Below are 230,686 nucleotides of genomic sequence, written 5' to 3'. Positions count from 1 at the left end.
ATCTCTTCCAAGGGCTTCAAGTTCTCCAAGAACAGTTTCCATAGGAGGTAACTCTATAAGTTCTGAAACATTACCACAAGAAACTATGGCATCTAGCTTTTTATCTAAGGTTACGAGTGGTTGAGACTTACCATCTCTACCAGTACACTCATTAGTTATTCCAACAGTTTTTACCCCTACATCCTCTAGAGCAACAATACAAGCTACAAAGTCTGCATCTGGATTTCCGTATCCTTCTTCTACAACAATAGCGCCATCTGCACCTAAAGATTTTGCTATTTGAGCCACAAATAATGCGGATCTATCCTTTTGCTCTAAAGCAACATTTAAATTAGACATTATAACTCCTAAGAAGTTAATAGTTTTACCATGCTCTTTATATAATCTCTTTATTGTAGGATTGTTTTGAAAGTCATAAGTTGCCCACTTTGAAGAACAAGGCATAAAGCTACCTGATATAACCGCTCCATCTAAAATTTCATTTGGATGCATGTAGGTTGGAACCATATGGTTTGAATCCCATCCATAAACTAAATCGTTATATGCTCCATCCTCCATTTGAGATTGTGCTTGCATTACAAAAACCATGGAAGGTAAATTTTGTACCTCTGTGCTTCTTTTAGATATAGGATCCAATTCATAAGTTTCTATATCCTCAGGTTCTAGTTCTTTTACACATTCTGCTATATATTCTGCTAATTTATGTCCAGCCTTTCTCAAAGCTGTATTCTTCTTTTGCTGTTCTCTTTTCTCAAAATCTTCATCAGTATCTGCTACAAGAACTATATTTTTAAGCTGAGAGTAATAAGTATATTTAGCTCCCTCACCACTCATATCAATTAACCCATCTTGGAATCCACCCCAATGCTTTCCTACTACCAAAATGCTACAATCCTTTAAAGCATGAGTTCTACCATCTCCAGCCTTTGAAAGATCTCCTGTATATCCTGGAAATAAAGCATCACCATTTAATTTAACTCTAGGCTCAATGGCCTCCTTTACAGGACATAACCTAACCTTATCACCAGGTTTTACTATATAAATATCTGCCTTTGTTATATGCTCATCTTCCATTATAAAGTCTAAAGTCTCTTTTTTATTAATTGTTAATATTCCCTTTGAATAACCTGTCTTTTCCCCGAAAACGATTTCTCTAACGTGAAAATTACCTATTTCTAATTTCATTAAAGACTCTCCTCTCAAATAAGATTAATAATATAATATTATTTTTTTGTTTATTAAGATTTTTATTACACATGCTTTTAGAAATTTCTAAGAAACTTATAGGTTTATACATTTTTAAGATTAATCTAAGTTTTCTGAATGGTATAAATAAATTATATCATAATCATGATTACTGTGTAAACACGATTATGATATAAAACGCTAACTCTGTTATAGTTTTAACAAATCATAGCTATAGGATTTATCAATATCTATGTAAGTTACTATAATATATTTTAATATCATGTTTTCATTTATTTAAAATTTATTATTCGCCAATACTTTTAATTAATTTTACTCTTACCTTTAAAATACTTTAAATTTAAATACACTCAGCAATTACCTTAACTTATGTTATAATATTTTATGTGAACAATAATATACTTATATTGGAGATAATTATGGATAATAAAGAAGTTCAAAAGAAAAGAATGCTAAGCTATTTTTTAGAAGCTACAAATAAGATTATTGAAGAAGAAGGTATGTATGCTGTAACAATAAGAAAGGTTGCTAATTTAGCTGGTTACAATAGTGCAACCTTATATAATTATTTTGAAAACTTAAATCATCTTCTATTTTTTGCTTCTTTAAAATATTTAAAGGACTATGCAAAAGACCTTTACAGTTACACTAAAGATTCTAGAAACTCTTTAGAAACTTACCTTAATGTCTGGTTATGTTTTTCTTACCACTCTTATTTAAAACCTGAAATTTATAACTTAATATTTTTTAGTGAATTTTCTTCAGATACAGTAAATGAGTCTATTAACAGTTACTATTCAATATTTCCAGAAGAGCTTGGAGAAGAATCTAAAAAGTTTTTGCCTATGCTACTGGAGGATAATATATATATAAGAGATTATAAATTATTAAAATCTTCAGCTGAAGAAGGCTTTTTAAAAGAAGAAGATCTAAAGGATATTAATGAAATGAATGTTTTAATATATAGGGGTATGTTATCTAAGCTTTTAAGTAAGAACAACACCTATACAGTAGAGTTAGCCGTTGAAAAAACCATGAGATACATTAACAAAACCATGAAAGCTTACGGAGTAAGTTCTACGGACTTGAAAGATATCTATGCAAAACAATAGCAATTTATATAATAAAAAGAGAATCCTACATATAACATCACAAAAACCAGATAAAACTGGAAGTGGAATATATGCTAGAGAGATTATGAGTGAGGGGCATAATCATGGGTATGCTCAAGCTTTAATTTGTGGTATACAATTTGATGAAAATTTTAAACCTTCATTTATAGAAGATAAAAATTACTATCCTGTATACTTTAAAACAAAGTCACTACCTTTTTCTGTAGTGGGCATGAGTGATATCATGCCTTATGATTCTACAAGATATGATGAGATTGATGAAGCTAAATTAAGTGCCCTTAGATATGCCTTTAAAAAAGTTATAGACAAAGCTATAAAAGAGTTTCAACCTGAAATAATAATATGTCATCATTTATGGCTTTTAACTGCATTTATTAAAAATCTATATCCAAGCCTTCCAATGATGGTCATAAGTCATGGAAGTGATTTGAGACAATTAGAACTAAATCCTAGGTTTAAGCCGTACGTTATAGAAAATTGCAGAAAAATAGATAAGATATTAGCTTTAAATGAAGAAAACAAAAATTTAATAGCTAATATTTTGGGTATAAATGAAAAGAATATAGAAATTATAGGAAGTGGCTATAATAAAGACTTATTTTATGTTAAAGAATATGTGGATAAATGCAAATATACAAACTTAAATAATTCAGATATAGGTAATGGATCCACACAAAAGAAAAAAATAGAAATAGTTTATGCAGGTAAGATTAGCTTTTCTAAAGGACTTTCTTCTCTTATCTCATCACTTAATAATTTGAGTTTTAATAAGGATGAATTAAATATTACCTTAATTGGTGGTGGAGCAGGACTGGATACTCTTGAAATAAAAAAACAAGCTGAGAATTGTAAGTATAATATAACTTTCACTGGAGCTATACCTCAAGAGAACCTTGCCAATTATTTTAGGAACTCTGATATTTTTGTTTTACCCTCCTTTTATGAAGGTTTACCCTTAGTTATTATCGAAGCATTGGCCTCCGGACTAAGAGTTGTTGTTAATGATCTACCAGGCATTAAATCCTGGATAGGGGAAAATATAAATAAGAGTGGAGTTATAGAGTATGTACAAATGCCAAAGATGCTTAGCGTTGATGCACCTTATGAATATGAATTATTTGAGTATGAAAAGAGATTAAGTAAAGCTATAGAAACTCAAATTTATAAAGTACTTAATCTTAATAAAATAGATGAAAAGATCTTAGATGAAATTAAAGAAATGAGCTGGGACAAGGTCTTTGAAAAATTAGAAAAAGTATTAATATGTGTTACCTCTTCCTAGGTATAGTATAATAAGAGTAAGAGAATATCATCTATTTCTAATCACAATCCATTATGATTACCTTTTGATGCTCTTCCAAGCCAAAAGTAAGAGAATATAAGTAGTATTATGGATATAGCTAAATACACTAGCTTCACTCTAATATTAAACCCCATTTTTTTGAAATCCCAATAAAACCTATGAGCTAATATTCCATATTTTTGTGTTACTTTTCCCCTCCATAAATACTCTAATACAAAATAAAGTGAAGTTACAACTATAATGGTTTTAGGGATATCCTTTATTAAAACAATGAAAAATATAGTTATACTAGTAACAAAAATAGTGGTTATAATAGAGCTCATTATTAAAAGCTCTAAGCGATATTGTATTTGGTTATTTTTATCTGTAATTTTATTGAAACAATAAATTATGTTTATTAATGATATGGCATAGCATATACCATACTTACTTATTATAGTTATTACTTTCTTTACCATATAGTCATTGCTTTTACCTTTACTTGCAGAAAGACTAATATGACTCATGCTATTTTTAAAATCCAAACCTATAGTAAATATAATTAAAATCACATATATTATCAATAAATAAAAGTCACAAATTGAAAATAAGTTATTTACTGGTGAGTTGTGTCCAAAATTCATATGATTAAATTTAACTGATAATAGTAACATCCCATTAAGAACAGCTGTTAAAGCAAATAAAGCATTAAAAATGTTAAAGCTAAATATATTATTAATATGCTTTTTATAATAATTAAGCATTTTTTAAGGCCTCATCATATAGTGTGCAATGAATTATATAGGCATCTTGTAGTGAGATATCTATAGCGGTGGCATTATACTTTAAATCTTCTTTTGAGATATACCTTACCTTTATATTGTCCCCACTAGGTATTGAACTAATTAATCTAGCTTGCTTTTTTAGGACTATAACATCATTTATAGGAAGGACACCTTCCCACAAGTATCCTCTTACTTCATTAATAAAGTCATCTTTACTTCCTTTAAAAATTAGGCTGCCTTTATTTAATACCAATAAGTAATTACAATAATTCTCTATGTCCTCCACAATATGCGTAGTAACAAAAACTATTCTACCACTAGACATAGCTGGAAATAAGTCTCTTATTATGTTTCTTTGCTCTGGGTCTAACCCAACAGTAGGTTCATCCATTATAATAATCTTTGGGTCACCAATTATTGCCTGAGCAAAGCCTAGCTTTTGTTTCATACCTCCTGAATACTCTTTAATCTTTTTATCGATATAATCTTGCATATCAAAATCTCTAATTATATCTTCTATATGTGTGCTTTTTTCTTCCTTGTTATAATCTGTTTTAATGGTAGCTAAAACATCTAATAATTCTCTTCCTGTTAAAGATTCATAAACCATAAAATTTTGTGGCAAATAACCGAGCTTACCCCTGATTTTGGCTACACCTTTTTTATAGCTTGTACCATCAATACTAATATCTCCATCCTTAACTTTTAGTAATGTGGTTAGTAACTTCATAAGAGTGCTTTTTCCAGCACCATTAGCTCCAAGAACACCAATTAATCCATCAGTTACCTCAAAGTTAATATTGCTTAGTGCTTTAGTCTTTCTATATTTATAAGATAAATTTTCTACAACTATTTTACTCACCTTTTTACCTCCCATACTGTAAAACTTCATCTGTATCGTGAATGCCGAATATAACTTGATCCTCATACAAATTATATAGAAGATATTCTTTATCTCTTTTAGGAGTTAAAATTAATCTTTTATAATCGTTTACTCCATCCCCCATTCTATTAACTGAATTCATAATCTCTTCACATTGAACATCGGTTTTTATTTCCTCAGCCTTTCCTACAAGTTCTATACCTTTATATAGGTGATTTGAAAGTAATATATTCTTAACTAAAAACATTTCCTTGCCTTCACCTTCAAAAGTACCATTATCCTTTTCATTAAGGCTTGAATATACTTTTCCATTATTATCTTCTATTTTAACTTCATATTTTTTAGTGTTTCCCATCCACTCTGATTTAGGATACCAAGGAAAATAGTCCGCTAAAAATAAGGAGTGGTTGTTTACGAAGAACCTTTTGCTGCCCTGCTTATCTACAGTATTAATTATTCCTGAATATCTTATAGAAACCTTTATCTTTTCCCCTTCTTTATATTGTTCCCCCAATAATATGGTTAAAGTATCATCTTTAGATGAGAATTCAACCTCTTTTTCATTTACATTTATACTTGATACCTTCAAAGTATGATATAAGCTTAAAGTTAATTTATTTAAGTTTTTATTATTAATTATAATGTCCATATTACAATCATTAGAAATTCTATCTTTTAACTGTAACTTCATATTATAACTTTCAATTGTAAATCCTTCACTTAGCTTAGACTCTTTCTCGTAGTTTTCATTAATATTGTCTTTTAGAATAAAATAACTTTGAGGATTATACTTTGAACCTACAAAGAGGCAAGACAAAATGGCAACTACTAAAAAGCATAACATTATTTTATTTTTAAACTTGAAAAACTTTAAATCTTTAATGTTATATATTAAATACATTGCAAGTAAGCCTATTAAGTTCCAAAGCATAAAATGATAAAGGGTTAGTTTATCTAAAGAAAATAACTCAAAGGTGCTTGATAATGGATCGAATTTCATAATTGGCGTAAGTATATTAGGCTCTTTAAAGAAATTATTTGTACCTAGAAAAAACAAAATTATTAGTACATAAAAAAGCACCCTATATCTAAATTTTGATATTGTTTCACCAATTAATAGACCAATGGCACTACAACAAAAAAGTCCAGTAAATATATTTAATAAAAACATGGAAATGAGATACAAGGAATATTTAAGGGGTGCTTTTGCTATAATTGCAACTACAACTAATATTACAACATTAACTATTATTATAGCTAAATTTATAACTGCGCTTGTGAAAAACTTACCTAAAAATCTTTCCCTTTTAGAAATATTAAGCACATGAAATATCTCTTGATCGCTACTACTTATTATTTCATTTATTATCAAAATTGGTATGTATATTAAATTGATTGGTAGCCAAGAGGTCTTTAAAAATGTAATAAGATTTAGGTGAAATGCACCAGATATCCTTGAGGCCCATAACTGTTGCTGGATGCCAAATAGGAATAATATCATCATTATAATTATGATAAAGGTTTTGTTTAAATTTAAAAAATTATATTTTATTAGTGCCTTAATCTTTCTCATAAACTTCTCCTATATAAAGTAAGAAGTTAACTTAATAGTAGCTTCTTACTTTATTAATTTATTCTTTATAAGTATTACTTTGTTCAGTCATTGAATATCCATATAATCCATCAGTTGTTTTTCTTTTAATGCATATTGTAACATATTACCATTTACATGTAAACAATTACTTTTATTGTGTATTGTATTTGAATTTCTTTATGATTAAGTTATGTTTGGCTTGTTTTAGAAATAGCCTAATAAAACAAAAAAACATGTGTAGGTTCATATACCTACACATGTTTTTTTATCTTGGTGCGACAGGCAGGACTTGAACCCGCAGCAGCTCGGTTCGTAGCCGAGTCCTCTATCCAGTTGAGGTACTATCGCATATTTTAAACTTATATTATATAACTAACAAAACTATACTACCACAAAACCATGTACAAATCAATATATTTTAACCTTTATAGATCGTAATGTTAAATCTGTAATACATTTAAAAAGGTAGCTACCAAATGCGGTAGCTACCTCTAAATTTAAATTATTATTTTAGTGAATCATAATCTTTTAAACTAGTACTAACCTTAGATGACAAGAATATAAGTGCTATAAGGTTAGGTATAACCATAAGTCCATTGAATGTATCTGCAAGTTCCCAAACTAAATCAACTTTTAAAGCAGACCCAGCTACTATGCATATTAGAACTAAAACTCTAAATATATTTAAATGTTTACTTCCAAAAAGATACTTTACGTTTGCTTCTGCAAAGAAGTACCAACCTATTATAGTGGAAAATGCAAAGAATAATAAACATAAAGCAATAAACACATTTCCAAAGTTACCCAAACTCTTAAATCCTAGAGAAAATGCATTTTGTGTAAGTTCAATTCCTGTAGCTCCTGTATCTAGAGCTCCTGTTGATAATATAACTAAAGCTGTCATAGTAAGAACTATGAATGTGTCTAAAAATACACTAACTATAGCTACTGTACCTTGTTCTCCAGGATGATTAACCTTTGCTACAGCATGAGCATGAGGTGTGGAACCCATACCAGCTTCATTAGAGAATAATCCTCTTGCAACACCGTATCTAACAGCTTGTTTAACACTGACCCCAATAGCTCCACCTAAAACTGCTTCAGGTTTAAATGCCCCAACAAATATCATTTTAAATGCTGGTAATACATTAGCATAATTTAAAACTAATATTATAAGTCCACCTAGTAAGTAAAATGCTGCCATTAAAGGTACAACCTTTTCAGTAACAGATGCTATTCTGCCTACTCCACCTATAAATATAAATCCAGCAATTACTGCAATTACTACACCTACTATAACTGGATTTAATCCAAATGCAGTATTAAAAGCTACCCCTATAGAATTTGATTGAACCATGTTTCCCATAAATCCTAATGCAAATATTATAGCCACTGAGAAGAATCCAGCTAAAAATTTACTATTTAAACCTTTACTTATATAATATGCAGGTCCTCCTGTAATCTCTCCATCAACTCTTTGTTTGTATAATTGAGCTAATGTTGCTTCTGCAAATATAGTTGCCATTCCAAAGAAAGCACTTACCCACATCCAAAATATAGCTCCAGGTCCACCAGATACTATAGCTGTTGCTGCTCCTGCAAGGTTTCCTGTTCCAACTTGAGCTGCTATAGCTGTACTTAAAGCTTGGAAAGATGACATACCATCTTTACCTGCTCTTTCACCTTTTAAATTTAATCCCCCAAATACTCTTTTCCAACCTTCTTTAAACTTTCTAACTTGTACAAACTTAAGTTTAATTGTAAAAAATATTCCTGTACCACAAAGTAAAAAAATTAGTACATATCCCCAAAGAACGTCATTAATACTTTTAACTATAGATAATAAATCCATAATTACTCCCCCTTTATATATGTTATAAATAAATGCTTTGATTGTTAAAAATACGCATATCTTATACCCTAATTATACGTTTAATAAGAATAACATACCAATTCATTTTTTTAATAGTCTTAATAGACAGACTTAATGTAATATTCTAAACCATATCGATATTTATGCATTTATGGGGGAATATATGAATATTTATTTATGTTAATTCAATCTTAACAAAGCTTCCCATTTTACCACCAGAATAATTATCTACAATTAATTTTATAGGCACTCTATTTTTAAGATCTTCTACATGACTTATAAGCCCTATGGATAATTTATCTGACCTTAGTGACTCAAGTGAACTTATTACTGTATCTATTAATGAATTGTCTAAGCTACCAAACCCTTCATCAAGGAAAAAGAATTCTAAAGGAGCACTTCCTTTAAGCTGAATTTGTGAGGATAAAGATAAAGCTAAAGCAAGTGATGTTAAAAAGGTTTCTCCACCAGATAATGTACTCGCAGATCTCCTATAACCTCCATTAAAATCATCCCTCATTATGAATCCTCCATTCTCATCAAGTTCTAAAGCATACCTTCCTCTTGTAATATCTTTAAGCCTTTTAGATGCTTCTACGCATATATATTTAAGCTGACTTTGCGCTACGTATTCAACAAATTTATTTCCTTCTATAAGCTTTGTAAGTTCATCTAAGTTACTACATAAATATGCCATACTTTTCTGATCCTCTTGTATCCTTTTAAGTTCCTTTAAATCTCTTTTCATATATTTTAAGACTTGATCCTTTGACGCTATAGATTTTATTAATTCTTCTAATCTGTCACTTAAATAGCTTCTTTTACACTTAACTTCTTCAAAAAACTCTTTATTTATATCTTCTCCATTTAATTTTAAATTTATATTTTTGATATTTGATTGTACATCATTTAACAATCTTTCGTGATTTTCAATTTCATTTTCTAATGCAATAATTTTTGTTTCATCTAAAACAAATGTTATTACTTCTTCTTTTGATTCAAATTGGTTTTCTTTTAATGCATTTAATAAGTTATCTTGGCATTTTATCGTTTTGTCTTTGAGATTTATCATGTTCTGCTTTAATGATATGTAATTATCATTAAGACTTATCTTCTTAACATTTAACTCTTCTAATAATCTTTTTAAATCAGCTTCCTCAGTAATTATAAATTGTTTTTTATCTATAATCTCTTTTATATAACTTTTAGCATCCTTTCCATATGTAAGTATTTCTCTTTCAGAAACGTATTTATCTAATATTGATTTCTTTTCTTTACCTGCCTCTTCTATTTTAGCCTTTTCAATATTTAATGAGTTTATATCCCTTTTATATTGCTCATTTTCTTGTTGATATTTATCCAATCTTTGCTTTAACTCTTTATTTTCATTTTGAAATCTAGATAATAACTTATCCTTTTCTGTTATACTTTTGCTTTCTAACATGAAATCCTCTATGTTAATTTCTTCTCTTATATCTTTTAATATACTATCTGAGGATTTTATATTTTCTAAAATTTCATCAATATCTTCTTTGATATTACTTAAACTCTTTTCTTCAGAATTTAGCTCTGATTTTATCTTTTCATAATTAAGTTTCTTTATTGATAAAATATCTTTCTTTTCTTTTAATTCATCTTCTAAACCTTCTTTTTCCTTTTGATGAAGCTCTCTAGATTCTTTAATCTTTTCATGCTCTTTTTTAAAATCTTCATAATACTCATAAATCTCTTCTGATGATGGTACCTTTCCCTCTAAATCAATAAAATCATTTAAATTTAAAGATTCTAATCTAAACTTCAACTTTTTAAGTTCACCTAAATAAGTCTCTTCAAGTGTCTGATTTTTAATTATATTACTTTCTATATCTTTTAAATCATTTTCTACCTTTAATAGTTGACCTTCATATTCTTCTTTTAAATTATTACTTTCTAGTATTAAACTTTCATCCTTACTTTCTGCGTACTTAATATGATGGGTTGATCCACATACAGGACAACTGTCACCTTCCTTTAAATCTTCTAGTATGCTATATGCTAAATTTTCTTTATTTAAACTTTCAATTTCTTTAGTAACCTTATTTAATTTAACCTTTAATAATTCCTTTTGATTTTCTAAGTCCACCTTTTTATAACTTATTTGTACATTCCTTATCTTAATAGATTCAATATCACCTTCAATTTTATTAGTAGAAGTTATTATTTCCTGATACTGAGTCACTGCCATACTAAGATAAGTATCCTTTTTTTCAAGATCCACGCTGTTATCTTTATCTTTACTAAAATTATTTTCTATAGCTTTTAACTTTTGCTCTATTTCATTTATGTCTTTTTCTATACTTATAATGATATCCTCTAATAAAACCTTCTCTTCTTTACATTTCGCTAGGTCTTTATAAATTTTGTTATATCTATTTTGTAACTTATCTTTTTCTTCTCCCTTTTTTACCCTTTCCATATATATAATAGATCCTTTTAATACCTTTGCCCTTATTTCTGGATCCACCCTAGAGTCCTCAATTTTATTTTCTAAATCCTTTATTGATGCACTGCTTTCACTAATTATTATTTTAGTTTTTTCTTCTAGAAGATTTAACTTGTTTAACTTATCTCGTATAATAATAAAGTTATATCTTAATTCATCTCTATCTCTTTTTAAATCTTCTATGACCTTTTCTAGATCTAATGCCCTTTTAACCTGTGTTTCTTTTTCTATAAGTATTGGAAGTTCTTTATCTTTTAATATAAGTGCCTCTTCATAGGACTTTTTAGATTTTTCTATGTCTTTTTCTAAATCCTTTAAACTTAACTCTGTAGATGTATATTGTTTTTTTAAGTTTAGTAATGATTCCTCTGTTTCTATATAATCATCTATAAATGGCTTAACCAAATTAGCTCTTCTACCTTTAGCAACCTTACAGGACTTTTCATCCATAACACACTTTTCTTTTAATAATTCTTTTTGCTTATCTTCATAATTTAAAAGCTCACTTTTTAGCGACCACAAATTATTATAGTGTTCATATTCCTTATCTATATTTTCCTTTTCATTTCTGATTGAAACTTCCTTTGCTTTTAGTAGGTTTATTTCATCTTCTATTAACTTGTAATTTTCTTTAGATACACCTCTTACACTTATAGAATCAATTCGAGTGTTTAGTACACTTAATTCTTCATTTCTTATTTTTCTCTCTTTCTTAATCTTGTCTGACAACACTATTCCATATTTTTTAAGATTAAAAATCCTCTCTAACATATTCCTTCTGTCTACCCCAGATAACTTTAAAAAATCACTAAACCGTCCTTGTGGAAGTACCACAGACCTTGTGAAATCTTCTGATTTAAGACCTATTATCTCTTCAACCTTGGCTTTAACCTCTCTTGCGCCTTCTGCAATTGGTATTAAGCCTTCACCATTTTTCTCTAAAAGTCTACAAGTTTTTAATTTATAAAGTCCATTTTTATCTTTATTTACTACTCTATCTGCTATATATATCTTTCTGTAACCAACGGATCCAATTTCAAACTCATAGCTAACACTTACACCATTACAAAAACTATTTATATATTCTTTTGAATCTCTTGATATATCACCGTAAAGCGCTAGGGTTATTGCATCCAATATAGTAGATTTTCCACTTCCGGTAGGTCCAAATATACCAAATAAACCTTTAGCTGTTAATATTTCAAAATCAATTGTTTGTTCTTCTACAAAACTATTTAACCCTTTTATTATGAGTTTTCTAGGCTTCATATAACCACTCCTAATCTTCTTTTTCATCCTCACTTACGATAGACAAAAATAATTCTAAAAGTTCATCACTTATATCATATCCTTTTTGTTTTAGATAAAAGTCACTAAATTGTTCTTTCATAGACCTTTCTCTTAAATCTTCAGTAGGGTTTTCACTTTCTTCTCTTTCCTTTATATCTGGGATTATTTCAATTATATCCTTCTTATATTCATTCATAAGTTTTATATATTCCTGATTTATATACTCATCTGTTTTAACCTTAATATAAACCCAGCAATCTCTATTAGATTCATTTTTACACTTTTCAATAGCCTCTTCTATACTTTCAAACTTCCATATTTCAATAGGCTTATAATTACTTAAAAGCATTCTTTCAACCTTCGCTTCCTTTTTAGGAACTACCTCTACCTTATATACAGATTTAGCATAATTAACTTCACTTTTGCTGTATTGAATAGGGGATCCTGCATAATAAGCATTGCTTGTATTTCCAACTCTTTGAGGCCTATGCAAATGTCCTAATGCTATATATTGAGCCTCTTTTGGCAAATTTAAGGCACTTACCGCAAGGCTACCTCCAAGTTCTATACTCCGCTCAGAATCTGATGTTATGCCACCATTTACAAAGATATGTGAAGTAGCTATGTTTATAGTATCTTCACGATAATTTTTTGAAAGGTTGTTGAAAATTTCTCCTATCTTTTCTGAGTAGCTAACCATTCTCTCATTATCGTCATCTTCAAATATAAATACTTCATTAAGTCTCTTTTCACTAGGATAAGCTAATGTTATTATTACAGCCTTTTCACCATTTAGCTCTATCTCTATAAATCCTTCTCCAGAATCCACTACATTACAAACACCATATCTACCTATTTCAACTATGTTTTTAGGTGTACCTATTATAATTATTCCATATTCTAAAGCAAGTGGGCTTATGGACATAAGTCTTTCAGGATTATCATGATTACCCGCTATTATTATTATAGGCCTTTTACCATTATTACTAAGTTTTTTTAGTGATTCATATAATAACCTCTCTGCCTTTGCTGGAGGATTTCCATTATCATATATATCTCCAGCTATTATAATCATATCTATACTTTCTTTTTCTACTATACTAATAAATTCATTTAGAAATTTTTCTTGCTCTTCAAGCCTACTGTTTTTTATGCCATCTAAGTATTTTCCTAAATGCCAGTCAGATGTGTGCATAATTTTCATAAATTATTCACGGCCTTTCTTTTAAAATAAAAAATCATTCACAATATTAATGTTAAAATAAATAAAGTTGTGGATAACTCTTATATTTATCTATTTCTATGTGGATTAAACAAAACCCTTGTTAGTTAATATACTTTTAGATTAGATATTTTAAGTGTTATTTTTAACCTTTTGAATAATTAAGTCTTATTCTTAACATATTAAATAATTAAATTTAATTATTTAAAGGTTTTTAGAAAACATTATAGAAATATTATTATATAAGGTTTTTAGAAGGAGGATATATAAATGTTACAAACTATTAAAAAGAATGTTGATGTATTAGAAGCTATGCTATATTTTTGGCAGGCAACTAGTGAGAGAGAAAAGGTAGCTGAAGTATTTTTTTATGATGTAGCTAAAATGGATGCATTTAAAATAGCTTACGATGAAGAATTTAATGAGGAGTCTGTAAGAAAGGTTTTAAGTGCTATAAAAAATAGAGAGATTCTATCAGATGGGAATAAAAAAGAAAAAAGATTCTGGAATAATAATATGTGGATGATGGAAGACTTAGAATATGTAAATCTTATGATAAGTCCATTAAAGAAATTAAACTTAGATTACCTTGTAGATATACTAAATGAAAAGGTTCCTCAAAACAAATATGATACTTTAGAAGTTGTTTTCTCACCACTACATTTAGATGAATACTTCATAAAAGAAAACAAACTTGTAATTAATTTCTTTAGAGTAAAGCCTAGCGATATTGATGACAATGTGTTTATAGGTGAAAAGGATTTAAAATCATACATAGAAGAAAAGCTTGTAGAATTATTAAAATAAAACATTTGTTTTTACATTAAATAGCTACCTTTAACTTGCTATGTTTATTAGCATCTAATAGGTAGCTATTTTCATATATAAATATATATGAAAGTTAAAATCTTTATTATTATATATTAATTAACTTTTAAACTTACATAATCTAGGTTTATTGTATTTATAAAACTTGTTTAGACTTAATTTATAATGATATAATAGTAAAATAGGCTGTAAAAATAGTTTTTATTATACGTTATTTAAATAAGAGAACATACTACAAAATAATTTAAGCAAGGAGATTATATATGGATATAGTTATAATTACAGATTCTAGTTGTGATCTTCCTTTAGACTACATTAGGGATGCAAAGGTGTCATTTCTAGGATTAGTTTCTAACTTTAAAGGAAATGACTATGTGGAAGACTTCGGACAAACCTTAAGCTATAAAGCCTTCTATGATGGTATAAGAAATGGAGAAATGCCTACTACAGCTCAAATAAACTCATACAGATTCTTTGAAGAATTTAAAAAGCATGTAAAGGAAAATAAATCTATAATTTACCTAGCATTTTCTTCTGCTTTAAGTGGAACATATAATAGTTCGCTTGTAGCTAAAAGCGAGATCCTGGAAAAGTACCCTGATGCTGATATAACCATTATAGACACACGTGCTGCTTCATTAGGAGTAGGTCTTATAGTTTATAATGCATATGAAATGCTTAATAATGGCTCTTCTAAAGATGAAATAATAAACTGGGTTGAAGATAATAAACTTAAGGTAAATCACTGGTTTACCGTAGATGACTTGTATCATCTAAAAAGAGGTGGAAGAATACCTTCTACTACCGCTTTTATTGGAACAATACTTGATATTAAACCTATACTTTATGTAAATGATCTAGGAGAACTTATCCCTATTACTAAAGTAAAGAGCAGGAAAAAGGCTATAAGATCCTTATTTGATAACTTTAAAAAGAGAGTTGTAAACCCCGAGGATCAAACAATCTTTATAAGTCATGGTGATTGCTTAGATGATGCACTTTTCTTAAAATCTTTAATCGAAAAAGAATTTAAAGTTAAGGGATTTAAAATAAACTTTGTAGGTCAAGCCATAGGATCTCACTCTGGCGCTGGAATACTTGCACTATTTTTTATTGGTGATAACCGTTCTGTATAAAATATTATAAAACAAAGGGTATTAATCTTTAAATATGATTTATAGATTAATACCTTTTAAATTTATATCTACTTTATAATTATTATACTGGAATTATTGTTATATATTTTTACAATTAAAACTTATCCAAACCGGCGTTCTAATTATTTTTCGCTATAAAGTTCTACTATCTTTATTATAACTTCCACTGCCTTTTCCATGGATTCTTTACATACAAACTCATACTTACCATGAAAGTTTTCTCCACCAGCAAATATATTAGGAGTTGGAAGTCCCATATATGAAAGTCTTGCTCCATCTGTTCCACCTCTTATTGGTGTTACGATAGGAGTTACTCCTACCTGTTCCATAGCCTTAAACGCTATATCTACCACATGTTTTACAGGCTCTATCTTTTCTTTCATATTATAGTATTGATCCTTTACCTTTACTTCTATAATATCCATGCCATATTTATCATTTATAGTTTTACCTATACTTTTTATATTCTCTTTTCTCTTTTCAAAGTTATCTTTATCAAAATCTCTTATTATATAACTTAATGTAGTCTTTTCTACCGCTCCTTTTATATTTGTTAAAAGATAGAAACCTTCATATTCTTTAGTCTTTTCTGGTACCTCCTTTGAAGGTAGCATTGCCATGAATTCACTAGCTATAGTTATAGAATTTATCATTTTTCCATAAGCATTTCCTGGATGAATATTCCTTCCATTAATGACTACCTTAACTCCTGCAGCATTAAAGTTTTCATATTCAAGCTCACCTATTTTACCACCATCTATAGTGTAAGCAAAATCCGCAGCAAACCTTTCTACATCAAAATGATCTGCACCTTCACCAATTTCTTCATCTGGAGTAAATCCAAGCTTTATTTCTCCGTGCTTTATTTCTGGATGATCTATTAAATATTCCATAGCTGTCATTATTTCTGCAATACCTGCCTTATCATCTGCACCTAAAAGAGTGGTTCCATCTGTAGTTATTAGTGTCTTACCTATATAATTTTCTATCTCGGGAAAATCTTTTTTTGATAATATAATGTTTAAGTCTTTATTTAAAATTATGTCTCCACCTTTATAATCTTCAATAATTTGAGGTTTTACACTTTTCCCTGACATGTCTGGTGAAGTATCCATATGAGCAATAAATCCTATAGTTGGAACAACCTTATTCAAATTAGAAGGTAATGTTGCCATTACATATCCATTATCGTCTACAGATGGTTCTTTCATCCCCATAAGTTGAAGCTCTTTACACAATTCTTTTGCAAGTATAATTTGTCCTTCTGTGCTAGGAGTTTTACCTGTAGTTTCATCGGACTTTGTTTCAAACTTTACATATTTTAAAAACTTTTCTACTACCTTTGACATAATCATATCCCCTTTATATAAAAATTTTTGTATGCTTTAGTTACTTTATTTTCATATTAAACTTTGCTTATGCGTTTTATAACTTTTGGTTACACTTTTTATAATTTCGGGTTATATATTCTTCTATTTTCAAGTGACCATAACCTTTCGGAGAAGTTACCCTTTTCCGTATCTTTTAATACCTTTTTAATATCATACATTCTTGCATCTACTATATCTAGATAATGTAGCATTTCTGCCTCAGCTATCATGGGTTTTACTGGACTCCCATATTCAGGTTCATAATGGTGTGACAGTACAAGGTGTTGTAGTAACATAGAAACTTCTTTATTTGTACCTAATTTTTCTGCTACTACTTCTATCTTTTTAACACCTTGTGTTATATGTCCTAAAAGCTGACCTTCAACTGTATATTCGTCAACTATTCCAAAATCATTAGAATTCATCTCTTCAATTTTAGACATATCATGAAGTATAACCCCTGCATATAATAAGTCCTTATTTAAAAATGTATATATTTCAGATAACTTTTCTGCCATGTGAATCATGGTCATAACATGAAAGAGGAGCCCTGATCTTATAGCATGATGATTTTTCTTTGCAGCTGGATAGTATTGTAACTTTTCCTTATTTTCTTCAAAGATATATTTTACAATATCTTTAATATCTTTATCTTCCATGTTATTTATATATCCTAGTATCTCATCATACATAAATTCTGGTTTTAATGGTGCTGCTTGAACAAAATCCCCTACATTTATCTTATCTTCATCATTAATATTTCTTATTCTTTCTATCTTAAGTTGAAGAGCACCTTGCCAAGACAATATAGAACCTTTTATTTTTACAACAGTATTTCCTTTATATTTATCTTCACTCAAAGCTGGCACTTCCCAAAGCTTTGCATTTATTTCTCCTGTTTTATCACATAGACTAAAATCTAGATACTTCTTGTTATTTGAATTAGTTGTCTTAGTATCTACTGCTCTAATCATGTAGTAGCCTTCTATCTTAGCTCCTGGTTCAAAATCACTTATACTTATATTATTAACTTCCACTATAATCATCCTCACTTTAAATTATAATTAATAGGGTAAATGCAAATCATGTTAAAAATCATAAACTCGCTCTATTATTCTTATATAATTATATCATACTTTATTGTTTTATAATTCTAACTACTATATTATGAATATTAAGAGGTGATAACTTATATGTATATAAACCTACCTTCAAAAGTTGATTTTATAATAAATAAACTAATAGACAATAACTTCGAAGCATTTATTGTAGGAGGTTCCGTTAGAGATTCCCTACTTAATATAACTCCAAAAGATTGGGACATAACTACTAATGCCCTGCCTTTTGATATAATGAACATCTTCCCGAACTCTATACCCACTGGCTTAAAACATGGAACCATAACTGTGGTAATTGAAAAAGAACATTTTGAAGTTACAACTTACAGAGTAGAAGATGACTATAAAGACTTTAGGAGACCTTCCTCCGTTAAATTTGTAAATTCTATAAAGGAGGATTTATCAAGAAGAGATTTTACTATAAATTCTATGGCTTATAATCATACATTTGGACTAGTAGATCCCTTTAATGGAAGAAAGGATTTAGGCCTAAAAAATATAACATCTGTAGGTGATGCAAATAAAAGATTTAATGAAGATGCACTTAGAATGTTAAGAGCCATTAGATTTAGCTCACAGTTAAACTTTGAAATAGATAAAAGTACCCTTGATGCATTAATAAAAAATAACTACCTTATAAAAAATGTAAGTAAGGAACGTATTACCGAGGAAATATCTAAACTACTTTTATCTAAAAGCCCAGATAAGGGGATAACATATTTATCTAGTACATCTATGATATCTAACCTTTTTAGTACTGATTTTTATGATATAAACAACCTTATAAATTCAATAAAGATTTCTAAACACCATCTTGGTATTAGATACAGTTTATTTATATATTACTTGTGTAAAGATAATAAGGATATTACTAGATCCATACTAGATAAATTAAAATTAGATAATAAAACATTAAATTTGATTTTGCATCTAAATTTGAATAAGGATTACTATAATAAACTTCTAAGTAAATATGATATAAAGGTTTTTATAAACAAATTAGGATTGGACCTCTTTGCTGATTATTTGTACTTTGAAGAAATAATAGCTAAATCTGAAAACCATAAAGAAGGTATATGTAAAATTAAAAGTATAAATAAACAATTTAATGATATTATTAAAAATAATGAACCTTTAACTTTAAAAGATTTGAAGGTTACTGGAAATGATATTAAATCTTTAGGTGTACCATCTGGAAAGGATATAGGAATAATGCTTAATAAAGCTTTAGATATTGTTTTTAAAAAACCTGAGCTAAATGACAAAGATTCCTTAATATCTATTCTTAAAGATACCATTTAATTTAAAATAGGAAGGATGTTTTCCATGATTATACTTAAGTCTTTACAAAGTCTTCTTACTATATTCTTCTTGATTTTTATAGGTTTTTATTTAAGTAAAAGAAATTGGTTTAATGAAGATACCCCTATCTTATTTTCAACACTTGTTATAAAACTATCTCTACCATGCTTTATGATATATAATCTTACTACTTCATTTACTAAAGAAGACTTAACATCATCTAGCATAGGACTTTTAATACCCTTTATTTCTATGATACTAACCTTTTTTTTAAGTAAAATACTTGCACTTATTTTAAAAGTACCTAAACAAAAAAGGGGTACCTTTAGTACTATGTTTTTTCTTTCTAATACAATATTTATAGGTCTTCCTGTTAATATATCTTTGTTTGGGGACGAGGCTATTCCTTATGTACTTTTATATTATATTGTAAATACTTTTATGTTTTGGACTGTGGGTGTACATAGTATAAAAAAAGATAGTGGTCTTGTAGATGACAAAAAGTTTTCTTATATAAGCTCCTTAAAGAGTATTCTCTCTACACCTTTAATAGCCTTTGGAATCTCTGTATTACTTATACTTTTTAATATAAGTTTACCTAGCTTTCTTTTAGATGGATTTAAGTACCTTGGAAATCTAACTACACCTATATCAACCTTATTTATTGGTATGACTTTAAGTACTCTAAATCATAATGACTTTAATATAGGTAAAGATTCACTATTTATATTCATGGGTAGATTTATAATATCCCCTTTAGTAACCTTTATGGTTATAAAGCTATTTCCTATTCCAGAACTTATGGCTAAAGTATTTATTATAGAATCTGCAATGCCTGTTATGACTCAGATTGCTATAGTTTCTAAATCTTACAACGTTGATTACAAATATGCTACTGTAATGGGAACACTTTCAAACCTTGCAAGTCTTATATTTATACCTTTGTACATTCTTTTATTTATATATTTATTTTAAATATATTTATCCGATGGCTACCATCCGTAACACCCCTATCCTCTTCAAGGTGGGGTATGACGGCTGCTACGCCCCTGGATAAGTTCTTCTAAGACTCAGATTGAGAGATGTATTCCTTATAAGCAAACTCCACCTGAGTCTAAGAATCACTTGATGGAATATAAGAATTACTTCATGCTAATTTATAAAAAAATAGTTCCCTTATAAATACTAAAGTATCTTTGGAAACTATTTTTAATATCTAATGATCCAATTTTCTTTTGTTATTAATAAGCTCTTTAAATTTTTTATCCATATCATTATATTCTTTACTATCCTTAGATAATCTACTTAGTTCTCCGAGCACATATGAAATCTCATTTTCAATTAACATTTTTTTATCTTTGGCATCTTTTAGATGATTAATTTGATTTTTATTCGATATGAGTATATTTTCTTTAACGTATATCTTATCAAAATATTCTCTAGGATCACCTAATATCTTCTTTATTTTATTATCTTTAAAAGCTAAAATGCAATTACATAAATTCTCAATCATATACCTATCATGAGATACTAAAATTATAGTTCCTTCATAATCATTAAGAGCCTCTTCTAACTTTTCTCTACTATAAATATCTAAATGATTTAAAGGTTCATCCATTATTAATAAATCTAAGTCTTTAATGATAAGTTTTGTTATTCTAACCCTTGTAATTTCTCCATAACTTAATGTTGAAACCTTCTGTCCTATCATATTTTCATCAAACCCCATATTATTCAAAAGCCTTCTTAGCTCTCCCTCTTGTTGCCTTGATTTAATATCAAACATTTCTATAACAGATAGGTCCTCATCAATATCTAACTCTTCTTGACTTAAATATCCTATGCTTACAGACTTACTTAGAAAAACATCTCCTTTATCTGGTTTTTCTTTATCTAAAATGATCTTTAATAAAGTTGTTTTACCACACCCATTAGGCCCAAATACACCTACTCTTTCCCCCCTCATTATATAAAAAGAGCTATCTTTAAATAAAATTCTAGAACTAAAACCCTTTTCTATATTGGATGCCTCTATTATTCTTGTTCCCTTTAAAGTAACATTGGTAAATTTAAAGTCAATTCTTTTATCCTCTTTTGGCTTCTTAATTCCTTCTAAATTTAATTTCTCTAATTGCTTAATCTTAGACTTTACTTGCTTATCTCTTTTTTTAGCCTTTGCCCTAAAGTATTCTTTTTTTCCAAGACCAGCTGCCTGTTTTTTTGCTGAATCGTTATGAGCTTTTTGAGACCATTCTTTTAATTTATTTATTTCCTTTTCAACTTTTAATTTGTTATACTGATGAATATTATATTGATTAATTTCACTTTCATATCTTCTTTTCTTTTCATCTCTATAAAAACTATAGTTTCCATAATAGGTATTTGTGACACCCTTACTTATCTCAATTACCTTATTTACTGTGCTATTTAAAAAATATCTATCATGAGATATTATTAATAAAGTACCCTTATAACTTTTTGCTTTCTCTATAATCCACTGCATTCCTTCATAATCAATATAGTTAGTAGGTTCATCTAATATAAGAAAGTTGGGATTATAAGACAATATATTAGCTAAAGCTAACTTCATCTTTTCTCCACCACTTAGGCTATTAAGTTCTCCTTGACTTAATGGATTTATATCTCTTTTTATGTTTAAATGACTAGATATGTGAAGAAAATCTTTTATATTTACTTCATCCTTAACTTCATTATGGTATTCATCTATTATCTTTTGAGTATATGAGCCATCTTGTTTTAGGTAACCTACTCTAATATTTTCCTTATACCATTTTATACTTCCTTTATCAAACTTAATACCTCCACAAATAATATTTGCTAAGGTAGTTTTTCCAGATCCATTTAAGCCTACAAGTCCTATCCTGTCACCTTCCTCAATATCAAAATTTATATTATTTAAAATAATATTTTGTCCAAATTCTTTATTTACATTAATCAAGCTAAGCAAAACTGCCATAAATATCACCTCATCTTTTAATAATTATTAAAGGTTAATCTATGAGTTAAAAATTTCAACAAAAAAAGACTATGAACATAGTCCATAGCCGTCTTTAAACCTCACTAAATAAGTATAATTACAACTATATATTGTACCCTATAAAATGTTACAATTCTTATTTATATTAGTTATAAAAACAAAAAACTGTGCAACAAAACACAGTAGTAATAAGCTATTTTATATTTTACTAATGTTCTTAACTCATAATAACGTGTTAAAAGGTTCACTTAATAAAGGTCTATAATTTACCTTTAAATATCCTTAAAACACCAATATTCAATTAGATTATCTAGTTAAGAGCATCTTCTTCATTTTGTTCTCCTTATATACATTTATTTGATTATTCTAATAATAGATTAACATAATCATTATTTAAAATCAATCCTTAAATTATATTAATAAATATCTGCCTTTTTAAAAAATATTAAGCCTTTACTTTAAAAAGATAATAGTTCAATATGTTAATCTCCTTTACACATTGAACTATTTATATATATCTTATCTTTTAATCCATTCTTACAACTTCTTCATTATAAAAAAGATATAAATACTTTTCTTTAACTTTCTTTCCTGTGATCTTAACTAAAGCATCTTCATAATACTTTAATTGAATTTTATATCTATCTTTTATAGGTTCTACCCCATCCTCACCTACATAATCTGTCTTATAATCTATTAATACTAATCCATCTTCCTCTTCAAAGTAGCAATCAATTATACCTTGAAGCCTTATTTTTTCATTTTCATATAGCTTTGGAAGATCTTTATTTATAATTGTACTTGGTATATCCATATAAAAGTCCATTTCTCTTTTAACATTTCCAGAGTCATTATATACCTTTAAAAGTCTTTTACCTAAATCACTTTGGAAAAACTTTAATATCTTATGTGGTTTTACTGACTCTATTTCTTCTTTTGTTAAAAATTCTTTTATGGCTAGATAATTTAATTGAGTCTTTATATCTTGTATGTTAAGTGTCTTATCTAAGTCTATATGTTGCATTACAGAATGCACAGCTGTTCCCTTTTCTGATGCTGATAGACCTTTATCTTCTTGTAAGAACTTAGGCTTTTTAAGTGTCTCTGTTTTATATATGCTACTAACATTATTATTTATCTCTTCATCATAATACTGCTTTTTTAGATCTGAAACAGATATATTAGCAGGCATAGAGGATGAATAAGCATAAGGGTATATATATCCAAGTCTTCTTTCTATCTCTTCTTTATATATATTTTCATTTTCTTTAAGATCTATATCTTCTATATCTTCTATATCTTCTTCAACCTTTATTTCTTCTATGTCCCCTAATATTGTATCCTTGTTCCAAAGTTGTATATTCCACATGGACTCATCCTTAAAGTCTATGTCTTCCATATCTATATCTGCTATTTCTCTTAATACATTACCTTTAGGATGTTTTACCATAGCCATTCCTATCCAATCTAAATAAGTCTTTGCCTTTATAGTTTCAAAAGGCGCTATCTTTTCTACAGAATTCATGGCACTATAACACCATTTTTGAGCTGACTTTTCAATGTTTGGTACAGAGCCTGTTATTATTAATTTTTCTTTCGCTCTAGTAAAGGCTACATATAATATCCTCATTTCTTCTGATAAAGTTTCAAGCTTTATCTTCCGTCTTATAGATTGCTTAGCCATAGTAGAGTATGAAATACGCTTTATAGTATCTATATAATCTGGTCCAAAACCAAGCTCCTCATGAAATAATATTGGCTTATTAAGATCCATCATATTAAAATTCTTTCCGCAGCCTGCAAGTATAACTACTGGAAACTCTAGACCCTTACTTTTATGGATACTCATTATTCTAACCACATCTTCATTTTCACTAAGTATCTTAGCGCTTCCCATATCTCCACTAGTCTTTCTTAATTTATTTATAAAATTTATAAAGTTAAATAAGCCCTTATAGCTAGTCTTTTCATATTGCCTTGCCCTTTGGAATAGTATCTTAAGATTAGCCTGCCTTTGAGCTCCATTAGGCATAGCCCTTACAAACCCATAATAAGAAGTATCACTATATAAATACCAAATAAATTCATCTATAGAATCATGGATAGATCTTTCTCTCCACTTTTCAATAGATTCAATCACATATTTACATTTTGACTTTAAATTCTCTTCATATTTATATTGATTATCTTCTTTTAAAATCTCTTCTTCACTATTTGCAATTTCTTTTAAAGACTCATAAAAGTACTTTTCTCTATTATATATTCTAAGATCTATTAGTTCTTCTGGAGTAAAGGAAAATATGGAAGATCTTAAAACTGAGATCATAGGTATATCTTGAAGAGGATTATCTATTACTTGTAGTAATGACATTATAGTTCTTACTTCTACAGTTTGAAAATACCCTGCTGCAGAATCTGCATATACAGGTATGTTCTCAAGTCCAAGTTCCTCTACGAATGTAGGTGCAAAATTTGCTGTAGACCGCATAAGTATTACTATATCTTTACACATTATGGGTCTATATCCTTTTATATTTTTATCATAAACCTTAAATACTTCTCCATCACCTTGGTTTATTAAAGCCTTTATCTTTTTTGAAACTAGTCGTGCCTCTAATTGAATCTTATCTAGTTCTTCTTCATCTAAGGAGTCATCATTAGTATTGTAACTTTCCTCATCTTCATCTGACTCAGTAAGCTCTTTACCACCTCTATCGATTATATTAAGCTCTACATCTCCACCTACCATAACGTAGGGTTCTTTTATATCTTCAAAAGTTGCCCCTAAGTTTAGAGCTTCTTTAGAATCATAATCAAGCTCTCCAACTTCCTTTGACATTATCTTTTTGAAGATATAATTTACTGCATTTATAACTTCAAGTCTACTTCTAAAGTTTTTATAAAGTAGTATCTTTTTATTATCATCACCTTTATCTTCTTCTATAGAATAACTTCTATACTTATCCATAAAGAGTTCTGGTTTTGCTTGCCTGAACCTATAGATACTTTGTTTTACATCTCCTACCATAAATACATTAGGATTATCATCATGTTTTCTTGAAACCATATTTATTATAGTTTCTTGAACACTATTGCTATCTTGATATTCATCTACCAATACTTCAGAAAACTTAACCTTAAGTTCCTTTGCTACGCTAGACGGTTCTACATTTCCCTCCTCATCTACAGCTGTTAATATTTCAAGGGAAAAGTGTTCTAAATCATTAAAGTCAAGCAAACCTCTTTCTCTTTTCTTTTCTTTGTATCTATTATCAAAGTCTATAGTAACTTCCACTAAGGATTTCATAACAACGTACATTTCTTTTAAGCTACCTTTAATATCTTCTGGTGAATCTATAAAATAATCTTCCGTTATCTTTTTTGTCCTTTTTTTAACTTCATCTCTTAAGTCTTTAACCACTTTTTGAGACTCTTTGTCCGCTTCCTTTGAACACCTTTTAATAGTCTTAAACTTAATATTTAAGATTGCCTTATAAATTTCCTCAAAGCCTTCTTTTGATGCTATTATTAAAGTTTCAATAATATCTAAGTCTTCTAATATGGTTTCTTTATATGGATCTAGGCCTATAGATGTTTCACATATATTTAATGCGTCCATTAACTTTTCATTAAGACCCTTTAATTCTAAATTTATGTTATTAATTATAACCTTCCCCCAAGGTGAAGTTCCTATATCAAAGCTTTCATCTATATTAAAATCTTCCGCCTTTTCTCTTAACCATGTATGAGGCCAAGGACCACTCATAGAAAAATCATAAAGATCATCTATTATAGACTTAAGGTAAACATCATCCTTACCTGTGGTGTAACATTCCATTAAAATAGTAAAGTCCTTATCCTCTTTTTCATATTTATCTTCAAACAAGTCTTCCATAACTTCTTGCTTAAGCAAAATCGCTTCTGTTACATCTGCAATACGAAAGTTTGGATCTAAATCTATATAATGAAAGTTGTTTTTTATTATATCAAGACAAAAGGAATGCATTGTTGTTATATTGGCTCTGTTTAAAAGGGTAAGCTGCCTTTGTAATATCTTTAAATCAGGCTCTTTATCTAATCTTTTTGATATAGCCTCACCTATTCTTTCTCTCATTTCAGATGCTGCAGCATTAGTGAAGGTAACTACTAAAAGTTTATCTATATCTACAGGATTTTCTTTATCTGTTATCATCCTTATTATTCTTTCAACTAACACTGCTGTTTTTCCTGAGCCTGCTGCGGCTGCTACTAAAAGATTACAGCCTCTTTTAGTAATAGCTTTTTCTTGTTCCTTAGTCCATTTAGTTTCTCCCATCATCATTACCTCCCTTAGCCTCAATAAGTAACCTATCAGATACAGTCTTATATATAAGCTCTAAAGCCTCTTCATCAGTCTTTTTATTTATGTTTCCATATTTATTTCCTTTAACCGTTGAATCAAACTGACATATAGCTGAAAACTTACAGTAACTGCAACTTGTATATTTATCCTTTTTTATAGGTGATATACTTATATTTCCACTTAACATTTCATCACACAATCTAACTAAGGTTTCTTTTACATATTCTCTTAATATATCAAATTGTTCTAAAGTTATAGCAGAAGACTTACCAAGTGAACCATCTTTATTCATCCTAGCTGGAATTATTAGAGAATATCCATCTATACCATTATCCATTTCCTTTACTACTTTAGCATCAGCTAATAAAAGGCCTCGCATTTTAAGCTTTTTTAATATAAGATTTTCAATATCTTTTTCCTCTAGTCCTCTTCTCGCCTTTACTATCGGATCATCTATTCTAAAATATAATATGGCACCTGGAAGAACATTTGACTCTACAAATTTATCTGCATTTTCTAATATGGCTTCAAGATATACTAAAAGTTGAAGCTGAAGTCCATAATACACATCAGATAGCGAAAACTCCTTGTTTCCTGTCTTGTAATCGATGATTCTTATATATACCTTATCATCTAACCCCATGCCGTCTACCCTATCTATTCTGCCTTGTAACGTAACCTTCTCCCCTGATGGTAAGAAAATTTCTATAGGCTTTAAATCCTTGTGTCCAAGTCCAAATTTTAATTCATTAGCTATTGGATCAAAGCTACTTCTTTTTATATGTTCTGAAATTACCATTATGGACTTTGATATTATTCTTTTCATCCTACCTGCCATATATTTGTACTTTGCAGAGCTTTTTAATATAGCGTTCTTTTCTTCAATAGTTTCTTCCACTAGCTCATCAATAACCTTTTTAGACCAATCTATATCAAGTTCTCTAAAGCTTAAATTTTCTTCTTTTACCCTATCAGAAAATTTATCTATTACATCATGCATAAAACTTCCTATGTCAGGAGCAGAAAACTCATATATCTTTCTATCTCTAGCTTTAAGTCCATACTGTACATAATATGCAAAAGGGCATTCAGCATACTTTTCTATTCTTGATACATCAAAATTAAAAGGTTTCATATATAGAGCTTTTATCTTACTTTCATCTGCCTTTTCTACTAGGTTATTATACTTAAGTCCCTTAAATACTGAAGACATCTTGTCTTTCCATTGCTCTTTATCTTTGTACCAATAATACACCTCAGACCATATTTTTTCTGTTTCTTCCCCTTCAAAATTCCTTCTTAATGTAGATATAAGATTATTAAATGTAGGCTGTGGAGATACTATATATTCAAAGTTATCCTCATTAACCTTAACAATGTCACTTTCCTCTACAAGCTTTGGAAATAACTTTTTCATTCTAGATATTATAATAGATGGTCTTAAAGCCTTCCCCTCAAAGTCAGCCATAGGATAGGTTAGCATAATAAATTCTTTTGATAAACTAAGGGAGGTATAAACTAAAAATTGTTCTTCAAAAGCTTGTGTTTTAGTATCAGATGCAAGTTCTATACCGTAGTCTTTTAACATATTCCTGTCAAAATCTGAAAGTATACCCTCTTCTCTAGAGCTTCCAGGAAATACCCCATCATTTACTCCAATTATATAAAGTGATTTAACCTCATGACTTTTAACCCTACCTATATCTCCAACTAATACCTCGTCTAAAGATACAGGTATTAATCCCATTTTGTATTTTTCGAATCCTACGTTTAAAATGGTTACAAACTTATCTAGTTTTACTTTCTCGCTTCCCATAATCTCTACCATTTGATCTAGTACCTGTATTACAATATCTGTAATTTGACCATATTCATCAGACTTTTCTTGATCTCCAGCTTTTGAAAACTTTTCTGACCACTCTTCTATAGTATCTAAAGCTCCTATTTCATTTAAAAACTCATATAAATTACTGCAAATATTAAATATACTATTATCATCTTTAATTGAAGACTGTAATTTTAATAAAGGTTCCCTTACCATATCTTTAATCTCATTTATTTTATTTAACTTTTCTATATCAGATACACTCATTTCTTTATCCTTATCAAACCCAAATCTCCAAAACTCATCATTAACCCAATGAAATCCCCTTATGCCATAAGCTAATACATAATTCTCTAATAAATCTATATCTTCTCTTTGTATCTTTACAATACCCGTTTTAAGGTATCTAAAAACAGACTCATATGACCAATTCTTTATGAATACATCAAAAGCCGATGTTATAAGCACAACTAATGGATTATCTGTAACGTCCCTTTTTTTGTCTAAGAAAAATGGGATATTATATTCTTTAAATATTACAGATACTATTCTTTCATAACTTTCAATTTCTCTACATACAACAGCTATATCCTTAAACCTATAATCTTTATCACGTATTTCCGATACTATGCTTCTTGCTACCTTTTCAACTTCATCATAAGTATTTAATGCCTTATACATTCTTAACTTCTCTACAGGTAAGTTATAATATTTATAAGGAAATGAAAAAAAGTGTTTTTCTATATGCCTAAGTTCTTTACTTTCACAAAATCTCGGGCAAGTTTCTTTATTTAAATCTATAGGCTTTTCATAGCCTACTCCACTTCTTTCAATTATGTTTAGTAACTTCTTTTCTGTAACCTTAGTAATTGAAAATACATCTGTATTATCTACATCATTATAGCCATTTAACATATCTGAATTTAGAGATACATTTACTCTTTTAGCTTTTTGAAGTAACTTTTCTATTATGCTATATTGTTGTGGGGTAAATGTAGTAAATTCATCTATCCATATTTCTGCATCATTAAAGTAATCACTTTCATCTAGCTTTCTAGAAAGTATAGTTAATTCATCTTCAGCATCTAAGTATCCTGGTTCAAGATATCCTTGAAAGCCTTCATAAATAGATGAAATGTCTTCTAATTTATTTTTAAGCTCTAAATCTTCTATTTTACTTAAAGATTCATTTATAACATTAGGTGTTACATTATACTTCTTAAATTCTGTGATAAGTTCTGAAAGTATATCTACAAATCCTTGTTGTTTACTAGCTTTATAGAAAAACTTTAACTTATCTGAAGTTTCATCTAATACCTTGTATATAAGCATATTCTTTCCTGCATCATTCATTCTCTTATGAGCAGACCCACCAACCTGATCTAATATTTTATTACTCATTCTTTTGAAGCTTAAAACTTCTGCTTTATATAAGGCTCTTTCACCTATACTATCTAAAAGATCCTTTTCAGCTTGAAATGAAAATTGCTCTGGTACTAGTAATATAAGTTTATTATCTGTATTCTTTTCAATTTTACTTCTTATTTGATCTAGGCAAAATGTACTTTTACCACAACCAGCCCTTCCATAAATGAATCTCAAGCTCATAAATTCACCCCTATTTTATATTTATAATTCTTTAATTTTACTTTTCCTATTGTTTTTATCTTATATTCCATTAATTAAATTATATCCTTTAAACAATTAAGTATCAACAAACATTTGTTCTTAATTTTACGACTTTATACGACAAAAAACACCTAACTTAAAAGTTAGGTGTTTTGGCGGAGAAGGAGGGATTCGAACCCTCGCGCCGGTTTCCCGACCTACGCCCTTAGCAGGGGCGCCTCTTTAGCCACTTGAGTACTTCTCCACGCAGCTAAAAATTTTTATTTTGTATTAAATAAAAAATGGCGGAAAGATAGGGATTCGAACCCTAGGTACGGTCACCCGTACGCCGGTTTTCAAGACCGGTGCCTTAAACCAACTCGACCATCTTTCCACTTCTTACAACAATGATTATTATATCAGCCAAGTTTAATTATGTCAACATTAAGTTTTAAATTATTTATCTTTTGTCTAAATACATCACTAAAGTCCTTTTATAATATCCACATATAACTATAAGCGGATAAAATAAAAATGCCATGGCAAAAGTTACTTTACCACGGCTAAAATTTTCGTTAATTTATTTTAACTTTTATAGTCTATTTTATCCGATGGCTACCATCCGTAACACCCCTATCCTCTTCAAGGTGGGGGATGACGGCTGCTACGCCCCTGGATAAGTTCTTCTGAGACTCAGATGGAGAGATGTATTCCTTATAAGCAAACTCCACCTGAGTCTAAAAATTACTTGATAAATTCTTCTTTACCCATATAAGGTCTTAATACTTCTGGAATCTCTACGGTTCCATCTTCTCTTTGGAAATTTTCAAGTATTGCAGCTACAGTCCTTCCAATGGCAAGGCCTGATCCATTAATTGTATGAACAAACTTAGGTTTATCCTTTGGAGTTTCCTTGTATTTAATATTAGCCCTTCTTGCTTGGAAGTCTTCAAAATTACTACAGCTTGATATTTCTACATATCTATTATAGCTTGGCATCCAAACCTCTAGGTCATATTTTAATGCAGCTGTAAACCCTAAATCACCCTTACATATTCTTACCATTCTATAAGGAAGATTCAAACCTTTAAGCACTGATTCAGCATCAACTATAAGTTTATCAAGTTCTTCATAAGAATCCTCTGGCTTACAAAACTTTACTAGCTCTACCTTATTAAATTGATGTTGTCTTATAAGTCCTCTTGTATCTCTTCCAGCAGATCCAGCCTCTGCTCTAAAGCAAGCACTATAAGCACAATACTTTATAGGTAATATATCTCCATTAAAAGTCTCATCTCTATACATATTAGTTACAGGAACCTCTGCTGTTGGTATAAGAAAATAATCTTCATTAGAAAGTTTAAATGCATCCTCTTCAAATTTTGGAAGTTGACCTGTACCTGTCATACTTTCTCTATTAACCATAAATGGGGGGAGTATTTCAGTATATCCATTATCATAAATATGCTTATCTAAAAAGTAATTTATTACAGCTCTTTCAAGTCTTGCACCAAGTCCTTTATATATAGCAAACCTTGAACCTGTTACCTTACTTGCTCTTTCAAAATCAATAATATCAAGGTTTGATGCTATGTCCCAGTGAGGTTTAGGTTCAAAACTAAACTTAGTAGAATCTGACCATCTTTTTACCTCTACATTATCTTCATCAGACTTTCCATCTGGTACTTTAGGATTTGGTATATTTGGTATCCTAAGCATCATATATTTCACCTTTTCATCTATTTCGGAAACCTTAACATCAAGTTCTTTAATCTTATCTCCAAGATCTCTCATTTTCTTCATTATAAGCTCTACATCTTCACCTGACTTTTTAAGCTGTGGTATTGAAGCAGATACTTGATTTCTCTTTCCCTTTAATGTCTCAACCTCCATTAATATTTGTCTTCTTTCCTCATCTAACTCTAGAATAGTATCTATAATAGACATATCAAAGTTTTCACCTCTGTCATTTAGAGCCTTCTTAATATCTTTTGGATTATTTCTTATTCTTTTTAAATCTAACATAATAACACTCCTTTATTTGAATTCTAATTATTTTACCTATTTATTAATTTTGGGAAATAAAAAAAGAGCCTTCATCCAATAAGGGACGAAAAGCTCCGCGTTGCCACCCTAGTTGATTAATTTAATATTAAACTAATCCTCTTTAAATTCTTTAACGGAAAAACCCGTACTGTTTGTAGCAGTCCCTCAAAGGTGGATTCTTAAAATATAGGTATCAGTTTGCACCTAACACTGATTCTCTTAATGTATCTTTAAAATTAACTAAAAAAACTCGGAGTTTACTTTTAAAAATACCAACCTAATATATTAATACTAGCCTCTTCAACAGTTTATATATTTGATACATTATATCTATTATATCAGATAATGTCAACATTATACCATTAATAATTTAATCCTTTTTTATATTTATCGTAGAAAGTATATCTACACCTGTATTTAAGATATTTTTACATATAATATCTCCTATATTTATAGGTGGACCTATATGTATTCTACTTAAAGCTTTTGAACATTCAATCCATAATCCTTTATCTATAACGTCACTACTTTTAACTGAAACCACATTATGTTGTGAAGATCCTTTTATTCTTACAAGTGTGGTCAATATTCCATTATTGTCTTTAATCTTCTTTATTCCATACTCCTTACCTATATCACACTTATTACCTTCTATTTCTATATTACCGTTATCTTTATATATATCTAAGATGCAGCCCTTTGCACATTCTTTACATAAAATTTTATCTATCAAAATATACTCCTCCTACATCTCTTTAAATTCTTTAATTCTTCCTAAAAGCATTTTAGAATTTTTAGAGTCCTTAAGAATATCAGTAAGTTTTTTATCTGTTTCCCTTGATAATATCTTTACTATCTTACTTAAACAATAGGCCCCTTGGCAATTTCCAAAGGTAGCCCCTGTCCTTCTTTTTATTCCTTCTATGGTTCTTGCTCCTAGTGGTCTTCTTATACTATCAACTATCTCACCTTCTGTTATTTGATTGCACATACATACCATTTTGCCATATCTTTTATCAAGTTTTATTATTTGATCTTTTTCTTCTAAAGATAATTCCTTAAATTTATAAAAGTCTCTTCTTTTATCTACAAAGTTCTTTTTAATTGTGCTCTTTAAGCTATTAGTTATACTTTCACAAATTAATTTTCCAATAGCAGGTGCTATAGTAACTGCAGCGTAACTTCTTCCAATTACTTTAACATAACCTTTACTTATATCACTATCATCTATAATTATATTATCTTTATAATACTTTGAATGATACATTGTCTTTATGTTTTCATTATCTATATCTCCTACAAGTTCTGAAACAACATTAAGTGTAGTATTAAAATCAATAACATCATTTGTTAAAGATGCCGCGATAAGCCCTCCTCCAAATGTAGGTAAAGAATAGCCTTTGCCATTTTCTTTTAATGAAAATACTATATTTGAAAAATAGTTCTTATACTCATTATCTAAAAGCATATATGTAAGTATTTCACTTTCTTCTTTATCATAAGGTTTTTCATTATCTATTTGATAAAAATCTTTAGGTATAGTATTTACTACAACTTTACATGTAAATTTATTTTTATTTGTAGTTACTTTAAGTCCTGTAGCTAGTTTTTGTATATCTAAAACTTCTTCTTCTAATCTAAATATTACACCATTATCAAAGGCTACCTCAGCATATGCTATAGCTAAATCATAAGGGCTAATAATCCCTACACTTTTAGAATAAAGAGCCTTTTTAACTATTGTATTTAAATTTGGTTCTATTTTATAAACCTGATTTTTATCTATTATATTAACATTATCTATTCCTCTTTTTTTAGCTCTTAAATAAATATCTTCTATAGTCTTTATAGATTCTTCATCTTCAGCTATTACTAATGAACCCGTTCTTATAAATGGCACATTAAATTTTGATGTTACTTCTTCCATCATATTGTTACCCATCATTTCTAATTTTGCCATAAGTCCATCTTTACATTCAGTTCCGTCATAAACTATATCTGTATTAACCATTGCAACGTCATCCGCTATATCATAATCTTTTTCAATAAGTGCTATATTTAGATTATATTTCGATAGTTCATAGGCCACGGCACTTCCAATTATTCCTCCACCTAAAACTAATACATCATAATCCATCTTAATCCTCCTACATATAAAGTAAAAGTAACATATTTCAAGTTATCTTCCTAAATCTATTTTTCTGACCTAGGAAGATAACTTTTAAACTACTTATTACTTACCCAATTATTATTTACTTGTTTCATTTAAAATCTTTTCTAATTCCTTCATATATTCTCCGTACTTAGACCAGTCCCCTTCTTTTTGTGAATCTACTGCCTTATAATATAAATCTCTAACCTCTTTAATAATCTCAACATCAGTGGTTGTGTTCTTATCATCTATCTTATCACTTTCTTTATAACTAAAAATTTGTTCTAAAGCCTTTTCAATATTTTCAGCCATTACCATCTTATCTCCGTAATACACAACTACCTTTTTCATTTCAGGTATACTATTATTACTAATAGCCTTAAGGTATAAAGGCTCAATATATAAAAGAGAGTTTTTTATAGGAACTATTACAGTATCACCATAGTATACCTTTGATCCTTCAGTATTCCACAATGACAATTCTTTTGATATATTAGGGTCTTGATTAATTTGATTCTTAAATAAGTATGGACTGTATATGGTTTTAGTTGGTGGAAATTTGTATAAAACTAATTTACCATATTGGTCACCATCCATTCTAGCACCAAATAAAGCTACCATATTTTCCTTACTTCTCATATTAAAATACTCAAAAAGCACCATTTCCTCTTTTTCTTCATTTGGGAGCTTTGTAACAATATATGATGCCTCAGTGGTTTTCTCTTCTTCGGCTTTATTATCGCTCTGATCTTTAGTTTCCTTTTTGTTTTTAGATATTTCCCATAAGTCTTCTCCATTATAAAATACTTCAGGATCTTTTATGTGATATTTCCCTAAAGCACTACATTGAATGTTAAATATTTCTTCTGGATATCTAAAGTGTTCAATAAACTCGGTTGGAAGATCATCTATATCTTTAAATAATCCTTTAAATATCTTAGAATAACTTTGTATTATAGGATCATTCTTATCTGATATATAAAAGTTTATATCTCCATTAAAGCTATCTATAACTACTTTTACAGAGTTTCTTATATAATTTATATCATCATGTGGTTCTGAAAATGGATATTTATTAGATGTAGTATATGCATCTAATATCCAATATAACTTACCATCTTGTATAACTATATAAGGATCTTTATCATAGGTCAAAAATGGAGCTATAGTCTTTGCTCTTTCCATTATATTCCTATTGATTAATATCTTACTGTTTACATTTATATCGTTAGATAGCATAAACTTTATACTCTTTTCTTTAATAGAAAATAAAATTCTATTTATAAAAGACATATTTATTCCAGCATTTCCATCATACTTATTTGTTTCATTCTCTCCACCTTTAGGATAGTCAAATTCCCTTTGCTCTGTATTTACAACAGCATAATAATCTGTTGATTCTCCAAAATATATTCTAGGATTATCTATTTTTATATTACTATTATTTTCAGGTGGTATATTTTTTATTACAAAGTTAGGCTTTCCTTCAGCTGTAACTGAATTTACCCTACTCATAACGACTCCATATCCATGAGTATACACTAGATGCTTATTAAGCCATGTATTTGGTTCTATAGAGTCAGAGTCTATCTCACGCGGAGCTATAAACACCTGACTATACTTGTCATCTATATTATATCTATCTACATCTATATCTTTAAAGTTGTAATAATATCTTATTATTTGAACTTGATTATAAAAATCTAAAGCTGGATTAAAAGAATTAACCTTTATATTATCAATAATATCTTTATTTTTATCTATATCTTCTTTAGTGAGATCATCCTTTACATCAAATATACTCTCTTTAATATCATCTATATTAAATGCTTTTCGTGTAAAGTCAATATTTTGTTTAATATACGGTCTCTCAAATTCAAGTTCGTTTGATTTAACCATAAATTGTTGCACTAGAGTAGATGTTAGTCCTTCTAATATTATAACTACAGCCATAGCTATCAATGATATCACTATAGGCTTTATCTTACCCTTAATGATGCTTACAAAAATAACTATAGAAGATACTATAGCTATTCCAGATATAGCTCGATAAAAGTACAGGCTAACTCTAGCATCTGTAAAACTAGCTCCAAAACCTACACCTTTTGAACTATATACTAAATAATAAGACTTTAAAATATAAAATATACCTATCATTATAAGAAACATACTTGAAAGTACTGCTAGTTGCTTCCCTGCATAATTTGTTATATCACTTTTAATAAATTTAACCTTTGAAAAAGGTCTTTTAAAATTTTTAGTATAAACACCATCTTTTGTGCTCATAATTATATAAACTACAAAAGTTACAATTAAAAGTACTATTAAAAATGCCATCATAGCATTGAATAATGATTGAATAAGTGGAAGTTTGAACATGTAAAAAGAGACATCCTTATTGAACAAAGGATCCTTTACATTAAAATCAACGGAATTGTTGAATTGAACAATCCTATACCAGTAATTAGAAGCTGTTATATAAGATATTAAAAATGACAATATTATATTTAAGCTATAAAAAATTATATTTTCTTTCTTTGTAGCTTTTTTATCTGTTTGAGATATGTTTTTATTTTTGATAAAACCTTTTCTAAGACTTCTATAATATACTATTATACCTATAAAACATACTAAAAATATAGGCACCATTAATTTTAATGTAGCAGTTATCTTTTTGAAATATACTGAAAGATATCCTACTTCTTTAAACCACTTTATATTAATAATAAAGTTAACTATGCCATCCATAAAACCAAATATTAAAATAATTAAAATTAATATTGGTAATATTATTTTATGCTTCCTTTTCATTATATTGCTCCTTTCTTACAGCTAATTTAGCTTATTCTAATCTAATATTAAAAACCCTCTATGCCTAAGCTCACTCATTATCTTATCCATTATCTCAATACTTTCTGCTGTTATTGTATGTATATGCACACCAAATGTAAGTGTTGATAATGGCTGTGCATTAGATGAATTGAATCTACTTAAAAAGTTCTTTATGTCTTCATAGGTTTTTATCATAAGCATAGCTTTGATTTCACCATAAAGGGGATGTTCCACTATTACATCTTCTATTACACCACCAAACCTTACTATAATTTTTAACTCTTCTTCGATTTCATCTTTGGTATGAGATAACACTATAACTCTTCTAATAGAATCCACCTGAATCTTAGGAATGATGTAACCTTCAGGTGTAGCTATTATATTAATACCACTAGCTCTTAGTAATGCTACATCCTTAACTATAACTTGTCTTGTAACACCAAATGTTACTGCAAGTTCGCTCCCCTTTTTTGCATTATTTGCTTCTAACAAATTTTTTTCAATTGATTGTCTTCTATCCTTTGAATTCAAAATATCACCTCTTTTAATTTAAGTTATCAAAATGTACTAATATATTTAGCATTTCATCTCCCTTAATCTTGTAATTATGATGATTTTTAATTACATATAAAAATCTTTCATCATATTTATTTAGTTGTTTTAGATATTCATATCCTTTTATAGGATGATTATAATATACATCTATCTTCTTAACATTCATATATTTATTCATCTTATCCTTAAATAGTTTGTTTATTATAACTAGTAAAGATTTATCTATAATAGATAGACTTCCAAATTTCTTTCCTATATCATGTAGTAGGCAAACTTTCATAAACCAAGCCTTGTCTAATGAACTACATATCTCACTAGATTCTTCATTATTTATGTATTGTAAAGATGCCTTTGCAACCCTTATGCAATGTTGTTTCTCTCCTGATTTTAAACTACTAAATAACTTCACCTCTTCTTTATCTAAATAACTTTTTAAAAAGTTATAGTCTATTGGTTTAAATGGAGATATTATATACCACAAAAATTGTTTGATTCTATAAATTATATCCACAATCCCTTCCATCTTACATTCTAATATAACTATAGCTTTATTCATAATTAATATTCTGTAAACATATACTTTAAGTGAATTTTTTATATTACATTTTTTATTTTTAAACAAAATAAAAAGTCATGAACTAAAGTTCATGACTTTTTGGTGGAGATAAAGAGACTCGAACTCTTGACCCCCTGCGTGCAAGGCAGGTGCTCTCCCAACTGAGCTATACCCCCAGGTTTGGTGGACCTTCAGGGACTCGAACCCCGGACCTACCGGTTATGAGCCGGTTGCTCTAACCAACTGAGCTAAAGATCCTTGTTTTCACCCGGCGACGACTTACTCTCCCACAAGGCCTCCCTTGTAGTACCATCAGCGCTTTAGTGCTTAACCATCCTGTTCGGAATGGGAAGGGGTGTTACCACTAAGCCATAATCACCGGATAAGTAAATATAAATATTAAAAAACTTATATTTATTTATCAACAAAACTTATTTTATTACAAATAAAATCTTTTGTCAATAGTTTTGAAAGAAATTATTCTTTCAAAACTGCATATGGTTTAAAATATTTGGTCAAGCCCTCGACCTATTAGTATCAGTCAGCTTAATACATTACTGCACTTACACCTCTGACCTATCAACCTCGTGTTCTTCAAGGGGTCTTACTAGCTTACGCTATGGGAAATCTAATCTTGAGGTGGGCTTCACGCTTAGATGCTTTCAGCGTTTATCCCGTCCCGACATAGCTACCCAGCAATGCCACTGGCGTGACAACTGGTACACCAGAGGTCAGTCCATCCCGGTCCTCTCGTACTAGGGACAGCTCCTCTCAAATTTCCTACGCCCGCGACGGATAGGGACCGAACTGTCTCACGACGTTCTGAACCCAGCTCGCGTGCCGCTTTAATGGGCGAACAGCCCAACCCTTGGGACCTACTTCAGCCCCAGGATGCGACGAGCCGACATCGAGGTGCCAAACCTCCCCGTCGATGTGGACTCTTGGGGGAGATCAGCCTGTTATCCCCGAGGTAGCTTTTATCCGTTGAGCGATGGCCCTCCCACGAGGTACCACCGGATCACTAAGCCCGACTTTCGTCCCTGCTCCACTTGTAGGTGTCGCAGTCAGGCTCCCTTCTGCCTTTGCACTCTTCGAACGATTTCCGACCGTTCTGAGGGAACCTTTGGGCGCCTCCGTTACTTTTTAGGAGGCGACCGCCCCAGTCAAACTGCCCACCTAACAATGTCCGGCACCCAGTTTCATGGGTATCCGTTAGAACCTCAGTACTGTCAGGGTGGTATCCCAAGGGTGACTCCACTGAAGCTGACGCCCCAGTTTCTCAGTCTCCCACCTATCCTGTACAGACAATACCGAAATTCAATGCTAAGCTACAGTAAAGCTCTACGGGGTCTTTCCGTCCAATCGCGGGTAGCCAGCATCTTCACTGGCACTACAATTTCGCCGGATTTGCAGTTGAGACAGTGCCCAAGTCATTACGCCATTCGTGCGGGTCAGAACTTACCTGACAAGGAATTTCGCTACCTTAGGACCGTTATAGTTACGGCCGCCGTTTACTGGGGCTTAAGTTCATACCTTCGCTTACGCTAAGCATTCCCCTTAACCTTCCAGCACCGGGCAGGCGTCAGCCCCTATACTTCAGCTTTCGCTTTAGCAGAGACCTGTGTTTTTGCTAAACAGTTGCTTGGGCCTATTCTCTGCGGCCTACTTGCGTAGGCACCCCTTCTCCCGAAGTTACGGGGTCAATTTGCCGAGTTCCTTAACTGCAATTCTTCCGATGGTCTTAGGATTCTCTCCTCATCTACCTGTGTCGGTTTGCGGTACGGGCACTATTTTGCTCCCTAGAGGCTTTTCTTGGCAGCGTGGAATCAGATACTTCGGTCAAAATGACCTTCCCCATCACACCTCAGAATTGTCTGAACGGATTTTCCTATCCAGACTCCCTAAGTGCTTAGACTAGCATCCAATAGCTAGCACATCTTATCCTCCTGCGTCACCCCATTGGTAATAACGCTACATAGTGGTATCGGAATATCAACCGATTGTCCATCGCCTACGCCTTTCGGCCTCGGCTTAGGTCCCGACTAACCCTGGGCGGACGAACCTTCCCCAGGAAACCTTAGATTTTCGACCACTAGGATTCTCACCTAGTTCTCGCTACTTATGCCAACATTCTCACTCCTGTACCGTCCACCGCTCCTTTCGGTACGACTTCAGCCAGTACAGGACGCTCCTCTACCGCGTACATAAATGTACACCCATAGCTTCGGTGATAGATTTTAGCCCCGAACATCTTCGGCGCGGGATCTCTCGACTAGTGAGCTATTACGCACTCTTTTAATGAGTGGCTGCTTCTAAGCCAACATCCTAGTTGTCTTTGAAATCCCACATCCTTTTCCACTTAATCTATACTTTGGGACCTTAGCTGATGGTCTGGGCTGTTTCCCTTTTGACTACGGGCCTTATCACTCGCAGTCTGACTGCCGGACTAATAGTATGTGGCATTCGGAGTTTGATAGAGTTTGGTAACCTATACGGCCCCTAGCCCATTCAGTGCTCTACCTCCACTACTCATATCCGACGCTAGCCCTAAAGCTATTTCGAGGAGAACCAGCTATCTCCGGGTTCGATTGGAATTTCTCCGCTATCCACAGCTCATCCCATGGTTTTTCAACACCAATTTGGTTCGGTCCTCCACAGAATTTTACTTCTGCTTCAACCTGGCCATGGATAGGTCACCCGGTTTCGGGTCTACGACATGCAACTATTTGCCCTATTAAGACTCGGTTTCCCTTCGGCTCCGTACCTTAAGTACTTAACCTCGCTACATATCGTAACTCGTTGGCTCGTTCTACAAAAAGCACGTCATCACACACATAAGGTGCTTTGACCGGTTGTAGGCACACGGTTTCAGGTTCTATTTCACTCCCCTTCCGGGGTTCTTTTCACCTTTCCCTCACGGTACTTCTTCACTATCGGTCATCAAGTAGTATTTAGCCTTGGGAGGTGGTCCTCCCTGCTTCCCACAAGGTTTCACGTGTCTCGTGGTACTCTGGATCAGATCTTAGGCCTTCTTCTTTCGTCTACGTGGCTATTACACGCTGTGGCTCAACTTTCCAGTTGTATTCGACTAAAATACCGCCATATTAATGATCTGTCCACAACCCCAGAAATAAATTTCTGGTTTGGGCTCTTTCCCTTTCGCTCGCCGCTACTTAGGAAATCGAATTTTCTTTCTCTTCCTCCAGGTACTTAGATGTTTCAGTTCCCTGGGTGTACCCTTATATACCTATTTATTCAGTATACAATACATGGGGTTTACCCATGTGAGTTTCCTCATTCGGAAATCTTCGGTTCACAGCCTATTTGCGGCTACCCGAAGCTTATCGCAGCTTATCGCGTCCTTCGTCGGCTCTTGATGCCAAGGCATTCGCCATGTGCCCTTTGTAGCTTGACCTTCGTTCGTTATAACCTTCGTACTACTTCGTCAACTTCGCCGGTGCGGTGCTCATTTACAGTAAGTAAATTCCGCTCCTCCCGTCTTGTTTCCTCGTATTACTCGGTTCTAACTTCACTCAGAGAGTTTTTAAAAGTTTAATCATATTAAAATACAATTAAAGCTTAGTAAATAATCAATGAGTTATCATTTCAATCTTACAAAAGATTTTTCTTTTTAAAGTTTTACTTTGCTTTTAAACCATATGCAGTTTTCAAAGAACAAATTCACATCCAAAACTCAAAAAAATTTTGGTAGTGGTCACCTCTTAGTTAAACTAAAAGGTTTGATTTTGAAAGATACTTGATCTTTCAAAATTGAACAGAAAGATAAATTCCAGCTAGTACTAAGAGTTATAGACGAGCTATAATCTTAATACAGTTCTCCATAGAAAGGAGGTGATCCAGCCGCAGGTTCTCCTACGGCTACCTTGTTACGACTTCACCCCAATCGCTGACCCTACCTTCGGCCGCTGCCTCGCTTACGCGTTAGCGCACGGACTTCGGGTATTGCCAACTCTCATGGTGTGACGGGCGGTGTGTACAAGGCCCGGGAACGTATTCACCGCGACATTCTGATTCGCGATTACTAGCAACTCCGGCTTCATGTAGGCGAGTTTCAGCCTACAATCCGAACTGGGACGAGTTTTTTGAGTTTTGCTCCACCTCACGATATTGCATCTCGTTGTACTCGCCATTGTAGCACGTGTGTAGCCCTAGACATAAGGGGCATGATGATTTGACGTCATCCCCACCTTCCTCCTGGTTAACCCAGGCAGTCTCGCTAGAGTGCTCAACTAAATGGTAGCAACTAACAATAAGGGTTGCGCTCGTTGCGGGACTTAACCCAACATCTCACGACACGAGCTGACGACAACCATGCACCACCTGTCTTCCTGCCCCGAAGGGCTTCCCTAATTACAGGTAATTCAGGAGATGTCAAGTCTAGGTAAGGTTCTTCGCGTTGCTTCGAATTAAACCACATGCTCCGCTGCTTGTGCGGGCCCCCGTCAATTCCTTTGAGTTTTAATCTTGCGATCGTACTCCCCAGGCGGGATACTTAGTGTGTTAACGACGGCACGGAGGATTGGTATCCCCCACACCTAGTATCCATCGTTTACGGCGTGGACTACCAGGGTATCTAATCCTGTTTGCTCCCCACGCTTTCGAGCCTCAGCGTCAGTTATGGTCCAGAAAGTCGCCTTCGCCACTGGTGTTCTTCCTAATCTCTACGCATTTCACCGCTACACTAGGAATTCCACTTTCCTCTCCCACACTCTAGATACCCAGTTTGGAATGCAGCACCCGGGTTGAGCCCGGGTATTTCACATCCCACTTAAGTATCCGCCTACGCTCCCTTTACGCCCAGTAAATCCGGACAACGCTTGCCACCTACGTATTACCGCGGCTGCTGGCACGTAGTTAGCCGTGGCTTCCTCCTCGGGTACCGTCATTATCGTCCCCGAAGACAGAGCTTTACGACCCGAAGGCCTTCATCACTCACGCGGCGTTGCTGCATCAGGCTTTCGCCCATTGTGCAATATTCCCCACTGCTGCCTCCCGTAGGAGTCTGGGCCGTGTCTCAGTCCCAATGTGGCCGATCACCCTCTCAGGTCGGCTACGCATCGTGGCCTTGGTGAGCCGTTACCTCACCAACTAGCTAATGCGCCGCGGGTCCATCTCATAGCGGATCACTCCTTTAATAACTTTATCATGCGATAATGCTATGTTATGGGGTATTAATCTTCCTTTCGGAAGGCTATCCCCCTCTATGAGGCAGGTTACCCACGTGTTACTCACCCGTCCGCCGCTAAGTTATCCCCGAAGGAATAACTTCGCTCGACTTGCATGTGTTAAGCACGCCGCCAGCGTTCGTCCTGAGCCAGGATCAAACTCTCAATTTAAAAGTATATTCCAAATCTAGGATTTGGTATAGACTTTTACTCCTCAGCTTAGCTGAGTGAGTTTCCATTTTCAGAATATCTGAATCTGAATTCTCTAAGTAAGTTTAATCTACTCAATTACATAATTCAAAAGAATTGCTGGTCTTTATATATCTTTTCTGTTCAATTTTCAAAGATCATGTACTTCTGTGTTGAAGTACTTTGTAAGTATATCATGTGTTTTTTAAGTTGTCAACAATTTTTTTCATTATTGTTTTTAACTTTTAAAACTTATGTCCTTGCGATAAGTAATTGTTTTTCTTTTCCGCTAAGGAACTTTTATAGAATAACATCTATATCAACATATGATATTGCTCTTATACACTATTAAAATAAATTAGATCCTTTATAGTAATTATACCTATGTATTCCTTCTATTTCTTTATATTGATACACTTGGCATCGTGTTCATTGAATTTATTAATATAATTAATAAAAGCACATTCTATAAGTTTATAGAACATGCTTTTATTGTACTAAAACTGTGTTAATGTATTATTCTTCGTCATCTATTACTTCAGATGATATCTCTGGTTCATCTTTTTGTTCATTATCTTCAATAATAATTATATCACCATCTATACTTTCATTATCCTCTGAACTTTTTATCTTAGCAATAGCAACTACTTGTTCTTCACCTTTAGTTTTCATAAGCGTTACACCACTAGTATTTCTTCCTGTTTGAGCTACGCCATCTACATTTATTCTTATAGCTACCCCACTACTATTAACAAGCATAAGCTCATCCTCTTCATTACAAATCCTAGCGCCTACAACATTTCCTGTTTTTTTATTTCTCTTGTAGGTCTTAACTCCTTTTCCGCCTCTTTTTTGTAGTTGGTATTTAGATATGTTCGTTCTTTTACCAAATCCATTTTCACTTACTATTAAAAGGTCCTCATCTGGAACTATTATATCTATAGATACAACTTTATCATCTTCTCTTAATGTAAGTGCTTTAACACCTGCTGCATTTCTGCCCATAGCCCTTACATCTTTTTCACTTATTCTAATTGCATATCCATAGTTAGTAACAATAATAATTTCTGCATCACCATAGGTAAGCTTAACTTTTAGAAGCTCATCTCCTTCTCTTAAGGTTATAGCATTCATACCATTTCTTCTTATATTAATGAATCCTTTAAGAGGAGTCTTCTTTATTACTCCTTTTCTTGTTACCATAACTAAGTTACCATCTAATTTATTATCTTTTATTGCAAGAACAGCCTCTATCTTTTCACCTGGTGTTATAGGTATTATATTTATTAAGTTTGTTCCCTTTGCAGTTCTTCCTGCATCAGGTATTTCATAAGCTCTAAGTTTATAAACCTTTCCTCGGTTTGTAAAGAATAATAAATCACTATGAGTAGAAGCTATAAATACATTTTCTACAAAGTCATCTTCTTTAGTTGACATTGCTTGTATTCCCTTACCACCTCTTCTTTGTGAAGAATAGGTATCTGCTAATATCCTCTTTATATATCCTCCATGAGTTAATGTTATAACAACTTCTTGCTCTTGAATAAGATCTTCAAGTGATATATCACCAACACCTTGTTCAATTGAAGTTCTTCTCTTATCTCCAAACTTATTCTTAATTTCTAAAAGCTCTTCTTTTATTAAATCTAATAATAATTCTTCATTTTGTAATATATCCTTTAAGCTTTCGATTAAAATCATAAGTTCACTTAATTCTTGTTCTATTTTATCTCTTTCAAGACCTGTAAGTCTTCTAAGTCTCATTTCTAAAATAGCTTGCGCTTGCTTATCAGAAAAGTCAAATCTTTCTATAAGAGTAACTTTTGCTATATCAGCAGTTTTGGATCCTCTTAGAATCTTTATAACTTCATCTATATTATCTAAGGCAATCTTCAATCCTTCTAGTATATGAGCCCTATCTTCAGCCTTTTGTAATTCAAACTCAGTTCTTCTTCTTACGACTTCCTTTTGGAAATTTAAATAATGAACTAATATTTCCTTTAGATTTAGTACCTGTGGCTGATTATCTACTAATGCTAACATTATTACACCAAAGGTATCTTCCATTTTGGTATGTTTATATAATAGATTTAAAACTACTTCTGGATTTGCATCTCTTTTAAGCTCTATTACAATTCTCATACCATCTCTATCTGACTCATCTCTTAAGTCATGTATTCCATTTATCTTTTTATCCTTAACAAGCTCTGCTATGTTTTCTATAAGCTTAGACTTATTAACCTGATATGGAATCTCTGTTACTATTATTCTATTTCTTCCATGTTCTTCTAAAATATCTGCCTTAGCTCTAACTAGAATCTTTCCTCTTCCTGTTTCATAGGCTGATCTAATTCCAGCCTCACCCATTATGGTACCTGCTGTTGGAAAGTCTGGTCCTTTTATTACAGTCATTAGTTCCATAATGTTAGAATCTGGTTCTTCTATAAGCATTATGACTCCATCTATTACTTCTCCTAAATTATGTGGAGGTATGTTTGTAGCCATACCAACAGCAATACCTGATGATCCATTTACCAAGAGATTTGGAAATCTTGAAGGCAATACTGATGGTTCACTTTCTTCTCCATCAAAGTTAGGTATAAAGTCTACAGTATCTTTATTTATATCCCTTATCATTTCTGCAGAAATCTTACTCATTTTTGCTTCTGTATACCTCATAGCGGCAGCTGAATCACCGTCTACAGAACCAAAGTTTCCATGGCCATTTACTAATATATATCTTATAGAAAAATCTTGAGCCATTCTTACTAAAGCATCATAAACAGAAGAATCTCCGTGTGGATGATACTTACCTAGTACGTCACCGACTATTCTAGCACATTTTCTATATCCCTTTTCTGGAGCTAACCCCAACTCATGCATAGAAAATAAAATTCTTCTATGGACAGGCTTTAGACCATCTCTTACGTCTGGAAGTGCTCTACCTACGATAACGCTCATGGCATAGTCTATATAACATTTCTTCATTTCACTTTCAATATCAACCGGTATAACTTTTCCTTCATTATTGTTCATATATTTCACCTCATCTATGCACTATATATCTAAATTCATAACTTTTTTTGCATTTTCTTGAATAAATTCTCTACGTGGTTCTACTTTATCTCCCATAAGTATAGTAAATATCTCATCTGCTGCCATGGCATCATCTACAGTAGCTTTAAGAAGTATTCTTTTCTCAGGATCCATGGTTGTATCCCAAAGCTGTTCAGCATTCATTTCTCCGAGTCCTTTATACCTTTGTATTGCAATACTATTGTCTTTTCCACCTAATTCCTCTAATATATCATTTAATTCTTTATCCGTATAAGCATAATAATCCTTTTTCTGCTTTGTAACTTTAAATAAAGGTGGTTGAGCTATATATACATGACCTTCATCAACAAGTCCTCTCATATATCTATAAAAAAATGTTAATAATAAAGTCCTTATATGAGCTCCATCTACATCGGCATCCGTCATTATTATTATTCTATTATATCTTCTCTTTTCTAAATCAAATTCATCACCAATACCTGCTCCAAATGCAGTTATCATTGACCTTATACTTTCAGAATTTAATATTTTGTCTAATCTTTGTTTTTCAACATTCAGTATCTTACCTCTTAATGGTAAGATGGCTTGAAATCTTCTATTCCTTCCTTGCTTTGCTGATCCTCCCGCAGAATCTCCTTCGACTATATATATTTCACATTCTAATGGATCTTTTGAAGAGCAATCTGCAAGCTTTCCTGGAAGAGAAGTTCTTTCTAGTACAGATTTTCTTGTAAGTTCTCTTGCTTTTCTAGCGGCTTCTCTTGCTCTTGCTGCTAAAAGCCCCTTTTCTATAACAATCTTACCTACTAAAGGATTTTCTTCTAAATAGGTGCTTACACCTTCACCCATTATATTATCTACTATACCTCTTACTTCACTATTTCCAAGCTTTGTCTTTGTTTGTCCTTCAAATTGAGGATCTGTAAGTTTCACTGAAACTACAGCAGTAAGCCCCTCTCTTATATCATCTCCAGACAAATTCTTATCAGCCTCTTTTAATAACCCAAACTTTCTTGCATAATCGTTAAATACTCTTGTAAGCGCAGATTTAAATCCTATGAGATGGGTACCCCCTTCAACTGTATCTATATTATTAGCAAAGGAAAATATGTTTTCTGTATAACCATCATTGTATTGAAGTGCTATTTCAACCATATAATCATCTTTAACACCCTCCACATATATAGGTTCCGGATGTAAAGCTTGTTTATTTCTATTTAAATAAGATACAAAGGACTTTATTCCTCCCTCATATTGATATTGATCTTTTTTATCAACACGTTTATCTTCAAATGATATCTTTATACCTTTATTTAAGAATGCTACCTCTCTAAGTCTTTTAGATAAGATATCAAAATCAAAGTCTATCTCCTCAAATATTAAAGGGTCAGGCTTAAAATATACCATGGTTCCGGTTTCTTCTGTTTCACCAATCTTTTCTAAAGGACTCTTAGCAAGACCTCTTCCAAAAGATTGTTTCCATATAAAGCCTTCTCTTTTAACTGTAACTTCACATACTTCAGACAAAGCATTAACAACAGAAGCTCCTACTCCATGAAGACCCCCTGATACCTTATAGCCTCCACCACCAAACTTACCGCCTGCATGAAGTATTGTCATTATAACTTCTACTGCAGGTTTTCCCATTTTAGGATGCATACCTACTGGCATACCTCTTCCATCGTCTGATACAGTTACTGAATTATCTTCATTTATTACAATTTCTATATGTGTGCAATATCCTGCCAATGCTTCATCAATACTATTATCCACTATCTCATATACTAAATGATGAAGACCTCGTACACTAGTGCTACCAATATACATACCTGGCCTTTTTCGTACAGCTTCCAACCCTTCGAGGACTTGGATTTGACTAGCTTCATAAATATTATTGTTATCTTCCAACTCGCAATTCCTCCTACTTTATTATAAATAATTTTAGCTTTATAAATGTTTTATTCCACGATTAATTGCCACTTAACATTGCTTATTATGCTATTAAGTGGCAATGTGGAATAGAATATAATTTAAATATTAAATTATTTCAAATAATATTCTATATCAACTCTTTTAGTTAATGTTGCTGAAGATATAGGTGAAAAGAATATTTTACTCTTCTTTTCAACTTCTGCAATAACAAAAGACTTAGGCGCTTCTTTCGTTACTCGCTCTATAAATCCATCTTCTTCTGCCATTCTTAAAAATTGTCTAGTATCAGAACTATCCATACTAGTTTCCATATCAAATATACCTATTATATCCTTTATGGGTACTACTACATTTTCTCCTAAGTGAAGAAACATGAAGACTCCTCCTCTATGAAATTATATTTCCATCTATAACCTTAAATATTTTAGCGTCTTTACTTAAATATTCTTCAATTTGGTCTACACCGGTGCAGGTTATTATTGTTTGGACATCCTTAATAGATTTTAATATATATCTCTTTCTATTAAAATCTAATTCAGATAGAACATCATCTAGTAATAAAACTGGAGCTTCACCTGTTAAGTCTCTTAATATGCTTAAAGAGGAGAACTTCATAGTTAAAACCGCTGTCCTTTGTTGTCCCTGTGAACCATAGTTTTTAACTTCAATTTTATTTATGTAAATTGACAAATCATCTCTATGAATACCAATGCTTGTAGTTCCTCGTTCTATATCCTTTTGCCTATACTCTTTTAGTAAATTTAATAATTGTTTTTCTATATCATCTTTATTTTTAACAGCTGATATGTATTTAAAATATATATTTTCTTTGTTTGACGTTATATCTTTATGTATTTCACTACCATATTGATTAAGCTTATCTACATACTCACATCTTTTATTAAATATATACTTTCCAAAGTTAGCTAACTGAATATCATATATGTCCAACATAGATTTATCTAAATTTCTATTTTTTAGCAAGACGTTTCTTTCTTGAAGAACTTTATTGTATTGAACTAAGCTGTAGTAATACTTTTTGTCTATTTGGCATAGTTCCATATCAATGAATCTACGCCTAACTCCTGGAGATTCTTTTATTATCCTTAAATCTTCTGGAGAAAACATAACAACATTAAAACTACCTATAAGATCTGATATTTTTTTTATTTTTATGGAATTTATTGTTATTCCCTTTTTCCCATTCCTTAATATATTTATATCAATCTTTTTATCCAATCTTTTTTTTGATATATAAATACTTATAGACGATTTTTCTTCATTCCACTTAATAAGTTCCTTATCTTTATTTGTCCTATGAGACTTTCCAAATCCACAGTAGTATATGGATTCTAAAATATTAGTCTTCCCTTGAGCGTTGTCTCCTATAAAAACATTTGCATTTGGACCAAGCTCTAAGTTTAAATAATCGTAATTTCTATAATTGTAAAGTTGTAAATATTTTATATACATATTAAACACCTTATAAAATTATATCATATTATTGTTAAATAATAATGAATAAAATAATTTATTTAAATTAGTTTATATATATTGTCTTTAAATTCTACTTTATCTCCTATTCTTAGCTTCTTTCCTCTTTGTGTAGCAATTTCACCATTTACTTTAACCAGGCCTTCTAGCACGTAAAATTTAGCTTCTGAACCTAAAGATGCAGCTCCACACCACTTTAAAAAAGAATCAAGTTTTATATATTCAGTTGTTATTTTTACTTCTTCCATTATTCATCTCTCCTATTTACATTATTGCCCTTATTTATAATTATTAATACAACTTAAATTATTATTTTACTAATCTTACAGGCAGTACAAGATATTTGCAGTTAAGTTTATTTTTATTTTTTATTATACAAGGACTTACACTGCTTGAAAATTCCATAACAACTTCGTCTTCTTCCATAATTTTTAAAACATCTAAAAGGTATCTTGAATTAAATGCAATTTGAATAGGGCTTCCTTGCAGATTTATTGAGATCTCTTCTCTTACCTTTCCCAATTGAGAATTAGATGTTATTACCATGGACTCATCTTGTATATCTAATTTTATTAAATTCGCATTTCCTTCTTTAACCATAAGTGAAGCTCTTTCGATACTACTTTGTAATTTATGTTTATCCACAGTAACTTTTAAATTAAATTCTTGAGGAATTATAGAATTGTATTTAATAAATTCCCCTTCTAAAAGTCTTGATATTATCTTAGTTTTTCCTAGGTTGAAAAGAATATGGTTTGTTGTAAATGTTATATCAACATTTTCATTGCTGTCTTCTAATATCCTTACAACTTCATTTAAAGTTTTTCCTGGAATTACAGCATTTATAGAATTTTCATTATCTATAAATTCATTCCTAAATGCAAGTCTATATCCATCAAGAGCTACCATGTTTAACATCTTATCATTAATTTCAAATAATATTCCTGTAAGTATTGGTCTTGTTTCATCTACAGCTACAGCAAAACTTGTGCCTCGTATCATATTTTTTAAAATACCTTGAGGTATACCAAATACTAAATCCTCATTGATACTTGGTACCATGGGGAAGTCATTAGCTTCTAAGTGGGTGATATTAAATATAGAATTTTGACAAGTTATTATGATTGAATCATTTTCTGCTGTTTCTATAGAAACCTCGTCATTTGGTAACTTTCTTATTATTTCTCCAAATATTTTTGAATTAATAACTACCCTTCCAGGTTCAATAACACTTGCTTTAATTGTTGTTTCTATACTTAAATCTATATCTGAACCTATAAATTTTAATTCATCATCACTGGCATCTAAAAATATTCCTTCTAGTATTGGCATTGGAGATCTTCCTGTAACAGCTTTTTGAACTATTGATATAGCTTCTTGTAGATTATTTTTTTCACATATAAATTTCATAGTGAGTCCTCCTTAATTTGTTAACAAAGTTTTATTAAAAATAGAATAGATATAGATATATTATAGATAAATATAGTAATAGTAGTAGTAGGGGCTGTGGATTTGTTAGTAAGTGCTTTAAGCCCTGTGATAGGACAAAAATTATGTAAAAATAACTGTGGATAAGTAAGTGCTGCATAGCTAGACTTATCCACATTGTTAGATTATATTTAGTTTTTAAAATGTATCCACAGGTTATGCAATAGTTATTATGTACAGATTGTTATTATTTTTGTGTAATCTTCTTGGTTAGGTCATTTACAACGTTTTGCAATGATTCATCAGTTTTTAATCCTGTTGAAATTTTTTCATAGGCATGAATTACAGTTGTATGATCTCGTCCACCAAATTCTTCCCCAATTTTAGGAAGGGACATATCTGTAAGCTTTCTAGATAAGTACATAGCAATTTGTCTAGGATATGATACATTCCTTGTTCTACGCTGAGATTTAAAGTCTTCTATCCTAAGATTATAATAGCTTGAAACTATATCTTGAATATTTGCTATTGTGATGTTTTTTGAATCTTTATTAGATATTATGTCTTTTAAAGCTTCTGTAGCTAGTTCTAAAGTGATCTCACTATTGGTTAAAGATGAGTAAGCTACTATTCTTATAAGGGCACCCTCAAGTTCTCTTATATTAGATTTAATTTTTGTTGCAGTATAGACTAAAACTTCATTTGGTACATTAAGGTTTTCAACATCAGCCTTCTTTTTTAGAATAGCTATTCTAGTTTCAAAATCTGGAGCTTGTATATCAGCTATAAGTCCCCATTCAAATCTTGATCTTAACCTATCTTCTAAGGTAGGAATCTCTTTTGGTGGTCTATCGCTAGATAATATAATTTGTTTATTAGCTTCATGTAATGCATTAAATGTATGGAAAAATTCTTCTTGAGTTCTTTCTTTACCTGCTATAAACTGTATATCATCTATTAAAAGCACATCTACATTTCTATATTTATTTCTGAATTCTACATTCTTATCGTCTTTAATAGAGTTAATAAGTTCATTAGTAAATTTTTCAGAAGATACATAAACTACTTTTGTATTTGGATTATTTTTAAGAACATAGTGTCCTATGGCATGCATAAGATGGGTTTTTCCAAGCCCTACGCCACCATATATAAATAAGGGATTATAAGCTTTTGCTGGAGATTCTGCTACAGCAAGTGATGCTGCATGGGCAAACCTATTGCTATTTCCAATTACAAAGGAATCAAAAGTGTATTTAGGATTTAAAATAGCTGTCATTTCATCATTTGGTATTACTGAACCTTTTGTATTTATTTGAACAGATTCTTTAACAGCTTCTTCTTCTACTTGATCTTCTGATAATATACAAAATTCTATATTATATTTTTTAGAAGTTATTAATTTTATACCATTCATTATGAGGTCCTTATATCTAGATTCTAGTATTTCCCTAGTAAAATCATTAGGAACACCAAATTTCACTGTTTTATCATCCATAGCCATAGGTTCAGCACTTTTTATCCATGTATTGAAACTAACTTCTGAAAGTTCGCCTTTTAGGATATTTAAGGTTTTTTCCCACATTTCTTTAAGTTGGGCGTTCATTTCGTATCCTCCAGTCAAATTATAAAAATTTTATTATAGAAATTATATTAAAGTTTAAACAATGTATAAACATATTTATAAACAGCTATTTAAAATAATAGCCATTGTTACTAAAAGTATTCACATGTTTATAACTTTGTTAGTATATTTTATATGTTTAAAGTTATCAACAGTGTAAAAAAAACATATAAACATAATTAACAGCATATATAATAGTGAATTGTATGCTGAAATATTGATTATAATATAAGATACAAGAAGAATCAAATAAGTTATGCACAAAGTTATCAACAACTGTGGATAACTTTGAAAGTATCAAATAGTATTAACAATTCTTCTCTATAATATCATAAAAATTTGATAACATTCAATAACTTATCCACAAAAAAAAATTGTTGATAACTTTATCAACAAAAATTACATATATATATATAGGTTAAATTTCATTTGTCTTCTTGACATTAAATTATGCTCACTATATAATTATAGGGTAAAACTATAATGTATATGAGTATGATAACAAATACCTTATTATACATAAGAATAGATGAAGGGGGTGTAGTTAGAATGTTAATGACATACCAACCTAAAAAAAGACAAAGAAAAAGAGAACATGGTTTTAGAAAAAGAATGAGAACTTTATCTGGAAGAAAAGTTCTTCAAAGAAGAAGACAAAAAGGTAGAGCAAAATTGTCAGCATAAGGGCCGCTTTAGTGGCCTTTTTCTGCAATTGCAGGAAAAAAAGGAGTAATGTTTTGGCATGAAAGTCGAAAAGCTGAGAAAAAATGTTGAGTTTAGAAGAGTGTATAGACGAGGAAAGTCTTTTGCTAATGAATTATTAGTTTTATATGTATATAAAAATTATTATAATAAAGATAAGGGTAATATGCCTATTAATAGAGTAGGTATATCTGTAAGTAAAAAAGTAGGAAAAAGTGTAACTAGAAGTAAAGTAAAAAGATTAATAAGTGAAAATTATAGATTAAACTGTAGCGACATAAAAAAAGGATTTGATTTTGTTTTTGTTGCAAGGGTTGCTGTAAAGGATAAAGATTACTTTCAGATAGAAAACTCCATGAAAAACCTTTTTAAAAAGGCAGGTTTAATGGAAAGTGATTAAAAAGTTTTTCATTGCTTTAATAAAGCTTTATAGAAAATATATTTCACCTATGAAAGCTCCATCATGCAGATTTTATCCAACATGCTCAGAGTATGCATTAGAGGCTATAGAAAAATATGGAGCGTTAAAAGGTGGTTTTATGTCCTTAAAGAGGATATTTAAGTGTCATCCTTTTCATAAAGGTGGATATGACCCTGTTAAATAATATTGTCGGGAGGTTTAGTATTTGAAGTATATAAATCAGTATTTAACTCAATTTTTTGAATTTATTCATGGGTTAGTAAAGGTAATAACTGCTAATCCAGATTATTCTTATGGCCTAGCCATAATATTCTTTACAATTATAATAAGAATAATCTTGTTACCTTTAAATATAAAGCAAACAAGATCTCAAGTAAAGATGCAAGAGTTACAACCAGAAGTTAAAAAGTTACAAACTAAGTATAAAAATGATCCTCAAAAACAACAGCAAGAAATGTCTAAATTATATAAAGAAAATGGGGCAAATCCTTTAAGTGGATGTTTACCTTTATTGGTACAAATGCCAATACTTTTTGGATTGTATTATGTTTTTAATAATTTACAAGGTATAACTGGAGTGGGATTTTTGTGGATAAAAGACTTATCACAACCAGACCATTTATACATATTACCTGTTTTATCATTTTTAACACAATTTATATCTAGTAAAATTATTTCAAATAATGCACCTCAAGATGCTCAGGCAAAGCAGATGCAAACAATGAATATTTTTATGGCAGGATTTATAGGATTCATGAGTATGAAGCTTAAATCAGCCTTAGTTTTATATTGGGTTATAAACAATTTAATACAAATTGCTCAAACCTTCTTAACTAAAGCTTTAGATAAAAAGCCTAATGATGAAATTTCTACAAGTAAAGGTGCAAAAGAAATTAACTCCGATAAAGATTTAAATAAAAAGAATAAATAAAAATAGGGGTATGAGATCAAAGGTGGGTGAAATAGGTTATGAAGACAATCGAAATTAGTGGAAAGACTGTAAGTGAGGCATTAAAGAAAGCACTAAAAGAATTAAATGTTACAGAGGATAAAGTTGAAGTTGAAGTTTTAGAAGAGGGTACTAAAGGTTTATTTAACTTTATTGGAGTTAAGCCAGCCAAAATCAAAGTTAAATTAAAAAAAGATTATGTACATGATGCAAAGTCTTTTTTAGCTGAAGTTTTAAATGCAATGGGAGTTGTAGCTGAAGTTGACATAAAAGAAGAGAATAATATTATTAATATTATATTGTCTGGAGATAATATGGGAATTGTAATAGGATATAGAGGAGAAACTCTAGATGCTATTCAATATCTAGTTAGTCTTGTTGTTAACAAAGGTAATGATGAAGAATATAAAAGGGTTGTATTAGATACAGAAAATTATAGGTTTAAAAGAGAAGAGACTCTAAAACGGTTAGCAGATAAAACCGGCAGTAGGGTACGAAGATCTGGAAGAAGCTTTAAATTAGAACCTATGAATCCTTATGAAAGAAGAATAATACATTCCGCACTACAAGATAATCCTTATATTTATACTTATAGTGAAGGAGAAGAGCCTTATAGAAGAGTAGTAGTAGATTTAAAGAAAGCCTAAGGTGGCTTTCTTTTTTAATATACGGGGTAACCTCTTATTTTAAATTATTAGTTATAGTTTATAATCAAAGAAAGGTTATAAATAAAAACCATGGTAGTACTTGAGTAAGAGAGTATGAAATGATATAATTTCTAATGTTTTATTAATACAAATAAACATATAAAAGTTGAAATCAAATTTTTATTTATATAGATAAAAATTTAAAATAAAAGTAATTATATAATAAAATTAAAATTATATTTATTAAATAATACATTAATTTTATAGTATAATTTATATAATATATATAACCGATTTTCGGGCTTAGGAGGCTAAAGATGAAAGATTTTGATACTATAGCTGCTATAGCTACAGCTGTAGGTGAAAGTGGAATTTCAATTATAAGAGTTTCAGGAGATAAGGCTCTTTCTATTGTTTCTTCTATATTTGAAGGAAAAGGCAATAGAAAGTTTGATGATATAAGTCCATATTCAATGAGATATGGAAAGATTATAGATAAGTTTAGTAAAGAAATGATAGATGAGGTACTTGTAAGTTATATGAAAGGGCCTAAAAGTTTTACTGCGGAAGATTCTGTAGAAATAAATTGTCATGGTGGCATTATGTCTACAAATAAGGTTTTAGAAGAAGTTATAAAGGCTGGAGCTAGAATAGCAGAGCCAGGAGAGTTTACTAAAAGAGCGTTCTTGAATGGTAGAATTGACTTAAGTCAGGCAGAAGCTGTGATGGATTTAATAAGAGCAAAAACTGACCTATCAATGAAATCAGCATTAATGCAAAGTGAAGGTAGAATTTCCAGGGAAATAAAAGATATTAGACATGAATTATTAGGGGTTATAGCTCATATTGAGGCTACTGTGGATTTTCCAGAAGAAGATTTAGAAGAAATGACTTCAGATAAGATAAAAGTTGATTTAGATAATATAATAAATAGAATTGATAAGTTACTTGATACTGCAAATGAAGGAAGAATTATAAGAGAAGGTCTTAGTATGGTTATAATAGGGAAACCTAATGTAGGCAAATCTTCACTTTTAAATTCTATATTAATGGAACAAAGATCTATAGTAACAGATGTTCCAGGTACAACAAGAGATGTTATAGAAGAATATATTAACTTAGATGGTATCCCTGTTAAGGTTGTTGATACTGCAGGAATAAGAGAAACTGAAGATTTAGTAGAGAAAATAGGTGTAGAAAGATCAAAAGAAAAGATTAATGAAGCAGATCTTGTAGTATTTATGTTAGATTTAAGCAGAAAACTAGACTCTGATGATAAAGAAATCTTAGAGTATATAAAGGATAAGAAATATATAGTTATTTTAAATAAGTCTGATTTAAAAAGAGAATTAGAAGAATATGATTTTCAGGATATGAAAAATGTAATTGAAATATCTGCAAAAAATGGTGATGGAATAGATTTATTAAAAAATAAGATAAAAGATCTTTTCTTTAAAGGCGAAATTAATTCCACAGATTTAATGATAACCAACTCTAGACACAAAGAGGCTTTATATAGAGCTAAAGAAAAATGCTTAGCTTCATTGGAAACACTTAACAGTGGTATATCTATAGATTTAGCATCTATAGATATAAGAGGTGCTTGGATTAATTTAGGTGAAGTTAGTGGTGAAACTTTAGAAGAGGATATAATAGACAAGATTTTTTCAGAATTTTGTTTAGGAAAGTAGAGGTGAAAAATGAGATATTTAAGAGGAGAATATGATGTAGTTGTAATAGGGGGTGGCCACGCTGGCTGTGAGGCTGCACTAGCTTCTGCTAGGATGGGTAAAAAGACGCTTATGGCTACAATGAATTTAGATAGTATAGCCCTTATGCCTTGTAATCCTAATATTGGGGGTACAGCAAAGGGACATTTAGTAAAAGAAATAGATGCCCTAGGTGGAGAAATGGCTATAAATATAGATCACACATTTATACAATCTAGAATGCTAAATACATCAAAAGGACCTGCTGTTCATTCTTTAAGAGTTCAAGCAGATAAAACTAAATATCAATATAGAATGAAACATGTTTTAGAGATGCAAGAAAATCTAGATATAAAACAAATTGAAATAAACCATATAGATGTAGAAGATGGAAATGTAATTGGTGTAATAACAAGAACCGGTGCATATTTTAAAGCTAAAACTGTAATACTTGCAACAGGAGTTTATTTAAAGGGCAGGGTAATCTTTGGTGAGGTTAACTATTATAGTGGGCCTAATGGACTTGCACCTTCTATGAGCCTTAGTGATTCTTTGATAAACCTAGGATTTAATCTTAGAAGATTTAAAACAGGTACACCTGCGCGTATAAATAAAAACTCTGTAGACTTTTCTCAAACTGTAGAACAAAAGGGTGATAGCACCATAGTTCCATTTTCATTCATGAGTGATAATATAACTAGAAATCAAATGTCTTGCTATTTAACTTACACTAATGAAGAAACTCATAATGTAATTAGAGAAAACATAGATAGATCACCTCTTTATAATGGCTCTATAGAGGGAGTAGGTCCTAGATATTGTCCCTCTATAGAAGATAAAATAATGAGGTTCCCAGATAAACTTCAACATCAAATATTCATTGAACCAGAAGGTGAAGATACTGAAGAGATGTATGTTCAAGGTATGTCTAGTTCACTTCCAGAAGAAATCCAAATTAGTATGCTAAAGACTATACCGGGACTTCAAAATGTTGAAGTAATGAGAACCGGATATGCTATAGAATATGATTGTATAGATCCACTAGAGTTAAAGCCTACACTTGAATATAAAAGGGTTAATGGGTTATTTGGAGCGGGACAAATAAATGGTACATCTGGATATGAGGAAGCGGCAGCACAAGGATTAATAGCAGGTATAAATGCCGTTTTAAAAATAAAAGATGAAGAACAACTCATATTAGCTAGATCTGATGGTTATATAGGAGTCTTAATTGATGACTTAGTTACAAAAGGTACTAATGAACCTTATAGGATGATGACATCAAGAGCGGAATATAGGCTTCTATTAAGACAGGATAATGCGGATTTAAGGCTTACAGAAGTTGGATATAAAATAGGCTTGGTTAAAGAAGACAGATATTTACGATATAAAAATCGAAAATATAAAATAGAAAGTGAACTTAATAGATTAAAAAGCATTCAAGTAACAAGTAAAAGAGAAATAAGTGAATGCTTAGAAACATTAGGAACTACAGAATTGAAAAAACCTATAAGCTTATATGAGTTAATAAAAAGGCCAGAGCTTGATTATTATATAATAGCGCCACTAGATATGGAAAGACCTGTACTTCCAAAGGATGTTATGGATCAAGTAAATATAGTGTCTAAATATGAAGGTTATATAGAAAAGCAATTGGAACAAGTAAATCAATTTAAAAAGTTTGAATCTAAAATGATCCCAAAGGATATAGATTATAATGAGATAAAAGGACTTAGGATAGAAGCAATTCAAAAGTTAAATACTGTGAAACCTATAAGTATAGGTCAAGCATCAAGAATATCAGGTGTTTCACCAGCTGATGTGTCAGTATTATTAATATATCTTGAACATAAGTATAGCCTTAGACATGAAAGTTAATATAAAAACATTGGTTTGGAGGTAAATATGGAGTTTTATGATTTAATGAAAACTGCATCAGATGATGTAAGTTTAGATTTTAATGAAGAAAAGTTTAATAAGTTTATGAATTATAAAGATATTTTAAAAGAATGGAACAATAAAATAAACTTAACGGCTATAATAGAAGATGATGATATAGTTAAAAAACATTTTATTGATTGTATAAAGGCTTTTAAGTTTAAAGGATTCAAGGAAGCTAAAAGTATAATTGATGTGGGAACTGGAGCTGGATTTCCTGGAATACCTATTGGTATTATGAAAGAGGACTGTAATATTGTATTACTGGATTCATTAAATAAAAGGGTTAAATTCTTAGATGAGGTAATAGAAAAGTTATATTTGAATAATTTTTCTACAATACACGGGCGAGGAGAAGAATTATCAAGATCTGAAAAGTATAGAGAAAAATTTGATATAGCAACATCAAGGGCAGTAGCTAATATGTGTACCTTGTCTGAATTATGTCTTCCTTATGTTAAGCTAGGTGGTTACTTTGTAGCATTAAAAGGACCTAGTATCGAAGAAGAGTTAAATGGAGCTAAAAGAGCTATAGCTATATTAGGAGGAAAGGTGCAAGAGATTATACCTGTAAATATTGAAAATAGTGATTTAAATCATAATTTAGTAATTATAAAAAAGGTAAGTTTAACACCAAGTATTTATCCAAGGAACTCAGGAATTATGAGTAAAAAACCTTTGGGATAAAAATTATTTATAAATATGTAAAAATATGATATAATTTGTAGTATGATTTTTATGGAATAAAAGAGGAATTTCATTGTTAATATAGAAACTATTAACAAATGGAAGAAGCAAGGGATGGTATGGAATATGCACAATGAAATAACGTATATCGAACCTAATCTTATATTACCCAATTTATACCAACCAAGAAAGTATTTTGATGAAGATGCTATTACTGAATTGGCAGAGTCTATAGAATCTTACGGTATAATACAACCTCTCTCTGTAAGAAAGATGAGAGAAGGAAGATATGAGCTAGTAGCAGGGGAGAGAAGATTAAGAGCCGCTAAAAAGCTAGGTCTTCCTAAAGTCCCAGTTATAATAGTTGATATTTCTGATAGGGATTCTGCAGCTATAGCATTATTAGAAAACTTGCAAAGAGAAGACCTAAATTACATGGAAGAATCTGAGGCATACTTTAATCTGATAAAGGAACATGGATATACTCAAGAACAATTAGCTTCGGTTATAGGTAAAAAACAATCTACTATTGCAAATAAGCTTAGGCTTTTGAAACTGTCCCAAAATGTAAGAGAAATAGTTTTAGATAATAAACTTACAGAAAGACATGCTAGAGCTTTATTAAAGTTGCCTACAGAAAAACTACAACAAAAAATATTGAATATAGTTATAAAAAAGTCTTTAAACGTAAAAGATACAGAGGAATTAATAAACAGAGAATTAATAAAAATATCTAGCGATACTGTATCTAAAGATGGTAAGAAAAGAATTAAAGGCATATTCTCGCCGAAGGTGTACATAAATACAATAAAACAGGTTTTTGATAAATATGGTATTAGTGCAAAATATGATTCTAAAGACTTTGATGAATTTATAGAAGTCACTATTAAGATACCTAAAAAATAAACTATAAATATATCTATTATAGACTTTTAATAGTTCAATATAAAAAGGTACATTCTCATATATTATACGTAAAGATGTAATATGAGGATGTTTTTTTATATTAAAAATAAAATGTTTCACGTGAAACAAATAAATATTTAAATTAGGCTTTAATTATATGGGAGTAGAATATATAATGAGGATAAGAGAGAGGGGGTGTTGCTTAAGTATACTAAATATAATAACGAGTAATTAGTATATGAAAGCTAAATTATGAAAATGATATGTATTTTTAATCAAAAAGGCGGAGTAGGAGTGCGTCCGTAAAGGGTATTTAAACAACGTCCTATAGGATATTAAACTAGAGAGATGTTTATTTGGTTAGCTGGCTTACTTTTTATAGGAAACTACAAAAAGGACAATAGCATGCCAGAAAAGCATTAATTTCAATAATATTGAAGGTTATTGCAAGACCAATGATATAATAGGGCCAAGGCTAAACTGCTTTAAACCTAGTTTCTCTTGCCTGAATCGCCAGGTAATAAAAATTTATTAGATAAGGTTTATAAAAATTTTTCCTATGATTTTTATACTCTCTAACCTTTCCAGGGCTATAATATAATAGCCTAGAGAAGCGAACAGGAGCCTAAGTTATATCTTTTGTTTATAAATCTAAACGGAGATAGCCTAAGTCAAAATGCCATTAAAGGCTATAGGATGTAGTTCCTTGAATATTTGATATGGTTACGGAGCTTTCGTAGTAGTCAGAGAAACCTGAATTAACAGGGAATGCCGTAAATTCGGATGCGGGAAAGCCGCTTACAGGGCGAAGGGAAGCAGATTACCAATTGCAGAATTATGGAGGTATGCGAAATGCAAAAAGCTGATATGATTTTGTCAATACTAAGTAAAAAGCCTATAGAATTCAAATTTAATAGAATCTATAGACAATTATTCAATTTAGACTTTTATTATGGTGTTATTGATGAGATAAGTAAAAATGAAATATTCAAAGAGTATACAATTAAAGAAAATATAGATATTGATAAACTAGTACAAAATATTATATTCCGATTAAAGACAGAAAAGTATAATCCTAAAGACTTAAATTGCATTATTAACAATAAATATATATATTTATTAAAGTCTACGGATATTAGTAAATTTAAAGAAGATGCTTTATTGAATATGTATATTAATGAAGGAGCAATAGAGGATTATATAATTCAAAAGGTATTAAAGCAGGTGTTAGATAATATTTACTTTTCTAATTTAAATAAAGAAGAATTCTTTAAGATTTTAGATAAAAAAGAAGATGTAATTAGTTATTTAAAAGGTATAAAACACATATACTATTATAAGGTGGTAAAGATTAATTTAAATAAAATGTTTCACGTGAAACAAATAGATATTTTAACAAGTATTATTAATGATAAAATAGATGATGGAAGGTTGAAAGCACTTATAGATTTATTTATTAAATCAAATTATTTAAGGTTTTATGAAATAGTAAAAAATGATGATTTATATTATATGTATATAGATAAAGATAGCCACGTTAGTGCTAGTCTTTATCAATTATATTTCTTAAAATTAAGAAATATAATTGAAGAATTAATAAATTTAAATAGAGTAAATGTCAGTGCTGTATGCTATTATGATGAAGCACTTTTAATGATAAAGCCTGGTGGTGATGTGAAAGGATTTTTAAAAGATCTAAATTACAGGTTAAAACAATTAAAATATATGGATATTGAAGAATATCAATTAAAAGACTCAAACAATATAGATTTTTTTAATTATAATATTAGATTTAGAAACAAAGAATCCTTTACAAAGATTTTAGTTAGTTCTAAAGTTATGAATACTTCAATTAATAATTTCAAAAAAGAAAATAAACCTTCCTATATAGGGAAAAGAATAAATTTAAAGCGTGAAGACATTATAAGGTTATATACTCTTGAAATAGATTATATTTATGAATATTATAAATATGCTGAAGATGTTAATTACAAGATGAGACGATTTAGATATTATCATAAAAATAGTATGATAAGTACAATAGCTTTAAAAGAAAACATATCAATAAAAGCAGTTAAAGAAAAGTATATAAAAAGATATAACTTTTCTCATCAAGAAAGTTATAATCAAGAAAATAAAACACCATATTTAAGCAACAGACTAAAAACACAAAAAATATAGATTTACTTAGGGTAATTAGAGAGCCGTATACGCTGAAAGGTGTACGTACGGTTCGGTGGAGGGTCTTAGAAAACCAATTATAGAAATATAGTAAGGCGTCTTTTTCCTATCCTACAAAACAACAACCAATATTAATTTATGTTCATATCTTGCATTAGAGGGATATAAGGTACTAGCAATAGATATAGATCCTCAGGGAAATACTACTAGTGGACTTGGTATCGATAAAAAGAACCTTAAATATTCAGCTTATGATGTTATATCATCTGATATATCTGCAGAAGAAGCAATATTAGAATCAGAATTAATTAAAAATTTATATGTAATACCATCAACTATGGAACTTGCAGGTGCTGAGGTAGAGCTTATGAATAAAAAAGATAAGGAAGTGATTTTAAGGGATAAGCTGGATCAAGTTAAAGATAAATTTGATTATATATTTATAGACTGCCCACCATCTTTAGGGTTTTTAACAATTAATGCCTTAGCTGCATGCAATTCAGTGCTTATACCAATACAATGTGAATTTTATGCATTAGAAGGAGTAGGACAACTTGTAAACACCATTCAATTGGTTAAAAAGTCATTAAATAAAGATATAGAAATAGAAGGTATTTTAATGAGTATGTATGATAGTAGGGTAAAACTTGCAAATGAGGTTGTTTCAGAAGTAAGAAAATTCTTTAAAGATAAGGTTTACGATACAACAATACCTAGAAATATAAGGTTAGCAGAAGCACCTAGCTATGGTCTTCCAATTGCACTTTATGATAATAAGTGTAGAGGTGCATCTTCTTATGAAGATTTAGCTAAAGAGTTTATAAAAAGACAAGGGGGGGATAGTATTGGCTAAAAGGTCAGGCCTTGGAAAGGGCCTCAGTGCCCTTATTCCTGAAGAATTAAATGAAGATGAAAATAAAAGTATTATTTCTATGAATTTAATTAAGCCAAATAGCAAACAACCCCGTAAAATTTTTGATGAAGAAAAACTTTCTTCTTTAGCTGAATCTATAAAAGAGCATGGTATTATACAACCCATTGTAGTTAAAAGTGTTAAGAATGGTTATATGATTATAGCTGGAGAGAGAAGATGGAGGGCAGCTAAACTAGCTGGATTAAAAGAAGTACCAGTGATAATAATGGATCTTACGGACAAAGAAGTTTTAGAAATATCTCTTATAGAAAATATACAAAGAGAAGATTTAAATCCTATAGAAGAGGCATTAGCATATAGGAGGCTTACTCAAGAGTTTAATTTAAAACAAGAAGAATTGAGTATAAGAATAGGTAAATCTAGGGTGGCAATTTCAAATACGCTTAGATTACTAAACTTAGATGATAGAGTACAAGATTATTTAAAAGAGGGAGTAATATCCGAAGGTCATGGAAGAGCGTTACTTGCTGTAGCTAATAAAAATTTACAATATGAGTTATCTCAAAAGATAATAGATGAGGAGCTTACAGTTAGAGATATTGAAAAGATAATAAAAGATATAAACAAAGATAATACAACTATAGAAGTTAATAAACCTATAAATCCATATTATAATGAAATAAAAGAAAAGCTTCAAAATTATTTTGATACTAAGGTTAATATTAATTTTAAGAAAAATAACAAGGGAAAAATAGAAATAGAGTATTACTCAGAGGAAGATCTTCAAAGAATTTTAGATATGATGAAAATAGAGTCAAAACAATCATAGGTAAAAGTTTAAATGATTATAAAATATGAATACTTATAAATCTTAAAATGTTTCACGTGAAACATAGAAAGGAAGGATTAGTAGTTGCAAGATATACTAAAAACAATAGGGGATCAGCAACCTTACATAATAATAGGGTTACTAGTTATAAATTTAATATTTTTAATACTTATAATTATATTATTTAAATCATTAGGAAAATTAGAACAAAAATATAGAAAGTTTATGAGAGGATCTAAAAATAAAAATATAGAGGAGTTAATAAATCTTTATTTAGATAAAGTAGAAGAAGGTAGATCCATAGCAGAAGAAGTTAAAACAATGTATGATAGTATGGAATTAAGGTTAAAAGATTGTATACAAAAGGTAGCTGTTATAAGGTATAAAGCATTTGAAGATGTAGGAAGTGATTTAAGTTTTTCTATAGCATTACTGAACTATAGTAATGATGGTGTCATAATTACAGGCATTTATGGAAGAAATGAAAGTACAACCTATGCTAAGCCTATAGATAAAGGCATATCTAGGTATGATTTATCTGAAGAAGAATTAAAAGTTTTAAATCAAGCTATTGAAGAGAAATAGCTATGAAATATGCCTCCAATTAAAACATATTTTAATTGGAGGTATATTTTATGGTTAGAAAGTAATATCTATTTTACTTAATATTAGGTGAGAGATTTAAAAGCTAATTATGTAGTTTTATTTGGGAGCCGTTTATGCATAAATCAGACTTTATTATAGCTTGATGGATAGATGTGGATATAACATCAGCTAATTTCATCACATTATATAATCTAGTGTTTTGTAGTATCATAAAATCTATACTAGCATAAATGTTTACTATTCCAGTTATGCTTAAATCACCTACAGGTGGTAAGTTCTTATTTAAAGCAGTTCCAGGATAGAGTGGTCCATTATTTATGAAAATGTTACCTACGCTATTTAATTTACCTAGACAAGCATCAATTGCAATTATATATGGAGAATTAAAGGTGGTATTAATTTCATTCATGGTTTCTGTTAAATTTTTAGCATGAATGGGATTTTTTAAGGTTCCGTAAATATTTAAGTTATTTCTAGTTAGTAAATTAAGCTTATTGCCTACTAAAGGTCCAAGGCTATCTCCAGTTGAACGGTCAGTTCCAATACATAAAAACACTATTGGATTGCCTTTATTTGATTCATTGGAAATTATATTAGAAAGATAATTTGATATTAAAACTACAGACCTTTTATCATTTGAATCAAAAGATAAATTTTCAATCATAAAAAATACTCCTTTTTTGGAATTATATCCATTAAGGAGTATTTTTATTCAACTATAAAATCAAAGAATATTTTATAGTATATCTACCTTTTTAAATACATTATAAAATACAACTAAAAACATACAAAATATTAATCCAGTAACTCCATTAGCCTTTAAACCTATGAAGGTAGCGGCTAGAACGGCTACAGGGTCTATACCTAAAGATGAAGATACTATCTTTGGCTCAACTATCTGACGTGTAATAAATACTACTAGGTATAATATGAGTAAGGCTATGGCTATGAAATAATTTTTTATAATTAGATTATAGATTATAAGTGGAAAATATATAAGTGGCATACCTAGTACTGGTAACAGGTCGAATAATGCACAAAGGATACTTAATATTAAAGCATAATTAACTTTTAGAATTAAAAATCCAGTTAAGGTTATAAGAAAAGTTATTAGTATAATGATTCCATAAGAGCCTATATAACTAAGTAACATTTTCTTACCATGGTTGAATACTTTTAAAGCTTTATCAGAGTTATTATTTTCTTTAATAGTAGAAACAAAAGGTACATTGTGTGTAACTACTTTTTTAGTGAAAAAATAAGTAGCTAAAAGTGTAAAAACAATTACCATACCTATATAGGGTATATATGCTAATATATTAATCAAATAACCTACGATAGATGTACCAATATTTACAGTTGAATTAAGAATTCCTGAAATTGAATTTAAAAAGTAATTTTTAGCTGTATCTAAAATATAAGGATCTATATCGTTAAAGTTATTTTGGAGCTTTGAAAACATATCTAGTATATTATAGTAATTAGAATCAATATAAGTTTGAATACCTTTAGTTAGTGTTATTATTTCCTTTATCATTGAGGATATGGTAAGTGATAATAAAGAAATTATTGCGGTAAAAAACACTAAGGTTGTAAGTATTGATGCCAATGATGCTTTAAGTTTAAATTTATTTACTAGATACCGCGTAGGTTTTCTAAGCAAATAAGCAAAGATTAAAGCTAGAACAAAGGGTAGTGTATAAGGTAGTGTTTTAAAGAATAATATAAATGCTAAAGTATATGCTACAAAAAATAGTAATAGTTTATTAGTTTTATTTAAAAGTTGTGTCATAATTTAGCTACTCCTTAATATTTTATATAAACTGTCAATTGTATAGTTTATATCCTTTTTGTCATTAAAGGGTCCTATACTAAATCTTAACGTTCCTTCAGGATAAGTTCCTATGGTTTTATGTGCTAGTGGGGCACAATGTAGTCCTGTTCTAGTCATTATACCAAATTCAGAATCTAATATATATGAAACTTCAGAGGAGTCTATATCGTTAAAGTTTAAAGATATTACTGCAGTTCTATTTTTAGAACTTTTAAGACCATAAAGTTTGACTTTATCCATATTTAAAATAGAGTTTATAAATAAATCACAAAGATCATCTTCTCTTTCCTTTATTGAATTCATGCCTTCAGAATTTATATACTCTATTCCAGCTAAAAGGCCCATAACTCCAGGAGTATTCATAGTTCCACTTTCAAATTTATCTGGTAAAAAGGATGGCTGATAAACACTTGAAGATAAGCTACCAGTTCCACCAGTTATAATAGGATCACAAGCTTCATTTAATTTATCAGAAATTAAAAATCCACCTATGCCGGGAGGTCCAAGTAAACTTTTATGACCAGTAAAAGCTAGTGCACTACAGCCCACCTTTTCGAAATCAATATCTATAACACCAGCAGTTTGAGCTGCATCTATAATAAAGAAAATATCATTTTTGGCACATATTCTTCCTATAGCCTCTATAGGTTGTATAGATCCTATAATATTAGAAGCATGATTTATAACTACTAATTTTGTAGTTGGCTTTATAAGATTTTCGAATTCGTCTATATTTAAAACACCATTACCATCACATTGTAAGATATCTAAGTCTATATCTAAGTTGTCCTTTAGTTGAAATAAAGGCCTTAAAGAAGAATTATGCTCCATAGATGTAGTTATTACATGAAACCCTTTTTTTACAACTCCTTTAATTAGCATATTTAATGAAGCTGTAACGTTGTATGTAAATATTACATTTTCAGGTTTAGGGAAATTAAAAAGAGCACATAAGGATTCCCTACATTTATATATAAGTCTACTACTTTCTAAGGCTGAAGAATAACTTCCTCTTCCAGGACTTGCACCAATGTTTGTAAAGTAAGTAAGCATCTCGGTGTGTACAGAGGGTGGTTTTGGGTAAGTGGTAGCAGCATTATCAAGATAAACTTTCATTGTAAATTACCTCCTAATATTTATTAGTATACTACTATTATAATTCATAGACGGATATTTTTCAGCAATCTAATGTTAAAATATATTTTAATATTAGATTATAAGAGCCTAGTAGAAGTTTTTTAAAATAAAAGAATGATTCTAATGTTATAAGGCTTGAATCTACTTGTTTGACAATGAATTTAGCTTAAAGTATAATAAGCATAAAATATGTGAATTTTAAAATAAAAGGAGGGAAACTTTAGTGATAACGGCTTATCACTGAATATGAATTATGAAAGATTATTATTTAATAGTATTTAAAAATACACATGATGCAATAGAGTCAGAAAAGATATTAAAAGATAAGGGTGTTAAAGTTATAATAATGCCAACACCTACTTATATAACACAAAGCTGTGGCATCAGCATAAAGTTTTCAAAGGATAATTACGATTTAATTAGGAATATCATAGATAATGGTGAAATACATATAAAGAATCTTTATTACAAAAGTGAAGATAAGTTTGAACAATTAATATAAATATTTACGTTCAGGAGGAATTATGTTATTAAGTTCTTTTTTTCAATTTAATGATCAATTTATAGGTGTAGGTAAATTTTGGATATCCATAGAAAAGATTCAAGGATTTTTATTTAAAATATTAAATGTGGTTTTTATAATAGTTATAATGTTTATTATGGTTAAGCTTGGAACTAAGTTTATTGATAAATTTATTAAAAAGCAAAGCAAAATGAAAGTCTCACTGGATTTTAAAAAAGCTAGTACCCTTGGAACTCTTCTAAAAAGTATATTAAGGTATACAGTATACTTTTTTGGTGTAGCATCTATATTAACTCAAATAGTAGGACCTATAAGTCTTACTTTTGCTGGAATAGGTGGAGTAGCAATAGGATTTGCAGCACAAAACTTTGTTAAAGATATTATAAATGGATTTTTTATTTTATTTGAAGATCAGTTTGCAGTAGGTGACTACATTGATATTGAAGATAAGAGTGGAATTGTAGAGGGGATAGGCCTTAGATTAACTAAGATCAGGGACTTCAATGGAGACTTACATCTTATACCTAATGGTAATATAAATACAGTTACAAACCATTCTAGAGGATCAATAAGAGTTCTTGTTGATGTAGATATAGCAAGAGAAGAAGATATAGATAATGTAGTAGATATATTAAATTCTATATGTGAAAACTTCAAAAATAATGACAATATGGTAGATGGACCTAGGGTTATTGGTGTCACAGCTATAAAAGAGTTTGGATTTACTATAAGGGTTGTAGGAAGAGCTAAACCTATGACACAGTGGGAAGCTGAAAATGCATTAAGAAAAGAAATTAAAGACAATTTAGATCTGCATAAAATTAAAGTTCCTTATCCAAAGCGAGTAGTAATAAAAAGCGATAGTTTAAATAATGTTTAAAAAAAGTATGGGATGGAGAGGATAAGTAATGGATAAAACTTTTAATCTAGGTGATGTAGTTCAAATGAAAAAACAACATCCTTGTGGAAGTTATGACTGGCAAATAATAAGAGTTGGAGCAGATATTAAGATAAAGTGTAAGGGCTGCGATAGAATAGTTATGATTCCTAGAAGTAAATTTGAAAAAGATATTAAAAAGATACTTTAATAAAAATAATCATATTGACTTTGAAATTAAGTTATGGTAAGATTATTTGACGTGATCCCTGCTGTGATAAAATCACAGCCGTTAGTCCGGGGGGAGGAGGTGAAGTGCAATGAGAAAGTATGAAACTATATTTATATTACATCCAACAATGGAAGAAGAGGCTGTTAAAGCTAATATCGAAAAGTTTAAAGGTGTAATAGAAACTAATGGTGGAGTAGTTGACAATGTTGATTTCTGGGGCAAAAGAAAATTAGCTTATGAAATTAAGAAAGTTAATGAAGGATACTACACTTTGATAAACTTCAGTGCTAATCCTGAATTACCTAAAGAATTAGATAGAATATTCAGAATCACTGATGGTATAGTAAGACATATCATAGTTAAAGAAGAAGAATAAGGTGGTGGGTTAATTGAACAAAGTAGTTTTAATCGGAAGATTGACGAAAGATCCTGAATTGAGGTTTACTCCAGGAAACGGGACAGCAGTTACCACATTGACCTTAGCAGTAGATAGGTATAATCCTAAAGCTGCTCAAAAAGAAGCAGACTTTATACCCGTTGTGGTATGGGGAAAGCAAGCAGAAGCCACTGCAAACTACATGAATAAAGGTAAACTCATGGGAGTAAGCGGTAGGATTCAAACTAGGTCTTACGAAGCCAAAGATGGTACTAGAAGATATGTTACAGAGGTTGTAGCTGATGAAGTCCAATTCTTAGAATGGGGCAACAAGGAAGCAACATTTGGAGGCAATTCTAACCAAGGTTCGTCTTCAGGAGGAACATCCTTTGGAGGACCACAACAGTTCAGTGATGATGATATGACCCCTGTTGATGATGGGGACATTCCATTTTAATTTAAATGTAAGGAGGAAATAGCATGAGTAGAGATCAAAAAGACGGCATGAGAAGAAGCGGCGGAGGCGGCGGCGGAAAAATGAGACGTTCTAAGAAAAAAGTCTGCACCTTCTGTATGGATAAGTCTGGAAGTATAGATTATAAAGATGTAAATAAACTTAGAAAGTTTATAACTGAAAGAGGAAAGATTCTTCCAAGAAGAATTTCCGGAGCTTGCGCTAAGCATCAAAGAGAAGTAACAGGCGCTATAAAGAGATCAAGAAACATAGCATTATTACCATTTACAACAGAACAATAAATGGTTAAAGTATAACCTCATCATAGGATGGGGTTTATTTTTTTGCTCTGTATAGTAAAACTAACTTAAAATTAGTTATTATGTAGTGCTTTTTAAATTATGTATGGTATAGACTATTGAAGCATAAACAAGTAAAGAATATACTTAAATTAATTTATAGTATAAAATTGTATAATGTTAAACTTTTAAGGAGAATATTTATGAATAAGACGTTTAAAGAGAAGATAACATTAGTATATTTATCTTTAGTAATAACAATTGGTATAGTTGGTATATGCTCAGTAATTAATTTATATAATTTAAAAAACTCTATTGATGGACTTATGGTTGATAATTATAAAAGTATAAAGGCTTCCGATAACATGTCTGAATCCTTGGAGAAGTTAGATTTAATAGTCATATCTAGCATATATAATAATACCGAAGATAATATTGATGAGTTTTATAAAGAAAGCGATGAATTTTTTAAATTTTACAATATAGAGGCAAAAAATGTTACAGAAAAAGGTGAAGAAGAACTTATAAAGGAACTGTCTAAACAGTACTTAGAATATATTAAAGACTTTTCATCACTTCAAATTATTGCAAGAAATTCACAGTTGGAAGAGGCGGTAATGTTTTACAATGACACAATGATACAAACAGAAAATAGTGTAAGAAACACATTAAATAATATTAGATCTTTAAATGAACAATCTATGTTAAATAATAAAGATAAGGTAACTAACGATGCTCAAAATTCTATGTATTTAATATTAATAATTTCAATTTTCGCAGTGATAGGGGGATTTGTACTATCTAAGTATTACTTGGATAAGGTACTCAAACCAATACATCTTTTAACTGAAACTATAAAAAGGGTTAAAGAGGGAGACTTAAATCAACAATCACCAATAATATCAGAGGATGAAATAGGCGTAATGGCAAAAGAATTTAATAATATGACTAAAAGGTTATATGAATTTGAAAGAAGTACTTTAGGAAAGTTACTGGAAGAGAGAAATAAGACTATGGCTATAGTTAAAAGCTCATCTACACCACTTATAGTATTAGATACTAATTATAAGATAACCTTATTAAATAAAGCTTTTGAAGAATTCTTTAATATAGAAGAGAGGAAGGTATTAAATAAGCACTTTTTAGAAGCTGTAGATCAAGGAAAGATTTTTGATTATATATCTAGATCTTATAAAGTAATAAATAGTACTAATGAACATAAAGAAGAGATAATTAATTTTCATATAAAAGGTGAGGAATATTATTTTAATGTAATCGTAACAAGGGTGGCTAATAGTGATGATGAAGAAAAAGTAAATGGAGTTGTTGTTGTGTTTCAAGATGTTACTCAATTAAAGCAGATTGAAAATATGAAGACAGAATTTATATCTACTATATCTCATGAATTTAAGACTCCATTAACCTCATTGATGATGGGAACTAGTATATTTACAGAGGGCAGCTTAGGAGAAATAAATAGTAAGCAAAGGGAAGTAATAGATACAATTAAAGAAGATTCAGAAAAGCTTTTAGCTTTAGTTAATGATCTTTTAAAACTTTCAAAGTTAGAGTATGATAAATCCATGTTTGTATTTAAGTCTTGCAATGTAAAAAGTATAATTCAAAATTCTACAAAAGAATTTTATAATTTAGCAAAAGGTAAGAAAATTGACTTATCTTATGAAGTACAAAATGGATTACCGGCAATAATGGGTGATTTTGAAAAGTTAACCTGGGTTGTTAATAACCTAATCTCTAATGCAATTAAATATTCTTTATATGAAGATAAAATAAATGTAAGAGCTTATAAGTCTGATTCTAAGATATATATATCAATAAAGGATACAGGTATTGGTATACCAGAAGATTATTTAGATAAGGTTTTTGAAAGGTTTGTTCAAATTCGTCCAGAAGATAGCGAAAATAAGGGTACAGGACTTGGACTTTCAATATGTAAACAAATAGTAGAGATACACAAAGGAGAAATATGGTGTGACAGTACTTTGGGAGAGGGTAGTGAATTCATCATAGCTTTACCTATAAATGAAGAAAATTAGGAGGAATTTATTATGCAAAAGGTACTTGTTGTAGATGATACTAAAAATATAAGAATGATGTTGAGTACATGCCTAGAGTTAGAAGGGTATGAAGTTATACAATGTAAAAATGGATATGATGCCTTAGAAATTTTGGAAAAGAAAAAATTATATCTAGCATTTATAGATATAAAGATGCCAGAAATCAGCGGAACAGAAGTGCTTAGAAAAATAAGAGCAAAGGGTATATTAACCCCAGTTATAATAATGACAGCTTTTGCAACAGTAAAAAATGCTGTAGATTGCACCAAATTAGGAGCTATGGCTTATCTTCAAAAACCTTTTACATCAGATAAGATAAGATCAATATTAAAGGATTTATCTAAAGGAATATTATTTGAGAAGGAAAATAATGCAAGTTATATAGATATGGCTAAAGAGCTTTTAAAAGAAGGTAAGCTCTATGATGCAATAAACATACTAAAAACCGCTTTAAGTGTGGAACCTTCAAATGCACAAATATATTATTTGCTTGGAAAAACATATGAGTCTTATGGTAATGTAAAGGAATCCATTAAATTCTTATCAGCTGCAGAAGTATTTGGGTATTCTGAATCAAATGAGAAGCTATGAGTGACGAATCTATTAACTAGTTGCATAAATATTGAAAGAAAACTACAATAGATATATATTTTAATCTTCACCTTTAAGGTATAATATCAATAAGGGAATATAGGAGGGGTTATATTGAAACAGGATAACTTTAATATAATGTCAGATATAAAAATAATAGAAGGATTAAAATCACAACTGCTATCTGTAATAGCAGAATTTTTTAAACTATTAACAAAGGGGAGTAATGTAGCTCAAGAAGCAATATTAGAATGCATTTCCGGGGCAATAATAATACTATATGTTTTAGCAGAAAGGCTGGGATATTCTTACACTGCTGTAGATGAGACAATGAAAAAGAAACTTAAAATTGGAATAATAGAAGAGGATGTAGTGGAAAAGGACGGTAAAAACCTTTCTAAATTAAATTCTCACTTAAGGGAAAGATAAATCTGATTTTAACAAGCTTTATTTTAGGAGGAAATTATGCAAAATAGAAAATACACTACAAAAGAGATATTAGAAGTCGGTTTAATGGCCGCTATTATTATTATATTTAATTTTATAATACTATATGTTCCTATTTTAGGCACAATAGTATCCATAGCTTTGCCATTACCTGTAGTAATATTATATGTAAGGCATAACGGAAAGATTGCTTTATTAACTTGTATTTTAAGTTTTATAGTTATGTTAATGTTTATAGATCCCATTAGGGCAATAATATCATCAACTAGTATATTATTTTTAGGTATTACCTTAGGATACTGTATAAAACACAAAAAAGGATTTTTTAAGACGCTTTTATATCAAACAATTGCAGGACTTATACAAAGCTTAATTAGTGTATATATCTATATGTCATTTATAGTTAAAACTTCACTTGATGAGTATATAAATATTATTTTTATAGGGCCATTTAAGGAAAGTATTGCTATAAGTAAGGAATTATATGAAGGGTTGGGAGTGGATATTACAAGTAATCCTACTATGGATTTATTGGAATCCTTAGATACAAGAACGTTATTAATTATGATTCCAGCGGGTATTATAATTGTACTTGCTATATCAGCTTATATAAATATACTTATTTCCAATAAAGTTTTAAAGAGGTTAGGATACGAAGTTGAAGAGCCTAAATCTTTTACAAAGTGGTATTTTGATGATAAGGTAGCTGCAGGCTTTATACTTGTTATTTGCTTAAGCATTATACTTAATTCATATAATATACCTTTAGGAGAATATTTGCTTCCATTTAGCGTTACGTTATTTCAATTTATACTTTTAATAGATGGATTATCTGTTATGTTTTATTATTTAGAAAAAAGATTTAATAACAAAAAAGGCATAAAAGTTTTCATAATAATTATGCTATTTATTATACAACCGCTTATTTTATTTGTTGTTTATTTAGGGCTTGGAGATATATTTATAGATCTTAGAGAAATAAATCCAAATAGCTTACGTAATACTTTTAAGAAAAGATTAAAAAAATAAATACTAAATTATATAAGAGAATTTAAGAATTCATACCTGTATTAATTTAGGAAGGCGGATTATTGTGGAGAGGTATAAAAGATTAGTAACAAATACAAAGGTTTATATGACTATTATAGGAATACTTATAGCCTTATTATTTATAAAAGGCCATTTGATAGAAGGTATTTTATTTTCTTTGATTTACGTTTGTCTTATATATTATAATTATAATAATTTAAGAGAAAAGAATAATAATTGGAAGGAATTTTTAGAAGACTTTTCTGAAAATTTAGATCAGGCTACTAAAAATATGTTAATAAATCTTCCATTTCCACTACTTATAGTAGGAGAACAAGGTAATATATCATGGTATAATAACAGGTTTTCAGATATACTAAAAGGAGAAGAGGTATTAAGTAAAAATATAAGTTATTTAATTGAAGAGTTTAATATAGAAGAAAACCCAGAGTCAGATAAAACAGTTTATAACAATGTTAAAATTGGTGATGGTTATTATGATGTCCATACAAGCATTGTGAAGACGCCAGATAAGAATTATGTAGATCATTCTTTAAGAATGTTGTATTTTTATGATATAACTACTAGTAAAAAAAATATAGAGGCTAAAGAAAATATAATGTTAATTGAAGTAGACAATCTAGATGAAGTTATAAAAAGTACAGAGGAAGATATGAGGCCCTTACTTGCAGCTGAAATAGAAAGAGCAATAAATAGTTATGCTCAAAATATTAATGCTATGATACGGAAATATTCTTCTAATAAATATGTTTTATCTGTTCAAAGTCTTTATGTAGAAGCAGATATGAGACGTAAGTTTGAAATTTTAGATATAATTAGAGAAATAAACCTTGGAAATAAATTAGCAGTGACTCTTAGTGTTGGAGTTGGTAGAGGTGGTAAGAATCCTTTGGAAAACCATAACTATGCTAATAAGGCTAAGGAACTTGCCCTTGGAAGAGGGGGAGATCAGGTTGTTATAAAAAATGTAGAAAAGCTTTCATTTTATGGTGGTAATACTAAAGAAGTTGAAAAACGTACTAAAGTTAGAGCAAGAGTGATAGCGCATTCATTAAACAATCTAATTACCGAAAGTAGCAATATATTTATAATGGGTCACCGAAATCCTGATATGGATTGCTTAGGTGCAGCTGTTGGTTTAAGTAGTGCTATAAAAAAGAAGAATAAAGAATGTTATATAGTTTTAGAAGATGGTAATAATAATATAAAATATATTTTGGATAAACTAAGTAAGCATGAGGAATATGATGATTTGTTTTTAACTGCAAAGGATAGTATGCCTAAAATTGATGAAAATAGTCTTTTAATTTTAGTAGATGTGCATAGCATGAGCTACGTACAAAATCCTGAAATAGTAAACTCTATTAAAAAGAGAATGATAATAGATCATCATAGAAGGAATCCTGATATTATAGAAGATTCTATTATAACTTATATAGAAACATATGCTTCATCAACTTCAGAATTGGTTACAGAAATAATACAATACATGTTAGATAAACCAAAGCTTACTCAAATTGAAGCAGAAGCGCTTTTAGCAGGAATATGTCTAGATACTAAGAATTTTTATTTCAAAACAGGGGTTAGAACCTTTGAAGCAGCTTCTTTTTTAAGAAGATCAGGAGCAGACACTATTGATGTAAAGAAGATGTTTGGCCATGATCTATCTTCTTATTTAAAGAAGGCTGAAATAATAAAATCGGTGGTAGTTGAAAATGATATTGCAATTGCTACTTGTCCACCAAATATACAAGATACCATAATCGCAGCACAAGCATCAGATGAACTACTAAACATCACAGGTATTAAGGCGTCCTTTGTTCTTGTTAAAATAGATAATGACGTTAATATAAGTGGTAGATCTTTTGGAGATTTAAACGTACAGGTTATATTAGAATCTCTTGGTGGTGGGGGACATATGACTATGGCAGGAGCTAAAGTTAATGACTCATCTTTAGATGAAGCAGTAGAAATGTTAAAAGGTTCTATAGGTAAATACTTAAAGGAAGGTGACAAAAAATGAAGGTAATATTATTATCAGATGTCAAAGGTCTTGGGAAAAAAGGAGAAGCTGTAAATGCAGCTGATGGATATGCAAGGAACTTTTTATTTAGAAAGAAACTTGCTGAAGAGGCAACTAGTGAAAACTTGCATATATTAAACACAAAAAATGAAAATGAAAGAAAGAAAAAGTCTGCTGAAATAGAAGAGGCTCAAAAACTTGCAAACAGCCTAAAAGGAAAAGAAATAAAGATATCAGCTAAAACAGGTGAAAGTGGAAGATTATTTGGAGCTATAACAAATAAAGATGTAGCAGAACTTATTAAACAGCAATATAAAATAGATATAGATAAGAAAAAGCTAGTTATGGATACATTAAAACAAGTTGGAATTTATGAGGTAGAGGTAAAGCTTTATCCTGAAATAGCTACAAAAATGAAAATTGTTATTGCCGCACAGTAACGAGGAGGATATATATTGAAGTCAGAAAAAGGGTTATCAGAAATAGAAGAAATAGAAGAAATAGAAGAAATCTTAAATAGTAAAATAGATTTAGAATCACAGATAAATGTATCTCTTGAAGTCTTAAATAATGTTTTAGATGAAGGTGCAGTAAGAGCTAGGACTGTAAAGTTTAAATTACAAAAACATGTAAAAAGTGATGATTTATATAAAAGGGCCTATGCTTTAAATAAAATAGTAAGCGATGGTAAAGGTATAGCTAGTTCTATACCAAGTGAAAAAGAAATAGATGAAGTTATGGAAGACACAAATAAGTGGATGTCTGAAAACTTAGCAAGAAAGTATATACAAAATAAAATAGAAGAACAAGTAGAAGATGCTTTAAGGGAAAGACAAGATAAATATATTGATGATATGAGACTTGGAATAATAAGAAAACAAAAGGGCCCAGAAAACACTAAAACCCTTAAAAAGTATGCTGATCTAGAAGCTTTAGATTCTAGAAAGTTAGGTAAAAGCCTACAGACATTTTTAAGACCAGAAAGCTTTGATGAAATCATCGGACAAGAAAGAGCTATAAAATCATTATTATCAAAGATATCATCTCCTTATCCACAACATATAATACTTTATGGACCTCCAGGGGTTGGTAAGACTACAGCAGCAAGGCTCGCACTAGAAGAAGCAAAGAAGCTTCAGCTTACTCCATTTGCAAAGGATGGTAAGTTTATAGAAGTAGATGGTACAACTTTAAGATGGGATCCAAGAGAAATAACTAATCCACTTTTAGGATCAGTACATGATCCCATATATCAAGGTAGTAAAAGGGATTTAGCCGAAGTTGGTATACCAGAACCAAAGCCAGGGCTTGTTACAGATGCTCATGGTGGAGTTTTATTTATAGATGAGATTGGAGAACTAGATTCCATACTTCAAAATAAGCTTCTAAAGGTATTAGAAGATAAAAGGGTAGAGTTTTCATCTTCATATTATGATCCAGATGATGAGAATACACCTAAGTATATAAAGTATCTTTTTGAAAAGGGTGCCCCAGCAGACTTTGTTTTAATAGGAGCTACAACTAAAGAACCTAGGGACTTAAATCCAGCCTTAAGATCTAGATGTACTGAAGTCTACTTTGAACCACTAGCTTCAAAAGATATAGAAAAGATAGTGGAAAATGCAGCAGATAAACTTAAAGTTAAATTAGAAGATGGAGTCTCAGAACTAATTAGCAGATACACCATAGAAGGAAGAAAAGCTGTAAACATGTTGTCTGATTGTTATGGATATATACTTTATGGAGAAAAACAAAATAAAGATGATATATATATAACTAAAAAGGATGTTGAAGAGGTAATAGCAATAAGTAGATTTACTCCTTATGATACATTAGAAGATAATAGAGGAAAATATGAAATTGGACATATATATGGGCTAGGAGTAAGTGGTTTTATAGGTTCTACTATAGAAATAGAAGCATCTGTTTTAAAAGCTACAGAAAAAGGCAAGGGAAGAGTAAGGTTTAATGATACTGCAGGTAGTATGGCTAAGGATTCTGTATTTAATGCAGCGGCTGTAATAAGAAAAGTTACAGACAAAGACATTAAAGATTACGATTTACATGTAAATGTTATAGGTGGAGGAAAGATTGACGGGCCTTCTGCAGGAGCAGCTATAACAGCTTGTATAATTAGTGCATTACTAGAAAAACCATTAAGACAAGATATAGCTCTTACAGGGGAAATATCTATTAGAGGTAAAGTAAAACCTGTAGGTGGAATATTTGAAAAGATATATGGTGCTAGAAGAAAGGGTGTATCCCTTGTATTAGTACCAAAGGATAATGAAAAAGAGATACCTTTAGGGCTAACTGATATAGAAGTTAAATCAGTAGATACAATAGAAGATGTTTTAGAAATAGTATTTAAATAATAAGGTAATAAGACTCCTCTTTATTCAAGATGGAGTCTATATTACATTTTAAACAGGAGGGATATGGATGGAAGCGCCCATAATGAAAAGCTTACCTCAAAATACGGAAGCGGAACAATCAGTTTTAGGATCAATGATAATAGATAAGACATCCATAGCTCAAGCAGTGGAGGTTCTTAGAAGTGAGGACTTTTATAGGGATGCACATAAGGTTATATTTCAAGCTATATTAGAGCTTTATCAAAAGGATGCACCAGTAGATATGATAACCTTAATAGAACACTTAAGGTCTATTGAAAAGCTTGAAAATTCTGGAGGTATAACATACATAACAGAAATAAGTAATTCTGTTCCTTCCACTGCTAATCTACAATCTTATATAAAAATTGTAGAAGATAAGTCTATGTTAAGGAAGCTAATAAGGTCTTCTACAGAAATCATAGAAAATAGCTATAATAAACAAGACAATGTAGAAGAAGTATTAGATTTTGCAGAAAAGAAGATATTTGATATAGCAGAAAAAAGAACTACTAGTGACTTTGAATCTATAAGCTCAGTTTTAGAAAGAGGATTTTTAGAAATAGAAAGGTTATTTAATAATAAGGGAGATATTACAGGAGTACCTACAGGATTTCCTGAATTAGATAGTAAAACCTCCGGATTTCAAAGTGGTGATATGGTTCTTGTTGCGGCCAGACCTTCTATGGGTAAAACAACATTTGCTTTAAATATAGCCCAATATGCTTCATTAAGAGCAAATAAAAGTGTTGTTATATTTTCCCTTGAAATGTCTAAAGAGCAGTTAGGTTATAAGCTTTTATGTGCTGAAGCTAATGTAGATATGCTAAAACTTAGAACAGGGAATCTTGAAGATCAAGACTGGGAAAACATAGCTAGAGCTTCAGGACCTTTAGCTGCGTCTAAAATATATATAGATGATACACCTGGTATAACTGTAATGGAAATGAGATCTAAATGTAGACGAATAAAAATAGAGCATGGAATAGATATGATAATTGTAGACTACTTACAGCTTATGTCTGGAACAGGAAGTGAAAATAGACAGCAAGAGGTTTCAGAAATATCAAGGTCTATAAAAGCATTAGCAAAAGAAATGAAATGCCCTATAATAGCACTTTCTCAGTTGTCTCGTGCTCCGGAACAAAGGTCAGATCATAGACCAATGCTCTCAGACCTTAGAGAATCAGGTTCCATAGAGCAAGATGCTGACATTGTTATGTTTCTTTATAGAGATGAATATTATAATAAAGAAACTGAAGAAAAAAACATTGCAGAATGCATAATATCTAAGCAAAGAAACGGTCCTGTTGGAACGGTTAAATTAGCATGGCTTGGACAATATAGTAAGTTTGGAAGATTAGATATAATACATCAAGAATAAAAAAAGGCGAGGGTATCCTCGCCTTTTTTTATTCTTATGATTTTATAATACATTAAATGATATAACTACTTTTTTAATCAAACCTAGTGTATAATCATAATGTAATAAAATATTGATTTAATATTTAACTTTTCAATGGTTATATTAAATCAATATGAATAGTTATGCACAAAACTGTAAAGGTTTACATAAGTATTCAAAAATAATGCATAAAGTGGGGATTTTTATGAATAAAGTGACAAGAAATATTATGGATTACGCTATTATAACCTTTGGGATACTTTTAGTATCTATAGGAACTTACTTCTTTTTAATGCCAAACAACATAGCAGCCGGAGGTGTTAATGGACTTGCTATGATATTAAATAAACACATTCCAGCCCTTGCAGTAGGTACATCCATGTTTTTTATGAATATAATACTTTTTATAGTAGCATTCATATTGATAGGTAACTCTTTTGGTGCAAGGACTATATATGCAAGCTTATTATTATCTGGGTTAGTTAGAACCTTTGAGGTTATATTCCCACATAACGTACCCTTTACTAATGACATTTTACTTGAATTATTTTTTGGTATATTAATTCAAGGAGCGGGTATGGGAATAATATTTAACAAAAACGCATCTACAGGAGGCACTGATATTATAGCTAAGATTTTAAATAAGTATTTCCAGATGAATATAGCAAAAGGGTTGTTATTATCTGATATTGTAGTGATAACATTAGCTGCATTTACATTCGGTCTTCAAGAAGGCTTATATGCTCTTATGGCTGTAACATTAAATGCAGTAGTTATAGATAGAATGATTGAAGGGCTTAATTCATGTATAGAAGTTAGAATAATAAGCCTTAAAAAAGATGTAATTGAGAAGTTTATATTAGAAGAAATAGGTAGGGGGGCTACCACCTATTATGCAAAGGGAAGTTATTCAAAGGGCGATATACAAGTTCTTTGTACCATAGTTGATAATAGGGAATTTATCAAAATAAAGAATTTTATAAAGGTAGAAGATCCAAAGGCCTTTGTTAGTGTAACAGATGTTTTTGAAACCTTAGGAGATGGATTTAAGACTTTTTAAAACTAAAGGAGGGAAGATTTCCTCCTTTAATTTTCTATTAGTATTTAGAAGATATATTAGTTTTAGAAAAGTTATTTATGTTATTAATATAATTAGCTATTTTTTAAGAATTTAGAGTATTTATAAGTGAAATAAAAGTTTAATAATATAAATCAATTTGTAAGGGATAAGGTTATCTAGAATGCAGGGATTATAGACCCCTTATATTTATCTTCTATAAATTTTTTTATTTCAGCTGAGGTTAGTGCCTTACTTAGGGCCTTTATAGCATCGGAGTCTTTATTGTCCTCTCTTACTGCTAAAATGTTAGCATAAGGAGATTCTTTAGATTCAATAGCTAAGGCATCTGTTAGTGGATTAAGGTTTGCCTCAAGAGCATAATTTGTGTTTATTACAGCAATAGTAACATCATCAAGCACCCTTGGCAATTGAGGGGCCTCTAGTTCCTGTAATTTTAAATTTTTTGGGTTTTCTATTATATCATTTATAGTTGCGAGTTCTACATCATTTATTTTTATTAATGATTTAGACTCAAGTAACTTTAAAGCTCTTGAACTATTAGTTGGATCATTTGGAATAGCTATTGTATCTCCGTCTTTGATGAGAGATATATCTTTTATCTTTTTAGAGTATATGCCAAGAGGTTCAAGATGGACTTTTGCAGTAAAGGTTAAATCAGTACCTCTTTCTTTATTAAACTTTTCAAGGTATGGAGAGTGTTGAAAGAAATTTGCATCTATTTCTTTTTCTGCAAGGGCTGTATTTGGGGTAACGTAATCTGTAAATTCTACTATCTCTAAATTATAACCTTCTTTTTTAAGTAGTGTTTTAGCTTCTTCTAGTATTTCACTATGAGGCACGGGACTTGCACCAACCTTTATAGTGTTCTTATTACCTTCTTTAGAATTGCTTGAACAACCTATAAGTATTGAAGGTATTAATAATAATGAAGTTAGTAAAATGGTTAGTTTTTTCATTGTATATTCCTCCTATGAAATTAATTTTTTATATAATATATTTCCAAGTGCTTGAATTAACTGAACTAATATTATTAAAATAATTACAGTTATAATCATGACATCAACTTTAAATCTGTGGTAGCCATATCGTACGGCTACATCTCCAAGGCCACCAGCACCAATGGAGCCAGCCATAGCTGAGTATCCTATAACATTAATAACCGTAAGTGTTATACCAGATACGATAGAAGGTAAAGCTTCTTTTATCATAACTTTAAATATAATTTGCATATTGCTAGAGCCGAAAGACTTTGCAGCTTCAATTATTCCATAATCTACTTCGTTTAAAGAAGATTCAATAACCCTTGCAGCAAAGGGCATTGCACCAATGGTTAGGGGTACTATAGCCGCATTTGTCCCAATACTTTTTCCAACTATAAATTTAGTGAAGGGTGCTATAGATATCATTAATATTAAAAATGGCATAGATCTTAAGATATTTATAATAAAATCTAAAATGTTATAAAGTAATTTATTTGGGTTTAGCCCTTTAGGTGATGTTACAACCAGTATTATAGCTAGGACAAATCCTAAAATCACAGCAAGGATTGTAGAAGAGACCACCATATATAAGGTGTCTAAAAGCGCAGGTAGTATAATGTTTTGAATCATTAATTTCTCACCTCCCAGTTTATATTATTTTGATCTAGATATTTTACTATGCTATCCTTATCATCTTTTTTTATATTAATGGTAAGAGTGCCAAGAAGAGAATTCCTAAATCTTTCAACCTTACCTTCAATTATAGAAAAGTCCTTGTCTAAGTCTCTAGCCATAGAAGTTATAATGGACTTGCTACTAGATTCTTTGGGAAAAAATAGCTTAATATTTATCCCTTGAAGTTTTATAGGTAAATCACCATCACCAATAAAAGTCTTTAAGCTACTATCAGGTTTTAAAAAGAGATCTTCTACACTTCCGTTATATAAAAGTTTTCCGCTATCAATAAGGGCAACACTATTGCAAATTTCTTTTATAACCTCCATTTGGTGAGTTACTATAGCTATGGTTATACCAAAATCTTTATTTAATTTGTTTAGTAGGGATAAGATATCTTTTGTAGTCTTAGGGTCTAAAGCTGAAGTAGCCTCATCACAAAGGAGCATCTTAGGCTCTAACGCAAGGGCTCTTGCGATAGCTATTCTTTGTTTTTGACCACCACTTAATTTAGATGGCTTAACATGGGCTTTATCAGTTAGTGAAACTAGATCTAATAATTCATAGACCCTCTTTTTTATTGATTCTTTGGTGTAGCCCCAAGTTTCTAAGGGAAGTGATATATTTTCATAAACTGTCTTTCTGTTTAATAGATTAAAGTTTTGGAATATCATACCTAAGTCTTTTCTAGCAATTCTAAGGTCTTTATAATTTAGCGTTTCTATATATTTATCATCTACCTTAATACTTCCAGATTCATAGCTTTCAAGGCCATTTATACACCTTAATAGTGTTGACTTCCCAGCACCGCTATAACCTATTATTCCAAATATATCGCCTTTTTTTATGGATAAGTTTATGTCTTCTAGTACAACTAATCCTTCATAAGACTTTTTTAAATTCGTTATTTCAATCAAAATTACCACCCCATCTATATTTATATATAAAAAAATACCAGAGAATAAACTCTGGTATCTGAAACCACGCTCATTCTCTTATCTCTCAGTAATTAAACTGCAGGATTTAGCACCTTGTATTCATAACTTACATTATGAATACTGGTTGCTGGGCATCAAAGGGCCAGTCCCTCCGCCACTCGCGATAAGATATTAAAATCTATTAAATTTTAAAATTAATTATATATGCTATGAGTTATATAGTCAAGGAAATTTATAAAATAATTTTAAAAAGTATTGATTGATTTATGAATATCTCATTCATGGTAATCGTGGAAGAAAACCTGACCATACCCGAATCTTTTATTATTTTGTTGACTAGATATAATTGCAGAAAGTAATTTGAAGTTAAGCAAGCTTCATGGTAAAATATTACAGAAGGGAGGAGAGGTGTTTGAAAAAGGTTTTAATTATAGCATTAGTAGGATTATTAATCATAAGCTTTTTTATTATACAAAGAAATACAAAGTTAAATATTAATAGTAATGATATTACAGAAATAAGTATTACATCATTACCATCACCACCAACGAATAAAAGTATTAAAGATGTAGTAGAAATTAATGAATTTGTAAGTATATTAAATGAATTAGATTTAAAAAGAGTTAAGAATACCGATGAAAAAGGTTGGAAATATCTAATAAAAGTAATTGGGGATGAAGATTACACAATACAAATAGTATCTTCACATTTAATTATAAATGAAAAGCGATATGAAACAGATAACCTAGATAAACTAATAAAATTTATAGAAGAATTAAATATGCTTAAGGAGTGATGTTATGAATAGAAAAATATTTAAATCAATATTAGTAGTAATGTTGACATTATTAATTACGGCTAATATTACTATATCAAGTAAGGCTATGGGAATAGAGCAATTTAGCAATGAAAAAGTTATTGTTAATGAATTTATAGATAAATATCATCCAGGAAAAAATTATGATGATATAATTAGTTTATATGATTTTAATGATAAAATAAGTTATTTATTATTTACACTCAGTGATAGTGGATATGTGATTATAGATATAAATGATAAGTGTGTTGTAGAAAGTGGAACAGATAATAATAACTTTATAAAGGCTGATACAAATAAATATTATTACAATGGACCATTTGCATACTTTATAGAAAAGGATGGTATGTTATTTGATTTAACTTCACAAGAATATATAAAGGAAAAAGATTTAAAATGTGTAACTCCTAAAAAAGAATTAGACTATGAGGTTGATAGTTCAATTACACTGTATGGCGAAGTTGAATATGGTGTATATCTAAAAGGAACATTACCTAATTATTCATATAATCCAAATGGCATATGTGGGTCTACAGCAGCAGCTATGTTTTTAAGATATTGGGATACTTGGCATAATGGAAACTATGTTCCATCTAATCTACAGACAAGTAATGGAGAAGCATTAATAAAAAGATTAGTTCCACATATTGATGGAAGTAGTCCAGGAAGTAGTCCAGATGAGTTAAAAAATGGGATACAGAGTTATTTAAGAAGTCAAGGTGTGAATGATTATATGTATAGTGAAACATATGGTAATTATAGGGTTCAAGAGAGAATAGATAATAATAAACCATTTATATTAGGATTAACTAATCACCCAACATACAATGAACATTGGGTAACTGCATATGGATACTTTGTAGAATTAGGTAGATTTAAGTATATTATTGTGAATAATGGTTGGGGTGGATCAGGAGTATATATTAACTCAAGTTATTGTGATTATATAGTATATTAAGTTATAAATATATTAGAAAGACGTAGAGGAAATTAATATTCCAATTCTACGTTTTTTTATATTTTCATCTGTTTTTCTAAAAGATACTTTTGACACGTTAGTTAAGATAGTTTCTATAAGAAAGAAGATTAGATATTTAAAAATATATGTTAATATGAACAATATATAGTACAAAAGAAGGGGATATTTTAATATGAAAATGAATAAGCGTAATAGAATTAACTATGGAATTTTAATTATAACTGTGGTTTTACTTGGTATAGGTTCAAGAAAATTTGGATATATACTTCCAAGATTTATTGCTAGCTATTTAGGGGATACTCTTTGGGGGTTGATGATATTTTTGACAATTGGGTTTTTATTCAATTATTTAGATACTAATGTGGTTGCTATCGCCTCCTTAATATTTTGCTTCTTTATAGAATTTACTCAATTATATCACTCGGCTTTTATAGATAGCATAAGATCAACTGTAATAGGTGGATTAGTTTTAGGCTTTGGGTTTTTATGGAGCGACTTAATTTGTTATAGCATTGGAATTATAATAGGGATTTTAATTGAAAAGGGTATTACTTTGAATAAATAAGTTAAACATATATTATGGATTATTTAGATGTTTATCTTACTTTATATAAGATAAATAATATAATATATTTAACATATATAAGGGAAATTTGCTTTGACTAATCCCGACCAAAGTAGTATGATATAAACATATAATATCATAGTGATTTACTAGGGTATTTGATGATATATAGAATGTTAATAAGGAGATGAAAATAGTGACAGAAAAACTTTTGGATATAAAAGATCTTCACGCTTCAGTGGATGATAAAGAGATATTAAAGGGTGTTAACCTAACTATAAATAAAGGAGAAGTTCACGTTATTATGGGACCAAATGGTGCAGGAAAATCTACTCTTGCATATACTTTGATGAACCATCCTAAATATACTGTGACAAAGGGAGATATAATATTAGACGGGGAAAATATAAATGATCTAAAGACAAATGAAAGAGCTAAAAAGGGATTGTTTTTATCATTCCAACATCCAGAAGAGATACCTGGAGTTACCGTACAAAACTTTCTAAGAACATCTAAGGCTGCTGTAACGGGAGCACCATTAAAGATGATGAGCTTTAGAAAAGCACTTAAAGAAAAGATGGAACTTTTAGAAATTGGAGAAGATTATGCTAGCAGATACTTAAATGTAGGATTCTCTGGTGGTGAAAAGAAGAAAAATGAGATACTTCAAATGTCAATTTTAGAGCCTAAACTTGCAATTCTAGATGAAACAGATTCTGGTCTTGATGTTGATGCTATAAAGGTAGTAGCAGAGGGAGTAAATAATCTTAAGAGCGAGGATAGATCAATAATAGTTATAACTCATCATAATAAGATACTTGATTATTTAAATCCAGATTTTGTTCACATTTTAGTTAATGGAAGAGTGGTAAAAACTGGAGACATGAGCTTAGCTAGAGATATAGAAACTAATGGTTATGAGTCTTATAAAGACCATGTAGTTGTGTAGGGTGGTGAGATAATAAATGGATAGAAAAAAGACTTATGTAGAAGATGTATATAGAGGTATATATGATGTTAAAAATGAAGTCAGATATACATATAAATCTAAAAGTGGTTTAACACCAGATATTATAAAAGACATGTCAAAAGAAAAAAATGAACCACAGTGGATGACTGACTTTAGACTAAGATCTTTAGAAATTTATAATGAATTAAAGGTTCCTACCTGGGGTCCAGATTTAAGTAACTTAGATATAGATAATATTATTACCTATATAAAGCCAGATACAGATATGAAATCAGATTGGAATGAGATTCCAGATGATATAAAAAAGACCTTCGATTTATTAGGAATACCAGAAGCTGAAAAGGAATCTTTAGCTGGTGTAGGAGCACAATACGACTCAGAGGTTGTATATCATAGCATAAAAGAGGATCTTGTAAAACAAGGCGTAGTATATACAGATATGGAAAGTGCAGTTAAGGATTACGAAGATATAGTTAAAGAGTATTTTATGAAATGCGTACCTCCAAATGATCATAAATTTGCAGCACTTCATGGAGCTGTCTGGTCTGGCGGATCCTTTGTATATGTCCCAGAAGGCGTTGAAGTAGATATACCACTTCAATCTTACTTTAGACTTAATGCTCCTGGAGCAGGACAATTTGAACATACATTAATAATAGTTGAAAAGGGAGCCAAACTTCACTTTATAGAAGGCTGTTCTGCTCCAAAGTATTCTGTTAACAATCTTCATGCAGGATGTGTAGAGCTTTTTGTAAAAGAAGGGGCTACACTTAGATATAGCACTATTGAAAATTGGTCAAGGAATATGTATAACTTAAATACTAAAAGAGCCATAGTAGAAAAAGATGGTACTATAGAATGGATATCTGGATCTTTTGGATCAAAAGTATCTATGCTATACCCTATGAGTGTTTTAAAAGGTGAGAGGGCTAGATGTGAATTTACAGGCATAACTTTTGCAGGGAAGGATCAACATTTAGATACTGGATGTAAGGTAGTGCATGCAGCCCCTTATACTTTATCTAATATAAATTCTAAGTCTATATCAAAGGATGGAGGAATCGCTATATATAGAGGAGTAGTTAGGGTAACAAAAAATGCTCATCACTCTAAGTCTACAGTATCCTGTGAGTCCTTGATGCTAGATAACATATCAAAATCAGATACTATACCTGTAATAGATATAATGAATGATGAAATAGATCTAGGACATGAGGCTAAAATTGGTAGGATAAGTGATGAGGCTATATTTTATCTAATGAGCAGAGGTCTTAGTGAAGAAGAGGCAAAGGCTATGATAGTTAGAGGGTTTGTTGAACCTATAGCAAAAGAATTACCACTAGAGTATGCAGTAGAAATGAATAACCTTATAAAACTAGAATTAGAAGGGGTTATAGGATAGGGGATGAGAAGATGTTAATGAAAGTTAATGAAATGAATAGGTTACCAGTTATAACTTGGAGATGGCTTAAAGTTAATGAATTAAATCTTAGTGAACTGAATATACCAGAGATAAAAAGGTATGATAAAAGGATTTTGAAAACTTCTTCTCATGGGAACATTGTAATAAAGGATCAGGTTGAAGTATCAGACTTTGATCAAAGTGAGGAAAAGGTTATAGAATACGGAGTGTCAGAAGAAGTAATAAAGATAGCTAAAGAGTATTCAAACACAGGGACTTCTATTTATGCACCTAAAAATGAAGTTTATAAAGAGCCAATTAGAATAGAATATATAATGGATGAAGATAACTTTGCAGTATTAGATAATAATATTATAGTTGCAGAAGAAAATAGTCAAATAACTGTGGTGATGGAGTATAAAACTGAAGGAGAGGTTCAGGCACTTCACAATGGTATAACTAAAATATATGCAAAAAAGGGATCAAAGGTAAATCTTATAAAGGTTCAATCAATGAATGATAAGTCACATCATTTTGATTCTAATGTTGGATTTATAGGTTATGGGGCTGAAATAAATTATGTATCTGTAGAACTTGGAGGTAAGGTTAGTGTAACAAACTATGTTAATAATCTTCAGGAAGATACAAGTAAATTAGATTTAAAGTCTATATATTTAGTAGATAAAGATAGGATAGTAGATCTAAGTTATAAGATGAATCATATTGGTAGATGGACAAATAGCAATATAGAAACAAGAGGGGTATTAAAAGACAATGGTAAGAAAACATTTAGAGGAACTTTAGATTTTAAAAAAGGATCATCTAGGTCAAAAGGCTCTGAAGAGGATATTGCATTACTTCTAGATCCTACAGTAAAATCTTATGCTATACCTTTGCTTTTATGTGATGAAGATGATGTTCAAGGTGCTCATGCAGCTAGTGCCGGTAAGGTTGATTCAGATAAACTCTTTTATCTTATGAGTAGAGGATTTTCTGAAAAGGAAGCAAAGCTTCTAATAGTTCAAGGTTCTTTTAAACATATAATAGATGAGGTTCCAGTTGAAGATATAAGAAAACAAATTGAAGAAAAAATTCAAGGAAGGTTAATTAATGAATAATATTGATTTTTTAAAGATTAATAAAATAAGAAAAGATTTTCCTATTTTATCAGAAAAGATAAATGGACATCAGCTTGTATATTTAGATAATGGAGCAACAACTCAAAGACCGAGTGTGGTAACTAATGCAGTAAAGGATTATTATGAAGGCTCAAATGCAAACCCTCATAGGGGTGCACATACACTTAGTATAAAGGCTACCGACATATATGAAGGTACAAGAGAAAAGGTAAGAAAATTCATTAATGCTAAAAGTACATCAGAGATTATATTTACTAAAAATAGTACTGAAGCTTTAAATTTATTGGCTAATTCTTATGGGTTGAACTTTTTAGAAAAGGGAGATGAAATCCTTATATCTATTGCTGAGCATCATAGTAATTTAATACCCTGGCAACAGATAGCAAAGAGGAAGTCATTAAAACTTAAATATGTTTATGTGAATGATGAAGGAAGAATAGAAAAAGAAAAGTTAGAAGAAGCATTAAATGAGAATACAAAAATAGTGTCCATAGCACATATGAATAATAGCTTAGGGGTAATAAATGATATAGAATATATAATAGAAAAGGCCCATGAAGTAGGAGCTATAGCTATAGTGGATGGAGCTCAAAGTGTACCCCATATGGGAGTAGACGTTCAAAGAATTAATGCTGACTTTTTAGTGTTCTCAGGTCATAAGATGCTAGGACCTATGGGTATAGGTGTTCTATATGGTAAAGAAGAAATTTTAGAAAAGATGCCTCCCTTCTTATTTGGAGGAGATATGATAGAATATGTATCTGAAGAAGAAACTAGCTTTGCAGAGCTTCCTTATAAATTTGAAGCAGGAACTCAAAATGTAGAAGGAGCAGCAGGGCTTAGTGCAGCTATAGATTACATAGAAGACCTTGGATTTAATTTTATTAAATCCGTGGAAGAGGATCTAACAATGTATGCTCTACAGGAGTTAAAAAAGATACCTTATATAGATATATATGGTCCACTAGATACTACTAATAGGGGTGGAATAATATCTTTTAATGTTAAAGATGTGCATCCACATGATGTGGCTACAATACTTGATAGTTATGGAGTCGCTATAAGAGCAGGACATCATTGTGCTCAGCCTTTTATGAAATATATGAATTTAAATTCTACTTGTAGGATTAGCTTTTATTTTTATAATACAAGAGAAGAGGTTGATATATTTATAGAAGCTATTAAAAGTGTAAGGAAGTGGTTAGGATATGGATCTTAATGAATTATATACAGAACTTATATCAGAACATAATCAAAACAAAGAAAACAAAAGACATATAGAAAATCCAGACCATATAGAACTTGGGCATAATCCAAGTTGTGGTGATGAAATATCTTTAGAGTTAAAATTTGATGGAGATATAATAAAGGATGCTGCATTTACAGGACATGGTTGTGCTATATCCCAGGCGTCTACATCTATAATGATAGATTTAATTAAGGGCAAGAAAAAGGAAGAAGCCTTAAAGCTAGTGGATATGTTCTTAGCTATGATAAAAAAGGATATAAAAGATGATAATGAACTTGAAGAATTAGAAGATGCTATAGCTTTTAAAAATATTTCTAATATGCCAGCAAGGGTTAAGTGTGCAGTTCTTTCTTGGCATACACTGAAAGAATCTATAAATGAATAATAAAGATAAAGTAATAAATCACCCTTTAGTAAAATATAATAGACTAAAGGGTGATTTTTAATTATTAATTATTTAAATATATTTAAAATTGAATAAGAAACTATTGAAATTTGCAAAGGTTTACAGTAGAATATAGAGAAGAATATAATATTTAAGGCAGAGAATATGAGCCGTTTAAAATGAAGATAACCTTTGTTTTATTAGGCTTTTTATTTTTTACATTATTTACAAAATGGAAGGGTGGATGTAACATGGGCAAATATGTAATGGCGCTAGATCAAGGAACAACCAGCTCAAGATGTATACTTTTTAATGAAAAGGGGCTTATAGTAGGTTCTGCTCAAAAAGAATTCAAACAAATTTACCCTAAAGGTGGATGGGTAGAACATGATCCAATGGAAATTTGGTCTTCACAATTTTCAGTGGCTATAGAGGCCATAGCTAAGATAGGTGCAGATTCAACAGATATAGCATCTATAGGGATTACAAATCAAAGAGAAACAACTGTTGTATGGGACAAAAGAACAGGAATACCTGTTTATAACGCTATAGTGTGGCAATGCAGAAGAACAGCAGAGTATTGTGATGAACTGAAGGCTCAAGGTTATGACAAAATGATTAAAGAGAAGACAGGCTTATTATTGGATGCATACTTCTCTGGAACAAAGGTAAAATGGATATTAGATAATGTGGAAGGTGCTAGAGAGAAAGCGGAAAATGGTCATTTATTATTTGGTACTATAGATTCTTGGCTTATATGGAATTTAACTAAGGGCAAGGTACATGTTACTGATTATTCAAATGCTTCTAGAACATTATTATTTAACATACATGAATTAAAATGGGATGAGGAATTATTAGATTTATTTAATATACCAAAGCAAATGCTTCCAGAAGTAAAACCATCAAGTTTTGTTTATGGAAAGACAGATAAGGTTTTATTTGGTCATGAAATACCAATCGGAGGGGTAGCTGGGGACCAACAAGCAGCATTGTTTGGACAAATGTGTCATGAAGCAGGGACTGCTAAAAATACTTATGGAACAGGGTGTTTCTTACTTATGAATACAGGGGAGAAGGCTGTTGAGTCTAAGAATGGTCTATTAACAACTATTGCCTGGGGAGTAGATGATAAGGTTGAATACGCATTAGAAGGAAGCATATTTGTTGCTGGTGCAGCGATACAGTGGTTAAGAGACGAGATGAGAATGTTAAAGACTTCAGCAGATTCAGAGGAATATGCAAATGAGGTAGAAGATACTGATGGTGTATATTTAGTACCTGCTTTTGTTGGACTTGGAGCTCCTTACTGGGATCCTTATGCAAGAGGAACTGTTGTTGGACTTACAAGAGCTACTAAAAAGGAGCATTTTGTAAGAGCTACATTAGAATCTTTAGCATATCAAACTCATGATGTATTAAAAGCAATGCAAGAAGATTCAGGAATAGAACTTAAAGCTTTAAAGGTAGATGGAGGAGCATGTGCAAATGATTTCTTAATGCAATTCCAATCAGATATTTTAAATGTACAAGTAGATAGACCTGAGGTAATAGAAACTACAGCTCTTGGAGCAGCTTATTTAGCAGGACTTGCTGTTAGTTACTGGAAGGATAAAGAAGAGATAGCTAGAAACTGGGCTATATCAAAGTCGTTTACTCCTTGTATGGAAGAAGAGAAAAGAGTGGGCTTACTAGATGGATGGCATGAAGCTGTTAAAAGATCAATGAATTGGGTTAAATAACAAAGTTTAATTGAAATTACTTAATTAAAAATATTTAATTAAAGATGACTTTTCCATAAGACAAAATAAATAATCTTAAAGGGGGATATTTAAATGTCAACATTTATGGCTGAATTATTGGGGACTATGATTTTGATTTTACTAGGTGATGGAGTTGTTGCGAATACTGTACTTAAAAAATCAAAGGGTGAAAGTTCAGGATGGATTGTAATTGCAACAGGTTGGGCAATAGCGGTTGCAATTCCGGTATATATATTTGGACCTATAAGCGGGGCACACTTTAACCCAGCAGTAACTATTGCATTTGCGTCTATAGGGAAATTTGCTTGGTCAGAGGTTCCTATGTATATAATAGCTCAATTAATTGGAGCATTCCTTGGAGCAGTTTTAGTATGGCTTGCTTATCTTCCACATTGGGAAATTACTGATGATAAGGCTGGAAAGCTTGCAGTATTTTCTACAGGCCCAGCTGTTCGTAACACTAAAGGTAATTTAATAACTGAAATTATAGGAACATTCTTTTTAGTATTTGCTTTGCTTGGAATGGCAAATACTAAAATGGTAGATGGTTTAGCTCCTATGGTTGTTGGACTTATAATTCTTGCTGCAGGATTATCATTAGGAGGACCAACAGGTTATGCTATTAACCCAGCAAGAGACCTTGGACCACGTATAGCGCATGCTGTATTGCCTATAAAAGGTAAAGGCGATTCAGACTGGGGTTATGCTTGGATACCAATTGTAGGACCTATAATTGGAGGACTTATTGCAGCAGTTCTTTTCAATGTAATGTTTTAATATTATTACTGTTTAAAAAATAGGCTATTTCTAAAAGAAATAGCCTATTTTTTAGCATAAATTTAATTGCCACTTAAAGGTCTTAGTAATAACTTTAATTAGTGGATTTTTTGTTAAAGAGTTGGATAAGATAATTTTATATAGATTAACTTCATGAAAGGAGAAAACTATGAATAAAGATTTTCAAAATAAAAATATAAATCAGAGCATGGAACAAAAGAGCAAAGAAAGTAGGGAGTCTAAGACGGGCTATAAAAACAGAGGGAATTGTGCATTAGAAGCAGGTATAAGAAATACTAAAGGGAAAAGATAAAAGTTAATTTCAACTTTTTATAGAGGTAATTTAAAAATAAATAGGCATATTTATTTTTAATATAAATATGCCTATTTATTAATTATATAAGATCTCTTTTAACCATTTCTGTTACTGAAAATGTTGCTACATCATCAGCATACTTACCAGGTCCAAAGCCAGCATCATAGCCTAATTCTTTAGCTAATTCATGGCTTATCCTAGGTCCACCACATATAAGTAGGACCTTGTCTCTTAATCCTTCAGCTTCTAGAAGTTCTACAAGTTCTGTAAGGTTTTGAATATGAACATTTTTTTGTGTTACTGTTTGTGACACTAAAAGAATGTCGGCTTTAAGCTCAATAGCCTTTTTTACAAATTCCTCATTAGGAACTTGGCTACCTAAATTATAAGCTTCTATCATCTCATATCTTTCTAAACCGTAATGGCCAGCATAGCCTTTCATATTCATTATGGCATCTATTCCAACGGTATGAGCATCTGTACCAGTGCTAGCACCTATTATAACTATTTTTCTTTGAATATTTTCTTTTATATAATCATTAACTTCTTCCATGGATAAGGTATCAACTTCTACAGTTTGTACATGGATAGATTCATAATCTACAGTATGAGTTAGGGTTCCATATACAACGTAAAATGTAAAGTTCTTATCTAAGGCAGCATGATGCGCAACGTTAGGCTCTTCAAGGCCCATCTTTTTCGCAAGTATTTTAGCGGCCTCAGCACTTTTATCATTATCAGGTAAAGGTAAGGTAAAGCTTAGTTGAACCTTACCATCATTCATAGTATCTCCATAGGGTTTTACTTTATTTAAATCTAAAACTGTATCTGTACTTCTTTTTTCGGTAGAGTATAATCCACTGCTCATTATCTATCCCCCCCTAACATTAAATCTATGAATGGGTTAAAGTATTCCTTTGATTTTTCTGATACACCAGCAAGACCTTTTCCACCATTTATTGGCCTTTTTATCCCTGCAAACATACCTTTTTCTAGAGTTTTGAATAGACCTTCACCTTCAATTTCAGATAGTAGCTCAGAAGACTTGCTTAATACTTCATTAGCTCTTTCTTCCATCTTACCGCCATTTTTAAATTCAAGTTCGTCACCTAGGTCTTCCATACTATTAAAGATATAGCGAGCATTGTCTATGGAAAGTGCTCTATCAGACATAAGTGGTGTATGTATGGCCTCAGTAAGCATCCCTAAAAGGTGGATCTTTTGATTAGTTAATACACTTACCATATTAAAAAGTGCATTTTGAACAGTACCTTTAAATATATCTCCTGTCATAAACTTTGTAGGAGGCATATATTTAAGTGGTGCTCTTGGAAATATTTCTCTAGCCATTTGAGCTTGAGCTAATTCGTATAAAAAGGCATTTTTAAGATCTGGATTCATTTCAAAAGCATGACCTAAGCCCATCTGTTCTTCAGGAAGTCCAGCAACTAATGCAAACTGCTCATTAATAAATTGAGAAGCAAGTACAGTATGGGCCTCTTCAAAGGCATCTGAAGTAGTAAGATAATTATCTTCACCTGTATTTATTATTACACCTGCAAAGCCATTTATAACACGTGAAAAGTATTGGTCTACAAGGGTTCTTTTCATATTTATGTCTCTAAATAATATTCCATAAAGAGCATCATTTAACATTACGTCTAGTCTCTCTAAGGCACCCATAGCAGCAATTTCAGGCATACATAATCCAGAACAATAATTACAAAGTCTTATGTATCTACCAACTTCATCTCCGATTATATCAAGTGCTTCTCTCATTTGTCTAAAGTTTTCTTGTGTTGCAAAGGTACCTCCGAATCCTTCAGTAGTTTCTCCGTAAGGCACATAATCTAAAAGGCTTTGCCCAGTAGTTCTTATTACAGCGATTATATCAGCACCTTGTTTTACAGCTGCAACTGCTTGAGTTATATCTTCTTTAATATTTCCAGTAGCAACTATTACATATAAAAAAGGACCTTTTTTATCTCCAAGCCTTGAAAGAACTTCTTCTCTTTTATTTCTATTTGCCTTAATCTTTTCTACATATATTTTTGCTATAGGCATTATAGTAGCTTTTATTTCAAATAAGTCTTTAGATTCTAAGGTAGTTAGATCTAGCTGACCTTTAGCGACTTTTTCAGCTATTTCTTGAGGTGAAAGACCTGTATTTAACATAGCATTACCGATAAAATAAGCAGCACCTAAAGAAAGAGCATCGTTTTTTACTATGTTATCTACAACTACATTTGGTAAAGGAACACCAACGCTATCGATGCCATCTATACCAAGAAGTCTACAGACTGTTCTTTCTACAGCTACAGTTGTATGTAAGTCTATAAATTCTTGTGTATCTAAAGCTATGTTTTTAGCGTGTGATCTAGCCTTAGCTACTGTTTCAAAGTTTAAGTTTAATTTACTATTCATAATCTTCCTCCTCATTATTTAAATTTTTATAATAATATTTTTGAGCTATTTCTACGATTTCTGGTTGAAGGCCTAAAAGTATAGATATATTTAATGCATCTTTAGGTACCTTATTAGTGTTAGATACCTTTTCTAGGCTATAATCCATATGTTCTTGAATTATATCAATAGAATTAGTTTTATTAAGAACAATTTTTCTTTTTAAATCCTCAAAACATACATTTTTAAGACCCATCACTTGGTAGTGAATCATGTCATCAGTAACTATATTATCATAGTGGGTAGAGACTACGCTAATAGAGGTTGTTGTATTTAAATATTCGCATAATGATCTAACTAAAAATGATCCTTCTTTAGGATTAGTGCCTCTTGCAAATTCATCTAAAGCTATAAATCCTTTTTTAACTTTAGTATGTTCTATTACATTTTTAAGCTCTATTATTTCAGCACCAAAGGTACTTAGCCCCTGTGATACTGATTGAAGATCGTCAGATATAAAGTATATAAAGTCTAGTATAGGGAATTTTGCATAATCCGCAAAAACAAAGAAACCTAGTTGTCCTAAAAGTAAATTAAGGACTATAGTTTTAAGTGTCACACTTTTCCCGCCCATATTAGCACCTGTAATTACAGCAACTCCAGAATTAAGTGATATGTTTATTGGTGTAAAAGGAGTATTTTTAGATTCTAATATATGTTTAACTTCTGGGTTAAAGGAATTGGTGAAGGTAACTTCCATATTATCTGATATCTCAGGTTTTGTAGCATTATAATTTAAAGCTAATTTCCCTTTTGCAATTAAGAAATCTAACTTACCCATAGAATAAATGTTATTTTTTATAGTATCAACGTATGAGTTTATTTTTTTTGTTAAACTCATTCTTATGATTAGTTCTTCAGCATCCTCTTCAATAACATATTTTAGTCTTTTTTCTTTAAGTATAATAATCTTTTCTTCATCATCAGAGTATAATATTTCATCTTCTAATTTTCTTTTATTGAGTCGGATATCTTTTAATTTTTTAGAATAACTATCATATATTTGAAATGTGGGTAACCTTTTATTGTCAGGGTCTAGTAAATTTAAAATAGCGCTTAAATCAAAAAAGTTTATTCCAGTTATATTAATTGAATCATTATAAATGCTATACAATTCTTCAGATATCATACAAAAACTTTTAATTTCAAAAAGCTCTACATCATCTAAGGTATTAAGATTTGAACATCTTACAACTGAGTTTCTGATATCTTTTACCTTTGATAAGAGTCTTTCTATGGATCTATAAGTATTCCTTTTTTCCATATAGCTAGTAGTTATCTTTTCTATGTTGTTTAGTTCTGTTACTAGTAATTCTTTATCTTCTTGTTTAAAAGGAGCTATATTCTTTTTGAGATCCTCACCAAAGGGTGTAATAGCATCAAGTTTATCAATTACGAAGGTGTACCCTACCTGTTCTCGTTGTTTCTTATCTAAAAAAATCATTACATTCACCTTCTTTAAGTTTATTTATGCATTATATTCTACATCGAATACTGGTAAATCTACAGATTCTCTTAGCTTATTTAAAAAGATGTCCTTGTTAAATTCATAGCCATAAGGAGATTTAGGGTTACAGGTTACAAATAAAACATTTATTGGAGATAGGCATCTTATTTGACCACCAGTAACTATAAACTTTTTATAAATTTCTTCTGATAAAAATAGCTTTGTACCATCTTCAACTAAAAAGATTACTCTTTTATAAAGATCTGTAGATCTAATTATATCAAGTAAAAGTTTATCCGATAATATGCCTTTAATAAAAACATAGGATACATTTTCAGTAAGATTATAAACTATATCTTTACCGGAATCTAAAGAAGTTAAAGCATTAAGATTTTTTATGCTTTTATTCTTATAAATTATACTTATTCTCTGTGATTCTAAGGTGTTATTACATAAGGCTACTATATATGAATCCTCTTCTTCTGGTATAGACAATAGTCTTATTGTATGTGCTGTTTTTTCTATAACACTATACATATTTTTTGATAAAGAGGCACCTGTAGATAAGATGGTAGCTTCTGTTATGCTTGGGGATGCAAAGGTTCGTCTACCTAGTGCACCATCAACTAATACTTTTTCACAACCTAGGTTTAAAAGATCATTAGAAATCATGGACATCTGTGAATTTACAGAAGGCCCTCCAAGATCTACATATCCGTCGCTTAATGATTTAACTATTATTACCTCACCCATAGGAGTTTGAATTCCTGTGGTATTTATTATTTCTTTGGTAATATCACTATTATCGAGACATTGTCTTACAGTAGCTATGTAACTTCCTCTTCTTACATATATCTTAGGTTTTTTTGTAAGGGTTACAACATCTGTACCTTCTCCATCACGGCCTATAGAAGTAATGCCAAGTGGCATTATAAGTCCCATGGAATTTTGAATAATATAGTTAAGTACTGTAGTTTTACCTACATTTTTATCCATTCCTATTATAGATATGGTTTTAAAGTCTTCTATAAGGCTCATTATAGTATTGCGGTTATTATCCATTTAAACACTTCCTAAACTCATGATAAAGGGTGCTCTTTGCCTTAGTTTAAAACTAAAGCAAAGAACATTATTTATTATACAGTTTATCTATGATTTCTTTTCTTTCGTTGAAGTCCTTCAGGTTCTAAGGAGATACCATTTCCTTGAACTAGACCTGCTATTCCTATTAGCTTTTCACTAGCCTTTTCATTTTTACATACATCACAGTTACAGGTATCAACGTAACTTTCAGGTTCAGTATAAGTAGTTATAACACCTTCAAAGTTTCTTAATATAACCTTGTTTGGAGATTGAGATATTACGTAATTAGGCATTACAGGTGTCTTTCCACCACCTTCTGGTGCATCTACAACGAAGGTTGGTACGCAATATCCTGAGGTATGACCTCTTAAACCTTCTATAATTTCAATTCCTTTTGATACAGGTGTTCTAAAATGCTCAAGTCCCATAGATAAATCACATTGATATATATAGTATGGCCTAACTCTTATTTTAACTAGGTCTTGAACTAATTGTTTCATAACATGTACACAGTCATTTACACCTCTAAGTAGAACAGATTGATTACCTAAAGGTATTCCGGCATTTGCCATTTTAGCGCAAGCAGCTGTAGACTCTTTTGTAATTTCATTTGAATGATTAAAGTGAGTATTTAACCAAATAGGATGATATTTTTTTAGCATATTAACAAGGTCATCTGTAATCCTTTGAGGTAAAACTACAGGGATTCTTGATCCTATTCTTATAATTTCCACATGAGGAATTTCTCTTAATCTTTTTATTATATATTCAAGTTTTTCATCTGATATTAAAAGTGCATCTCCACCAGATAATAGAACATCACGTACATTTGGAGTGTCTCTAATATAGTCTATAGCCTTGTCTATTTGATCCATTGGTAATGACTTATCATTTTGTCCTGCAAATCTTCGTCTAGTACAGTGTCTACAATACATAGAACATTGATCAGTAATAAGAAGAAGTACACGGTCAGGATATCTATGAGTAAGTCCAGGTACTGGGGAGTCTTCATCTTCACTTAGTGGATCTAATAAATCTGCATCAGATTTATGCACTTCAGCGCCAGTTGGTATAGCTTGTTTTCTTATTGGGCCATTAGGATCATTAGGATCTATAAGGCACAGGTAATAAGGGGTTATGGCCATTCTTAATGAACCTAGGCATTTTTTAACTCCTTCTTCTTCTTCAGGTGTAAGTGGTATGTATTTCTTTAGTTCTTCCAAGGTCTCTATTCTGTTTTTAAGTTGCCACTTCCAGTCATTCCATAATTCATCAGGGATATCCTTAAATAATTCAAAGCGTCTATTTACCTTCACTTTTAAAACCCTCCTAGTGTTATTTTAAGATTTTTATTTAAAACTTTTATTTAATACAAATAATGTTTTATGTTCAACCGTTACTCTTTAGAGGTGGCAACATATTATTAAATTTTAAACATATAATTTAGTAAATATCTCCCTTAAGATTTTACTTTCTCTAAGTTCAGATAGAGTTATTTCGGCATGACCTTTTGTATAGCCGTTTCCAACTATCATAGTAATATCTTTACCTGCACCTTCAGCTCCTAATGCTGCTTTTGTAAAGCTTGTAGCCATGGAGAAGAAATAAACAATACCTTCATCTTTAACAGGTAATATACAGGACATTTCAGTATTTGCAACATTTACACAATTAACGGAAACATCTACTTCTTTACCATTATTAGCTTCTAAGGTTTTATTTAAAACTTCTATAGGTTTTGTTGCATCAGTAGCAATTACGTTATGGCAAAGTCCCCATTTTAATAAATTTCCAACCTCTGAACCTTCTCTATCCATAGCTATTACCCTACCTGTTGGCCCAACTCTTTTCATTGCTTCATAGCAGCATAGCATACCTGATTTACCAGCAGCCCCAACTATTAAAATGCTTTGACCTGGTTTTACAAGTTTTGCAATTTGAGCTGGTGCTCCCGCAACATCTAAAGCTGCTAATGCTAAGTTTTCAGGTAAATCTTCGGGAAGCTTAGCATAAAGACCACTTTCAAACAGTATAGCTTGACCTTTTATATCTATCCTATCTATGTCTTTATGAATTGCTATTATTTCTTCGATTTTTAAAGGAGTCAAAGATAGAGATACAAGTGAAGCAATTTTATCTCCAACTTTTATATCTATGTCTTTTAAGTTTTCTCCAATTTCAGATACAGTACCAATAAACATTCCACCAGAACCTGTAACGGGATTTTGCATTTTGCCTCTTTGCTCAACAATTTCTATTATTTTAGCTTTTATCTTTTCTATGTCATTATTAGCTTCTTTCTCGATTTGAGTGAAACTTGCAGAATCTATATTTAAAGACTGAACATCTATTAGAATTTCGTTTGAGTATATTTTCATATCATTGTCAATTTTTTTTGCAGCTTGAGTTAGAACTCCTTTAGGTTCTATAACCCTATGTGTTCCATATTTGCAACCTTTATTCATTATATGATACCTCCAAAATAATATATTTAATTTTCATCCATTACCTTTAAGTATTTAGCCACAGTAAAATCAGCTTCTGTGAAAGATCTTATTTCATCTAAGGTTGTATCCTTTTGTATTTCTGTAAGTATTAAACCGTCTTCAGTTACTTCTAGAACACAAAGTTCTGTAACTATCATGGTAACTACAGATTTTGCAGTTAGAGGTAATCTACATTCTTTAAGTATTTTAGGATTACCTTTTCCTGTATGTTGCATAGCTACTATAACCTTTTTAGCCCCAGTAACAAGGTCCATAGCTCCACCCATTCCAGGGACCTTTTTACCTGGTATTATCCAATTAGCTAGATTTCCTCTTTCATCCACCTCTAATGCTCCAAGAACTGTAACATCGACATGTCCACCTCTTATCAATGCAAATGAAAATGAACTATCGAAAAAACAACCCTTTGGAAGTATGGTTACACATTGGCCTCCAGCGTTTACGATATCCTTATCTTCGAACCCACTTTCAGGGGATTCGCCCATTCCAATCATTCCATTTTCTGATTGTAATAGAACATGAACATCTTCTGAAATATAATTAGCTACCATTGTAGGTAGTCCTACACCAAGATTTACAAGCTGACCATCTTTCATTTCTTTAGCTACTCTTTTAGCAATGATTTCTTTAGCTATTAAGGCATCTTGGATCATTTATGCCAACTCCTTTATAATATAGTCTACAAGTATACTAGGGGTGTGAACATTTTCAGCATCTAAGTCGCCTAGTTTAACTATTTTTTCTGATTCTACAATAACAATATCTGAAGCCATGGCCATAACTGGATTAAAGTTTTTTGTAGTGCCTCTATAAAATATGTTTCCAGATTCATCTACTATGGTCCCTCTTAATATTGACATATCAGCTCTTAAAGGAAGTTCTATTAGATATTCTTTACCATCTATAGTTAGCTTTTCCTTACCTTCTTCTACAATTGTCCCAACACCTGTTGCGGTTATTACAGCACCAAGTCCTGATCCACCAGCTCGTATTTTTTCAGCTAGAGTACCTTGAGGAATAAGTTCTGCTTCAAGTTTACCTTCATTCATAAGTCTTCCGGTATCATTATTTCCACCTATATAAGAAGCAATTAATTTTTTGATTTGTCCATTTAAAAGTAACTTACCAACGCCAATTCCTGGATAACAAGTGTCATTAGTTATAATTGTTAAATCTTTTATATTTAAGTCTACAAGATAGTCTATAATACTGTGAGCAGATCCACAACCTAGGAATCCACCTATCATTATTGTCATATCATCTTTGAATAAATGTTTTACATCACCTAGTTCAACTACTTTATTCATAATATTAACGACGCTCCTTAAGGCCTAATATTTTTCTGGTTTCATTTGGATTTGCAATTTCTCGTCCTAGCTCACTTGCAAGTCTTACAACTTTTGAAACTAATTCTCCATTAGATTTTGCAAGTATGCCTTTTGATAAGTAAACGTTGTCTTCATATCCAACTCTTACATGACCACCCATTATAATAGCCATGGCTGCCATAGGAAATTCATTTCTACCTATGCCAGACACGGTAAATGTGCTTTCAGAAGGAATACTACCAGCCATAAATACTAAGTCCCTAGGTGAAGCTGATATACCTCCATTTACTCCTAGAACAAAGTTAAAGTGCATAGGAGATTTTATGAACCCTTTTTTCTGAAGCCTTATAGCCATATCTATCATACCTTTATCGAAAACTTCAACTTCAGGTTTAACTCCAAGATTTATCATCTTTTCACCAAACTCTTTGATTGTATTTTCAGTATTAACAAATATATCATCACCACCAAAATTGCAAGTTCCACAATCTAGTGTAGCCATTTCAGGATTAAGATCTACAGGTTGTAATCGCTCTTCATTACCCATTCCGACAGCTCCACCAGTGGAAGGCTGAATTATAACATCAGGACATCTTTTTTGGATTTCTTTAATGCAGGCTCTAAATCTTTCTTTATTTTGAGTTGGAGTTCCATCATCTTCTCTTACGTGAAGATGAATTATACTAGCTCCAGCCTTATATGCTTTTTCAGCCTCTATTCCTATTTCCTCTACCGTATAAGGTAAGCTAGAATTATGCTCCTTTGTAACTTCAGCTCCACATATAGCGGCAGTAATTATAAGTTTATCCAATTATATATACCACCTTTCCTTATAACTTTCTTTGATTTTTCTTTGGAACAATGCAAGTTCCAGTGGCTTTACATACAACTATTGGCTCTTCTAATATATCAGCAGCAGAAGCGCTTATATCAGGTCTTGGTATTATAACTTTTCTTGCTTCAAATGTCATTTTTCTTGAAGAATTTCCACAGTTAATTATTTCACCAGTGGCTTCAATATAATCTCCAGAATAAACTGGTGCTAAAAAGTCTACAGAATCGTAAGATCTAAAAAGACCTTCATCTCCATCGTTTGCGATAAGAAGCTCGGTTGCAACATCCCCAAATAATTGTAACATTTTGGCTCCATCAACTAAATTACCGCCGTAGTGAGCATCTGATTGACTTATTCTTATTCTAATTGTTGATTTCAAAATAGTCCCTCCTTATTAATTTTCATTAAATGTATTTTAAATTATAACAATAATTGTTAAGCGTCATTAAAACAATGAATAAATTGTATAAAGTTTAACAATGGTGGCAAGTTAAAATGAATAAATTGGCATTATTGAAAGGGTTTTATATTTACAGGGTATAAAAAAAGCTATCCATGCAATGAAAGTTTTGATTTTCATCGCATAAATAGCTCTCCATGTCTTTAATCATGGCAAGGATAAAGCTTTCTGAACTTAATCCCCAAGATATTAGGTAAGAACAAATAATATCTTTCGGCAAATAAACCCTTCATTTTTAACATTGGAGGTTCTTCTCCTTAATATTTAAAAACTACCCATTTATTTGCGCCTCTATTTATGAATTTAATTAATTTTAATGGTAATATGTTAATTCTAATTGGTAATGAAAAGGTTGTCAATGACTTTTTGAAAATTAAATACTTTAATATAATAGAGAAAATTTAAATAAGATGCTAACTATTATTTAGGTTAAACATTTGTAAATACCTATTTAAGCAATGCTTAATTGTTATCTTTTATCTGGTGAGTAAAGAATTATCTTTTCATCTTCAAGCTCTACCTTTATTTTTGTCTTATCCTTTAGATTTAGAGCTTTTAAATATTCAGAAGGTATTTGAAGTCTACCAGCTTTATCTAATATGGCAAGCTCCATATGGGTATTCCCAAACTGTGATTTATCATATAAGCCCTTTTCTATAGATTTTAATTCTTCAGAATAACTTACTTTTCTTATAAATTCACTACTAGTTTTACCATCCCTTATAGCGACTACTCTGTCTACCTTTGCAGAAATTTGTCCATCATGAGTTACTATTATAATAGTAACTCCAATTTCTCTATTTATATCTCTGAATAAATCTAAAATTAAATTCGCAGTTTTTGAATCAACAGAGCCTGTAGGTTCATCTGCTAAGAGAATTTTTGGGTTATTAGCTAAGGCTATAGCTATTGCTATCCTTTGCTGCTCTCCTCCAGATAACTCAGATAGAGAATTATTTTTTCTATGTGATATGGAAACTAGATCTAAATACTTTAACGCTTTCTCTTTCTTATTTTTTTGCCTAGTTATAGATAAAGCTAATTCCACATTTTCTAAAGCTGTAAGGTAAGGAATTAAGTTTCTTGCATTGTTTTGCCACACAAAGCCAACAGTTTGCTTTTTATAGGTTATTATTTCCTCCTTAGATAATTTAAAAAGGTCTTTACCATCTACTATAAGCTTTCCAGCAGTAGGATTATCAAGGCATCCTATCATATTTAAAAGGGTAGACTTACCACTACCACTATTACCTATTATGGCCATTAACTCTCCCTGTTTAATATTTAAATCTAAACCTTGAAGAGCAACTACCTCTATATCATCAGAGGACTTATATATTTTTATTAGGTTTTGACATTGAACTATGTACTTTGTATCTAATGCATCCTCATTTAGATTGCTATTCATCTATGATTTCACCATCCTTTAAAGTATATATAAAGTCAGCTACTTCTAACATATTAGGATCGTGGGTTGTCATTACAATAGTGAGACCCTCATTAATAGCAAGCTCTTTAAAGACATTTACTATATGTAAAGCTGTTAATGTATCTAAAGCAGAGGTAGGTTCATCTGCAAATATTACTTTTGGTCTAGGGGCTATAGACCTTGCAATGGCTACCCTTTGAATCTCACCACCTGAAAGTTCTTGAGGCATATGATTTTGCCTTTTATTAAGGCCAACAAGGTTAAGGCAGTACTCAATTCTAGGCCTTCTATTCTTTAACTCAGGGTTGGATACCCTTAAAGCAAAATCTACGTTTTCAAATACATTCATATTAGGTATAAGAGCACCACTTTGAAATACAAATCCTATATCATTTCTTCTGATATTTGTCTTTTCACTATCCTTTAAATTAGTGATATCTTTTCCTTCAAAAAATATTTTACCCGAGGTTGGAGTGTCTATGGCTCCTAATAAGTTTATTAATGTAGTTTTTCCAGAGCCAGAACGACCTTTTAAAATAGTGAGAGTCTTTTCTAAAACAGATATATTAATATCTTTTAAGGCCTGTATGGTTTCTGTTCCAGTATTATATTGTCTATTTAAGTCAATGGTTTTTAGTATATCAGCCATAATTAATCCTCCCCTAATTTAAGAGCTTGGTCAATTTTTATTTTTTTAATTATTTTTGAAAGAATAATCATTACTATAAATACAATTACACTCATAAATAAACCTAGTTTAATATAATCCAAAACATAAGATATAGTCCTAAAAGGTAATAATTTTTCACTAGGATTAGAGGATAAGTTCAACATTGGAATATAAAAATTACTTATTAAACTTCCAATTAAGATTCCTATAAAAATAGATACTCCTGAAATTAGCAACTGTTCTTTTGCAAGTATGATTATTATTTCTTTCATTGATAAGCCCATAGCTCTTAGAATTCCAAACTGTAAGGTCCTATTTTTTATAGACATTGTCCAATATATTAAAAAGCCCATACAAGTTACAATTATTGACGATAGAAAACATAAATTTAAAGTGCCGTTGGTACCCTGAAGTATAGGGTCGTTTTTAAGGTCATATATACCTTGTTGTATGGTACTTATTTGATGATACCCAAGATCTTTCTTTATAATATCTTGAAACAATTCATTATCTGAAATATTAGCCTTTTTCTTTATCCAAATATCATAAGGAAGAGTTACATTTAAATTTCTTACATAGTTATAATTCATTACGATAAGCCCTGGAGTATTTTCTTTATTTATATCAAAAGAAGGCCAATAATCTACAATACCTAATACATAACATTGCATATGCAATGTTTCACCAAATCTTACATCTACCTCACTTCCAAGTTCAAGATTCAAGTCTTTTTTGATATTTTCGGATATTAATATTCCTTTAGGCTGATCTGCAATTAGATTTAAGTAATAATACCAATGATAAGGTAGAAGTTTATGATCAAACCAGGCAGTTTTCCCAAATTCATCGGGGATTACAGCTATAACTTGAGATCTTACTTTAGATATATCTTCTTTAAATGATACCATTCCGGTATCATTTTTAAGAACCTTAGTAATGCTATCTATTCCCTCAATTTCCGTATAAGGTTTGAAAGCAGGTTCTTTGTATGGGATATTAGGATTAATAACGTCCTTAGAAGCTTCAGGGGCTATAATTTTTCCATCCTCATTAAAAATGTCTGACTGAATCCACCAAGGGGTTATAACCACATCAGCTCCATTAAGGTATTTAACCTTATTTTCTGCCATAGTATTTATGGTAGATGCAGATTTCATATTAAAGATTCCTATTGAAAGTGTTAATATTAAAAAGATTATAAGGAATCCGTCTTTTGATTTATTTCTGCTTACAGTTATAAGTGAAGTATAGGTTGTAGTAGACCATTTATTTTTACCTATTTTTAATATAAGAGTCAGTATATAAGGATATATGCGAAGGTATATTAAACCAAGAGATATTACAAGTAGTGTCATAGATAAATATAAAAGTGGGGAAATGGGAAGTTCAGTAGAGTTAATTGCGGTATTTGTTATAAATTTTTCTAAATTTTTATAGCTATAAAAAGAATATAATGATATAGAAAGAAGGATAATGTCTAAGTAGAATCTTTGCCATAGTGGTTTTGTAGATCTGTGTTTTTTTCGCTTTGTTTCTACAATGCTGCTTTGAGATAGTTTCATTACTGGTATAAGGGTTGCGACTAAGAAGATTAAAGCTGTAAGGAAAGAGTATGAATAGTCTCGTAATGTAATTTTTATATCTAATGGAATCCTATTTACGAATTTTAGAAATCCATTTGAAGATCCTAATAAATTACAACCTAGAAGTGCAAGTATGGGACCTAATATAGCACCTATAAAGGCTATTACAGAAAACTGCATAAGATATAATAAAAAAACTTGTGTATTACTACTACCTCTGCTTTTTAATAGGACTATTTCATTAGAATCTTTTTCTAGTATTAAACTAGAAAGCATAGATACGTATAAAAGCATCATAAGAATTACTGGAGCCTCTAAGGTCCATAAAGTACCCTTTAATCTATTTTGTTTTTCTATATATTTTGAAAGTATTTCTTTCATTGGAAAATAAGATGTTAAATCATCGCTAAAATTCAATTTATTCACAATAGTGTCGTAACTATTAATAGAGCTTTTTATATTTGAAAGGTTTATATTATTATAGTCAAGAGCAAAAAACCAGTTAGCTTCTTTTAAATGAGTGCTATTTGATTTTAAGTAGTCGTTTAAATAAATGTTTTCATCTATTAAGAGGCTTCCTTCATAGTCATAATTTTTATCAAACCAATAAGGATTGTCTTTATTATCTGCTTCATATATTCCAACAATCTTTACTTTAAGAAAGCTATCTTTATCTACCTTAGGATCTCTCATGGTATAAATTTCATCTAATTTTAAATTTAATATATGTTTAGTTTTAGAGGAGGCTATTACTTCATATATGTTGTCTTCAATGAGATCCTTTGAATAAATTCGTCCTTCTAAAATTGTTATATTTTTCTCTAGGTTTTTTACTGATTCTAATTTGAAGCCGGGTCCTTTTTCATTAGACGGTTTATTATCTAAATCTATATTTCCTACAACTAAATTATTAGTTTTTAAACTGCGTTTACTAGACAGTATAGGAAGGTTGAAGTTTTTTGCAGCATCGTTTACTCTTTTATCTAAGTCATTATAAGAATTTAACATAGAACTATGTGGGCCAATAGCAATTTTATCTTCTTTAAATGAAAGGGTACCAGGATATACTTGCTGCGTTTTATGAAAAGTGCTTGCATCTTTTATAAAAATTTTTTTTAATATTCCGGAAGAATACATAGGAACAGAAGTAATTATAGAAACTGCCAAGGTAAAACCTAGAATAAGACTTAGCATTAACCATTTATTTTTTATGAATTTTCTATATAGAAACATAAACATTACAATCACCCCCAAACTTAATTAATAACTACTTCTTCACCTTCCTTTAATCCCTGAATTATTTCAACCATTTGTCCATTATCTATACCTAGCTCAACAAATTTTTCAATGCGATCATCGTTTTCCATAACCTTAACATAAGGAGTGCTATTAAAAAATCTAACAGCATTTTTAGGAATTACAAGAACATCATCTTTTCTGCTAAGATTTATACTTAATTGAACTTGATCTCCAAGCTTTGCGTCTTTTGGAATTTTATCTAGCTTTATAGTAGCATTTTGTTTTTTCTCGTTTTTTTCTGCACCCTCAAGGAATGAAAATAAGGGGGAACCATCATCAATACTAACTATAGAGCCAGGTACTTCTTCATTATTTATTTTACCTAATGTTTTCATTCCAACCTTTAGGTCACTTACTTCATTCCCGGAATAGGATACAAGCATTTCATTAGTATTACTTACTGAATACACTGGTAATCCAGCTCTCACCATGTCTCCAATGGCAAAATTACCTTTATAAGTTATAACACCATCAATAGGTGAAACTAAACTCATTTTCCCTATCTCGGATTTTATAGTTTCTAATTCTAAGCTTTCAAGTTCTAAATCTAATTTAGAACTTTCCTTTTCTGAATTAGAGGTTTCAGGATTATTAATTATGGAATCATGTTTCATTTTAATCTTTTTATATCTTATTTCTTGTTGTTTTAATTTGTTCTCAAATTCATCCGTATCTAGCTGTGCTAATAAGTCGCCTTTTGATACGGTATCGCCAGATTTGAAATTTAAGCTTTTGAGATATCCTGACCTTTGATTAAAACTGCATAAAAAGATATCTTCTGGTATCAAAATCCCTGTTTGAATTAAGTCCTTAGAAATTGAACTCAATTGTACTTTCTGTGTAACTGAGTTTACACTTGCACTTTTTATAAGAGGAGGAGCCATTAGAGCCTCTTCTTTAGGAAATAAAGCACATCCAGTAAAGGTAAGTATAATTGGTAGTAAAATAAAGGATATTATAATAGGTTGTTTAAAAGACTTTTGGTTATAAGTTATTATTTTCATTTACATACCCCCCTAAGTTTATAAATATAAAAATATTTACATATCTGAATATACGAAATATTGTCACAATAGTTACAGAAAGTTCATAATTATTTAAAATAAGGGCAAGATCTATGAGATATAGATCTTGCCCTTATAAATAACTATTAGATTAAGTTTTTTCTATTAAATAGTCTAGAAATGCTTAAATTCTAGCCACTCCAGTTTTTATAGCAGCAGCTTTAACAGCCTCAGCTACTTTAACTTGAACATCTTTATCAAAAGATTTAGGCATTACATTATCTTCATTTAATTCACTTTCCTTAACAGAACTTGCAATAGCGTAAGCTGCTGCAAGCTTCATTTCTTCATTTATACTTGAAGCCCTTACATCTAAAGCACCTCTAAATATTCCAGGGAAGGCTAATATATTATTTATTTGATTTGGAAAATCAGATCTTCCTGTTCCAACAATTCTTGCCCCTGCCTTTTTAGCATCATCCGGGAATATTTCAGGAATAGGATTTGCCATAGCAAATATTATAGCATCTTTATTCATAGATTTTACAAGCTCTTCATTTAAGGCATTAGGAGCAGAAACACCTACGAATACATCTGAATTTTTTAAAACATCTTTTAGAGAACCTTGTTCTTTATTTGGGTTAGTGATAAGGGACATTTCAGATTTTGAAGAGTTAAGATTTTGTCTTCCGTCAAAAATGGCACCTGTTCTATCACAAAGTATAATATTTTTAACACCAGAGGATAGTAAAAGCTTAGTAATAGCAACGCCAGCAGAACCAGCACCATTTACAATAACTTTTAAGTCTTCTAATCTTTTATTTACTACTTTTAATGAATTTAAAAGTGCAGCTAGAGTAACTATAGCAGTTCCATGTTGATCATCATGAAAAACTGGAATATCTAATCTTTTTTTAAGCTTTTCTTCAATTTCGAAACATCTTGGAGCAGATATATCTTCAAGATTTATTCCCCCAAAAGTAGGAGCAATCCTAACTATGGTTTCTACTATTTCATCTGCATCTTTAGTATCTAGTACTATTGGTATAGCATCTACATCACCAAAGGTTTTGAAAAGAACTGACTTACCTTCCATTACAGGTAATGATGCCATGGGACCTATATCTCCAAGGCCTAAAACTGCAGTACCATCAGAAATTACAGCTACAGTATTCCACTTTCTAGTGTATATATAAGCTTTGTCAGGATCCTTTTGTATCTCTAGGCAAGGCTGAGCAACTCCTGGTGTGTATGCTAAACTTAAGTCGTTTGCATCTTTTACTTCAACTCTAGATAAGATCTCTAACTTACCTCTTTTTTCTTCATGAAATTTTAAAGCGTCATCATAAATAGTCATTTATTATTACCCCTTCCTTAAAAACAATTTAATATAACATTTATTACACTTACAATTTTAAGCGTAATAAATAGTATAGTTTACAAGTGATATTATAGCACTAATTTCAGTTATATTTAAGAGCATCTTGTTAATATGGTTACTAAGTATTAAGGAAAGTACAGTGGAAAGAGGATTTTAATGAGAGTTTTATATAATATAATAAAGTGATCTTTAGGTAAGTAGGATTATTCTAACCATAGATTAAGACGAACTATGCAATAATATAATCAGTTAATATTCGCATTTGTTATTGACTTGAATTATTCACTTTGATAATATATTATATGAGGAATTAAAAGGAAAATTATTATAACATTATTGCTTGAAAAATAAATTTAAAAATAATTTTTATAGTGTTTTTATAAAGATGACGATTTTTAAATATTATTTAAAAATAAGGTAATAATTAATAATATAATATAATTTGAAAAGGAGTGATATTAATGTCAGCTTTTGTAGTGCTAGGCGCTCAATGGGGAGATGAAGGAAAAGGTAAGATGACAGACTACTTGGCAAAGTCAGCAGATGTAGTTGTAAGATACCAAGGGGGAAATAATGCAGGGCATACTGTAGTAGTGGGTGAAAAAGAGTATAAGCTACATTTAATACCTTCAGGAATACTATATGAAAACACTTTAAATGTAATAGGAAATGGTGTAGTAGTTGATCCTAAGGCTTTATTTGATGAAATAGAATACTTAGAATCTTTAGGTGAGACTATAAATGGAGAAAAATTAATAGTTAGTGATAGGGCTCATGTAATATTGCCTTACCATAAGGTACTAGATAGTTTAAATGAAAAGGCAAGAGGCAAGGATGATATAGGTACTACAGGAAAAGGAATAGGACCATGCTACACAGACAAGTTTGAAAGGTCTGGTATTAGGGTATGCGACCTTATAAAACCTGAGGTATTTAAAGAAAAACTAAGAGCTAATATAGAAATTAAAAATAAATATATAGTTAAGGTTTTAGGTGGAAAAAAATTAAGTTTTGAAGATATATATGAAGAATATAGTGCCTATGCAAAGAGGCTGAAACCTTTTGTACAAGATACATCTGTAAGAGTATATAATGAAATAAAGAAAGATAAAAGAGTATTATTTGAAGGTGCTCAAGGTATGCTTTTAGATATAGATTATGGAACATATCCTTATGTTACCTCCTCTAACACTACCGCAGGGGGAGTATCTAATGGTGTAGGTATAGGGCCAACCATGATAACTAATGCTATAGGCATAGCTAAAGCTTATACAACTAGGGTTGGCAAAGGTCCTTTTCCAACAGAACTTATAAATGAAACAGGGGACTGGATAAGAAAAAATGGACATGAATATGGAGTAACTACAGGAAGAGCTAGAAGATGTGGATGGCTTGATACTGTAATATTAAAAACTACAGCTAGAGTATCTGGACTTACAAGCTTTGCTGTGACTAAGATAGATACCTTAGCAGGACTTGAAAAGATAAAGATTTGTACTGGATATAAATTTGAAAATGAGGTAATAGATTACTTCCCAGCAAGTCTTGAAGATCTTGCTAAATGTGAACCAGTTTATGAAGAGTTTGAAGGATGGAATAATTCGGTAGCAGAGGCTAGGAGCTACAATGATCTTCCAAGTAATGCTAAAGTGTATTTAAATAGGATAGAAGAATTAACAGGAATAAGAGTATCTATAGTATCGGTAGGTCCCAAAAGAGATCAAACAATAATGGTAGGTGAAATTTAAAATATATTATTGTTAATTTAACAATATCTTTATTGTATATAAGATTTCTCTAGGGTATAATAAATATTATATCCTGAAAAGAAAAAAGGAGTTGATATACATGGAAATTTCAAAAGAAATGACTATTGGAGATGTAGTTATGGAGTATCCAGAATCCGTTGAAGTCTTGATGAGTTTTGGGATGGGTTGTGTTGGATGCCCGGCATCTCAAATGGAAACATTAGAAGAGGCAGCTATGGTTCACGGGTTTGATATAAAGGAACTACTTAGTGCTCTTAATGGTTAATAAAATCTAATATATATAAATAAGTGATTTACTTTTGTCTTTACATATAATTAGACTAAGGTAAATCACTTTTGTAATTTATATGGTTAATTTATTACAAAGATATAATATAGTTTATTTGGAGGGGTTTAGATGAGAGGTATTATTACAGCAAAACAATATGAAATATATTATCATGACATTGATTATAATAGGAACGCTCTTATAACATCTTTGGTGAACTTTTTTGGAGATGTAGCTACCTACCAAAGCGAAGAATTAGGTATAGGTCTTGACTATCTAAAATCTAATAATGCAGCTTGGGTACTATATAAGTGGGATATAGATATAGTAAGGTTCCCTAAATATGGTGAAAAAATCATAGTTAAAACTAGCGCATATTCACTTAAAAAGTTTTATGCATTTAGGGAGCATGAAGTTTGTGATGAAAATGGTAATATTATAGGTACAGCAAAATCAGTATGGTTCTTAATAGATATTGAAAAAAGAAAACCAATTAGAATTTTAAAGAGCCTATATAAGGCTTACAATATTGATGAAAAATGTAATGAAGAATTGAATATAGATAAAATTAAAAATTTAACTAAAGTAGATAATGAGGAAAACTTTACCATAAGGTATAGTGATATAGATACTAATAGGCATGTAAACAATGCAAAATATATTTCCTGGGCTATAGAGGCTGTTCCATTAGAAAAGATGCTTAAATACACGCTAAAAAGAATTAAAGTGGTATATAAAAAAGAAACTAGATATGGACATAGCATAACCTCACAAGTTCAAATAGATGATAATGGAGATACTATGGATTGTATACATAGAATTTTAGATGATGAAGGAAAAGAAGTTACCCTATTAGAGACATCTTGGATAAGTAATCAAGAGAATTAATTTAAAATAAGGGGAAATGATGAGTGTAGTGGTTACATCTTCATCATTTCCCCTTAAATTTTACAACTTTTATATTATTATATTATAATGACTTAGCAGCTACTGCAGCAGAGCTCCAAGCCCATTGGAGGTTAAATCCTCCACAATCTCCATCTACATCTAATAACTCACCACAAAAGAATAAATTTGAAACAATTTTTGATTCTAATGTTAAGGGATTTATTTCAGTTGTGTCTACACCTCCACAAGTGACCTGAGCATTTGAAAATGAATTGGTATCAATTACTTTAAATGTCCAAGCCTTTAGCTTATTTATTAAAGTTTGTCTTTTCTTCCAATCCAAATCATAGCAAGGTGAGTGTATATCCAGAATGTCACATTCCTTTAAAAATATAGGTATTAGTTTTTTGTTTATTATACCTATAAAAGACTCATAAATACTCCTATAAGAAAAAACCTCGAAGTGATTTTCTAAAAATATACTTAGTTCTTCCTTTGACATATTAGGCATCATATCTATATCTATTTCTACAATTTTTCCTTTAATTAACCCCTTAGATGCGATCCTACTTAGTTGAAGGATAGGAGGGCCTGAAATTCCATAATCAGTAAAGAGTATTTCTCCAAGTTCTTCTCTCACAATCTTTTTATCTACTAATATAGAGGCTTTACCATCAAATTTTATGCCTGATATAGCCTTTAGATTATTATAATCTAATTTTAATTGAACTAAAGCAGGAATGGTATTAATTATTTTGTGACCTAAACTTTCAGCTAATTTATATCCAGAACCATCAGAACCAGTCTTTGACGCTGATTTGCCACCTGTAGATAATATAAGCTTTTTACAAGTAAAACTTTCACCTGAAGATGAAGTTATGGAAAATCCATTTTTAGATGGAGTTATTTTAGTAACTTTGTTTTCAAGATATATAGGAATAGCTTTATCATCTAATGACATTCTTAGTATATCCAGTACTGAAGTTGATTGCAAAGACATAGGATACATCTTTCCATGGTCTAATAGCGTTAGGGGAAGCCCCATAGAGTAAAAGGTACTTATGGTATCTTCTACTGTGAAACTATCTAACACAGCATTAAAAAGCTTTGAATCTTCACTATGATAAGTTAGGTAAGGAGAAACTATATTTTTATTTGTTATATTACATCTACCATTTCCAGTAGTTAAAATCTTTTTTCCTATTCTATTGCTACCTTCTAAAATAGCAACATCGTGACCGAGGTCCTTAGCTATTATGGCTGAAAATATGCCAGAGGCACCTCCGCCTATTATTAAAGTATCATGATATATCATGCGAGTCCTCTCTTTCATCTTTTATAGTTATATTTGAATTAAGGCCTTTTATATAAAGAAGATTTTTTCTATCTTCTTTAACATTGAATTTTTTTCTTAAATTATCCACTTCATCTATATTAATATCAGTATAAATTACACCTTCAATATCTGACAATGAGGTTATTATATTACCTAAAGGATCTATAATCATAGAGTCACCTGAGTAATATGTGTTACCAAACATGCCAACCTTATTTACTCCAGCTATATAGCATTGATTTTCTATAGCTCTAGCCTTTAATAAGGTTATCCAAGCATCCTTTCTTTTCTGAGGCCAATTAGCAATGACTAATATAATATTGGCCTTTTTGCTTAGGATTTGGTAAAGTTCAGGAAATCTTAAATCATAACAGATGGTACTACCTATTATAAGGTCTTCTAATCTAGTTAGAATAAACTCATCTCCACCTTTGTAATACATAGACTCTTTACCATAAGAAAATGGGTGGATTTTTGAATACTTGCTTAGTATGGTTCCATATTTTGATATGATAACTAAATTATTTAATCCCTTATCTCCATGGTATTCTATATATCCAAAGGCTAAATTAATATTGTATTCCAAAGCTTTAGTAGAAAACCAAGATACTGAAGATGAATCTAAAAGAGGCCCTTCAAGCATATCTTTTAAATTCATAGAAAATCCAGTAAGAGTCATTTCAGGAAAAATTAAAAGATCAATAGAATCTTTATTAGCATCTTTTAAAAGTTTTTCAACCTTAAGCATATTTAAATGTTTATCTTCAAAGATTATATCCATTTGAGCTAAACCAATCCTCATAATTTCACCTCGTATATTCATATTGAAACCCATGTTGCTAAAAGCATTCATATTATTATAAATATAATTTTACAATAGGTTAAGAATAAAGACTAGAGTAATTAATAATCTTAACAATATATTAAAACATAAATTCAAATAATAGGGTATACTTATATTAATATATAAATAAAATGTAAGCTTAATAAATTTTATAAAAATGTTTTGATCTAATTCAGTTATAATAACTAAAAGATTGGAGGAATAAAGATGGAAGCTAAAGATTTTATGAAATACAAGAATTGGGTAGTTGTTGGAGATGTCTTAAATGATGGTAAGTATGCAAATAAGATATTAAAAAAGTTAAAAGAAAATGATTATAATGTTGAAGGAGTTACCTATAAGTCAGAAATGGATGGTGCTTATAAAACATTGAAAGAAGTAACCTATACCATAGGGGTATTAGATCTTTGCATAAATCCTATAAAAGGAATAGATATAGTAAAAGAAGCTCATGAAATGGGTATAAAAAATATTCTTATACAACCAGGTGCAGAAAGTGACGAAATAATAGACTTTTGCAATCAAAATGATATTATAGCAATAAAAGGTTGTGCTCTAGTAGAACTTTCTAAAATGGAATAAAGACTTTTAATATATCTATGAACAATAACTAAACATAAGATATATTTAATGGGCTTTATGGCTTTTAAAGGGCTATAAGGCCTTTAAAATGACAAAAACAGATGAAATATAAAGTAATTAAAAAATAAATGTTGACAGAAACAGATTTATTATGTATTATAGTCTATGTCAGGTTTCCCAATAAGCAACCGACAAGTAATATGAGGCTCCTTGGTCAAGCGGTTAAGACACCACCCTTTCACGGTGGTATCAGGGGTTCAATTCCCCTAGGAGTCACCATGTATTATGGGCGCATAGCTCAGCTGGGAGAGCATCTGCCTTACAAGCAGAGGGTCACAGGTTCGAGCCCTGTTGTGCCCACCATTTTATATGAATATGGCCTAGTAGCTCAGTTGGTTAGAGTGCCGGCCTGTCACGCCGGAGGTCGAGGGTTCGAGTCCCTTCTGGGTCGCCATATAAAATATAAAATAAAACATAATACAATACTTAATGAGGCTCCTTGGTCAAGCGGTTAAGACACCACCCTTTCACGGTGGTATCAGGGGTTCAATTCCCCTAGGAGTCACCATATATAATGGGCGCATAGCTCAGCTGGGAGAGCATCTGCCTTACAAGCAGAGGGTCACAGGTTCGAGCCCTGTTGTGCCCACCATTATATACGGCCTAGTAGCTCAGTTGGTTAGAGTGCCGGCCTGTCACGCCGGAGGTCGAGGGTTCGAGTCCCTTCTGGGTCGCCATTTGCTGGCATGGCTCAACGGTAGAGCAGCTGACTTGTAATCAGCAGGTTGTAGGTTCAATTCCTATTGCCAGCTCCATAAAAAAAAGACTTCTAATTTTTAGAAGTCTTTTTTTTATGTTATTTTATTTAAGTTTTTTGATACTCTTATATCTTCGCAATAAAACTTATTTATATCGAAGTTCCCAAGAAGCCTTGAGGTTATTCTTTCTGAGTATTGTTGAAGGAGTTGTTCTAAGGTTAAATTAGTTGATATTATCATTCTTTTTTTAGTAAGTAACCTCTTATTTAAAAGATTAAACAGTTCTGCTCTTGTAAAGTCTGTAATTGATTCTGAACCTAAATCATCTATTACAAGTAAATCACAGTTAAATATTAATTCTTCTAAAATCTTATTTGAATTAAATTTAAGATCTCGAAGATCTTTTATTAATTCATCAGATGTCTTATATACTACAAGATACCCTTTATCAAGAAGTTCTTTTGCTATGCAGGTAGACAAGAATGTCTTACCAGTGCCAGAATTGCCATAAAATAAAAGGTTATCTGAGTGAGATTTAAAATTATCTATATATGCTAAAGATCTATCATAAATCTTTTCTATGTTTTTTCTTGGAGTATCTTTTTCATTACCTATTTTATGAGTAGGATACAAATTAAAATCAAAAGACTTAAAGTTGTTTGTTCGTGTAAGCTCTTGTAGCTGAGAATCTTTATAATGAAGTTGTATTAATTTTTGTTTATAACAAGTGCATTTAGAAGCGCCTATAAATCCAGTATCTTTGCATTTAGGACATCTATAATTTAGATTTAAATAATTAAGACTATATCCTAAAGTTACTAGCATTTCTGACTTTTTTACTCTAAGATCTGTGATAGAGGATTTAAGGTTATTTAGATATTCATCCCTATTATCAATATCTTTCATAGAACTAATTGCAAGCTCAACAGAAAGTTTACCTATTTTATTTTCTATATCTAATATTCTAGGATCTCTTTTTTCGATTTCAGCCCTTCTTTTTTTAAGAGCCTTTTTCTCTTCTTCTTGAATATTTTCATATATTCTAATTACAGATTCTTGATATCCTTTAATCATCCTTATCCCATCCTAACAATTTTCTTTCTAATTCATCAAAGTCATAGGTTCTTTGTTCGAAATTATTGAAGTTACTATTTTTACTATTTTTGTTGTTGTTATTATAGTTATTATTATTGTAGTTGTTATTATTACCTTTGTTATAAGTTGATGCTCTTTTTAGGTCCTTTGCAGCAATATCTTCTAAAGTTTTTATATTATCTTTGTTCCAACTAGAGAGTATACCATCAATATATTTAAAGTCGGCTCTATTTAATCTTTCAAAGCAAATAGTACAAGCTTTTTCAATTATTTCAATAGAAAACTTATACTGATTTACCCATTTACTAAGCATTTCCTCTTGAGGTTTCATTATATCAGCATCTTTTATGCCCAAGTAATCTAATATCTGTCTATATTTAATCCATTTATCTTCATGTCTTTTAATATATAATTGGGCATCTTCTATAGTTTTTATGCCAGCATCAAACCATGACAGAGCAACCTTTTCGAAGTACCTATAATCTGTTTTACCTTTGGATATACAATATTGAATAAGTAAAAATATCATTTCAAGAGAAAAGTTTAAGTCTTTTTCCCATCCTATATAGGTAGACATTTCTTTTGGAGATAAAGGTCTTGATAGAAGCTTTTCTATTTCTTGCAACATATCCTTTACGGAAGAATTGTTTAATTCTTCTAAAAGACTTACTTTAGAAGTGGCTTGATCCTCTCCAAGATTAATAAATTCTATATTAAAATTGCCCATTTTATCTATTGGAATAATCTTCAAGACGCCTTCGTCATTCCAATAATTTAGAGCGTTCATTATATCTGATTCTAATAAGTTTAAAGCGGAGGCAAGGATGGTAGAATTTACTCCAAGTTCTCCAGAAACACTGTATTTTAATAATAATAAATACACTTTTATAAATTCGCCTCTAGCTTTTGGCATATAACTTTCTATAAAAATGTTACTTACAGGGGTAGTGCTTAAAGCTGTATTTTTAAGCATGAAGGTACTCATTAAATCCCAACCTTTCTAAAGTGCAATACTGATTTAGATTGCTCTAATAATTTTATAGTAAAGCTATGATTATGTAAATAGTAACACAAAATGTTTACATATGAATATTTTTATGATAAATAGGGTAAAGTAAAAGGGACTGTATAAAAATGAAGATTAAATATACCTTAAAGTCTTCCATAAAGAAAGGAATACAAAAATGAAGAAAAGATATATTAGTATCATAAAAACTTCAATTATTATATCACTGTTTATAATTCCACTTTTAGTTATATACATAAATTCGGGATATAATCTAGCTTATGCAGCATATGTTGAAGGTAACTGCGTAGCTTATTATAAAGATAAAGAAAAAGTTATAGATATTTACAATAAGATCTTAGATAAAAATAAAGATATAAAAATAAATGAAGGCATAAAATTTGAAAGGATTATTACGAAAACTTCATCCTTAAATAACTATGATAGCATAGTTTCAAATATAAAAGCTAGTTTAGATAAAGAAGTAGATTGTTTAGTTTTGAAGATAGATGAGATAAATTTAGGTATATTAAGGGATAAAGATAGATGTGAAGATTTATTTAATTTAGTAAAAGAGCACTATATAAGGGTAAATGATTTAAATAAAGAAGATATAATAAATACATCTATAAATAATAATATATATTACATACCTTACAGAGCTTATGAGTCTCAAATAAAGACACCAGAGGAGATATATAAGGTAATAAAAGAATTGGATAGTAGCAAGGAAAATCCAATAATGTCTGTAAATATTATTGGTATAAAAAATGATATAGAAGATATAAAAGAGGATACAACCATTAAAAGTACAGATGAATATTATATGGGTGAATTTAAAGTACAGGAGTTAGGAAAGCAAGGTAAAAGACGTATAGAAAAGCAAGTAAACATTACAAATGCAAAGGTAATATCAGAAACTATGATAAAAGAGGAAATAATAGAAGCACCGAAAAATAAGGTAATACTTAAAGGAACTAAAAATCCTATAGGAACTACTATTTCATTTCTAGAAAGGCCATCTAGAGGAGCAATAACATCTAACTTTGGTGCAAGATGGAACAATGAAAGTCATCATGGAGTAGATATTGCAGGAAATACAGGAGACCCTATAGGGGCCGCCCTAGATGGAGTAGTTAATAAGGTAGGGTATGATAATATCTATGGTAAATATATAAAGATAGATCATGGCAAGGGCATAGAAACATTATACGGACATTGTAGTTCAATAAGTAAAGGTCAAGGGGACACTATTAAAAAAGGGGATGCTATAGGCAGGGTTGGAAGTACAGGAAGAAGTACAGGACCACATATTCACTTTGAATTAAGGTTAAATGGAAAGGCTGAGAATCCCATGACCTATATGAAATAACCAAATATAAGTGTTTAACTCCTTCTTATTATAGGTAAAATGGTATTAAGGTATTTAATCTAATACCAAAGAGCGTACATTTTATAAACGATCAAGTGAGTCTTAGAAGAACTTATCCAGGGGCGTAGCAGCCGTCATCCCCCACCTTGAAGAGGATAGGGGTGTTACAGATGGTAGCCATCGGATAAAAGATATTAATAGAGGGAGATGAAAGGTTATGGCAGATAAGTTAAAAAAGTGTTTAGTAACGTACAATTATGGTAGTGATGAAATAAAAAAGATGGAAGAGCTGGGTTATGAAATAATAGTTAAAAAGGAACATAAATTAACCTACGACACGGAGCTTGAAGACGTAGAAGTTTTAGTTTGTTATGATCCTTTTGAGAGCTTAGATATACTAAAGATGAAAAGATTAAAATGGATACAATTATCCAGTATTGGAATAGATCAGTTACCAAAAGATAAAGTTATAGAAAATAATATAATAGTAACAAATAACAGAGGGGGATATAGCATACCTATGGGTGAGTGGGTAGTGCTAAGCATATTACAAATTTATAAAAAACAAATGGATATGCTTAAAAACAGATTAGATAAGACATGGAAGATGGATACATCTTTACTAGAATTTTATGGTAAGAATGTAGTGAATGTAAAAAGAGGATATTAAATAGGCCATATTATAGGGGTAAAAAATATCAGGTTCCTTATTAAGTTTAGAGGTGGCAAGTTTAGTTGCAACCTCTTTTTAGAATTATGGTAAAAGTTTATTTATATTTATTATTCCATTTCCTTGACTAGATTTTGATATAGGTGCAAGTTCTGAGGATACCTTTATTAAAGATAACAAGTCTTTAAAGGTTAAGGAAGGGTTGTTTTCAAAAAGCAAAGCACATACACCTGATACATAAGCTACGGCACATGAGGTTCCAGTGTAAGAAGTGTATGGAATCTCCAAGGTTTTAGGGTATAGCTTTTTTCCATTTCTTTCAGAAATATACTCTGTATCAGTATTTAAAGAACATAAATCAACGCAGTTAGCAGCTATATCTGGTTTACCTATTTTTTTATTACCATTAGAAGAAGAAAATCTGAATTCTTTTATACTATCTTGAATATTAACACCAGATACGGTTATGCAGTGAGGTATTAAACCAAGACCAATAATGGTTTCTTCGTCTACATTTATGCTCCCGGAAGGAACTATAGGTACTAAACCAATCTTTATACATTTTTCAAATAGTATAGAAAAACAATTAATTATAAATGGGTTATATTCTAAAATTTCAAAGGGCAAGCACAAAACCTTTATATTATCTTTTTGAGACCTAGTTAAAATATCATCTATAGCAAACAATATGTCAGAAACGTAGGCTCTACCAAAGCGATTAAATGCTTTATAACAATATATAAGTGAATTTTCTGCAATACCTTTAAATTTACCTTCAGAACTATGACCACTACCTGAAATTAAGCCAGATATAAAGGTACCATGACCATTATCATCATAAGGATACTTAAATCCATCTAAAATATCTAAAAAATATTTAATCTTATTTTTAGGTAATAAAAGATCAGGGTGAGGGTAAATGCCACTATCTACGAGCCCTATACCTACATTCTTACCTGTGAGGTTATAGGTATCGCCAATATAAGCTTTATTAGAATGAATTACGCTTCTTCCACAAAGGAAGGCAAAACTATCAAAGGTTATAAATGAAACTTCGGGATATTCGGATAGTCTCAATATTAATAAAGGAGATATAGAAGCAGAAATTATATCAATGTTGTAAATAGACTTTAAAACTTTTCCACCACCAGATTTTATCCTCTTTTCTATATTTTCTTGAAGGTTTTTACAATGAATTATAACCCTATAATTTTTATATAAGTTTATATCTATAGCCTTTTTTAAGTTGACATCAATTTTACTTTTCCATAAGAACATATAAAGACCCCTTTTTAGCATTACAATATATATTATGAAGTATACAAGAAAAGTAGTATTTATTCTAAATAAAAGCCTCCTACTTAAAAATAAATTAAGTAGGAGGCTTTTATGTTTACATAAGTAATGTGCCTAGGAAGGGAAGTTATTTACATTGAACTCTTTAATACAAAATTCAAAAAAGGCATTGGCTGTAGGTGTTAGTGTACGTTTTGAATTAAGTATAAGATATATATATCGCTTAAGATCTAAATCTTTTATCTTAGACATATTAAGCTTACCGCTACTTACGTAATCGAGCCCAACGTTTTGTGAGACTATTGAAACACCTGTACCAGACTTTACAAATTGTATTAGTGTGTCCATGTTATTTATCTCACATAAGATATTTAACTTATTTTGATCTAAGCCCTTTGATAGAAGGCTATCTTCAAAGGTTTTCCTAGTTGCAGAGTTTTTTTCTCTCATTATAAATTTGTAGTTAAACAAATCTTCTATGGTGATTTCTTTTGGTATATTCATAGAAGGGCTTGATATTAGCACTAGGTTGTCCTCTACTAGACAATAGCTTTTTATTTTATCAGTTTTCCCCACATCTCCAACTAAGCCCACTTCGCAGTCTAAATTAATTATATCTTCAATAATTTCTCCAGAATTCTTTTCACTTATATTAAAGGCTATTTGAGGATATTCTGTACTAAATTTATTTATAAGACTTGGAATTATGGTGTGACAGGGAGTTGTACTAGCAGATACATTTAGCGTACCACAAATTTTATTATTAAAAGCACATAAATTTGTTATTGCATTATTTCTAGTATTTATAATGTCTACAGCGTAATTTAAGAATGACCTACCCGCTGGAGTTACATTAACTTCTTTAGAGTTTCTGTCAAAAAGTTGAATATTTAGCTCCTTTTCTAAACTAGAAATATGAGAGCTTATAGTAGGTTGAGATAAGTATATACTGTTTGCAGCTTTTGAAAAGCTTTTAAGTTTTGCCACTGATATGAAGGCTTCTATTTGTTTAAAATCCATAAAATTCAGTCCTCCCAAAAGTAATAAATATATATATATTATAGTCTATTAATGTATATATTAATAGGTAGTATAGATATTTCTAATAAGGTAATATTATATTAACGAAGTTTTACCTACATTAACTATATCTATAGTGTTATCTTTTATGGATTTTAATATGTTTACAGTATCTAAATCATCTTCTAGTGACAATATAAAAGTATTATAATGGATGGGCAACATTTTCTTTGACTTCATCATTTTATACATTTTATAACTTTCTAGTGGAGTACAGTGCATCTTATCAAAGCCTTCAGGCAAATAACAACCTACAGGCATAAGAGCTAGATCACTTTCTATTTCCTTGAAGTTTTCTGTAAAAGCAGTATCACCAGCAAAAAACACACTTTTGTCTTTACAACTTATAAGATAAGCATTGCTACTATGATCTTTTCCTAGGTAATATCTTCTACCATCATGGTTTGCAGCTATACATTTTATGGTGATGTCACCATTTTGATGTATTTCTCCTTCGGATATGCCTATTACATTTTTAAATCCTACAACTTTTATAGATTTTACATAGGATTTAGGGCAAAGTACTATTACATTTTTATTCATTTTTATTAGTGAATAAAAATCAATGTGATCCATATGGCCATGAGATAGTAATATATAATTAATATTTGAATTTACTAGATTCATAGAAGGTTTAATCTTCCTTTTGAATTGACCTACGGAGCCAATAACAGGGTCTGTTATAAATATATTATCATAAAGATTTATCATAACAGAAGCATGGCCTATCCATTGTACAGAATTAGTTACTAAAGATTCACTTAATGGAGTTGAAGTTTCTTCAAAATAATTTTTTAGATTTTTATAGTGAAGTTTCATAAGAAACTTTGTATTAAAACTTATTTTATCCATACTCTTTAATATGTTTATAATAACACCACCTTTAAATTATTAAGGTTTCCACTTAAATATTATAATACCTACAACCATTATTGCAATACCTATTATCTTACTAAATCCAAAAGAAACCTTATTTGTATCAAACATTCCCCAAAAGTCAATTAATGCTGCAGATAATAACTGAGCTACAAGTATAATTGATATACAATAGGTAGGGCCCATGGATGAAATTCCTTTCATTACCGTATATATTATAAGAACACCTAAAACTCCACCTAAAAGATAAAGTTTGTTTACTGATCTAATTTCTTTTATATTGCCAGAGCCTAAAAAACATATTAATAAAATGGTTAATATAAGCCCGCTACCTTGAACTATTAGATTTGTTTCTAAAAGCCCAATCTTTTCTCCGAGCCTAGTATTGAACACACCTTGTAGGCTCATAGCAATTCCAGCTACTATTGAAAATATTATACCTAACATAAAAATCACCTCTATAAGTATTATTTCCAAAAATAAAAAAAAAACTCTACCAAAGGTAGAGAAGTTATTTTATGATTATTTAATTTTTTTATTATTAGAAGTATTTTTTATTATGTAACAATTTTCTATTTGATTTAAAGAAAAACCTAATCTAAGACCTAAACTTAAAAAGTCTTCAAAAAGTGTTGTGTAGTGATCTTTAGAGGATGTGACCATTAAATCATTTATATCTACATATAGGTTTAAAAATTGTTCTGAAATATTATAGTCATTTGGTTTAAGTTTTGGTGAAATATTGGTATAAAGTTTATCTAGACCTAAAGTTAATATTAGATGAAAACAATCTATATAAGAATCTAATAATACACCCCTTTTAGAAGGTTTTGCATCGGACCAATATTCAAAGCTTTTAGTTTCATTAGCAAGTTTACCTAGTTCCACTAATAGAGCTAAAAAGTTTTTTGAATTAGGGATACTTTCATCTAAGTTTTTGGAAGCATATATTTTTTCATTTAAATCCTTTTGTAACTTAAATAAGTACTGTAAATTCATAACAAAGCCGCCTTTCTTTCAATAGCAATTTTCTCACTAATCCATTGTAACTAATTATCATAAAAATTGAAAGTTCAGAAAACGATTACCAAAAGAAAAGTTAAAAATATTTATATTTTCATCCAAATACTAGGGCAAAAAGGTTTTTAATGGATAGCTTTTAATAACCATATCTCTCTTATTATTAATTGGTTTCCAAAGTTCTATTCTTTCTATCTTTGCTAATTTATAGAATCCATCATCTTGTGTTTTATGACACGCGTTCAGAAATTCATTTTTTGACCATTCTCTTGAAGCAAAGTTTGTATTTGCAAGTGAGATGTGTAAGTCCCAATTAGAGGCATCTTTTCTTACGTTAAACCCATTTAGTTTTAATTTATCATTTATAGTCCTATTTAATCTTTCTATATATCCTTTGTTTTCAACTTTTAGATTTACAGATTTATAAGGCTCGTTAAAACATATGATATCATCTATTTCTACTTTAAATCGTTTATATGACTTTAATATTCCTTTAAGAATTTCATCTAATTTATCGATATCAGGATCATCTATAACCTCTAAAGTTATATGCAACGTTGGAAGGCTTCTATATAGATTGTATTTTTTACTTAAGTCTTTTTGAAGACCTTCTATAGATTTATAGGAATCTTCATCAAATAATGCTACTAAATAATATTTCATTGTTATCCCCCAAATTTTATATTTTAATTCATATTTTTAATAATAAGTTGAATTCTAATTTTTTTAATCCATAATATATAAAGGCTATAATGTATTAAGTTATTATATATTATATCATATTGATATTAGAGTGAGTAATATATTAATTTAGTAAAATTAATATGTTATTTGAATAATAAAAGATATAAATACAAAAGATATAATCGTACAATTAAAATAATGTATAAAAAGGAGGATTAACATGGAAGTTAATAAGAGTATAGGATGTAATGTTTCGGAATGTAAATATCATTATAAGAAGGATAGCTATTGCACTTTAAACAAAATTGAAGTAGTTAAACATGAACCTATGGCAAAGACAATTGAATGCACTGATTGTGGCAGCTTTGAAACTATGAAATAACATTATATTCAAAAAGGGTAATACAAAAAGAACTATTATGATAGAGCTTGTTTAATCATAATAGTTCTTTTTATTTATAGTGCTAAAAGTAATTTTCATATGTAGTGATTTTAAAAGAATTAAAAGGATTAAATGTTTATTGATTAACTTGTAAAATGTGCTTGTATTATTCAATAGTTATAGGTAAAATATATTTTATATAAATTTAAACTAAGGTGATACTATTTTTATATCATTTCGAAAAGGGTATTAATCTTATAACAACTTATGCTATAATAAAAGTTATGAAATTAAAATAAATTTAAATACGACATAATAAATATAATATAGATATTTAAGTGAAATTAAATAGATTTTTATAGACATTTAGAGCATAAATTTAGTTGGATTTTGGAGATAAATTAGACCATAAATAATAAATGTCAGTATATAACTTAAAATTAAGACTTATAAAAATTTAGTGATGAAAATAGGATTATATTAATTGAAATTAACTTATTAAAAATAAATTTAGAATTTTGCGAGAAGTTCATATAAAAATGATAAATAAGGGTGAAATATATGGAAAAATTAGTAGTACACGGAGGAAATAGGCTTTTTGGAGATATTGACATAAGTGGAGCAAAGAATGCAGCAGTAGCAATAATACCAGCGGCTTTAATGGCTAGCGAGGGAACTTGCCACATTGATAATATACCTAGTATTGAGGATGTCCACTGTTTAGAGAGAATAACAAAGTCTTTAGGATGTAAGATAAAAACTAATGTTAACTCATTAGATATAGATAGTTCGGAAATAACTAATTTAGATGCTTGTACTGAAGATGTAAGAAGGATGAGAGCATCTTATTACTTTATTGGGGCATTACTTGGAAGGTTCAAAAAAGCAAGAGTAGAACTTCCAGGAGGCTGTCCTATAGGCGTGAGGCCTATAGACCAGCATATAAAAGGATTTGAAGCTCTTGGCGCTACAGTTAAGATAGAACATGGGGCTGTAAATATAAAAGCAGATAGGCTAATAGGCACAAATATATTTTTTGACGTTGTAAGTGTTGGGGCTACTATAAATGTTATGTTAGCAGCTACACTCGCAGAGGGAGTAACAACACTTGAAAATGCCGCAAGAGAGCCTCATGTAGTAGATGTAGCCAACTTTTTAAACTCTATGGGTGCAAACGTTAAGGGAGCAGGGACAGACATAATAAGAATTACTGGAGTAGAGAAGTTATATGGATGTAGCTATAGTGTTATTCCAGACCAGATAGAGGCTGGAACATTTATGATTGCAGCTGCAGCAACTGGTGGGGAGATAACAGTTAAAAATGTTATACCGAAACATCTAGAATCCATATCAGCAAAACTAATAGAAATGGGAGCAGAAGTTATAGAACAAGATGATTCTGTAACAGTAAGATCCACTGGGAGATTAAAGAGTGTAAACATTAAAACTAATCCATACCCAGGGTTTCCAACAGATGTTCAACAACCTATGAGTACATTACTTTGTGTTGCTGAAGGAAGAAGCATAGTTAATGAAAGCATTTGGGAGAGTAGATTCAAACATGTAGATGAGCTTAAAAAGATGGGTGCAGATGTAAAGGTTGAAGGTCGGACAGCTATAATAGAAGGTAAGGAAAAACTTACAGGAGCTATAGTTAAGGCTACAGATTTAAGAGCTGGAGCAGCTATGGTTATAGCGGGATTACTTGCTGAAGGAAGAACTGAGATACATAGCATAGAACATATAGATAGGGGATACCCTAATATAGAAGTTAAATTTCAAAAATTAGGTGCAAAAATATATAGAGAAAGTATAAAGGAATAATAAATATCTCTATAAGGTAGTTTGGAGGAATATATATGATATTTTGTTCCTTATATAGTGGAAGCAGCGGGAACAGTATATTTGTGTCATCAGAAAAGTCAAAGATACTTATAGATGCGGGATTACCAGGTAAAAGTATAGATGCCGCACTAAAAGAGATAGATGAAAGCCCAACAGAATTAGATGCTATATTTGTTACACATGAACATTTAGATCATGTAAAAGGTATTGGGGTTATGTCAAGAAAATACGATATACCAATATATGCAAATAAAGACACATGGGAAGGTATGGCCAAAACTGTAGGAAAGATAAAAGACTATAATATTAAAGTTATTGATAGTAGTGTAACAAATATAAAGGATATGGATATTATAAACTATCCTATACCTCATGATGCTGCAAGTCCTTTAGGATATTCAATTTATTCCTTAGGGAAAAAAGTTAGTATTACTACTGATTTTGGGTATCTTACAGCTGATATAAAAAGAAATATAGAAGATTCGGATGTTATATTATTAGAAAGCAATCATGATGTAGAAATGTTAAAGTTTGGACCCTATCCTTATAGCTTAAAGCGCAGGATTTTAAGTGATATAGGACATTTGTCCAACGATGATTGTGGAACTGCTATAGTAGACATGATGAATGATAAATATAAAAGAATAATATTAGGTCATTTAAGCAATACTAATAACTATCCAGAGTTAGCATATGAAACTGTCATAAGTGTTTTAAGAGAAAATAATATTGAGCTTAAAAAAGATATAGCTGTACAAATGGCAAGTAGAAAAGGTCCAAGCAGCTATATGAAAGTATGATTCGACAAACACTAGTCTTATTAATATTTAGAGGAAGGTATATATGGATAAAAGATTTAAAAGTGCTTTAAGCATAGGGCTTTGCTTTTTAGCTTTGACTACAGTAGCTTGTTCTAAGAAAGATAAAATAAGCATAAACAATAAAGAAAAGTTTAAAAACATTCAGCTACCAGCAGAAAAACAAGATAATATTGAGTTGGATATTTATTTTGATGCATCTAAAGATGCTTCAAAGATAGAAATAGCCAAAGAAGAGGTTTTAATTCCAAAGGAAGAAGTAATAGGGCAGTTAATAATAGATTCTTTAGTAAAAGGACCTTCTATTAATGGTAAGTTAAAACCTGTATTACCTAAAGAAACTAGGCTTTTAAGCTTTTCAATTAAAGATAACATAGCCTTTGTAAATCTTAGCAAAGAGGCTTTAATAACTATGACACCTGCAAAAGAGGAATCAGTTTTAACAAGCATAGTGGCATCTCTTGAGCAAATTCCATCTGTATCTAAAGTAAAGATACTTATAGAAAGCAAAGATGTTGAAACATTAGGAGGAAATTTTGATATTTCAAAACCTTTTAAAAGAGATGAAATAGGTCTTCTTAAAAGATAATAGGGTAATATTAAAATTTATTCTAAAAATTTAGAGTACAATTAAACTAAAAATAACATTTACTATGAATTTGAAATAAAGTAAAATAAAAATTACAAAACAATATAAATTATAACTAAATCCTATAGGGTAAATATGATTTGTAAAAAAAGGAGATAATAAAATGAATTTATATAAAAGATGGACAGATATGGTTGTAGAGTATGTTAAACATCACGGAGAAGAGGCGTTTTGGGATAAATATAGCGATATTGAAAGACGTATTTACATAAAAATACTAGCAAGTCACAAAGATACCTTAAGTACTACTATTTCTGATTTAGCAAAGGAATTTGAAACAACTCCAGAATTTGTAATGGGATTTGTAGACGGAATAAATGAAAGTTTAGTACAATCAATAGATTTAGAAACTATAAGCGAAGATAGTGAAATTGAATTCAAAATAGATTTTGAAAAGTTATACTTCAACATGTTAGATGCAAAAGCAGATTATCTTTATGAGCTTTCACAATGGGAAGGTATATTTTCAAAAGAAAAGAGAACTGAAATACATAAAGCATGGAAGTCATCTAAAACAGTAGTTAATGAAAACAAAGTAGGAAGAAATGATCCCTGTATTTGTGGAAGCGGAAAAAAATATAAGAAGTGCTGTGGAAAATAGTAAAAGGTAGCAGTAAATAATATAATTAGTAGATATAAGAGGCTTTCGAGTAAATTTTGAAAGCCTTTTTTTAAGTGACATAATAATGATAGTACTTGAAAATGAATATAAAATGTTAAGGTAGGAAAAAACTTATGAATATAACTATAATATCTGTAGGAAAAGTAAAAGAAAAGTATTTAAGAGACGCCATAGAAGAGTATTCAAAAAGATTAAAAAGGTACTGCAAGCTTGAGATTTTAGAAGTTTCCGACGAAAAGACCCCAGATAATTCATCTGAAAAAGAAGAGATTCAGATAAAGGTAAAAGAAGGGGAGGCTATATTAAGGTATATAAAAGATAATGCCTTTGTCATTGCCTTAGATCTAAAAGGTAAAACAGTATCCTCAGAAGAACTAGCAAGTTTTATATCAGACCTTGGCACAAAAGGTAAGAGTGATTTAGTATTCATAATAGGAGGATCACTTGGGCTATCACAAAAGGTTCTAGAAAGAGCAGATTATAATCTATGCTTCTCAAAAATGACCTTTCCCCACCAATTATTCAGAGTTATGCTGCTAGAACAGATATATAGAGGATTCAAAATAATTAAAAACGAACCGTACCATAAGTAAGCCTCCAAATTTCACATTTGGTTAGGCGAACTTACTCATTCGAACGAAGTGAGAAGGAGTTACCTTAAAAGCCTCCAAATTTCACATTTGGTTAGGCGAACTTACTCATTCGAACGAAGTGAGAAGGAGTTACCTTAAAAGCCTCCAAATTTCACATTTGGTTAGGCGAACTTACTCAGCGAAGGAATGTGAGTCGAGTTTCCTTTAAATAAATACAAAAAACAGCCTTAACCATTGACAATACTTGGTTAAGGCTATTTTCATAGGGATAAAACTCTATTAGAAATAAGGTATATCAATTTTATAAAAATAATAAAGTTTATCCCATGACTACCCGCTCTAATATTTAAGATTTTCAAAGTCTTAAATCAATATAAAGAGGTAGGTGTTTAAAGTTATAACTTACTCCATTCTAACAAGAACAATCAGGGCAGTCATAGATTTCTTTCTCCCACCAGCCGAAAGCAACTTTTGCACTATCAAAGGTAACAGGTAAAAACCCACCAAGATAAACAATAAGAGGTTGTCCAGGCCCAAGGATGATTTGACCACCATCAACTACTAAAGTTGAATATGGAGAAACTATTCTACTAAATATAGAAACACCATCACTTGGAGGCTCCGTAGTTGTAGTTAGATATTTAATTTCACCGCTAGGAATTGGCTGAGGATAAATAGTTGTATTAGTACAACTAACTAAATCACTAATAGTTCCATTATTAAAGCTGGATCTTAAATAAAACTCAGCTGATAAATTAAGATCTGAAATATTTGTTATAGTTATAGCATTTACATATATATTTCTATTTGAATCAATTGGGTTTAGTAATGCAGCTAAAGCATGTTCATTTTCACCAGTTAAAACTGGCGTTTGACCAATGAAGTATTTACCTTTTTCAGATTGATATAATGGATAGTCAATGGATACTTCCATTGAAATTCTTTTATTATAACATGGCACTAAAATCACCTACATATAAAAATTTAAGGAGATATTACTTCTTATAATTTATAATATTCATAATACGTACAACATGCTACAAATAGATTAATATGCTAAATGCGTAAAAATCCTATACACTCCTTCTATAATAAATTAAATTGGCATTGTAAAGGTGTTTTTTCCCTGATTTAATAAATTCTCTAATTTAATTCTCTAATTTATCCGATGGCTACCATCCGTAACACCCCTCTCCTCTTCAAGGTGGGGGATGACGGCTGCTACGCCTCTGGATAAGTTCTTCTAAGACTCAGATGGAGAGATGTATTCCTTATAAGCAAACTCCACCTGAGTCTAAGAATCACTTGATCATCCAACCAGGTTCATTGTTCCATTTTTCTTCTACAGAGTGAAGTATACGAACATATCCATATAAATTAGCATATCTTCTGAAGAGAGGCAATAATTTAAGCATTTCATCAGAAGTATCATACTCCGAGTGGTAACCCTTAATAAACTCCTTTACTGAAGGTTCCACTTGTTCTTCTGGCATATCTTCTTTTAGGTTATCTAATGATTGCACTATATCTAATGCATACCAATGATACATTGCATCATCAAAATCAATAGTGTTATAGGTTTTCGTAACTTCATCATAAAATACGTTGTCACTTTATCTATTACTAAGTACCATATGGGCTAAATCTTTATTATTAAACAAATATTTTAATTTTAACATTTAAGATAACCTCTTTTTGCATTTTTTTAGATTACATTCTGTCTTTGGAGGGATACGTAAAAGCCCGTATTACATAAAGAGTGTTCTTATGGTAAAATAAAAATATAAGCTATGGATAGTAGTTGAGATGGTATTATTATTTTTCAGATGAGATAAATAGGAAGTTAGGAGGGGATTTAATATGAATAAAGTTACATGTATTTGTTTAGGTGTAAGAAGTATGGAGAAATCGATAAAATTTTATAGGAATAAATTGGGATTTCAAACCGATGAAAAAGGGGATAATCCTAATGTAGTATTTTTTAATACACCTGGAACAAAATTTGAATTGTTTCCTTTAGAGTTATTAGCAAAAGATATCAGTGAAGAAAATACTCCCAAAATAGCAAATGGTTTTGCAGGAATCACATTAGCTTATAATGTACAATATAAAGAAGATGTTGATAAAGTTATAGAATTAGCTAGAAATGCAGGTGCTGAAATAGTTAAAGAGCCTCAGGATGTATTTTGGGGTGGATATCATGGATATTTTGCTGATTTAGATGGTTACTATTGGGAAGTTGCTTGGGGCCCAAACTTTGAATATGATGATAAAGGCATGCTTGTTTTTTAGTAAGTAAAATTCAATATATATACAAGAATAAAATGAAGAACCTAAAAGTCTTAATTACTATAGTTGTAGTGATTAAGACTTTATTTTTAAATGTAAATATTTTATTCCATCCAGTTTATTTTCTTTGCTTGTTTGTGAATTAGATTATTGTATAGAAATGTAGACATCACCCATGTAACAGCAAACACTAAATGTATTACATAATTTGGAGTGGTGAATAAAACAATTCCCTTTGAAGATTTTGTAATTAGTGATATTAATAGTGTTATTATAATGAAAACCATAAATCCAATTAAAGATTGTTTGATTGGGGATTGAAATGCAAATTTGGATGATATAAAAAAGTTATAAATAATCATTACAAAAGCATATAATAAGAACACTGATAACCACCCCATATCAATTTTTACTATTGACGGAGTTATATTGAAGAAAAGAATTCCCCATATAAGCCAGCAAATTGATACTTGTTTTAGTATTGAAAGAATTAATTCTATAAGTGAAACTTTTCCATAGCTATCTACAATAGAGTCACACCAAGATTTTTTATCAGCACCGATTATATCAGATAAAGTTTTCCCACGTTTTTCAGCCTCTATGGCCATTCCAATCAAATCTTTTCTGATAATTTCTCTATCAAAGGCTCCAATTTTAGATATTTGTACATAGTTTAAAATACGAGATAAAAAATCTTGATTTATATCAATTAGTTCTTTGGTATTAGTTTGATTTTGTTTCTTTAATAAATTTAACTCATTTAACATTATTGATACCCCCCATAGATAATATGGTATTTACAGATTGAGAAATTTCATTCCAGTTTTTACGGAACTCATCTAGAGTTAAAACTCCTTCTTTTGTTAGAGAATAATATTTTCTAGACGGTCCCAAAGGTGAGGGGCGAAACTCTGAATTAATGAGGTTCTTTTTTTCAAGTCTTAAAAGGAGAGGATAAATGGTTCCTTCTTTTATTTCTTTGAATCCGTATTGCTGAAGCTGTTCTACAATTTCATAACCATAAGTTGTTTTTATATTAATTATTTGTAAAATACAGCCTTCTATTGTTCCACGCATGAGCTGAGATTTATCATTCAAAATAAATCACCTTCTTTCTACTACCTTGTACTATAAAGTACCTGACTATATTGTAGCACAAGGTAGATGGAATGTAAATATATCAAAAAAAGAAGATGTAATAACATAAAGTGAAGTATGAGGTTGTGTTATAAGAATCATAATGCTATTGTTAATAAGTATTTATAATGATTTTGAGGGGATGCTAACAATGGAAGAAGTGTTCATTAATGATAAAAGGTATACTTTTATAAAGGATTTTAAAGACAAAGCATTGTTTAGAAAAAGCTATAATACATTAACACAGAAAACCTATGGATTTGACTTTGAACAGTGGTATCAAAGTGGCTATTGGGGAAGTGGTTATATGCCATATTCACTACTGGATGGGGAAAATATTGTGGCTAATGTTTCTTCTAGCATCGTTGACTGTTTGGTTTTAGGTGAAACTAAAAGATATATACAAATAGGAACAGTAATGACTGATCCTGACTACCAAAATCAAGGACTAGCTAGGTACCTTATGGAAAGGGTTATAGAAGAATGGAATAGTAAATGTGATATGATATATTTATTTGCTAATGATAGTGTACTAGATTTCTATCCTAAATTTGGTTTTACATCTGTGAGTGAATATCAATATTCTAAAACAATTACAAATGATAATGAAGTTACAGTTGCAGAAAAGTTAGATATGTCTTTAGAAGATAACAGAGAGTTAGTTATAGATAAAATTAACAATTCAATTTCAATGTCAAAGCTAACAATGATGAAGAATGTAGGATTAGTAATGTTTTATTGTACTTCTTTTATGAGTGATAAAGTTTACTATTTAAGTCAGCAGGATGTGATTGCAATTGCCGAACTTCAAGGGGACACCTTATATTTACAGGATATATTTTCGCTATCAGCGGTTGATTTAGATAGTGTTATTAAGTCGCTTACAAATAAAGAAGTAAATGCAGTAGTTTTAGGATTTATACCCAATGACATAGATAGCTACTTTGTAAATTTATTGGAAGAGGATGACACAACCTTATTTGTCATGAAAGATAAAGCAGATTTATTCAAAGATAATAAATTAATGTTTCCTATATTGTCCCACGCATAATGAGCATTATTGTTGGTAATTAATAAAAAGGATATTAATGGTGGAGGTGATTTAAGTGGTAGATATAGCGTTGCTAGGTTGCGGCGGTGGCATGCCAATGCCTGAGAGGTTCCTATCTTCAATTCTAATTAACTATAAAGGAAGAAAGATACTAATAGATTGTGGTGAAGGAACTCAAGTATCGATGAGAATGCTTGGATGGGGTTTTAAATCTATTGATGTAATATGCATAACTCATGGACATGGTGATCACATTGTTGGTCTACCAGGACTTCTTGCTACTATTGGAAATAGTGGAAGAACTGAACCTATTACCATAGTAGGTCCTTTAGGTATAGAAAATATAGTAAATGGGCTTAGGGTTATAGTACCTTATTTGCCCTATGATATAAATATAATAGAAAATCCGAATACACCTTTTGATATAATGGAAGATGTATTAGTTTCAACAATAGAATTAGATCATTCCTCACCTTGCTTAGGTTATAGTTTATATTTTAAAAGAAAAGCTAAATTTGATGTGGATAAGGCAAATGCTAATAATGTACCTAAAATTTTATGGAATACCCTTCAAAAAGGCGAAGTTGGAGTTGAGCAAGGGGTTACATACTATCCTAGAATGGTTTTAGGTAGTGAAAGGCCAGGTATAAAAATTAGTTTAGCAACAGATACAAGACCATTAGATATAATACCAGATTTTATAATGGAAAGCGATTTGTTTATATGCGAAGGTACCTACGGTGATGATAAGGATTTAGAGAAGGCAATAAAGAACAAGCACATGACATTTAGTGAAGCAGCAAACCTTGCTTATAAAGGTAATGTAAGGGAGCTTTTGCTTACTCATTTCAGCCCATCCATGGATAATCCGGAATTATTTAAACAAAATGCAATAAGTGTTTTTGAAAAGACTATAATAGGTGAGGATGGGATGGTTCGAAGTTTATCTTTTAGAGATAATAGATAAAGCAGAAGGATTTAAGTTTATCTCATTTAGAGTATTAAACTTAAATCCTTTTAATTTAGCTTACCATTCATTGGGATAAGCAATAAGGCTAACTGTAACATTCCTTCGGCCAAAGGCAGAGCATTCTGCTTTTGAATTCATATATAGATCTATTTTAAGATTCTTTATCGCAGAACCAGTATCTGCAGCGATGGCATATCCATAGCCCTCTATGTATAGCTTTGATCCTAAAGGAATAACAGAAGGATCTATTGCAACGGTACTAAGTCCAGAAGCATTTCTTATAGGTTTTAATCCTGAAGCTGTTAAAAGACCATCAAAGTAAGCTGTTGCCTCCATAGTATAAGTCTTTTTAGCAGGGCTAGATCCCCGGTCGATGCTTCCAATATTAGTACTACTTACCTTATTAGAAGCTATTTCCTTCATGGATTTTAGGGAGCTTGTACCATTATTTATGGCATCTTGAGCCTTGTTTTTCACAGATGATGTATTTAGTTGTGGAAATAGTGACTTTAACGTAGATATTGCATCTTTAATTTCACCTTCAGAAGAACTAGAAGATTTAATTACGGAAACTGAATGTGATATTAAAGAGTTTTCATTTTCTTCTATAATAGATGCAGCTTTTTTCTTTTCAGCGCTTAGTTTATCTAAAGCGATCTGTTGAGATTCCTTTTTAGTGTTTATGTCTTTAAGAGAATCTTGTGTAGAAGACTCTAAAGTTTTAAGCTCACCTTTTTTATTATTCAAATTACTTACATCTAAATCAAGTGCTGCCTTTTCTTTCTCTATATCATTTATTAACTTTTTATCTAGAGATATTACTTTAACCACAGCTTGGGTATTGGATATTGCATCAGAAAAGTTGTCTGATGATAATATTACAAATAAAGGATTAGAAGATAAGTTACTTTTATACATAACACTAAGTCTTTTTCCTAAGACCTCTTGTTTTTCTTCTAAGACTTTTTTGCTTTTTGTAATTTTAACTTCTGTATTTTTGATCTTATCCTCAGTTTTATTAATTTCAGATTTGTTTTCTAAAAGCTTAATATTTAACTGACTTATTTCTGAGTTGAGGCTAGATATTTCGCTATTTAAATCAATAATCTGGTTATCTAATTGTTGAATTTGAATGGTACCTTTTTCAATACTTTCTTCCGGAGTAGCAGCTGTAACATGTGTTGTAAGGACACTATTACACACTATTAATATGGAAGTAAGCGATATTAAAACTTTTTTATTCAAAGTTTTGTCCTCCTTGTATATTGTGTATTATTTTAATTAAGAGCCTTTTAGCTTTTAGCTTTTAGCTAATTAATTAAACTGATCAAAACTTATTACATAAGTATACATGAAGATTTAGTATATTCCAATGAAATATTTATAAATAATAGATTTTATCAATATGTAAACCACTAGAATATGAATTTAACTCTAGGGTGGCTCTTTCATTTATAGCAAGTTTCTTTGTATAATAGTATAATTAAATAAGATACTAAATTAGAGGTGTAAATATGAATTCAAATATTCGGTCAGTTTGGGCTGAAATAAACTTAGATGCAATTGGGCATAATATGAGGCAAGTTAAAGGCCTATTAAAACATAAAAGTATAATCGCAGTAGTAAAAGCAGATGCTTATGGACATGGTGCTACCTATGTGGCCCCTACATTGTTAGAAAATGGAGCAACACACTTAGCGGTGGCAAGTATAAGAGAAGCTATGGAACTTCGAGATGCAGGAATTAAAGCACCTATAATAATTTTAGGATATATGCCTATAACATTTGCAACAAAGGTTATAGAAAATAATATAGAACAGACAGTATATGGATTAGATTATGCAAAGAAATTATCGAGCACTGCCATAAGTATGGGGAAAAAAGCTAAGATACACATAGCTATTGATACGGGAATGGGTAGGTTTGGATTCTTGCCTAATGAAGATAGTCTTAAAGAAGTTTTAGATATATGCTTATTAGAGGGAATTATAGTAGAGGGTATATTTACTCACTTTTCAACTTCAGATGAGGAAGATAAAGAGTATACTTATAATCAATTTAGAAAGTTACAAGAGTTTTGTGATAAACTTTCAAGTAAGGGTGTAAATATACCTTTAAAACATGCAGCTAATAGTGGAGCTATAATGGATTTACCGGAAACTTACTTAGATGCTGTTAGAACAGGTATATTATTATATGGATATTATCCATCCTCATATGTAAATAAAGAAAGGATATCTTTAAAACCAGCTCTTACATTAAAGACTCAGGTTGCTTATGTTAAAGAGATGGAGGAAGATATGTATATAAGCTATGGCATGACCTTTAAAACTGAAAGGAAGAGTATAATAGCAACTTTACCTATAGGATATTCAGATGGTTATTCAAGGCTTTTAAGTGGTAAGGCTAAAGTTATAATAAATGGAAAGTTAGCACCTGTAGTAGGAAGGATATGCATGAATCAGTGTATGATAGATGTAACTGATGTAGGTAATGTAAACATTGGAGATGAAGTAATACTAATTGGTGAGCAGGGAAATTTAAATATAGATGCAAATTATATAGCAGAAATCATGGGAACAATTAATTATGAGGTGATTTGCATGATTAAAGAAAGCATATCCAGGGTATTTATTAAAGATGGAGAAGTTATAAATGTCAGAGACTAGATAGTAGGAGGTGATTTCTTGATCTTTTCATCCTTTGAGATTAGTTCTGAAGAAAAGATAAATGTACAGATAGAAAATCATATAAAAGAAGCTATAGAAAAAGGGATCTTACAAAAAGGCGATAAGCTACCTTCAACTAGAGAAATAAGTAAAGTACTAAATGTAAGCAGAAATTCTGTGATTATAGCTTATGAGAACTTAGAGAACCTAGGAATTATAAAGAGTTTAAGGGGTAAGGGTACATTTGTAGCAACTGAAGCTAATACTATAGATGGGGATCTTACCATTAGCTGGAGCGATATGGTTAATGATTATGGTAATAGTTGTAGAGATTTAGATATAATAAAGACAGAGTTACCTTGGAAAAAAGGTATGATTTCATTTAAAAGCATCGCTCCTGATGAAAGTTTGTTTGATATAGAAGAATTTAAAAGATCCTTCTTAAATGTGTTTTCTACAGAGGGTGATAAATTATTAAATTACGGCTATGCTAAGGGATACAAACCTTTAATAGAGTATATCAAAATGTATATGGCAAATAAGGGTATAAATGTAGATCAAAAAGATGTACTAATAACTAATGGATTTACAGAGGGCTTTGATATATTATTAAGTACATTAACTAAAAGAGGAGATATTATAGCCTGTGAAGAACCAACTCACAATACGGCTATAAAGATAATGAGGTCACATGGACTAAATATAGCATCTGTTCCTATGAACTTTGATGGGATAGATATAGATTTATTAGAAAAGACACTTAAAGAAAAGTCTCCAAAATTATTATATCTAATACCTTCTTATCATAATCCAACGGGTATTGTAATGAGAGGTGAGAAAAGGCAAAAGGTATATAAGCTTTGTGAAAGATATAAAGTACCTATATTAGAAGATGGGTTTAATGAGGAACTTTTATATTCTAGTTCCCATGTAGCTCCTATAGCATCTTTATGTGTAAAAGGAAATGGAGTAATATATGTAGGTAGCTTTTCCAAAGTTTTATTTCCAGGACTTAGGATAGGATGGATTTTGGCTGATAAGAATCTTATAGATACTTTAGAAAGTGTTAAGAGAGCAAGGACTATTCATTCTTCTTTTTTAGATCAAGCAATACTTTATAATTATATGGAAAGCGGCGCTTTTACAAGATATATGAAAAAGATAAGAAAGCATTATAAAGATAAGTATAATTTCACACTAAAGCAGGTAAAAAGGTATATACCCTATGAGTATATATGGGGTGAAGGTGGACTTCATATTTTTATAAAGCTAAAAGGAGTAAGTGGAAGGAAGGTCTTAAAAGATTGTTATGATAAAGGTGTTGTGTTTATGCCAGGGGATATATTCTATAATGAGTATAATGGGTCAGAAACCATAAGAATAGGATTTTCAAGAGTAACTAAAGAAGATATAGAAAAGGGCATAAAGATAATAGGTGATGTAGTTAAAGAATTAAGTTAGTAGTTAATGAACTAATGAATTAAGTTATAAGATATAAAAATTATACATCACCTCCCTTAAATATTTATAGAAAAGTAATAAAAAACTTTTTATTATTTTAAGTATTAGACTTTTTTGTAATTAGCCAAATAAAAAACACACACATAGGACCAGCTAAAAAAATGCTTAAAACTAAACCAGAGAGTATACATGCAAATAACCCGCAAATGCCAAGAGTCATTTGCTTTTTTATTGTTCCAAGTATAATTGGCCCTAAACCACAAATGGCACCTACTATAAGGGAATTTATAGTACTAATCATATAACACCTCCTTGTATAGTTAAATTACTAAGGGTTTAAAATGAGTATATTATTTACCTAAAAAAATTCACTTTTAAAGAATTTTATGTGATAATATAAAAATGTGTATTATTAAATTTATTCAATTTATTAAATATAAATAACAAAAAGAAAAATTATTATAATTAAGTGAGGCGTAGAAAATGAAGATAGGATTTGATCACAAAAAGTATCTTGAGGAGCAATCTAAATATATATTAGAAAGAGTTAATGATTATGATAAGCTTTATTTAGAATTTGGTGGAAAACTTTTATTTGATCTTCATGCAAAAAGGGTTTTGCCAGGATTTGATGAAAATGCTAAGATTAAATTATTACATAAGTTAAAAGAAAAAGTTGAAATAATTATATGTGTATATGCAGGAGATATAGAAAGAAATAAGATAAGAGGTGATTTTGGAATCACCTATGATATGGATGTGTTAAGGCTTATTGATGACTTAAGAGGTTATGATTTAGAAGTAAACAGCGTTGTAATAACAAGATATGACGATCAACCTTCAACTACTGTATTTATAAATAAGCTAGAGCGTAGAGGTATTAAGGTTTATAAGCATAGGACAACTAAGGGATACCCAACTGATGTTGAAACAATTGTAAGTGAAGAAGGCTATGGCAAAAATCCATACATAGAAACTACGAAGCCTATAGTTGTAGTTACAGCGCCAGGACCTGGTAGTGGTAAGCTTGCAACTTGTTTAAGTCAGCTTTATCATGAAAATAAAAGAGGAAAGGTCGCTGGATACTCTAAATTTGAGACTTTTCCTGTTTGGAATGTTCCATTAAAGCATCCTTTAAATATAGCCTATGAAGCAGCAACAGCAGATCTTAAGGATGTAAACATGATAGATTCTTTCCATTTTGATGCATATAATAAAGTTTCTATAAATTACAATAGGGATATTGAAACATTTCCTGTACTTAAAAGGATAATTGAAAAGATAACAGGAGAAGAATCAGTGTATAAATCCCCAACAGATATGGGAGTTAATAGGGTAGGCTTTGGAATTATTGATGATGAAGTAGTAAGAGAAGCTTCAAAACAAGAAATCATAAGAAGGTATTTTAAAACTGGTTGTGAGTATAAAAAAGGATACGTAGATAAGGAAACCTTTCAAAGGGTAAAACTTATTATGGAAGAACTTAATTTAAAAGATACTGATAGAAAGGTAGTTATGCCTGCAAGAGAGTATTCTACTAAATTAAAGCAAAAGGCGGAAGAAAATGAAATTTGTTCAGTAGTAACCATTGAGCTTTATGATGGAACCATATTAACAGGAAGAAGCTCTGAGATAATGGATGCAACGGCAGCTGTTGTATTAAATGCAGTTAAGTACCTTGCAAATATATCTGATAGTATTCATCTTATTTCCCCTGTTATACTAGAACCTATTATAAACTTAAAGATGAAAACCTTAGATACTAAAAATACAGCCTTAAGCTGTGAAGAGGTGTTAATAGCTCTTAGCATATGCGCTGCTACCAATCCTACAGCTCAAGCAGCTATGGAAAAGCTAACTATGATAAAAGGATGTCAAGCTCACTCTACTACAATTTTAAGAAAGAGCGATGAGCAAACATTTATAAAGCTTGGAATTGATATAACCTGTGAAGCAGAATATCCAACAGAAAATCTATATTATAATAATTAATATAGAATCAAAGCTTTTTTAATAAGTTAAGAGAAAGGAAAGGGAATATGACAAAAAGGATATTTAAGGCCAGCGCTATATTAAATCCAGTGCCAGTAGTTTTAATAACTACTCAAAACAAAGAAGGTAAGACAAATGTTTTTACAGTAGGATGGGTAGGTACAGCATGTACTAGACCGCCTATGGTAACCGTTGCGATTAGACCTGAAAGATTATCTTATGATTATATAAAAGAAACTGAAGAGTTTGTAATTAACCTACCTAATGTTTCAATGACAAGAATAGTTGATTACTGTGGGGTTACGTCAGGACGTAAGGTAGATAAGATAGATAAGCTTAATCTTAATACAGAAGAGTCTCAAAAGGTTTTAGCACCATCTCTATCAGATTGTCCTGTTAATATAGAGTGTAAGGTTAGGAGTATTACAGCATTAGGAAGTCACGATTTGTTTTTAGCAGAGGTAGTATCTATTTCTGTTGATGAAGATGTAATAGATACTACAGATAAGATTTGCCTTGAAAAAGCTAACCTCTTAGCATATTCTCATGGTGAATATTTTGCACTTGATAATAAGCCTTTAGGAAGCTTTGGATATTCAATACAAAGAAAAAATAAGAAAAAGAAAAAGAAAGCAATAAGTAAAGAGTAATTTTTAAAAGACGTTAAAACACCACCTTAACTTAGACTAATCAAAGTTAAGGTGGTATTTTAAGATTTATATAATATTTTAATATAGTAACAAATTGAATAGTCTAAAATTAGACTTATCTATTTTGTTTTTAAATAGGGTGTTTAATTTTTATATATTAAATTGCTATATCTACATTATCTTCATTAGCTTTTTCTATTTTAGCTGCAGTATAATTTACTAAGTCTACTGTTCTACAAGAATATCCCCATTCGTTGTCATACCATGAAACAACCTTCACAAGGTTACCGTCCATTACCATGGTGGAAAGCCCGTCTATTATTGAGGACCTATCATCTTGCCTATAATCAATAGATACTAATGGTTCGTCTGAATATCCAAGTATACCTTTCATAGAATGCATTGAAGCTTTCTTTAATGCATTATTTACCTCTTCAACTGTTACATCTTTTGAAAGCTCACAAACAAGATCTGTTATTGAAACAGTAACAGTAGGTACTCTTAATGAAAATCCATTTAACTTACCCTTAAGATTTGGGAGTACTTTCCCTACAGCTTTTGCAGCACCTGTTGTAGTTGGAATTATGGATTCTCCTGCGGATCTTGCTCTTCTTAAATCCTTATGAGTTTTATCTAGTAACTGCTGGTCATTTGTATAAGAATGAATAGTTGTCATTAGGCCTTTAACAATACCAAAGTTATCATCTAAAACTTTGGCAAAGGGTGCAAGGCAATTTGTAGTACAAGAAGCATTTGATATTACAGTATGAGTTTTAATATTTAAGTCTTCTTCGTTAACCCCCATAACTATGGTTATATCTTCATCTTTTCCTGGTGCGGTTAATATTACCTTTTTAGCTCCAGCCTTTATATGCTTTAAAAGATCCTTTTTCTCTTTGAATATGCCAGTGGATTCTACTACTATATCTACACCTAAGGCTTTCCAAGGTAGGTTTTCAGGATCATTTTCTCTACATATCTTTATGTGATTGTCGTTTACAATTAACATATCTTTTGTAGTTTCAACAGTTCCGTTGAACTTACCATAACAAGAATCATATTTAAAAAGATGAGCTAAGGTTTCACTATCAGCTCTTGCATTAATAGCAACTATTTCAACATCATTATTTAATCTATCCTCTGCAATTCTAAGCACGGATCTTCCTATTCTACCAAAACCATTAATAGCGACTTTTATAGACATATTACTTCCCCCTATATGATTAATAATGTATAATAAATATTAAACTAATATATTAGCGTATATAGTATACTATATATGCGACAAAACAATTATATGTGTTATACTATTTATAACAATAAACATCATACTTGTCAAGAGTATAAATTAAAAATGTGGTGACTATACTTAAATTAATAAGTATAGTCACCACATTTATTACCTATATTAGTTAAAATGGTGCATAACCTTGGTCATTCCACCAACCTTCTTTAAGTTTTTCATATTGAGCGGAAAATTGATCAAGATGGGATTTTTCCCACTTTACTAATGTGTTAAATATATCTTTTGCACCCTTACTTGTACATTTAGATGCTGCATTAGTATAAAATTCTACAGATGCTCTTTCCATTTGGATACCTATTCCAAATACAGATACTGCTATGGCTGCATCTTTTCTATCTAAGTTACTAAAAGAAAAAATATTTGGAGATGGAACTTTATCTAGAAGAGCTAAATTTGTGTTATCTTTATCACTGGTAGTTATTTTTTCAAATAAATCGTTTAGCCATTCTATATGATTTTCTTCCTCTTTTGCAAGTTCTAGATAACTACTTTTTACCTCAGGGGAGCTAGATTGATTAGCTGCCATCTTATAAAATTCATAACCTTCTATTTCGTTTATGATTGCTTGTTTTATTACACTAAGTTCTTCATTATTCATTTATATCTCTCCTTTGTATATTTTATATAAATTAGATTTTTTAACTTTAATCCATTTTTCCGCTATTAAATGCGTTTAGATTAACTTCTAAGGTTTTTGATGGAACGTACTTTTCAATAACACTTTCCCATGTGCTATCTTTAAAAGGTAAATATTTAGCTATAGACCCTAAAAGATAAATGTTAGAAGCTTTTATGTTCCCTAAAGATTTAGCCTTTTCTTTTGTATCTACATAAATAACTTCAAGGCCTCTTTTTCAATCTTATCTTTTATGTCTTTAGGATAATCTTCTTTTTCAATTAAAACTCTATTCGGAAAAACTGCTTCATTATTTATTATAACTTTACCTTTTGTAGCTACTGTATGACACCATCTTAATCCTCTACTTATAGCTTCATTACCTGTTAGAATATTTTTCGTCAATATAAGCACCTCCGAAGTTATAAAAATTTTCAGAAGATTATATTTATTATAACATAAATTTATCCTATAAATTAAATATCAAAAGAATAAGATGGATGTATTTATAAAAAAGGTTATATAAATCTACTAAACTAAGAGTAAAACATTAAAACTTTACTTTTTAGAAGTGTATAATATAATTAGGAATGAAGGAAAACTAAAATGATATGTCATTATTTTATTTATAAAGGTACATTTTTGCTAGAATATGTCTTATAATAAAATAAGAAAACATATACAACAGGAGGAATGCTAAATGAAAGAAAAAGTTACAAGCTTTAAATCAGAATACAGGATTATGGGATTAAGTGTACCTGTATTTTTATTACTATCGGTGGTTGTACTTATTGCTACTTACTTAGAAGTATTGCCTAAAGGCATGGTGGGGGCGTTCCCATTAATGATAATAGTAGGAGCTTTGCTTGGGGAGATAGGTAATCATTTACCTATCATTAAAGATTATTTTGGAGGGGGCCCAATTGTAATAATTTTTGGATCAGCGGCTTTAGTGATGTATGGCGTATTTCCTAAATATGCTACGGATATTATGACAAACTTTATGACAGGAGAAGGTTTTCTTGATTTTTATATCGCAGCGTTAATAACAGGCAGTATACTAGGCATGAATAGAGAATTGTTAATTAAGGCTGCAGTAAGGTATCTACCAGCAATTTTAGGTGGTGTAGTGGTTGCTATCAGTTTTGTAGGTATTGCAGGAGCGCTTATAGGATATGGAGCAAAGGAAGCAATACTTTATATAGGAATCCCAATAATGGGAGGAGGTATGGGAGCAGGAGCAGTTCCTTTAGCAAAGATATTTGGATCAACTCTTCAAAAGGATCCAAAGGAGATGCTATCCATTATGGTTCCGGCTGTAGCCCTTGGAAATTCATTAGCAATAGTTGTTGGTGGTCTTCTTGATAAACTTGGAAAGATTAAACCTTCACTTACTGGAAATGGTAAGCTTATGAGTATAAATGAAGACGTTATCGTAGAAAAGGAAGAGGAAAATCCTATAGATTATAAACTTATGGCCATAGGACTTTTAATATCTGGTATATTCTTTCTATGGGGAAATATAATAGGCAAGTTCTTCCCAGCTATTCATCCTTATGCTTGGATGATTATATCTGTAGCTGCAGTAAAAGCACTTGGTATTATGCCTAGAAAATATGAACTTGCATGCTTCCAATGGTTTCAATTTGTAATGGGAAATCTTACAGGGGTACTTTTAGTAGGGATAGGTGTTGCATATACTAACTTAGCGCAAGTAATAGATGCAATGACACTTCAATATTTACTTCTTGTAGGAGTAACAGTTATTGGAGCCGCTCTAGGGTCCGGAATTGTTGGAAAGCTTGTAGGGTTCTACCCAATAGAAGCTTCAATAACTGCTGGACTTTGCATGGCTAATATGGGAGGAACAGGGGATGTAGCAGTACTATCTGCTTCAAAAAGAATGGAACTTATGCCTTTTGCGCAGATATCCTCAAGACTTGGTGGAGCATTTATAATGATATTAGCTAGTGTTATATTAAAACTTATCTTTTAGAAATTATAACATATTTAATATATGAGATAATTATAGGATTAATAATTTAGTTGATTTAAGAGACTATCTCAAAATATTATTTGGCGACAGTCTCTTTTTAATATTTTTAAATTGATAATAATACATTAATATCAATTACTTTTTAAAAATTATTATTACTATCTAGGTGGAACTCAAGATTAATGGTACAATATATTTAATAGTTGTAAAGCGTTAATATAGCGTAGTATTAAGAAAAGAGAGGTAACTTAAATGAAGAGAATAATTTCATGGAACGTTAATGGAATAAGAGCGTGTGTTAAGAAAGGTTTTTTAGATTACTTTAATGCAATGGATGCAGATATATTTTGTATACAAGAAAGTAAGCTTCAAGAAGGTCAGATAGATTTAAATCTTGAAGGATATCATCAGTATTGGAATTACGCTGAAAAGAAGGGGTATTCCGGGACAGCTATCTTCACTAAAGAAGAGCCTATTTCAGTATTTTATGGACTAGGTATAGAAGAGCACGATACAGAAGGAAGGGTCATAACATTAGAATATGATGATTTTTATATGGTAACAGTATATACTCCAAATTCAAAGCCAGAACTTGCAAGGCTTGATTACAGAATGCAATGGGAGGATGACTTTAGAGAATATATAAAGCATCTTGATGAAAATAAACCCGTTATAATTTGTGGTGATTTAAATGTTGCACATGAAGAAATAGATTTAAAGAATCCTAAAAATAATAGTAAGAATCCAGGTTTTAGTGATGAAGAAAGAGGTAAGTTCACAAGTTTTCTTGGAAGTGGATTTATAGATACCTATAGACACTTTTATCCAGATAGAGAAGGAGCATATTCTTGGTGGTCTTATAGATTTAAAGCTAGGGAAAATAATGCAGGATGGAGAATTGATTACTTTTGTGTATCAAAAGGCCTTGAAGAAAGATTAGTAGGAGCAGATATACACAGTGAAGTTTTAGGATCAGATCACTGCCCTGTAGAGCTTAAGATACAATTATAATAAAGCTTAGGATAACAACAATAGAGGTTCAAAGGAGGAAGTTTTATGGATGTAATGGAAGCAATTAAAACTAGAAGATCTATAGGAAAGTTTAAAGATGAAAAGGTTCCAAAAGAGCTTATAGAAAAAGTAATTGAAGCAGCAACTTTAGCACCTAATAGATATATTACAGAACCTTGGAGATTCTTTGTTATAAGTGGAGATGGAAGGCGAGCTCTTTCAAGGCTTATGGAAGACATTGCATTAGATTCAGGCATTGATCCCAATAGTGAGGAAGGTAAAAAGAACATAGAAAAGCAAAAAGATAAACCCTTTAGAGCACCAGTAATTATTGCTGTAGCAGCAGAAGTTACTGAAGATAAAAAGGTAATCAGGTTAGAGGAATTAGGTGCTACTTATGCTGCTATTCAAAACATGCTTTTAGCAGCTCATTCATTAGGTCTTTCTTCCTACTGGAAAACAGGAAAGGCTTGCTATAGCAATAAAATGAAAGAGTTTTTTGGATTGAAATCTAAAGATGAAGTGTTAGCTTTAATATATTTAGGATATCCTGACGCCAAGAAAGCTATGGTACGTAGAAAATCAGCAGACATTTTAACTAAATGGATAGAAAGTGATATATAAAACGAAATGAATGTAAAAGGGTAGGAGATGCTTTAATGAGTAAATACAGTTGTGATAGTTGCATGAGTAAATTATGTGCTAAAAAGGTACCTATATTTTCATTTTTATCTGATGATGAGTTAAGAAAGATAATATCAATGACAGGTCATCTTCAGTTTAAAAAAGGTGAGGCCCTTTGTTATGAAGGAGAAAGTTCTGATACTTTATTTATTATAAATGAAGGAAAGGTGAAACTTTCAAAGATGACTAAAGATGGGAAGGAACAAATAGTTCATATACTTTCTAGCGGTGATTTTTTTGGAGAGTTAAACCTATTTAATGATGAAGAAAGGTATAATTTCTCTGGATACGCTATTTCTAATGTAAAGATTTGTACTCTTTCAAAAAAACATATGGACGATATTTTAATGAGAAACCCTAGGATTTCTCTAAAAATATTAAAAGAAGTCGCAAAAAAACTAACAAGTGCAGAGAACTTAGCTCAAAACTTGGCTACAAATGACGCAGAAATAAGAATTGCTCATATGATACTAGAGTTTAGTGAAAAATATGGTAAAGTCACTAAAGAGGGAGTAAAAATAGAACTTCCTATAAATAGAGAAGAGATGGCAAACTACTGTGGAATAACAAGGGAAACTATAAGTAGAAAGCTTAGTGGATTTGAAGAATTAGATATAATAGATTTTATTGGGAATAAGATCTTAATAATAAAAGATGAGAAGTCACTTAGAGAATACGTAGAATAAAATGAGATATATTAAAAAGCAGTCCACGCAAATTGTATTTAAATACAATTTATGTGGACTGCTTTTTAAGTTTTTAAAACTGTGACTTGAATCATATTTTAAAAGCAAGAACAGATATAGAATTAAGACATAGTAAGACACAAGATAAATAAATAAGAATTTTGATAAATAAATATAAATAACTAATACACTAGGAGGTATTTAATATGGAAAACTTCAAAATGATTAATGAAAAGACTTATTGGGTAGGAAAAGTGGATGATAGAGATGTACCTTTTCATAGATTAACTCTAACAAAGGGAACAACATATAATAGTTATTTATTAATGACAGAAAAGCCAACAATAATTGATACTGTAGATATGGCCTTTGCAAGAGAGTATACTGAAAATTTGAAGAGCATAATAAACTTAGAAGATATTAAATATATTATAATAAATCATACTGAACCAGATCACTCAGGGGGATTAGGAAGCCTTGCTTCAAAGGCTAAAAATGCAGTTATTGTATGTACTAAATTCGCAGTAGAAGAGTTAAAAGAAATGTATAAGCTTCATACTAGAGAGTTTCTAGTAGTTGGTGATGGAGATAGTTTAGATATAGGTGGAAAGACACTTAAGTTTATAGAAACACCGTATCTTCATACAGAAGAAACAATGATAACTTATTGCGAAGAAGATAAGACTTTATTCCCTTGTGATATATTCAGTACTCATGTAGCTAATTATGAATATTTTAATGATGAAGCAAAGGAAGATATTACACCGGATTTCATTGGATATTATACGTTAATAATGCACCCACATAGAAGATATGTTCAAGATATGATAGAAAAGATCAAAGATTTAGATATAAAAATTATAGCACCGTCACATGGGTTTATTCTAAGAGAAGATGTTAAAAAGTTTATAAACATATATGACGATATGAGTAAAAATACACAATCTAATAAAAAGGCGTTGTTCGTATACTCTGGAATGACTAGCAATACTAAAAAGATTGCTTTAATTATGAAAGAAAGTCTTGAAAAAGACAATATAGTAACTGAGATTATGGATATAAATAAGGTATCTAAAGAAGAGGCTTTAAAGGCCATTGAAGGAACAGATATGTTACTAGTTGGTACATCAACAAAATATGGAGATGCAATAGGAAATTTAGAGGATACAATAAAAGAACTTAAAGATATAAACTTACAAGGGAAAATTGCAGGGGTATTTGGATCATATGGATGGAGTGGAGAAGGAATTGAAGTTGTTCAAGATTATTTAAATGAAACTAATATGAATGTTTTAAGCACTTCAAATATAATAAAGTCAACAGGTATGACAGATATAGAATTCCCAATAAGGGTAAGATTTAAACCAAAGAACGAAGATATAAAGAAAATTAAAAAGGCATCAAGATTTGTAGCGGACTTGTTATTAAATTCAATCTAATAAATTAAAATGAACATAAACTAAGATAAGTAAAGAGGTCATTTTCATACTTTGATATTAGTTATTGTGAAAGATTATAGTTAAATTATAGAAGGAGGTAAGTATAAATATGATTATAAATGCAAATCAAAAACTTGGAGAGGTCGTTTCGATATTCCCAAGATCAAGCGAAATATTTAATGAACTAAAAGTAGATTATTGCTGTGGAGGACATGATTCATTAGGGGAAGCCTTAGAGGAAAAGGGATTAAATACGGAAGAAATAGTACAAAAACTTAATGAAGAATATGAAAAGTTTATAGAGTCTAATTTAGAGTACAGGGACTGGAGAAAAGAAAAGCCTACTGCATTAATAAAAAACATAATAGATACTCACCATAATTTCACTAAAAGAGAACTTAGAGAAATAGATGGATTGTTATTTAAAATTTTAAAAGTTCATTTTAACCACCATGGAGAAGAACTTATGAAAGTTCACAGACTTTTTGGAGTACTAAAAATAGAACTTGAAGAGCATTTAATAAAAGAAGAAGAAAATCTCTTCCCTTTAATTGAGGCCTATGAAGAAACAAAGGATGAAAAGTATAAAAAGGCAATTCATAAGTTTATAAAAGACACAGAAGATGAGCATGACGCAGCTGGAGACATATTAAAGGAACTTGAAAAGGTAACAAGAGATTTTACTGCACCAAAAGGAGCATGCACTACATTTAAACTCACATATGACAAGCTTAACTTATTAGAAAAAGACTTATTCATTCACATTTATAAAGAAAATAGTGTTTTATTTAATATGATTTAGTTAGTAGAAGATTATAATAGCTTTAATTTGAGATTTATATTATCAAAACTATATTCAAAGAGTAGTCTTGATATTTTGTAATGGCATATATTGTTTCAGTATTAATTTATCAAATAGGACTATTATTAGGATCTGCATAAACAGAGTTCTAAGCTTCAGAGGGCATTTTTACTCCCACTGAAGCTTAGAAATCGTTATCCAGGGTCGTAGCCGCTCTTTCCTCCCAGTTTGATAGAAAAGCAGATATCCCAATCTATGATTTGGTGATAGTCGCTTTCACAGAGTGCGATGGGAGTATTAGAGTGGGTAGTCATCGGATAAAATATCACAAAAAGACAGTAGAAAGGTTAGATGCTTTCTACTGTTTTTTTATTGGTTCAATTTCATTAGGAAAATAGAAAGTTTTGTAACCACTCTTTCAAAAGTTAACTTAATGCAATCTAGCATAATCTTGAATAAATACAATTAGGACGATAGTAATTGCAGTAAAAATAAATATTTTATCTATATATTTTTTGTTTTTTAATTTACGCCTAAAGCAAATATAAATATACGATTGAATCACACTTAATATTGGTATTATATATTCATATAAAGTTATATTTAAAATTAAAAATACAGTACTTTCTAAAAAGAATAAAATATTTAAATTCTTAGATTTATTCAAAATAAGTCCTCCTAAAAATAATATATATTACCAATACTTTTTTAAAATTCATTTGATGTTCACATTAAATATATTATTTTAAATTTATATATTAGAGCTAATATTCATAAATTTACTACATTATGAATATATCATGTGTAATTTGGGAAATAAACTTAATTTTACCATATATCAATAAAAACTAAATATTTGTTAATATATGAATATTTTATCTATTGAAAGGAATGAGTTATAGATTTTTTATTTTAAAGCACCATTTTTCAAAGGGTATGCCTATTATTGTAATACAGGAAGTAAGTCCCAATATAATCCATCCTATTTCTCCAAATAAACCTCCGAAAATAATCCATATAATATTCCCAATGTAGATATAAAAGTCCACATTTATATACTTAATTACATTAATATATTACTACAAATAGGTAATGGTTCCTATAACTATTAGAGAATCATATCAAGTAGAAATGTTAGAGGCTTTCTACTGTTTTTTATTCTAACCTAATTTTAAGTGGATTTATATAGAAATAATTAATTTGAATTTTTACGTAAAAAATAAGATGTATAATATTTATATAAAGCTACATGATTCGACAAATTATACACAAAGTATATGTTATTATAAATACATAAAATATGCATGTTTTATAAAAAAGTATTTTTAGGTGGAGTGTATTTATGAAAAAAATATGTTTAATGATTGGTATCTTTTTATTTGCTATGTTTTTAACTTTAGAAGTAACATCAACAAATGCTTATGCAGATAGAATGGATCTTATTAATGCACCAGTTATAAACGAAGGACAGTATAAAATGCCAAAAACTAAGGTTTGGATAGATGATTATAAAATCTATTGTAGAGTAGATCGAAGAAGCGTATCTTCATCTTTAAATTCTAGGGATTTACCAGCTGGAGTAAAGATTGGATCATTATCTCCTGGTGAAGAAGCCATAAGACTTGCAGCGGCAGAATCATCTGATGGAGAGACTTGGTGGCTGATTAAATATTGGTATGGGGAAGTTTGTTCCGGGAAAGCAAAAATTGGTTGGGTAAATTCAAACTATATCTATTATTAAAGATCCCAGTATTTAATAAAAGATAAGGGTAAAACTCATTTACAAGCATTTACTCAATCTATTAAAGAAGGTCATAGTAGTTATGCTCCAAGGGTTATAGTATTATAATGTACCTTGGAGTTTTTCTATAAAATATTTAGGATTAAAATTGTATATTGAAAGATATTATAAGGAGGAATGTTTTGAAAAACATAATGAAGATGTTTAAAAAGGGATATGTATATTATTTTTGTTTTTTTATAATTTTTAGCATTATTTCCTTTCCGATTTTATTGTTACATACACCATTTTTTAAGAGGGCTAGAAAGGTTTATGTTGGTTCGGCTGTTATGAGTACAAGCCACCAGTGGCTAGCAACAAAGTTTATATCTAATAATAAGATTAATAATATTGTAATGGAGAAAGCTTATGAAGATAAGGAACTTAAAAGTAATGAGGATACTGTAAAGATATCTAAAACTCAAGATGGAACCATTGATTTTTTAAAGATTAATAATGCTAGATATAATGGCTATGTAATGTTAGTACATAATCCAAAGCGAGTTAAGGTTGGATATTCAGATGAGGGTGGAAAAAAAGGTGAGGAAATTTCAGCTATTGTAAAAAAGAATAATGCTATTGCTGGAATTAATGGTGGAGGTTTCATGACAAACTTTGATGAGGAATATACTAATACTCCTTTAGGAATCATTATATCAGAAGGAAATTTAATATATCCAAAAGCCGAAAGTGAAATTAATTTAAGTGATGAGATGGAGATTTGTGCCATAAACAAAGATGGAATTCTTATAGTTGGAGATTATTCATACGAAGAATTAGTCAATTTAAATGTACAAGAAGCAGTAAGTTTTGGACCTACATTAATAAAAGATGGTAGGGCTGTAGACATAAGATATAATTCCATTGGGGGTGGAGGCATGAGTCAAAGAAGTGTAATCGGACAAAGAGCTGATGGTTCAATTATTTTAATTATAATTGAGGGAAATCTTCATCCTAGAGCAGGAGCAACTATAGCTGAACTTCAGCAATTAATGTTAGATTTAGGAGCTATTAATGCTATAAATCTTGATGGTGGAAATTCTGTTATTATGTATAAGGATGGAAAAGTAGTTAATGAACCAAAGGGGTCTCAATCTTCAAGAAATTTATCTTCTGGAATAATTGTGAAATAGTGAGGTTTAATGTATGAAAAAATTTAAAGTACTTAGTGTTATTGCTGTTATATCAATAATATTTCAATGTATGTTATTAGTATTTTTAGATAGGTATTACTTGGTAGATGACTATAACTTTGAAGTAACTTATTTAGAAAATGTGTTCAGCAATAACATCACAAGAGAACTTCCTAAGGATGTAGATGAAAAGGTAATTTCCTGTGATGGTAAGTATCTAGCATATTATGAGAATTTAAGTATTAAAATAACAAATATATTAAGTGGAGAAGAAAGTTATATAGTACCTGAAGAGGATAAAAAGATAGATTACTTTAATTGGTCAGAGGACGGTAAAGAGATTATAATAGCTGAAAAGGGTAATGAAGTTAATTCGGATAATGCTATAATATCTTCATATGATATAGAAAATAATAAAAGAAATTATATTTACAACATTACAAATATAGATCCCGATTACTCAATAGATTTAATAAAAAAGACATCTAATAAAAATATAACTTACATAGGATATGGTAATGGGAATGAAAAAGTCATAATAAAGGTCAAAGGCAATGCTGATTCAAAGAAATTGGATTTGGCAATAAAGGATGTAAGTTCTTTTTATATTTTACCTAATGAGGAATACATCCTTTATACTGATATTAAAAAACATGATATTTATTCAAGTGTAGAGAATAAAAAGCTTTATTTAAGAGATAGTGGTACAAATAAGTTTATGGATGTTGATTATGAGGGCAATCTTTATTTTTCAGAAGGTGAAGATAGTAAATCAAATAAATTAAATCTATATAAGATGGATGAAAACAATAATTTAATTAAAGGTAACACACTAGATGTTAGAGCTGATAATGAGGATATTCTTATAAATAGCAAAGGAAGTATTTTTGTTAATAATAAATCTTTGGGTGTTATAACAAGCTTAAAAGATAATAAAGAATACAAATATCAAGGGAATATATTAAATGTTTATGATAACGGGTTCTATACAGTTTTTGAGAATAGGTTAATTCAATATAAATTAGATCTTTAAAGCTTTTCTATCTATATTAGAGTTGTATACTAAGCCTAATATAATAAATATACACCCTATAAACTTTCCCCTTGAAATAGGGTTTCCAAAGATGTAATCTACAATCATGCCTGTAACAATTTGTCCTATAAAAATTAATAATGTGGAATATATTACAGGTATTTTAGGTATTACTACATTTGAAAGTATTACCACAGCAACGCCTACCATGCCGCCTAAATAAGCCCATAAGGGTATTCCTGAAAAGTCCCCATTTGAGATTTTAAAAAGTGATCCATTAAATAGACAGACTAAAAGTATACATATTAAACCTACGGTATAGTTTATAACAGTACCCTGGATAACTCCTATTTCTTTGCCTAGCCTTGAATTTATTATAGAGGCTAAGGTAACTAGAGCCCCACCTATAAATGCTAAAATTATATATAACATGATACCCCTCCTTTTAAATTAGTATATAAGCATAATAACTATCCCTAAGGAAATAAATAAAAGTCCTATAAGCTTTTTACTTTTGAATTTATGAACTGCCATATTAAATAATCCAAAGTGGTCTATCAATATGGATAACACAAGTTGTCCAAGTAGAGCTAGAGATAAAGTTAAAGAAGCTCCTAGGTTTTTGAAACATATACTATTGAAAATTACAATAAATATACCTATGGCTCCCCCAGTAAAGAAATAAAGAGGTGTGCCTTTTTTTAACTTCATCTTATTTTTAGTTATAGCTAATACTATTAATACACATATTAAACCTATTATATGGACTAATAAGGTTGAAATATAATACCCTAAATAATTAGATAACCCTCCGTTAAAGGTAATCATTATAGAAATAAGGATACCCACTACTACTGCTAATAGACTATTCATATTTAATCTCCCATCTTTAATATTCTTAACTAATTTATATCATAGAACAATGAAAAACCAATATGACATATGTCACAAAACATATAAAATATATACTATAATTAAAATATAGGAATATAGGGGGATTTTATTATGGTTAAAATAAATGATAAGTACAAGCTCAATTATTATGTACAAAGATACAATATAAATGATATATTTCAAAAAGATATGATGCCTTATATGGATTTAGTTTTATTTGAAAAAAATGAACATATCTATAAGGCTGGAGATGATATGACGTATTTTTATTTTTTGGTAAAGGGTAAAACTAAGGTTTACAATCTTCTTAAAAATGGCAAAAGCCTATTATTGAAGTTCTATAAACCTCTAATAATAGTAGGTGATGTAGAGTTTATTGATAAATATAAAGCTGATTCTAATATCCAAGCAATAGAGGAGTGCTTATGTATAGGTATAACTATGGAAAACATAAGAAAGTATGCTATAGATGACTGTAAGTTTTTAAGATATATATGTAAAGAGCTTGGAAATAAATTAAGTAGTATATCTAAACATAGTGCCATAAATCTCTTATATCCTTTGGAAAGTAGATTTGCAAGTTATCTTCTAGCCACTACCCCTGAAAACAACGATTATTCAAAGGTTCATGAAATTTATACAGATAAGCTTACAGAAGTAGCAGAACTTCTAGGAGCTAGTTATAGACATTTAATTAGGATTATTCATAAACTTGAAGAACAAAATATAATAAAGAAGCAGAAGGGTTCTATAATTATATTGGATAGAGGGGCTTTAGATGACATAGCAGAAGATATATATGAAATCTAATTATAATTTACCAGAGAAGTTAAACTATAATTAGATGCATAATGTTAATATAACTTTATTTTTTAGGCCTTGGCTTTCTTGTATTTTTTCTAAAGCTATTATTTGAATTAGATCTTTTAGTGGAAGGCCTATTATTTGAGGTCTTCTTTTTAATGTCATTATTAATTATTGGCGCTGTTATATTTATAGCATAAGGATGGTCTTTTACAACTGGGATAGATTTTTCTATAAGATGCTCTATATCTTTAAGATATGCAAATTCTTCCTCATCACAAAAGGATATTGCTATTCCATTTAAACCAGCTCTACCAGTTCTTCCGATTCTGTGGACATGGGTTTCTGGTACATTAGTTAAATCAAAGTTAATAACATGAGATAAATGGTCTATATCAATGCCTCTTGCGGCTATATCTGTTGCAACTAAAACTCTTGTTTTGCCTTCTTTAAAATTGCTTAAAGCTAATTGCCTTGCAGATTGTGACTTATTTCCATGTATAGCTTGAGCATTTATTCCTGCCTTAACTAGGTCTTCAGTTATCTTATTTGCTCCGTGCTTTGTTCTTGAAAATACTAGAGCAGAAACAATAGATTTGTCTTCCAATAAGTGAATTAGTAATGATCTTTTATTCTTTTTTGAAACAAAGTATACTGATTGATCAACAGTATCAATAGTAGAAGAAACAGGTGCTACTGCAACTTTAACTGGATCTTTTAAGATGGAATCCACTAATTTTTTAATCTCGTTTGGCATAGTTGCTGAAAACAACATGTTTTGCCTAGTTACAGGTAATCTTGTTATGATTTTTTTTACATCATGTATCATACCCATATCAAGCATGCAATCTGCCTCATCAAGGACAAAGAACTCTACACGATGTAGATCAATAAACTTTTGATTAACCAGGTCAATTAATCTTCCAGGTGTTGCAACCAAAATATCCACTCCAGATTTTAATGCATTAGTTTGTGGATTTTGAGATACGCCACCAAAGATAACTAAGGTTTTAAGGTCTATATATTTCCCGTAAGATTCAAAGCTTTCACCAATTTGAATAGCAAGTTCTCTAGTAGGAGCAAGTATAAGTGCCTTAATATGGTTGGATTTTGACTTAGGGTTTTCTTTATTAATCATAAGCTGAAGTATAGGTATAGCAAAGGCAGCTGTTTTACCAGTACCAGTTTGTGCACAACCTAGAAAGTCTCTTCCATTAAGTATAGGGGGAATAGACTGCTCTTGTATAGGTGTTGGCTTTTCATATCCTTCAAGTTTTAAAGCCTTTTTTATTGGGGTTATAATATTTAAGTTTTCAAATAACATTTTTTCTCCTTAAAGGTGGATATTCTAAGTTTTAAATGAGCTAAATCTATTAAATGACATTGTGTAATTTTATTTTAAACTAAACAATCATTATTATGATAATACAACATTTAAGAAACCACCATTTTTAATTACGTATTTTAGTATATATTATTGTTGATAAATATCAATAAAATTCACAGTTTTAAAAATCATAATATTTAATTATAGTAAAAGATATTTATATTTGTATTTTTATAAGGGTGATAATATTTTACGACTTTAATATAATAACACAAACTAATGGATTTCCCTAAAATATATTAAATAATACACAACTTATGTGGTTAAATTTTCTATGGATGTTAATAATATAAAAGGCAGAGTATTTATTATAAAAAGTAACTATTAATTTATACTTGTGTAATATATGGAACATTTGAGGTGAAAGCAATGAGAATACCAAATCACATAGGAATAATTCCAGATGGCAATAGAAGATGGGCTATAGATAAAGGCTTATCTAAAGAAAGCGGATATAAATCAGGTATTGATCCTGGATTATTACTTTTTAAGTTATGTGAAAAACTAGGAATTAAAGAGATAACCTATTATGGATTTACAGTAGATAATACTAAAAGACCAAGGGAACAAATAAAGGCATTTACAGAGGCTTGTATTAATTCTGTAAACATACTTTTAAAGGAGGATGCTGAACTTCTTGTAGTAGGAAATACTAAATCTCCAATGTTTCCAAAAGAATTGCTTCCTTATACTACAAGGAGGGTCTTTGGGAAGGGAGGAATGAAGGTTAATTTTCTTGTTAATTATAGTTGGAAGTGGGATCTTGAGCATCTAAAGAGGTCTAAAAGTGTAAGCAATAACATTACAAATCAAATTCAATCTTACGATGTTTCAAAAATGGATTTAATTATAAGGTGGGGAGGACGAAGAAGATTAAGTGGATTTCTTCCAGTGCAGTCTATTTATTCTGATTTTTATATAATAGAAGATTATTGGCCAAATTTTAAAGAAAAACATTTTTATGATGCAATAAATTGGTATGATGCTCAAGATATAACTCTTGGGGGATAATAGGATATTAAATATAAAGACTTCACTGATTGTAACCTGTTGAATAGAGCATAAATAACTGATATAATTAAAGCGTAGCATAATAAAATAATAATTGTTTTAGGTACCTTTTTAGGTTTAATAGGGAAAGTGGTGAAGATCCACTACAGCCCCCGCTACTGTATACGGCGACAAAACCAAATCCACTGGAGATTATCTCTTTCTCTGGGAAGGATGGTGAAGGATGACCCGTGAGTCAGGAGACCTGCCTTAGACAATGTATGGGACTTCGGAGGGAAGCAAAGCCATGAATAATAAGTATTAATAATACTGATTTTTTTGTTGTGTAATTATTGAGCTTATTGATTCATAAGATTAGATACTTTATGCCTCCGTTTTACGGAGGTTTTATTTATTTAATTTTTATGAGTCATTTAGTATCTATCATCATTAATGTAACTAATAACTTTTTCAATTTAAGCATTAGTGGTAAGAAAGTATAGAGATTAGTTTATATCTTTTAGGAGATGTTAGCATCATGGAAATTGTTGATACTATAGCTTAGTAAAAAAAATATGTGGGGAGAATATCTAAATGAGTAAAATCAAAAGTCACAGAGAAATCAGAAAAGAAAAAGAAAAGGAAAAGGAATGGTACGTTAAGGTAATTAATATTTTAATAGGAAGTTTCCTTTATTCTATTGCAATCAATGCATTTATAATACCTCATAGACTTTTAAGTGGAGGAGCTGCAGGGATATCTCTTATCTTACAATATGTATCAAATATACCTTCAGGGTATTGGGTTTTTATTATTAATATACCGGTATTTATTATAGGGTATAAGTTAGTAAATAGAGAGTTTGTAGTTTTAAGTTTTATTGGAATGGTATCAATGTCTATATTTTTAGTTTTAACAAAGGATATGGTAAGTGTACTTAAAATAGAGGATATTTTTATATCAACTTTAGCAGGAGCCGTTGTGAGTGGAATAGGAATGGGAATGATATTTAAACAAGGTGCCTCTCAAGGAGGGACTGACATAGTAGCTATAATCCTTCGAAAAAGAAATGGAATGAAAATGTCCACTTTATACTTTGCTCTAAATGGTGTAATTGCAATGATGGGAATCTTCGTTACAAATCTTACATTAACACTTTATACTTTATTATTGATGTATATAAAATCAGTGGTTATAGATAAGGTTTTAAATAGCTTTAATAAGAAAAAGATATTATTAATAGTTACGTCTAAGGAAGAAGAAGTATCAGATTGCATAATTAAAAAGATAGGAAGAGGCACTACCTTCCTTTACGGTGAGGGGGCATATACTGGTGTCAAAAGGAAGATAATATACTGTGTAGTTAGTGAAAATGAATTAAATATGGTTCAAAAATTAGTAGAAGAAATAGATGAGTCAGCTCTTATTTCAGTTTCGGAAGCGGCAGATGTTCACGGAAATGGATTTTTACGATCGGTTATATAATAAAATTATAGGGGGGGTATTATGAGAGAGAAGGGAAAGGAATTAATTTTTATAAGTATAGGTAATTTAATGGTGGCATCAGGTATGTACTTTTTTCTTATGCCTAATAATTTAGCTACTGGAGGAGTTAATGGACTTGGTTTAATAATTAATTATTATTTACCTAAGTTCCCTGTTGGTGCTTTGATGATGATGATGAATTTAATCTTATTTACCGTAGGCTTCTTAATCATAGGAAAGGCCTTTGGAGCAAAAACTATATATACAAGTTTAGAACTTTCAGGCATGATATGGATAATGGAAAAGCTATGGCCTTTAAGTGGGCCTTTAGTAAACGATATGATTATAGAATTAATATTTGGTATATTAATGACTGGTATAGGTATGGGCATCATATTTTATCAAAATGCATCTACTGGTGGCACTGATATAATTGCTAAAATAATAAATAAGATTTTTAACATTAATATGGGGGTAGCCTTATTAATATCAGATTTCACAATAACGCTTATGGCTGGAGCTACCTTTGGTTTAAGAATTGGTATGTATGCATTACTTGGAGTTATTATAAATAGCTTTGTAATTGACTCAGTAATTGAAGGCTTTAATATATGTAAAGAAGTTGTGGTTATAAGTTCAAATGGTGATAAAGTCAAAAAATATATTATGGATGAATTAGAAAGAGGAATTACAATATATTCTGCCAATGGAGGATATACAGAAGAAACAAAAGAGGTTATAACTACGGTTCTAGATAGAAGAGAGGTAATAAAATTAAATAAGTATATTAAAGGAATAGATAAGGATGCTTTTATAATAGTTAGAAGTGTTCATGAGGCTATAGGTGAGGGATTTAAGATAGGTATTTAACCAAATTACAAGAAAGAACTAAGAGAAAAGTTTAGGCTTTTCTCTTTTTATTTTGTAGTTTTTTAATTATTTATATAGCAAGGCTATTTTGATTAGGAGTGTTTTTATATTAGCGGAGTTCTTTGCTTTACAGAGTACATTTATTAATATTAAAGCTCAACCAGGGGATAAATTATGGTAGCTTAATATAGTATAAAAATATAAATTTATAGTTAGAGGACTAATCAAAGATTAGCGAGAAGTTTTTAAATTAAATGCTATACAAAAATACAAAGATAAATATTTGCAATAATTAAAAGGAAGTAAGTGTTAAAATTAAGTGTGAAGAATGTGCAATAGCATGGTTACGTATACATTAATAATAATTTACTAATGTTAATAACTTGTTAAAAGATTTATGATAAAAGGTTATTGACTAATATATATATAGGTGATAATATTTATTATAGTTAGTCGGCTAACTAGTTAGGAGGAGTTAAATGGATAGTTATGATCACGATTCTTTATACAACACATTTTACCAAGTCATAAGATTTCACTATCATCGTACACATATGTTACTTGATGAAATTGGAATTTATCCTGGTCAACCACCAATGTTATTAGCATTATCAAAGGAAAATGGCCAAAGTCAAAAAGAATTAGCTAAGAAACTTAATATTAAACCTGCGACTATTACTGTGATGCTTAAAAGAATGGAAAAAGCTAAACTTGTGGAACGTCGTCAAGATTCATTAGATCAAAGAATATCAAGGGTATATATAACTGAGCAAGGGGAAGAAGCCTGGAAAGATGTTCACGAAGTTATGAGAACCATAGACAAAGAATGTTTTAGTAATTTTACACAAGAAGAGCAGATGTTACTAAGACGGTTATTAATGCAAGTAAGGGATAATCTTATGGATTCCTGTGATATAAAGCTAAATGTTAATAATACAAAAATTTAAATTGTTGGAGATGATTACTTATGATTAAGTTATTTAAAAATTTAAAGCCATTCAAAGTACCTATAATTTTGGTACTTGTATTGGTATTTTTCCAGTCCCTTTCTGAGTTATATTTACCTACATTGATGTCAGATATAGTAAATAATGGGATAGTAAATGGAGATACAGACTATATATTAAAAATAGGAGGATTTATGTTATTAGTTGCACTAGGTGGAACTATATGTACTATTACTGCAAGCTTTTTATCATCAAAGGTAGCTACAGGATTTGGTAGAGATCTTAGAAAAGGACTTTTTACTAAGGTAGAAGGTTTCTCTATAGAAGAGTTCGATAAGCTTGGAACATCATCGCTTATTACTAGAACGACTAATGATATTACTCAAGTTCAACAGGTTCTTGTAATTATTATGCGTATGATGATAAGTGCACCTATGATGTGCATTGGTGGTATTATTATGGCGGTTTCAAAGGATAGGAAGCTTTCTATTATTATTGTAGTAGTTATACCAGTATTAATTGGAATTATAACTATTATAGCAAGAAAGGGCCTACCACTTTTTAAATCAATGCAAATAAAACTTGATAAACTAAATTTAGTATTACGTGAAGGTCTTACAGGTATTAGAGTAATACGTGCTTTTAATCGTAACGATCATGAAAGAGAGAGATTTAATGAAGCAAACCATGACCTTACAAGTACAGCTATTAAGGTAAATAAGCTTATGTCTATATTAATGCCGTTAATGATGCTGGTCATGAACTTTACTACAATTGCAATTATATGGTTTGGAGCAAAACGTATTGATGCTGGAAATATGCAGGTGGGAGACTTGATGGCATTTATACAATATGTTATGCAAATAATGTTTTCATTAATTATGGTTTCTATGATGTTTATTATGATACCAAGAGCTTCAGTTTCAGCATCAAGAATTAATGAAGTTTTAGATATTGTTCCAGTGATAAATGATCCTAAAGATATTAAAAAGGCAGTATCAAAGAAAGGTTATGTTGAATTTAAAAATGTAAGTTTCAATTATCCAGGATCAGAAAGTTCTGTTATAAGAGATATTTCTTTTAGTGCGGCACCTGGAGAAACCACTGCAATTATTGGTGGTACTGGTTCAGGTAAATCTACAATCATAAGTCTTATACCAAGATTTTATGATATTAACAATGGAAGTATCTTAATTAATGGAGTAGATTTAAGAGAAATGTCTCAAGACGAACTTAGATCTAAAATAGGATTTGTACCTCAAAAAGCAGTATTATTTACAGGTACTATTTCAGATAATATAAGATATGGTAAAGAGGATGCTACAGAAGATGAAATAAAAAAAGCAGCTAATATAGCTCAAGCTACAGATTTCATATCAAATATGGAAGAGGGATTTAATTCAGTGATAGCTCAAGGTGGTACTAATGTTTCTGGTGGACAAAAGCAACGTTTATCTATTGCACGTGCCTTGGTTAGAAGACCTGAAATATACATTTTTGATGATAGTTTTTCTGCTCTTGATTTTAAAACGGATGCAAAGCTTAGATCTGTACTAAAAGATGAAACTAAAGAATCTACAGTAATAATTGTAGCTCAAAGGGTAAGTACTGTTATAGATGCAGATAGAATTATAGTCTTAGATGAGGGAAACATAGTAGGAATAGGTACTCATAAAGAACTTTTAACTAGTTGTGATGTATATCATGAGATTGTATCCTCACAACTTTCAGAGGAGGAAATAGCATAATGGAGAATAGAGGTAAAGGACATAAAACTAAGACTAAAGGATCTATGGGTGGTGGGCCTGCCATGGGTAGACCAGTAGAAAAGGCAAAAGATTTTAAAGGTACAATGAAGAGGCTTATTACTTATTTAAGACCTCGAAGAGTAAGTCTTATAGTAGTTTTTATATTTGCTATATTAAGTACAGTTTTTAGTATAGTTAGTCCAAAGGTTATGGGAAAGGCTACCACTAAGCTATTTGAAGGAATTATGGGGAAAATGGCACTAGAAAAGCTATTGCCACAGTTAGATACACTTACTAAATTATCAAAGAATCCAGCAACGGCTACTCCAGATGTGGCAAATAGTATATTAGCAGTTAATAAAAAGATATCTGAAATAATGAGTTTAAATGGCGGAAAAATAGATTTCGATTATATTGCACATATAGTTTTTATATTAATAGGTCTTTATGCTATTAGTGCTATATTTGCATATGTACAACAATATGTAATGGCAGGGGTTGCTCAAAAGACTGTTTTTAATATGAGAAAAGACGTAGATGAGAAGCTTTCACGTCTACCCCTTAAGTATTTTGATTCTCACACTCATGGTGAAATATTAAGTCGTGTAACCAATGATATAGATACTGTTTCTAGTACGCTTCAACAGAGTTTAACACAACTTATTACATCGGTAGTTACTATAATTGGTATTATCGTAATGATGTTAACTATAAGCCCTACACTAACTCTTGTTACAATTGTAACCTTACCATTATCTATTTTTGTAACAACAAATATAGCAAAGCGTTCACAAAAATACTTTGCAGATCAACAAAATGCTCTAGGAAGACTTAATGGGCATGTAGAGGAAATGTATACAGGGCACAAAATAGTAAAAGCTTTTGGTCATGAACACAAGTCCATAGGAGAATTTAATGATATAAATGACGAACTTTATAATGTAGGATGGAAGGCACAATTTATTTCGGGTATAATTATGCCACTTATGAATTTTATAAACAATATAGGATATGTTCTTGTATGTGTTGTAGGTGGTATATTTGTAACAAAGGGGAGAATTAATCTAGGAGATATACAAGCATTTATTCAATATTCAAGGCAATTTGGTCAGCCAATAGTTCAAACAGCTAATATAGTTAATATATTACAATCTACTGTGGCTGCGGCAGAACGTGTTTTTGAAGTTTTAGATGAAGTTGAAGAAATTCAAGATGCTGATATTACACAAGTTATTGAGTCACCTAAAGGTGAGGTGAAATTTGAAAATGTAAACTTTGGATATGAAAAAGATGCTATGCTTATAGAGGATATGAACATAGATGTGAAACCGGGTCAAACCATTGCTATTGTAGGGCCTACAGGAGCAGGTAAGACAACTATTGTAAATTTACTTATGCGGTTTTATGAAATAGATGAAGGCAAAATAACTATTGATGGAATTGATATAAGAGATTTAAAACGAGGAGACTTAAGAAATATATTTGGGATGGTGCTTCAAGATACCTGGTTATTTAATGGAACTATAAGAGATAATATAGGATACGGACGCCTCGGGGCTACAGAAGATGAAATTATCTTAGCGGCAAAGGCAGCTCATGCAGATCATTTCATTAGGACATTACCAGAGGGTTATGATACTATCCTTAATGAAGAAGCTTCTAATATATCTCAAGGACAAAAGCAACTATTAACTATTGCAAGAGCAATACTATTAGATCCATCTGTATTGATATTAGATGAAGCTACAAGTAGTGTAGATACTAGGACAGAAATATATATACAAAAGGCCATGACAAAGCTTATGCAAGGACGAACAAGTTTTGTTATAGCACATAGATTATCAACTATCCGTGATGCGGATTTAATACTTGTTATGAATAATGGAAGTATTATAGAAAAGGGAAGTCATGAAGAATTGTTAGAAGAGAATGGGTTTTATGCAGATCTTTACAATAGTCAATTTAAAGGTGCAAGGCTAGAAGAAAATGCTATGTAATAAGCAAGACTTCATTTTAAATTAATATATGTATTGGAAGATTTGGCAGATATAAATAAATATTGAGATTTAAAGGATAAGATTTAAAAGGAAACTACATTGAATGTAGTTTCCTTTTTTTTTATTTATAGCAAAATTACTATAAGTGCCATTTACAATCATTATGAATAATATAGTATTACATAATATTTTAGAAGTAATATGGAGGAATATATATGGGGGAAAAAGATATTAGTAGCAACGATAAAGAAAATATGGAACGTAAAAAAAGGTGTGATTCAATAGTAGTAGATTCAGAAGTTTTAAGTACATGTAATAGTAAGTGTCATACTCCAATGGGCTCTACAGGACCACTAATAGCTAAAATTCCTGTGATTTTATCTGATGTAGAAGTAGAGATTAATGTAGAATCAGAAATAGAATTAGAAAAGACAGATATAACAGATATAAATGTAATAAATATTGATAAAGAGGTTTTTGTAAAGGAATGTAAGCTTATTCCTTATACAAATAAGCTATTTATAGAAGGCTATGTGCAAAAGAACATACAAGTTTCTAATAATGATTGCACTAATAAAGCAAGTGAAGGTAACAAGATAGAATATACAGTAGTTAATTCTCCATTTAAATGTGTAACAGAAATTGAATTTTTTAAAAAGCCATTATACGGAGAAAGCTACAAAGAAAGATTAAATAGTTTAGATAAAAATACGCTTTGCAAAAACAATAATGAAGATTCATGGATTCATTATAGTAAATTATATGAACCAGTTTACTGTGAATATCAATATGCAAAAATATTAGAAACTGATATTTTCGATAACGAGGATTACGGGACGAAGTATTTGCCAGAAGAAAAAAAGTGTAAAAAGATATTAGAGAAAATGGTTATATTTATAAGGATTAAAGTGATACAAAATCAACAAGTTTTTATACCAGAATTCGATGGAGATGTAATGGTTATAGAAAATTGTAACAATGATTCTATTCCCCAATATACTGGAGATAATGACGGAAGACAAAGGAATGTAAGTGTTGGATTTAATGAGGGAAAAGGCTCAAAAGAAGAGGAAGATAGCGGATTAAAATGAACTTAATATATTTTAGGCACAATATGTAGCAATTTATATCTTCTAGAATAATATGTTATTAGATATAAAGTCTTAGGATTTGCAAGTAGTCTTAAAATTTTATATACAAAGGACTATAAAGGGAGATGAAGCAATGTTTAAAGATTGTTTAACTAATGACTGTTGTGACCCAAGGCCAGATCCAAGTTGTATCAACTCAAGAGTGGTTGATTCTACTAATCTAGGGGAGTGCAGTAATAGGTGTTATACGCCGTTTGGGCGTCCAGGTCCAATGGTAGTTAAAGTTCCTGTAGTACTATCCGATTGTAAAATACAAATTGATATAGAATCAGATATTACATTGGAAACAGAAGCCTTTGATATAAAGACAATAGATAAGCATGTATGTATTACTCAATGTCATTTAGTACCTCACACAAATAAGGTATTTATTTCTGGGTATATACAAAAAAACATTCAATATTCTACTGTTGATTGTGATAACAAAACAAGTATAAGTGGAAGTATGATGCATTCCACATTTAATATTCCATTTAAATGTGTTACACCTGTTAAGTTTGATAAAAAGCCTATATTTGGAGGATATTCTAAAGGAAAATCAAACGGTTTAGATAAGAACATGCTCTGTGAGGATAGGGGAGAAGAGTCTTGGAGACATTCTAATAATTATTACGAGCATATTTTCTGTGAACTAGATTGGTCAAATATTTTAGAAACAGATATCTTCCATCGTGATAATAACTGTGCTGAAGAATTTAGTAAATTAAAATGTTTTAGAAACATTACTGAAAAAATGGTGGTATATGTACGCATTAAGTTATTACAAAACCAACCAGTATATATTGGAGAACCTGATTGCAAAGTAGACATGGGGCAAGATTACCACAGTAATTGTGAAAGAAAATGTAAGAGGGAAAGTTGTAGCTGCGATTACGAAAGATATCATGACAAGCAATATGACAAACCATATGAGATATGCCATGATGATGTTGAAATAGGGTATAACGCTGAGATGGGAGTTATAGGAAGAATGAGAGAAGAGTATGATTACTAAAACTATTCTTTAAACGAACTCTTAACTCTAATATGCATACACTATAGCAAAGGGTTTATCCTTTGCAAAAGTTAAGAAATTGAAAAATTATGATAATAAGGGAGGAAACTATTTATGAAACTATACTACAAAGGACCAGAGGAAGATAGAGAAAGATTCAATCCTAACAAAGGCTATGAAGAGAACTCAAATCATGGTTATGAAGATCGTAGATGCGATGATCACCATGAATGCTGTGATAAGCATAAATATGCACACTGCTGCCCAAAGAGCCCATGTGCATATCCAATACTCTTTGAATGTGCTCAAGGAACAGGTGTGGATATTCCACAAATTGACTCAACTAGACCTTTTACTCCAAGATCCTTAGGATGTATTACCGTAGATACAGCTTGTTTAAAAAATCCATTAGTGAAATTTGATTTTTCTAGTATTATCAAATATAAGTTTGAATCAAATACTGAGCCAGCAAGATTAACATTTGGATTATTTAAAACCTGTGATGACAGGCAAGAAATACCTTGTGGTACTTGGGAATATAAAATCAAACTAAATCAAGATGGTGGTACGGAATCTGAAAGGCTTACAACTTCATTTTGCTTTAGCCACTGTGAGTGCAATAGTTGTCCAGGATGCTGTACCTACAGTGTTAGGATAATAGATGCTGCAAACGATGAGGGAGATCCATTATCTGTATGCAATACTTCACTTTCAATTATAGCTAAATCTGCATATTAGATAAACTTTTAAGAGAAATAGGGAAATCTTTTTTTAGAGGATTCCCTATTTAGAATTAGTTTTTTAAATAATAAGGGTTAAAAGTAAAAAGTGATGATAATAAGGGAGGAAACTATTTATGGAACTATATAAAGGAGCAGAAGAAGATATAAAAAGAGACAATAGGGATAAATGCTGTGATGAGCATAAATATGATAATTGCTATCAAAAGAGTCCTTGTCCCTATAAAGTAATTTTTGAATGTGCTCAAGGTACGGGGGCAGATATACCAAAATTAGATCCATCTAAGCCTTTCATACCAAGATCTTTAGGATGCGTTACTATAGATACAAGTTGTTTGAAAAATCCAGTAGTAAAATTCGAATTTGATAGTATTATTAAATATGAGGATAAAGAAAATGATCTACCAACAACGTTAGTATTTGGATTATTTAAAACTTGCGATGATAGACAAGAAATTCAGTGTGGCACATGGGAATATATGGTCACACTCACAGGCCAGCCACTCCAAGAAATTGCTACATCTTTTAACTTTAATCATTGTGAGTGCAATAGTTGCCCGGGCTGCTGTACCTACATTGTTAAGATAATAGATGCTATAAGTGATAACGGGGATCAGTTCTCAGTATGCAATACTTCCCTTTCAGTTATAGCTAAATCAGCACATTAGATTAAATTTTTATAATAAATGGAGGAATCTTTTCTAGAGATTTCTCTATTTATTTTTAAGGTACAAGTGGAACGATGAGGATTACATTTCATATATTGTATTATCAATAATAAGGAGATTATTATATGGGCAAAAGACGAAAGGATAAAAGATATAAGGATTCAGACAAAAGAAATTTATTGAAAAATCAAACTTTAGAGTATATGAACCCAAATATAATAACAGAGAAGCAACTTATTATTCTTATAATATTAAAGCTATTAAATGAAAAGTTAAAGCAAGATAACACAGTATTAAATAAAAAGGTTACAAAAAACAAAGAAAAGTTATATGAAACACTATCATCTAATATAGAGGAGGTTCCTAAAAATAAGATAGTAGATACGGCAGACATTGAATCTCAAATTAATGATATAGAAGAGGATAAAAATCAAGAGAATATCTTGGCAATGGAAGAAAATAGAGATTTTGAAGAAGATGAGATAAAGGAAGGGACTGACTTTATAGAGGATAATATAGATCCACTAGAAGAGAATATATATAATGATTTAGACGATAGAATACCAATTATTTCTGATACAGGAAATCACATAACTGAAGATTCAAAGTGTGAGATAGGGAAGCTAAAAGAAGATAGCTGCATGGATGATAATAAATATGGAAATATTGAAAATGAAATAACTTGTAATTCTAAAGCTATAGTTCAAAAGACTACCTTATTAAATAGCTTTCAAAGTGAAGTTATGAAACCAGATCTTTGTTTAGAGAAAGCAGTTTGTAAGGTTCCTGTTGTGTTATCAGAAATAGAAGTGCCTATTTGCATAGTAGCTGTTGAAAAGTTCCAAGAGCCTATTTTTAAAATATTATCCTTAGAGAAAAGAGTAATACTCAAAAAGTGCCAGCTAGTTAGGGGCACTAATAAGTTATTTATAAAAGGCATTATAGAAGAAACCATAGAATATTCCACTGTGAATTGTGCTGATGAAAGTTCTGTAAAGGGATATGTAAAAAAGGTAATCTTAAATATTCCATTTAAATGCTCCACTAAAGTTTCATTTATAGAAAAGCCTAGATATTATAAGGAGTCACATCTTTTAGACATAGAACCTGTAAGTCATGAGGGTTATGATATAGATACATATGAGAAAAATCATGAGGATTTAGGAGGTCTTAATGATAAGGTTTTTTGCGATTTAAATAGTACCAGAATATTAGAAACAGAAAACAAAGAAGATGTTAAACAATTAAAGAATACTTTAAAAGGCACACATACCTTTGAAAAGATATATAAAAAGACTATCCTGATTTTTAAAATTACATTATTACAAAATCAAAATGTATTTCATCATAATAAAGATAAAGAAAGTTAAAATAATGTTAGAAATACATATCTATATTAATATGTATTTCTAACAAGCAAACTCTACCTGAACCTAGAAATCTCTTGATGAAGAATATATGAAATTAGTATAAGTAGCTATTAATTTATCCGATGGCTACCATCCGTAACACCCCTATCCTCTTCAAGGTTGAGGATGACGGCTGCTACGCCCCTGGATAAGTTCTTCTAAGACTCAGATGGAGATGTATTCCTTATAAGCAAACTTCACCTGAGTCTAAGAATCACTTGATCTTACCTATATTTAAAAATAAGATAGTTATAACTGCTTGTACAATTTAGAAGTTCTCTTCAAGGGTGAAAAGTTCGTTAGATGTATAGTAATTATTGATGTATCCTTCATAAATGATCTCCTTATTACGTATTTCTAATAAGTCATTTGTTTTTATCAGCGATGGAGTCTTATTAGATTCATAGAGATTACAATTAATTAAAATCTCAGAAACAAATTCGGAACAAAAATAATGAGTTTTTCTCTTTATGGGGATATTAGCCAATATAGCAAATAAGCCTATAAAATTATACTTGTATTTGTACTTTTCCTCTAAAAATCTATTTACTTCTTTTTTCATAGAATTAAATTCAATTTCAGATACTTTAACTTTGTATATTAAACATTCACTAGCAATAAACTTTTTGTACACACCTTCATGCAAGTTTTCTTCAACAAATCCGCCTAAGAATGGATTATTAGGATGAAGTCTGCCAAAAGAGTACATAGTAGTGAAAGATTTATCAAAGCTAATTGAAGAATGGACATATTTTATTTTACTTATTATAGTAATAAGTCTAGAAAGCCAGGTCCCTGTTTTTGAAAAAACTAGATAAATATAGTTATCATTCATAATAATATAAATTCAACTCCCTAAGTAATGTATAAGTACGGGTAATGCATTGTTGTTTAGAAAAAATTAAAACATGTATATTTAGAATAGGGTAAGATATTAATATAAAAATCTTCCTATAAATACTATTGTATGTTATAATAAGGATAGTTAATTATAACATATAAAGTTATTTAGTAATAAAAAATAATATTTAAAGATATTAAAAAATGGTTGCTTATTTAAAAAATGTATGTTATATTTAAATAGTCGCAAGAATAAAAAAGCGACGGAGATTTAATATGATTTAAACATTACCTTTTTAGGCATATAAAGTAAATCAGTTTTTAAATCTTAATATAAATAAAAAGGAGAAATGTTTAAATGGCAGATAAGAATTTAGTATGTAAAGACTGTGGAAAAGAATTTGTTTTCACTGAGGGAGAACAAGAATTCTATAAAGAAAAAGGTTTCGAAAACGAACCACAAAGATGCCCTGATTGTAGAAGAGCTAGAAAGCAACAAAACAACAGAGGATTCCAAAGATAGTCTAAACAGAATGATAAGAGTATAGAAAGCAATTTCTATACTCTTTTTTATATACAAATACTTCTTGTGTTTAGTTAAAGAAATTATTACTTAAATACATAAAGGTATTATAAGTAATAAAAGACGGAAGATATCTTAAAATATCTTCCGTCTTTTAGAATAATTAATTATTATTGTATACTATCATTTTTAAAGGTGCCAGTTTCTGTACTTCCATCTGCATATACATACATACCAACCCCATGCTTTAGATCATTTTTAAAATTACCAATATATTTGTTGCCATCGGCCCAGGTGTGGATACCATATCCATGTCTTAAGTCATGTTCCCAGTTTCCTGTATATGAGTCTCCATCATACCAAGTGTAGGTACCAGTACCTGATTTTTCTCCATTATTCCACTGACCTATATATATTTCCCCATCGGGCCAAGTATATATACCGTACCCGTTTTTTTCGTCATCCTTCCATTGGCCTATATATTTCTCCCCATTAGACCATATGTGGGTTCCATCGCCATCCATCTTATCATCTTTCCATTGACCTATATATTTACTTCCATCTTTATAAATATAAGTTCCATCTCCATGCATTTTACCATTCTTTTTTTCACCTAGGTAAGTTCCTCCATGAACATGGGTAGAATCAGCCTTTTTATTGTTGTCTATTTTCATTTTATTTAAGATATCACCCTTTAGTTTAATTTTATTGAAAGTAGCATTTTCTATGTTTTTAATTTTAATTTTAAACACCATCCTTTGTAATTTTGAGTAAGATGCAATATTGTAACCTTTAATTTATCCAAAATCAATAATTTGTTTTGGATAATAAAGAATTAAGAACTTAATAATAAGTTCTTCTAAGACTCAGATGGAGAGATGTATTCCTTATAAGCAAACTCCACCTGAGTCTAAGAATTACTTGATAGAAGAGCTATAACTTCATTATATCATAATTTATATAATGATTATTTTTATTATGAAAGAATAGACATTGATAATATACAAATAAAACATTAAAATAATATTGATAAGTAAAGATAGACTTTGGAATTAATATTATTTTATAAGGAGGAATTTATGATTATTCAATGGTTTAAAGGATTGGATCCTATAATGCAAGCTCTTTTTGCAACTTTATTTACTTGGTTTGTAACTGCGCTTGGAGCAGCACTAGTATTTCTTTTTAAAACAATAAACAAAAAGGTTTTAAATGGAATGCTAGGTTTCGCAGCGGGGGTTATGATAGCTGCCAGTTTCTGGTCTTTGTTGGCACCTGCAATAGAGATGTCAGAAGCTAGTGATGGAAGTGCCTGGATACCTGCAGCTGTAGGGTTTTTAATGGGAGGCGGATTCCTATGGGCTGTAGATAAGATATTGCCACATCTTCATATAGGAGCACCTATAGAGGAAGCTGAAGGTATTAAAACAAGTTGGGAAAGAAGTGTACTTTTAGTATTAGCTATTACTCTTCATAACATACCAGAAGGATTAGCTGTTGGTGTTGCCTTTGGAGCTATAGCTGCAGATTTACCTTCTGCATCGTTAGCTGGGGCTATGGCGCTAGCCCTTGGAATAGCTATTCAAAACTTTCCGGAAGGCGCAGCAGTTTCTATACCATTACGAAGGGAAGGGCTTTCAAGATGGAAGAGTTTTTTATATGGTCAAGCATCAGGAATAGTTGAGCCCATTGCAGGGGTATTGGGTGCAGTTGCAGTAATTGCAATGAAACCTATTTTACCTTATGCGTTATCCTTTGCAGCGGGAGCTATGATATATGTTGTTGTAGAAGAACTTATACCAGAAGCTCAAGCAGAAAGAAATAGTGATGTTGGAACTATTGGAGCGATGATAGGCTTTGCAATAATGATGGTACTAGATGTTGCTCTTGGGTAGAAATTAGCAATATAACTTTATGAAAGTTTAATAGGAATAAAAGTTTAAATAAGAGGTAGATTATATGTTTTGAATTATAGTCTTCCTCTTTATTTTTATTTTTAAACCTATGAATTAAATAAAATATTAGTGAAAACCTATTATAAATGATAGAATAAATATATAAATATAAAATTTACTTGTAGGGGAGAAAAACATGGAATATACGATAATAGCAACATCCACCTTTGGATTAGAAAAGGTTGTAGCAAATGAGCTTAAGGCTTTAGGATATGAAGATTTAACTATAGAAAATGGTAAGGTTATGTTTCAAGGTGATGAAATGGATATAGTAACATGCAATATGTGGCTTAGAACAGCAGATAGAGTCTTAATAAGAATGGCTGAATTTAAGGCAGAGAGTTTTGAGGAGTTATTTCAAGGAACCTTAGCTGTAGAATGGGGAGATTTAATACCCATAACAGGATTTATGCATATAGTAGGTAAGTCCATAAAATCAAAGCTTCATAGCGTACCAGATTGCCAATCTATAGTGAAAAAGGCAGTTATAGAATCTATGAAAAGAAAGTATAGAAGAGATCTCTTTTCTGAAGATGGCGCTGAATATAAGATAGAGGTAGCTATATTAAAAGATATAGTAACTCTTACAGTAGATACTACAGGTCCTGGACTTCATAAAAGAGGATACAGAGGACTTGCAGGAGAAGCACCTCTTAAGGAAACATTAGCTGCCGCTATGGTGCTTTTAAGTAAGTGGGAGCCTTCGAGAACTTTAGCGGATCCTCTTTGTGGGTCAGGAACTATTGCAATAGAGGCTGCTATGATAGGAAGAAATATAGCACCAGGTATTAATAGAAGCTTTGTATCCGAACAGTGGGATATAATACCTAAAGACCTTTGGGAAGATATAAGAAAGTATGCAAAAGAAGCTATAAATGATAAAGAATTCAAAATATTAGCATCAGATATCAATGGTAGTGTGCTTAAGACAGCAAAGGAAAATGCTGAAAAGGCAGGGGTAGGAGAAAATACAGTATTCCAAAAACTGGATATAAAAGATTTCAGTAGTAAGAAAAAGTATGGATTTATAATAACAAATCCACCTTATGGTGAAAGACTTGGAGAAGCTAGTGAAGTAGAAGCTTTATATGAGGAAATGGGAGTAGTATATAAAGATTTAAATGAGTGGTCATTTTTTGCCATAACCTCACATTTAGGATTTCAAAAGTTTTTTGGAGAAAAGGCTCATAAAAATAGAAAATTATATAATGGAAGACTGCTTTGCTATTACTATCAATATTTTAGCGAAGAACCAAAAAAAGAAAAAAGACAGGATAACAAAGAAACTAAAAGTGAAGAGATTTGGAAATAAGATTTAATAATTAATAGTGTTGACAGACTATTTAAATATGATAAGATAATTAAAAGATAATTTTTTAATTAAAATATAATTAAGTTTCGTATAACTCTAATGATATGGTTTAGGGGTGTCTACCAGGAACCAATAATTCCTGATTACGAAGAAGGTATACTTTTGTATATCTTCTTTGTGGTCAGGATTTTTTGCGTATTAATAATTTTAAATGGAGGAAAGTATATGAATTTAAAGGATTTACCGAAAATAGAGCTTCACTGTCACTTAGATGGAAGTGTTAGACCAAAGACTATAATTGATATAGCAAAAAGAGAAAAGATTGATATTCCAAGTTATGATATAAAAGAAATAACAGAGCTTATGATAGCTCCCATGGAGTGTGCTTCTCTTGATGAATATTTAGAAAAGTTTTCATTGCCTATAAAGATAATGCAAAGTGAGTATAGTCTTAAAAGGATAACCTATGAATTACTAGAAGATGCAGCAAAAGAAAATGTTAAGTATATGGAAATAAGATTTGCTCCTTTACTGCATACTAATGGAGGTCTTGATACTAAAAGGATTATAGAAAGTGTCTTAAGTGGCATCAAAGAAGCGGAAGGGAAATATGATATTAAAGGTAATCTCATATTATCATTTTTAAAAACCGTATCACCTAGTAGCATTTTTGAAGTTTTAGAAATTGGGAAAGAGTATTTAAATAAAGGAGTAGTAGCTGTAGATCTTTGCGGAGCTGAAAGAAAAGGCTTTGCAAAAGAATTTATTGAGCCTATGGCTTTAGCTAAAGAATATGGGTATAGAATTACTATTCATGCTGGTGAGACTGGAATTGGAGAAAATGTATTAGATTCAATTGAACTTTTAGGAGCAGAAAGAATAGGACATGGAGTAAATATTGATAATTGTAAAAAGGCATACGATATGATTAAAGACAGAGGAATTGCATTAGAGATCTGCATGAGTAGTAATGTACAAACAAAGGCTGTGGGTACAATAAAAAACCACCCTATGTATGATTTTCATAAGGATGGAATTAAAGTTACATTAAATACAGATAATAGAACTGTTTCTAATACAGATATGAGTAAGGAAATTTCCTTAGCATTAAAAGAATTTGATATTAGTAAAGATGATTATAAGAAAATTTATTATAATGCCGTAGATATGTGTTTTGCGGATGAAATCATAAAGAAAAGGTTAAATGAATATATTTAAAAATAGTAGTAAATTTTAAAGTAACGTAAAAAAGAGCTTCTCAATTGAAAATTTAATCTCAATATTATGTTTTTTGAGTTAAGCTCTTTTAATTTACTTTTACAATAGCTTACTTAAAAGTTCTAGCTATTTTTATATTTAATTTTTTGAATAGCTTATTTTGAACTTTTAGCTATTTCAATGTTTACTCTTCTGCCTTCAAGACTTTTGCCTGAGCAATTGTTTAATATACTGTCTACAGCATCAGATTTTACATCTATAAATGTAAATTTATCAAGTATATCTATGTTTCCAATAGAGTTTCTATCTGCATTTGAATTATCAGTTAAAAAGTCTACTAGAGATTTAGGTTTTATTTTATCTAAGTGACCTATGCTTAAGAATAATCTTGAAACATCGCCATTGTTACTATTACTACGTCTGTTGCCATAACTATTGCTATTATTGCTATAACTACTGTTGTTATTGGATGCAATATCATTATTTTCATTAGAATTATAACTTATTTCTTTTCCGTAGATCATAGTCATTAAAGCAGCGCTAACATCAATTAAGTCATATTCTTCGTCTAGCTCTGTTACAATAGGTACAAACTTGCTGTACTCTTTGTTTTCTAAAGTTTCTTTAACCTTTTTGATAATACTTGCATACTTTGCACTGAATATATCATCTATTGTTGGTATTGGTTTTCTTTTAATCTTGCCTTTTGTAGCACTCTCTATTTGTTTTAAAGTTTTATACTCTCTAGGACTTACTAAAGTATAAGCTATACCTTTTTTGTTTGCTCTGCCAGTTCTTCCGATTCTATGAACATAAGATTCTGTATCTTGAGGTAGATCATAGTTTATAACATGTGTTATATTAGTAACATCAATACCTCTAGCAGCAACGTCTGTAGCTACTAAAAAATCTATACTGTCATCTTTGAACTTTCTTAAAGTGTTTAATCTTTGATTTTGGTTCATATCTCCATGCATTCCTTCAACGCTATATCCTCTAGATTGCATAGATTCTACTACTTCGTCTACACCTTTTTTAGTTTTACAAAAAATTAGGCAGCTATCAGGTCCTTCTACATCAAGAATTCTACATAAACTTTCAAATCGCTCATTGTGCTTTATTTCATAATAAAACTGCTCTACTGTTGATACTGTCATTTGGTTTTTTACTATAGAAATATGCTTAGTATCTTTTTTCATGTATCTTTGTGCAATTTTCTTTATGGTATTAGGCATTGTTGCAGAGAATAAAAGTGTTTGTCTTTCTTCATTTGAAGATTGAATTATAAGTTCTATGTCTTCAACAAATCCCATATTTAGCATTTCATCAGCTTCATCAAGTACAAGGAAGTCTATAAACTTTAAGTCTAAAATCTTTCTTCTTAAAAGGTCTAGAACTCTTCCTGGGGTTCCGACTATAATGTCGGGGTTTCTTCTTATAGCTTGAATTTGTCTATCTATAGATTGACCGCCATATACTGGTAGCATTTTTAAATTAGAATCCTTACCAATCCTTACTAGTTCATCACTAACTTGTATAGCAAGCTCTCTTGTAGGTGTAAGTATTATACCATGAATTTTATTTGAAGATCTGTTAAGATTACTTATTATTGGTGCTCCAAAAGCTAAAGTTTTACCTGTGCCTGTTTGAGCCTGACCGATAACATCAAAACCTTCTAAGATAATAGGTATTACCTCTTGTTGAATTTTAGATGGTTCTTCAAATCCCATACCTTCGATGGATTTAAGTACATTTTTATTAAGTGTTAAATCATTAAATTTTAAATTTTCCATTATTTCTCCTCCAAACATAACAACTAATTATAATATAGTATGCCAACTTTTGCAAGGAATATTTATAAAGTTGTTAATGTTATATTTTTATTACCTTAGTATTTGCAAAGATATCATGAATGCCTTGGTTATTTGGAGTAGTATTTATTAAGTAAAAAGAAAAAAATATTAATATTAAACCTAGTAAGGGTATTGTATACATTAGCTTAGCTACCTCTCTATATAATATCTGAATGGGTGACACACTAGTTTCATCTTTTGAGCAAATTTTAAGGTTAAACAAATACTTTCCAATAGTGTAACCTTTAGTTATTATAGGTAATAAAACTAAGAATATTATATATAATACTCCACAATACAAATAAGATATATTTATATTGAATCCAAGATTTTTAAAGATAACTAAAGGCATAGCAATAGATATGAGTAAATCTATAATTAATGACCCTAGTCTATTTATAATTTCGAATTTCATTTAATTATTAAACCTCCACTTAATTATTTTCATTGAAATTTATAGTGTCAAAGGTTATATTATGATAAAATATAAGATAACACAGAGTTTTTAAAAAGTTATAATCGAAATAATCATTTCTATTATAACGAAAAATATAGCTATTAATCAACTTAAATCAGAGCTTTAAACTTTTAAATTCTAAAAATCAACCTTTTTTAGAAAAACTCTTAAATAAAAGGATTATTAGACTAAAAATCAGGAGGGATAAGATGAAGACAGGAATTTTAGTATTAATTAATGTATTGATTATGTTAGGGCTTGTTTATGTTCTTGCGGTTATGCAAAAGAAGCACTATTCTTTTTCAAAGAGAGTTTTCCTGGCCTTAGGTGTTGGTATATTATATGGAGCTATATTACAATTGGTTTATACTCCAACATCAGATGTTGTATTAAAGTCTAATATTTGGTTCGCTATAATAGGTACTGGATATGTAAGACTTTTAAAAATGATAGTTATTCCGTTAATCTTTGTTTCTATCACAACTGCTATTATAAATCAGGATTCAAAAAATTTAGGTAAGATGGCAGGATTAATAATTGCAGTTTTAGTTATAACAGCAGGAATATCAGCAGGGGTAGGAGCAGGCACTGCAAAAGTTTTTAACTTAAGTGCAGAAGGATTGCAATCAGGAGAAAATGAAGCTAAAGCAAGTGAAAAGCTTGAATTAACACTTAAAGATTTTGAACTCACTTCATGATGTTGTAATGAGGATGGTTACACTTATATTAAGGCTAACTCCTTATGGGGTACTTGCTTTAATGACTAGGATGGTGTCTACTAGTAATTTTAGTGAGATACTAAGGTTACTAAGTTTTGTTATGGCATCTTATGTAGCATTAATTATAATGTTTGCAATACATTTAATAATAATTGCGGCTTTTGGATTAAATCCAATTACCTATATTAAAAAAACAGCTTCTGTTCTAACATTTGCTTTTACAGCAAGGACAAGTGCTGGGGCTATACCTTTAAATGTTGAAACACAAGTAGAAAAGTTAGGAGTACCAGCTGGATATGCTAACCTTTCGGCATCTCTTGGAGCTAGTATAGGCCAAAATGGTTGTGCAGGTATATATCCTGCTATGCTTGCAGTTATGATAGCACCCACTGTAGGTATAAATCCATTAGCACCTGCATTTTTAATTAAGCTTATAATAGTTACAGCAATAAGCTCTTTTGGAATAGCAGGGGTAGGTGGTGGAGCAACATTTGCAGGTTTAACAGTATTATCTGCCATGGGGCTTCCAGTAGGTTTAGTTGGACTACTAATAGCAATAGAACCATTAATAGATATGGGTAGAACTGCACTTAATGTAAGTGGGTCTATAGTATCAGGAGTAGTATCTAGCAGAATAATGAAACAACTAGATACAGATATATACAATGGTGATATACAAAAATTAGCAGAATAAAAAGTTTTATCAAATAATTACTTTATAAATATATTTAAAACAATAAGTTAAAACCTATATTAGTATACTAATATAGGTTTTATTTTTTTAGAGTTAATAATGCACGCTAAATACTTTGATTTTTGGAGGTATTTAAGATTTGTGATCCATGATAATCATAGGGTAAACTTGTACAATACATGTATTTAAAAAACCAATTGTTCCTACTGTAGCTATTCATATTAGCTATTGGACAAGCAATTTTTTAAATGATACATTTAAAATCAAAATATGTTTAGGAGGTATTTATATGAAAAAAGAGCAGTTTGTTGAGGAAGTAAGACATACTGCAGAGGGGTATTTTGAAAGAGGAGAATTCTTTTGCTCCGAAGCTGTAGTTAAAACAATTAATGATATGTTAGATAAGCCTTACGATGAAAATGTTACAAAATTAGCTTCAGGGTTTCCAGTGGGTATTGGTAAATCAGGTTGTGTCTGTGGAGCTGTAAGTGGGGGAGTAATGGCATTAGGTATGGTTTATGGAAGAGAACATGGGGAAGATATGCAAGAAAAGATGTTTCCTATGTCAGCAGATTTACATGATCATATAAAGGGAATATACAAGAGTACTTGTTGTAGAGTAATGACAAAAAACTTTGAATTTGCATCACCAGAAAGAAAAGCTCATTGCATAAAGATTACTGGAGAAGTAGCTGCATATATAGCAGAAAAGTTATATGAAGATGATAAATTAAATAAAGATGAAAATAATTAATAGGGTGGAATTTTAGTTATGGAGCTTAATATACTTCAAACATTAGCATTACTTGTAATACTCCTAGTTATAGGATATGCTCTCCAAAAGAATGTAAAGGTTTTAAGAGAGAATTATGTGCCGGCGCCAGTAATAGGAGGACTGCTATTTTCCATTATTTTAGCTATTGCAAAGAATTATGTTACCTTAAAATTAGACTTCTCTGCACTTCCTATATTTATAGCAGGGTTTTTCTTGTCTATAGGTCTTAGAATAGGCTTTGCTACATTTAAGAAAAATTTAAAGTTACAGTTATTATTTTTATTTTTAGTTATAATGGTAGCTTTAATGCAAAACGTAGTAAGCCTTGGAATAGGAAAGATTTTCGGAAAATCATCCTATGACATAATGATATCAGGCTCCTTAGGACTTATGGGTGATCACACATTAGTGGGACTCGTACCTAGTTTCTTAGAAGGCGGGAAACCAGTAATACAGTCACTTACATCCTTTTCCATACTAACTTTATACATAGGTGCCATAGTAGGTGGGTTATTTTTTAAGAAGTTAAAAAATAAGGTAGACTTGTCCAAGAATTTAAGGATACCAGCACCGAGTTTTACACCGCAAGAATTTTTACAATATATTTTAATTTTTGTGGTAGGTATAGCAATTTCTTTGTTGCCAACTCAATATGGATTTAGTAAATATGGATTTAGTAAATATATAAATCCGGCAGGTGGGGGGTTCATATTAGGGTTAATACTAAGATGGATTTTTGACCATGCAAAGGTATATGAGGTTAAAGCACCTAACGTAAATCTTATAGGTAACTTTTGTTTATCCATGTTACTTATAACTACATTTTCGATGTTTGATATAACAATGATATTTAAAATAAGCTTATATAATTTAGTTCTTATGATTATACAATTAGCTTGGTTGGTATTACTAAGTTATTACGTAGTATTTAAATTATATAAAGAGAATCCTCTAGCATCTTATGTGGCAACGGGATTAATAGGGTTTAGTGTAGGAATGCCAGCAAGCACAATGAGCAATTTGCAATGCTTAACTGAAAGAGAAGGCGCACTTCCCATAGTTTTGTTCATAGTGCCACCTGTAGGAGCCTTTATTATAAATATATTCAATATGTTTATAATAAGGTTGTTTTTATAAAAGTTAATTATTGATTATAGGTAATAAAAGAATAATAATTTATGATAAAATAGAGATAGGTTAAAGCCTATCTCTATTTTATATTCATTAAGTTTAGCATTTTTAGATATTAAACAGATGGGTATGGATTAAGTATATAATTTGTCTTCATATGATATAATTAAGGTTACAATAATGCATGTAATGCATTAATTTTAGGTGGTAGGTGAAAATATGAAGGTATTTATAAAAAAGTTTAACGAACTTTCTTTAGATGAATTATATGATATCCTTTCTTTAAGAAATGAAGTGTTTATTGTTGAACAAAACTGTGCCTATGAAGATTGCGATGGTAAGGATAAGTTTTGTTACCATATTTATTATAAAGAAGGAAAAGAGATTATAGCCTATGCTAGGATCCTTAAAAAAGGATTATCCTATGAAGAAGTTTCTATAGGCAGGGTTATTGTTAAAAAATCATATAGAAGAAAAGGACTCGCCTTTGAACTTATGAAAAGCGCTATAGAATTTATTGAAGTATTTTTAAAAGAAGATTCAATTAGATTATCTTCTCAGGTTTATGCAAAAGCACTATATGAATCATTAGGATTTAAAGAAGTTTCAGAGGAATATCTAGAAGATAATATAGCACATATAGAAATGATATATAATATAAAGACATAACTTTTAAATAGTAGTATAACTATAAGAATATAACTCTAACACAAGCATTGGGGGGATAAGATTGAGGATAGGACTAGTAAGGCATTTTAAAGTTAATATAGAACATAAAAGATATATGAATTCAACAGAATATAATGAATATGCAAATAGATATAACATTTCAGAGGTATTTGAAAAAGAAGTAGATTTAGGTAATGTAACATGGAATAAATGTTATTGTAGCAATCTTTCAAGGGCTATATTTACGGCTAAAAGCATATATAAAGGAGATATAATTGTAACAGAGTCTCTTCGTGAAATTCAAACTATGTCTAGGTTTAATACAAGACTACCATTACATTACTATCTTTGGGATGTTATAGGGAGGGTAGCCTGGATTAAAGATCATCCATCTCAACCAGAAATAAGAAGTCTTACTAAAGTCAGAGTTAAAAACATTTTAGATGAAATAATAGCAAATGCTACGGATGAGGATAACTTACTTATAGTAAGTCATGCTGGCATAATGTATTCAATTAGAAAGGAACTCGAAAGACGTGGCTTTAAAGGCGATAAGTTCTTAAAGGCGGAAAATGGTAAGTTATATTTATATGAAAAGTAAGATTAGTAGAAAATGAATGATGAGCTAATCTATACTTTATAGTAAAGGTATATGAATAAATAAGTTTTGGATAAAAAGTTTTATAAAAACCTTACTTTTTGGGTATTAATATAAGTAGTACTTATCCAAGGAGTGAGGTTTTTGAGTTTAATTACAATACCAGATCATCTAGTAGGAACAGTTATCTCTGCTTTAGCTATTATATTAGGTACACTTATAGGTGCCTTTTGTAGCTGGGTTATAAGCAGCAAAAACACAAAAAAGAGTATAGAAGAGCAGTATAGAATTATGAAAGAAAATATAAAATATGAAGAAATATATAAGAAACAAAAGCTTTGTGAAAACGCAAATATGATAAGGCTAGATATATGTACAACTATCTTTCAAAGTATAAGATTTTTAAGAGATAACAAAGGACATGTGCAAAGACAATATCCAATACCTATAAATAAGGATTATTCCTGCGTTGTGTCTTCTTTAAGTGACAAGTATTCACTTAAAGAATTAAGTTATATATATCAACTTTATGGAATAATAGAAAAGTTGAATTTGGACATATTAAATTGTAATACCTATGAAGATAACTGTAATTTCAATAAAATACGTGAGGGATATAAGTCCGTTTTAGTTAAATTATATGGAGAAAACTTTAAGAGTATTTTAGGAGTAGATATAGAAAAGATAAGCTACGAGGAACTTTATAACAATAAATATATAAAAGAAGGCTACAATAAGGTTCTAAAGAAACTGGATCATTTATGTTTTGTAGAAAACTTAAATAAGTCTTCTGAAAAAGAATAATCGCAAAAAAAGATTAAGTTTATTACAAAAGTATGTTTTAAAAAATCTATGGAGCAATACAGCTAAAGGCATTTGAAGGCTGAAAGTAAGTAGATAATTACATGTCATTTATTTAGGATATCCTTTGTTAAGAACACCATTAAGAATTTAAAAGATATAAAAATTGACATTGACAAGTCCTCTAACATAGTGTATAAATATGTATAAAGTGAATATGGTTGTGATAGAGGAGCGGTATCTAAGAGTAACTTTACTAAGTTAAGCACTATGATGTAAGGTAAAAGGAGTTATCGCCGAAGGGTAGAACTAATGCTTTAATGTTCTATTTCTGGTTTTACATAAAATATATGTTTAATTGTCGCAAATTTTAATTTGTGGAGAGCTATCATGCAACGGAACCTTTGTTTTAATTTAACATTTTGTTATTATGGGTCCTGGAGTATGAATACTCTAGGGCTTTTTTTAGGTTCTAGCATTGATATTTATTAAATCTACCTTCCAAGTATTCACATAAAAACGGGGAGGGTTTTATCATGAAAATTAAAAACAGGAAAATTTTATTAATGACAGGTATGTTTATTTGTTTATTGTCTACAGTGGTTTTAGCTGCTGATGTGTCTGAAACTGCTAATCTGAATTCTATAAAGTTAGGTGTGTTTACCTTGCTTCCACCAGTGGTGGCAATAGTATTAGCATTTATAACTAAAAATGTAGTCATATCTTTATTTTTAGGAGTTTTAGTAGGATGTTTTTTACTTAATTTAAATGGACTTAACATATTTATGGCTTTATTTTATTCCTTTTTAGATTTGGTAAAGTATGTACTTAATTCTTTAGCAGATCCATGGAATGCAGGCATAATATTACAATGTTTAACAATAGGAGGGCTTATAGCACTTATAACAAAGATGGGTGGAACAAAGGCAGTTGCAAAAGCTCTTGCTAAAAAGGCTAAAGGGCCCATAAGTGCTCAGGTAATAACTTGGCTTTTAGGTCTACTTGTGTTCTTTGATGATTATGCAAATTCATTAATAGTAGGGCCTATAATGAAACCAGTAACGGATAGTATGAAGGTGTCAAGGGAGAAACTCGCCTTTATAATTGATGCCACAGCAGCTCCCATTGCAGGGATTGCGCTTATATCCACTTGGATTGGATATGAACTAAGTTTAATAAAAGATGGATATTTAGCAATAGGGCAAGAAGTTGATGCTTTTGGAATGTTTATATCTACAATACCTTATAGATTTTATAATATATTTATACTTTTGTTTACCTTATTTACTGCCATATTTTTAAGAGAATTTGGACCTATGCTTAAGGCTGAAAGAAGAGCTAGGACAACAGGCAAGGTTATGAGTGATACAGCAAATCCTATGTTAGTAGAAAATGCGGATGAGATGGAACCAAAAGAAGGTATAAAGCTTAGCATATGGAATGCTATAATTCCTATAGGAACTCTCATTATAGGAGCCTTTGCAGGTTTTTATTATAATGGATATGTAACGATAATGGCAGGGGAAGATGCGGTAGCGCAATCTATTATAACTTCATCACCACTTTCAATAAGAGCTATACAAAGCGCCTTTGGAAATGCAGATGCATCTATAGTTATATTTCAAGCAGCCTTACTTGCATCTATAGTAGCTATAATAATGGGTATTTCTAAAAAGATATTTAAAATAGGTGAGGCCATAGATATATGGGTTGGCGGAATGAAATCACTTATTATAACTGGAGTTATTTTATTATTAGCTTGGTCATTGAGTAGCGTTATAAAAGAACTTGGTACAGCAAAATACTTAGTATCATTATTATCGGATACTATACCACAGTTTTTATTACCTGCTCTTATATTTCTTTTAGGATCAATAATATCCTTTGCAACAGGAACGGCATATGGAACTATGGGGATATTAATGCCACTTACAATTCCACTAGCAAGCTCAATGTCATCAGATCCAAAGTTTGTTATTATGAGCATAGGAGCAGTACTTACAGGTGCAATATTTGGAGATCACTGTTCTCCAATTTCAGATACAACTATACTGTCCTCTATGGGGGCTGGGTGTGATCATTTAGATCATACTAAGACACAGATATGGTATGCTATATTTGTAGCAATGTTTGCAGTTATATTTGGATATATCCCTGTAGGGTTAAATGTTCCAGTTTATATAGTTTTACCTGTAGATGTAATTATATTGGGAGCACTTGTATATTTAATAGGAAAACCCGTAGAAGTTAAAGAATCTAAATAAAAAATATAAGATTTAATATAGTCAGGTTTTTAAACTTATAGCTAGTAAAATACGAAGGTAGGTTTAGAAATCTGTTTATGCTATTTTATAAATATGGTATTATATAGTTACAGGTATCATATTAATTTTTAGTTATAATATAATATGATAAGAAATAATTAAGAGCAATTTAATAGAAAGGCGGTGAGCTCCTTATAATAGTTAAGGAGATATTATGGTAATTGAAAGTGTAATTGCGTTCATTGTAGCTTTAATATTATTATTTATAATAGTTAAGTTATTTTCCTGGCCTTTAAAGATATTATTTAAATTAATCATCAATGGTGTACTTGGAGCATTGACTTTACTATTAGTTAACTTTATTGGAGGACACTTTGGAGTAACAGTGGGTATTAATGCAGTAACAGCATTAATAACAGGATTCTTTGGTGTTCCTGGAGTAATATTTTTAGTTATATTCAAAAACTTTTTATAAGAAAAAATGATTAAAAATGTTATACATGAAATTAAGTCTAACATAGATCAAGTCTAACATAGATCAAGTGATTCTTAGAAGAACTTATCCAGGGGCGTAGCAGCTGTCATATCCCACCTTGAAGAGGAGAGGGGTGTTACGGATGGTAGCCATCGGATAAATTGCTTTAATATAGAACTTAACCATATTATTATAAAAGCTCGGTATATATCTTAAATAGGATATATGCCGAACTTTTAAAGTTATGAAATTTTAATATTAATAAGCTTTTCCCCAATATACCAAATGAGTGGCATCTTTGCCACAACATACACATTTATCAGATAAATGTTCTTGATTAAAAGGCATACATCTTGAAGATGTTCCTGCTATTTCTTTAATTTTCTCTTCGCAAGCTGTTTCTCCACACCACATAGATTTTATAAATCCAGGTTTAGTATCAGCTATCTCTTTAAATTCATCCATAGTTGTAGCTGAATAAGTCTTTTCATCTCTTAAAGCCTTTGCCTTTTCAAAAAGAGACTTTTGTATATCTTCTAATAATTCTTCTAGTTTCACTTCTAATTCATCTATTGATACTACTAGCTTTTCACGATTATCTCTTCTTACTAGTACTACTTGGTTATTTTCAATGTCTTTTGGGCCAACTTCTAAACGAACAGGAATTCCCTTCATCTCATATTCATTAAACTTCCATCCTGCCATTTTATCTGAATCATCAAGTTTTACTGAAGCTACCTTAGAAATTCTATCCTTTAATTCTCGAGCTTTCTCTAGGACCCCTTCTTTATGTTGAGCAATAGGTACTATAACAACTTGAATTGGTGCTATCTTTGGAGGTAGTACAAGTCCACTATCATCCCCATGAACCATTATTATAGCGCCTATAAGTCTTGTAGTAACACCCCAAGAGGTTTGATGAACATATTGAAGAACACCATTTTTATCTGTATATTGTATGTTAAAAGCTTTCGCAAAGTTATCTCCAAAGTTATGTGAAGTTCCATTTTGAAGCGCTTTACCATCGTGCATTAAACTTTCTATTGTATAGGTAGATGTAGCTCCTGCAAATTTTTCTGTTTCTGTTTTTTGACCTTTAATTACAGGCATTGCAAGAACATTTTCGCAAAAGTCTGCATATACATTTAACATCTTTATAGTCTCTTCTTCAGCATCTTCTTGTGTGGCATGGGCAGTGTGACCTTCTTGCCATAAAAACTCGGTGGTTCTTAAAAATGGGCGAGTGGTTTTTTCCCATCTAACTACAGAACACCACTGGTTATATAGTTTTGGTAAGTCGTTGTAAGATTGAATTATCTTTGAGTAGTGTTCACAAAATAATGTTTCTGAAGTAGGGCGTACACATAATCTTTCGGTTAATTCTTCTTCACCACCATGGGTAACCCAAGCTACTTCAGGAGCAAACCCTTTAACGTGATCTTTTTCTTTTTCAAGTAAACTTTCAGGTATAAATAGTGGCATGTATACATTTTCGTGACCTGTAGCTTTGAACTTGCTATCAAGTTCTTTTTGAATGTTTTCCCAAATTGCATAACCATAAGGTCTTATTATCATGCAACCTTTAACGGTTGAATAATCTGTTAGTTCAGCTTTTTTTACTATGTCTGTATACCACTTAGCAAAGTCTTCTGACATAGGAGTTATGGATTCTACGAATTTTTTATTTTTACTCATATATTTACCTCCAATAGTTAATTTATTTAATAAGTAATATTGATTTATTAGATATTTAAGTTAATTCAATAAAGTAAATTTAAGTGCTTATCGAGTATAATTTTAACCTCTAAATATATCTATAACAACAAAAAAAGATCCTATTCATATAATGAAGGGACCATGGTCGGCGTTACCACCCTAATTAGTACACCATTAAAAGGTATACTCTCTCTTTATTATAACGGAAGAATTCCGCTGCAGCCTACTAAGATTCGGTACAGAGCTCTAAGGTTGGTTCAAAATATGTTCTTAGAAACCTTTCATCTTAAGTTTCTTTTCTGTGAAGAAGTGAATATTTTTACTTATCCTTTTCATAGCCATATATTTAATTAAAAAGTTATAATCATTTAATTAAAATATTAAGTTATAAGTTGAAAAAAGTCAATATAAACATTTGTTGCATAGTGAGAATAAATGCTATATAATAATGCTTATCAAACATTTATTAGGATATAATTGTGTCAAATTTATATAGAGGTTTCTATTTTTATCAAGTGATTCTTAGACACAGGTGGAGTTTGCTTATAAGGAATACATCTCTCCATCAAAGTCTTAGAAGAACTTATCCAGGGGCGTAGCAGCCGTAATCCCCCACCTTGAAGAGGATAGGGGTGTTACGGATGGTAGCCATCGGATAAAAAATAATATGGTTAAACTTGAATAATTATTAGAAGTAGTGAAAAACTAATTTCAAAAAGATATATGTGTAAAAGCAAAATATACAGATTAAATCAAAAGATGAAGGGGACATGATAATATGGCGAAAGACATATTTAAAAATTTAAAAGATGAAAATAAAATATACAAGAATCTTTATGATGGATATTGGGAGGAAAGTAAGTCAGGTAAATACACCGAGATTTTTTCTCCTGTAGATAATAACCTTATGGGTAAGATACAGTCAATGAATAAAGATGATATAGATAAAGCTATTATGAATTCGAAAGAGGCTCAGCTTCTGTGGCAGGAGGTTCCAGTTAACAGAAGATCAGATATATTAAATAGGGCAGCAGATATCTTATATGAAAAAGCAGAGGAACTTGCAGAAATACTTACAATGGAAATTTCAAAGGATAGGAAAAGTTCTATAGCTGAAATCCAAAGAAGTGCAGACTATATAAGATTTACTGCAGATGCAGCTAAAAGCTTAGAAGGCGAAACAATTCCAGGGGATAGCTTTCCTGGAACAAAGAAAAACAAGATTTCACTTGTTACAAGAGTACCTCTAGGAGTAGTTCTAGCTATATCCCCATTTAATTATCCAGTAAACTTATCTGTATCTAAGATAGCACCTGCACTTATGGCAGGAAATTCTGTGGTGTTAAAACCACCAACACAAGGTGCCATATCAGCATTATACCTTGCAGAAGTATTTAACATGGCAGGACTTCCTAAGGGGGTATTAAATACAATTACAGGAAGAGGTAGCGAAGTTGGAGATTACGCTGTAACGCATAAAGAAGTTGATTTCATAAATTTTACAGGAAGTACAGAGGTTGGACAACATATATCAAGTATAACTACAATGAAGCCTTTGCTTTTAGAATTAGGAGGCAAAGATGCAGCAATTGTACTTGAAGACGCAGACCTAGATATAACGGTAGATAATATAGTCTCGGGAGCTTACTCATACTCAGGACAGCGTTGTACTGCTGTTAAGAGGGTGTTAGTTGTGGAATCTGTAGCAGATGTGCTAGTAGAAAGGTTAAAAGATAAGATAAGCAAATTAAAGGTAGGAGATCCAAGAGAAGAAGGTGTAATAATAACACCGCTTATAAATAAAAGGTCAGCAGATTTTATTATGACTCTTATGGAGGATGCAGATAAAAAAGGAGCTAAACTTTTAGTCGGAGGAAAGAGAGAAGGAAATTTAATATATCCAACATTATATGATAACATCACATTAGATATGAGGCTTGCATGGGAAGAACCTTTTGGACCTATACTTCCTATAATAAGAATTAAGTCCATAGATGAAGCTATAAATATAGCAAATGAATCTATGTATGGACTACAAAGCTCTGTATTTACAAAAGATATAGATAAGGCGTTTTATATAGCTAGTAAATTAGAAGTTGGAACAGTACAAATAAACAATAAACCTGAAAGAGGTCCAGATCACTTCCCATTCCTTGGAGTTAAGTCCTCAGGTATGGGTATTCAAGGAATTAGATACTCTATAGAAGCTATGTCTAGACCAAAGGCTGTAGTTTTTAATCTTAATAATGTAGAACAATAAAATCAAGGGAAGGTATACTTGTATATATTTAGAAATGTCTTTTTATTTTTATATAAAGAGACATTTCTTTTTATTTTATAGGTAGAATATCTATATTTAAAAATAACCTTTAATTTATATGAATAGAATCTTAAATTAATTTTAAGAATATATATCAGAAAATTCTATGTTTATTTTCTCTATATTTTGTGTTTGAGAGCTTTCAAAGGTTGGTGTAGTATTTAAGTTATTTGACAGGGCACAAGGAAGATTTACTATAAATTCTGAACCATGCCCATAAGAACTTAATACATGAACGGTGCCTTTATGCATTTCCACTAGAGATTTTGTTAAGGACAACCCTATCCCACTTCCTGAGGAGTTAAGGTGAGAAGATTTTTCTGAATGACAAAATCGTTTAAAGATAATATCCTTTTTATCTTCAGGGATACCTATACCGGTGTCCTTTACGGAAATGGCAATATAATCCCCCCTATCGTATATGTTTACAAATATGGAGCCACCTTCTGGGGTAAACTTAACTGCGTTTGTAAGGAGATTTAAAACTATCCTCTCTATTTTATCAGGATCGCAAGCTATCACCTTTTCTTCTAACTCTGTATCAAATATAAGTTCTATATTTTTATCTTCTATGTAATTAGCAACGGATAATGTTATATCCTCAACTATCTTTATTATTTCGTAATCTTTAATAGAAATAGTATAAAAACCAGCATCTATTTTACTTATATCTATTAGATTATCTATAAGCCTTAATAGTCTATAACAATTTTGTTTTATCATCTTGTTATAACGCTCAAAAGATAAGTCAGTATCATTAGACAAAGATGATTTTAATCCAAGCATCTGCACAGCACTAAAGATTATGTTTATTGGAGTTCTTAACTCATGAGATACATTAGCTAAAAATTCAGTTTTACATTTATCCTTTTCAATAATATCTTTTATTTTAGAACAATTAAATTCACAATCATGTTCCATTTCATGGATTGTATTTTGAAGATCATGTAAGGAAGTGACGTTATTACATATAAGCAATGTACAATTTGTATCTTTTAAATGATAAGCTTGAAAATTGTTTATATTTCCATTGCAATTAATATTTTGTTGAAATTTATAACTATTAAGAGAGCCACATATAACTTTATCAAGATTTATTAGGTCATCATTACTTAATTGGGATTTAAATTCTTGTAAACTTACAACTTTAGATAAATTATCAGAATCGTTATTGTTATTATTTCTTGTACTAATAAAGTTATTTATAGATTTATGATTATAATAATAAATGCTTTCACTACTAGTAACTAGTGTTATATCTTCATCTAAAATTTCTAAAATACTTTTCAAATAAAGCTCACTTTTTTTTGCGGATTTTAGATTTTTAAGCGCGTAAATTAAATAAGCGATAAAAGTAATTAAAAAGATATTAATGAGCACAGAAATAAAAGTACAAATCATATTTATCCTCCTTAAAGCATTTATAAAGTTAACAAAATACGTGTGTAACTTTGAAATAAATATAAGTTACATAATGTTTAATTCGATATATAATTTCAAAATCCTCTAAAGATAAAGATAAAATATGTAATACTTTTATAAACTATTTTTAAAATTAATATGGTATTATGTTTGTATAAATAGATTTATAATATAGGAAGTGATTTTTTGATAAGTAATTCTAAAAGATTGTTTAGAATTTTAGTTGTGCTATCATTAACATTTATATTCTCAGGCTGTGATTTTTATGATGTGCCATCTTCACTTATAAGCTCACCAAAGCTTTCGGCAAATGAAGATTTTGAAGATATAGATAGTGTGGATATAGATAAATTAAGGATATTAGTGCAAAAATTTATGCCTAAAGGTGGTAAGCTACTAGAAGAAAGTAAAACTTCTGGTAAAAAGAATATATTATCTATAGATGTAGATGGAGATTTAAATAATGAGCTTATAGTGCTTTTTAAAGATGATTCTAATTTTAAAAAAGGCTTTTTTGTATTAAAAGAAAACAGTGGTGAGTGGGTAAAGATATATGAAAGGTCATTAGAGGGGAATTCTATATCAACATTAAAAACTTTAACTGTTAAGAATAAGGAGGATAAAAGACTTTTAGTAGGTTATTTAATTTCTGGTAATGCCGGTACAGATTTTTATCTGTATGATTTTAAAGATGATAATGTTAAAGAAGTTTCTATGGGTAGATGGAACAGGATGGAGATAATTAATACTCCAGATAAAGAGGAAGATAAAAACCTTGTGTTTGGAGCACAAGTTAATGAATTTAACAAAGATTACAGTAGCTATGTTATAGGATTTGATGGTGAAAAATTCTATGCAGCAGAAGATTTCTATGATGATTATTATACAAAAAATGTTGAATATTATAAAGGCGAATTAATTCAAGAAATGAATAATGAATTAATTTGGTATTATTATATAGAGTCTCAAATAAAATCAAAGCAGTATACTAAGGCATTAGAGTCTTTAAATGAAGTATTTAAGAGTAAAGAGGATAAAAATGGAGAACCTACAATTCAAGTAGGATACTTTAAGTTTTTGATATTAAAAGCGGAAGCTTTAAACGGATTAGGAGAGTACAGTCAGGCTATAGATATACTAAATAAGATTAAGAATGTAGGATCATTAAACGATAATGATTATTTTTATAATGAACCTAAAGAATATTCTACAATAGATATATATTATGAGCTTGGTGTAGCATATAAAGGATTAGGTGATAAGGTAAAATCAGAAAAATGCTTTAAGTATGCAGTTGAAGAATTTCAAAAGTTATCTTTAGATGGTTCCTTTTCTGAAAATACTACATCAAATATTTTAAAACAAGTAATATATTACCCTTTGTCAAAAGAGATAAATAACAAATAATAAAGAGGTGATTTAATGAGTAAGGTATTAATAGTTGAGGATGAAGAAAACATAAGAAGTTTTATAAAGATAAACTTAAATATAAGTGGATTTGAAGTCAGGGAAGCAGGTTCGGGAGAAGAAGCACTTATTATTTGTGAAAAAGAGAAGTTAGATCTTATAATTTTAGACATAATGCTTCCAGGCATAGATGGTTATAAAACCTGTGAGTTGATAAGAAAAGATAACCCTGAGGTTGCAATAATAATGTTAACAGCAAAAAATCAGGATATGGATAAGATAATAGGGTTAGAATTAGGTGCTGATGATTACATAACTAAACCTTTTAATCCAACAGAGCTTATATACAGGATAAAGGCTATTCTAAGAAGAAGTGGAGGAGCTACAAAGGAAGATAAGGAAAAGATAGTATTTAACGGTCCTTTATCTCTTGATGACAGATCACAAAAGGTATTTATAGAAGAGGATGAAGTTAAACTTACTTTAAAAGAGTTCCAAATAATTAAATTATTTATGTATAACCTAGATAGAGCATTTAGTCGCGATGAGCTTTTAGATAATATCTGGGGTGAGGATTTTTATGGAGATATAAAAACTGTTGATGTTCATATAAGGAGACTTAGAGAAAAGATAGAAGAGGATCCTTCAAAGCCAAAGTACATAGAAACTGTGTGGGGCTATGGATATCGCTTTAAAAAGGTTTAAGATATATGAATAAATTAAAAAGATTTAGAAGTATAAAATCTAGAATAATAAGCTATTATTTTATAACTATACTAATAACTATATCCCTATTAGGATTGTTACTTTGGATAAGTGTAAGAGGATATTATTATAAAGCCATGGAAACCATATTGAAAGATCAGGTTAATCTATCTACAAAGTTTTATTCTAAATATCTAAATGATTCTGACGTTAAAAGAGTTTATGAGGATTTAGAAGAAAATTTTTTTTCTAATTTAGATGTTCAAGTTCAAATATTAGATAAAGAAGGTAGGGTTATATGGGATGATCTTGGCATTGTTCCTGGAACCAAGTTAGAATATATAGATATAAAAAAGGCCTTAGTAGATGAGACTGCTGTTTGGGTAGGAAAACCTGACGGATCCTATTCATCTAACAAGATAATGTCAGTATCAGCACCTTTAAAAATAGATTCTAATATAATAGCAGTTATACGAGTTGTAAGTTCTATGGATATGGTAGATAAGCTTTTAGATCGAATAGCCCTTTTAATTATAAGTGTAGTATTTATTGTTATGGTAATAACGACAATTTTAAGTTTGATTATTTCTAACACTATAACAAAGCCTTTAAAAAAGGTTACAAATGTAGCTAAGGATATGGCAAATGGGAAATATGATGTTACATTAGAAAAGATTTACGAAGATGAAGTTGGAACTATGGCAGAAACTTTAAATTATATGGCTCAAGAAATAAAGAAAAATGAAAAGTTGAAAAATGAATTTATTTCATCAATAAGTCATGAACTTAAAACACCGCTTACATCTATAAAGGGATGGGCTGTTACCTTAAAGTTAAAAGAGTTTACTGACTTGAATCAAAGAGAAAAGGCTTTAGATATAATAATTCAAGAAAGTAAAAGACTTAGTCTATTAGTAAATGAATTATTAGATTTTTCTAAGTTCGCATCTTCAAAGATGAAAGTAAACTTAGGAGATGTTGATATAGAAGAATTATTAAAAGATATAATTTTAGAAATGAGTCCTAGGGCGAAAAGAAATGATTTAGAATTAATTTATGAAATACCAAGGTTACCTATAATAGAAGGGGACAAGAATAGATTAAAACAAGTTTTTATAAATTTATTAGATAACTCTATGAAGTTTATAGAAAGGCAAGGAAAAATACATATAAAAGCTGAAGAAAAAGATGGATTTGTGGTAATAATCATCAAAGATAATGGAATAGGTATAAAGGTTGAAGATTTATCAAAAGTAAAACAAAAGTTTTATAAGGTAGATCCTAGTAAACATGGAAATGGTCTTGGACTTTCTATTTGTGATGAGATAATAAGCCTTCATGGAGGAAGTTTAGATATTGTTAGCAAGTATGGAGAGGGTACAGAAATAAAGATAAAATTAAAGGTGAGTAATTCATGAATATGAATTTCTCACCTTTAACTTAATTTAGTTTAGGTTGTTTTAGTTTTGATTAGTTAAAAATCATGGTATTAATTATTATTTTATATTGTGTTCGTAAGATTCTACCATTCTTTTAACCATCTCTCCACCTACTGAACCATTTTGTCTTGATGTTAAGTTACCCTTATCAGTTTGTTCGTAATTAGTTAAACCAAGTTCACTTGCAATTTCCATCTTGAATTTGTTTAACCCTTGTTTTGCTTCAGGTACCACCAATCTGTTTGAACTAGTGTTATTATTGTTTGCCATTTTACATTCCTCCTTTATTTGCTTTGTAACCTTATTATGTGCTGATTTAGATTTTATAAACTATAAAGTTAAATGCAATTAATCCAATAAGTTCTAGTCTATGATTTTATTTCATGTCTTATTTATTTTTTTCAATAAATCGTAAGGTTTCCGTAGCAATTTTTATCATATCTATATAATCTATATTAGATAAGGAATGATCACCATTATCCACTTTGAGTAAATTTATATTCATTCCTGCATCTATGCCTTTTTCATATAATTTTATTGATTGATTTATAGGTACTGTTGAATCCTTTTCTCCATGTATTATTAATGTAGGTGTAGAATTTGAATCTATATAATTTATGGGACTTGCAAGATTTAATAAATCCTCTTTATATATATTATCTTCACCTAAAAGATTTTTAATAATACTCATAGAAGTTTCATCTGATGATCTAATATCATTTATATCAAAGTTTGTTGGACCGGAATAATCTATAACATATTTTATATTACTTTTATATGAAGAAAGACTTTCATCTCCAATAAAATCATTTTCGTTGCTATATGATGAAAGTAGTGCTAAATGAGCACCAGAAGAAACACCAAGCAGTCCTATATTATCCGTGTCTATATTATAAATATCTTTATTTTTATAAAACCAGCGAATTGCATCTTTGCAGTCTTCTACTGGAGATGGAAAGCTTGAATCTGATGAAGAAAGTCTATAATTTATGCTAGCTATAGCATAACCTTTTTCTTTTAACTTATTTAAGATGGGAATAAAACTATCATCAATAGACTTATCTCCAAATGCCCAGCTTCCACCGTGGATATAAATAATAAGCGGCCAAGTGGTTTTGTTGGATTTTGAAGGTGCATAGAAATCTAGTGTTAATTCTTCTTTTTCTAAGACTTTGTAAGATATATCTAGATATTCTTCACCTAAATGAACTGTGGATTCAGAAACCTTAGGATTTTCGTTTATATTTGTAATAAAGTCTCTAGGACCTCTTAATAAATACACTATTATAATAGGCACCAGTATTAAAACAAGTAAAAGAACGAATATAGTTATCTTTTTATTTTTCATTTTTATCACCTACTATCTATACGTATTGGATAAATTAAAGGCCATCTTTAACGCGAACACAATGTTAAAAGTATAAAAATCCATTGACGTAAGAACATATATTCAATATAATAAAAACATAAGTTCGTGTCATGGGGTTTTATTCCATATTTTTATTAGGAGGCTAGGTTTATGAAGAAAAAGAGTGGGTTGTTTGTAAAGATAAATTATAAAATGGATTTAGGATTAAGGAAGAAATTAAATAATGAAAGTAAGGCAGTTAATTTAAAGTATAGTAAATATCTAGTTTGTGCAGGGGTATACAATAAAAATGGTGGAACTATGATATTTAGAGCTAAAGATATTAATGAAGCAGAAGATATAGTAAAAAACAATCCATTTTCTAATACACCTATGTATAGTTATGAAATATTAAGTAAAGATAACATTTCTCTTTCTATGATGTAAGATTTAACAAGTTTAGATTACTATAATTATAGATTTAAAACCTGTTTATTTCCTAAAAATATAATATGATTATATTTTTAATGGGAATGCATTTTCACATTCCCAAAAGAAGATATAAAAGTTTAAATTGTATATTGAATATTTTCTATAACTAGTGATAAACTCTTTACTAGTTTTATTTTTAGCCCATTTCTAGAAGGATCAGAACTTTTTACTATTTTTATATTGGGTCTTAAAGGAAAGTTTGGAAGCGTATCCTCAACTAATGCTATATCTCCATTGCTAAGCTTAACTAAGGTTCCTTTACTATAAGGTACTATAACTCTAGAAAAGGCTTTTACCATTTCATAATCAAATTGTGTAGAGGAATTAGCCATAATGTATTCAATAGCTTCATTGGGACTTAAAGCTCTTCTATAAGGTCTATCAGAAGTTAATGCATCATAGACATCAGCTATAGATACTATTCTAGAAAATTTATTAATTTCTTCACCACGTCTATTTTCAGGATAACCAGTGCCATCATACCATTCATGGTGCTGCAAAGATATTATACGAGATTTTGCTGAAATTCCTGAGACATTTCTAAGATAATCATAGCCTAATGTAGTATGAGTTTTCATTATTAAAAGTTCATCTTTCGTTAAAGGACCTTCTTTAAATAAAAGAGTAGTAGGTATAAAAGATTTACCTATATCATGGACTAATGCTCCTATACAAAGATCTAAAAGATCATATTTATTTAGTTGAAGTTGAATACCTAATATAAGGGAAAGTACTGCAACGTTAACGCAATGTTGATAGGTATAGTTATCTAGGCTCTTTATATCTACTAAGTGCACCATAACATGGTTGTCTGATAAAATTTGATCTAATAACTCTTCCGCAACATCATATATTGATTCAAAGTATAATTCTCTTTCTTTTATTAATTTATTGCTGTACTTAGAAGGTGAAGATTTTGAAAATTTATCTAGACTAGAAAAGGTTTCTTTTACTGATGTTATAGCCTTTTGTCTAAGTTCAGGTTTTATAATATCATCTATTTCCATATCGCTATACTCATCAATTATATAAAGAGAATATACTTGAATAGATTTTATCTTTTCTATAATTTTATTGGAAAGCTTCGCCCCTTCCCGAAGTAGGGGACGTCCTTCGTTATCAAATATAGTCTTAGCTAAATAAGTACCTTCCTTAACACACTCTATAGGAATAAGTCTCATTGTTAAACACCCCATTAAAATTATATTATACCACTATGTAAATTATTGTTTTAGGTTATGCAAAAGTAGTAATTATATAATATTATGAATTACTAAATATAATAGGTAATTAATAAGATTATACCTTGAAAGTGTATTAATATCCATGTAAATTACTTACACATCTAAAAGGTTTCTCCTATAATTTGTATATAGGGTTCTGAGTAAATTCATTTTATCTTCAAGTTCTAATTGAAAATCTGATACAGATGAATAATTTTTATCTATTATAGACTTCTTTATTTTTGTAAATAAGCATCTATTAGAATAACTGTCTTTCATTATGTAATGGCGTAATTCATTTACATTCATCCAATTTGTTACATCTAAATCTAAAGCTTTATCTAAAGAGTGCAACATTTTATAAGAACGTATCTCATCCATATAGCTATTTATTATTCGGTTTTTTATTTCTGTAACCCATCTTTCTATAACAGAAATTTTAAAGCTGTTTATAATTGAATCATTAAATACATTTCCCATTTTTAAGACATCTAATTTATCTGGATACATTTCAAAAGCTTTTAGATTTTCATAAACAGTTGCAGGTGCTTTACCAAAGTATTTTATTCTTTCGTCTTCACAAAAGAAATCAAATACATCTTCCTCTGTACGATAAGCTCTTTCTTTTTCTAGGTATATAGAAGGCTCGCCGGGGGACTTTGAAAGTTCAGTTAATAAGTCATCTTCGTTTTTATTATTTTCTAAAGCATATTTTATGCCATCGATCATACTCATGTATAAAACGGATATTGCAATATAAGTATTTGTATGTGGATTAGGTGAACGAAGTTCAAATCTTGTAGCCATAGGATTTATAATATCTCTTATAAGAGCTATTAAAATAGTTCTATTTCTTGAGGGCACTTCAATTGTAACACCTAAGGAGGTTGTTATACATATAGGAGCTTCAAATCCTGGCTTAAGCCTTTTAAGCGAATCGTTAGTAGAAGATATGAAGGGATTTATTATCTCGTAATTTTTAAGGATACCCATAAGTGAACCATAGCCTATAGAACTTAAAAAGTGATTTTTGTTAGATGCAAATAAGTTTATGAGCTTTCTGTTTTTTAACTTAAGACAAATACCTACATGAATATGTTCCCCACTTCCTGCTACTCCATCTATAGGCTTTGCTAGAAAGGTAACGTCAAGGCCATTTTGTCTAAAGGTTTCTCTTACTATATTTCTAACTAATAGCTCATTATCTGCAGCTTGAATAGGAGTCGAGAACCTCCAATCAATTTCCATTTGCTCCATTATGTGAGTAAGGTTTCCAAGGTCATCTATTTTAGCTTTGACTCCACCTACTTCTTTATGTCCCATTTCAGGTTCTAAACCATAAGAATCCATAAGCATAAGACTTTGTTCTAAGGCAGTTCTTACAGAACCTTTCGTTCTAGTCCAATATTGCTCATGCAATACTTGAGATGTAGAAAGCTCTTCAAGTTCAGCTTCATCATTTGGAGTTTTAACCCAAAACTCTAATTCAGTAGCGGAAGTTACATTAATATCTTCAATGTCTTCAAAAGATATGCCATGAGAAGAAAGGCTGTTAGGATTTTTTGAAAGCAGACTTAGAATAGTACTTTTGAAGTAATCAATAGATCTTTTTAAAATGTGTCTTGAATCTACAGGATTTCCATTATGATATAGAAAACAAGGTATTCTAAGAGTTCCTATTGGTTTATTACAAATTGGATCTATGTTTTCATAATTATAATCTATGTACCAGTTGCAGTTTAAATCACACATCATGTCAATCTTAGCATTGTTTAAGCTTGCTATACCCGGTAGAGTAACAGAGGATCCATCAGTTTGTGCTGCAACTCCATTTAAGAATGTATCTAAATCATTTAAAAAGGCTTTTATTGGAATTCGCTCATCGGTATCATTTCCAGCAAGATCGATACCTACTAAGGATATGAATCGTATTTCTGGATGGTTGTTAATTATTGATTTTAACGAAGTTTCATTATGAGAAGTTTCTGGAATTAAAAATATTAGGTCATTTTTCATAAAATTTTATCTATACCTTAATTAAAGTATAGACATTTCACATCCTTTCTTTTAAAATAGACAAAATGATATAAGAATAATATTATTATAATTAGAACAAAAATATCATTTTATATAATAAAATATAAAGAAATTTTAGTACAATAAAATTTTTATGTCAAGAAAATGATGTAATTTTGATAATTTGATAAATTTAAATGTATCCAAATACTAGTTTGGCATGGATATATTTTCCACCCATGTGTATTTATAAAGATAATAAACATATAATTATTGGAGAAGGGAAGTTTTTAGTATGGAAGATAACTCGTATAATAAAAATAAGCCTATAGGGATTTTTGATAGCGGAGTAGGTGGTATTAGTGTGCTAAAGAAAGCTATAAAAATACTTCCAAATGAAGATTATATATATTTTGGAGATTCGAAAAATGCACCTTATGGTGTAAAAACTGTAGAAGAAATAAAAAAGTTAACTTTTAAAGCTATAGATCTTTTATTATCGAAGGGCTGTAAAGCCATTGTTGTGGCTTGTAACACAGCGACTAGTGCAGCAATAGAAGACTTAAGAAAGAAGTTTAAAGACCTACCTATAATAGGAATAGAACCAGCTGTAAGGCCTGCTGTAAATCTAAATAGAAAAGGTAAGATATTGATAATGGCAACGCCTATAACTTTAGCAGAAAATAAATTTAATAATTTAGTTGAAAGATGTGCAGTAAGCTCTGAGGTAGTTGCTCTTCCCTGTCCTGGTTTAGTAGAAATGATAGAAGAGGGTATAGTTGAAGGAAGTGATATAAAGAATTATTTAGTAAGAAAGTTTGAAGGTAAGATAGATAAAGATATATCTTGCATAGTTTTAGGCTGTACTCACTATCCTTTTATAAAAAAAGAAATAGTTTCTGTTATAGGAGATGAAATACCTATAATAGATGGAAGCGAGGGTACAGCAAGAGAACTTAAAAGAAGATTAGAAGAAAGTGATCTTTTAAGTAATAGTGACGAAAAGGGTGGTATACAGATATTTAATTCAAAGGATAATAGTAATTTAATAGATCTTAGTTACAAGTTATTAGAATTAAAATGATAAATGTTAATCATTATTCTCAATATAATAAATAATATATTGAGAATAATAGGCGATAAAGGTTATAATATTATTAACTTATGGTATATTGAATATATTAGATTTACATATTAAAAGGAGGAATTTTTATGAACCCAGTAGTAACAATGGAAATTAACAATGGAGGAATAATTAAAATAGAATTATTCCCAGAAATAGCACCAAATACAGTTAATAATTTTATAGATTTAGTAAGTAAAGGCTTTTATGATGGATTAACTTTTCATAGAGTGATACCTGGTTTTATGATTCAAGGTGGCTGCCCAGAAGGAACAGGTATGGGGGGACCAGGATATGGTATAAAGGGAGAGTTTTCTGGAAATGGAGTTAAAAATGATTTGAAACATGAAAAAGGAGTTATATCCATGGCAAGATCAGGTCATCCTGATTCTGCAGGAAGCCAATTTTTTCTAATGGTAGAAAAGGCTCCACATTTAGATGGACAATATGCAGCATTTGGAAAAATTATAGAAGGCATGGATAATGCAGACAGCATAGTTAAGACTAAGTGTGATTATAATGACAAACCATATGAGAATCAAATTATGAACAAGGTCACAGTAGATACATTTGGGGTTCAATATGATGAACCTAAAAAAATATAAGATAAAGTTTTAGGGAGTGAGATGTTTTGGCAAATAAGATGATTTTGGCTTATGGTCTTGAACAAAAGGATCTAGAAGTATTTAAGATGTCTAACATAGAATATAAAGTTATAACAACTAAAATATTTCATGATAACATAGAAGACATAATAGAAAGATCTGCAAAAGAAGAAGGAGATGAATCTCTTCCAAAAGAAAAGGTAATTTTATTTAATGGTTTTAGTGATGATGAATTAGATAAAATTATAAAGCTCGTAAGAGCCACTATAGGAAGGTCACCCATTTTAGCAGTAGTTACTGATACCTCCAAAAAGTGGACATTTGGATATCTTGTAGAGCATCTTATAGAGGAAAGAGAATGGTATAAGAAGATACAAGAGGAGAAAGGAAGTAACTAAAGTGAGTAGAGTAGGAGAAAAAATCAAAAACGCAAGATTAGATTCTAAAATGACTCAAAAACAATTAGCTAAAAAGCTTGGAGTAGCTGAAAGCTTTGTAAATGATGTAGAAATGGGAAAAAGGATAATAAATGAAAGCTTAATTACTAGGATATCAAAAATTCTAGATAAAAACATAAATGATATAAGTATGTCTATTGATGAAGAAGCCTTAAATGAGGAAACAGTGAAACCGAAGGCTCCTATTTATACAGCAGATAGCTTAAGCAATAAAAAAGGTAAGCCAAAGGAAGAGGTTCAAGATATATGGAATGAAGCTTTTGGTGATGTATTAAAAAATATTCCTATTTTTAATTATGATATGTCAAAGGTAGTAGATAATAAAAAGCTACCTGTGATATCTAATAAAATAGAAGGTCATCCTCAAGATAAGGTGTTTTTTCTTCAAATAGAAAATGATGATATGGCAGGATTTAGAATGAGAAAAGGGGATTTAGCACTGTGTCATTTTATAAGTGATATGGAGGCTAATACCATATGCCTTATAGAAGTAGAAGGTAGAAAGATAATAAGAAAAGTAAAAAGGCTAGATAACAATAAAGCTTTATTATTAAATCATAATGTTGATTTAGATACAGAAACAGTTTTAATTAAAAATGTGAAGTTTATAGCAAGATTAGACAAATTAGAAATACTTCTTTAATCTTAAAAAGATAAAATTAGGCATATCTATATTAGTTTAATTTAAAAGAGATATTTTTAAATGCATATTTAAAAATGTCTCTTTTTTGTTCACGTAAATATTAAAATTGAAGATTATAAAGAACGTACATATGAAATACTTTATTTTAGGGGCAAAACTTATAACAGCTCATAAAATATATAGATACTATTCATAGGAGGTCTTTTTATTAATATCAAAAAGTCAATTAATAAAGATAAAAAGCTGTTAATAAGAGTTGAAGATGAAGCTTTATCAAGTGATTTAATTCATAGAAGAGAAGTACTTAAAACTATGCCTTCAGATTTAAAGGAAAAGCTTATTAACTTATCTAGTATAGATAAGTTTAAAGCAGGGTATATTGAATTTTTAGTTTTATATGGAGAAAATACCATAAAAGTAAAGGTAGCGGTTGGAAATTTGGATGGGGAATTTGAGGATTTAGGTTATGGATTTGGAATAATTACTTTTAAAATATCTGATGCAGATAATATAACTAAGGTAGAAGGTATAAGTTATTTTGAACTTCCGCAAACCTTATATATAAATTCTCTTGAAGGGAATAAGGCATCTTGTGTAAATGGCCTTTGGGATCTTTATGATCTTTCAGGTAAAGGCGTATTGATTGGATTTATAGATTCTGGAATAGACTATAGACATCCAGCATTTATGGATACTGAAGGTAATACTAGAATTGAGTATATTTATGATATATCCTTAAAAAAGGGTTGGAATAGAGAGGAAGTAAATCAAGCCATAAATTCACAAAATCCTTATGATTTAATAGCCCATAGGGATTTTGTAGGCCACGGAACCCATGTCGCAGGTATAGCATCAGGTGGTGGAAATATAGATAAAGTTTATTATGGAGCTGCCTATAATAGTTCTATTGCTATGATTAAAATAACCCCACCTGGAAACTTAAATTATACTCAGGCTAGTCAAATAATGAGAGCTATTAAAATCTTATTAGACAAAAGGGTAGAATTAAATATGCCTTTAGTTATAAATTTAAGTTTTAGTACTAATAATGGTGCTCATAATGGAAGTAGTATATTAGAGCAATATATTAGCACTATTTCCAATATAGAACCTATAAGTTTTGTAATAGCAGCAGGAAATGAAGGAGAAGCAGCACATCATGTAGGAGGGACTTTTCGGGATAGTCAAAATATATCTATAAATATTGCACAAGAGGAAAAGAGCATAATAATACAATTATACAAAGAGATATTAAGTGACATTTCAATAGAAATAACAAGTCCTTCAGGGAAGACTACAGGTAAAAACACAGTAGTTCAAGGTAGTACTGAGAATAATGTTGATTCGAACAAGGCAATAATATATTACACTGGCCCAAGGCCTTTTGACATAAATGGAGAGATTATAATAAGTATTTTAGCTTTAGAAGGGAAGTCTTTAATTGAAGGTACATGGAATATAAACATAACTTTAGAGAATGATTATAGAGGAAGATATGATATGTGGCTTCCTATTTCAGAAGGATTAAATCCTAAAACTAAGTTTTTGCAACCTAGTATAACTAATACTTTGGGTATACCAGCTACGGTAAGTAATGTAGTATCTGTTGGAAGTTATAATTATTCTACTATGAATATATCGGGGTTCTCAGGAAGGGGTAAGGATGTAATAGGAGAAACTAAACCAGACTTAGTGGCCCCTGGTGAAAATATAATTTCTGCATCTCCTGGAGGTGGTTATGATAGTAAAACAGGTACATCTATGGCAACGCCTTTTGTTTCAGGTATAGCTGCTTTACTTATGGAGTGGGGTATTATAGATGGAAATGATTCTTTGTTATTTGGTCAAAGGCTTAAATATTTTCTATTAAAAGGTGCAAGGAGGAATAGGACTACACTAGTTTATCCTAATTATAGTTTTGGATATGGTGAGGTTTGTGGAAAGTTATCTTTAGATTTAGCTACATCTTTAAGAGGGGAGGAAGGTTTTATCATGGAGTCTTTGCGTGTAGATTGTGGAAGTCTTTATTTAAATCCAGATTATAATAATTACCTAGTTGAATATGATGGTGACATTGTGAAGAGTTTAGAAAAGATAAGTGATGTTTGTGCTTTTGTTTTAGATGAAAGCTTTGCGGTAATATCAGTGAAGGGTGATATGGAAAGCAAGATATTAAAAGGCATAACCAATATAGTATATAAAGAAGATACTAGTTTATATACATTATCTGAGGTATCTCCTATAGAAGCAGCTGATATACCACAGTTTCACAATCATCCTTATTTACCACTTGATGGATACGGTGTTCTAGTTGGAACTATAGATACTGGTATAGACTATTTGAATAAAGAATTTATTTACGAAGATGATACTACTAGAATAAATTATATATGGGATCAAACCTTAACTAACGGATCTAAACCTTTAGGATTTAGTTATGGAGTAGAATTTAATAAAGAAGAAATAAATCAGGCGATAAAAGCAATGGAAAATGGTGACAATCCTTATAAAATAGTACCTAGTAAGGATGATATAGGTCATGGTACTAGTATGGCTGGTATTTTAGGTGGAAGAGGAAGAAATCCTGAATTAAAAGGCGCAGCCCCAGGATGCGAATTTGCTGTAGTAAAGTTAAAACCAGCTATAGGATTAGATTTATCTAAAGATACAAGTGGAAAAGATAGGGTGGCATATAACAATACAGACGTTATAATGGCTATAAAGTATTTAAGTCAGCTTGCAAGTAGGCTAAATAAGCCCTTGGTTATATATATATCCGTAGGTACTAATGCGGGTGCTCATGATGGTAATAGCATTATAGAAAGATATATTGATGAGGTATCAAGAATAAGAGGAGTGGTAGTGGTTAGCGGAACAGGAAATCAAGGGGATGAAGATCTTCATGCCTCGGGTATGTTTCAAAATACAGGAGAAGTTAAAACCTTAGAGGTTAAAATATCAAAGCAGCAAAGAAACTTGGCTTTTGAAATATGGATAGATAAGCCGGATAAGGTATCCATAGGAGTGATTTCTCCATCAGGTGAAGTAATAGAAAAGGTGCCAGCAAAACTTAAGAAAGGGGAAGAAATAGAATTAGTGTTTGAGGGGAGTAAGGTATTTATAGAATATTATTTTCCAGAGGAACTTACAGGTGATGAACTTATAAGGGTAAAAATTGAAGATGTAAGAGAAGGAATATGGCAATTTAAACTTTTTGGTGATTATATAGTAAGTGGCAGATATAATGCATGGTTGCCTCAAAGAGATCTATTAAAAGGTGATACTAGGTTCTTAACTCCAAATCAATTCATAACTTTAATGGTTCCGTCTACTAGCAGAAGCATAATAACTACATCTTATTACAATCAAAATAATAATTCATATGTAGCATCTTCTGGAAGAGGATACACAAGAGATGATAGGATAAAGCCAGATTTAACTACCGGAGGAATAAATGTAAAGACCACAAAGGTTGGAGGTGGAGAAACTATAGTTAGTGGAAGCAGTGCTGCTACTGCAGTTTTAGCTGGTGCATGTGCCCTACTATTTCAATGGGGTGTAGTTGAAGGAAAAGACCCTACTATTTATGCACCTAAGATGAAGACCTATCTCATACGAGGAACTAAAAAAAGACCTGGAGATAAATACCCTAATCCGGAGTTTGGATATGGCATGTTAAGTCTGCAAGGATTATTTGAAAATATACGAAGTATATATTTCGAAGATACTAATAAGGTGCAAAACAAAGATTTTATAGAAAGTAAATTAGGCGACTTATTTATAAGGATGCCATTAAACAAATAAAATGGAGTAACAATAAAACCTAAGGATTCATAATCTATATAAAGATTATTATTATAAGGGGCATATTTATGGCTGAAAAAGGTAGGGTTCAAGTTCAAATATTTAAAGAGGAAAGTTATATACCTATAGAAAAGGCGAAGGTTACAATAGTTGAGGTGGGAGAGGAGAGGTTAAGAAGACAAAGTGTAGTTTTAACGTCTGATTCTTCAGGGTTCACTGCGGAGATAGATGTCAAAACTCCACCTATAGAAAATTCAATGAGACCATCAGACAAACTTCCATACAGTTTTGTGGATATAAATGTTGAGGCTGAAGGGTTTAAACCTGTATTTATAAAAGGATGCCAAGTTTACCCTGATAGGGTAGCACTTCAACAGGTTAGTATGGTTCCACCCAGTAGAAATAGTCGTCAAACTGAAAGACTTATAGTAATTCCACCTAATACTTTGGTTGGTGACTTTCCACCTAAAATACCAGAAGATCCTGACAAACCATTACCGCCTCCACCTAGTGGGTTTGTAGTTCTTCCAAGTCCTGTTATACCGGAATATATAGTAGTGCACGGAGGAGTACCTGATGACACTACGGCGCCCAATTATACTGTAAGATTTAAGGATTATATTAAAAATGTAGCTTCTAGTGAGGTATTTTCAACCTGGTCTGAAAGTACTTTAAGGGCAAATATATATTGCATGATATCTTTTTCTTTAAATAGAGTATATACGGAATGGTATAGAGGAAAAGGCAAAGGATTTCAAATAACCAATTCAACAGCTTTTGATCAAGCTTTTAATTATGGAAGAAATATTTATGATAATATAAATAGAATAGTAGATGAGATATTTTCTACTTATGTACAAAGAATTGGGGCGAAACAACCTTTGCTAACACAATACTGTGATGGCTTCAATGTTCAGTGCCCAGGGTGGCTCACACAATGGGGTAGTAAAAATTTAGGGGATAGCGGAAAAACCCCCTATGAAATATTAACTAACTTTTATGGAAGTGATATAATTCTTACTACGGCAGAATTCGTTCAAGGAATACCATCCTCTTATCCTGGACGTGTTTTAACTATAGGATCTAGAGGGGCTCCAGTTAGGTCTATTCAAACATATTTAAATAGGATAGCACAAAATTATCCAGCTATAAACAAACAAGCTGTAGATGGTGTATATGGTGAAGCTACAAAAGAGGCAGTAAGGCAATTTCAAAGTGTATTTGGATTACCAGCTACAGGAATAGTAGACTATCCAACTTGGTATAAGATATCAGATATTTATGTGGCGGTAACAAAGATAAGTGAGTTAAGATCAAGTGTAGGAAATACAGGACGTACATTTTTTCCACCTACCACCTGTGAGGGATATAATAAAGAGCACATGCCAAGCGTGAGATACACTGATGGGTTAATATAAGTTATAAGATCAAAAGGAGTTTTTAAAGGGCATATAAGGTCTTTTAGAAATTCCTTTTCATTTTATCCGATGTCTACCATCCGTAACACCCCTATCCTCTTCAAGGTGGGGGATGACGGCTGCTACACCCCTGGATAAGTTCTTCTAAGACTCAGATGGAGAGATGTATTCCTTATAAGCAAACTCCACCTGAGTCTAAGAATCACTTGATAAAGGGATTCTATTCTTATTTAAGAAGAATAGAAAATATTTAATGATAGGAAATATAATAAATAAAGATTATACTTTATAACAAATATGAGTTAAAATAAAAATACAGATTAATAAACATACTTAAACTAAGTTTACATAAGAAAGGGAGTATAAAGGTGAAGGGAACGGTAGTATCAACTTGGATGAAAACTTGCAGAAGACTTTATGGCAATACTACAGTAGATAAGGCCATGGAGGATTCCGGATGGTCCGCTACTAAAATTTTTACACCTATAGAAAATGTTGATGATAATGATATTAAAAAGGTGATATCTAATATAGCTGTAAATAATAACCTAGAAGTTAAAGAACTTTGGCGGATAATCGGAAAAGATAACTTAAAGGCTTTTTACAGAGACTATCCCGCATTTTTCCAGCAAGAAAACATGTATTCATTCTTAAAGTCTTTGTTTGATATTCATGTAGTAATGACTAAAAAGTTTAAAGGGGCTAAGCCACCATTGGTAACCATAGAGCCTATATCACAAAGAGAAGCTATATTTTTTTATAAATCAGAAAGAGGAATGTTTGACTATTTTTTAGGTCTTACTGAGGGATGTAATGAATTTTTTAAAGAAGATGTTAAATATGAAGAGATTGAAAGGACAAGCAATTCATTAAAATTAAAAATGATATTTCCAAAAAATATATATTATAAAAAGAAATACTTTTGGAATAACTTGTTATCTTTTGGTTTTATTAAAAACCTTTCAGTTAAAGCTGGAATATTCACATTTATTACAACTACTTTAGTGGCACTTCCTTTAGTCGGGGTTAGCTTTAAGGCTTTGATTTTAGGTCTATTGTCAGGAATATTTACAGGTGTTGGTGTGACCTTGCTTAATATGCCAAAGACTATGATTGAGGAAGAATTAAAGAAAATAGCATCAGGAACGTATAATTATGAAAGCAATATAGTTACTAATGACTTTTTTGAAGATATATTTGGACTTATAAAAGGTTACAAGAAGGGTATGAAAGCTGATCTTACACAGTTTAAGGGTATAACAGATGAAATGAATACCTTCGTTGAAAGTATAAATAAGATATCTGATGCCATGAGTCATACATCAGAAGAAATAAGTCAAGTAGTGGAGCAAGTAGCAAATGGAGCTGTGTCACAGGCAGAAAATACAGAAGATGCTGCCCTAAAGTTAAATGAAGATATAGAATCATTAAAGACTATAGTTGATAATGAAAATAATAATAAATTAGAACTTGAAAAGGCATTAGAAAAGATTAATAACAGCTATAGCAATATAGAAAATACTAGCAGTAAAATTCTTCAGTCTTTAAAAAGCTTTTTAGATGTTAAAGACAAAGGAGACAAACTACAAACTAAGGCAAAGGATATAACAAGCATTGTATCTATAGTTTCAGGTATAGCTGAACAAACGAATTTACTAGCACTTAATGCTTCTATTGAAGCTGCAAGAGCTGGTGAGCAAGGAAGAGGATTTGCAGTGGTTGCAGAATCTATAAGAAAGCTAGCAGAACAATCTAAGGGAGCAGTAAAAGAAATAAATGTTAACTTAGATGAATTTGTAGATGATATAAAACTTCTTGTAGATAATATCGATGGACAATATTATATATTAGAAAATGAATCAAAAAGTTTAGGAGAAGTAAAAGACATAAGCTATGAGGCAACGAAGTCTATACAAATTGTTTCAAAGTCTATGATAAAAACTATTAATGAACTAAATAATGAAGCAGAGTCTATAGCAAATCTTTATAATACTATTGAAACTTTAGCAGCTATAGCAGAAGAAAACTCAGCTTCTTCAGAAGAAGTAAGTGCTAGTGTATTAAATTATACTGAAGAGCTTCAAAATCTTATAGGAAACATATCTAACTTTAAGATAATAACTGAAAACTTTGGAAAAGACCTAGAAAAGTATAATATATAAGGTTTATATTATATACAAAAAGAGCCAAAAGGTACATGAATTAATCCATGTACCTTTTTTGCTTTTTAATTATTAAAATTGATGTTTAAAGTATTAAAGGCCTATAAAGCTTTTAAAATCTGGAATAAATTCTTTAGAATCTGATCCAGAGTCTTGAATAAAGGCATTAGTAACCCCTAAATCTAGAGCATAGTTTATGAGGGCGTCATAGTGTGAAGTCTTTAGGGGCTTGTTTATTTCCTCATAATCTGATGCTTTAAACATAGGTGTATATTGATTCATAATACTTATGTATACATCATCTTTAAAGGACTTATAAATAAAATCTATAATCTTTTTAGAATCAAATAAAAGCCCTGGAAGCATTAAATGTCTAATTATAACACCTTTTTGCACTAAACCACTTTCGTAAAATTTAATCTTTCCTACTTGATTGTACATTTCTTTAATAGCAATAGAGGCTTTTTCAAAATAATCCTTTGATTTTGAATATCTTAATGAATACTTAGAATTAAAATATTTTAAGTCAGGAAGATATACATCTATATACCCATTTAAAGCATTTATAGTGTCTAGGCTATCATATCCGTTAGAGTTATAAAGTATAGGAATAGATAGCCCTTTAGATTTAGCTAAGATTAATGATTCTATTATTTGTGGTACATAGTGAGTTGGAGTGACTAAGTTTATGTTACTCGCACCCTTTTCTTGAAGTTCTAGAAATATATTAGACAATCTTTCTATAGAAACTTCCATACCTAAACCCTCTTGACTTATGCAGTAATTTTGACAAAATACACAATTTAAATTGCAATTAGAAAAAAACACTGTGCCAGAACCTTTAGTTCCTGAAATACAAGGTTCTTCAAAAAGATGAAGGGCTGCTCTTGAAATAATAACTTTATCACTAGATTTACAAAATCCAAGTTCACCATTTAATCTATTTACACTACACTCCCTAGGGCATAGTTTACATTCATTTAACATCGATAACATAAGTAAAACCACCTTATTAAATTATATATATAAATATTATACCATTTTTAAAGTATATCTTTATAAGATTATTTTACTAATATTTTTTAAGCTTAATGGGTTTTATACTAAAATAAATAAGCTGCCCTATAAATATAAGACTTATTACTCCAAAAGCAGGATAAAGAATTGTTATTAATTTTGAAAATCCTATTTTAGATATAGGAATTGCTATAAGCATTACAAGAAAGATACAATTATTAAAGGGTATATTGAATTTTTGTTCTAAGGTTTTAGATATACTATATATATTTGAAACTTCTGTTGAGAACATTTCAAACCAAATTATTATGAGAATCATAATTTGGAGTGGCTTACCAAATCTATTGGCTATATATAAAAGGGGTATTTCATATTGATATATATATGGTTTGTTAAGCATAAGCATAATATTTAAAAATAAACACAGTACAGTAAGAACAATAGATCCTAGGAGTATTCCTCTTCTCATACTAGATTTATTTTTAATTTCTCTACTTAAAGGCACAAGGACACCACTACAACTTAAAAGGTTAAATCCACAATAAAGCAAACAAGATATAATCCAAGGCCTTTTTTCAAACGAAACCATTTTTAGATCGTATACAATGGTTTTATAATTTGAATAAAACAAAATGTAAAGTAAAAAAGTTATAACTATAACAGTAACTAATGAAGGAACTATAAATGAATTTATTTTGATTAGGCCATCGGTATCTTTTAACAATATAAGTATAGATAAGATAACCATAAGAATAGTTCCTATCCAGTTAGAAATTCCAAAATATTGATGTATAAGAGCTCCACTTCCAGCAAGTATTATAGAACTTCCACTTAGTAGAAAAAATCCTGTTACTATATCTGTTACCATACCTAAAAAGCCAGGACTTACTGTTCGAATAAGGTCATTATAAGATTTTAAATTATATTTTAAACTTATGTCAGATATAAGTGACCCTATAAAAATATACACAATACCACAAATTAATATACCCATAAAACTTTTATATCCGTAAGATGTGAAAAATTGAGTTATTTCTTTCCCAGAAGCTAGACCAGCTCCTACTATAGTACCTATAAAAACTGTGGCTATTTGATAGACTTCTCTTAATTCTTTTTTCAAGGTTCTCCCATCCTTAATAATGTTTTCTATATAAATATATATAGAAATTTATTTAAAATGCTTATAATTCTAACATTGAAGATTTAATTTTTGAAAAGAGGGAAAGATAAATTATACAAAAGGCTATGAAATAGAGGTGGTATTGTGAAAAGAACATTGTATTTTATATTAGTAATGTTGATGTCAGCAATTATTATAAGTTGCAAAGGCAGTGATATTAAGAAAGAATCCAATGAAAAACAAGAGGATAAATTCAATAGTAAGATTGCAACACAAACAGTAAAAAATTATTTGGAGGCTATAAGTAAAGGCGATATAAATACTGCAAAAAAACTATCTGTTGAAAAGATGCGGGATAAATCTTTAGAGTTTATATCTCCTGATATAAATATATCTGGATATAGTCTTGAGGATTCTAATGAATTAAAGGAGTCGTTGGTTATAAAAGCTAAAGTTAGTAGAGTATCTAATGTAGATTCTAGAGCTAATTTAGACAGCTATAATATAAAGGTAATTAAAGAAGACACAGATGAATATAAGATATCTGATATAAATGTTATAACAGAAAAAGAAGCATTTTATGAAGATGATGAAATTAGAATAAGAAATAAAGAGAATGTTAAAACTAATTTATTAATAGATAAATCAGGGATACCTCAATATGGATTTTCTAAAAATGATAAAGGAAATATGATAAAGATATCTGTACCAAAGACTAATTTTGGAACAATAGCTTTTTCTTTTTCTGGGGATAGGGTTGCTATTACGACTTATGATAAAGATTCATTTATTTCAATTGTAAAATTAGATGATAGTCTTATGGTGCAAGGAGAAAATTCAAGTGAGCAAACAGATGGGGGAAATGGAGGAAATAAGGATTCTAATAAGGTTAAGGTACGTGAAATACCTGTTGGGAAAGAGATACTTTCTCTAGATATTTTAAAAGACACTATGATTAAAAATTTATGTTTTTCTTTAGATGAAAAGTATTTTATGACACAATATGAGGTAAAAGATAAGGGTACAGGTGTAAGGGTGTATAATGTAGATAAAGGAAACTTATTAGACATAGATTTAGAAAAGGAATTTCCAATAGAAGGGTTTAATGTTACCTTTTATTCTTTTGATAAAGATGGAATGATATTTGATGTGTCAGCAAAAGAAAGTAAAGATAGAGAAAAACAAGGAAGATGGAAGATAGAGTTTAAGGATATGAAACTTATTAAAATGTGATATAATTTTAAGTGGAAATTAGTAGATAAAGTATATGGGTTTTATTTAATAAGTTTATTAAAGTCTAATATTGTGAACAATATATATTTCAAAAAATTAAGGGGGACATATGCAAAAAAATTGGGCTGGTAAAAGGTACAATAATTTGAATTGTTTTTTAAGAAATAAATTTGGAGAAAAGGTTTTTAAGATTTCTATAGATGGTGGGTTTTCTTGCCCAAACAGAGATGGAAAGATAAGCTCTGGTGGATGCATATTTTGCAGTGAAAGAGGATCTGGAGACTTTGCAGGTGATAGACGACTTTCCATATCAAATCAATTTGAAGACGTTAAGGCTATTATGAATAAAAAGTGGGCTAAGGGTAAGTATATAGCATATTTTCAAGCATATACTAATACTTATGCACCTATAGATATATTAAGAAATAAGTATAAAGAAGCTCTAAAGGAAGAGGGTGTAGTAGGGCTTGCTATTGCTACAAGGCCAGACTGCTTAGATGATGATGTGATTTCTCTTTTAGAAGAAATGAGTAAAGAAACTTATTTATGGGTAGAGCTTGGGTTACAGACAAGTAAAGATGAAACAGCAAAAAGAATAAATAGAGGATATAATCTTGAGGTTTTCGAAGGTGCTATAAAAAGACTTCGTGAAAAGGGTATAGATGTAGTCGTTCATACTATATTTGGATTACCGAGTGAAACAGAAGAAGACATGTTAAACACAATAAGATATATATCTGCATTAGATATACAAGGTATAAAGTTTCATCTTTTGCACCTTATGAAGGATACTGAGCTTTTAAAGCTTTATGAAAGTGGGGGATTGGAATTTCTTAATATGGAACAATACGTAAGGCTTGTATCAGAGTCTATAGCGATATTACCAGAATCAGTGGTAATACATAGGTTAACAGGAGATTCACCACGTGACTTATTAGTGGGGCCTATGTGGAGTTTAAAAAAATGGGAGATACTTAATTCTATAGATGCTTATCTTGAAAGAGAAGATATATATCAAGGGTTGTATTATTCTACAAATACACTTCAATAGATTTGGTACTTTTGCAAATAGATTTAATCTGTATTAGAAGTTAAGATATAGTTAATAAGATTTATTTGGAGGGATTAAATATGGCTAATTTATCATTGAAAAATATATATAAGGTGTATCCAGGAGATGTTACAGCAGTAAAGGATTTTAACTTAGAAATAGAAGATAAAGAATTTATAGTATTTGTAGGACCATCAGGTTGTGGTAAATCAACTACACTAAGAATGATAGCAGGGCTTGAAGAAATATCTAAAGGGGAGTTATACATAGGAGATAAGATAGTAAACGATGTAGCCCCTAAAGATAGGGATATAGCTATGGTTTTTCAAAACTATGCACTATATCCACATATGACCGTATATGATAACATGGCTTTTGGGCTTAAACTAAGAAAGATGGACAAGGATTTAATAGAAAAAAAGGTAAGAGAAGCAGCTAGAGTTTTAGATATAGAACATTTGTTAGAAAGAAAACCAAAGGCATTATCAGGAGGTCAAAGACAAAGAGTTGCACTTGGAAGAGCTATTGTTAGGGAACCTAAGGTATTCTTAATGGATGAGCCTCTATCAAATCTTGATGCAAAGCTTAGAGTTCAAATGAGAACTGAAATATCAAAGCTTCACAAGAGATTACAAACTACATTTGTATATGTAACTCATGATCAGACAGAAGCGATGACTATGGGAACTAGGATTGTAGTTATGAAAGAGGGGCTGATACAACAAGTGGATAGTCCTCAAAACATTTATGACCATCCCAAAAATGTATTTGTTGCAGGATTCATAGGAAGTCCACAGATGAACTTAATAGATTCTAAGCTTTTTGAAGAGGACGGAGATGTATTTGCTTCCTTTGAAGAAGATAAGATATTACTACCAAAAGATAAGGCTACGTTTTTAAAAGAAAAAGGATATGTAGGCAAAGAAGTTATTTTAGGTATTAGACCAGAAGACTTAGATGACAGCGAAGATTTTATAAGTTTGCACAAAGATGCTATAATAAATGCTAAGGTAGAAGTTACAGAACTTATGGGAGCTGAAACATATATATACTTATCTAAAGAAAGGTCAAATTTTGTTGCAAGAGTTAATGGAAGTTCTAAGGTTAAATTAGATGAAGTTATAAGAATTGCTTTAGATGAGGATAAGATTCATATATTTGATAAAGAAAGTGAAATTACTATACTATAATTTAGGAGGCCTTTAATAGATGTACAACTTTCAAACCTTTCTTAAAGAATTAAGTTTAAATTCATCAATACCTTTTATGTTAACCTGGATGGATGGAAAGGTTATATATGAAAAGGAATATAGTTCATCAGATAAAGACTTAGTAGAAACTGTTATTGAACTTGGAAGACAAAAGGCTACATTAATGGTTAGTAAAAGATATGAAATGTGCACACCCTTATTAAAATACTATATAGAAAATAAGTATAGCGAGTTATTTTCTATAAGAGATCAAGTTTTAAGTGACGTTTTAGAGGGCAAGCCTTTTTTAGAGGAAAGAGTTGAAAGACACTTTCCTTTTCTTTTAAAAGGATTTAATCTGATGGTAATAAGTGTAGAGGGTAGTAAATATGAGGCCCTTAATATAATAAGGCAAATGTATATCGAAGATGATATTGCATCTTTAATATTTGGTGAAACTATAGTATTGATAGGTATTTTTGAAGATATAAAAGAACATGCTGAAAGTATAAGAGAAGCTATAATATCAAATCTTTATTGTAGATGCTATATAAGTTATTCTAGTATTAAGTATGAATTAAAAGATATATTAGAAGGCTATAAATCAGCTAAAGATGCTATTATAATTGGGAAGAAGTTTGGAATAAAGGGTGAAATTTATGATTTTAGCAACATGGATTTTGAAAAGGTAGTTTATAATATATCAGATTCATTAAAACATGAATTTATAAAAAGGTTTAAAGATAAATTTGAAAGCTTTGATAGTGAGATGCTAAATACTGTAGAAGAATTTATAAAATCAGATTTAAACATAAGTGATGCAGCAAAAAAATTATATATACATAGAAATACTTTGATATATAGATTAGATAAGATATATAAAGATACTGGATATGATATAAGAAGCTTTAAAGATGCCACAATATTTATGATAGCTTTTCTTATGTGGAAGGAGGGTATATAGGATGAAAATAGATTTAATAATTTCAGCGGATTATATAAAAGATAAGATTATAGAAGGGAAAACAGTAGTAGTTATTGATATACTAAGGGCTACATCTGTTATAATTACTGCTTTAAAGAATGGTTGCAGTGAGGTTATTCCTGTTTTAACTGTTGAAGAAGCTTTTGAAGTATCAAAACATAATAGAAAAGATTATATTTTAGGAGGAGAGAGAGAAGCTCTTAAAATAGAAGGTTTTGATTTTTCTAATTCCCCTTTAGACTATAATAAAGAAGTGGTAGATGGTAAGATTGTAATACTTACAACATCAAACGGAACTAGAGCCATTAAAGGTTGTAGCTCTGCAAAGTCTATATACATAGGTGCTATGCTTAATGCAAAGTATGTAGCAAAAAAGATTATAGAAGAGAATAGAGATGTAGTTTTTGTAAATTCAGGTACTAAAGGTCAGTTTTCCATGGATGACTTTATTTGCGCAGGGTACATGATAAATTATATATTAAACGAAGGTAGTGCTGAGGTATCAGATATAGCAAAAACAGCTGACTACGTTTATAAAAATAATAAAGACATATATAGTTTTGTTAAATATGCAACACATTATAATGTTTTAAAAAGTTTAGAGCTAAATAAAGATTTAGAATATTGTATAAAAAAGGATATTATAAAAATAGTTCCTGAATATAAAGATGGTGTAATTAAATAAATTTAAAATATAGTTCGTAATGGTATTATCACCATTTAGTATGGATAAGACTTTTAGAATTATAATTATTAAGATATAAATAATAACAAAAGAATGTCCTAGTGAGTGGGACATTCTTTTGTTATTTATAGTCACTTATCTTTTGAATTGAGGTTTTGCTTTTGAGCAGCAGAAGTTAATAATAAGCTACCTATAGCAACTATAAGGTTACCTAGTACATTTAGTTCATCAGCAGTCTTACCTTTCGAAAGTTCAGTCGATATGGCCGCAGAAAGTATAATAAGATCATTAGGACTAAGACAATTTAGATTATACATTGTAACTCACCTCTCCTTATTGTATTAAATGCATTAAGTAGCTAAATTGTTAGGAAATAAAAAAGTATTATGCTATCATATAATGTGTATATTAAACATTTAATTTAATAGTTGAGAGGAGATTTATATGAATCTTATATCTTTAGAAAACATAAGTAAAAGTTATAGTGACAAAAGTCTTTTAGATAATATATCTTTAGGAATAAATCAAGGTGAAAAGATAGGGCTTATTGGAGTTAATGGATCAGGTAAATCCACTCTTTTAAAGATAATATCAGGTATTGAAGTTCCCGATGAAGGTAATATAATAAAAGGGAATAAAGTTAAAATAGAATATCTTCATCAATCACCAGAGTTTTACAGTGAAGCTAAGGTTATAGAACAAGTATTTAAAGGGGAATCTTCTGAAATGAAACTTTTAAGAGACTATGAAAACACCTTAAAGCTTGTAGAAAAGTCAAAAGATCAGGGTGAGACTTATGAATTAAATAATAAACTGATAAAATTACAAGCTGATATAGATTCTTTAAATGCCTGGGATTTAGAAAGTGAAGCTAAAACTATTCTTACAAAACTAGGAATAGAAGACTTTGATGCTAAAGTCGGTACACTATCTGGGGGACAGAAAAAGAGAATCGCATTAGCTTCAGCACTTATAACACCATGTGAGCTTTTGATTTTAGATGAGCCTACAAATCATATGGACAATAAGACTATAGAGTGGCTTGAACAGTATTTAAATACTAGAAGAGGCTCTCTTATAATGATAACACATGATAGGTACTTTTTAGATAGGGTTACTAATAGGATTTTAGAAATAGATAAAGGAAAATTATATAGTTATTCTGGTAATTACAGCGTATTTCTTGAAAAAAAGATAGAAAGACAAAGCATGGAAATTTCTAGTGAAAATAAAAGAGAAAAGTTATATGAAAAGGAGCTTGCTTGGATAAAAAGGGGAGCAAAAGCCAGAAGTACCAAGCAAAAGGCTAGAATAGATAGGTTTGAAAAGCTAGGAGAACAAAGTATAGATATAAAAGAAGACAAAATGGACATTTCTGTTTTAAGTAGCAGACTTGGAAAAAAGATAATAGAAATGAAAGATTTAAATAAGTCTTATAAAGGAATAAGTTATATAAAAGACTTTAGTTATATCTTATTAAGAGAAGACAGAATAGGAATAGTTGGAGATAACGGTATAGGTAAATCCACATTAATGAAAATTATATCTGGAGAAATTGAGTATGACAGTGGAACTTTAGATATAGGAGAAACCGTGAAGATAGGATTCTTTTCTCAAGAGAATAAGTATATGGAAGAGGATATGAGGGTCATAGAATATATGAAAGAAGTTGCTGAATACCTACCTTTAGCTGATGGAGGGAAGATTACAGCATCACAAATGTTAGAAAAGTTTTTATTTACAAAAGATATGCAATGGACACCTATATCTAAACTTTCTGGTGGCGAAAAGAGAAGATTATACCTACTACGAGTACTTATGGGATCACCAAACATATTAATACTTGACGAACCTACTAATGATTTAGATATTTCTACATTAACCATATTAGAAGATTATTTAGATAAGTTTGATGGATCTATAATAACTGTATCACATGATAGGTACTTTTTAGATAGGATATGTAATAAGATATTTGCATTTGAATCACCAGGTATGATATCTCAGCATCATGGAAATTATAGTGACTTTATGGAACGTATGAAAGAAAGCTATATAGAAGAATCAAAAGCTTCTAAAGAAGTTAATTCTAAGGATAGAGAATATGAAGACAAAAAGGCAAATAGCGAAAAGCCATTAAAGTTTTCGTTTAAGGAACAAAAAGAGTTTCAAGAAATAGATGAATACATTGAAAGTCTTGAGGTTAAGATAGATAAACTTAATAAACAAGTAGAAAAGGTATCTACAGATTTTGTTAAATTACAAGAAGTCTTAAATGAAAAGTCGCTTTTAGAAAAAGAACTTGAAGAAAAATATGATAGATGGACATATCTAAATGAGCTATCAGAAAAGATAGAAGAATCTAAGAAATAATTTATAAGTGAAAGGAAGGATTGTAAATGGAGAATAATGCTAGCGAGGAAATAATGGATAAACTAACTAAGGTTTGTTTATGTAAGGCCATACCTAGGTCTAAGATGAAAGAAGCAATAAAAAGTGGTGCTACAACAGTAGAAGAAGTTCAAAAAGCTACAGGAGCAGGATCAGGGCCGTGTGGTGGTAGAAGGTGTACACCAAAGATAGAAGTATTATTAGAAAAATACTCGGGTAAATAATCTGAAGTTAAAATATATAACATTCTTTTTGAAAATTCTGCCCAATTATTACTATTCACCATATAATAATAATGAGTATTAAAAGACACAGAAAGTCATGAAAGGAGTAATTTAAAAAGGAGTTTTTTTATGGTGATTATCTTTTTACTTATGCTAACTATTGGGATTTTAGAGGCTATATTCCCTAAAAGAATGCTTATGCTGGGTAATAAAAATGAGCGTAAAAAAGAGGAAGAGCCAAGTGACTTTTTTATAAATATAACAAGGATTGGTGGAGTTATATTGATAATAATAGCCATCACATTTGCAGTTGGAGCTTTCTCATAATAAGGAATGGTTATTTAAGTAACTTTGTTTTAATTCAATGTAATTAAGATAGGCTTTATTATATATAAAGCCTATCTTAATTTGTAGTATTAGGTAAACTATAATCTATTATTTAAACTTACAATAGATGCAATTTTTAAAGATATAATGTATCATAATTTATGTACTATTAATTTTTATGTTAGGAGAGGTTTTTGTGAAACAGACCATTATTTTTGATTTAGATGATACTCTTATTCATTGTAACAAATACTTTCATAAGGCTGTAGATGCCTTTTGCAGTAATATGAATAATTGGTTTAGTGAATATAACATAGGGTTTTTGGAAATAAAGAGTAAACAACAAGAAATAGATATTGAAAGAGTTGTAAGAGAAGGTTTTGCTGATACGCATTTTTCTACGTCGCTTATAGATACTTATTGTTATTTTTCAAAAAAGACAGGAAGAAATAAAGATAAAAAGGAAGAACAGTGGATTAATGAAATAGGTGAAAGCGCATATGCAAAAGATTTAGAGTGTTATCCTTTTATGATAGATGTGCTTAATTGTTTAAAAGAACAGGGTCATAATTTATACCTATATACTGCAGGAAATCCTATTATACAAAAAAGGAAAGTTGAGAGAGTTAATATTGGCCATTATTTTGAAGAAAGAATATTTGTAACTCCTCATAAAAATGCTCAGGTTTTAGAAGGTATAATAAAAAAGGAAAGATTAGATAAGCAAAATACATGGATGATTGGAAATTCTATGAAGTCAGATATAATGCCAGCTGTAGAGGCAGGTATAAAAGCTGTTTATATACCTGGTCTTTTTGAGTGGTCATATGATAATGTGGTGTTAAAGGATGAACATTTAAGTTCATTTAAGACTGTTGAATCTTTGAAGTGTTTGAAGGATATGTTTTTAGAAGAGGCAATTTAAAGTATATTAAAGGTGTTGCAAATATTTAATTTTAAAGTAAAGAACTTCTAAGTTTTAAAATGTAATATTTAAAACTTAGAAGTAATAATTAAAAAATTATTTAATCATTTTGGATTTACGTGGAGCATACTTTGACATTAACTTACTTAATTCATCTTTATGGTCTTTTACTTTTCGCTCAAGGCCACTATTAGTTCCTCTATGTTTAAATTGCAAAAAGAAAACATCATTATCTTTTTTATCTTTTTTAAGGTTCCATTGAACAATATCCTTCCAATCTATAAATTGCAGATAAATGTTTAAAAAGGAAGGCTTTACACCAATACCACTTGCTGTTATTACAAGGTTCATATCTAAGGTCATATACATAAATACTGAGTAAAAGAGCATAAATATTGAGAATGCTACCCTATAAATATTTACTTCTCCATTTATAAGAGGCATTATAAACGATACTATAATAAGGATTGGAAACACCATGCTTAAAGTTTTTGTAGCACCACTATTAGGAATATAATATAGTATTTTATGAGTCTTGATATCATGTTTTTTATTAGTTTTTATGTATTGGGATAATTGCATAAAAAATAGACTGACAAGAGAGATCATTATTATTATATTTAAGACACCAAAAGAATTAGACATGTAATATCCTCCTTTAATATTGATTTTATAAGTTATATAATATTTGGACATGAGTTAAGATCTTTGTAAACTTGTAACAAATTATAGCATAAAATCAATTATAATTCTATATTCACAATATTGTGATTGACAATGCATGGAACTTACAATATAATTAGGGGTAATTAAAAACTATGAATAGGGAAAGTATTTAAGTTTAATCTTTAAAGAGAGTGGCGGAAGGTGTGAAGTCATAGGAAGAGCTTAAAGAAAATCACCTAGGAGTTGGCGGCAGAAATATAAAGTAAGCTTGCTCGTAAGCCTGCGTTAAAGGATAGAGTATTGTTAAAAAGCTCATCTTCATAAATATAGATGAGTAAGAAGCTATCACTAAATTTTAGATTTGGGATATCTGTTTATGTACTTGAGTTACTTTGGCTGATTTTATATTATTGGCCGAACCTTTATAGGTGGTATAACGAATTTAACTTCGTCCTGTTGGATGGGGTTTTTTTATTTGTATTAACTTTAAAAGGCTTATAACTTAGTAAATAAAATTTAAAATAAAAGATATATAAAATAGGAAGGAGATTTAAAATGTACAAAAAGATTGATCCAACAAAAAGTTTTGTTGACATGGAAAAGAGTGTACTAAAACTTTGGAAAGAAAAAGATGTTATTCAAAAGAATTTTGATTTAAATGAAGATGGAAGGTATTTCACATTTTATGATGGACCTCCAACAGCAAATGGTAAGCCACATATAGGTCACGTTTTAACTAGAGTTATGAAAGATCTTATTCCAAGATATAAGGTTATGAAGGGGTATAAGGTTTTAAGAAAAGCTGGCTGGGATACGCATGGTCTTCCAGTAGAACTTGAAATAGAAAAGAAACTAGGCATAACTGGTAAACAAGGTATCGAAGAGTATGGAGTAGAAAAGTTTATACAAGAATGTAAGGAAAGCGTTTTTACATATTCAAGTATGTGGAAAGAAATGTCCGAGAAAATAGGGTTTTGGGTAGATATGGATAGCCCTTATGTGACTTATGATAATAATTATATAGAGTCAGTTTGGTGGGCTTTAAATCAGATGTGGAAAAAGGATCTTTTATATAAAGGTCACAAGGTAATGCCTTACTGCCCAAGATGTGGAACTAGCTTATCATCTCATGAAGTAGCACAGGGTTATAAAGATGTAAAAGAGTCTACCGCAGTAACTAAGTTTAAAGTTAAGGGAGAAGAAAATAAATATATATTAGCTTGGACAACAACTCCTTGGACATTACCTTCTAATGTAGCTCTTGCTATAAATAAGAAGTATAATTATGCTGAGATTAAGGTTGGAGAAGAATATTATATATTAGCAAAGGATCTTATACACTCTGTAATTGGAGATATAGAATATGAATTAGTGAAGGAATTTAAGGGAGAAGAAATATTAGGACTTGAATATGAACAGTTATTTAAGTTCTATACTCCAGAAGAAAAGGCATTCTTTATAATACATGGTGATTTTGTAACATTGACCGATGGTACAGGTATAGTTCATACAGCGCCTGCTTATGGTGAAGATGACAGCATGGTATGTAAGGCTTATAACTTACCACTTATAAATTTGGTTGATACTGAAGGTAAATTTATGGATTGTGTTGAACCTTGGAAGGGAATTTTCGTTAAGAAGGCTGATCCTAAAATACTTGAATACATGAAAGAAAACGGAATGTTATTTAAATCAGAAAAGTTCACTCACTCTTACCCACATTGTTGGAGATGTGATACACCACTTTTATATTATCCCAAAGAAAGCTGGTTTGTAAAAACTACTGCTTTAAGAGAAAAGTTAATAGAAAATAATAACAAAATACATTGGCATCCAGATAATATAAGAACAGGCAGAATGGGTAAGTTCTTAGAAAATGTTATTGATTGGGGAATATCAAGGGACAGATACTGGGGAACACCTCTTCCAATATGGGAATGTGAATGTGGTAATAGAGAATGTATAGGAAGTATTGAGGAGTTAAAAAATAAAGGTATAAACGTACCAGAAGGCATAGAACTTCATAAACCTTATATAGATAATGTACATTTAAAATGTGAAAACTGTGGGAAAGATATGATTAGGACTCACGAGGTTATAGATTGCTGGTTTGATTCTGGATCAATGCCTTTTGCACAACATCATTATCCTTTTGAAAACAAAGAATTATTTGAAGCTAATTTCCCAGCACAATTTATATCAGAGGCTGTAGATCAAACAAGAGGATGGTTTTATACACTTATTGCTATATCAACAGCTGTGTTCGATGAAATACCTTTTGAAAACAGTGTGGTACTAGGACACGTTCTAGATAAAAAAGGAATAAAGATGTCAAAACATAAGGGAAATGTTGTGGATCCTGTTGAGGTTATAGAAAGCCAAGGAGCAGATGCTACAAGGTGGCATTTTTATACTGCAAGTGCACCATGGCTTCCAACAAGATTTTCAAAGGATGATGTGGCAGAAGCTCAAAGAAAGTTCCTTAGTACATTATGGAATGTATATTCATTTTATGTTTTATATGCGGAAATAGATCAGTTTAATCCAATGGAATATAAAGACTTTAAATCAGAAAACATAATGGATAAATGGATAATATCTAAATTAAATACCTTAGTAAAAACTGTAGATGTAAACCTTGAAGGTTACAAGATAACTCAAGCAGCTTTAGCTATAGAAGGGTTTGTAGATGAATTATCTAATTGGTATGTAAGAAGAAATAGGTCTAGATATTGGAGTGAAGATCTTACAGATGATAAAATAGGAGCATATATGACTCTTTATAATGTACTTGTAACAGTATGTAAAGTATCAGCTCCATTTATTCCATTTATGACAGAAGAAATATATCAAAATCTTGTGGTAAGCTTTGACAAAGATGCTAAGGAAAGTCTACACCTTTGCTCATGGCCAGAATATAATGAGCAATTAGTAGATGAAAATCTTGAAAGAGAAATGGATATGGCATATAAGATAGTGAAGTTAGGTAGAAGTGCTAGAAATGGTGCTAATATAAAAAATAGGCAGCCATTATCTAAGATGCTTATAAATACTACATCTTTACCCACATATTATGGAAGTATCATAAAAGATGAGCTTAATATAAAGGTAGTGGAATTTGGGGCTGACTTATCTGAATATGTTAATTTTGAGTTGAAACCAAATTTACCTGTACTTGGTAAGCCTTATGGTAAGCTTATACCTGGAATAAAAAAAGAAATAGCTTCAAAAAACCAAATGGAATTTGCAGGCACAATACAAAGTGGGGGAACTGTAACTATAAATGTAAATGAAACAGAAATAGTTTTAGATTCTAACAATTTATTAGTGACAATGCAAGGACTTGAAGGTTTTGCATTTGCAGGTGAAGAACAAATAGGTGTAGTTTTAGATACTACTATTTCAGAAGAATTAAAAGAAGAAGGTCATTTAAGAGAGATAATAAGTAAAATCCAAAATATTAGAAAAGAAAGCGGATTTGAAGTTGCAGACAAGATAAGCCTATATGTATCTAACAATGAAAGACTTCTTCTAGTTGTAAAGAAATTTGAGGATGTAATAAAGCGAGAAACCTTATCACAAAATGTAATATATAGTGAAGAGGCTAATTATAATACATTTAATATAAATGGTGAAGAGTTAGACATTGCTGTAGTTAGATAAATAAATTTATAATTATCACTAAATAATTTATCCTATAATTTTAAAATTAAGAATTTAACCTATATAATATGGTAATAATTAAAATTAATCTGCAAGAGAATTAATTCTCTTGCAGATTATTTAATTCATAAAGTGGTATTATAAATGAAAAAATACGGATAATAAGAATATATGGTATAATATTGATAAATACAATAAAATGTTATTTGGATTGAAATCTTACTAATAGTATTACGAATAATAAATTTCATTTATGGAGTATATAACTTTATTTTTAAAATTTAAATATATGTGTAAAATATTAATTATGAATAATCCATTACATATTAAGAAAGCATAGCTT

Annotated in this window: 203 protein-coding genes, 12 tRNA genes, 3 rRNA genes, 2 pseudogenes, 5 riboswitches and 1 other annotated feature (1 of these 226 only partly in view); of the genes and pseudogenes, 127 read left to right on the top strand and 93 right to left on the bottom strand. The window is 30.3% G+C overall.

Translation table 11 applies throughout. The features are described from left to right. On the bottom strand, positions 1 to 1,185 hold the 5' portion of the coding sequence (locus BV55_RS0105400) for a glycine/sarcosine/betaine reductase component B subunit (RefSeq protein ID WP_029451797.1). 141 nt of this gene lie to the left of the window's left edge; 1,185 of the gene's 1,326 nt are visible here — the first part of the coding sequence; its start codon is at positions 1,183 to 1,185; its stop codon lies off the left edge, out of view. A 440-nt stretch (positions 1,186 to 1,625) separates the two neighbouring features. On the opposite strand from BV55_RS0105400, the gene BV55_RS0105395 reads away from it, so the two are divergent. Further along, complete coding sequence (locus BV55_RS0105395; RefSeq protein WP_029451796.1) at positions 1,626 to 2,318, top strand: TetR/AcrR family transcriptional regulator; 693 nt, start codon at positions 1,626 to 1,628, stop codon at positions 2,316 to 2,318. Further along, complete coding sequence (locus BV55_RS0105390) at positions 2,305 to 3,621, top strand: glycosyltransferase family 4 protein (RefSeq protein ID WP_029451795.1); 1,317 nt, start codon at positions 2,305 to 2,307, stop codon at positions 3,619 to 3,621. The genes BV55_RS0105395 and BV55_RS0105390 overlap by 14 nt, the downstream gene beginning before the upstream one ends. Before the next feature lie 41 nt (positions 3,622 to 3,662). Here the strand turns inward: BV55_RS0105390 and BV55_RS14810 are convergent, their stop codons facing one another. The 7 genes from BV55_RS14810 to BV55_RS0105355 all read right to left on the bottom strand — a co-directional run bounded on the left by BV55_RS14810 (position 3,663) and on the right by BV55_RS0105355 (position 13,732). After that, entirely contained in the window at positions 3,663 to 4,385 is a 723-nt protein-coding gene (locus tag BV55_RS14810; RefSeq protein WP_035794272.1) for a hypothetical protein, read from the bottom strand. Beyond that, on the bottom strand, positions 4,378 to 5,268 hold the full coding sequence (locus BV55_RS0105380) for an ATP-binding cassette domain-containing protein (RefSeq protein ID WP_029451793.1): 891 nt from the start codon (positions 5,266 to 5,268) through the stop codon (positions 4,378 to 4,380). Before BV55_RS0105380 ends, BV55_RS14810 begins: the two co-directional genes overlap by 8 nt. A gap of 4 nt (positions 5,269 to 5,272) precedes the next feature. Further along, positions 5,273 to 6,862: a membrane protein gene (locus BV55_RS0105375; protein ID WP_029451791.1), complete on the bottom strand. Its 1,590-nt coding sequence runs from the start codon at positions 6,860 to 6,862 to the stop codon at positions 5,273 to 5,275. A 292-nt stretch (positions 6,863 to 7,154) separates the two neighbouring features. Then, a tRNA-Arg gene (locus tag BV55_RS0105370) sits at positions 7,155 to 7,231 on the bottom strand. Between the two features lie 157 nt (positions 7,232 to 7,388). Beyond that, positions 7,389 to 8,735, bottom strand: coding sequence for an alanine/glycine:cation symporter family protein (locus tag BV55_RS0105365; RefSeq protein WP_029451790.1), 1,347 nt, complete (start codon positions 8,733 to 8,735; stop codon positions 7,389 to 7,391). A 196-nt stretch (positions 8,736 to 8,931) separates the two neighbouring features. Next, the gene (locus tag BV55_RS0105360) at positions 8,932 to 12,507 is read right to left on the bottom strand and encodes an SbcC/MukB-like Walker B domain-containing protein (protein ID WP_029451789.1); all 3,576 of its coding nucleotides are present in this window, start codon (positions 12,505 to 12,507) and stop codon (positions 8,932 to 8,934) included. 10 nt (positions 12,508 to 12,517) lie between these two features. Then, complete coding sequence (locus tag BV55_RS0105355) at positions 12,518 to 13,732, bottom strand: exonuclease SbcCD subunit D (RefSeq protein ID WP_029451788.1); 1,215 nt, start codon at positions 13,730 to 13,732, stop codon at positions 12,518 to 12,520. A 288-nt stretch (positions 13,733 to 14,020) separates the two neighbouring features. Here BV55_RS0105355 and BV55_RS0105350 point away from each other — a divergent pair, with 288 nt between their 5' ends. Then, entirely contained in the window at positions 14,021 to 14,557 is a 537-nt protein-coding gene (locus BV55_RS0105350; protein WP_029451787.1) for a TDE2712 family protein, read from the top strand. A 284-nt stretch (positions 14,558 to 14,841) separates the two neighbouring features. After that, the gene (locus tag BV55_RS0105345) at positions 14,842 to 15,714 is read left to right on the top strand and encodes a DegV family protein (RefSeq protein ID WP_029451786.1); all 873 of its coding nucleotides are present in this window, start codon (positions 14,842 to 14,844) and stop codon (positions 15,712 to 15,714) included. Between the two features lie 143 nt (positions 15,715 to 15,857). Here the strand turns inward: BV55_RS0105345 and pepT are convergent, their stop codons facing one another. Both pepT and BV55_RS0105335 read right to left on the bottom strand, forming a co-directional pair. Next, positions 15,858 to 17,084, bottom strand: a complete 1,227-nt coding sequence (pepT, locus tag BV55_RS0105340) for a peptidase T (RefSeq protein ID WP_029451784.1) — start codon at positions 17,082 to 17,084, stop codon at positions 15,858 to 15,860. A 98-nt stretch (positions 17,085 to 17,182) separates the two neighbouring features. Beyond that, positions 17,183 to 18,151, bottom strand: a complete 969-nt coding sequence (locus BV55_RS0105335) for a 3'-5' exoribonuclease YhaM family protein (RefSeq protein ID WP_029451783.1) — start codon at positions 18,149 to 18,151, stop codon at positions 17,183 to 17,185. A gap of 147 nt (positions 18,152 to 18,298) precedes the next feature. On the opposite strand from BV55_RS0105335, the gene BV55_RS0105330 reads away from it, so the two are divergent. Both BV55_RS0105330 and BV55_RS0105325 read left to right on the top strand, forming a co-directional pair. After that, entirely contained in the window at positions 18,299 to 19,525 is a 1,227-nt protein-coding gene (locus BV55_RS0105330) for a CCA tRNA nucleotidyltransferase (protein ID WP_029451781.1), read from the top strand. 24 nt (positions 19,526 to 19,549) lie between these two features. Further along, positions 19,550 to 20,500, top strand: a complete 951-nt coding sequence (locus BV55_RS0105325; protein WP_029451780.1) for an AEC family transporter — start codon at positions 19,550 to 19,552, stop codon at positions 20,498 to 20,500. 241 nt (positions 20,501 to 20,741) lie between these two features. On the opposite strand, the gene abc-f is transcribed toward BV55_RS0105325, so the two are convergent. The 23 genes from abc-f to dnaA all read right to left on the bottom strand — a co-directional run bounded on the left by abc-f (position 20,742) and on the right by dnaA (position 53,328). Then, positions 20,742 to 22,502 (bottom strand): ribosomal protection-like ABC-F family protein, encoded by a 1,761-nt coding sequence (abc-f, locus tag BV55_RS0105320; RefSeq protein WP_029451779.1) that lies wholly within the window; start codon positions 22,500 to 22,502, stop codon positions 20,742 to 20,744. Between the two features lie 547 nt (positions 22,503 to 23,049). Then, the gene (gene addA / locus BV55_RS0105315; RefSeq protein ID WP_029451778.1) at positions 23,050 to 26,838 is read right to left on the bottom strand and encodes a helicase-exonuclease AddAB subunit AddA; all 3,789 of its coding nucleotides are present in this window, start codon (positions 26,836 to 26,838) and stop codon (positions 23,050 to 23,052) included. Further along, positions 26,825 to 30,298, bottom strand: a complete 3,474-nt coding sequence (gene addB, locus BV55_RS0105310) for a helicase-exonuclease AddAB subunit AddB (RefSeq protein WP_051652405.1) — start codon at positions 30,296 to 30,298, stop codon at positions 26,825 to 26,827. The genes addA and addB overlap by 14 nt, the downstream gene beginning before the upstream one ends. A gap of 174 nt (positions 30,299 to 30,472) precedes the next feature. After that, a tRNA-Ser gene (locus tag BV55_RS0105305) sits at positions 30,473 to 30,563 on the bottom strand. A gap of 38 nt (positions 30,564 to 30,601) precedes the next feature. Further along, positions 30,602 to 30,692: transfer RNA gene (locus BV55_RS0105300), tRNA-Ser, on the bottom strand. Positions 30,693 to 31,042: 350 nt separating this feature from the next. Next, complete coding sequence (gene serS / locus BV55_RS0105295) at positions 31,043 to 32,323, bottom strand: serine--tRNA ligase (protein WP_029451776.1); 1,281 nt, start codon at positions 32,321 to 32,323, stop codon at positions 31,043 to 31,045. A gap of 391 nt (positions 32,324 to 32,714) precedes the next feature. Continuing rightward, positions 32,715 to 33,077: a DUF1667 domain-containing protein gene (locus BV55_RS0105290; RefSeq protein ID WP_029451775.1), complete on the bottom strand. Its 363-nt coding sequence runs from the start codon at positions 33,075 to 33,077 to the stop codon at positions 32,715 to 32,717. Between the two features lie 12 nt (positions 33,078 to 33,089). Continuing rightward, positions 33,090 to 34,481, bottom strand: a complete 1,392-nt coding sequence (locus tag BV55_RS0105285; RefSeq protein WP_029451773.1) for an NAD(P)/FAD-dependent oxidoreductase — start codon at positions 34,479 to 34,481, stop codon at positions 33,090 to 33,092. A 111-nt stretch (positions 34,482 to 34,592) separates the two neighbouring features. Beyond that, complete coding sequence (locus tag BV55_RS0105280) at positions 34,593 to 37,307, bottom strand: UPF0182 family protein (RefSeq protein ID WP_029451772.1); 2,715 nt, start codon at positions 37,305 to 37,307, stop codon at positions 34,593 to 34,595. 36 nt (positions 37,308 to 37,343) lie between these two features. Then, positions 37,344 to 37,859, bottom strand: a complete 516-nt coding sequence (locus tag BV55_RS0105275; protein WP_029451771.1) for a transcription repressor NadR — start codon at positions 37,857 to 37,859, stop codon at positions 37,344 to 37,346. 13 nt (positions 37,860 to 37,872) lie between these two features. Further along, complete coding sequence (locus BV55_RS0105270; RefSeq protein ID WP_051652404.1) at positions 37,873 to 38,439, bottom strand: HD domain-containing protein; 567 nt, start codon at positions 38,437 to 38,439, stop codon at positions 37,873 to 37,875. Positions 38,440 to 38,539: 100 nt separating this feature from the next. Continuing rightward, positions 38,540 to 38,615: transfer RNA gene (locus BV55_RS0105265), tRNA-Ala, on the bottom strand. Between the two features lie 5 nt (positions 38,616 to 38,620). Then, positions 38,621 to 38,697, bottom strand: a tRNA-Ile gene (locus BV55_RS0105260). An 8-nt stretch (positions 38,698 to 38,705) separates the two neighbouring features. Next, positions 38,706 to 38,822: ribosomal RNA gene (rrf, locus tag BV55_RS0105255) — 5S ribosomal RNA — on the bottom strand. A gap of 128 nt (positions 38,823 to 38,950) precedes the next feature. Beyond that, positions 38,951 to 41,854, bottom strand: a 23S ribosomal RNA gene (locus BV55_RS0105250). 430 nt (positions 41,855 to 42,284) lie between these two features. Further along, positions 42,285 to 43,796: ribosomal RNA gene (locus BV55_RS0105245) — 16S ribosomal RNA — on the bottom strand. Together the 16S, 23S and 5S rRNA genes with 2 tRNA genes alongside form the textbook arrangement of a ribosomal RNA operon. Before the next feature lie 534 nt (positions 43,797 to 44,330). Beyond that, entirely contained in the window at positions 44,331 to 46,850 is a 2,520-nt protein-coding gene (gene gyrA, locus BV55_RS0105240) for a DNA gyrase subunit A (RefSeq protein ID WP_029451769.1), read from the bottom strand. Between the two features lie 21 nt (positions 46,851 to 46,871). Beyond that, entirely contained in the window at positions 46,872 to 48,779 is a 1,908-nt protein-coding gene (gene gyrB, locus BV55_RS0105235) for a DNA topoisomerase (ATP-hydrolyzing) subunit B (protein ID WP_029451768.1), read from the bottom strand. Positions 48,780 to 48,913: 134 nt separating this feature from the next. Then, a complete protein-coding gene (remB, locus tag BV55_RS0105230) occupies positions 48,914 to 49,177 on the bottom strand; it encodes an extracellular matrix regulator RemB (RefSeq protein ID WP_029451767.1) in 264 nt (87 codons plus the stop codon). 13 nt (positions 49,178 to 49,190) lie between these two features. Then, a complete protein-coding gene (gene recF / locus BV55_RS0105225; RefSeq protein WP_029451766.1) occupies positions 49,191 to 50,276 on the bottom strand; it encodes a DNA replication/repair protein RecF in 1,086 nt (361 codons plus the stop codon). Positions 50,277 to 50,338: 62 nt separating this feature from the next. Then, positions 50,339 to 50,545 carry a S4 domain-containing protein YaaA gene (yaaA, locus tag BV55_RS0105220; RefSeq protein WP_029451765.1) on the bottom strand — a complete coding sequence of 69 codons (207 nt, stop codon included), beginning with the start codon at positions 50,543 to 50,545 and terminating at the stop codon, positions 50,339 to 50,341. 61 nt (positions 50,546 to 50,606) lie between these two features. Next, the gene (gene dnaN / locus BV55_RS0105215; protein ID WP_029451764.1) at positions 50,607 to 51,707 is read right to left on the bottom strand and encodes a DNA polymerase III subunit beta; all 1,101 of its coding nucleotides are present in this window, start codon (positions 51,705 to 51,707) and stop codon (positions 50,607 to 50,609) included. Positions 51,708 to 51,972: 265 nt separating this feature from the next. Continuing rightward, positions 51,973 to 53,328: a chromosomal replication initiator protein DnaA gene (gene dnaA / locus BV55_RS0105210; RefSeq protein WP_029451763.1), complete on the bottom strand. Its 1,356-nt coding sequence runs from the start codon at positions 53,326 to 53,328 to the stop codon at positions 51,973 to 51,975. Positions 53,329 to 53,895: 567 nt separating this feature from the next. Between dnaA and rpmH the strand changes: the two genes are divergently transcribed. The 13 genes and pseudogenes from rpmH to BV55_RS0105145 all read left to right on the top strand — a co-directional run bounded on the left by rpmH (position 53,896) and on the right by BV55_RS0105145 (position 65,774). Next, positions 53,896 to 54,030: a 50S ribosomal protein L34 gene (gene rpmH, locus BV55_RS0105205; protein ID WP_029451762.1), complete on the top strand. Its 135-nt coding sequence runs from the start codon at positions 53,896 to 53,898 to the stop codon at positions 54,028 to 54,030. Between the two features lie 58 nt (positions 54,031 to 54,088). Beyond that, positions 54,089 to 54,448: a ribonuclease P protein component gene (gene rnpA, locus BV55_RS0105200; protein ID WP_029451761.1), complete on the top strand. Its 360-nt coding sequence runs from the start codon at positions 54,089 to 54,091 to the stop codon at positions 54,446 to 54,448. Further along, positions 54,444 to 54,653: a membrane protein insertion efficiency factor YidD gene (yidD, locus tag BV55_RS0105195; protein ID WP_029451760.1), complete on the top strand. Its 210-nt coding sequence runs from the start codon at positions 54,444 to 54,446 to the stop codon at positions 54,651 to 54,653. The genes rnpA and yidD overlap by 5 nt, the downstream gene beginning before the upstream one ends. A 21-nt stretch (positions 54,654 to 54,674) precedes the next feature. Beyond that, entirely contained in the window at positions 54,675 to 55,400 is a 726-nt protein-coding gene (gene yidC, locus BV55_RS0105190) for a membrane protein insertase YidC (protein ID WP_051652403.1), read from the top strand. A 38-nt stretch (positions 55,401 to 55,438) separates the two neighbouring features. Then, positions 55,439 to 56,065 (top strand): RNA-binding cell elongation regulator Jag/EloR, encoded by a 627-nt coding sequence (gene jag, locus BV55_RS0105185; RefSeq protein ID WP_029451758.1) that lies wholly within the window; start codon positions 55,439 to 55,441, stop codon positions 56,063 to 56,065. Between the two features lie 317 nt (positions 56,066 to 56,382). Beyond that, a complete protein-coding gene (gene mnmE, locus BV55_RS0105180) occupies positions 56,383 to 57,756 on the top strand; it encodes a tRNA uridine-5-carboxymethylaminomethyl(34) synthesis GTPase MnmE (RefSeq protein WP_029451757.1) in 1,374 nt (457 codons plus the stop codon). Between the two features lie 9 nt (positions 57,757 to 57,765). Continuing rightward, positions 57,766 to 59,652 carry a tRNA uridine-5-carboxymethylaminomethyl(34) synthesis enzyme MnmG gene (gene mnmG / locus BV55_RS0105175; RefSeq protein ID WP_029451756.1) on the top strand — a complete coding sequence of 629 codons (1,887 nt, stop codon included), beginning with the start codon at positions 57,766 to 57,768 and terminating at the stop codon, positions 59,650 to 59,652. Between the two features lie 27 nt (positions 59,653 to 59,679). After that, complete coding sequence (gene rsmG / locus BV55_RS0105170; protein ID WP_029451755.1) at positions 59,680 to 60,399, top strand: 16S rRNA (guanine(527)-N(7))-methyltransferase RsmG; 720 nt, start codon at positions 59,680 to 59,682, stop codon at positions 60,397 to 60,399. A 126-nt stretch (positions 60,400 to 60,525) separates the two neighbouring features. Further along, complete coding sequence (noc, locus tag BV55_RS0105165) at positions 60,526 to 61,305, top strand: nucleoid occlusion protein (RefSeq protein WP_029451754.1); 780 nt, start codon at positions 60,526 to 60,528, stop codon at positions 61,303 to 61,305. 852 nt (positions 61,306 to 62,157) lie between these two features. Further along, on the top strand, positions 62,158 to 63,486 hold the full coding sequence (locus BV55_RS0105160) for a hypothetical protein (RefSeq protein ID WP_029451753.1): 1,329 nt from the start codon (positions 62,158 to 62,160) through the stop codon (positions 63,484 to 63,486). A 115-nt stretch (positions 63,487 to 63,601) separates the two neighbouring features. After that, positions 63,602 to 64,339 (top strand): annotated as a pseudogene (locus tag BV55_RS0105155) (ParA family protein); the annotation flags it as partial. Beyond that, entirely contained in the window at positions 64,332 to 65,189 is an 858-nt protein-coding gene (locus BV55_RS0105150) for a ParB/RepB/Spo0J family partition protein (RefSeq protein WP_029451751.1), read from the top strand. The pseudogene BV55_RS0105155 and the gene BV55_RS0105150, both read left to right, overlap by 8 nt. 84 nt (positions 65,190 to 65,273) lie before the next feature. Continuing rightward, positions 65,274 to 65,774: a DUF4446 family protein gene (locus BV55_RS0105145; RefSeq protein WP_029451750.1), complete on the top strand. Its 501-nt coding sequence runs from the start codon at positions 65,274 to 65,276 to the stop codon at positions 65,772 to 65,774. 103 nt (positions 65,775 to 65,877) lie between these two features. Here BV55_RS0105145 and yyaC read toward each other — a convergent pair whose 3' ends face one another. The 3 genes from yyaC to BV55_RS0105130 all read right to left on the bottom strand — a co-directional run bounded on the left by yyaC (position 65,878) and on the right by BV55_RS0105130 (position 68,745). Continuing rightward, positions 65,878 to 66,459: a spore protease YyaC gene (gene yyaC / locus BV55_RS0105140; protein WP_029451749.1), complete on the bottom strand. Its 582-nt coding sequence runs from the start codon at positions 66,457 to 66,459 to the stop codon at positions 65,878 to 65,880. 72 nt (positions 66,460 to 66,531) lie between these two features. After that, positions 66,532 to 67,587: a sporulation integral membrane protein YtvI gene (gene ytvI / locus BV55_RS0105135; RefSeq protein WP_029451748.1), complete on the bottom strand. Its 1,056-nt coding sequence runs from the start codon at positions 67,585 to 67,587 to the stop codon at positions 66,532 to 66,534. Positions 67,588 to 67,590: 3 nt separating this feature from the next. Continuing rightward, complete coding sequence (locus BV55_RS0105130) at positions 67,591 to 68,745, bottom strand: aminotransferase class V-fold PLP-dependent enzyme (RefSeq protein WP_029451747.1); 1,155 nt, start codon at positions 68,743 to 68,745, stop codon at positions 67,591 to 67,593. A gap of 274 nt (positions 68,746 to 69,019) precedes the next feature. Here BV55_RS0105130 and BV55_RS0105125 point away from each other — a divergent pair, with 274 nt between their 5' ends. The 15 genes and pseudogenes from BV55_RS0105125 to BV55_RS0105055 all read left to right on the top strand — a co-directional run bounded on the left by BV55_RS0105125 (position 69,020) and on the right by BV55_RS0105055 (position 82,574). After that, a complete protein-coding gene (locus tag BV55_RS0105125; RefSeq protein WP_029451745.1) occupies positions 69,020 to 69,268 on the top strand; it encodes a putative Se/S carrier protein in 249 nt (82 codons plus the stop codon). Between the two features lie 22 nt (positions 69,269 to 69,290). After that, positions 69,291 to 70,169, top strand: coding sequence for a mechanosensitive ion channel family protein (locus BV55_RS0105120; RefSeq protein ID WP_029451744.1), 879 nt, complete (start codon positions 69,291 to 69,293; stop codon positions 70,167 to 70,169). A 28-nt stretch (positions 70,170 to 70,197) separates the two neighbouring features. Beyond that, positions 70,198 to 70,377, top strand: coding sequence for a DUF951 domain-containing protein (locus BV55_RS0105115; protein ID WP_029451742.1), 180 nt, complete (start codon positions 70,198 to 70,200; stop codon positions 70,375 to 70,377). A 109-nt stretch (positions 70,378 to 70,486) separates the two neighbouring features. After that, a complete protein-coding gene (gene rpsF, locus BV55_RS0105110) occupies positions 70,487 to 70,774 on the top strand; it encodes a 30S ribosomal protein S6 (RefSeq protein WP_029451741.1) in 288 nt (95 codons plus the stop codon). Positions 70,775 to 70,787: 13 nt separating this feature from the next. After that, positions 70,788 to 71,114: pseudogene (locus BV55_RS0105105) on the top strand (single-stranded DNA-binding protein); the annotation flags it as partial. A 164-nt stretch (positions 71,115 to 71,278) separates the two neighbouring features. Continuing rightward, entirely contained in the window at positions 71,279 to 71,530 is a 252-nt protein-coding gene (rpsR, locus tag BV55_RS0105100) for a 30S ribosomal protein S18 (protein WP_372443416.1), read from the top strand. Positions 71,531 to 71,730: 200 nt separating this feature from the next. After that, positions 71,731 to 73,584, top strand: a complete 1,854-nt coding sequence (locus BV55_RS0105095) for a sensor histidine kinase (RefSeq protein ID WP_029451738.1) — start codon at positions 71,731 to 71,733, stop codon at positions 73,582 to 73,584. A 12-nt stretch (positions 73,585 to 73,596) separates the two neighbouring features. Then, positions 73,597 to 74,196 (top strand): response regulator, encoded by a 600-nt coding sequence (locus BV55_RS0105090; protein ID WP_029451737.1) that lies wholly within the window; start codon positions 73,597 to 73,599, stop codon positions 74,194 to 74,196. Between the two features lie 114 nt (positions 74,197 to 74,310). Continuing rightward, positions 74,311 to 74,625, top strand: a complete 315-nt coding sequence (locus BV55_RS0105085) for a MazG-like family protein (RefSeq protein ID WP_029451736.1) — start codon at positions 74,311 to 74,313, stop codon at positions 74,623 to 74,625. 36 nt (positions 74,626 to 74,661) lie between these two features. Then, positions 74,662 to 75,672: a YybS family protein gene (locus BV55_RS0105080; protein ID WP_029451735.1), complete on the top strand. Its 1,011-nt coding sequence runs from the start codon at positions 74,662 to 74,664 to the stop codon at positions 75,670 to 75,672. Between the two features lie 106 nt (positions 75,673 to 75,778). Beyond that, positions 75,779 to 77,716, top strand: coding sequence for a DHH family phosphoesterase (locus BV55_RS0105075; protein ID WP_051652533.1), 1,938 nt, complete (start codon positions 75,779 to 75,781; stop codon positions 77,714 to 77,716). Then, positions 77,713 to 78,156, top strand: coding sequence for a 50S ribosomal protein L9 (rplI, locus tag BV55_RS0105070; RefSeq protein ID WP_029451732.1), 444 nt, complete (start codon positions 77,713 to 77,715; stop codon positions 78,154 to 78,156). The genes BV55_RS0105075 and rplI overlap by 4 nt, the downstream gene beginning before the upstream one ends. Before the next feature lie 15 nt (positions 78,157 to 78,171). Further along, positions 78,172 to 80,091, top strand: a complete 1,920-nt coding sequence (gene lonC, locus BV55_RS0105065; protein WP_035794267.1) for a Lon family ATP-dependent protease — start codon at positions 78,172 to 78,174, stop codon at positions 80,089 to 80,091. Positions 80,092 to 80,158: 67 nt separating this feature from the next. Then, on the top strand, positions 80,159 to 81,493 hold the full coding sequence (locus BV55_RS0105060) for a replicative DNA helicase (protein WP_029451730.1): 1,335 nt from the start codon (positions 80,159 to 80,161) through the stop codon (positions 81,491 to 81,493). Positions 81,494 to 81,719: 226 nt separating this feature from the next. Beyond that, positions 81,720 to 82,574 carry a YitT family protein gene (locus BV55_RS0105055; protein ID WP_029451729.1) on the top strand — a complete coding sequence of 285 codons (855 nt, stop codon included), beginning with the start codon at positions 81,720 to 81,722 and terminating at the stop codon, positions 82,572 to 82,574. Positions 82,575 to 82,750: 176 nt separating this feature from the next. Here BV55_RS0105055 and BV55_RS0105050 read toward each other — a convergent pair whose 3' ends face one another. The 3 genes from BV55_RS0105050 to BV55_RS0105040 are packed head-to-tail and all read right to left on the bottom strand — an operon-like array spanning position 82,751 to position 85,167. Further along, a complete protein-coding gene (locus tag BV55_RS0105050; protein ID WP_029451728.1) occupies positions 82,751 to 83,551 on the bottom strand; it encodes a MetQ/NlpA family ABC transporter substrate-binding protein in 801 nt (266 codons plus the stop codon). 12 nt (positions 83,552 to 83,563) lie between these two features. Beyond that, a complete protein-coding gene (locus BV55_RS0105045) occupies positions 83,564 to 84,205 on the bottom strand; it encodes a methionine ABC transporter permease (protein WP_029451727.1) in 642 nt (213 codons plus the stop codon). After that, entirely contained in the window at positions 84,205 to 85,167 is a 963-nt protein-coding gene (locus BV55_RS0105040) for a methionine ABC transporter ATP-binding protein (RefSeq protein WP_029451726.1), read from the bottom strand. The genes BV55_RS0105045 and BV55_RS0105040 overlap by 1 nt, the downstream gene beginning before the upstream one ends. A 75-nt stretch (positions 85,168 to 85,242) precedes the next feature. Then, positions 85,243 to 85,358: riboswitch (SAM riboswitch) on the bottom strand. A gap of 242 nt (positions 85,359 to 85,600) precedes the next feature. Between BV55_RS0105040 and BV55_RS0105035 the strand changes: the two genes are divergently transcribed. From BV55_RS0105035 to BV55_RS15525, 11 genes are all read left to right on the top strand, one after another. Next, complete coding sequence (locus BV55_RS0105035) at positions 85,601 to 85,984, top strand: hypothetical protein (RefSeq protein ID WP_029451725.1); 384 nt, start codon at positions 85,601 to 85,603, stop codon at positions 85,982 to 85,984. Positions 85,985 to 85,988: 4 nt separating this feature from the next. Further along, positions 85,989 to 86,963 carry a C39 family peptidase gene (locus BV55_RS15050; RefSeq protein ID WP_051652401.1) on the top strand — a complete coding sequence of 325 codons (975 nt, stop codon included), beginning with the start codon at positions 85,989 to 85,991 and terminating at the stop codon, positions 86,961 to 86,963. Between the two features lie 193 nt (positions 86,964 to 87,156). After that, entirely contained in the window at positions 87,157 to 87,549 is a 393-nt protein-coding gene (locus tag BV55_RS0105025) for a ribosomal maturation YjgA family protein (protein WP_423752100.1), read from the top strand. A 196-nt stretch (positions 87,550 to 87,745) separates the two neighbouring features. Beyond that, on the top strand, positions 87,746 to 88,498 hold the full coding sequence (sufC, locus tag BV55_RS0105020; RefSeq protein ID WP_029451720.1) for a Fe-S cluster assembly ATPase SufC: 753 nt from the start codon (positions 87,746 to 87,748) through the stop codon (positions 88,496 to 88,498). 16 nt (positions 88,499 to 88,514) lie between these two features. After that, complete coding sequence (gene sufB / locus BV55_RS0105015) at positions 88,515 to 89,921, top strand: Fe-S cluster assembly protein SufB (protein WP_029451719.1); 1,407 nt, start codon at positions 88,515 to 88,517, stop codon at positions 89,919 to 89,921. An 11-nt stretch (positions 89,922 to 89,932) separates the two neighbouring features. Further along, positions 89,933 to 91,039 carry a Fe-S cluster assembly protein SufD gene (sufD, locus tag BV55_RS0105010; protein ID WP_029451718.1) on the top strand — a complete coding sequence of 369 codons (1,107 nt, stop codon included), beginning with the start codon at positions 89,933 to 89,935 and terminating at the stop codon, positions 91,037 to 91,039. Next, positions 91,032 to 92,279, top strand: coding sequence for a cysteine desulfurase (locus BV55_RS0105005; protein WP_029451717.1), 1,248 nt, complete (start codon positions 91,032 to 91,034; stop codon positions 92,277 to 92,279). The genes sufD and BV55_RS0105005 overlap by 8 nt, the downstream gene beginning before the upstream one ends. Beyond that, positions 92,269 to 92,694 (top strand): Fe-S cluster assembly sulfur transfer protein SufU, encoded by a 426-nt coding sequence (sufU, locus tag BV55_RS0105000; protein WP_029451715.1) that lies wholly within the window; start codon positions 92,269 to 92,271, stop codon positions 92,692 to 92,694. The genes BV55_RS0105005 and sufU overlap by 11 nt, the downstream gene beginning before the upstream one ends. Positions 92,695 to 92,945: 251 nt before the next feature. After that, positions 92,946 to 94,436 carry a glycerol kinase GlpK gene (glpK, locus tag BV55_RS0104995; protein WP_029451714.1) on the top strand — a complete coding sequence of 497 codons (1,491 nt, stop codon included), beginning with the start codon at positions 92,946 to 92,948 and terminating at the stop codon, positions 94,434 to 94,436. Positions 94,437 to 94,529: 93 nt separating this feature from the next. Then, the gene (locus BV55_RS0104990) at positions 94,530 to 95,234 is read left to right on the top strand and encodes an MIP/aquaporin family protein (RefSeq protein ID WP_029451713.1); all 705 of its coding nucleotides are present in this window, start codon (positions 94,530 to 94,532) and stop codon (positions 95,232 to 95,234) included. 169 nt (positions 95,235 to 95,403) lie between these two features. Next, positions 95,404 to 95,547 carry a hypothetical protein gene (locus tag BV55_RS15525; RefSeq protein WP_157469603.1) on the top strand — a complete coding sequence of 48 codons (144 nt, stop codon included), beginning with the start codon at positions 95,404 to 95,406 and terminating at the stop codon, positions 95,545 to 95,547. 82 nt (positions 95,548 to 95,629) lie between these two features. On the opposite strand, the gene kamE is transcribed toward BV55_RS15525, so the two are convergent. From kamE to BV55_RS0104910, 15 genes are all read right to left on the bottom strand, one after another. Further along, positions 95,630 to 96,418 carry a lysine 5,6-aminomutase subunit beta gene (gene kamE, locus BV55_RS0104980; protein ID WP_029451712.1) on the bottom strand — a complete coding sequence of 263 codons (789 nt, stop codon included), beginning with the start codon at positions 96,416 to 96,418 and terminating at the stop codon, positions 95,630 to 95,632. After that, positions 96,418 to 97,974, bottom strand: coding sequence for a lysine 5,6-aminomutase subunit alpha (gene kamD, locus BV55_RS0104975; protein WP_029451711.1), 1,557 nt, complete (start codon positions 97,972 to 97,974; stop codon positions 96,418 to 96,420). The genes kamE and kamD overlap by 1 nt, the downstream gene beginning before the upstream one ends. Continuing rightward, positions 97,967 to 99,457: a lysine 5,6-aminomutase reactivase ATPase KamC gene (gene kamC, locus BV55_RS0104970; protein WP_029451710.1), complete on the bottom strand. Its 1,491-nt coding sequence runs from the start codon at positions 99,455 to 99,457 to the stop codon at positions 97,967 to 97,969. The genes kamD and kamC overlap by 8 nt, the downstream gene beginning before the upstream one ends. Before the next feature lie 24 nt (positions 99,458 to 99,481). Further along, positions 99,482 to 100,522: a lysine 5,6-aminomutase reactivase subunit KamB gene (kamB, locus tag BV55_RS0104965; RefSeq protein ID WP_051652400.1), complete on the bottom strand. Its 1,041-nt coding sequence runs from the start codon at positions 100,520 to 100,522 to the stop codon at positions 99,482 to 99,484. Between the two features lie 83 nt (positions 100,523 to 100,605). Beyond that, a complete protein-coding gene (gene kamA, locus BV55_RS0104960) occupies positions 100,606 to 101,859 on the bottom strand; it encodes a lysine 2,3-aminomutase (RefSeq protein WP_029451708.1) in 1,254 nt (417 codons plus the stop codon). A gap of 114 nt (positions 101,860 to 101,973) precedes the next feature. After that, positions 101,974 to 103,008, bottom strand: coding sequence for an L-erythro-3,5-diaminohexanoate dehydrogenase (gene kdd, locus BV55_RS0104955; RefSeq protein WP_029451707.1), 1,035 nt, complete (start codon positions 103,006 to 103,008; stop codon positions 101,974 to 101,976). A 26-nt stretch (positions 103,009 to 103,034) separates the two neighbouring features. Next, positions 103,035 to 103,703: a 3-oxoacid CoA-transferase subunit B gene (locus BV55_RS0104950; RefSeq protein WP_029451706.1), complete on the bottom strand. Its 669-nt coding sequence runs from the start codon at positions 103,701 to 103,703 to the stop codon at positions 103,035 to 103,037. Beyond that, positions 103,704 to 104,357: a CoA transferase subunit A gene (locus BV55_RS0104945; RefSeq protein ID WP_029451705.1), complete on the bottom strand. Its 654-nt coding sequence runs from the start codon at positions 104,355 to 104,357 to the stop codon at positions 103,704 to 103,706. It lies immediately after the preceding gene. A gap of 4 nt (positions 104,358 to 104,361) precedes the next feature. Then, a complete protein-coding gene (gene kce, locus BV55_RS0104940) occupies positions 104,362 to 105,189 on the bottom strand; it encodes a 3-keto-5-aminohexanoate cleavage enzyme (RefSeq protein ID WP_029451704.1) in 828 nt (275 codons plus the stop codon). 19 nt (positions 105,190 to 105,208) lie between these two features. Next, positions 105,209 to 105,592 (bottom strand): 3-aminobutyryl-CoA ammonia lyase, encoded by a 384-nt coding sequence (kal, locus tag BV55_RS0104935; RefSeq protein ID WP_029451702.1) that lies wholly within the window; start codon positions 105,590 to 105,592, stop codon positions 105,209 to 105,211. A 201-nt stretch (positions 105,593 to 105,793) separates the two neighbouring features. Next, positions 105,794 to 105,975: riboswitch (Lysine riboswitch) on the bottom strand. Between the two features lie 167 nt (positions 105,976 to 106,142). Continuing rightward, a complete protein-coding gene (locus BV55_RS0104930; protein WP_051652399.1) occupies positions 106,143 to 107,081 on the bottom strand; it encodes an ATP-binding cassette domain-containing protein in 939 nt (312 codons plus the stop codon). After that, entirely contained in the window at positions 107,074 to 107,751 is a 678-nt protein-coding gene (locus BV55_RS0104925; protein ID WP_029451700.1) for an ABC transporter ATP-binding protein, read from the bottom strand. The genes BV55_RS0104930 and BV55_RS0104925 overlap by 8 nt, the downstream gene beginning before the upstream one ends. Positions 107,752 to 107,753: 2 nt before the next feature. Continuing rightward, on the bottom strand, positions 107,754 to 110,594 hold the full coding sequence (locus tag BV55_RS0104920) for an ABC transporter permease (protein WP_029451699.1): 2,841 nt from the start codon (positions 110,592 to 110,594) through the stop codon (positions 107,754 to 107,756). A 17-nt stretch (positions 110,595 to 110,611) separates the two neighbouring features. Beyond that, positions 110,612 to 111,658: an efflux RND transporter periplasmic adaptor subunit gene (locus BV55_RS0104915; protein WP_029451698.1), complete on the bottom strand. Its 1,047-nt coding sequence runs from the start codon at positions 111,656 to 111,658 to the stop codon at positions 110,612 to 110,614. Between the two features lie 184 nt (positions 111,659 to 111,842). Then, entirely contained in the window at positions 111,843 to 113,015 is a 1,173-nt protein-coding gene (locus tag BV55_RS0104910; RefSeq protein WP_029451697.1) for an NAD(P)-dependent malic enzyme, read from the bottom strand. A 485-nt stretch (positions 113,016 to 113,500) separates the two neighbouring features. On the opposite strand from BV55_RS0104910, the gene BV55_RS0104905 reads away from it, so the two are divergent. The 3 genes from BV55_RS0104905 to BV55_RS0104895 all read left to right on the top strand — a co-directional run bounded on the left by BV55_RS0104905 (position 113,501) and on the right by BV55_RS0104895 (position 115,964). Next, on the top strand, positions 113,501 to 114,787 hold the full coding sequence (locus tag BV55_RS0104905; protein ID WP_029451696.1) for an adenylosuccinate synthase: 1,287 nt from the start codon (positions 113,501 to 113,503) through the stop codon (positions 114,785 to 114,787). A 100-nt stretch (positions 114,788 to 114,887) separates the two neighbouring features. Beyond that, positions 114,888 to 115,073: a DUF1858 domain-containing protein gene (locus tag BV55_RS0104900; RefSeq protein WP_029451695.1), complete on the top strand. Its 186-nt coding sequence runs from the start codon at positions 114,888 to 114,890 to the stop codon at positions 115,071 to 115,073. A 132-nt stretch (positions 115,074 to 115,205) separates the two neighbouring features. Further along, positions 115,206 to 115,964, top strand: a complete 759-nt coding sequence (locus tag BV55_RS0104895) for an acyl-[acyl-carrier-protein] thioesterase (protein ID WP_029451694.1) — start codon at positions 115,206 to 115,208, stop codon at positions 115,962 to 115,964. An 82-nt stretch (positions 115,965 to 116,046) separates the two neighbouring features. Here the strand turns inward: BV55_RS0104895 and BV55_RS0104890 are convergent, their stop codons facing one another. Together BV55_RS0104890 and BV55_RS0104885 are read right to left on the bottom strand one after the other, a co-directional pair. Next, positions 116,047 to 117,279: a BaiN/RdsA family NAD(P)/FAD-dependent oxidoreductase gene (locus tag BV55_RS0104890; protein ID WP_029451693.1), complete on the bottom strand. Its 1,233-nt coding sequence runs from the start codon at positions 117,277 to 117,279 to the stop codon at positions 116,047 to 116,049. Beyond that, positions 117,266 to 118,102, bottom strand: a complete 837-nt coding sequence (locus BV55_RS0104885; RefSeq protein ID WP_029451691.1) for a carbon-nitrogen family hydrolase — start codon at positions 118,100 to 118,102, stop codon at positions 117,266 to 117,268. Before BV55_RS0104885 ends, BV55_RS0104890 begins: the two co-directional genes overlap by 14 nt. 249 nt (positions 118,103 to 118,351) lie before the next feature. Between BV55_RS0104885 and BV55_RS0104880 the strand changes: the two genes are divergently transcribed. The 8 genes from BV55_RS0104880 (at position 118,352) to BV55_RS0104845 (ending at position 119,541) form a co-directional block, all read left to right on the top strand. Next, entirely contained in the window at positions 118,352 to 118,726 is a 375-nt protein-coding gene (locus BV55_RS0104880; protein ID WP_029451690.1) for a CoA-binding protein, read from the top strand. 204 nt (positions 118,727 to 118,930) lie between these two features. Beyond that, positions 118,931 to 119,005, top strand: a tRNA-Glu gene (locus tag BV55_RS0104875). Between the two features lie 8 nt (positions 119,006 to 119,013). Then, a tRNA-Val gene (locus BV55_RS0104870) sits at positions 119,014 to 119,089 on the top strand. Between the two features lie 14 nt (positions 119,090 to 119,103). Continuing rightward, positions 119,104 to 119,180 (top strand) — tRNA-Asp (locus BV55_RS0104865). Positions 119,181 to 119,219: 39 nt separating this feature from the next. Continuing rightward, positions 119,220 to 119,294, top strand: a tRNA-Glu gene (locus tag BV55_RS0104860). Positions 119,295 to 119,302: 8 nt separating this feature from the next. Further along, positions 119,303 to 119,378 (top strand) — tRNA-Val (locus BV55_RS0104855). Between the two features lie 8 nt (positions 119,379 to 119,386). Next, positions 119,387 to 119,463, top strand: a tRNA-Asp gene (locus BV55_RS0104850). A gap of 3 nt (positions 119,464 to 119,466) precedes the next feature. Further along, positions 119,467 to 119,541 (top strand) — tRNA-Thr (locus BV55_RS0104845). Positions 119,542 to 119,577: 36 nt separating this feature from the next. On the opposite strand, the gene BV55_RS0104840 is transcribed toward BV55_RS0104845, so the two are convergent. Both BV55_RS0104840 and BV55_RS0104835 read right to left on the bottom strand, forming a co-directional pair. Next, the gene (locus tag BV55_RS0104840) at positions 119,578 to 120,558 is read right to left on the bottom strand and encodes an ATP-binding protein (RefSeq protein WP_029451687.1); all 981 of its coding nucleotides are present in this window, start codon (positions 120,556 to 120,558) and stop codon (positions 119,578 to 119,580) included. Further along, a complete protein-coding gene (locus tag BV55_RS0104835) occupies positions 120,551 to 121,564 on the bottom strand; it encodes a DnaD domain protein (protein ID WP_029451686.1) in 1,014 nt (337 codons plus the stop codon). Before BV55_RS0104835 ends, BV55_RS0104840 begins: the two co-directional genes overlap by 8 nt. 199 nt (positions 121,565 to 121,763) lie before the next feature. Here BV55_RS0104835 and BV55_RS15045 point away from each other — a divergent pair, with 199 nt between their 5' ends. Together BV55_RS15045 and BV55_RS0104825 are read left to right on the top strand one after the other, a co-directional pair. Then, positions 121,764 to 122,957: a peptidoglycan DD-metalloendopeptidase family protein gene (locus BV55_RS15045; protein WP_051652398.1), complete on the top strand. Its 1,194-nt coding sequence runs from the start codon at positions 121,764 to 121,766 to the stop codon at positions 122,955 to 122,957. 217 nt (positions 122,958 to 123,174) lie between these two features. Continuing rightward, entirely contained in the window at positions 123,175 to 123,627 is a 453-nt protein-coding gene (locus BV55_RS0104825; protein WP_029451684.1) for a Rossmann-fold NAD(P)-binding domain-containing protein, read from the top strand. Between the two features lie 84 nt (positions 123,628 to 123,711). Here BV55_RS0104825 and BV55_RS0104820 read toward each other — a convergent pair whose 3' ends face one another. The 6 genes from BV55_RS0104820 to BV55_RS0104795 form a co-directional block, all read right to left on the bottom strand. Next, positions 123,712 to 124,905 carry a S8 family serine peptidase gene (locus tag BV55_RS0104820; protein ID WP_029451683.1) on the bottom strand — a complete coding sequence of 398 codons (1,194 nt, stop codon included), beginning with the start codon at positions 124,903 to 124,905 and terminating at the stop codon, positions 123,712 to 123,714. 132 nt (positions 124,906 to 125,037) lie between these two features. Next, positions 125,038 to 125,943, bottom strand: coding sequence for a selenium metabolism-associated LysR family transcriptional regulator (locus BV55_RS0104815; protein WP_029451682.1), 906 nt, complete (start codon positions 125,941 to 125,943; stop codon positions 125,038 to 125,040). A 96-nt stretch (positions 125,944 to 126,039) separates the two neighbouring features. After that, positions 126,040 to 126,855, bottom strand: coding sequence for an MBL fold metallo-hydrolase (locus BV55_RS0104810; protein WP_035794260.1), 816 nt, complete (start codon positions 126,853 to 126,855; stop codon positions 126,040 to 126,042). Positions 126,856 to 126,894: 39 nt separating this feature from the next. Next, on the bottom strand, positions 126,895 to 127,326 hold the full coding sequence (locus tag BV55_RS0104805) for a DMT family transporter (RefSeq protein WP_029451680.1): 432 nt from the start codon (positions 127,324 to 127,326) through the stop codon (positions 126,895 to 126,897). A 75-nt stretch (positions 127,327 to 127,401) separates the two neighbouring features. Beyond that, on the bottom strand, positions 127,402 to 127,878 hold the full coding sequence (locus BV55_RS0104800) for a dUTP diphosphatase (protein WP_029451679.1): 477 nt from the start codon (positions 127,876 to 127,878) through the stop codon (positions 127,402 to 127,404). Positions 127,879 to 128,007: 129 nt separating this feature from the next. Further along, entirely contained in the window at positions 128,008 to 128,562 is a 555-nt protein-coding gene (locus BV55_RS0104795; RefSeq protein ID WP_029451678.1) for a 2'-5' RNA ligase family protein, read from the bottom strand. 241 nt (positions 128,563 to 128,803) lie between these two features. On the opposite strand from BV55_RS0104795, the gene BV55_RS15275 reads away from it, so the two are divergent. The 6 genes from BV55_RS15275 (at position 128,804) to rlmH (ending at position 133,492) form a co-directional block, all read left to right on the top strand. Then, positions 128,804 to 128,965: a DUF1540 domain-containing protein gene (locus BV55_RS15275; RefSeq protein ID WP_084170492.1), complete on the top strand. Its 162-nt coding sequence runs from the start codon at positions 128,804 to 128,806 to the stop codon at positions 128,963 to 128,965. A 561-nt stretch (positions 128,966 to 129,526) separates the two neighbouring features. Next, the gene (locus tag BV55_RS0104785) at positions 129,527 to 130,789 is read left to right on the top strand and encodes a UDP-N-acetylglucosamine 1-carboxyvinyltransferase (protein ID WP_029451677.1); all 1,263 of its coding nucleotides are present in this window, start codon (positions 129,527 to 129,529) and stop codon (positions 130,787 to 130,789) included. 35 nt (positions 130,790 to 130,824) lie between these two features. Further along, positions 130,825 to 131,610: an MBL fold metallo-hydrolase gene (locus BV55_RS0104780; RefSeq protein ID WP_029451676.1), complete on the top strand. Its 786-nt coding sequence runs from the start codon at positions 130,825 to 130,827 to the stop codon at positions 131,608 to 131,610. Positions 131,611 to 131,653: 43 nt separating this feature from the next. Further along, the gene (locus tag BV55_RS0104775) at positions 131,654 to 132,217 is read left to right on the top strand and encodes a GerMN domain-containing protein (RefSeq protein WP_029451675.1); all 564 of its coding nucleotides are present in this window, start codon (positions 131,654 to 131,656) and stop codon (positions 132,215 to 132,217) included. 163 nt (positions 132,218 to 132,380) lie between these two features. After that, the gene (locus BV55_RS0104770) at positions 132,381 to 132,878 is read left to right on the top strand and encodes an SEC-C metal-binding domain-containing protein (RefSeq protein WP_029451674.1); all 498 of its coding nucleotides are present in this window, start codon (positions 132,381 to 132,383) and stop codon (positions 132,876 to 132,878) included. Positions 132,879 to 133,012: 134 nt separating this feature from the next. Next, a complete protein-coding gene (gene rlmH / locus BV55_RS0104765) occupies positions 133,013 to 133,492 on the top strand; it encodes a 23S rRNA (pseudouridine(1915)-N(3))-methyltransferase RlmH (RefSeq protein WP_029451673.1) in 480 nt (159 codons plus the stop codon). 412 nt (positions 133,493 to 133,904) lie between these two features. On the opposite strand, the gene BV55_RS0104760 is transcribed toward rlmH, so the two are convergent. Continuing rightward, a complete protein-coding gene (locus BV55_RS0104760) occupies positions 133,905 to 134,462 on the bottom strand; it encodes a DUF6143 family protein (protein ID WP_242850852.1) in 558 nt (185 codons plus the stop codon). Positions 134,463 to 134,793: 331 nt separating this feature from the next. After that, entirely contained in the window at positions 134,794 to 135,042 is a 249-nt protein-coding gene (locus BV55_RS0104755; protein ID WP_029451670.1) for an aminoglycoside phosphotransferase/kinase family protein, read from the bottom strand. Positions 135,043 to 135,352: 310 nt separating this feature from the next. Between BV55_RS0104755 and BV55_RS0104750 the strand changes: the two genes are divergently transcribed. Continuing rightward, entirely contained in the window at positions 135,353 to 135,784 is a 432-nt protein-coding gene (locus BV55_RS0104750; RefSeq protein ID WP_029451669.1) for a VOC family protein, read from the top strand. Positions 135,785 to 135,885: 101 nt separating this feature from the next. Here BV55_RS0104750 and BV55_RS0104745 read toward each other — a convergent pair whose 3' ends face one another. Both BV55_RS0104745 and BV55_RS0104740 read right to left on the bottom strand, forming a co-directional pair. Then, entirely contained in the window at positions 135,886 to 136,548 is a 663-nt protein-coding gene (locus BV55_RS0104745; RefSeq protein WP_029451668.1) for a DUF1129 domain-containing protein, read from the bottom strand. Further along, positions 136,538 to 136,879 (bottom strand): PadR family transcriptional regulator, encoded by a 342-nt coding sequence (locus BV55_RS0104740; RefSeq protein ID WP_029451667.1) that lies wholly within the window; start codon positions 136,877 to 136,879, stop codon positions 136,538 to 136,540. Before BV55_RS0104740 ends, BV55_RS0104745 begins: the two co-directional genes overlap by 11 nt. A gap of 190 nt (positions 136,880 to 137,069) precedes the next feature. On the opposite strand from BV55_RS0104740, the gene BV55_RS0104735 reads away from it, so the two are divergent. Next, positions 137,070 to 137,969 (top strand): GNAT family N-acetyltransferase, encoded by a 900-nt coding sequence (locus tag BV55_RS0104735; protein ID WP_029451666.1) that lies wholly within the window; start codon positions 137,070 to 137,072, stop codon positions 137,967 to 137,969. A 55-nt stretch (positions 137,970 to 138,024) separates the two neighbouring features. Further along, on the top strand, positions 138,025 to 138,936 hold the full coding sequence (locus tag BV55_RS0104730; RefSeq protein WP_029451665.1) for a ribonuclease Z: 912 nt from the start codon (positions 138,025 to 138,027) through the stop codon (positions 138,934 to 138,936). A gap of 60 nt (positions 138,937 to 138,996) precedes the next feature. Here BV55_RS0104730 and BV55_RS0104725 read toward each other — a convergent pair whose 3' ends face one another. Further along, complete coding sequence (locus BV55_RS0104725) at positions 138,997 to 140,184, bottom strand: 3D domain-containing protein (protein ID WP_029451664.1); 1,188 nt, start codon at positions 140,182 to 140,184, stop codon at positions 138,997 to 138,999. A gap of 269 nt (positions 140,185 to 140,453) precedes the next feature. Here BV55_RS0104725 and alr point away from each other — a divergent pair, with 269 nt between their 5' ends. Next, complete coding sequence (gene alr, locus BV55_RS0104720; protein WP_029451661.1) at positions 140,454 to 141,608, top strand: alanine racemase; 1,155 nt, start codon at positions 140,454 to 140,456, stop codon at positions 141,606 to 141,608. An 18-nt stretch (positions 141,609 to 141,626) separates the two neighbouring features. Then, positions 141,627 to 143,069 (top strand): MocR-like pyridoxine biosynthesis transcription factor PdxR, encoded by a 1,443-nt coding sequence (pdxR, locus tag BV55_RS0104715; RefSeq protein WP_029451660.1) that lies wholly within the window; start codon positions 141,627 to 141,629, stop codon positions 143,067 to 143,069. A gap of 97 nt (positions 143,070 to 143,166) precedes the next feature. On the opposite strand, the gene BV55_RS0104710 is transcribed toward pdxR, so the two are convergent. Beyond that, a complete protein-coding gene (locus tag BV55_RS0104710; RefSeq protein ID WP_029451658.1) occupies positions 143,167 to 143,370 on the bottom strand; it encodes a hypothetical protein in 204 nt (67 codons plus the stop codon). 182 nt (positions 143,371 to 143,552) lie between these two features. Between BV55_RS0104710 and BV55_RS0104705 the strand changes: the two genes are divergently transcribed. Both BV55_RS0104705 and BV55_RS0104700 read left to right on the top strand, forming a co-directional pair. Further along, on the top strand, positions 143,553 to 145,061 hold the full coding sequence (locus BV55_RS0104705; RefSeq protein WP_029451657.1) for a DUF1846 domain-containing protein: 1,509 nt from the start codon (positions 143,553 to 143,555) through the stop codon (positions 145,059 to 145,061). A gap of 47 nt (positions 145,062 to 145,108) precedes the next feature. Beyond that, entirely contained in the window at positions 145,109 to 145,711 is a 603-nt protein-coding gene (locus BV55_RS0104700; RefSeq protein WP_029451656.1) for a flavin reductase family protein, read from the top strand. A 157-nt stretch (positions 145,712 to 145,868) separates the two neighbouring features. Here BV55_RS0104700 and gap read toward each other — a convergent pair whose 3' ends face one another. The 4 genes from gap to BV55_RS0104685 form a co-directional block, all read right to left on the bottom strand. Beyond that, positions 145,869 to 146,915, bottom strand: a complete 1,047-nt coding sequence (gene gap / locus BV55_RS0104695) for a type I glyceraldehyde-3-phosphate dehydrogenase (protein ID WP_029451655.1) — start codon at positions 146,913 to 146,915, stop codon at positions 145,869 to 145,871. 208 nt (positions 146,916 to 147,123) lie between these two features. Next, complete coding sequence (locus BV55_RS0104690; protein ID WP_029451652.1) at positions 147,124 to 147,615, bottom strand: ferritin family protein; 492 nt, start codon at positions 147,613 to 147,615, stop codon at positions 147,124 to 147,126. Positions 147,616 to 147,661: 46 nt separating this feature from the next. Then, entirely contained in the window at positions 147,662 to 147,811 is a 150-nt protein-coding gene (locus BV55_RS15950) for a hypothetical protein (protein ID WP_423752109.1), read from the bottom strand. A 32-nt stretch (positions 147,812 to 147,843) separates the two neighbouring features. Beyond that, the gene (locus BV55_RS0104685) at positions 147,844 to 148,038 is read right to left on the bottom strand and encodes a hypothetical protein (protein WP_029451650.1); all 195 of its coding nucleotides are present in this window, start codon (positions 148,036 to 148,038) and stop codon (positions 147,844 to 147,846) included. Positions 148,039 to 148,333: 295 nt separating this feature from the next. Between BV55_RS0104685 and BV55_RS0104680 the strand changes: the two genes are divergently transcribed. The 6 genes from BV55_RS0104680 (at position 148,334) to ric (ending at position 154,251) form a co-directional block, all read left to right on the top strand. Further along, positions 148,334 to 149,629, top strand: a complete 1,296-nt coding sequence (locus BV55_RS0104680) for a 2-hydroxycarboxylate transporter family protein (protein WP_029451649.1) — start codon at positions 148,334 to 148,336, stop codon at positions 149,627 to 149,629. A gap of 252 nt (positions 149,630 to 149,881) precedes the next feature. Then, positions 149,882 to 150,640 (top strand): exodeoxyribonuclease III, encoded by a 759-nt coding sequence (locus tag BV55_RS0104675; protein WP_029451648.1) that lies wholly within the window; start codon positions 149,882 to 149,884, stop codon positions 150,638 to 150,640. A 45-nt stretch (positions 150,641 to 150,685) separates the two neighbouring features. After that, a complete protein-coding gene (locus BV55_RS0104670; protein ID WP_029451646.1) occupies positions 150,686 to 151,264 on the top strand; it encodes a nitroreductase family protein in 579 nt (192 codons plus the stop codon). Between the two features lie 35 nt (positions 151,265 to 151,299). Beyond that, positions 151,300 to 152,010 (top strand): Crp/Fnr family transcriptional regulator, encoded by a 711-nt coding sequence (locus tag BV55_RS0104665; RefSeq protein WP_029451644.1) that lies wholly within the window; start codon positions 151,300 to 151,302, stop codon positions 152,008 to 152,010. Positions 152,011 to 152,216: 206 nt separating this feature from the next. Continuing rightward, complete coding sequence (locus tag BV55_RS0104660) at positions 152,217 to 153,449, top strand: FprA family A-type flavoprotein (protein WP_029451643.1); 1,233 nt, start codon at positions 152,217 to 152,219, stop codon at positions 153,447 to 153,449. Positions 153,450 to 153,558: 109 nt separating this feature from the next. Beyond that, complete coding sequence (gene ric / locus BV55_RS0104655; RefSeq protein ID WP_029451642.1) at positions 153,559 to 154,251, top strand: iron-sulfur cluster repair di-iron protein; 693 nt, start codon at positions 153,559 to 153,561, stop codon at positions 154,249 to 154,251. A 430-nt stretch (positions 154,252 to 154,681) separates the two neighbouring features. On the opposite strand, the gene BV55_RS0104650 is transcribed toward ric, so the two are convergent. Both BV55_RS0104650 and BV55_RS15270 read right to left on the bottom strand, forming a co-directional pair. After that, positions 154,682 to 154,918 carry a hypothetical protein gene (locus BV55_RS0104650; RefSeq protein ID WP_029451641.1) on the bottom strand — a complete coding sequence of 79 codons (237 nt, stop codon included), beginning with the start codon at positions 154,916 to 154,918 and terminating at the stop codon, positions 154,682 to 154,684. Positions 154,919 to 155,147: 229 nt separating this feature from the next. Further along, positions 155,148 to 155,300, bottom strand: coding sequence for a YccF domain-containing protein (locus tag BV55_RS15270; protein WP_242850851.1), 153 nt, complete (start codon positions 155,298 to 155,300; stop codon positions 155,148 to 155,150). A 293-nt stretch (positions 155,301 to 155,593) separates the two neighbouring features. On the opposite strand from BV55_RS15270, the gene BV55_RS0104645 reads away from it, so the two are divergent. From BV55_RS0104645 to BV55_RS0104635, 3 genes are all read left to right on the top strand, one after another. Then, positions 155,594 to 155,992, top strand: a complete 399-nt coding sequence (locus BV55_RS0104645; protein WP_029451640.1) for a hypothetical protein — start codon at positions 155,594 to 155,596, stop codon at positions 155,990 to 155,992. Between the two features lie 182 nt (positions 155,993 to 156,174). Further along, the gene (locus tag BV55_RS0104640; RefSeq protein ID WP_051652397.1) at positions 156,175 to 157,164 is read left to right on the top strand and encodes a phosphodiester glycosidase family protein; all 990 of its coding nucleotides are present in this window, start codon (positions 156,175 to 156,177) and stop codon (positions 157,162 to 157,164) included. A gap of 13 nt (positions 157,165 to 157,177) precedes the next feature. Further along, on the top strand, positions 157,178 to 158,197 hold the full coding sequence (locus BV55_RS0104635) for a hypothetical protein (protein ID WP_029451638.1): 1,020 nt from the start codon (positions 157,178 to 157,180) through the stop codon (positions 158,195 to 158,197). Here the strand turns inward: BV55_RS0104635 and BV55_RS0104630 are convergent. Together BV55_RS0104630 and BV55_RS0104625 are read right to left on the bottom strand one after the other, a co-directional pair. Further along, a complete protein-coding gene (locus BV55_RS0104630) occupies positions 158,186 to 158,629 on the bottom strand; it encodes a DMT family transporter (protein WP_029451637.1) in 444 nt (147 codons plus the stop codon). The genes BV55_RS0104635 and BV55_RS0104630 overlap by 12 nt on opposite strands. A gap of 18 nt (positions 158,630 to 158,647) precedes the next feature. Further along, on the bottom strand, positions 158,648 to 159,070 hold the full coding sequence (locus BV55_RS0104625) for a DMT family transporter (RefSeq protein WP_029451635.1): 423 nt from the start codon (positions 159,068 to 159,070) through the stop codon (positions 158,648 to 158,650). A 132-nt stretch (positions 159,071 to 159,202) separates the two neighbouring features. Between BV55_RS0104625 and BV55_RS0104620 the strand changes: the two genes are divergently transcribed. Then, the gene (locus BV55_RS0104620) at positions 159,203 to 159,901 is read left to right on the top strand and encodes a cyclic nucleotide-binding domain-containing protein (RefSeq protein ID WP_029451634.1); all 699 of its coding nucleotides are present in this window, start codon (positions 159,203 to 159,205) and stop codon (positions 159,899 to 159,901) included. A 55-nt stretch (positions 159,902 to 159,956) separates the two neighbouring features. On the opposite strand, the gene BV55_RS0104615 is transcribed toward BV55_RS0104620, so the two are convergent. Beyond that, positions 159,957 to 161,219 (bottom strand): DEAD/DEAH box helicase, encoded by a 1,263-nt coding sequence (locus tag BV55_RS0104615; protein ID WP_029451633.1) that lies wholly within the window; start codon positions 161,217 to 161,219, stop codon positions 159,957 to 159,959. Between the two features lie 432 nt (positions 161,220 to 161,651). Here BV55_RS0104615 and BV55_RS0104610 point away from each other — a divergent pair, with 432 nt between their 5' ends. From BV55_RS0104610 to BV55_RS0104560, 11 genes are all read left to right on the top strand, one after another. Beyond that, positions 161,652 to 162,293, top strand: coding sequence for an undecaprenyl diphosphate synthase family protein (locus BV55_RS0104610; RefSeq protein ID WP_029451632.1), 642 nt, complete (start codon positions 161,652 to 161,654; stop codon positions 162,291 to 162,293). Positions 162,294 to 162,377: 84 nt separating this feature from the next. Beyond that, a riboswitch (cobalamin riboswitch) is annotated at positions 162,378 to 162,559 on the top strand. Between the two features lie 307 nt (positions 162,560 to 162,866). Next, positions 162,867 to 163,757: a YitT family protein gene (locus tag BV55_RS0104605; RefSeq protein WP_051652396.1), complete on the top strand. Its 891-nt coding sequence runs from the start codon at positions 162,867 to 162,869 to the stop codon at positions 163,755 to 163,757. Positions 163,758 to 163,778: 21 nt separating this feature from the next. Further along, complete coding sequence (locus BV55_RS0104600) at positions 163,779 to 164,627, top strand: YitT family protein (RefSeq protein ID WP_029451630.1); 849 nt, start codon at positions 163,779 to 163,781, stop codon at positions 164,625 to 164,627. Positions 164,628 to 165,106: 479 nt separating this feature from the next. Continuing rightward, positions 165,107 to 165,574 carry a MarR family winged helix-turn-helix transcriptional regulator gene (locus BV55_RS0104595; protein WP_029451629.1) on the top strand — a complete coding sequence of 156 codons (468 nt, stop codon included), beginning with the start codon at positions 165,107 to 165,109 and terminating at the stop codon, positions 165,572 to 165,574. 20 nt (positions 165,575 to 165,594) lie between these two features. Next, positions 165,595 to 167,322, top strand: a complete 1,728-nt coding sequence (locus BV55_RS0104590) for an ABC transporter ATP-binding protein (RefSeq protein WP_029451628.1) — start codon at positions 165,595 to 165,597, stop codon at positions 167,320 to 167,322. Next, positions 167,322 to 169,319: an ABC transporter ATP-binding protein gene (locus BV55_RS0104585; protein ID WP_198023191.1), complete on the top strand. Its 1,998-nt coding sequence runs from the start codon at positions 167,322 to 167,324 to the stop codon at positions 169,317 to 169,319. Before BV55_RS0104590 ends, BV55_RS0104585 begins: the two co-directional genes overlap by 1 nt. Positions 169,320 to 169,534: 215 nt before the next feature. After that, a complete protein-coding gene (locus BV55_RS0104580; protein ID WP_029451624.1) occupies positions 169,535 to 170,410 on the top strand; it encodes a CsxC family protein in 876 nt (291 codons plus the stop codon). A 133-nt stretch (positions 170,411 to 170,543) separates the two neighbouring features. Beyond that, complete coding sequence (locus tag BV55_RS0104575; RefSeq protein WP_051652395.1) at positions 170,544 to 171,464, top strand: CsxC family protein; 921 nt, start codon at positions 170,544 to 170,546, stop codon at positions 171,462 to 171,464. A gap of 114 nt (positions 171,465 to 171,578) precedes the next feature. Next, positions 171,579 to 172,202 (top strand): DUF4489 domain-containing protein, encoded by a 624-nt coding sequence (locus BV55_RS0104570; protein ID WP_029451622.1) that lies wholly within the window; start codon positions 171,579 to 171,581, stop codon positions 172,200 to 172,202. Between the two features lie 118 nt (positions 172,203 to 172,320). Next, positions 172,321 to 172,872 carry a DUF4489 domain-containing protein gene (locus tag BV55_RS0104565; RefSeq protein WP_029451621.1) on the top strand — a complete coding sequence of 184 codons (552 nt, stop codon included), beginning with the start codon at positions 172,321 to 172,323 and terminating at the stop codon, positions 172,870 to 172,872. Between the two features lie 125 nt (positions 172,873 to 172,997). Then, positions 172,998 to 174,242, top strand: a complete 1,245-nt coding sequence (locus tag BV55_RS0104560) for a hypothetical protein (RefSeq protein ID WP_029451620.1) — start codon at positions 172,998 to 173,000, stop codon at positions 174,240 to 174,242. 307 nt (positions 174,243 to 174,549) lie between these two features. On the opposite strand, the gene BV55_RS0104555 is transcribed toward BV55_RS0104560, so the two are convergent. After that, the gene (locus BV55_RS0104555) at positions 174,550 to 175,116 is read right to left on the bottom strand and encodes a hypothetical protein (RefSeq protein WP_029451619.1); all 567 of its coding nucleotides are present in this window, start codon (positions 175,114 to 175,116) and stop codon (positions 174,550 to 174,552) included. A 363-nt stretch (positions 175,117 to 175,479) separates the two neighbouring features. Here BV55_RS0104555 and BV55_RS0104550 point away from each other — a divergent pair, with 363 nt between their 5' ends. Then, a complete protein-coding gene (locus BV55_RS0104550) occupies positions 175,480 to 175,644 on the top strand; it encodes a zinc-ribbon domain-containing protein (protein ID WP_029451618.1) in 165 nt (54 codons plus the stop codon). 170 nt (positions 175,645 to 175,814) lie between these two features. Here the strand turns inward: BV55_RS0104550 and BV55_RS0104545 are convergent, their stop codons facing one another. Further along, positions 175,815 to 176,396 carry an MORN repeat-containing protein gene (locus BV55_RS0104545; protein ID WP_029451617.1) on the bottom strand — a complete coding sequence of 194 codons (582 nt, stop codon included), beginning with the start codon at positions 176,394 to 176,396 and terminating at the stop codon, positions 175,815 to 175,817. Positions 176,397 to 176,729: 333 nt separating this feature from the next. On the opposite strand from BV55_RS0104545, the gene BV55_RS0104540 reads away from it, so the two are divergent. The 3 genes from BV55_RS0104540 to add all read left to right on the top strand — a co-directional run bounded on the left by BV55_RS0104540 (position 176,730) and on the right by add (position 180,129). Then, positions 176,730 to 177,539, top strand: a complete 810-nt coding sequence (locus tag BV55_RS0104540; RefSeq protein WP_029451615.1) for a ZIP family metal transporter — start codon at positions 176,730 to 176,732, stop codon at positions 177,537 to 177,539. 196 nt (positions 177,540 to 177,735) lie between these two features. Continuing rightward, positions 177,736 to 178,911 carry a THUMP domain-containing class I SAM-dependent RNA methyltransferase gene (locus tag BV55_RS0104535; protein ID WP_051652394.1) on the top strand — a complete coding sequence of 392 codons (1,176 nt, stop codon included), beginning with the start codon at positions 177,736 to 177,738 and terminating at the stop codon, positions 178,909 to 178,911. A 66-nt stretch (positions 178,912 to 178,977) separates the two neighbouring features. After that, positions 178,978 to 179,077: riboswitch (purine riboswitch) on the top strand. 59 nt (positions 179,078 to 179,136) lie between these two features. Next, complete coding sequence (gene add / locus BV55_RS0104530) at positions 179,137 to 180,129, top strand: adenosine deaminase (RefSeq protein WP_029451612.1); 993 nt, start codon at positions 179,137 to 179,139, stop codon at positions 180,127 to 180,129. A 155-nt stretch (positions 180,130 to 180,284) separates the two neighbouring features. Here the strand turns inward: add and BV55_RS0104525 are convergent, their stop codons facing one another. Further along, on the bottom strand, positions 180,285 to 181,922 hold the full coding sequence (locus BV55_RS0104525) for a DEAD/DEAH box helicase (protein WP_029451610.1): 1,638 nt from the start codon (positions 181,920 to 181,922) through the stop codon (positions 180,285 to 180,287). Positions 181,923 to 182,001: 79 nt separating this feature from the next. Further along, entirely contained in the window at positions 182,002 to 182,397 is a 396-nt protein-coding gene (locus BV55_RS0104520; protein WP_029451609.1) for an RDD family protein, read from the bottom strand. Between the two features lie 251 nt (positions 182,398 to 182,648). On the opposite strand from BV55_RS0104520, the gene BV55_RS15875 reads away from it, so the two are divergent. The 9 genes from BV55_RS15875 to BV55_RS0104480 all read left to right on the top strand — a co-directional run bounded on the left by BV55_RS15875 (position 182,649) and on the right by BV55_RS0104480 (position 190,565). Further along, positions 182,649 to 183,137 carry a cation:dicarboxylate symporter family transporter gene (locus BV55_RS15875; protein ID WP_278246641.1) on the top strand — a complete coding sequence of 163 codons (489 nt, stop codon included), beginning with the start codon at positions 182,649 to 182,651 and terminating at the stop codon, positions 183,135 to 183,137. After that, positions 183,121 to 183,852: a cation:dicarboxylate symporter family transporter gene (locus BV55_RS15870; RefSeq protein ID WP_278246640.1), complete on the top strand. Its 732-nt coding sequence runs from the start codon at positions 183,121 to 183,123 to the stop codon at positions 183,850 to 183,852. The genes BV55_RS15875 and BV55_RS15870 overlap by 17 nt, the downstream gene beginning before the upstream one ends. 289 nt (positions 183,853 to 184,141) lie before the next feature. Continuing rightward, positions 184,142 to 184,606: a C-GCAxxG-C-C family protein gene (locus BV55_RS0104510; RefSeq protein WP_029451608.1), complete on the top strand. Its 465-nt coding sequence runs from the start codon at positions 184,142 to 184,144 to the stop codon at positions 184,604 to 184,606. Between the two features lie 18 nt (positions 184,607 to 184,624). Then, positions 184,625 to 185,764, top strand: coding sequence for a sodium/glutamate symporter (locus BV55_RS0104505; protein ID WP_029451607.1), 1,140 nt, complete (start codon positions 184,625 to 184,627; stop codon positions 185,762 to 185,764). A 213-nt stretch (positions 185,765 to 185,977) separates the two neighbouring features. Then, the gene (locus tag BV55_RS0104500) at positions 185,978 to 186,427 is read left to right on the top strand and encodes a GNAT family N-acetyltransferase (protein ID WP_029451606.1); all 450 of its coding nucleotides are present in this window, start codon (positions 185,978 to 185,980) and stop codon (positions 186,425 to 186,427) included. 61 nt (positions 186,428 to 186,488) lie between these two features. Next, positions 186,489 to 187,028, top strand: coding sequence for a histidine phosphatase family protein (locus BV55_RS0104495; protein WP_029451605.1), 540 nt, complete (start codon positions 186,489 to 186,491; stop codon positions 187,026 to 187,028). Between the two features lie 141 nt (positions 187,029 to 187,169). After that, positions 187,170 to 187,829: a hypothetical protein gene (locus tag BV55_RS0104490; RefSeq protein WP_051652393.1), complete on the top strand. Its 660-nt coding sequence runs from the start codon at positions 187,170 to 187,172 to the stop codon at positions 187,827 to 187,829. Positions 187,830 to 188,045: 216 nt separating this feature from the next. Further along, positions 188,046 to 188,222: riboswitch (Lysine riboswitch) on the top strand. 140 nt (positions 188,223 to 188,362) lie between these two features. After that, complete coding sequence (locus BV55_RS0104485; protein WP_029451603.1) at positions 188,363 to 190,090, top strand: Na+/H+ antiporter NhaC family protein; 1,728 nt, start codon at positions 188,363 to 188,365, stop codon at positions 190,088 to 190,090. Between the two features lie 214 nt (positions 190,091 to 190,304). Beyond that, complete coding sequence (locus BV55_RS0104480; protein WP_207719836.1) at positions 190,305 to 190,565, top strand: pro-sigmaK processing inhibitor BofA family protein; 261 nt, start codon at positions 190,305 to 190,307, stop codon at positions 190,563 to 190,565. Between the two features lie 258 nt (positions 190,566 to 190,823). On the opposite strand, the gene proS is transcribed toward BV55_RS0104480, so the two are convergent. Beyond that, positions 190,824 to 192,260 (bottom strand): proline--tRNA ligase, encoded by a 1,437-nt coding sequence (proS, locus tag BV55_RS0104475; RefSeq protein WP_029451601.1) that lies wholly within the window; start codon positions 192,258 to 192,260, stop codon positions 190,824 to 190,826. Positions 192,261 to 192,412: 152 nt separating this feature from the next. Continuing rightward, positions 192,413 to 192,626 (bottom strand) — a binding site (T-box leader). A gap of 445 nt (positions 192,627 to 193,071) precedes the next feature. On the opposite strand from proS, the gene BV55_RS0104470 reads away from it, so the two are divergent. Continuing rightward, a complete protein-coding gene (locus BV55_RS0104470; protein ID WP_029451599.1) occupies positions 193,072 to 194,541 on the top strand; it encodes an NADP-dependent glyceraldehyde-3-phosphate dehydrogenase in 1,470 nt (489 codons plus the stop codon). Between the two features lie 141 nt (positions 194,542 to 194,682). On the opposite strand, the gene BV55_RS14800 is transcribed toward BV55_RS0104470, so the two are convergent. Further along, positions 194,683 to 195,891, bottom strand: a complete 1,209-nt coding sequence (locus tag BV55_RS14800) for a sensor histidine kinase (protein WP_242850849.1) — start codon at positions 195,889 to 195,891, stop codon at positions 194,683 to 194,685. 318 nt (positions 195,892 to 196,209) lie between these two features. On the opposite strand from BV55_RS14800, the gene BV55_RS0104460 reads away from it, so the two are divergent. The 3 genes from BV55_RS0104460 to BV55_RS0104450 are packed head-to-tail and all read left to right on the top strand — an operon-like array spanning position 196,210 to position 199,553. Further along, positions 196,210 to 197,430 (top strand): hypothetical protein, encoded by a 1,221-nt coding sequence (locus BV55_RS0104460; protein ID WP_029451597.1) that lies wholly within the window; start codon positions 196,210 to 196,212, stop codon positions 197,428 to 197,430. A 15-nt stretch (positions 197,431 to 197,445) separates the two neighbouring features. Then, a complete protein-coding gene (locus tag BV55_RS0104455; protein WP_029451596.1) occupies positions 197,446 to 198,135 on the top strand; it encodes a response regulator transcription factor in 690 nt (229 codons plus the stop codon). A gap of 5 nt (positions 198,136 to 198,140) precedes the next feature. Further along, a complete protein-coding gene (locus BV55_RS0104450) occupies positions 198,141 to 199,553 on the top strand; it encodes a sensor histidine kinase (protein WP_029451595.1) in 1,413 nt (470 codons plus the stop codon). A gap of 78 nt (positions 199,554 to 199,631) precedes the next feature. On the opposite strand, the gene BV55_RS0104445 is transcribed toward BV55_RS0104450, so the two are convergent. Continuing rightward, positions 199,632 to 199,844, bottom strand: a complete 213-nt coding sequence (locus BV55_RS0104445) for an alpha/beta-type small acid-soluble spore protein (RefSeq protein WP_029451593.1) — start codon at positions 199,842 to 199,844, stop codon at positions 199,632 to 199,634. A 118-nt stretch (positions 199,845 to 199,962) separates the two neighbouring features. Beyond that, positions 199,963 to 200,922 (bottom strand): alpha/beta hydrolase, encoded by a 960-nt coding sequence (locus BV55_RS0104440; protein ID WP_051652392.1) that lies wholly within the window; start codon positions 200,920 to 200,922, stop codon positions 199,963 to 199,965. Positions 200,923 to 201,093: 171 nt separating this feature from the next. On the opposite strand from BV55_RS0104440, the gene BV55_RS0104435 reads away from it, so the two are divergent. After that, the gene (locus tag BV55_RS0104435) at positions 201,094 to 201,369 is read left to right on the top strand and encodes a hypothetical protein (RefSeq protein WP_029451590.1); all 276 of its coding nucleotides are present in this window, start codon (positions 201,094 to 201,096) and stop codon (positions 201,367 to 201,369) included. 122 nt (positions 201,370 to 201,491) lie between these two features. Here the strand turns inward: BV55_RS0104435 and BV55_RS0104430 are convergent, their stop codons facing one another. Both BV55_RS0104430 and BV55_RS0104425 read right to left on the bottom strand, forming a co-directional pair. After that, a complete protein-coding gene (locus BV55_RS0104430) occupies positions 201,492 to 202,595 on the bottom strand; it encodes an HD-GYP domain-containing protein (protein WP_029451589.1) in 1,104 nt (367 codons plus the stop codon). Positions 202,596 to 202,751: 156 nt separating this feature from the next. Then, positions 202,752 to 204,653, bottom strand: coding sequence for a type I glutamate--ammonia ligase (locus BV55_RS0104425; protein WP_029451588.1), 1,902 nt, complete (start codon positions 204,651 to 204,653; stop codon positions 202,752 to 202,754). 295 nt (positions 204,654 to 204,948) lie between these two features. Between BV55_RS0104425 and murI the strand changes: the two genes are divergently transcribed. From murI to BV55_RS0104390, 7 genes are all read left to right on the top strand, one after another. Further along, complete coding sequence (gene murI, locus BV55_RS0104420) at positions 204,949 to 205,737, top strand: glutamate racemase (protein WP_029451586.1); 789 nt, start codon at positions 204,949 to 204,951, stop codon at positions 205,735 to 205,737. Positions 205,738 to 205,865: 128 nt separating this feature from the next. Continuing rightward, a complete protein-coding gene (locus tag BV55_RS0104415; protein WP_029451585.1) occupies positions 205,866 to 206,381 on the top strand; it encodes a peptidylprolyl isomerase in 516 nt (171 codons plus the stop codon). 26 nt (positions 206,382 to 206,407) lie between these two features. Continuing rightward, positions 206,408 to 206,779 carry a DUF3783 domain-containing protein gene (locus tag BV55_RS0104410; RefSeq protein ID WP_084170489.1) on the top strand — a complete coding sequence of 124 codons (372 nt, stop codon included), beginning with the start codon at positions 206,408 to 206,410 and terminating at the stop codon, positions 206,777 to 206,779. A 1-nt stretch (position 206,780) separates the two neighbouring features. After that, complete coding sequence (locus tag BV55_RS0104405; RefSeq protein WP_029451583.1) at positions 206,781 to 207,482, top strand: S24 family peptidase; 702 nt, start codon at positions 206,781 to 206,783, stop codon at positions 207,480 to 207,482. Positions 207,483 to 207,794: 312 nt separating this feature from the next. Next, entirely contained in the window at positions 207,795 to 211,286 is a 3,492-nt protein-coding gene (locus BV55_RS0104400) for a S8 family serine peptidase (protein WP_035794254.1), read from the top strand. 68 nt (positions 211,287 to 211,354) lie between these two features. Further along, entirely contained in the window at positions 211,355 to 212,704 is a 1,350-nt protein-coding gene (locus BV55_RS0104395) for a peptidoglycan-binding domain-containing protein (protein WP_029451581.1), read from the top strand. Positions 212,705 to 213,072: 368 nt separating this feature from the next. Then, positions 213,073 to 214,866: a heme NO-binding domain-containing protein gene (locus tag BV55_RS0104390; RefSeq protein WP_029451580.1), complete on the top strand. Its 1,794-nt coding sequence runs from the start codon at positions 213,073 to 213,075 to the stop codon at positions 214,864 to 214,866. Positions 214,867 to 214,959: 93 nt separating this feature from the next. On the opposite strand, the gene BV55_RS0104385 is transcribed toward BV55_RS0104390, so the two are convergent. Both BV55_RS0104385 and BV55_RS0104380 read right to left on the bottom strand, forming a co-directional pair. After that, positions 214,960 to 215,862: a radical SAM protein gene (locus BV55_RS0104385; RefSeq protein ID WP_029451578.1), complete on the bottom strand. Its 903-nt coding sequence runs from the start codon at positions 215,860 to 215,862 to the stop codon at positions 214,960 to 214,962. Positions 215,863 to 215,938: 76 nt separating this feature from the next. Further along, positions 215,939 to 217,003, bottom strand: a complete 1,065-nt coding sequence (locus BV55_RS0104380) for a YkvI family membrane protein (RefSeq protein ID WP_029451577.1) — start codon at positions 217,001 to 217,003, stop codon at positions 215,939 to 215,941. A 144-nt stretch (positions 217,004 to 217,147) separates the two neighbouring features. Here BV55_RS0104380 and BV55_RS0104375 point away from each other — a divergent pair, with 144 nt between their 5' ends. From BV55_RS0104375 to BV55_RS0104355, 5 genes are all read left to right on the top strand, one after another. After that, complete coding sequence (locus BV55_RS0104375) at positions 217,148 to 218,236, top strand: hypothetical protein (RefSeq protein WP_029451576.1); 1,089 nt, start codon at positions 217,148 to 217,150, stop codon at positions 218,234 to 218,236. A 109-nt stretch (positions 218,237 to 218,345) separates the two neighbouring features. Continuing rightward, on the top strand, positions 218,346 to 219,287 hold the full coding sequence (gene mnmL / locus BV55_RS0104370; RefSeq protein WP_029451574.1) for a tRNA modification radical SAM protein MnmL/YtqA: 942 nt from the start codon (positions 218,346 to 218,348) through the stop codon (positions 219,285 to 219,287). An 80-nt stretch (positions 219,288 to 219,367) separates the two neighbouring features. Continuing rightward, entirely contained in the window at positions 219,368 to 220,477 is a 1,110-nt protein-coding gene (locus BV55_RS0104365; protein WP_029451572.1) for an ABC transporter ATP-binding protein, read from the top strand. Positions 220,478 to 220,496: 19 nt separating this feature from the next. Continuing rightward, positions 220,497 to 221,441, top strand: a complete 945-nt coding sequence (locus BV55_RS0104360) for a PucR family transcriptional regulator (protein ID WP_029451570.1) — start codon at positions 220,497 to 220,499, stop codon at positions 221,439 to 221,441. Position 221,442: 1 nt separating this feature from the next. Further along, on the top strand, positions 221,443 to 222,147 hold the full coding sequence (locus BV55_RS0104355) for a 2-phosphosulfolactate phosphatase family protein (protein ID WP_029451569.1): 705 nt from the start codon (positions 221,443 to 221,445) through the stop codon (positions 222,145 to 222,147). 131 nt (positions 222,148 to 222,278) lie between these two features. Here BV55_RS0104355 and BV55_RS0104350 read toward each other — a convergent pair whose 3' ends face one another. Further along, positions 222,279 to 222,464, bottom strand: a complete 186-nt coding sequence (locus BV55_RS0104350; RefSeq protein ID WP_029451568.1) for a hypothetical protein — start codon at positions 222,462 to 222,464, stop codon at positions 222,279 to 222,281. A gap of 127 nt (positions 222,465 to 222,591) precedes the next feature. Here BV55_RS0104350 and BV55_RS0104345 point away from each other — a divergent pair, with 127 nt between their 5' ends. From BV55_RS0104345 to BV55_RS0104330, 4 genes are all read left to right on the top strand, one after another. Next, positions 222,592 to 224,520 (top strand): ABC-F family ATP-binding cassette domain-containing protein, encoded by a 1,929-nt coding sequence (locus tag BV55_RS0104345; RefSeq protein WP_029451567.1) that lies wholly within the window; start codon positions 222,592 to 222,594, stop codon positions 224,518 to 224,520. Positions 224,521 to 224,546: 26 nt separating this feature from the next. Further along, entirely contained in the window at positions 224,547 to 224,762 is a 216-nt protein-coding gene (locus BV55_RS0104340; protein ID WP_029451566.1) for a (2Fe-2S)-binding protein, read from the top strand. Positions 224,763 to 224,891: 129 nt separating this feature from the next. Further along, positions 224,892 to 225,089, top strand: coding sequence for a DUF6199 family natural product biosynthesis protein (locus BV55_RS0104335; RefSeq protein WP_029451564.1), 198 nt, complete (start codon positions 224,892 to 224,894; stop codon positions 225,087 to 225,089). A gap of 196 nt (positions 225,090 to 225,285) precedes the next feature. After that, positions 225,286 to 226,014 carry an HAD family hydrolase gene (locus tag BV55_RS0104330; protein ID WP_051652391.1) on the top strand — a complete coding sequence of 243 codons (729 nt, stop codon included), beginning with the start codon at positions 225,286 to 225,288 and terminating at the stop codon, positions 226,012 to 226,014. Positions 226,015 to 226,110: 96 nt separating this feature from the next. Here BV55_RS0104330 and BV55_RS0104325 read toward each other — a convergent pair whose 3' ends face one another. After that, positions 226,111 to 226,659, bottom strand: a complete 549-nt coding sequence (locus tag BV55_RS0104325) for a hypothetical protein (protein ID WP_029451562.1) — start codon at positions 226,657 to 226,659, stop codon at positions 226,111 to 226,113. Between the two features lie 576 nt (positions 226,660 to 227,235). On the opposite strand from BV55_RS0104325, the gene ileS reads away from it, so the two are divergent. Then, positions 227,236 to 230,343, top strand: a complete 3,108-nt coding sequence (ileS, locus tag BV55_RS0104320; protein WP_029451560.1) for an isoleucine--tRNA ligase — start codon at positions 227,236 to 227,238, stop codon at positions 230,341 to 230,343. The last annotated feature ends 343 nt before the right edge of the window (positions 230,344 to 230,686 follow it).

Source organism: Clostridium algidicarnis (assembly GCF_000703125.1).
Classification (GTDB): Bacteria; Bacillota; Clostridia; order Clostridiales; family Clostridiaceae; genus Clostridium_L; species Clostridium_L algidicarnis.
This window is presented reverse-complemented; position numbering and strand designations above follow the sequence as displayed.

Coding starts and splice junctions, on each gene's coding strand:
- BV55_RS0105395 (WP_029451796.1), top strand. CDS start 1,626: ATGGATAATAAAGAAGTTCAAAAGAAAAGAATGCTAAGCTATTTTTTA.
- BV55_RS0105390 (WP_029451795.1), top strand. CDS start 2,305: ATGCAAAACAATAGCAATTTATATAATAAAAAGAGAATCCTACATATA.
- BV55_RS14810 (WP_035794272.1), bottom strand. CDS start 4,385: ATGCTTAATTATTATAAAAAGCATATTAATAATATATTTAGCTTTAAC.
- BV55_RS0105375 (WP_029451791.1), bottom strand. CDS start 6,862: ATGAGAAAGATTAAGGCACTAATAAAATATAATTTTTTAAATTTAAAC.
- BV55_RS0105365 (WP_029451790.1), bottom strand. CDS start 8,735: ATGGATTTATTATCTATAGTTAAAAGTATTAATGACGTTCTTTGGGGA.
- BV55_RS0105360 (WP_029451789.1), bottom strand. CDS start 12,507: ATGAAGCCTAGAAAACTCATAATAAAAGGGTTAAATAGTTTTGTAGAA.
- BV55_RS0105355 (WP_029451788.1), bottom strand. CDS start 13,732: ATGAAAATTATGCACACATCTGACTGGCATTTAGGAAAATACTTAGAT.
- BV55_RS0105350 (WP_029451787.1), top strand. CDS start 14,021: ATGTTACAAACTATTAAAAAGAATGTTGATGTATTAGAAGCTATGCTA.
- BV55_RS0105345 (WP_029451786.1), top strand. CDS start 14,842: ATGGATATAGTTATAATTACAGATTCTAGTTGTGATCTTCCTTTAGAC.
- pepT (WP_029451784.1), bottom strand. CDS start 17,084: ATGTCAAAGGTAGTAGAAAAGTTTTTAAAATATGTAAAGTTTGAAACA.
- BV55_RS0105335 (WP_029451783.1), bottom strand. CDS start 18,151: ATGATTATAGTGGAAGTTAATAATATAAGTATAAGTGATTTTGAACCA.
- BV55_RS0105330 (WP_029451781.1), top strand. CDS start 18,299: ATGTATATAAACCTACCTTCAAAAGTTGATTTTATAATAAATAAACTA.
- BV55_RS0105325 (WP_029451780.1), top strand. CDS start 19,550: ATGATTATACTTAAGTCTTTACAAAGTCTTCTTACTATATTCTTCTTG.
- abc-f (WP_029451779.1), bottom strand. CDS start 22,502: ATGGCAGTTTTGCTTAGCTTGATTAATGTAAATAAAGAATTTGGACAA.
- addA (WP_029451778.1), bottom strand. CDS start 26,838: ATGGGAGAAACTAAATGGACTAAGGAACAAGAAAAAGCTATTACTAAA.
- addB (WP_051652405.1), bottom strand. CDS start 30,298: ATGAGCTTGAGATTCATTTATGGAAGGGCTGGTTGTGGTAAAAGTACA.
- serS (WP_029451776.1), bottom strand. CDS start 32,323: ATGTTAGATTTAAAAAGAATAAGAAATAATCCAAAAGATATTAAGAAG.
- BV55_RS0105285 (WP_029451773.1), bottom strand. CDS start 34,481: ATGGATTATGATGTATTAGTTTTAGGTGGAGGAATAATTGGAAGTGCC.
- BV55_RS0105280 (WP_029451772.1), bottom strand. CDS start 37,307: ATGAAAAGGAAGCATAAAATAATATTACCAATATTAATTTTAATTATT.
- BV55_RS0105270 (WP_051652404.1), bottom strand. CDS start 38,439: ATGAATAAAGCTATAGTTATATTAGAATGTAAGATGGAAGGGATTGTG.
- gyrA (WP_029451769.1), bottom strand. CDS start 46,850: ATGAACAATAATGAAGGAAAAGTTATACCGGTTGATATTGAAAGTGAA.
- remB (WP_029451767.1), bottom strand. CDS start 49,177: ATGTTTCTTCACTTAGGAGAAAATGTAGTAGTACCCATAAAGGATATA.
- recF (WP_029451766.1), bottom strand. CDS start 50,276: ATGTATATAAAATATTTACAACTTTACAATTATAGAAATTACGATTAT.
- yaaA (WP_029451765.1), bottom strand. CDS start 50,545: ATGGAAGAAGTAAAAATAACAACTGAATATATAAAACTTGATTCTTTT.
- dnaN (WP_029451764.1), bottom strand. CDS start 51,707: ATGAAATTTATATGTGAAAAAAATAATCTACAAGAAGCTATATCAATA.
- dnaA (WP_029451763.1), bottom strand. CDS start 53,328: ATGAACGCCCAACTTAAAGAAATGTGGGAAAAAACCTTAAATATCCTA.
- rpmH (WP_029451762.1), top strand. CDS start 53,896: ATGTTAATGACATACCAACCTAAAAAAAGACAAAGAAAAAGAGAACAT.
- rnpA (WP_029451761.1), top strand. CDS start 54,089: ATGAAAGTCGAAAAGCTGAGAAAAAATGTTGAGTTTAGAAGAGTGTAT.
- jag (WP_029451758.1), top strand. CDS start 55,439: ATGAAGACAATCGAAATTAGTGGAAAGACTGTAAGTGAGGCATTAAAG.
- mnmE (WP_029451757.1), top strand. CDS start 56,383: ATGAAAGATTTTGATACTATAGCTGCTATAGCTACAGCTGTAGGTGAA.
- mnmG (WP_029451756.1), top strand. CDS start 57,766: ATGAGATATTTAAGAGGAGAATATGATGTAGTTGTAATAGGGGGTGGC.
- rsmG (WP_029451755.1), top strand. CDS start 59,680: ATGGAGTTTTATGATTTAATGAAAACTGCATCAGATGATGTAAGTTTA.
- noc (WP_029451754.1), top strand. CDS start 60,526: ATGCACAATGAAATAACGTATATCGAACCTAATCTTATATTACCCAAT.
- BV55_RS0105160 (WP_029451753.1), top strand. CDS start 62,158: ATGCAAAAAGCTGATATGATTTTGTCAATACTAAGTAAAAAGCCTATA.
- yyaC (WP_029451749.1), bottom strand. CDS start 66,459: ATGATTGAAAATTTATCTTTTGATTCAAATGATAAAAGGTCTGTAGTT.
- ytvI (WP_029451748.1), bottom strand. CDS start 67,587: ATGACACAACTTTTAAATAAAACTAATAAACTATTACTATTTTTTGTA.
- BV55_RS0105130 (WP_029451747.1), bottom strand. CDS start 68,745: ATGAAAGTTTATCTTGATAATGCTGCTACCACTTACCCAAAACCACCC.
- BV55_RS0105125 (WP_029451745.1), top strand. CDS start 69,020: ATGAAAGATTATTATTTAATAGTATTTAAAAATACACATGATGCAATA.
- BV55_RS0105120 (WP_029451744.1), top strand. CDS start 69,291: ATGTTATTAAGTTCTTTTTTTCAATTTAATGATCAATTTATAGGTGTA.
- BV55_RS0105115 (WP_029451742.1), top strand. CDS start 70,198: ATGGATAAAACTTTTAATCTAGGTGATGTAGTTCAAATGAAAAAACAA.
- rpsF (WP_029451741.1), top strand. CDS start 70,487: ATGAGAAAGTATGAAACTATATTTATATTACATCCAACAATGGAAGAA.
- rpsR (WP_372443416.1), top strand. CDS start 71,279: ATGAGAAGAAGCGGCGGAGGCGGCGGCGGAAAAATGAGACGTTCTAAG.
- BV55_RS0105095 (WP_029451738.1), top strand. CDS start 71,731: ATGAATAAGACGTTTAAAGAGAAGATAACATTAGTATATTTATCTTTA.
- BV55_RS0105090 (WP_029451737.1), top strand. CDS start 73,597: ATGCAAAAGGTACTTGTTGTAGATGATACTAAAAATATAAGAATGATG.
- BV55_RS0105080 (WP_029451735.1), top strand. CDS start 74,662: ATGCAAAATAGAAAATACACTACAAAAGAGATATTAGAAGTCGGTTTA.
- BV55_RS0105075 (WP_051652533.1), top strand. CDS start 75,779: ATGACTATTATAGGAATACTTATAGCCTTATTATTTATAAAAGGCCAT.
- rplI (WP_029451732.1), top strand. CDS start 77,713: ATGAAGGTAATATTATTATCAGATGTCAAAGGTCTTGGGAAAAAAGGA.
- BV55_RS0105060 (WP_029451730.1), top strand. CDS start 80,159: ATGGAAGCGCCCATAATGAAAAGCTTACCTCAAAATACGGAAGCGGAA.
- BV55_RS0105055 (WP_029451729.1), top strand. CDS start 81,720: ATGAATAAAGTGACAAGAAATATTATGGATTACGCTATTATAACCTTT.
- BV55_RS0105050 (WP_029451728.1), bottom strand. CDS start 83,551: ATGAAAAAACTAACCATTTTACTAACTTCATTATTATTAATACCTTCA.
- BV55_RS0105045 (WP_029451727.1), bottom strand. CDS start 84,205: ATGATTCAAAACATTATACTACCTGCGCTTTTAGACACCTTATATATG.
- BV55_RS15050 (WP_051652401.1), top strand. CDS start 85,989: ATGAATAGAAAAATATTTAAATCAATATTAGTAGTAATGTTGACATTA.
- BV55_RS0105025 (WP_423752100.1), top strand. CDS start 87,157: ATGAAAATGAATAAGCGTAATAGAATTAACTATGGAATTTTAATTATA.
- sufB (WP_029451719.1), top strand. CDS start 88,515: ATGGATAGAAAAAAGACTTATGTAGAAGATGTATATAGAGGTATATAT.
- sufD (WP_029451718.1), top strand. CDS start 89,933: ATGTTAATGAAAGTTAATGAAATGAATAGGTTACCAGTTATAACTTGG.
- BV55_RS0105005 (WP_029451717.1), top strand. CDS start 91,032: ATGAATAATATTGATTTTTTAAAGATTAATAAAATAAGAAAAGATTTT.
- sufU (WP_029451715.1), top strand. CDS start 92,269: ATGGATCTTAATGAATTATATACAGAACTTATATCAGAACATAATCAA.
- glpK (WP_029451714.1), top strand. CDS start 92,946: ATGGGCAAATATGTAATGGCGCTAGATCAAGGAACAACCAGCTCAAGA.
- BV55_RS0104990 (WP_029451713.1), top strand. CDS start 94,530: ATGTCAACATTTATGGCTGAATTATTGGGGACTATGATTTTGATTTTA.
- BV55_RS15525 (WP_157469603.1), top strand. CDS start 95,404: ATGAATAAAGATTTTCAAAATAAAAATATAAATCAGAGCATGGAACAA.
- kamE (WP_029451712.1), bottom strand. CDS start 96,418: ATGAGCAGTGGATTATACTCTACCGAAAAAAGAAGTACAGATACAGTT.
- kamD (WP_029451711.1), bottom strand. CDS start 97,974: ATGAATAGTAAATTAAACTTAAACTTTGAAACAGTAGCTAAGGCTAGA.
- kamC (WP_029451710.1), bottom strand. CDS start 99,457: ATGATTTTTTTAGATAAGAAACAACGAGAACAGGTAGGGTACACCTTC.
- kamB (WP_051652400.1), bottom strand. CDS start 100,522: ATGGATAATAACCGCAATACTATAATGAGCCTTATAGAAGACTTTAAA.
- kdd (WP_029451707.1), bottom strand. CDS start 103,008: ATGAATAAAGGTTGCAAATATGGAACACATAGGGTTATAGAACCTAAA.
- BV55_RS0104950 (WP_029451706.1), bottom strand. CDS start 103,703: ATGATCCAAGATGCCTTAATAGCTAAAGAAATCATTGCTAAAAGAGTA.
- BV55_RS0104945 (WP_029451705.1), bottom strand. CDS start 104,357: ATGAATAAAGTAGTTGAACTAGGTGATGTAAAACATTTATTCAAAGAT.
- BV55_RS0104930 (WP_051652399.1), bottom strand. CDS start 107,081: ATGAATAGCAATCTAAATGAGGATGCATTAGATACAAAGTACATAGTT.
- BV55_RS0104925 (WP_029451700.1), bottom strand. CDS start 107,751: ATGGCTGATATACTAAAAACCATTGACTTAAATAGACAATATAATACT.
- BV55_RS0104920 (WP_029451699.1), bottom strand. CDS start 110,594: ATGTTTATGTTTCTATATAGAAAATTCATAAAAAATAAATGGTTAATG.
- BV55_RS0104915 (WP_029451698.1), bottom strand. CDS start 111,658: ATGAAAATAATAACTTATAACCAAAAGTCTTTTAAACAACCTATTATA.
- BV55_RS0104910 (WP_029451697.1), bottom strand. CDS start 113,015: ATGACTATTTATGATGACGCTTTAAAATTTCATGAAGAAAAAAGAGGT.
- BV55_RS0104905 (WP_029451696.1), top strand. CDS start 113,501: ATGTCAGCTTTTGTAGTGCTAGGCGCTCAATGGGGAGATGAAGGAAAA.
- BV55_RS0104900 (WP_029451695.1), top strand. CDS start 114,888: ATGGAAATTTCAAAAGAAATGACTATTGGAGATGTAGTTATGGAGTAT.
- BV55_RS0104895 (WP_029451694.1), top strand. CDS start 115,206: ATGAGAGGTATTATTACAGCAAAACAATATGAAATATATTATCATGAC.
- BV55_RS0104890 (WP_029451693.1), bottom strand. CDS start 117,279: ATGATATATCATGATACTTTAATAATAGGCGGAGGTGCCTCTGGCATA.
- BV55_RS0104885 (WP_029451691.1), bottom strand. CDS start 118,102: ATGAGGATTGGTTTAGCTCAAATGGATATAATCTTTGAAGATAAACAT.
- BV55_RS0104880 (WP_029451690.1), top strand. CDS start 118,352: ATGGAAGCTAAAGATTTTATGAAATACAAGAATTGGGTAGTTGTTGGA.
- BV55_RS0104840 (WP_029451687.1), bottom strand. CDS start 120,558: ATGATTAAAGGATATCAAGAATCTGTAATTAGAATATATGAAAATATT.
- BV55_RS0104835 (WP_029451686.1), bottom strand. CDS start 121,564: ATGAGTACCTTCATGCTTAAAAATACAGCTTTAAGCACTACCCCTGTA.
- BV55_RS15045 (WP_051652398.1), top strand. CDS start 121,764: ATGAAGAAAAGATATATTAGTATCATAAAAACTTCAATTATTATATCA.
- BV55_RS0104825 (WP_029451684.1), top strand. CDS start 123,175: ATGGCAGATAAGTTAAAAAAGTGTTTAGTAACGTACAATTATGGTAGT.
- BV55_RS0104820 (WP_029451683.1), bottom strand. CDS start 124,905: ATGTTCTTATGGAAAAGTAAAATTGATGTCAACTTAAAAAAGGCTATA.
- BV55_RS0104815 (WP_029451682.1), bottom strand. CDS start 125,943: ATGGATTTTAAACAAATAGAAGCCTTCATATCAGTGGCAAAACTTAAA.
- BV55_RS0104810 (WP_035794260.1), bottom strand. CDS start 126,855: ATGGATAAAATAAGTTTTAATACAAAGTTTCTTATGAAACTTCACTAT.
- BV55_RS0104805 (WP_029451680.1), bottom strand. CDS start 127,326: ATGTTAGGTATAATATTTTCAATAGTAGCTGGAATTGCTATGAGCCTA.
- BV55_RS0104800 (WP_029451679.1), bottom strand. CDS start 127,878: ATGAATTTACAGTACTTATTTAAGTTACAAAAGGATTTAAATGAAAAA.
- BV55_RS0104795 (WP_029451678.1), bottom strand. CDS start 128,562: ATGAAATATTATTTAGTAGCATTATTTGATGAAGATTCCTATAAATCT.
- BV55_RS15275 (WP_084170492.1), top strand. CDS start 128,804: ATGGAAGTTAATAAGAGTATAGGATGTAATGTTTCGGAATGTAAATAT.
- BV55_RS0104785 (WP_029451677.1), top strand. CDS start 129,527: ATGGAAAAATTAGTAGTACACGGAGGAAATAGGCTTTTTGGAGATATT.
- BV55_RS0104780 (WP_029451676.1), top strand. CDS start 130,825: ATGATATTTTGTTCCTTATATAGTGGAAGCAGCGGGAACAGTATATTT.
- BV55_RS0104775 (WP_029451675.1), top strand. CDS start 131,654: ATGGATAAAAGATTTAAAAGTGCTTTAAGCATAGGGCTTTGCTTTTTA.
- BV55_RS0104770 (WP_029451674.1), top strand. CDS start 132,381: ATGAATTTATATAAAAGATGGACAGATATGGTTGTAGAGTATGTTAAA.
- rlmH (WP_029451673.1), top strand. CDS start 133,013: ATGAATATAACTATAATATCTGTAGGAAAAGTAAAAGAAAAGTATTTA.
- BV55_RS0104755 (WP_029451670.1), bottom strand. CDS start 135,042: ATGTATCATTGGTATGCATTAGATATAGTGCAATCATTAGATAACCTA.
- BV55_RS0104750 (WP_029451669.1), top strand. CDS start 135,353: ATGAATAAAGTTACATGTATTTGTTTAGGTGTAAGAAGTATGGAGAAA.
- BV55_RS0104745 (WP_029451668.1), bottom strand. CDS start 136,548: ATGTTAAATGAGTTAAATTTATTAAAGAAACAAAATCAAACTAATACC.
- BV55_RS0104735 (WP_029451666.1), top strand. CDS start 137,070: ATGGAAGAAGTGTTCATTAATGATAAAAGGTATACTTTTATAAAGGAT.
- alr (WP_029451661.1), top strand. CDS start 140,454: ATGAATTCAAATATTCGGTCAGTTTGGGCTGAAATAAACTTAGATGCA.
- BV55_RS0104710 (WP_029451658.1), bottom strand. CDS start 143,370: ATGATTAGTACTATAAATTCCCTTATAGTAGGTGCCATTTGTGGTTTA.
- BV55_RS0104705 (WP_029451657.1), top strand. CDS start 143,553: ATGAAGATAGGATTTGATCACAAAAAGTATCTTGAGGAGCAATCTAAA.
- BV55_RS0104700 (WP_029451656.1), top strand. CDS start 145,109: ATGACAAAAAGGATATTTAAGGCCAGCGCTATATTAAATCCAGTGCCA.
- gap (WP_029451655.1), bottom strand. CDS start 146,915: ATGTCTATAAAAGTCGCTATTAATGGTTTTGGTAGAATAGGAAGATCC.
- BV55_RS0104690 (WP_029451652.1), bottom strand. CDS start 147,615: ATGAATAATGAAGAACTTAGTGTAATAAAACAAGCAATCATAAACGAA.
- BV55_RS0104680 (WP_029451649.1), top strand. CDS start 148,334: ATGAAAGAAAAAGTTACAAGCTTTAAATCAGAATACAGGATTATGGGA.
- BV55_RS0104675 (WP_029451648.1), top strand. CDS start 149,882: ATGAAGAGAATAATTTCATGGAACGTTAATGGAATAAGAGCGTGTGTT.
- BV55_RS0104670 (WP_029451646.1), top strand. CDS start 150,686: ATGGATGTAATGGAAGCAATTAAAACTAGAAGATCTATAGGAAAGTTT.
- BV55_RS0104665 (WP_029451644.1), top strand. CDS start 151,300: ATGAGTAAATACAGTTGTGATAGTTGCATGAGTAAATTATGTGCTAAA.
- BV55_RS0104660 (WP_029451643.1), top strand. CDS start 152,217: ATGGAAAACTTCAAAATGATTAATGAAAAGACTTATTGGGTAGGAAAA.
- ric (WP_029451642.1), top strand. CDS start 153,559: ATGATTATAAATGCAAATCAAAAACTTGGAGAGGTCGTTTCGATATTC.
- BV55_RS0104645 (WP_029451640.1), top strand. CDS start 155,594: ATGAAAAAAATATGTTTAATGATTGGTATCTTTTTATTTGCTATGTTT.
- BV55_RS0104635 (WP_029451638.1), top strand. CDS start 157,178: ATGAAAAAATTTAAAGTACTTAGTGTTATTGCTGTTATATCAATAATA.
- BV55_RS0104630 (WP_029451637.1), bottom strand. CDS start 158,629: ATGTTATATATAATTTTAGCATTTATAGGTGGGGCTCTAGTTACCTTA.
- BV55_RS0104625 (WP_029451635.1), bottom strand. CDS start 159,070: ATGAATAGTCTATTAGCAGTAGTAGTGGGTATCCTTATTTCTATAATG.
- BV55_RS0104620 (WP_029451634.1), top strand. CDS start 159,203: ATGGTTAAAATAAATGATAAGTACAAGCTCAATTATTATGTACAAAGA.
- BV55_RS0104615 (WP_029451633.1), bottom strand. CDS start 161,219: ATGTTATTTGAAAACTTAAATATTATAACCCCAATAAAAAAGGCTTTA.
- BV55_RS0104610 (WP_029451632.1), top strand. CDS start 161,652: ATGAGAATACCAAATCACATAGGAATAATTCCAGATGGCAATAGAAGA.
- BV55_RS0104605 (WP_051652396.1), top strand. CDS start 162,867: ATGAGTAAAATCAAAAGTCACAGAGAAATCAGAAAAGAAAAAGAAAAG.
- BV55_RS0104600 (WP_029451630.1), top strand. CDS start 163,779: ATGAGAGAGAAGGGAAAGGAATTAATTTTTATAAGTATAGGTAATTTA.
- BV55_RS0104595 (WP_029451629.1), top strand. CDS start 165,107: ATGGATAGTTATGATCACGATTCTTTATACAACACATTTTACCAAGTC.
- BV55_RS0104590 (WP_029451628.1), top strand. CDS start 165,595: ATGATTAAGTTATTTAAAAATTTAAAGCCATTCAAAGTACCTATAATT.
- BV55_RS0104585 (WP_198023191.1), top strand. CDS start 167,322: ATGGAGAATAGAGGTAAAGGACATAAAACTAAGACTAAAGGATCTATG.
- BV55_RS0104580 (WP_029451624.1), top strand. CDS start 169,535: ATGGGGGAAAAAGATATTAGTAGCAACGATAAAGAAAATATGGAACGT.
- BV55_RS0104575 (WP_051652395.1), top strand. CDS start 170,544: ATGTTTAAAGATTGTTTAACTAATGACTGTTGTGACCCAAGGCCAGAT.
- BV55_RS0104570 (WP_029451622.1), top strand. CDS start 171,579: ATGAAACTATACTACAAAGGACCAGAGGAAGATAGAGAAAGATTCAAT.
- BV55_RS0104565 (WP_029451621.1), top strand. CDS start 172,321: ATGGAACTATATAAAGGAGCAGAAGAAGATATAAAAAGAGACAATAGG.
- BV55_RS0104560 (WP_029451620.1), top strand. CDS start 172,998: ATGGGCAAAAGACGAAAGGATAAAAGATATAAGGATTCAGACAAAAGA.
- BV55_RS0104555 (WP_029451619.1), bottom strand. CDS start 175,116: ATGAATGATAACTATATTTATCTAGTTTTTTCAAAAACAGGGACCTGG.
- BV55_RS0104550 (WP_029451618.1), top strand. CDS start 175,480: ATGGCAGATAAGAATTTAGTATGTAAAGACTGTGGAAAAGAATTTGTT.
- BV55_RS0104535 (WP_051652394.1), top strand. CDS start 177,736: ATGGAATATACGATAATAGCAACATCCACCTTTGGATTAGAAAAGGTT.
- add (WP_029451612.1), top strand. CDS start 179,137: ATGAATTTAAAGGATTTACCGAAAATAGAGCTTCACTGTCACTTAGAT.
- BV55_RS0104525 (WP_029451610.1), bottom strand. CDS start 181,922: ATGGAAAATTTAAAATTTAATGATTTAACACTTAATAAAAATGTACTT.
- BV55_RS0104520 (WP_029451609.1), bottom strand. CDS start 182,397: ATGAAATTCGAAATTATAAATAGACTAGGGTCATTAATTATAGATTTA.
- BV55_RS15875 (WP_278246641.1), top strand. CDS start 182,649: ATGAAGACAGGAATTTTAGTATTAATTAATGTATTGATTATGTTAGGG.
- BV55_RS0104510 (WP_029451608.1), top strand. CDS start 184,142: ATGAAAAAAGAGCAGTTTGTTGAGGAAGTAAGACATACTGCAGAGGGG.
- BV55_RS0104505 (WP_029451607.1), top strand. CDS start 184,625: ATGGAGCTTAATATACTTCAAACATTAGCATTACTTGTAATACTCCTA.
- BV55_RS0104500 (WP_029451606.1), top strand. CDS start 185,978: ATGAAGGTATTTATAAAAAAGTTTAACGAACTTTCTTTAGATGAATTA.
- BV55_RS0104485 (WP_029451603.1), top strand. CDS start 188,363: ATGAAAATTAAAAACAGGAAAATTTTATTAATGACAGGTATGTTTATT.
- BV55_RS0104480 (WP_207719836.1), top strand. CDS start 190,305: ATGGTAATTGAAAGTGTAATTGCGTTCATTGTAGCTTTAATATTATTA.
- proS (WP_029451601.1), bottom strand. CDS start 192,260: ATGAGTAAAAATAAAAAATTCGTAGAATCCATAACTCCTATGTCAGAA.
- BV55_RS0104455 (WP_029451596.1), top strand. CDS start 197,446: ATGAGTAAGGTATTAATAGTTGAGGATGAAGAAAACATAAGAAGTTTT.
- BV55_RS0104450 (WP_029451595.1), top strand. CDS start 198,141: ATGAATAAATTAAAAAGATTTAGAAGTATAAAATCTAGAATAATAAGC.
- BV55_RS0104445 (WP_029451593.1), bottom strand. CDS start 199,844: ATGGCAAACAATAATAACACTAGTTCAAACAGATTGGTGGTACCTGAA.
- BV55_RS0104440 (WP_051652392.1), bottom strand. CDS start 200,922: ATGAAAAATAAAAAGATAACTATATTCGTTCTTTTACTTGTTTTAATA.
- BV55_RS0104435 (WP_029451590.1), top strand. CDS start 201,094: ATGAAGAAAAAGAGTGGGTTGTTTGTAAAGATAAATTATAAAATGGAT.
- BV55_RS0104430 (WP_029451589.1), bottom strand. CDS start 202,595: ATGAGACTTATTCCTATAGAGTGTGTTAAGGAAGGTACTTATTTAGCT.
- BV55_RS0104425 (WP_029451588.1), bottom strand. CDS start 204,653: ATGAAAAATGACCTAATATTTTTAATTCCAGAAACTTCTCATAATGAA.
- murI (WP_029451586.1), top strand. CDS start 204,949: ATGGAAGATAACTCGTATAATAAAAATAAGCCTATAGGGATTTTTGAT.
- BV55_RS0104415 (WP_029451585.1), top strand. CDS start 205,866: ATGAACCCAGTAGTAACAATGGAAATTAACAATGGAGGAATAATTAAA.
- BV55_RS0104400 (WP_035794254.1), top strand. CDS start 207,795: ATGCCTTCAGATTTAAAGGAAAAGCTTATTAACTTATCTAGTATAGAT.
- BV55_RS0104395 (WP_029451581.1), top strand. CDS start 211,355: ATGGCTGAAAAAGGTAGGGTTCAAGTTCAAATATTTAAAGAGGAAAGT.
- BV55_RS0104385 (WP_029451578.1), bottom strand. CDS start 215,862: ATGTTATCGATGTTAAATGAATGTAAACTATGCCCTAGGGAGTGTAGT.
- mnmL (WP_029451574.1), top strand. CDS start 218,346: ATGCAAAAAAATTGGGCTGGTAAAAGGTACAATAATTTGAATTGTTTT.
- BV55_RS0104365 (WP_029451572.1), top strand. CDS start 219,368: ATGGCTAATTTATCATTGAAAAATATATATAAGGTGTATCCAGGAGAT.
- BV55_RS0104360 (WP_029451570.1), top strand. CDS start 220,497: ATGTACAACTTTCAAACCTTTCTTAAAGAATTAAGTTTAAATTCATCA.
- BV55_RS0104355 (WP_029451569.1), top strand. CDS start 221,443: ATGAAAATAGATTTAATAATTTCAGCGGATTATATAAAAGATAAGATT.
- BV55_RS0104350 (WP_029451568.1), bottom strand. CDS start 222,464: ATGTATAATCTAAATTGTCTTAGTCCTAATGATCTTATTATACTTTCT.
- BV55_RS0104345 (WP_029451567.1), top strand. CDS start 222,592: ATGAATCTTATATCTTTAGAAAACATAAGTAAAAGTTATAGTGACAAA.
- BV55_RS0104340 (WP_029451566.1), top strand. CDS start 224,547: ATGGAGAATAATGCTAGCGAGGAAATAATGGATAAACTAACTAAGGTT.
- BV55_RS0104335 (WP_029451564.1), top strand. CDS start 224,892: ATGGTGATTATCTTTTTACTTATGCTAACTATTGGGATTTTAGAGGCT.
- BV55_RS0104325 (WP_029451562.1), bottom strand. CDS start 226,659: ATGTCTAATTCTTTTGGTGTCTTAAATATAATAATAATGATCTCTCTT.
- ileS (WP_029451560.1), top strand. CDS start 227,236: ATGTACAAAAAGATTGATCCAACAAAAAGTTTTGTTGACATGGAAAAG.